The organism is Pseudomonas sp. GW822-FHT06D10 (assembly GCF_058799535.1).
The window spans coordinates 111,146-333,285 of the sequence record NZ_JBXALN010000006.1; the positions used below are offsets into that span (position 1 = coordinate 111,146).

The following is a 222,140-nucleotide window of genomic DNA, read 5'->3' on the forward strand; positions in this document are numbered from 1 at the left end:
ACCCGGCTGTTCCGGCGCCGGGAGGGGATCTCGCCCAAGGTATTTCGCGACCGCCTGAAGGCCGATCAGGCCGGCGACGCCGATTCGCTGACGCTCACCTGAGGGCGTTCAAGGTGGCGTTGTGGGGCATGCAGCGCTCCAGGTTGCAACTGGCGTAGTTGCGCGGTTGCATGCGCGCCTGCTCCACGCGATAAGCGGCAGTACCGTATAGCGCCAGGGTCACGGTGCAGGTCATGAAGATGGCCAGGTACCTTCTTATCTTGACGTTCATGGCAACGACCTCTGAACCCATACCCCTTTGGTTTAAAGGGGTACTGTTATCAGCATAGGTCAGTTGCGGGGGCTTGCCCGACCTGTTTGGCAGGGTATTCAGCAGCTGGATCGAGCAGCCCGGCCAGCGCCGAGTCTCTGCCTACAAACCGTCATCCCAGAGCGGTTGCAGGGGAAACCTGAGGACCAGGAAGTCGAGCATGCTGCGCAAAGTCGCCGGCATGTGCTTGCGCGAGGCATAGACCGCGTACATGTTCATCGTGCGCGGTTCGGCGTGGGGCAGCAGGCGTACCAGCTCTCCACGCTTGATGTACTCACCAGCCTGGTAGCTGGGCAGCATGGCGATCCCGGCGCCGGCCATGGTGGTGCGCAGCAGCGTGCTGGCCTCGTTGGCGCTGATGTTGCCCTGCACCGGCACCGATACCTGTTCGCCATCCTGTTCGAAATGCCACAGGCTCTTGCCGAAGTAGGAGTGGGTCAGGCAGTTGTGCCGGTTCAGTTCCTCCACCCGCTGGGGCGCGGGGTGCTCTCGCAGATAGGCCGGCGAGGCGCAGATCACTGAGCGGCAGACCGTCAGGCGCCGGGCGATCAGGTTCGGGTCCAGGTCATTGCTGGTACGGATCGCCAGGTCAATGCGTTCATCCACTAGGTTTACCGTGCGATCGAGCATCTGCAGGTCGATGCTGACCCCCGGGTAGCGCTTGACGTAGTCGGCCACGGCATCCGCCAGTTGCGACTGGCCGAACGAGGTACTGACGCTGATGCGCAGCAGGCCGCGGGGTGCATCGTCCGGCTCGCCGACCGCGGCCTGCATGTCGCTGGACAGCTCCAGCATCTGCCGGCAGCGGGGCAGGATCTCACCGCCGGCGGCGGTCAGGCTGAGCTTGCGCGTGGTTCGGTGCATCAGCCGGGCGCCGACCCAGTCCTCCAATTCCGCCAGATAACGTGACACCACCGGACGCGACAGGTCCAGGTGATCGGCGGCGGCCGACTGGCTGCCCAGGTCGACGACGGTGACGAAGACCCGCATTGCTTGGAGACGATCCATGATTTGCCCGCTTTCAGAAACAAACTATGTTCAAGCATCGCATTTTTTGTAACGAGTCTGGCAACTAAGCTCTGTCCATCCCAACCCAGCCAACAGATGCCGGAGCTGCCCTCATGATCGGATTCACTTCACTCAAACGCTTGCTGCTGGCCACTGCCACCCTGGGCTTTGCCGCCCATGCCGCGGCCGCCGAGCCGACCCTGAGCCTGGATGTCTACAACCCGGGCGCCAACGCAATCTTCCCGGTGACCTCGGTGCTGGTCAGCGGCAAGAAGGACGCGATCCTGGTGGACGCCCAGTTCGGCAAGTCCCAGGCCCAGCAACTGGTGGACAAGATCCGCGCCAGCGGCAAGCACTTGACCACCATCTACATCAGTCATGGTGACCCGGACTACTACTTCGGCCTCGACACCCTGACCGCCGCCTTCCCCGACGCCAAGGTGGTGGCTTCGCAGCCGACCGTGGATCACATCAAGGCCACGGTGGATGGCAAGCTGGCGTTCTGGGGCCCGAAAATGGGCGCCGACGTACCGGCCAAGACCATCGTGCCGGGCGTGCTCAAGGGCCACAGCCTGACCCTGGAAGGGCAGAAGCTCGACGTCATTGGCCTGGACGGCAAGCAGCCGGACCGCAGCTTTGTGTGGATCCCGTCGATCAAGGCGGTGGTCGGTGGCGTGGTGGTCGCGGAAAACATCCACGTGTGGATGGCCGATACCCAGACCCCGCAGTCCCATGCGGACTGGCTGGCTACCCTCAAGACCATCGACAGCCTGCAACCCAAGACCGTGATTCCCGGGCACTTCCTCGGTGACAGCGCGCGTTCCCTGGCCCCGGTGCACTTCACCGCGGACTACATCAAGGCCTTCGACGAGGAAACCGCCAAGGCCAAGGATTCCGCCGAGCTGATCGCGACCATGAAAAAGCGTTACCCGGACCTGGGCGAGGACAGCTCCCTGGAGCTGAGCGCCAAGGTCGCCAAGGGCGAAATGAAGTGGTGAAAACGGTTTGACCCACTCCCTTGTGGGGGCGGATGCCTCTGTACTCTCTTAGCCAACTGGAGACATGTCATGAGCAAGATCGCAATCATTGGTGCCACCGGCCGTGCCGGTAGCCAACTGCTGGAAGAAGCCCTGCGTCGCGGCCACAGCGTGACAGCCATCGCCCGCAACACGGCGAAGATCGGTTCGCGTGCCGGCGTGGTCAGCCGCGATGTGGATGTGGCCGACAGTGCCGCGCTGCAAGCGGCGGTGGCCGGTCACGATGTGGTGATCAGCGCGGCGCATTTTTCCAGCATCGCTGCCAATGCCATCATCGACCCGGTGAAAAAGGCCGGGGTCAAGCGCCTGCTGGTGGTAGGCGGTGCCGGTTCGCTGTTGCTGCCGGGTGGCAGCAAGGTCATCGATAGCCCGGGCTTCCCGGAGGAATACAAGGCCGAAGCCAGCGCCGGCGGGGTGTACCTGGAGACCCTGCGCAAGGAGCAGGACCTGGACTGGACCTTTCTTTCGCCATCGGCGGAGTTCGTCGAGGGTGAGCGTACCGGGCACTTCCGCCTGGGCCAGGACGACCTGCTGGTCAGCGCAGAGGGCCGTAGCTGGATCACTTTTGCCGACTACGCCATCGCCATGCTCGACGAGGTGGAAAAGCCCGCCCATAGCCGTCAGCGTTTCACCGTCGGCTACTGATCACTGGCCGATTGACCCGTTAGCCGCCTGCTGCAGGCGGCTACCGGGTTGTTCCGGCAAGCGTTGAAGGCCCCTCGTGGGGCTTTTCGCTGCCTGCCGGTATTTCAGCGCTGTCGGGCCTGTTCCACCAGCCAGTCCAGCAGTTCCTGCAGGGCCGGCGAAGGCCCCGGGCGCTCCGGGTACACCAGGTAATACGCCTGCCCTGTCGGCACCTTCAATTCAAAGGGCATGACCAGCCGCCCGGCACTCAGGTCATCGCCAATCAATGCCCAGTCGCCAATCGCCACGCCTGTGCCCTGGGAGGCCACGGACATCGCCAGGTCCAGGGTCTCGAAGTGCTGGCCCTTGCCCAGGGTGTCCAGGGGCGTGCCAGCGGCCTTGAGCCAGGTCTGCCAGTCCCGCTGATCATGGGAGGGGTGCAGCAGCAGGTGCTGTTGCAGGTCTCTGGGGCTCGTCAGCGGCACCGGGCCTTCCAGCAGGGGCCGGGAACAGACCGGAGTCAGCTGTTCATTGAACAGGTGTCGCGAGCCCAGGGTCGGTGCCGGTGGCGCGCCGTACATGACCGCGGCGTCGAACGGCTCGCGGCCGAAATCCACGCCATGGGCAATGGTGGTGGTCAGTTGCACCGGCACATCGGGGCGCTCCTTCTGCCACTGCAGCAACCGCGGCAGCAGCCAGCGCATCACGCAGGTCGGGGCCTTGAGCCGCAGGTTGCGCTTCTGGCCGCCGATCTCGTCCACCGCGCCATTGATCATTTCGAACACCTGCTGCACCCGTGGCAGCCATTCCAGCCCCTCGGCGGTGAGGCTCAGGCCCCGGGCCTGGCGCAGGAACAACGGATAGCCCAGGTGACTTTCCAGCCCGGCGATCTGCCGGCTCACCGCTCCCTGGGTGATGTGCAACTGCTCGGCGGCGCGAGTGAAGTTGCAGCACTGGGCGGTGATCAGAAAAGTGTGCAGCGCGGGCAAGGGAGGAAGGCGTTTCATGGCTGGCCGAGGCATGACGTGGGGACATGGCTAGTATGACTTTTTATCCATTGTTGCGGCTACAGGCCCACCGTTCCAATAGCCCCTCTATCGGCGCCCGCAGGCGTTTTCCAGCCTGTGGCCGACGTGCGGTTTTCCTCCAATAAGAAGGGCGATGAGATGGCGACGTGCGGTGAAGTACTGGTCAAGCTACTGGAAGGTTATGGCGTCGAGCAGGTGTTCGGCATTCCCGGGGTACACACTGTGGAGCTGTATCGCGGCCTGGCCCGTTCGCCCATCCATCATGTGACTCCGCGCCATGAGCAAGGCGCCGGCTTCATGGCCGACGGCTACGCCCGAACCAGCGGCAAGCCCGGTGTGTGCTTCATCATCACCGGCCCCGGCATGACCAACATCACCACCGCCATGGGCCAGGCCTACGCCGATTCGATTCCCATGCTGGTGATCTCCAGCGTGCAGGCCCGCAGCCAGTTGGGGGGCGGGCGCGGCAAGCTCCACGAGCTGCCCAACCAGAGTGCGCTGGTCAGTGGCGTGGCGGCGTTTTCCCACACCCTGATGTGTGCCGACGAGTTGCCAGCGGTGCTGGCCCGGGCCTTTGCCCTGTTCCAGGCCGGGCGCCCACGCCCCGTGCATATCGAGATTCCCCTCGATGTGCTGGTCCAGGACGCCGACCACCTGTTGACCAGCGAGCCGGTGCAGATCGCCCGCGCCGGCGCCGCCCCGGCCGCTGTCGCGCAGATGAGCCAACTGCTGGCCAGTGCCAAGCGGCCGCTGATTCTCGCGGGCGGGGGCGCCATCGATGCCGCCCCGGCCCTGACCCGCCTGGCCGAGCTGTTGCAAGCGCCGGTGGCCCTGACCATCAATGCCAAGGGCATGCTGCCTTCGGCGCATCCGCTGCTGATCGGTTCCACCCAGTCCATGGTGGCGACCCGGGCCCTGGTGGCCGAGGCCGATGTGGTCTTGGCCATTGGCACCGAGCTGGCGGAAACCGATTACGACGTGACCTTCGCCGGTGGTTTCGAGATTCCCGCTACCCTGCTGCGTATCGATATCGATGCCGACCAGACCGTGCGCAACTATCCGCCGAAAGTGGCACTGGTGGCCGACGCCCGGATCGCTGCCGAAGCGCTGCTGGCGCAACTTGCCGGGCTGGAATTGGCAGCGCGTCGCAGCGACTGGGGCCAGGTCCGCGCCGCCGCCTTGCGCAGTGAGCTGAGCCAGCTCTGGGACGGCCCGACCCAGGCCCAGACCCTGTTTCTGCAGACCGTGGTCCAGGAACTGCCGGAGATTGTCCTGGTGGGCGATTCCACCCAGCCGGTGTACAGCGGCAACCTGACCTTCAACCCCGAGCAGCCACGACGCTGGTTCAACTCCTCCACCGGCTACGGCACCCTGGGTTATGCCTTGCCGGCGGCCATTGGCGCCTGGCTCGGCGGCGGTTCGCACGCCAGCCAGCGACGGCCGGTGGCCTGCCTGATCGGCGATGGTGGCTTGCAGTTCACCCTTTCGGAACTGGCCTGCGCGGTGGAGGCTCGCACCCCGATCATCGTCCTGCTGTGGAATAACCAGGGCTACGAAGAGATCAAGAAATACATGGTCAATCGCGCCATCGAGCCGGTGGGCGTCGACATCTACACCCCGGATTTCATTGCCGTGGCCAAGGGCCTGGGTTGCGCCGCCGAGCGCATCGACAGCGTCGAGCAACTGCGCGCTGCGCTGCGCTCGGCGGCGGATCGCCAGGGCCCGACCCTGATAGAGGTCGATCAGAACCGCTGGACCCAAGGAGTACAGGCATGAGCGCGCAACCCCTGTTGAACGGGCTGTACATCGACGGCCAATGGTTGGCGGGCAGCGAGCATCTGCAGGTGATCAACCCCAGCACCGAGGGCGTACTGGCCCAGGTTGCCGGTGGCGGTCCCGAGGCCGTGGAGCAGGCGCTGTGCGCTGCCAGCGCCGGCCTTGCGCGTTGGTCGCACAGCAGCGGGGCTGAACGTGCCGCGGTCCTGCGACGGATTGCTGCCGGGGTGGCCGAACGCCGGGAGCGACTGATGCACCTGCAGTCGAGCAACAACGGCAAGCCGCAGTTCGAGGCCGCCATGGATGTGGACGATGTGATTGCCACCTTCGAGTACTACGCCGGGCTGGCCGAAGGCCTGGATGCCGCTCAGGACGCCAACGTGGCACTGCCCAGCGAGGCCTTCAGTGCCCGCCTGCGCCGCGAGCCCTGTGGCATCGTCGGGCTGATCGTGCCGTGGAACTTCCCCATGGTCACCACCGCCTGGAAGCTCGCTCCGGCCCTGGCCGCCGGTTGCAGCGTGGTGCTCAAGCCCTCCGAAGTCACCCCTTTGCCGGAGCTGGAACTGGCGGCAATCATCGCCGGTAGCGGCTTGCCCCGGGGCGTGTTCAACCTGGTCTGCGGCACCGGCCTGGCGGTGGGCGCGCCCCTGGCAGCCGACCCGCGAGTGGCGAAAATCTCCTTCACCGGCAGCAACGCCGTGGGGGTCCAGGTGATGCAACGCGCGGCGGAAACCGTCAAGGGCGTGAGCCTGGAGCTGGGGGGCAAGTCGTCGTTGCTGGTGCTGGCGGATGCCGATCTGGATCTGGCGGTGGAGCTGGCCTGTGGCGGCGGCTTCTTCAACGCCGGGCAGATGTGCTCGGCCACCAGCCGGGTGCTGGTGGCCGATGAGTTGGCCGATGAGTTCCTGTTGCGCCTCAAGGCCCGCGCCGAAGCCATTCGTGTGGCCGACCCGTTCGACCCGGAGGTGGAAATGGGCGCGCTGGTCAATCAGGCGCAATACCGGCGGGTGCAGGCCCATATCGAGGAAGGCTTGAATGTGGGGGCCAAGCTGGTCTGCGGCGGTGGCCGCCCGGCCGGCTTGCAGCAGGGGTATTTCATCCAGCCCACGGTGTTCACCGAGGTGCCGCTGGACAGTGCGCTATGGCGTGAGGAGATCTTTGGCCCGGTGCTCTGCGTGCGCAGTTTCAGCAACGAGCAGCAGGCCATCGAAATGGCCAATGACAGCGAGTTCGGCCTGGTGGCGAGCGTAGTGGGAGCGGATGCAGCGCATGCCGAGCAAGTGGCCAATGCCCTGCAGGCCGGTCTGGTATGGGTCAATGCGCCCCAGGTGATCTTTCCCCAGACGGCGTGGGGCGGCTATAAGCAGAGCAGCATCGGTCGTGAACTGGGGCCCTGGGGGCTACAGGCCTTTCAGGAAATCAAGCATGTGATCCGCGCTCGTTAGGCAGGCCTCAGTTGCTCACCCGCAGGCGCGCCATATCCCGCAACGGCGGCGCGCCGAACAAGCGGCTGTACTCGCGGCTGAACTGCGACGGGCTTTCATAACCCACCCGATAGCCCGCTACCGAAGCCTCCAGCCCCTCGGCCAGCATCAGCCGCCGGGCTTCTTGCAGGCGCAACTGTTTCTGGTACTGCAGCGGGCTCATGGCGGTCATGGCCTTGAAGCGGTGGTGCAGGGTCGAGACGCTCAGGTTCACCTCCCGGGCCAGATCATCGATGCGCAACGGGTGCACGAAATTGCCGTTGAGCCACTTGATGGCCTGGTTGACCCGGTGGCCCTGGCTGTTGGCGGTGGCGATCTCATACAGGCGGTGGCCTTGGGGGCTGCGCAGCAGGCGATAGAGAATTTCCCGGCGTACCAGCGGCGCGAGCATGGCGATGTCTTTCGGGGTGTCCAGCAGGCGGGTCAGGCGCAACACCGCATCGAGCATCGCCGGGTCCAGGCGCTCCACGTACAGGCCGCGCCCGGTAGGCCGGGCGGGTACGCCGATGGGGCCGGCATCGGCAATCAATGCATTGATTTCCCCGGGGTCGATGTCCAGGCGCAGGGCCAGGATCGGCTCCTCTGGTGAAACGATCGCCACCTTGCCGCTCAGGGGGACGGAAACCGAGACCACCAGGTAATTCAAGGGGTCGTAGTTGTAGCTTTCATCGGCCAGGCGTACTTCCTTGCGGCCCTGGGCCATGATGCACAGCGCCGGCTGTGCCAGCACCGAACCGAATTGATGAGAGCTGCTGTGGCGCGAGACGAACAACGAGTCGATGGCCGTGGCGTAGCTGCCGTCCTCGGCGGTGTTGCGTGCAATGATCGCGGCCAGTTCCACGCGCTGCCGTTCCATCTCCGGGGCCAGGGGCGGTGGCGGGGTTTCCAGTGATGGCATGGGGCAGCCTCCGAGTGTTTGCAGTCGGCACAGCTTAAGTTTGTGCAAGAAGCGCGGGTAGGCGAATCCTGCGTAAAACTTGCCTGATCCTGCTGCTTGCGCGCGCGATAGGCAAGATCAGCCGATGCTCCTGAGCTTCACTTGCTTGAAACACCGTTGTCATGCTTTTGCCCAATGGCGCGGAGTCGGGGAGGGAGCAAAGGGCTTGTCGCAGGATTGGGCAAATCAACGGCAGAAATCGACTAACGCGCGCGAGGGCCTGCCCCGTATCGTTGATCCTGTCGCAGCCCGTCCCATGGCTGCCTCGACAACACCCTGGGAGGGTCGCACATGTCCACGCATATTCCCGTCAGTCACATGGCCTTTGTCCGAGCCCGGGCCGGGCGTTCCAAGGAGCTGGGTGCGCGCTTGAGCAGCCTGATCGAACCGTCCCGCCAGGCTTGTGGTTGCCTGCATTTTGCCCTGCAGCATTCGCAGTGCGATGCCGACCTGTGGCTGGTGTCCGGTTTCTGGAGCAGCCAGCAGGCGATGACGGCCTATTTCAATTCCCCGGCCATGGCGATCTTTGCCGAGCTGGTGCAGGACCTGGTGGTCAACAGCCTGGATTTTCATACCTTCAGTACCGTGTCGGCGCTGCAAGCCCATGGCGAATATCCGCAACTACAGCAGGCGCCGGTGCACAAGCTGGCCAGTTGAAGGTTTAGAATGGCCGACTTTTCATTGGCCAGGACTCGCAACATGGCACGCAAAGAGTTTGCACACTACGAAGCAGTTTCCGCTGTGGTTCCAGGGGAGGGGGGATACAGCGCCGCCATCGCCGTCAAGGCTCTCGGCGCATCAAGCGCACCACGCTTTCATAAAGTCCTGGATGAGCAGAAATTCAAGACGGCGCATGACGCCGACCAGGCTGCCGCACAACAACTCGAACAGTTGGCCGACGTCGATCAGGACGGCGAATTGAGCTGGAAGAGCTACTGAGTCCAAGCGCTATTTGACTGCCCCCGGGCGGTGCATCCTGAACAGAGCCTCTGGCCCCAGTTGGAAGTAATCCGCCGGCCCGCCGCCGCGCAGAATCGGCTCTGCCGCGGCGGTGTCGTAGATCCCGTCCTTGAGCAGCCACTTGGCGATATGCACGGCGACCACTTCGCCGAGGATCAGCCAGCTCGGCACCAGTTCCTTGTCCGCCCGCTGCAATTGAATGATCTGGGTGACCTTGCACTCGAAGGACACCGGGCTCTCGGCTACCCGGGGCACGCTGATGACTTTCGACGCCACGGGGGTCAGGCCGGCCAGTTCGAACTCGTTTACCTCGGCCGGGACTGCGGCGCAGCTCTGGTTCATCTGCTCGGCCAGAGGTCGGGTGGCCAGGTTCCAGGCGAACTCGCCGGTCTGCTCGATATTGTTCAGGCTGTCTTTGCGCCCGACGCTGGAGAAACCGATGATCGGTGGAATGTAGTTGAAGGCGTTGAAGAAGCTGTAGGGCGCCAGGTTCAGGCGACCCTCGCGATCCTGGGAAGAGATCCAGCCGATGGGGCGCGGGCCGACGATGGCATTGAACGGGTCGTGGGGCAGGCCGTGGCCCAGGGCAGGTTGGTAAAAGTGGATATCGTCGGGCATGGCTCAAGGTTCCTGCTTGGGGCGGGGTAAGGGCGTCATAGTGCAGTGCGCAATCGCCCAATTCCAGCGTCCTGGCCCTTGAGCGTTCCACGCTGTGGGTGTTTTCCCCTGGCCAGAAACGACTAAGCCCGGCCAAGGCCGGGCTGTGGTGTCAGGTGCATCAATCAGCTGATGCTGGCGGAACCGGTGCGGTCGTAGCCATCGGCAGCGAAGGTAGCGGAACCGGTACGGTCGTAGCCATCAGCGGCGAAGGTGGCGGAACCGGTGCGGTCGTAGCCATCAGCGGCGAAGGTGGCGGACCCGGTGCGGTCGTAGCCATCGGCAGCGAAGGTAGCGGAACCGGTGCGGTCGTAGCCATCAGCGGCGAAGGTGGCGGAGCCGGTACGGTCGTAGCCATCGGCAGCGAAGGTAGCGGAACCGGTGCGGTCGTAGCCATCGGCAGCGAAGGTAGCGGAACCGGTGCGATCGTAGCCATCGGCGGCGAAGGTAGCGGAACCGGTGCGGTCGTAGCCATCAGCGGCGAAGGTAGCGGAACCGGTGCGGTCGTAGCCATCGGCGGCGAAGGTAGCGGAACCGGTGCGGTCATAGCCATCGGCAGCGAAGGTGGCGGAACCGGTGCGATCGTAGCCATCAGCGGCGAAGGTGTTGGCAGCCAGTACCGAGAGGGTCAGGGCGAGGATCAGTTTGCTTTTCATGATGGTGACTCCGGGTTCGTTGAGGTGAATACGTTGGGCTTGGGATGAATCCTACTCCGGTAAAGTTGATATAAAAGTGCAAATTAATGCTTATAAATATCTGCTTTATCGATGATTATGAGGTCAGCCCTCGCCGCCAAATACCGCGTTCAAGCCTCACTGCATAGAAGAGCCAAGTACCCACTTGGATTCATTAGCAGGCTATGCATCCAGCATTAACTGATCATTAATTGAGCAGATTGCCTGTAAGAAAATATTTCAACGATTTTTTCATCCGCGCCTTACCTGTTTTTCACCCCTTGACGTTCAGCCTCCGCGCAGGCCTGCAGTCCATAGACAGGCCGCCTTGAATGCGACCTTTGGAGCACCTTTGCGAATGAACAAGCTACCCCAGATCACCCTGGCCTTCTGGGTCATGAAAATCTGCGCGACCACCCTCGGCGAAACAGCGGGGGACCTGCTGTCGATGACCCTGAATGTGGGTTATGCCATCAGCTCGATGATTCTGATCAGTGTGTTCCTGCTGACCCTGGTCACCCAGCTGTGGTCCAAGACCTACAACCCGGTGCTGTACTGGATCGTGATCCTCTCCACCAGTACCGCCGGCACCACCATGTCGGATTTCATGGACCGCACCCTGGGCCTGGGCTATGCCAGTGGCTCGTTGATCCTGATCGGTATTCTGCTGGCGATCTTCGCGCTCTGGCGTCTGAGTGGCGACTCGCTGAACGTCAACAAGATCCAGACCTTTCGCGGCGAGATGTTCTATTGGATGGCGATCCTGTTTTCCAACACCCTGGGCACCGCCCTCGGCGACTACCTGGCGGACGATTCGGGGCTGGGCTTTGCCGGCGGGGCGCTGTTGATCGGCTCGACCATCGCCGTGGTGGTGCTGCTCAAGTACTTCACCAGGCTCTCGTCGGTGCTGTTGTTCTGGGTCGCTTTCGTATTGACCCGGCCGTTCGGCGCAACCTTGGGTGACTTCCTCACCAAACCCCACGAAAAAGGCGGCATGGATTTCGGCACCATCGGCTCGTCGGCGGTATTGGCGGGAATCCTGCTGGTGATGATCGTGGGGGCGGCCTGGGCCCAGAGCCGCGATGGGCGCCAGGGCGCTGCCGAACTTTCCTGACCTGTACAGCCTCTGTAGGAGCCGGCTTGCCGGCGAAAGCTTCCCCACAGATCGCGAAAAGCGCCCGGGCCTTGCACCCGGGCGTTGTTGTTTTCAGTCAGTCTCGATCCGCGAATGCTTGCGGGTGTCTTTCATGGTCGCGTAGACCAGCAGCGAACAGGCGATGCAGGCGGTGACGTACCAGTAATAGCCGGTTTCCATGCCGATGCTCTTGAACCACAGGGCGATGTATTCGGCGGTACCGCCGAAGATCGACACGGTCAGTGCGTACGGCAGGCCCACGCCCAGGGCGCGGATTTCCGTAGGGAACAGCTCGGCCTTGACCACCGCGTTGATCGAGGTGTAGCCGCTGACGATGATCAGCGCCGCCATGATCAGGAAGAACGCGCCCCACCAGGTCTGGATGGTGTGCAGGGTGGTGAGGATTGGCACGGTGAACAGGGTGCCGAGGATACCGAAGGCAATCAGGATCGGGCGCCGGCCAACCTTGTCCGAGAGAGCACCGATCACCGGTTGCAGGCACATGAACAGGAACAGCGTGGCGGCGGAAATGGTGGTGGAGTCGGAGATGCTCATGCCGACAGTGTTCACCAGGTATTTCTGCATGTAGGTGGTGTAGGTATAGAAGGCGAGGGTGCCGCCCATGGTCAGGCCGACCACGGTCATCAACTCCTTGGGATGACGCATCAGGGTGCGCATCAGGCTTTCCTTGGGCTTTTCCTTCTTCTTGGTGAAGGACTCGGTTTCTTCCATGCCGCGACGCAGGTACAGGGCTACCACGGCGCAGAGGGCACCGATGCCGAACGGAATCCGCCAGCCCCAGGACTGCAGCTCCTCGGTGGTCAGAATGTTCTGCAGCACGATCAGCACCGCCAGGGCGATGAGCTGGCCGGAGATCAGGGTCACGTACTGGAAGCTGGAGAAGAAGCCACGACGTTCCTTGGTCGCCATCTCGCTGAGGTAGGTGGCCGAGGTACCGTATTCACCGCCTACCGACAGGCCCTGCATCAGGCGCGCCAGCACCAGCAGGATGGGGGCGCCGACGCCGATGGTTTCGTAACCGGGGGTCAGGGCGATGATCAGCGAGCCGAAGCACATCAGCAGCACCGAGGCCATCAAGGCGGCCTTACGCCCTTTGCGGTCGGCATACAGCCCCATCAGCCAGCCACCGATCGGGCGCATCAGGAAGCCCACGGCGAAGATCGCGGCGGTGTTCAGCAGTTGGGCGGTGGTGTCGCCCTTGGGGAAGAAGACTTTGGCGAAGTACAGCGAGAAGGCGGCGTAGACGTACCAGTCGTACCACTCGACCATGTTGCCCACGGAACCGCTGAAGATCGACTTCAGGCGGCTGGCGGTGGTCTTTTCTGTGGCGGGCGCAGCCGCCGACCCGGCAGGCAGGGTATTAGAGATATCCATGAAGGACCCTTCTATTCATTGTTTTTGTGGAGTGCGCGCGAGCGCAGCCTGCTGGGGCTATAGCAGGACCTGTGCCAAGGGCGAGAAGCCCGGGCTAGAGGGGGGGAGGCGGGAGTAATGAGCGGAAATCCGCCTATCGGCACCTTGCGGGTAAGCGGGAAATTGCCGAAAGCGGCCGTGCCCCTGGGCATGTGGGCGAAGGCGTCGATGGGGGGGCCGGGCTTGAGGGCTGATTCTCCGGCAAGCCGGAGCCTATAGGGGTTACTCCTCCTTGAGGAACTGTTCCCTGGTCAGTCCATGGCGCTGCATCTTTTCGTTAAGAGTCCGGCGGGGCAGTTGCAGCTCGTTGAGTACCGCCTTGATATCACCCTTGTGCCGGCTCAGGGCCGCGCGCAGGCATTGGGCCTCGAAGGCTTCCTGCTGCGCCGCCAGGGACTGGCCGGGTTCGATGGCGTCGGGTTCCGGCTCGCCCAGGCCCAGGCCCAGCACCTGGCGCTCGGCGGCGTTGGCCAGCTCGCGCACGTTGCCCGGCCAGTCGTGGCTGAGCAGGCGGCTCAGTTGCGCGCCGCTCAAGGGCGCGACGCTGCGCCCCAGGCGTTCCCCGGCATTCTGGGCAAAGTGCTCGTAGAGCAGTGGGATGTCCTCGCGGCGCTCGCGCAAGGGTGGCAGGCGCAGTTCAGCCACGGTCAGGCGGTAGGCCAGGTCTTCACGGAAACGCCCGGCACGGGCCTCGTCCAGCAGGTCGGGCTTGGTGGCGGCGATGATCCGCAGGTCGACCTTGATGCTCTGGTTGGAACCCAGGCGTTCCAGCTTCTGCTCCTGCAACACCCGCAGCAGCTTGACCTGCTGGGCCAGGGGCATGCTTTCGATCTCGTCGAGAAACAGCGTGCCGCCGTCGGCGTATTCCAGTTTGCCGACGCGTTTGCCCTGGGCGCCGGTGAAGGCACCGCTTTCATGGCCGAACAGCTCGGCCTCGAACAACTGCTCGGGGATCGCCGCGCAGTTCAGGGCGACGAAGGGCTTGCCGGCCCGCGGGCCGAAGTCGTGCAGGCAGCGGGCAATCAGTTCTTTGCCGCTGCCGGTCTCGCCGCGGATCAGCACGTTGACCGGCAGGGCTGCCAGTTCCAGTACCTGGCGGCGCAGGGTCTGCAAGGCCCTGGAGACCCCCAGCAAGGTGGCGTCGAGCTTGGCCCGGCTGTCGGCCTGTTGGTGCAGGCGGCGGTTTTCCAGGACCAGGCGGCGCTTGTCCAGGGCCCGGCGCAGGCTGCTGAGCAGGGTGTCGGGGCTGAAGGGTTTTTCCAGGAAGTCGTAGGCCCCGTCGCGCATGGCTTCCACCGCCATGGGCACATCGCCGTGGCCTGTGAGCAGGATGATCGGCAGGTCCGGGTCCAGGCGCTGGACCTGGGCCAGCAGTTCCAGGCCACTGATGCCGGGCATGCGCACATCGCTGAGGATCACCCCGGGAAAGTTCTTCGGCAGTTGCGCCAGACAGTCCTCGGCCCGGCTGAACAGCTGGACCTCGAAGCCCGACAGGCTCAGCCACTGCTCGACGGCGGTACGGATGCTGGCTTCGTCGTCCACCACGATCACTGAGTTCAGCATTGGATATGGGCCTCCAGGTCGATGGGCAGGCTCAGGGTGAACACCGCCCCTTGCTCCTGGTTGGCCACGCTCAGGCGGCCACCCAGCTCGTGGACTATGGCATAGGACACCGCCAGCCCCAGCCCCAGGCCATCACCCACCGGTTTGGTGGTGAAGAATGGATCGAAGACGCTCAGCAAGTGTTCCTCGGCAATGCCGCCGCCGTTGTCGGCCACCCGCAGTTGCCAGAGCTGGTCTTCGGCTTCGAGACTGATCTCCAGGCGCTTATGCGGTTTGTCCTGCATGGCGTCCAGGGCATTGCGCAGCAGGTTGATCAGCACCTGTTCCAGGCGGATGGCGTCGCCCCGGACCCAGGCAGGGTGGGTCAGTTGCAGCACCACTTCGACGTCTTCGGCACGCAGCCGGGCTTCCAGCAAGTGCAGCGACTGGTCCACCACAGCGGTCAGGTCCAGGCGTTCTCGCAGGCCACTGGGGCTCTTGCGGGCGAAGGTCTTGAGGTGGCTGGTGAGGGCGGCCATGCGGGTCAGCATGTCGTCCAGTGGGCGCAGGGCTTTGTAGGCTTCGTCCACCCGGCCGTGATCCAGCAACAGCCTGAGGGTTGCCAGCTGCATGCGCTGGGTGGTCAGGGGCTGGTTGATTTCGTGGGCCAGGGCGGCGGACATCTGCCCCAGGGCCGCGAGCTTGGCCGATTGCACCAGGCCTTCCTGGGCGGTGCGCAGATCGCGGGTACGTTCCTCCACCAGTTGCTCCAGCTCCTGGCGATTGCGCTGGCGGACTTTCCCCAGGCGCCAGCGCTGGTTGAGGAACAGCAGCAGGAACACCAGGGTCAGCCAGGCACCGGCGGCGGCAAGCCCGGCATTGCGGGTTTCCTCGAAGGCATTCGGCGGTTTGCGCAGCAGGTGCAGGGTCCAGCCTTCGGCGGCCAACGGCAGGGACTCCCAGAGGTAGCTGGCGCGGCCCTCGGGGCCTTCGACCCGTGCCAGGCTGCTGTTGTCGTCAAAGCGTTGCAGCGTCTGGTGCTGCAGCGGGGTCAGGGGCTGTTTGTCGTACTGGCGGGTGAGCTTGATTTCTTCCAGGTCGTTGCTCGACAGCGGCTGCAAGTGCCGGTAGCGCCAGCCGGGCTGGTTGGCGATGAACACGATGCCCCGGGCATCGCTGACCAGCAGGGTGTCGTTGCCCTGGCTCCATTCATGTTCCAGCTCGGGGAATTCCAGCTTGACCACCATGGCCCCGAGGAAGTCCTGGTTGTCGGCCTTGACTGCGCTGGCCAGGAAATACCCCGGGATGCCGCTGGTCACGCCCACCGCGTAGAAGCGCCCGCTGCCCTGGCTGCGGGTCTGCTTGAAGTAGGGGCGAAAGCCGTAGTTGTGGCCCACGTAGCTGCTGGGCAGGCGCCAGTTGCTGGCGGCCACGGCCAGGCCCTCATGGTTCAGCAGCTCCAGGGTCGAGGAGCGGGCCGCGCCATTGATCTTTTCCAGCTTGCGGTTCAATGCGTCCTGGGTTTCGGTGGCCACAGGCCCCTGCAGCGCCGCGCGCAGTTCCGGGTCCAGGGCCAGGACCGCCGGCAGGGCGCGATAGCGTTCGATCAGGGTATGCAGCGAGTTGGCATACAGCCCCAACTGCTCATTGGCACGGGCGGCTTCCTCCACCAGCGTCTGCCGTTCTGCATGGCGCATGGCCAGGCCGGCGCTGAGCACGGTGCCAGCAAGAATCACCAGGATATAGAACGTCAAGCGGAGGGGGCGAGAGATCTGGGCCATGAGTCGGGGCAGGCTGCAATGGGGGCGGGAACGATAGCATGAGCGCCGGGGCTAACGTTGACCGCGGACAGTGTCGGGAAAGGGTGGTGCATAAAAAAAGCGGCGGGCCATTCAATGAACAGCACCGCCGCCTGGGCCGAACGGAGGAAGGGCTTACTGCACTTCTACCGCCAGGCTGTCACTGATCTTCTTCTGCCAGATGGCGGGACCTGTGATGTGTACCGACTCGCCCTTGCTGTCGACTGCGACGGTCACCGGCATGTCCTTGACCTCGAACTCGTAGATCGCTTCCATGCCCAGTTCGGCAAAGGCCAGGACCTTGGACTTCTTGATCGCCTGGGCTACCAGATAGGCAGCGCCGCCGACGGCCATCAGGTACACGGCCTTGTTGTCCTTGATCGCTTCGATCGCGGTCGGGCCGCGCTCGGACTTGCCGATCATGCCCAGCAGGCCGGTCTGCTCGAGGATCTGGCGGGTGAACTTGTCCATCCGCGTGGCGGTGGTCGGGCCAGCCGGGCCGACCACTTCGTCACCGACCGGATCGACCGGGCCGACGTAGTAGATGAAGCGACCCTTGAGGTCCACCGGCAGGGTTTCGCCCTTGTTCAGCATCTCGACCATGCGTTTGTGCGCAGCGTCGCGGCCGGTGAGCATCTTGCCGTTGAGCAGTACGGTTTCGCCCGGCTTCCAGCTTTGCACTTCTTCCGGGGTCAGGGTGTCGAGGTTGACCCGACGGGCCGACGGGCCGGCTTCCCAGACGATTTCCGGGTAGGCGTCCAGCGGTGGCGCTTCCAGGCTCGCCGGGCCGGAGCCATCCAGTACGAAGTGCGCGTGACGGGTGGCGGCGCAGTTGGGGATCATGCACACCGGCAGGGAAGCGGCGTGGGTCGGGTAGTCCATGATCTTCACGTCGAGCACGGTGGTCAGGCCACCGAGGCCCTGGGCGCCGATGCCCAGCTGGTTGACCTTCTCGAACAGCTCCAGGCGGATCTCTTCGATGCGGTTCTGCGGGCCACGGGCCTTGAGCTCGTGGATGTCGATGGATTCCATCAACACTTCCTTGGCCATCACTGCCGCTTTCTCGGCGGTGCCGCCGATACCGATGCCCAGCATGCCCGGTGGGCACCAGCCGGCGCCCATGGTCGGAACGGTCTTGAGTACCCAGTCGACGATCGAGTCGGACGGGTTGAGCATGGCCATCTTCGATTTGTTCTCGGAGCCGCCGCCCTTGGCCGCCACGTCCACTTCCACGGTGTTGCCCGGGACGATGGAGTAGTGGATCACCGCCGGGGTGTTGTCCTTGGTGTTTTTCCTGCTACCTGCCGGGTCGGCCAGGATGGAGGCGCGCAGGACGTTTTCCGGCAGGTTGTAGGCGCGACGCACGCCCTCGTTGATCATGTCGTCCAGGCTCATGGTGGCGCCGTCCCAGCGCACGTCCATGCCCACGCGCACGAATACCGTGACGATGCCGGTGTCCTGGCAGATCGGCCGGTGGCCGGTGGCGCACATGCGCGAGTTGATCAGGATCTGCGCTATGGAATCACGGGCAGCCGGCGATTCTTCCCGCAGGTAGGCCTCGTGCATCGCCTGGATGAAGTCCACGGGGTGGTAGTAGGAAATGAACTGCAGGGCGTCGGCAACGCTCTGAATCAGGTCGTCTTGCTTGATCACGGTCATGAGTCGCGCTCCTCTAAAAGACGGGAACATTTAATAAGGTGCCTGCACTTGGGTGCATCGGTCGGATGCAGGCACCTTCTAAGGCACGCCGGACAGACAACTGGCGCGACGCTAAAAAGGCGCGGCAGTATACCTCGCCTGGGGGTTGGGTACACCCGCCGGCCGGGCCAACCAAAGTCGCCTATCGGATGGGCACTGTTCTTGCCTGAGTCGGCGCTGAAACCTGGCGACGGGGTTTTAAATTTGAATAGTCATTTGCCGGGCTCAGCACTAAAGTGGCAAGTGGCCTGCAGGGTAGGAAACTCTTTAAGCCTCCTTTCTCACGGTGAGTCAACGATTGACCCATAAAGCCATCCAGAGCCTGTTATTCAAGCGCTTCGCCATTGCCGCGGGCACTTACGCACTGATCCTGCTGCTGTTCTGGCTGGCCGTCGTCACGGGGCATTCCCGTGCTTCGAGCGGCAGCGCGCTGCTGGGCACTGGCCTGGTGCTGGCCAGCCAGGGGCTGCTGTGCTGGGTGTTCGTCAGCGGACGCAACCTGCAGTTCGCCGACCCCAGCCTGACCGAAGTCCAGGTGGTGCTGGGCATCGCCTGGCAGACCTGGCTGATGGCCCATCTGGATCAGGCCCGCGGGGTGTTCCTGGTGTTCTACCTGCTGCCGTTGCTGTTCGGCCTGTTTCACCTCTCCCGCCGGGCCTATCTGCGCAGCGCGGCGCTGATCTTCTTTTGCTTTGCCGGGGTCAACCTGTGGGACGGCTATCGCCTGCTCCTCGGTGATCCGCAACTGGCCGCGCTGCAGGTCTGCGTGCTGCTGGTGATGCTGGTGTGGATGTGCCTGTATGCCGCCTATGTCCAGGCTTCGCGCTCACGCATGCGCCAGCGGCGCTTTGCCTTGCAGGCCCATCAGGACACGCTGCGAGGCATGATGCGACAGCTGGAGGACCTGGTAGCCACCGATGAACTGACGGGCCTGTTCAACCGCCGGCATTTCCTGCGCATTGCCAGCCGCGAGCTGCAAGCCATGGATCAGGAGCAAGTGCATGGGCTGGCGCTGATCGACCTGGACCATTTCAAGCGCATCAACGATCTCCACGGCCATGCTGCCGGCGACCAGGTACTGCAGGCCTTCGCCGCGGTGGCCACGGCTTGCCTGCGCGATGGCGACGTATTGGCCCGTTACGGTGGCGAGGAATTCGTGGTACTGCTGCCCGAGTGTGACGCCGAGCGCCTGACCTCCTGCTGCGAGCGTTTGCGCCTGGCGTTCACCGAAGTGCAACTGGTGGGCCTTAACGTACGAGACCTGAGCCTGTCGGCGGGGATGACCCTGCTGCGGGCCGGCGACGATCTGGACCATGCCCTGCAACGCGCCGATCAGGCGCTGTATCGGGCCAAGCGCGACGGTCGCAATCGTTGCTCTGCGGCCTGGGAAAACCTCGATGCCTGAATTGACCGTTGGCAGCCGGTGCTGGCCGGTGGCGCCTGGAAGCAACCTGCTGGATGCCCTGAATCAGGCTGGCGTGACGGTGCCCTACAGTTGCCGCGCCGGTAGTTGCCATGCCTGCCTGGTGCATTGTGTCCAGGGCTTGCCCAGCGATAGCCGGCCGGATGCCTTGAGCGACGAACAGCGCCGGCTCGGCTGGCGCCTGGCTTGCCAGTGCCAGGTGGTGGAGGACCTGCACGTCGAGACCTTCGACCCTGTGCGTGATGGCCTGCCTGCGACGGTGAGCGGCCTGGACTGGTTGTCGAGCTCGGTCCTGCGCCTGCGCCTGCAGCCGCAGCGGCCCTTGCGTTACCGCGCCGGCCAGCATTTGGTGCTGTGGGCCGCCGGCCAGATCGCCCGGCCTTATTCCCTGGCCAGCCTGCCGGAAGACGACCGCTTTCTGGAGTTCCACCTGGATTGCCGGCATCCGGGCCAGTTCAGCGATGCGGCGCGCCAGTTGCAGTTGGGCGATCCGATGCGCCTGGGGGAGTTGCGGGGCGGCGCCTTGCACTACGATCCGGACTGGCAGCAGCGCCCACTCTGGCTACTGGCCGCGGGAACCGGCCTGGCGCCGCTGTTCGGCATACTGCGCGAGGCCCTGCGCCAGGATCACCAGGGCCCCATCCGCATCATTCACCTGGCCCATGACAGCAGTGAGCATTACCTGGCCAAACCCCTGGCGGCCCTGGCGGCGAACCGAGCCCAGCTGTCCGTCGAGCTGTGGACCGGGGCCGAGCTGACAGCCGCTTTGGCGCAACTGCGGCTTGTTTCCCGGCAAACCCAGGCCTTACTCTGCGGTCACCCTGACAGTGTCGAAGCCTTCGCCCGGCGCCTGTACCTGGCGGGGCTGCCGCGCAATCAACTGCTGGCCGATGTGTTCCTGCCCCGTGGTTGAGCGCTGATTCTTCCAGAGCGAGATCCCCATGACCGATGCCATCGAGTTGCAACGTGAGGGCGGGCTGCTGACCCTGCGCCTGAACCGTCCCGACAAGAAAAACGCCCTGACCCGCGCCATGTACGCTCGCCTGGCCGACGCCCTGAGCGAGGCCGATGGCGATCCCGAGATCAACGCCGTGCTGATCTGCGGCAGCAGCGAATGCTTTACCGCCGGCAATGACATCGCCGACTTCCTCCAGCAACCGCCCCGGGACCTCGACAGCCCGGTGTTTCGCTTCATGCGCAGCCTTGTGCAATGTCGCAAGCCGGTGGTGGCCGCAGTGGCCGGCGCGGCAGTAGGCATCGGCACCACGATGCTGCTGCATTGCGACCTGGTCTATGTCAGTCGCGATGCACGGCTGCGCATGCCGTTCGTCAACCTGGGGCTGTGCCCGGAATTTGGTTCGAGCCTGATCCTGCCGCGCTTGCTGGGGCAGGCCAAGGCGGCGGAGTTGCTGTTGCTGGGCGAAGGCTTCAGTGGCGAACAGGCCGCCGCCTGGGGGATTGCCAGCGCCGCCCTGGGGGATGGTGTGGCCACCTTGGCCAAGGCCCGGGAGGCGGCCTTGCGTTTCAGCCAGTTGGCGCCCGAAGCGGTGCAGGTGAGCAAGCGCCTGATGAAGGCGCCGGACCGCGAGCAACTGCGCCAGGTCATTGAGCAAGAGGGCGTGGAATTCACTCGGCGCCTGCAGTCCCCGGAAGCCATCGCCGCGTTGTCCGGGTTTCTCAGCAAGGGCTGAGGCCGTGGACAGCGGTTTCACGCGGGCATGAAAAAGTCCCGGTGTTTTCGGCACCGGGGCTTTTTGTTCAGCAAGGCTAAGACTCAGACCATCGGGTCGCCCACGTGCAGGATCTTCATGCCGTTGGTGCCGCCGGTGGTGTGGTAGCTGTCGCCCTTGGTGAGAATCACCCAGTCGCCTTTCTCTACGACACCGCGCTTGAGCAGCTCATCGATCGCTGCCTGGCTGACCTGCTCGGGCGGCAGGGAAGCCGGGTCGAACGGGATGGTGTAGACGCCACGGAACATGGCTGCGCGAGCCTGGGTTTCGCGGTGCGGGGAGTAGGCGTAGATCGGCACCGAGGAGCGAATGCGCGACATGATCAGCGGGGTGTAGCCACTTTCGGTCAGGGCGATGATCGCCTTCACGCCCGGAAAGTGGTTGGCGGTGTACATGGCGGCCAGGGCGATGCTCTGGTCGCAGCTTTCGAACACCTTGCCCATGCGGTGGCTGGAGGTCTTGCTGGTGGGGTGCTTTTCCGCACCGACGCAGATCCGCGCCATGGCCTGCACCGCTTCCAGCGGGTAGGCACCGGCGGCGCTTTCCGCCGAGAGCATCACCGCATCGGTGTAGTCGAGCACGGCGTTGGCCACGTCGGACACTTCGGCGCGGGTCGGCATCGGGTTCTGGATCATCGACTCCATCATCTGGGTCGCAACGATCACCGCCTTGTTGTGGCGACGGGCGTGCAGAATGATTTTCTTCTGGATGCCCACCAGCTCGGCGTCGCCGATTTCCACGCCCAGGTCGCCACGGGCAACCATGACCGCGTCGCTGGCCTTGATCAGGCCGTCGAGGGTTTCGTCGTCGGCCACCGCTTCGGCGCGTTCGATCTTCGCTACCAGCCAGGCAGTACCACCGGCTTCGTCACGCAGCTTGCGCGCGTATTCCATGTCGGCGGCGTCCCGTGGGAAGGACACGGCCAGGTAATCGACTTCCATCTCGGCCGCGAGCTTGATGTCGGCCTTGTCTTTCTCGGTCAGGGCCGGAGCGGTCAGGCCACCACCACGACGGTTGATGCCCTTGTGGTCGGACAGCGGGCCGCCGATGGTCACCACACAATGCAGCTCGGTGGCGGTGGCGGTTTCCACACGCATCACCACGCGGCCGTCGTCCAGCAGCAGCTCGTCGCCCACGCCGCAGTCCTTGACCAGATCCGGGTAGTCGATGCCGACGATATCCTGGGTGCCTTCGGTCAGCGGATGGCTGGTGGAGAAGGTGAACTTGTCACCGATCTTCAGCTCGATGCGCTTGTTGGCGAATTTGGCGATGCGGATCTTCGGGCCCTGCAGGTCGCCGAGGATGGCCACGAAGCGGCCGTGCTTGGCTGCCAGGTCGCGGACCAGTTTGGCGCGAGCCTTGTGCTCGTCCGGAGTGCCGTGGGAGAAGTTCAGACGGGCAACATCCAGGCCCGCGAGAATCAGCTGTTCGAGAACTTCCGGCGAGTTACTGGCCGGGCCAAGGGTGGCAACGATTTTGGTACGACGAACGGACATGCACGGACTCCTGAGTTCAAGCGCAACGAGAGGCTACTATGCTCCGAAGTTGTAGTCATTGTTCGTTTGCACTACTTATTGCTTTGTTTGTTTACCGCAACAACCTTGAAGATTTTTGCCGATGAGTCGATACACTGCACAAGACAGGAGATACCCCATGCGATTCGTACTCATTGCTGCCCTGGCCGTCAGTGTTGTCGGCTGTACCCGCTGGTCCATGGACCATCATTTGAATAACGCCTACCGCGCTTATGACCGCGGCAACTGCGAGAGCGTGATGCTCGAGTTGAGCCAGGTCGACCGTGACAGCCGTGCCCGTCGCTACATCCAGCCGGAAGTGTCGATGCTGCGCGGGCAATGCCTGGAGCGCCAGAAGTTGTTCGTCGATGCCGCGCAGACCTACCAGTTCATCATTACCCAGTACCCCACCAGCGAGTACGCGTTTCGCGCCCGGGCTCGCCTGGATACCCTGCAACAGTTGGGGCACTACCCGGCAAATGGCGCCGCTCAAGTTCGTCGCACTGCGTTGTAAAAGAGATTCACTAAGGGGCGGTGTAATTGCCCCTCGTGCTTGAGCTAACATCTGCACAGGCTGTTCGAAAACTGCCCCGGCCCGGCTGGTGGCAGTGGCGTTGGAATCCTTCTGGCAGTCTTCCTCGCGCATCGAATCCGGGAGGGCGGGCCGATATCAGGGCCTGTTCCGAAGCACTAGTGCGGTCATGCTTAATGACCTTTCATAGCGATACCCAGCATGTTCATGGAACCTCGGATCGAGCGGCACCAACTGCCGTCCTTTTTAAAAGTATTCAATCGTTTCACCGACAAGCCGGTGGGTTTCCTTGGCAACCTGTCGGCCGACGGGCTGATGCTGATCAGCCAGTTGCCGATGCTGATCGGTGCCGAATTCGACTTGCGGGTGAAAGTCCCCGGCGGTGACGGCCAGGTGCAGTTCATCGACTTCAGCGCCTGCTGCCTCTGGTGCCATGAGGACCTGACGCCGCACCACTACGACAGCGGTTTCAGCCTGTTGCGGGCCGGTGCGGAGTTTGTCGAGCTGGAGCAGGCGTTGCGTCATTACTTCAGCTTTCACCCGTTGCAGACCTCGGCCTGAGGCGCTCGGCAGCAGCTACAGGCTGCCGGCTTTCTTCCAGCTCAGATAGCGGCTGACCAGTTCGGCCCCCAGTTCTCCCGGGCGGGCGTCGAGCAGGGCGACGCCGTGAGCGCTCAGGCGTTCGTGCAGCTCGGCGCGGCTGTTCAGGTAGTTCACCGTCGCGCTGTAGGCCAGGGCTTCGGGCAGGGTTTGCACCGGGCTCTGGCGCAACTGGTCGAGCACCTCTTCGCGCAGGCTGGCCACCAGCACCCGATGCTGGCGGCCGATGCGCTTGACCGCCGTCAGCAGTTCCTGGTCATCCTCGTCCCGCAGGTTGGTAATCAGCACCACCAGTGCCCGGCGTTTCTGCCGCGCCAGCAGCTCGCTGGCGGCGGCCTGGTAATCGGCGGGGCGCTGGCTGGTGTCCAGGTCGTAGACGCCATTGAGCAGCACGCTCAACTGGGCCGAGCCCTTGACCGGTGCAAGGTAGCGCGAGCGTTCCCCGGCAAAGCTGTACAGGCCCACCGCATCGCCCTGGCGCAGGGCGACATAGCTCAGCAGCAGGCAGGCATTGAGGGCGTGGTCGAAGTGCGCCAGCTCGCCATCCTGGCTGCGCATGCGGCGCCCGCAGTCGAGCATGAAGATGATCTGCTGGTCGCGTTCGTCCTGGTACTCCCGGACGATGGGCGCGCGTTGGCGGGCCGTGGCCTTCCAGTCGATCTGCCGCAGGCTGTCGCCTTCGCGAAACTCCCGCAGTTGGTTGAACTCCAGGCCCAGGCCGCGGCGTTGTCGCTGGCGCACACCGAGTTGGCTGAGCCAGTTGTCCACCGCCAGCAATTGCGCGCCGTAGAGCCGGGCGAAGTCCGGGTAGACCCGGATGCTGTCGTGCACCTTGAGCAGGCGCTTGGCGCTCCATAGTCCGAGAGGGCTGGGCAGGCTGACTTCGCACTGGTCGAAATTGAAGTGGCCGCGCTGCAGTGGGCGCACGTTATAGCCGATCCGGCTGACCTGCCCCGGCTCCAAGCGCGTGGACTGCGGCAGGTGCTCGAAGCCCAGGCCCTGGGGCGGGTGGTCGAACAGCTGCACATCCAGTGGTTGCCGGTAGTCGTGCAGGATCTCCAGTTGCACCTCGCTCCAGCGGCCCAGGGGCAGGCTGCCGGGTAGCTGGCGCTGGATCTGCGGCGAGGCCACGCGCAGCAGGCGCAGGGCGTCCAGCAATGCCAGCAGCAACAACGCCAGCAGCAGGCCCCAGGCAATCGAATCCAGGCGCGGCAGGGCCTCGCTGCCCAGGGCGCGGGCGGCGCCGAGCAGGGTGTACAGGCCGGTCAAAGTACCCAGCCAGATCAACAGCAGACGGGTCGGCTTCATTGGCGTGGGCGGCTCACAGGCGCGGTGCCGGAATCTGTTCGAGCATCTGCTTGAGCACCTGTTCCACCGACAGGCCTTCGATGTCCAGCTCCGGGGCGACCCGCACTCGATGCCGCAGCACGGCCATGGCGCAGCCCTTGATGTCATCGGGAATCACGAATTCGCCGCCACGCAGCAGGGCTCGGGCACGAGCGCCGCGCACCAGGGCAATGGAGGCGCGGGGGCCGGCGCCCAGGGTCAGGCCTGGCCAACTGCGGGTGGCCCGGGCCAGGCGCACGGCATAATCGAGCACCTGCTCGTCCAGGGGCAGTTCGCTGGCGATGCGCTGCAGGGCCAGTACGTCCTTGGCCTGGAGTACGGTGCGCAGAGGCTGTACGTCGAGCATGTCGGCGCGGGTCGAGCGCGTCACCTGGCGGACCATGGCCAGTTCTTGTTCGGCATCCGGGTAGTCCATGCGCAGCTTGAGCATGAAGCGATCCAGCTCGGCCTCCGGCAGCGGGTAGGTGCCTTCCTGTTCGATGGGGTTCTGGGTAGCCAGGACCATGAACGGCTGGGCGATGGGCAGCGCTCGGCCTTCGAGGGTGACCTGACGTTCCTGCATGGCTTCCAGCAGGGCGGCCTGGGTCTTGGCCGGCGCGCGGTTGATCTCGTCCGCCAGCAGCAGGTTGGTGAACAGCGGGCCCTTGCGCAGCTTGAACTGCTCGGTCTGCAGGTCGTATACCGCATGCCCGGTGACGTCGCTGGGCATCAGGTCGGGGGTGAACTGGATGCGCGCGAACTCGCCGCCAAAGCAGCGGGCCAGGGCTCGTACCAGCAGGGTCTTGCCGAGCCCGGGTACGCCTTCGAGCAGCACATGGCCGCCAGCGATCAGGGCGGTCAGCACATCGTCGATGACCGCTTCCTGGCCGATCACCGCCTTCTGCAGTTCCAGGCGCACCGCCTGAGCCAGCTGGCTGGCCCGCTGGCGCTGCTGGGCAGCATGGACCTGAGGCTGTGGGGCCTCGGAAGGCTCGAGGGATTCGATCGGTTGTTCGCTCATAGGGCATTCCTGAGAGTTTGCAGGCGGGCGACCTGGTGGCTGAAATCAACGCTGGAAAGGCGCTGTCCGGACAAGGGTTGCAGGGCCTGTCGAATGGCCTCGACAGGTTGTTGGCTGAGCAGGGCCAGCACGTCCCACTGGGCCTCGGTCGGCAATTGCTCGAAGCCCGGGTGGCGGCGCCGCGCACGGCGCCGGATATCCAGTTGCAGGGCCTGCAGCAACGCACCCTGGCCGGCATGGCGCAGCAGGAAGTCGGCACTGGCCCGCAGGTGTTCACGCAGTTGGCGCCGCGCCTTGGGGGCTGGAGCCAGCAACGGCCCGTGGCGCACGCCGGCCTGCCAGAGCCACAGGCCGAGCAGCAGGGCCAGGGCTACCAGCGCCTGGGGGAAATAGCGCCAGAGCAACTGCCAGAGGTCCGGGTGATCGGTATTGAACAGCAGCGTCACGGCGCTATCGGTATTGAGGTACCACAGCAGCCAGGCGTTGTCGTACAGGCCGATGGCCGGGGCTTTCCAGATATCGGCATCGGTGAGCACGATGACCGCGCCCTTGCCGTATTCAAGCTGGATCATGTGGGTCGCCACGCCGCTGTTGGCCCAGGATTGCGCCAGGTTTTGCGGGTCGTCCAGGTGGAAGTCGGTGTCGAAACTGATGTAGGCCGGAGCCTGTTCGTCTTCCAGGTAGACCTTGGTCAGCTTCGGATAGGCATCGTCGGCTTCCGGCTCCGGTGGCTCGTCAAGGTCCTGGCTGAGCTGCTGGTGGATCTGCACCCGGTCCAGCAGCAGGTCGCCGCTCTTCTGGCTGTCCTCGTCCCACAGGGCCTCGGCGACGAAGAGCAGGCGGCCGCCGGCGCGGGCCCACTCCAGGAGCTGGTCGACCTGGGGCGGGCTCATGTTCGAGCGCTCCCCCAGCAGCAACAGGCTGTTGCCGGCCGCGGGCAAGCTGGCCAGGACGTCCAGGCTATTGGCGTGTTGCACCTTGAGGCCACGTTCGCGCAGGAACATCTCGGCCGCCAGGTAGGGGTTGGCCCGGGCCTCGGGGGAGGGGCCGTGATCGACCATTTCCTGATAGGGCGTGGCATGGCGATACAGGTAATAGCCGCCGCCCCCGAGGACCAGAGCCAGGAGCAGGACCAGGCCGCCCCACAGGTAGCGCTTCATGGCTGTGCTCCGGGGCCGAACAGGCTGCGCCAGGCGCTGCACAGTTGTGGTTGCAGGTCGGCGCCGGGTACCTGATGACCGTACGCCATGTTCTGCCAGTGGCGGGTCAGGCTGATGCTGAAGGCCTCCAATTGTGGCTGCTGCAGCGCCTTGATGCGCTCCAGCACCTGGCCTTCGGTATCGGCCACGCTGAGGGGCAGGTGGAAGTCTTCCAGCAAGCGACTGAGCAGCGCCCGGTACAGCAGGCCCAGGGCCTCCCGGGGCTGGCTGGCCCAGAGTTCAGCGGCGCGGGCGGCGACATCGGCGGGCAGGGTTTCGCTGCTGACTTCCAGCCCGAACAACTGCTGGGGCATGGCCGCGGGGCGTTTCTTGCGCGGCAGCGGACGACGGCTGACGAAGGCCTGCAGCCAATCGCGGTAGCGCCAGATCAGCCAGCCCAGAGCCGCCAGCAGCAACCCCCAGAGCAGAATCTCCAGGCCCTTGGCGACCCCGCCGAAACTGTCCTTGCCCAGGCTTTCCAGCAGGTTCTTGAGCCAGCCTGGAGGCTTGCCCTTGGCGTCCTTCTTCTGGGCTTGCTGGTCACCGAAACGGTAGCGAGTGACCGACTCCTGGTTCTTGAAGGGGGGCTTGTCCAGGATGGCCTGGATGCTGTCCCTGGAGGCCTTGCTGGTCAGCGGTTGCTGCAGCAGCCGCGGGGTCTCGGGACCGGCCGCGGAACTGCTGGGGGCGGCGGCCCAGAGCGCTTGGGTCGGTGCCAGGAACAGCAGGCCGGCGAGCAAGAGCAACGTGCTGGCACCGGTCAGGCGCTGGCGCAGGCGACGGAACACCAGCTCGATGTCCCAGGCCTCCAGCTCGGTGCGTCGGTTCAGGTACAGGCTGAAACCGCAGGCCACGTAGATCGGCTCCCAGATCACCAGGACCAGGGCGTAGAAGACGTTGGTCAGGTGTTCCAGCCATAGCCAGTCCTGTTGGGCGGCGATCATCAGGCTCTGCCAGCTCCAGTCCACTTCGACCTGTTGTGGCAGCAGCAGGTAGAACAGCACCATCAGGCCAATCCACAGGGCGCCTTCCAGGTGCATGCCAATCAGGGTCAGCCAGCGCGCGGCACCGGCATTTTTCTGTAGCAGCACCGCCAGGCGTTGTTGCCGGGCGTCGGCGCTCAGGCCTTCAAGTTGTACCACCGGCAGGGTGAAGCTGCGGCTCATGCTGAAGCGGCGCCAGGTCAGGCTGGCCAGCAGTTGCGGCTTGAGCAGGCGGGGCCATTGTTTCAGCGCTTGCCCCAGGCTGGGTGTTTCGCCGAACAGGGCTTTAGACAGAATAAACAGCGGCAGGCGTTCGAAGGCCGGCTTCAGCCACCAGAACAGCAGGATCGCCAGCGACGGCGATTCCCAGAGCAGCAGGCTCAGCAGGGCGAACACTGGCAGGCTGACGATGGCCCAACTGGTCATCAGCAAGCGCCGATGACGCTGGCTCAGTAGCACGCCCAGGTCCATGGCCTCCCAGGCGCTGCGGGGGCGGATCACCACGCTGGCATCACTCAGGCGCATGGGATTCACGTCCGGCCAGGGTCAGGTAGGCCGCCACCAGGCCCCAAAGGGCACTGCCGACGCTGTATTTGACCCAGGCGGCCGGCCAGGTCATGGAGGACCAGTAGGCTTCGACAAAGGCGGCGATCAGCAAGAAGCCGATGACGCCGTAGATCAGTTGTACGCTGACGCGCGCGGCTTGCAGCAGGGCTTCGCCGCGGGTCAGGCGGCCCGGCGCGATCAACGCCCAGCCAAGCTTCAGCCCGGCGGCGCCAGACAGGGCAATGGCGCTGAGTTCAAAGGCGCCGTGGCCGATCACGAACGGCCAGAAGGTCTGGCCGAAGCCGATCTGGGTCAGGTGGCCGGCAATGGCGCCGATCATCAGGCCGTTGAAAAACAGGAAGAACACACTGCCCACGCCGAACAGCAGGCCGCTGGCAAAGGTCTGAAAGGCGATCCCGATGTTGTGCATGATGTAGTAGCCGAACATCACCCAGTCTTCGCTCGAGGCCCGTTCGGCGGCCCGCCCCAGGCGCCCGGCGGTAGGGTCGTACATGCCCTGCATCTCGCTGACTTGCTGCGGGCTCACCAGGCTGTAGATCAGATCGGGAAACAGGTACACCAGCACCCCGATGGCCAGCAGGCTGCCGAAGAACAGCAGGCTGGCCAGCAGCACCAGGCGCCATTCCTGACGCACCAGACGGGGGAAACCGGCCAGCACGAAACTCAACAGATTGGCCCCGAAGGCGCTGCGCTGTCGGTACAGCTGCTGGTGGCCGCGCAGGGCCAGTTGTTGCAGCGGATCGATCAGGTAGCTGCTGTAGCCGCGTTCTTCGGCCAGGGCCAGATGCTGGCACAGGCGCCGGTAGTCCTGGACGAAGCTCTGGCATTCCTCGGCTTTGGCCCGGCCATGTTCCAGACGCTCGAGCAATTGCTCGAACTGTTGCCATTGCGCCTGGTGGCGGTGTTCGAAAAGGCTTTGTTTCATGGGGTTCCCAGGAAGCCGCGGGCAATGCCATTGAGTTCGGCCGTGGCCTGGGCACTGGGTACATGCAGCGGTTGCGCGAGGATGCCGGCCAGTTCCCGGGTACGTTCGGCCGACAGCTGGCCCTGGCGCTCGGCAAAGCCGAGGATCGCCCGTTGCTCATTCAGGCTCAGGGCGAAGGGCGCAGTGCGGGGGACTGCTGGCGGCAGTTCGGGGCGTTTGACCGGCTGCTCGCGGTAGATCACCAGGGTACCGGCTGCCAGATCGCCGAGGCGTTTGAAGGTCGGGTGCTGCAGGCAACTGATGGCGCCGAGGAAATAGCCGAAAGGCAGCATGTCGGCAAAGCGCAGCAGGTTGCGGGTCAGGGAGGCACTCCAGCCAATCGGGGTGCCGTCGTCCTGCACCACTCGCAGCCCCATCAGTTGCTTGCCGGGGGAGCGTCCCTGGTTCAGCACCTCGAACAGCACCATGTACCACCAACTGATGAGGAACAGCAGGATCGAGCCGAGGCCGACGCCGACTTCGTCGAAAAAGCCTAGGATGATGAACAGCAGGCCCAGTACCAGCCCGCGGATACCCAGGTCGAGACTGAAGGCCAGGGTGCGCACCAGCAACCCCGCAGGCCGCAGCGGCAGGTCGATGCCCTCGGGGGTTTCGACCTGGTAGCGCGTATCCAGTGGCGGGTGCAGCGATGCGTTCCTTGGCGTTGCTGTCGTCTCAAGCATGGGTAACTTATCGGCTTGCTCTGGTAAAAAATCCAGCGCCGATGCTAGCAGTGTCTGAGGGGCAAACGACATCATTAACTACGAATTCGCCAAGTCCAATGCCTTCGCCCCGGTTCGTGCGGCTGGCCCTGACGGCGCCTGAACGCCTAGACTGCGGCGGTCTTTCAGTTCAGGAACAGGCCGTGACTTCCCTCTTTTGGTACGACTACGAAACCACCGGCATCAATCCGCGTTGTGATCGCCCGTTGCAAGTGGCCGGTATCCGCACCGACCTGGCACTCAACGAGATCGACGAGCCGGTCAACCTCTACTGCCAGCCCAGCGACGATATCCTGCCCCATCCGATGGCTTGCATGATCACTGGCATCACCCCTGGCCGTCTGGCCGAACAAGGCCTGGGGGAGGCGGATTTCATGACCCGGGTGCACGAGCAACTGGCGCGCCCCGGGACCTGCGGCGTGGGCTACAACACCCTGCGTTTCGACGATGAGATGACCCGCTACAGCCTGTATCGCAATTTCTTCGACCCCTACGCCCGGGAGTGGCAGGGCGGCAACAGCCGTTGGGACCTGATCGACGTGGTGCGCACGGCTTATGCGCTGCGCCCCCAGGGGATCGTCTGGCCCGAGGAGCAGGGGCAGGTAAGCCTCAAGCTGGAGCGCCTGACCGCAGCCAACGGCATCGATCACGGCCAGGCCCATGACGCGCTGTCCGATGTTCGGGCGACCATCGCCCTGGCGCGATTGGTTCGCGACAAACAGCCCAGACTCTATGACTGGCTGTTCCAGTTGCGCAGCAAGCAGCGGGTGATGGATCAGGTCCGCCTGTTGCAACCCATGGTGCACATCTCCGGGCGCTTTTCTGCGGCGCGCCACTACATCGGCGTGGTCCTGCCCCTGGCCTGGCATCCACGCAATCGCAATGCCTTGATTGTCTGCGACCTGCACCTGGACCCTCAGGGGCTGTTGGAGTTGGACGCCGAAACCCTGCGCCAGCGTTTGTACACGCGCCGGGAAGATCTGCTCGAAGGCGAGTTGCCGGTGCCGTTGAAACTCATCCATATCAATCGCTGCCCGGTCGTGGCGCCATTGAGTGTTCTGCGCAGTGAAGATCAACAGCGGCTGCACTTGGACATGGAGCTATATCAGCGTCGGGCTGTGGCCTTGAGCGAAGCTCAAGAAGTTTGGCGGGATAAACTTTCGGTGATTTATGGGCCGGATGAATTTGCCGCAAGCGATGACCCGGAGCAACAGTTGTACGACGGTTTTATTGGTGACCGTGACCGGCGTTTGTGTGAGCAAGTACGTGAGGCTGACCCGTTGCACTTGGCCCAGCAACAATGGCCATTCGATGATGAGCGCTTGCCGGAATTACTCTTTCGCTACCGTGCCCGCAACTTTCCAGAAACATTGAACAAAGCCGAGCAAGAACGTTGGCTGGTTTTTTGTCAGCAGCGTTTGCTAGATCCGCAACTCGGTGCACCCAATACCCTGGAAAGTTTCCGGCAAGGGCTTGAGCAATCGCTGTTAAGTGCGGACCCGGTGCAGCGTCAGGTTCTGGATCAATGGCAGGACTATGTGCAGGCCCTGACTCGGCGCCTGGCTCTTTGAGCAGCGGCCCCGCTCCTTGAGCGGGTTGCCAGGGCATAAAAAAACGCCAGCATGCTGGCGTTTTCTCTGCAGGGCTGCAATGCCCGGGCGCTCAACGGCGAGGCTTAGCCCAGCAGGGTGGCCCAGCCTTCTACCACGTCGCCGCCCCACTTGGCTTTCCACTCTTTCAGAGTCTTGTGGTTGCCACCTTTGGTTTCGATGACTTCGCCGTTGTGCGGGTTCTTGTACTGTTTAACTTTACGGGCGCGCTTGGTGCCGGTGGTTTTAACCGCGGCGCGAGGTGCTTTAACTTTCGAGTCCGGATCCAGCAGGGCGATGATGTCGCGCAGGGATTTGGAGTACTCGCCCATCAGGCTGCGCAGTTTGCCTTCGAACTCCAGTTCGGCTTTCAGTTTGTCGTCTTGGGACAGGTTCTTCAAACGCGCTTGCAGTTCTTTGATGGCTTCTTCAGTGGCACGGTATTCGTTGATCAGGGACATGAGGACTACCTTATTGAGCGCTGAGTGGCTGGGTGACAGTGTCGCAATAATAGTCAGGGAGTTTGAGCAAGTAAACATAATACCGCTGTTTTATTCGTCTCTCTTAGTGTGTTTAGGCGTAAAAGACATTTCGCTATTTAATAGGTTGATGCATTCGGGCCGGTTATTCACAAACTAGTTAAGCACTATTTACAAGTGCCATTACGGCGCCTGGAGTAGCGGCCGCTAAGCCGGGCCGGAGCGGCCCTTGGTGATCTACCCAGGGAGCTGGATGCAATGAATACTGCAGTTTTGTCGCGCAATCGCTAGAATGGCGACCTTTGCGAAGTTCTGGAGTTTCCCCCCCATGCGCACCTTTCGGTTGGTGATTTCTTGCCCTGACCGCGTTGGCATCGTTGCCAAAGTCAGTAACTTTCTAGCCTCCCACAACGGTTGGATCACCGAAGCGAGCCACCACTCGGACAATCTCAGTGGCTGGTTTTTCATGCGCCACGAGATTCGTGCCGATTCACTGCCCTTTGGCCTGGAGGCTTTTCGCGAGGCCTTTGCGCCGATCGCCGAAGAGTTCTCGATGGACTGGCGCATTACCGATACCGCCGAGAAAAAGCGCGTGGTACTGATGGCCAGCCGCGAATCCCACTGCCTGGCCGACTTGCTGCACCGCTGGCACAGCGATGAGCTGGATTGCCAGATCGCCTGCGTGATTTCCAACCACGATGATCTGCGCAGCATGGTCGAGTGGCACGGCATTCCTTATTACCACGTGCCGGTCAACCCGCAGGACAAGGAGCCGGCCTTCGCCGAGGTGTCGCGCCTGGTCAAGCAGCACGACGCCGAAGTGGTGGTGCTGGCGCGCTACATGCAGATCCTGCCGCCGGAGCTGTGCAGCGAGTACGCGCACAAGGTGATCAACATCCACCACAGCTTCCTGCCATCTTTTGTCGGTGCCAAGCCTTACCATCAGGCCTCGCTGCGCGGTGTGAAGCTGATCGGCGCAACCTGCCACTACGTCACCGAGGAACTGGACGCCGGTCCTATCATCGAGCAGGACGTGGTGCGGGTCAGCCACAGCGACAGCATCGAGGACATGGTGCGTTTCGGGCGTGACGTGGAGAAAATGGTCCTGGCCCGCGGCCTGCGCTATCACCTGGAAGACCGCGTGCTGGTGCACGGCAACAAGACTGTGGTGTTCTGATTGAAAAAAAACCAGGCCCGGGGGTTCAATACCCCGCTCCTGGTTTTGCACCTCACGAGGTCAGCCCGATGACCAATCCACTGGATAAAGCCACGTCCAAGGCACCCGCCACCCTCGGCGAAGGTTGCCTGAGCCGTTATGACCCCGATGAGTTGAGCCCTGACGACGGCACCGATTTTCCCGATGCCGCGCAGTTGTGGGAGCAATTGCAGCAGGAGCCCCAGGCACCATCCCGGCCCAAGCCTGCTTGAGCCTGCCGCCGGCTAGCCGGCGACAGGGCGTTGGGCGCTTTCAGATCCTGAAACTGCCCACCAGTTGCTTCAAGCGTGCTGCCTGCTGCTCCAGATCGGAGCAGGCCCGCAAGGTGGCCTGGAGGTTTTCCACGCCTTCCTGATTCAGCGTATTGATCTCGGTAATGTCCATATTGATGGACTCCACCACCGAGGTCTGCTCCTCGGTCGCCGTAGCCACCGACTGGTTCATGCCGTCAATCTCGCCTATGCGCTGGGTCACGCTGTTGAGTCGTTCCCCGGCCTGGTTGGCGATTTCCACGCTGTCCTGGCTGTGGCGCTGGCTGTTGCTCATGGTGCTCACCGATTCGCGGGCGCCCACTTGCAGCTCCTCGATCATGCCCTGCACTTGCTGCGCCGACTCCTGGGTGCGGTGCGCCAGGTTGCGCACTTCATCGGCAACCACGGCAAAGCCGCGTCCTGCCTCGCCGGCCCGGGCCGCTTCGATGGCCGCGTTGAGGGCCAGCAGGTTGGTCTGCTGGGAAATGCTGGTGATCACCTCGAGGATCTGCCCGATGTTCACGGTCTTGCTGTTGAGGGTTTCGATGTTGCTGCTGGAGGCGCTGATCATGTCCGACAGTTGGTTCATCGCCTGGATGCTGCGATCCACCACTTGCTGGCCGTCTTCGGCGAGGTTGCGCGCATCGCTGGCCTGTTGCGAAGCCTGGGCGGCATTGCGGGCGATTTCCTGGGCGGCGGCTCCGAGCTGATTGATGGCGGCGGCCACGCTGTTGGTGCGGCTGGCCTGCTCATCGGAGTTGAGCATCGACGAGTTGGAGGCGCTGACCACGCGCAGGGCGACTTCGTTGACGTGCTCGGTGGCCGAGGACACTTCGCGGATCGAGCCGTGGATGCGTTCGACGAAACGGTTGAAGGCGGTGCCGAGGATGCCGAACTCGTCCTGGTTATGGATGTTCAGGCGTCGAGTCAGGTCGCCTTCGCCATCGGCGATGTCCTGCATGGCCCGGGTCATCACGTGCAGCGGCTGCATCAGCAGGCGGATCAGCAGGCCCAGCAGGGCAATGGTCAGGGCCACGGCCGTCAGGGTGGCGATGATCGCCGAGGTGCGGAATTCGCTGAGCATGGCGAAAGCCTTGTCCTTGTCCACGGACAGGCCGATGTACCAGTTCACCGAGGACAGGCCCTTGATCTGGGTGAAGGTGACAATGCGCGGCTTGCCATCGACAGTGATCTCGCTGAGTTCACTGCTGATCTTGGGGGTGTCCTGAGGGTAGACGTCCTTGAGGGTCTTCATCACCAGGTTCTTGTCCGGGTGCACCAGGATCTTGCCGTCGGCGCTGATCAGGAAGGCGTAGCCCATGCCGTCGAAGTCCAGGGCATTGATGCTGTCGGTGATTACTTGCAGGCTCAGGTCGCCGCCGACCACACCGATCCTCTGGCCGGCCTTGATCACGCTGTCGACGATGGAGATCACCAACTGGCCGGACGCCAGGTCGATATAGGGTTCGGTCAGGGCCGAGCCGCTGCTGCTCTCGGCACTCTTGTACCAGGGGCGGGCGCGAGGATCGTAGCCATCCGGCATCTTGCTGTTGGGACGGATGATGAAGGTGCCGTCATTGTTGCCCAGGTAGGCCCCCATGAAGGTCGAGCTGACGGATTTCTGTTCCAGCAGGTTGCTGACATTCGCAGGGTCCGTGTTGAGGGCCACCGACTGGGAGATGTTCTCGATCAGCAGGGCGCGACCGGCGAGCCAGGTCTGAATATTTTTTGCCGTGACGTCGCCCATTTCCTGAAGATAGTTGTCCAGATCATCACGAATGGCGTTGCGTTGCAGGTAATCGTTGTAGAGCGTGAATAGTGCAAATGCAGCTATGACGATCAGCGAGGCGGCAAGCAGGATCTTGTGGCTGAAGCGCAGATTTTTGTTCATGGCTTGGGGTGTCCGCTAAGGTCTTTGAGTCCAGGGCATCGGGTTGGAAAAACGCACAGAAGGGCGGTGTTATAAGTAAGCTGATATCTCCATCTATCCCACGGGAATTACCTGACCTTTATTTCAGATACTTCTGATCCATCATTTATTCATATCGACCGTGTAAGGCCAAAGATTAACCAGGGGTGACAAAATGCCTGACTCATCGCAACTCGTAATCGGTGCCGGCCTCGATGGCCTGCCGATCGCCCAGGCCATGCGCCTGGCCAACCGCCATGGTCTGGTGGCGGGCGCCACGGGCACCGGCAAGACCGTCACCCTGCAGCGCCTGGCAGAAGCCTTCAGTGATGCCGGAGTGGCGGTATTTGCCGCAGACATCAAAGGCGACCTCTGTGGGCTGGGTGCTGCGGGCAACCCCCAGGGCAAGGTTGCCGAGCGGATCGCCGGCATGCCCTGGCTCAAGCATCAGCCACAGGCCTATCCGGTGACCCTGTGGGATATCCATGGGCAAAGCGGTCATCCTCTGCGCACCACCCTGAGCGAAATGGGCCCGCTGCTGCTGGGCAGTTTGCTGGAACTCACCGACAGCCAGCAGTCGGCGCTCTATGCGGCGTTCAAGGTGGCTGATCGCGAAGGCCTGTTGCTGCTCGACCTGAAGGACCTCAAGGCGCTGCTCAACCACCTCAAGGACAACCCGCAGCTGCTCGGGGACGATGCTGCGTTGATGACTACCGGCTCCAGCCAGGCGCTGTTGCGGCGCCTGGCGACCCTGGAGCAGCAGGGCGCCGAAGCACTGTTCGGTGAGCCGGCGTTGCAGTTGGAGGACATTCTGCAGCCGGCCGCCGATGGTCGTGGGCGGATTCATCTGCTTGATGCCAGCCGCCTGGTGCATGAGGCGCCGAAAGTCTATGCGACCTTCCTTTTATGGCTGCTGGCCGAGCTGTTCGAGCAACTGCCGGAGCGGGGCGATGCGGACAAGCCGCTGCTGGCGCTGTTCTTCGACGAAGCGCACCTGTTGTTCGCCGGTACTCCCAAGGCCTTGCAGGACCGGCTGGAGCAGGTGGTGCGGCTGATTCGCTCCAAAGGTGTGGGGGTGTATTTCGTTACCCAGTCGCCCGGGGACCTGCCGGACAATGTCCTGGCTCAATTGGGATTGCGTATCCAGCATGGCTTGCGGGCCTTTACTGCCAAGGAACAGAAGTCCCTGCGCGCCGTGGCGGATGGTTTCCGTCCCAACCCCGCCTTCGATGCGCTGGCGGTACTGACCGAGCTGGGCATCGGCGAAGCGCTGGTGGGCACCTTGCAGGACAAGGGCACGCCAGAAATGGTCCAGCGGGTACTGGTGGCGCCGCCGCAGTCACGGATCGGGCCGCTGACCGAGGCCGAGCGCCAGGCCCTGATCGCCAGTTCGCCGCTGCTGGGACGCTATGACAAACCGATCGACCGCGAATCAGCCTATGAAGTGTTGCTGGGGCGCAAGGAGTTGGCACCGCAGGATCAGCAGCCTTCTGGCAAAGCAGCGGCTGAAGAGCCCAGCCTGGCCGACCGGGCGGGTGAGTTCCTGGGCACGGCTGCCGGGCAGGCATTGAAGTCGGCCATGCGCCAGGCGGCTAATCAATTGGGACGGCAACTGGTGCGGGGCTTGATGGGGTCCCTGCTCGGCGGCAGCAAGCGGCGCTGAAGTACAGGCTTGAGTCAGCCCCGCGGTTTGGCGTGGCTGGCCAGGCGCTCCAGGGCCGCGCGCAGGTTGGGATCGGTGATGCCCTCTGCGGTGGCCTGGATGGTTTCAGCGGCGTTGTTCGACAGGTCCATGGTGTGTCCCGCGGCCCCTTGCTGGACCGTCGGCGGCTGGACCTTGAACAGGATGCGCGTCAGGTTGCTGAACTCGTTGAACTCCAGCAATTGACGTTGCAGGCGCTTTTGCTGATAGCGCAGGCGCGTTGCCCAGTGCCCGTCGGTGACGATCAGCAGCAGGCTGCCTTCACGCCAGGAAGCAACGTGGCAGTGTTCGCGAGCGGCCGGCTGCAGCTGGCTTTCCAGCAGGCGCTGCAGATGCGCCAGGCGCTGGGCGTGGCCGAGTATGGCTTTCAGAGGCTTGGCTTCGCGAAGAAGAACGGCGGGAGCGCGTGCCGTAAGGGGGCGAAATGCCATGATCAGAAACCTGAAGTTACAGAGGCGCCATGGTAGCAGAAAGCGTCCGCCACGCCGGCGCCATCGCTTGTTCGTACTTTGATCAATTTCTGGTTCTTTGCTGATCGTAATCATTAACTTCTGTGGTCAATGGGCTTGAAGTTCAGCGAAAAGCCCTTATTTTAGGTGAGCCCCGTCACAGCGCTGTGCCAGCATCGTGGAATAACGCCACTTTCCTCACCATCGTTTCCGGGTAGAATGCTCGTTCGCATGCGGCCATGAGGGCTGCTCGGGCGACTCACGGGGCCGCCCTCCAACCCTATGTGTGGAAGATCCTGCCGATATGTTTGCGCCTTTGTTAAAGAAACTTTTTGGAAGCAAGAACGAGCGTGAAGTCAAACGCATGCTCAAGACGGTACAGATCGTCAATGCCTTCGAAGAGCAAATGGTGGCCCTTTCGGACGATCAATTGCGTGCCAAGACTGCCGAGTTCAAGGCCCGTATCGCCAAGGGTGAAACCCTCGACAAACTGCTTCCCGAAGCCTTCGCGGTCGCCCGTGAAGCCGGTAAGCGGATCATGGGAATGCGCCACTTCGATGTGCAGCTGATCGGCGGCATGACCTTGCATGAAGGCAAGATCGCCGAGATGCGCACCGGTGAGGGCAAGACCCTGGTAGCGACCCTGGGTGTGTACCTCAATGCGCTGTCCGGCAAGGGCGTGCACGTGGTGACCGTGAACGACTACCTGGCTCGCCGCGACGCCAACTGGATGCGCCCGCTGTACGAATTCCTCGGCCTGAGCGTCGGCGTGGTCACGCCGTTCCAGCCGCCTGAAGAGAAACGTGCTGCCTACGCCGCCGACATCACCTACGGCACCAACAACGAATTCGGTTTCGACTACCTGCGCGACAACATGGCTTTCAGCATGGAAGACAAGTTCCAGCGCGAGCTCAATTTTGCCGTGATCGACGAAGTCGACTCGATCCTCATCGACGAAGCCCGTACTCCGTTGATCATTTCCGGCCAGGCTGAGGACAGCTCCCGCCTGTACACCGAGATCAACAAGCTGATCCCGCGCCTGGAGCAGCACATCGAGGAAGTGGAAGGCCAGGTCACCAAGGCCGGTCACTTCACCGTCGACGAGAAGACCCGCCAGGTCGAGCTCAACGAAGCCGGTCACCAGTTCATCGAAGAAATGCTGACCCAGGTCGGCCTGCTGGCTGAAGGCGAAAGCCTCTACTCGGCGCACAACCTGGGCCTGTTGACCCACGTTTACGCCGGCCTGCGTGCGCACAAGCTGTTCAACCGCAACGTTGAATACATCGTCCAGGATGGGCAGGTGGTCCTGGTGGACGAACACACCGGTCGTACCATGCCCGGTCGCCGCTTGTCCGAAGGCCTGCACCAGGCCATCGAAGCCAAGGAAAACCTCAATATCCAGGCCGAGAGCCAGACCCTGGCCTCGACCACCTTCCAGAACTACTTCCGTCTGTACACCAAGCTGTCCGGCATGACCGGCACCGCCGACACCGAAGCCTTCGAGTTCCATCAGATCTACGGTCTGCAGGTGATGGTGATTCCGCCGAACAAGCCGCTGGCCCGTAAGGACTACAACGACCTGGTGTTCCTGACCGCGGACGAGAAATACGCCGCGATCATCAACGACATCAAGGAGTGCATGACCCAGGGCCGTCCGGTGCTGGTCGGCACCGCGACCATCGAAACGTCCGAGCACATGTCCAACCTGCTCAACAAGGAAGGCATCGAGCACAAGGTCCTGAACGCCAAGTTTCACGAAAAGGAAGCGGAAATCATTGCCCAGGCCGGTCGCCCGGGCGCCCTGACCATCGCCACCAACATGGCAGGTCGTGGTACCGACATCCTGTTGGGCGGCAACTGGGAAGTGGAAGTGGCTTCCCTGGAGAACCCGACTCCGGAGCAGATCGCCCAGATCAAGGCCGACTGGCAGAAGCGCCACCAGCAAGTGCTGGAGTCCGGTGGCCTGCAGGTGATCGCTTCCGAGCGTCACGAATCCCGTCGTATCGACAACCAGCTGCGTGGCCGTGCCGGCCGCCAGGGCGACGCCGGTTCCAGCCGCTTCTACCTGTCCCTGGAAGACAGCCTGATGCGTATCTTCGCCTCTGACCGGGTGAAGAACTTCATGAAGGCCCTGGGCATGCAGTCCGGCGAGGCGATCGAGCACCGCATGGTGACCAACGCCATCGAGAAGGCCCAGCGCAAGGTCGAAGGCCGCAACTTCGACATCCGCAAGCAGTTGCTGGAGTTCGACGACGTCAACAACGAGCAGCGTAAAGTGATCTATCACATGCGCAACACCTTGTTGGCCGCGGACAACATTGGCGAAACCATCGCCGACTTCCGCCAGGACGTGCTCAACGCTACCGTCAGCGCCCACATTCCGCCGCAATCGCTGCCTGAGCAGTGGGACGTGGCAGGCCTGGAAGAAGCCATCCAGAGTGGCTTCGGTGTCAGCCTGCCGATCCAGCAATGGCTCGACGAAGACGATCACCTGTATGAGGAAACCCTGCGCGAGAAGCTGCTCAACGAGCTGATCGCCGCGTACAACGAGAAAGAAGACCAGGCCGGTGCCGAAGCCCTGCGCACTTTCGAGAAGCAGATTGTTCTGCGGGTACTGGACGACCTGTGGAAAGACCACCTGTCGACCATGGACCACCTGCGTCACGGTATTCACCTGCGTGGCTACGCGCAGAAGAACCCGAAGCAGGAGTACAAGCGCGAATCCTTCACCCTGTTCTCCGAGTTGCTCGACTCCATCAAGCGCGACTCGATCCGCGTGCTGTCCCACGTCCAGGTGCGTCGCGAAGACCCGGCCGAGGAAGAGGCTCGCCTGCGTCAGGAAGCCGAGGCTCTGGCCCAGCGCATGCAGTTCGAACACGCCGAGGCACCGGGGCTGGATCAGCCGGAAGCCCTGGAAGAGGGCGTCGAGGTCGATGTGGCCCTGGCCACCGCGCCAGTGCGCAACGAGCAGAAGCTTGGCCGCAATGAACTGTGCTACTGCGGTTCGGGCAAGAAGTACAAACACTGTCACGGCCAGATCAACTAAGATCCCCGCCAGACACTGAAACACCCGCGCCGTGACGGCATCAGCCGTCGCGGCGTTTTTCCATTTGCGGCACCGTCTTTTGAGACGACGGTGCAGACACCTGATAAGAGGAGCGCATTCATGGCTGTTGGTCTTGGTCCTTTGCCTACGTTGCACCCGGTTGCCGGCTTCGAGCTCGGTATCGCTTCGGCCGGCATCAAGCGCCCGGGGCGCAAGGATGTGGTGGTCATGCGTTGTGCCGAAGGCTCCACGGTGGCGGGGGTGTTCACCCTCAACGCGTTCTGCGCCGCACCGGTGATTCTGGCCAAGCAGCGGGTACAAGGCCCGGTGCGGTATCTGTTGACCAACACCGGTAACGCCAACGCCGGCACTGGTGAGCCGGGCCTGGCCGCGGCGTCCCGCACCTGCGCCAAGCTGGCGGAGCTGACCGGCGTCGATGCCAGCGCCGTGCTGCCTTACTCCACCGGGGTGATCGGCGAGCCATTGCCGGTAGAGAAAATCGAAGGCGCTCTGCAAGCTGCGCTGGACGACCTGTCCGTGGACAACTGGGCTGCCGCCGCCACTGGCATCATGACCACCGACACCCTGCCCAAGGGCGCCAGCCGCCAGTTCCAGCATGATGGCGTGACCATCACCGTGACCGGCATCAGCAAAGGCGCGGGGATGATCCGCCCGAACATGGCAACCATGCTCGGCTACATCGCCACTGACGCCAAAGTCTCCCGCGAAGTGCTGCAGAACCTGTTGCTGGACGGTGCCAACAAGTCCTTCAACCGCATCACCATCGACGGCGACACGTCGACCAACGACTGCTGCATGCTGATCGCCACGGGGCAGGCCAAGTTGCCGGAAATCACCAAGGCCGAGGGCCCGCTGTTCGCTGCCCTGAAGCAGGCGGTGTTCGAGGTGTGCATGGAAGTGGCCCAGGCCATCGTCCGTGACGGTGAGGGCGCGACCAAGTTCGTCACTGTGGAAGTCAACGGCGGGGCTACTTGCCAGGAGTGCCTGGACGTGGGCTACACCGTGGCTCACTCGCCACTGATCAAGACCGCGCTGTTCGCTTCGGACCCGAACTGGGGCCGCATCCTGGCGGCAGTAGGTCGTGCCGGGGTGCCGGACCTGGATGTCAGCAAGATCGACGTGTTCCTCGGTGAAGTCTGCATTGCCAGCCGTGGCGCCCGTGCTGCCAGCTACACCGAAGCCCAGGGCGCGGCGGTGATGCAGCAGGAAGAAATCACCATCCGCATCGAACTGGGCCGTGGCGCGTGCAGCGAAACCATCTGGACCACCGACCTGTCTCACGAATACGTGAAGATCAACGCGGAATACCGCACCTAAGAACCTCGCCGGCGTTGCCGCTCCTGCTGTAGGAGCCGGCTTGCCGGCGAAGCGCAGATCCAACGCCCGGCCCGCAAGGGCCTGGCCAACATGCCTGAGCAGAGGAAGTAGTGCGGTGAAACGAGTACATGTGGCTGCGGCCGTTATCCGGGATGCCAGCGGCAAGATCCTGATTGCCCGGCGTGCCGATACTCAACATCAAGGTGGCCTGTGGGAGTTCCCCGGCGGCAAGGTCGAGCCCGGGGAGGCGGTCGAAGCCGCACTGGCCCGCGAGCTACAGGAAGAACTGGGCATCGCCGTCACCGCAGCGCGCCCGCTGATCAAGGTGCAGCACGATTATCCGGACAAGCAGGTACTGCTGGATGTCTGGGAAGTCTCGGCGTTCAGCGGTGAGCCTCACGGCGCCGAAGGGCAACCTCTGGCCTGGGCCGCTGCGCGTGAGCTGGCCGACTATGAGTTCCCCGCGGCCAATCAGCCGATTGTCGCTGCCGCGCGTCTGCCAGCCCAATACCTGATCACCCCGGAAGGCCTGGAAACCCCGACCCTGCTGCGAGGCATGCAAAAAGCCGTGGCCCAGGGCTGCAAGCTGATTCAACTGCGGGCTCCCGGCGGCTACGACCCGCAATACCGCGACCTGGCGGTGGATGCGGTGGGCCTGTGCGCCGGCAAGGCGCAACTGATGCTCAAGGGGCCCTTCGAATGGCTGGGGGATTTCCCCTCGGCGGGCTGGCACATAACTGCGGCGCAACTGCGCAAGTACGCCAGCGCCGGGCGGCCGTTCGGCAAGGATCGCTGGTTGGCGGCTTCTTGCCATAACGCCGAGGAGCTGTCCCTGGCCCAGCAGATGGACGTGGACTTCGTGACCTTGTCTCCGGTACAGCCCACCCAGACCCATCCGGATGCACAGCCATTGGGCTGGCAACAGGCCGAGCAACTGATCGGCGGTTTCAACAAGCCGGTGTATCTGCTGGGTGGCGTGGGGCCCGCCGAATGCCAGCAGGCCTGGGCAGCGGGTGCTCAAGGTGTAGCGGGTATCCGCGCCTTCTGGCCGCAGGATTGAAGACATCCTCAATGGCAGCCTGGGCCCAGGTCTGCGGGAGCAGGCTTGCCTGAGAGGCATCGTCGGGCGCTTGCAGGCCCTTTCGCCCGCAAGCCGCGTGGTCAGGGCTTGGCGGCGGCCTGCCAGAGGATTTCGGCAATGCCCTGGCGCTTGGCGATCAGTCGCGCGGCGACAAACAGCAGGTCCGACAGGCGATTGATGTAGGCCAGCCCAACCCCTTGCAAAGGCTCAACGGCATTCAGGTGCTGACAGCGACGTTCGGCGCTGCGGGCCAGGCTGCGGCAGACATGGGCCTGGGCGATCAGCGCCGAGCCGCCGGGCAGGATGAAGTTCTCCAGCGGGCCCAACTCCTCGTTCCATAGATCGATGACCGCCTCCAGGCGCTGTACTTCAGCCTCGTTGAGGGCCTGATAGACCGGCATCGCCAGCTCGCCACCCAGGTCGAACAACCGATGCTGACAGGGAGCCAGCACTGTGAGCACTTCCTCGAGCCCGGGGCAGTCACCGCTCTGCTCACCGAGGCCTGCCAGTAGCAGGCCCAATTGGCTGTTCAGGGTATCAACCTCGCCAATGGCTTCGACCCGAGGGTGATCCTTGGGCACCCGACGGCCATCCCCCAGTCCGGTTTCGCCTTTGTCGCCAGTGCGGGTGTAGATCTTCGACAAGCGAAAGCCCATGTTCAGTTCTCCAGTGGTAACGGTTCTTGGACCAGCGGCTGGCTGCTGGCCAGGGGCAGGCGCAAGGTGAAGCAAGTGCCCTGGCCGCGAGTGGACTGCACCTCCATCTGCCCCTTGTGGTTATTGGTGATGATGAAGTACGACACCGACAGGCCGAGCCCGGTGCCCTGGCCGATTTCCTTGGTGGTGAAGAAGGGCTCGAAGGTACGCTTGCGCACGTTTTCGCTCATGCCGATTCCGTTGTCCTCCACCTGGATCTCTGCCCAGGGCGGATTCAAACGGGTACGCAGGATGATACGTCCGGGTTCGCTGTCATCTTCGCGCTGATGGATGGCCTGGGCGGCGTTTTTCAGCAGGTTGAGCAGCACCTGTTCCAGTTCGTTGGCAGTGCCGGCAACCGGGCCCAGGTTCGGGTCGAACTGGCGAATGATCGCCTGGCCCTTGAAGTCGAAGCCAATGGCCAGGTCGAAGTCGTTGCTGGCGATCTCCACCGCCTGGTCGATCAGCGCCGGCAGGTCGCAGGGGGCCATCTGCCGGTTGCTGCGCCGGCTGAAGCTGAGCATGTGGGTGACGATCTTCGCCGCCCGGGCTCCGGCCTGCTGAATGCCATCGAGCAGTTGCGGCACTTCGCGGCTTTCCAGGTAGCGATTGACAGTCTGCAGTTCAACACCGATCTGCTGCGCGTGCTCAAGGTTCTTTGGCAGATCGGCAGACAGCCGTCGGCGAATGTTCTGTACGTTGTGCAGGATCGCTCCCAGCGGGTTGTTGATCTCATGGGCCATGCCGGCCGCGAGGCCGCCCACCGAAAGCATTTTCTCCGATTGCACCATCATCTCTTCCAGGGACAGGCGCTGGGTGATGTCGTCGATACGGATCACCACCCCGCGTCCGGCGCCCCCCATCAGGGGGTAGAAGGTCAGGGCGTAGTGCTTGGGTTCTTCGTCCTTGAACCAGGTGACCCGCTCGACCTTGGTCACCGTGTGCTGTTCGACGGTTTCCTTGAGTTGCGGCAGGAACGGCTTGAGCGGTTCGAAGGCGAGGAAGATCGGCTGGTTCAGGGCTTCGTCGAGCCGGGTGCCGGACAGGGCGCTGGCTTCCTGGTTCCACTGGGTGACGTAGAGCTGTTCATCCAGAGCGATCAGCGCCGAGGGCATGGAGTCGATGATGCTGTTGAGGTAGTTCTGAAAGCCGGTGAGCTTCTTCTCGATCTTGCTGCGCACCTGGACTTCCAGTTCCAGCTTGCGGTTGGTATGGCGGGTTTCCTCCGCCAGCCCCTGGGCCTGGTCGTAGGCGGCCTGGGAGTCGTCCCGGGCGCGCTTGAGCTGCTGCTCGCGAGCTTCGATGCGCGACAGCATGGTGTTGAAGGCTTCTGCCAGGCTGCCGATTTCATCGTGGTTGCCCCGGGCTGCGCGCAGGGCGTAGTTCTCCTCGCGGGTGACCTGGCGCGACAGTTCCTCGAGCTGATGGATCGGCTGGGTGATCAGGCGCTTGATCTGCCGGGCGATGACCAGCCACAGCAGCACACTGAAGATCAGGATTCCCAGGCTGGCGGTCAGGGTGCCGGTGTAGAAGGCCATCGGCAGTTCGCTGGTGGCCACCAGCAGCAGGTGGCCGGGGGCTTGGCCCGGGCGGGGCAGGGTGATGACCTGGTTGCTGCGAAACTCGGTCATTTGCCAGGCTTCGATGTGCCGGTAGCGTTCGGGCAGCTTGAGGCGTTCGCCGTGCTGCAACTGGGCCAGGCGCTGGCCCTTGCCGTCATAGAGTGCGGCAGCCCGCAGCGGGGTATAGCTGTCGAGTTCGTTGAGCAGCTTCTCGGCATCTTCGGGGGAGTTCAGCGCCTGGATCGCCAGGGTCGGATTGGACACCAGGCGGCCAATGGTCTGCAGCGCCTGGGGCGCCATGCTTTCCTGGGAGATCCAGTAGGCCGCGCTGATAAAGGTCAGGTTGGCGACCAGCAGAACGGTGGTCAGCAGGACAAGCAGGGCGGCCAGGAGTTTTTGGCCCACTGGCAGGTTTTCGAGGCGCTGGCGCAATGGCATCGGCTATATCGCTGGAAATGAGCAAGTGGGGAGCGTAGCCGCTGCTCAGGCGCTGGGCAATCCGCGTTGCTGCAGCTGGTTCACCAGGCGCTGTTGCAACTGCTGCAGATGGGGCAGTTGCAGGCGATGCCGGGCAGCAGCTTCACAGGCGTAACCCAGCAGGTAGCTGATTTCGGTGCGTCGCCCGTTACTGACATCCTGGTGCATGGAGGAATAGTTGGCGGCGGTGGCCAGGATCACCCGTTCCACTTCCTGTTGCAGGTTTTGCGCGGCAGCGGGTTGCCCGCAGCATTGCAGCAGCTCGCTCAGCTCGGCGCACAGGGTGGCCACTTCGCACTGATGCTGCTGCAAGCCACCGTTACGGCAGTCGTGCAGTACCGTCAGTGGGTTGATCGCGCAGTTGAGTGCCAGCTTGCGCCAGAGCCGGGTGAGGATCTGGGTGCTCCATTCATGGGGAATGCCGCTGGCCGCCAATTCGTCGAGCCAGATCGGCGGCGTGGGGTGCCCCGAGTCCCCCAGCCAGGTGTAGCCGTGGCCGGCAAAGACCACGCGCCAGTCGCCATCGCGGAAGGCGCCCTCGGTGCTGGAGGCGGCAATGCAGCGTGCCTGGGGCACTCGGGCGGCCACGGCATCCTGGCTGCCCAGGCCGTTCTGCAGCAGGATCAGTTCGGCTCCCGGCTCCAGGCGCGGGGCGATGCTGGCCACTGCCGCCTCGGCGTCGTAGGCCTTGCAGGCCAGCAACAGGCGCTGGATGGGGGCGCTGCTGGTACTGGTTTCTCCGGGAATTGCCAGCAGGCTGCTCTGGCCCTGTTCTACCAGGGTCAGGCCGCCGGCCGCCTGATAGGCCCGCAAGCGGGCGGGGTCACGCAGAATCAGGCGTACCGGCAAGCCGGCGCGGGCCAGGCGGGTGGCCCACAGGGTGCCGAGGCTGCCGGCGCCGAGAACATGCCAGGTGGTGGACATCAGGTTTTCGCTCTGTTTGGCCGCCCGGGGGAGGGCGCGGGGTGAAGGAGGGGAAAGACCCGTTATAATGAGCGCGGATTTTAACCGCAAGCCGGGCGTGTTCGATGTTTTGAACAGCGCCCCTTTTTATTTGGAGAGATTACATGCCGTCGTTTGACGTGGTATCCGAACTGGACAAGCACGAAGTCACCAACGCGGTGGAAAACGCCGTCAAGGAACTGGATCGCCGCTACGACCTCAAGGGCAAGGGCAGCTTCGAGTTCAAGGACAAGGAACTGACCGTCAACCTGACCGCCGAGGCCGAGTTCCAGCTTGAAGCGATGATCGAGATTCTCAAGCTGGCCCTGGTCAAGCGCAAGATCGACGTGCAGTGCCTGGAGGTCAAGGACGCTTATGCCTCTGGCAAGGTGATGAAGCAGGAAGCGGTCCTCAAGGAAGGTATCGATAAAGAACTGGCGAAGAAAATCGTCGCCCATATCAAGGACGCCAAGTTGAAAGTGCAAGCCGCCATTCAGGGCGAGCAGGTACGGGTGACCGGCAAAAAGCGTGACGACCTGCAAGAGGCCATCGCCGCCCTACGTGCCAAAGAGTTCGGCATGCCGCTGCAATTCAACAACTTCCGCGATTGATCGGCTTCTCCGGGAACCTCTAGAGCTTATTGGCGTCCGAGGCCGGAGGAATGGCAGAAACGATTGAGCTCCCGCGGGGCTGGTCGTTCTGCCTGTCAGTCATGTGCGCCGCAACCCCGGGAATCTGGAGAAATAGATGGATTTGAACGCTGAAGTAGACAATCTGGTCCGGGCCTCCCAGGCCTGGATTCCAATGATCATGGAATACGGCAGCCGGGTGCTGCTGGCTGTCATCACCCTGGCCATCGGCTGGTGGTTGATCAACAAATTGACTCACAAAGTGGGCAAGTTGCTGGCCCTGCGCAATGCCGATCTGGCGCTGCAAGGTTTTATCAGCAGCCTGGCCAACATCATTCTCAAGGTCCTGCTGATCGTCAGTGTGGCTTCGATGATCGGTGTCGAAACCACCTCCTTCGTGGCCGCGATCGGTGCTGCCGGCCTGGCCATCGGCCTGGCGCTGCAAGGTAGCCTGGCGAACTTCGCCGGTGGGGTATTGATCCTGCTGTTCCGCCCGTTTCGTATCGGTGACTGGATCGAAGCCCAGGGCATCAGCGGTACCGTCGACAGCATCCAGATCTTCCACACCGTGCTGCGTACCGGTGACAACAAGACAGTAATCGTGCCCAACGGCAACCTGTCCAACGGCATCATCACCAACTACAACCGTCAGCCGACCCGCAAGGTGGTGTTCGACGTGGGTGTGGACTATGACGCGGACCTGCAGAAGGCCCGCGAGGTGTTGCTGGAACTGGCCAAGGATGAGCGGGTACTGGCCGATCCGGCCCCGGTAGCTGTGGTTTCTACCCTGGGCGATAGCGCCATTACCCTGTCGCTGCGGGTATGGGTCAAGACTTCGGACTATTGGGACGTGCTGTTCCAGTTCAATGAGTTGTCCCGTGATCGCTTGAAGGCAGCGGGCATTGATATTCCTTTTCCACAACGGGTGATTCGAGTGGTTCAGGAAGCAGCAGCGCAATAAGTCAGTTTCATGACCTGGCCGTTCGGTCAGCTAATGTTGTTCAAGACAAGGGGCTATCAGCCCCTTGTTTGTTTTCAAGTTCGGACTTGGCAACTATGTAAGTTCGAATCGGCAAGGTCTGAAGTAGCTATTGAAGCCTACTTTATTAGTTAGCTTGCTATCTTGATCGGCGGGTTCAATAGGGTACTTTTGCAAGGCAAAAAAAAACCGCCAACCTGGCTCAGGTTGGCGGTTCTTATTAGTACTGCGTGTTAAAGCAATCCGCTGAGCCGTGAATTACAAGATGCTCAGTGGGTACTCTACGATCAGACGCAGGTCGTTCAGGTTGTCGTAGTTGGTCGCGCGGTAATCGCTATTGGTACCACGATAGATCGCGTTACGCAGACGGAAGGACAGGTCTTTGGCCGGGCCTTCCTGAAGCACGTACTTGGCTTCTACGTCCCATTCATGCTCTTTGCCGTCACTGGAGTCAGCAACGGTAACGTTGCTGCCGCGAATGTAGCGAGTCATGAAGCTCAGGCCTGGCACGCCGAAGGAGGCCATGTTCAGGTCGTAGCGAGCCTGCCAGGATCTTTCGTCTTCGCCCACGAAGTCGGAGATCTGCACAGAGTTGGCTACGTAAACGGTGCCACCACCATCAACGCCGTAGTTGTAGCCGGTCTTGCCGCTGGACTGCTGGTAAGCCACGGTGAACTTGTGGGCTTCGATGCTATAGGCAGCTGCCAGGCTCCAGACGCGGTTGTCCAGGTCGCCAGCCAGCTTCTTACCATCATCCTTGCTGCGATAGCCGTTGAAGTCGAAGTTCAGAGATTGTTTTTCGCTCAGCGGCAGGGTGTAGTTGACGTTGAAGTACTGCTTCTTCCAGTAGTCTTCAACATCGGAAGCGTGCACGGCGAAAATGAAGTTCTCAAGACCCGAGTAGGTAGCACCTACGATATTTGCAGAGCTCAGGCCCGGGTTCTGTTTGCCAGTAACGCGGCTGCGACCGTTGATGCTGTCACGGCCCATGCCGGTCTGGGCGCTCAATGCGGTGAAGCGACCACCGATCAGTTCCAGGCCCTTGATTTCGTTGCTGGTGATCAGGGTGCCGGTGGCAACTTCAGGCAACAGACGGCCGTCGTCTGTAGTAAATACTGGGCTGGATACGAACTGGTTGCCGTATTTCAGTACAGTATCGGAGATGCGGAACTTCGCAGCGCCGCCCAGTTTCGACTGGGTGTTTTCAGGCTCGCCGGAACCATTGGTGGCGAACAGGCCGTTACCCGCACGACCCGAGCCGCCGTCGAGTTTCACGCTGCCCATGGCCATGGCATCGACGCCGAAGCCGACGGTGCCTTGAGTGAAGCCGGACTGATAGGTGAGCAGTTCGCTGATACCGGTGTCTTGACGGTAGCCGCTGGTTTTGTCGTCAGTGCCTGTGGTGTAAGTACCGTTACCACGACGCACGTTACCAACGCCGTCCTTATAGTCACGGTTCATGTACATTGCGCGAGTTTTCGCGGTCAGGGTGCTGTCTTCGATAAAGCCTTTTGCATCGTCCTGGGAGGATGCAATTGCAAACTGCGAGGTGCCTGCTGATACAGCCAGGGCGATCATGCTCCACTTCATCACGCGCATCGTGATTTGCTCCTTTGGTTTTTAGAAGAGTACTGCCGTCCCACCTGTTTTTTTATCTGGGCGGCTCTTTCTTTTTGTGTCGGCGCAAACTTATATCACGCTGACAATGTTGGCGATACTTGCCTATCTATCCTTTCAGCTTCTTTACGGCCCTGTCGCAATTTGCTCGATAGGCGTCGTAATTCTGCAGTCAGTCTGTATTCAGGCCGACAACTTTCAGCAGTGTTTTTCGAAGCCGAGAATGAAGGAAAAAAGTCCCCATGCACACACTCTAAAAAGCACCGCGGGGCAGCCCTGCCACTATTATTATGAGTCTGTAAGGCCTGACTTCCGTTAGACCGTTGCAGACGATGCGGGGTTGAATGCAACAAGCGTGCACAAACTGAATCTAGCCACCCATTTTTCTTCAAAGAGCCGTTCGGGCCTGTAAAAACCGCATAAAACCGCTGTTTCAAGGGGCGGTTTGTTTGGCTTGACTCTGTGGTTTTCCTGGTGCAGGGCTGTGCATTAAGTTGCACAGTGCGGCGAAACGTTACCGCTGCACACTGCAAAGTGAGTAAACGGCGGATGCTTGAGGAATTTAGCGTAGACCGCCTGTGCGATTCTGGTGCAAAACTTTTGCAACGCTGTGCACGATTCATACAGTCAGGCCCAGGCAAAATAAGGGCGCAAGGGTTGGATCGGGTCATTTTCCGAATGGTCTGCGGGTTGTGGGCGCAAATGGTGCGAGGCACGAGAAAATGTCCTGCTGTGGGGCATGGCCTTTGCATCGCGATCGGCTCCTTGCCGTGCCTGAGTGTGTGCTGTCCGGTCTCTGGCTCATTGGTCATGAAGCGCAGGGCATTCGCAGGTATGCTGCGCGTCTGTCGCCTGGCAGGAGTCCGTCTACTGGACGCCGGGCTGAAACAAGCTGAGCGGGAGTAAACGCGGTGTTCACTTTAGATTCACGGCTGCAACAAGACACATTGACCCTCGGGGATTTCCCCCTCTGCCGGTTGCTGCTGTCCAATGACGCCAACTATCCCTGGTTCATCCTGGTGCCGCGTCGCGAGGATATCAGCGAGTTGTTTCAACTGGATGTCACTGACCAGCAACAGCTATGGCAGGAAACCACCGCGCTGGCCGAGTTGCTCAAGGACTCGTTCGATGCCGACAAGTTGAATGTGGCGACGTTGGGCAATGTGGTGAGCCAACTGCATATGCACGTGATCGTGCGCAGGCGTGATGATGCGGCATGGCCTGCACCGGTATGGGGCAAGCATCCGGCCAAGCCTTACAGCACCGAGCAAGTGGCGGCGATCCGTGAACGCCTGCGGTTGGTGCTGACCGATGATTTTCAGTTTCTGGAGGGGTGAGGCATGAGTCTGCAAGAGCGTGTAACCGACCTGGAGAGCCGCCTGGCGTTTCAGGATGACACCATTCAGGCCTTGAACGATGTGCTGGTGGCGCAGCAGAGGGCAGTGGAGCGCCTGCAGTTGCAGATGGCGGCATTGCTCAAGCGCCAGGAAGAAATGGTCGGGCAGTTCGAGTCGTTCGAAGAGGAAGCGCCACCGCCTCATTATTGAGGGGGGTCGTTGGCCATAAAAAAACCGCGCCTGGGCGCGGTTTTTTTATGGGCGGCCGATCAGCGGCGTGGCAGCGCGGCAATCACGTCTTCGGCTTGCAGGCCCTTGTCACGGTTCATTACCGAGAACTCCACGCGCTGGCCTTCCACCAGGACGCGATGGCCTTCTCCGCGAATGGCGCGAAAGTGCACGAAAATATCATCGCCGGAATCCCGGGAGATAAAACCGAAGCCCTTGGAGGTGTTGAACCACTTCACGGTACCGGTATCACGATTGCTCATATCGTAGCTTGGCGTGGCGGAAGCGGAAGGTGATGGCTTGTAGAAACTGATGGCCAGGTGCAGGACTACGGCGATCAGTGCAGTCAGCAAGCTGACCAGAACCGCCGGTTGGCCACCAATGACTGGCATGGGGGCCAGCAGGGTGAGGGTTTGCAGTACAACGACCAGCACCAGCAGGGCGCTGACCAGATTTTGCAGGTGATGACGAGAGCCTTTGTTCCAGTAGGGAATAACTGGAGCCAGGATCAGGTTGAGCAGGCCGAAAAGGGCCAGGTAAAGGGCATCGGGTTGTTGCAGGTAGGGAACCGCGTCAGATCTCAGACTCGGAATCAAGGACAGCAGCAAAGCTGCAATGCCTGTCAGCAGGTGGACGATTTTCAACATTTTGATTAACTCACGTTAAGAAGGAAGCACAAGGAGGAGCTGATCACGCACGGTTCGCTTCTGAACAAATAGGTGAGGCGGTGGTTACGTACGCGGTGTCAGCCTATGCGCGCTGGCCGAAGAAATAGGCAACAGCGACACGGGCTCTATTTAACAGCAAAGCCCAGGCCTTCTCAAATCAGCAGCGGGGCTTGGCCCGGGCGTACAAATGAGCGCTTCTGCAGGCCGAGCTCGGAGAATCGGGCAAAAGCCTGTTCTAGACAGATGGCGGTGATTTTTCCAAGGAACGTCGGATTTCTGCTGCTGTCTGACCTGACTCGAACTCAGTGAGGTTTATCCCGGGCCGGGCCACGGGACAATCCACCGCAGGCCGATTGACGATCCTGGGCGGCGCAGGGGCGGTACTCTTGCTAGAGTGGTCCGGCAGATGAATGGGTGAATCCATCCCGATAACGGAGAGAAACATGGCAATTGATATCGGTATCAGCGAAGAAGATCGTAAATCCATCGTCGACGGTCTTTCCCGTCTGCTTTCGGATACCTACGTGTTGTACCTGAAAACCCATAATTTCCATTGGAACGTCACCGGCCCGCAATTCCGTACCCTGCACTTGATGTTCGAAGAGCAGTACAACGAACTGGCCCTTGCAGTGGACCTGATCGCCGAACGCATTCGCGCCCTGGGCTTCCCGGCTCCGGGGGCCTATTCCATCTATGCCCGGCTGTCTTCGATCAAGGAAGAGGAAGGGGTGCCCGCCGCCGAGGAAATGATCAAGCAACTGGTCGCCGGCCAGGAAGCAGTGACCCGTACCGCCCGGGGCATCTTTCCGTTGCTGGACAAGGTCAGCGACGAGCCCACGGCGGATCTGCTGACCCAGCGCATGCAGGTGCATGAAAAAACCGCGTGGATGCTGCGTTCTCTGCTGGAAAACCGTTAAGCCCGCTCTTGCGAATGGCGTCCCGTACGCCGTTCGCACCCTCGACCAGCAGGCAGCACCTGCGTTCTCCAGGCCTTCCGGGGTTGCAGCCCGGATAGATGCCTGACGGTCGGTGACGCCCGCGATGGGGTTCATACGGCTGCACAGGGCCGATTTAATGGATATAATCCCGCTCTTTGCTACGTAGCCCGGGCTTTGGCGTGGGCTCTGGCTGTAGTTCAAGCAGTAATCTGGATTGCCGAGACGCCCCCCATGCCCATGTACGACTATCAATGCGCTTCCTGTGGTCATCAGCTGGAAGCCATTCAAAAGATCAGCGCCGCGCCGTTGGTCGACTGCCCTGCCTGCCAGGCGCCCGAGCTGAAAAAGATGCTGTCCATGCCTGGTTTCCGCCTGAGCGGCACCGGCTGGTACGAAACCGACTTCAAGACCGGCTCCAAGAAGAACCTGGCCGGTGGCGACAAAGCTGACTAAGTTGAACGACACGCGCGAGTTCTTGCACTATCCGGCACCTTGAGGTGCGCAAGGCCTCCATCGAATTTCGAATTACGAGAAGTGAAACCACTACCATGATGCGCAGCCATTATTGCGGCCAACTGAACGAAAGCCTGGAAGGTCAGGAAGTAACCCTTTGCGGATGGGTCCACCGTCGTCGTGACCACGGCGGGGTGATCTTCCTCGATATCCGTGATCGTGAAGGTCTGGCCCAGGTGGTGTTCGACCCGGACCGCGCTGAAACCTTCGCCGCCGCCGACCGCGTGCGCAGCGAATACGTGGTCAAGATCACCGGCAAGGTACGCTTGCGTCCGGCCGGTGCCGGCAACGCCAACATGGCTTCGGGCATGATCGAAGTCCTGGGCTACGAGCTGGAAGTGCTGAACGAAGCGGAAACCCCGCCGTTCCCGCTCAACGAATACTCGGACGTGGGTGAAGAAACTCGTCTGCGCTATCGCTTCATCGACCTGCGCCGTCCGGAAATGGCCGAGAAGCTGCGCCTGCGTTCGCGCATGACCACCAGCATCCGTCGCTACCTGGACGAGAACGGTTTCCTCGACGTGGAAACCCCGATCCTGACCCGCGCCACCCCAGAGGGCGCCCGCGACTACCTGGTGCCGAGCCGCACCCACGCCGGCAGCTTCTTCGCCCTGCCGCAATCGCCACAGCTGTTCAAGCAACTGCTGATGGTGGCCGGCTTCGACCGCTACTACCAGATCGCCAAGTGCTTCCGCGACGAAGACCTGCGTGCCGACCGTCAGCCTGAGTTCACTCAGATCGACATCGAGACCAGCTTCCTCGACGAAAAAGACATCATGGGCCTGACCGAAGGCATGATCCGCAACCTGTTCAAGGAAGTGCTGGGTCTGGAATTCGGCGAATTCCCGCACATGACCTTTGAAGAGGCCATGCGTCGCTACGGTTCCGACAAGCCGGACCTGCGCAACCCGCTGGAACTGGTGGACGTTGCCGACCAGCTCAAGGAAGTGGAGTTCAAGGTGTTCAGCGGCCCGGCCAACGATCCGAAATGCCGCATCGCCGCCTTGCGCGTTCCAGGCGGGGCGAGCATGCCGCGCAAGCAGATCGACGACTACACCAAGTTTGTCGGCATCTACGGCGCCAAGGGCCTGGCCTACATCAAGGTCAACGAGCGCGCCAAAGGCGTTGAAGGCCTGCAATCGCCGATCGTCAAGAACATTCCGGAAGCCAACCTGAACGTGATCCTCGATCGCGTGGGCGCGGTCGACGGCGACATCGTGTTCTTCGGGGCCGACAAGGCCAAGATCGTCAGCGAAGCCTTGGGCGCGCTGCGTATCAAGCTCGGTCACGACCTGAACCTGCTGACGTGCGAATGGGCGCCGATGTGGGTTGTCGACTTCCCGATGTTCGAAGAGAACGACGACGGCAGCTTCACCGCCCTGCATCACCCGTTCACCGCGCCGAAGTGCTCGCCGGAAGAACTGGAAGCCAACCCGGCTACCGCTCTGTCGCGCGCCTACGACATGGTTTTGAACGGCACCGAATTGGGTGGCGGTTCGATCCGTATCCACCGCAAGGAAATGCAGCAAGCGGTATTCCGCCTGCTGGGCATCAGCGAAGCGGAACAGGAAGAGAAGTTCGGCTTCCTGCTGGACGCCCTCAAGTACGGCGCGCCGCCGCACGGTGGCCTGGCCTTCGGCCTGGACCGCCTGGTGATGCTGATGACCGGCGCCCAGTCGATCCGCGAAGTGATCGCCTTCCCGAAAACCCAGAGCGCGGCCTGCGTCATGACTCAGGCACCGGGTCTGGTGGATGCCAAGGCTCTGCGCGAGCTGCACATCCGCCTGCGCGAACAGCCCAAGGCTGAATAAGCCGGCCCGTTAAGGCGCACCTTCGGGTGCGCTTTTTCTATGGGTCGAGTTTTTGTTGCCCGCACCCGCCATGCGGCGTGGGCAATGTTTCAAAGAGAATTTGGAGCAAGTTATGGCAGGTCATTCCAAGTGGGCGAACATCAAGCACCGCAAAGAGCGTCAGGATGCCAAGAGAGGCAAGATCTTCACCAAGTGGATTCGTGAGCTGACTGTCGCGGCCCGTCAGGGTGGCGGCGATCCCAACTCCAACCCACGCCTGCGCCTGGCCCTGGACAAGGCCCTGGGGGCCAACATGAGCCGTGACATCATCGACCGGGCCATCGCCCGTGGCACCGGCGCTGCCGGCAGCGACGATGTGGTCGAGCTGACCTATGAAGGCTACGGCCCCAACGGCGTGGCGGTGATGGTCGAGTGCATGACCGACAACCGCAACCGCACCGCGGCAGCTGTTCGTCATGCCTTCAGCAAGTGTGGCGGCAACCTGGGTACCGACGGTTCGGTGGCCTACCTGTTCGAGCGCAAGGGGCAGATCACCTTCGCCGAAGGTGTCGATGAAGACGCCTTGATGGAAGCGGCGATGGAAGCCGATGCCGACGATGTGGTCAGCAACGAAGACGGTTCGATCGACGTGTTCACCTCGTTCGCCGGTTTCTATGGCGTGCGCAATGCCTTGGAAGCGGCGGGTTTTACTGCTGCGGACGCGGAAATCGTCATGCTGCCGACCACCAGTGCCGAACTGGACCTGGAAGGCGCCGAGAAGGTCCTCAAGCTGATCGACATGCTGGAAGACCTGGATGATGTGCAGAACGTCTATTCCAACGCGGATATTCCCGAGTCGGTCGCCGAGCAACTCGGCTGATTCAACTGCACTAACCTTGAGGCCGGAGGTGCGAAGCCGTGATCATTGCGCGGCAGGGCGCTTCCGGCTTCTGCCTTTTCGCTGTTCCGGTCCTGGCCGGCAAGCCTCTTTATTCAAGCAGCAGGCGTTATGACTCTTATTCTTGGCATCGACCCCGGTTCGCGCATTACCGGTTATGGCGTGGTTCGAGACACGGGGCGCGGCTGTGTGTACGTGGCCTCTGGCTGTATCCGTACCGGGGCTGGCGAGCTGCCCGACCGGCTGCAGATCGTCTATCGGGGGGTGCGTGAAGTGATCCAGACCTACGGTCCGGTGACCATGGGGATCGAGAAGGTGTTCATGGCGCGCAACGCCGACTCGGCGCTCAAACTCGGCCAGGCGCGGGGGGCAGCGATCGTTGCCGGTGCCGAAGAGGGGCTGGAGATTGCCGAGTACACCGCCACCCAGGTCAAGCAGGCCGTGGCCGGCACTGGCGGGGCCAACAAGGAACAGGTGCAGATGATGGTCATGCACCTGCTCAAGCTGACCACCAAGCCGCAGATCGATGCCTCGGACGCCCTGGCCATTGCCATCTGTCACGCTCATACCCGTTCCAGCCTGTTGCCCCATGGTCTGGGGACAGCACGCAGTCGTGGCGGCCGCCTGCGTCTCTGATAGCATCAGCGCAGTCATTTTAGGGGTTGAGCGTTTTGCGCCTGGGTAGCCGGCGCAGACGCTCGCCCAACGAGTCGCCAGCTGCGGGCTGGCCATCGCCTAAGGATCTGAAACGTGATTGGACGCTTGCGCGGCACCCTGGCTGAGAAACAGCCGCCGCACCTGATTCTTGATGTAAACGGGCTGGGATATGAAGTCGAAGTGCCGATGACCACCCTGTATCGCCTGCCGTCGGTCGGCGAGCCCCTGACCCTGCACACCCATTTGGTCGTCCGCGAGGATGCGCAGTTACTCTACGGTTTTGCCAGCAAGCGCGAGCGAGACTTTTTCCGCGAGTTGATCCGTCTCAATGGTGTGGGCCCGAAACTGGCCCTGGCGTTGATGTCCAGCCTTGAGGTGGATGAGCTGGTGCGTTGTGTGCAGGCCCAGGATACCTCGGCCCTGACCAAGGTGCCCGGAGTCGGCAAGAAGACCGCCGAGCGCCTGCTGGTGGAACTCAAGGACCGTTTCAAGGCCTGGGAAGCCGTGCCGAGCATGTTCGCCCTGGTGCCGAACCAGCCGGATGCGCCGGCGCCAGTGGCCAGTGCCGAGTCGGACGCAGTCAGCGCTCTGATCTCCCTGGGCTACAAGCCGCAGGAAGCCAGCAAGGCCGTATCCGCGATCAAAGACAAAGGCTTGAGCAGTGAAGACATGATCCGCCGAGCCCTGAAGGGAATGATTTAAGTGATTGAAGCCGACCGTCTGATCGCCGCCACGGGCCCCCGTGAGCGCGAGGAAATCCAGGACCGGGCGATTCGTCCGGTCAGCCTGGCCGACTACATCGGCCAGCCTAGCGTGCGCGAGCAGATGGAGCTGTTCATCCAGGCCGCCCGTGGGCGCAACGAGTCCCTGGACCACACCCTGATCTTCGGTCCCCCGGGCCTGGGCAAGACCACCCTGGCCAACATCATCGCCGAGGAAATGGGGGTGTCGATCAAGAGTACGTCCGGCCCGGTGCTGGAGCGCCCTGGTGATCTGGCGGCCTTGCTGACCAATCTTGAGCCTCACGACGTACTGTTCATCGACGAGATTCACCGGCTTTCGCCGATTGTCGAAGAAGTGCTGTACCCGGCCATGGAAGATTTCCAGCTCGACATCATGATCGGCGAAGGCCCTGCGGCGCGCTCGATCAAGCTCGATCTGCCGCCGTTCACCCTGGTGGGGGCAACCACGCGTGCGGGGATGCTGACCAACCCGCTGCGGGACCGCTTCGGCATCGTCCAGCGCCTGGAGTTCTACAGCACTGCGGACCTGGCAACCATTGTCAGCCGTTCCGCCGGCATTCTTGGTTTGCCCCTGGATCCGGAAGGCGCCTTCGAGGTCGCGCGCCGTGCCCGGGGCACTCCGCGGATCGCCAACCGTCTGCTGCGTCGGGTACGGGATTTCGCCGAGGTGCGGGCCAAGGGGCATATCACCAAACCGATCGCCGACCTGGCGTTGAACCTGCTGGACGTCGATGAGCGTGGCTTCGACCACCAGGACCGACGTCTATTGCTGACCATGATCGAGAAGTTCGACGGCGGGCCGGTGGGGGTCGATAGCCTGGCCGCGGCCATCAGTGAAGAGCGCCATACCATCGAGGATGTACTGGAGCCGTACCTGATCCAGCAGGGCTATATCATGCGCACCCCCCGTGGCCGTGTGGTGACCCGGCATGCCTACCTGCACTTCGGTCTTAACATTCCGTCACGAATGGGGGACATGCCCGTGGTAGACGAATTCCTCGATGCCGTGGACGATTAATAACCCGCTCTTTGTCGATTTATTCGGGGTTTGTGCTGTCCTAGGGACTGGCATGGTTAAAACATCACGAAAAGTCGTAGAAGAATGAAAAAACAGTTGCCTGGCCGGATTGGCAACCTGAGGAGTAAGCACTAGAGTATGCGCGCGCAAAACGGGCTTGAGCCGTTCGCACATCGTTGTCGCGTTTATTACGAGGACACCGATGCCGGCGGCATCGTGTATTACGTTAATTACCTTAAGTTTATGGAGCGGGCTCGAACCGAGCGGCTACGACACCTGGGCTTTGCCCAGTCGCAGCTGGTGGGGGAGAACCTGTTATTTGTCGTGCACTCCAGCGAAGCGCGTTACCACGCGCCGGCGCGACTGGACGACGAACTTCTGGTCAGTGCCCAAGTTACCGAATTGAACCGGGTCAGCCTGCGCTTCACTCAGCAGGTCAGGCGAGCCAAAGACAATGCACTGCTCTGTGAAGGGCAGTTCCTGGTGGCCTGTGTGCGCGCCGACAATTTCAAACCCCGCGCCATTCCAGACGCTCTGCGTACGGCCTTTGCCGACGAGAGCAGCGCGGGTACACACTCAGAGCAGGAGATAAAGCGTGGAAGCTAACGTCGTCGACCATTCCTCCATGTGGAGCCTGGTCAGCAATGCCAGCGTTGTAGTGCAGTTGGTAATGCTGACCCTGGTTGCCGCATCGGTGACTTCATGGATCATGATCTTTCAGCGCAGCAACCTGCTGCGTGCCGGTCGACGTGCCCTGGAGAGCTTCGAAGAGCGCTTCTGGTCCGGTATCGACCTGTCCAAGCTGTACCGCCAGGCGGGCAGCAACCCTGATCCGGATTCCGGCGTGGAGCAGATCTTCCGTGCCGGTTTCAAAGAGTTCTCCCGCCTGCGCCAGCAACCGGGTGTCGATCCTGAAGCGGTCATGGAAGGCGTGGCCCGTGCCATGCGCGTAGCGATTTCCCGCGAAGAAGAAAAGCTCGAGCAGAGCCTGCCGTTCCTCGCCACTGTCGGTTCCGTCAGCCCGTACATCGGCCTGTTCGGTACCGTCTGGGGGATCATGAACTCCTTCCGCGGCCTGGCTCAGGCCCAGCAAGCGACCCTGGCTACCGTAGCCCCGGGTATCGCCGAAGCACTGATCGCCACGGCCATCGGCCTGTTCGCGGCCATTCCGGCGGTGATCGCCTACAACCGCTTCGCCGCTCGTGGCGAGACGCTGATCAGCCGTTACTACACCTTCGCCGACGAGTTCCAGGCGATCCTGCACCGTAAAGTGCACACCAGCGAAGAGTGAGCAGGTAAAACCCATGGCCCGAGTTCGCCACAAACGCAAGCCGGTTGCCGAGATGAACGTGGTGCCTTACATCGACGTGATGTTGGTACTGCTGGTTATCTTCATGGTGACCGCGCCGATGCTCAACCAGGGCGTGAAAGTTGACCTGCCCAAGGTTTCCAGCGAAGCCTTGCCCCAGGACAACAACACCCAGGTGCTGACCATCTCGATCAAGGCTGACAAGACCTACTACTGGAACCTTGGCAGCGAAGTCGACACCGAAAAGCAACAGGACAAGGCGATGACCTTGCCGCAGATGACCGACGCGGTGACCAAGATCATCCGTGCCGGCAATGAAGGCGGCAAGCACACCCAGGTGTTCATTCGCGGTGATAAATCCGTCGACTACGGCGCCGTGATGGGTGCCATGGGCGGCCTGCAGAAAGCCGGAGTCGGTAACGTTGGCCTGATTACCGAGGCGCCCTGATGCACCAACAGCGAGAGCCGTCCGCCTCGGAAAGCTACTTCTGGCCTAGTGTCTGGGCAATTGCCCTGCACGTGCTGGTGTTTGGCATGCTGTTCGTCAGCTTTGCCATGACCCCGGAACTGCCCCCGGCCAAGCCGATCGTTCAAGCGACCCTGTACCAGCTCAAATCCAAGAGTCCGGCAACCACCCAGACCAATCACAAGATTGCGGGTGAGGCGAAGAAATCCGCCGCGCGCCAGACCGAAGCCGAACAGTTGGAGCAGAAGAAGGTCGAGCAGGAAGAGATCAAGGCCGCGGAACAAAAGAAAGAAGAGGCTGCTCAAAAAGCCGAGGAAGCGAAAAAGGCCGATGAGGCCAAGAAAGCCGATGAGGCGAAGAAGGCGGATGACGCCAAGAAGGCCGCAGAAGCGAAAAAGGCTGAAGAGAAACAATTGGCTGATATAGCCAAGAAGAAATCCGAAGAAGAAGCCAAGAAAGCTGCTGAAGAAGAGGCCAAGAAAAAGGCCGCTGAAGAAGCGAAGAAGAAAATCGTCGAAGACGCGAAGAAGAAAGCCGCGGAAGACGCGAAGAAAAAAGCTGAAGCAGACGAGGCGAAGAAAAAGATCGCCGAGGATGCCAAGAAGAAAGCTGCTGCCGACGCTGCGAAGAAGAAGGCCCAGGAAGCAGCGCGCAAATCTGCCGAAGAGAAAAAGGCCCAGGCCCTGGCGGACTTGCTGTCCGATAAGCCGGAGCGTGAAGCCACCAAGTCGGATGAGGTGGGTGACAGTGTCGCAGGCAGTTTCGATGACCTGATTCGCATTCGTGCGGCGGAAGGCTGGGCTCGTCCTCCTTCGGCGCGCAAGGGCATGACGGTGGAACTGCGGATCGGCATGTTGCCTGATGGCACGGTGACCACGGTCAGCGTGATCAAGTCCAGTGGTGATGGTCCGTTCGACGCTTCGGCGGTGGCGGCAGTCAAGAACATTGGGCGTTTGACAGAAATGCAGGGTTTGAGTCCGAAGGATTTCGCGCCCTATCGTTCATTCAAGATGACATTCACACCTGAGGATCTAGCCTTGTGAGAAACCTTCTTCGAGGAATGCTTGTCGTTATTTGCTGTATGGCAGGGATAGCGGCAGCGGATGAAAAAAACATTCTGGTCACCAGTGGCAGTGATCGGGCGACGCCGATTGCGGTAGTGCCGTTTGGCTGGCAGGGCGGCAGCGTGCTGCCGGACGACATGGCACAGATCATCGGTGATGACCTGCGCAACTCGGGTTACTACGCACCGATTCCAAAGCAGAACATGATCAGCTTGCCGACTCAGGCCAGCGAAGTCATTTTCCGCGACTGGAAAGCCCTGGGCGCCCAGTACGTGATGGTCGGCAGCATTGTTCCAGCCGGCGGTCGCCTGCAGGTGCAGTACGCGCTGTTCAACGTCGCGACCGAGCAGCAAGTGCTGACCGGCAGCGTGTCGGGTAGCGTTGATCAACTGCGGGACATGTCGCACTACATTTCCGACCAGTCCTTTGAAAAACTCACCGGCATCAAGGGGGCGTTCTCTACGCGCCTGCTGTATGTGACGGCTGAGCGTTTCTCGGTGAACAACACCCGTTACACCCTGCAGCGTTCGGACTACGACGGTGCTCGGGCGGTAACCCTGTTGCAGTCTCGCGAGCCGATCCTGTCGCCGCGCTTTGCTCCGGATGGCAAGCGCATTGCGTACGTGTCGTTCGAACAGAAGCGCCCACGCATCTTCGTCCAGCACATCGATACCGGGCGTCGTGAGCAGATCACCAACTTCGAAGGCCTGAACGGCGCTCCAGCCTGGTCGCCAGATGGCACCCGCCTGGCGTTCGTGCTGTCCAAGGACGGAAACCCGGATATCTATGTGATGAACATGGCGTCCCGGCAGATCAGTCGCGTCACCAGTGGCCCGGGCATCAACACCGAACCGTTCTGGGGCAAGGATGGTTCCACCATCTATTTCACCTCCGACCGTGGCGGCAAGCCGCAAGTCTATAAAAGCAATATCAATGGCGGTGGCGCTGAGCGTGTGACCTTTATTGGTAACTACAACGCCAACCCGAAACTTTCTGCTGACGAAAAGACCCTGGTAATGATTCACCGCCAGGATGGTTTCACCAACTTCCGGGTAGCGGCTCAGGATTTGCAGCGCGGTAGCGTAAAAATCCTTACAGACACTAACCTTGATGAGTCAGCTACTGTTGCGCCCAACGGCACCATGGTAATCTACGCCACCCGCCAGCAGGGCCGGGGAGTCTTGATGCTCGTGTCCATTAATGGACGTGTGAGGCTCCCGCTTCCTACCGCTCAAGGCGAAGTCAGAGAACCGTCCTGGTCCCCTTACCTGAACTGACGCGGCGCTACAATGTTTCACTTAACACACTGGGGTTCATTAGGAGTTTCACGATGGAAATGTTGAAGTTTGGTAAGTTTGCTGCGCTGGCTCTGGCCATGGCTGTGGCTGTAGGTTGCTCCTCCAAAGGCGGCGACAATGCCGGTGAAGGCGCTGTTGATCCAAACGCTGGTTACGGCGCTAACACCGGTGCTGTTGATGGCTCCCTGAGCGAAGAAGCTGCTCTGCGCGCAATCACCACCTTCTACTTCGAATACGACAGCTCGGACCTGAAGCCAGAAGCCATGCGCGCTCTGGACGTTCACGCCAAAGACCTGAAAGCAAACGGCGCTCGCGTTGTTCTGGAAGGCAACACCGACGAACGTGGTACTCGTGAGTACAACATGGCTCTGGGCGAGCGTCGTGCTAAAGCCGTTCAGCGCTACCTGGTTCTGCAGGGCGTTTCCCCTGCACAGCTGGAGCTGGTTTCCTACGGTAAAGAGCGTCCAGTTGCTACTGGCCACGACGAGCAGTCCTGGGCTCAAAACCGTCGCGTCGAACTGCGTAAGTAATTCGTCATGCGAACGTGCCGTCGTGCTGTAACTATTTTGGCTCTCAGTCTCACGCCGCTTGCGGCGTGGTCTGCGGTTCCTGTGGTCGATAACAACTCCGGCTATAACAATAGCGGGAGCAGTTATCCGCCAGCAGGTTATGGCACGAACGGCGCCTATGCCGGGGGAGGGGTTTCGACCCCTGTCTCGGCACAGGGCGAGCTGTTCCAGCAACTGCAGCAAATGCAGGAACAGATTGCACGCCAACAGGGTGTGATCGAAGTTCTGCAAAATGATGTAGCGCGGATGAAGCAAGAAAGCCTGGAGCGTTACCAGGATCTTGATCGACGCATAGGAAGCGGTGTCGCACCTGCCGCAACTCCTGAGAATTCTTCTGCCGGTGGCGATAACAGCGCTGCCGGTGCCGCTGCTCAGGCGCCAGCCGCCAGTAGCGAACCCGGTGATCCGGCCAAGGAAAAGCTCTACTACGATGCTGCCTTCGACCTGATCAAGGCCAAGGATTTCGACAAGGCCAGCCAGGCCTTCTCGGCATTCCTGCGCAAGTACCCCAACAGCCAGTACGCCGGCAATGCCCAGTACTGGTTGGGTGAAGTGAACCTGGCCAAAGGCGACCTGCAAGGCGCGGGCCAGGCATTTGCCAAGGTTTCCCAGCTGTATCCCAAGCACGCCAAGGTGCCGGATTCGCTGTACAAGCTGGCTGACGTAGAGCGACGTCTCGGTCACACCGACCGGGTCAAGGGCATCCTGCAGCAGGTGGTGGCCCAGTATCCGGGCACCTCCGCCGCTCAGTTGGCCCAACGGGACCTGCAGCGCATGTAAGTGCGTTGGCCTCCGTTACAAGAAACCCGCGCTTGTCGCGGGTTTTTTCGTTAGAATCCATGCCCTTTTTCTGAAACACGCTTCCTGGGATCTGCGCGATGGCGGGGTTCCTTGAAGTGCCTGACGGAGGCGGACAGCCTGTTTAGCTGTTACGCCCGTGGCGACTATGCAAGACACATTGAGAATCACCGAAGTTTTCTACTCGTTGCAGGGGGAAACTCGGACTGCCGGGCTGCCCACGGTTTTTGTGCGCCTGACCGGTTGCCCGTTGCGTTGCCAATACTGCGACAGTGCCTACGCGTTCAGCGGCGGTAGCCAGCGGACCCTCGACAGCCTGCTAGAGCAGGTTGCCGGTTTCCGCCCTCGCTACGTCTGCGTCACTGGTGGCGAGCCTCTGGCCCAGCCCAATGCCATTCCCTTGCTCCAGCACTTGTGCGATGCCGGCTACGAGGTCTCGCTGGAAACCAGCGGTGCCCTGGATATCTCTGCGGTGGACCCGCGCGTCAGCCGGATCCTTGATCTCAAGACTCCCGGCTCCAAGGAAGCGCACCGCAACCGCTACGAGAATATCGAGCTGCTGACCGCCAACGACCAGGTCAAGTTTGTCATCTGCTCCCGCGAGGACTATGACTGGGCGGTGTCCAAGCTGATCCAGTACGGTCTTGAGCGACGCGCCGGCGAAGTGCTGTTTTCGCCCAGCCACCATGACTTGAATGCACGAGACCTGGCGGACTGGATCGTCGCCGACAACCTGCCAGTACGTCTGCAACTGCAGCTGCATAAATACCTGTGGAATGACGAGCCGGGGCGCTGACATGACTGAACAAGTACAGAACCCATCTTCGAGTGAAAAGCGTGCCGTGATCCTGCTGTCCGGTGGCCTGGACTCTGCCACCGTGGTGGCCATGGCTCGCGCCGAAGGCTACCGCTGCTACACCATGAGCTTCGATTACGGCCAGCGCCATCGGGCCGAGTTGCACGCCGCCGAGCGCGTGGCCCGGGACCTCGGTGTGGTGGAGCACAAGGTGATCGGCCTGAACCTCAACGGTATTGGCGGCTCGGCACTGACTGATAGCACCATCGAGGTGCCAGAGGCGCCGGGGGAGGGCATTCCTGTCACCTACGTGCCGGCACGCAACACCGTCTTCCTGTCCCTGGCCCTGGGCTGGGCGGAAGTCCTGCACGCGCGGGATATCTTCATCGGTGTCAATGCGGTGGATTATTCCGGTTACCCGGATTGCCGTCCCGAGTTCGTCGAAGCCTTCGAGCGCATGGCCAACCTGGCGACCAAGGCCGGTGTCGAAGGGCAGGGCTTTCGTATCCAGGCGCCGCTGCAGAACCTCAGCAAGGCCGAGATCATCCAGGCCGGGGTGCGCCTGGGGGTTGATTACGGGCTGACGGTTTCCTGCTATCAGGCAGACGATAGCGGCCAAGCGTGCGGCAAATGTGACAGCTGCCGTTTGCGTGCTGAAGGCTTCAGGGCGGCCGGAATCAGTGATCCAACACCTTATTTTTGATTTTTTTCATATAGGGTGTTGAATTCCCGTTAGAAATCAGTATTATACGCGCCACCACACAGCGGGTCGTTAGCTCAGTTGGTAGAGCAGTTGGCTTTTAACCAATTGGTCGTAGGTTCGAATCCCACACGACCCACCATATTTGGCGGTTTAGAAAATCCGGAAGGCCCACGAAAGTGAGGATTTCCGGGTTTTTTTTTGCCTTGAAAAAACCTTGATTCCGCCACTCAACTGCTCAGCTTGCCTTCTTCTCACTGCTTGAGTATCAACTCTTCTGCAGAGGCTGGCCTTTTGCCGGTAGCCGGGCTCATCTCTAAAAACCTTGATAAATTCAGGGGCTTTATCTGAATTCCCCCTTTTTTTCAGGGGTTATCGCTTTAAATTCAGAATAAGTGCGGGGCTCGTTGACAGCGCAAATGCCTCCCGCGTAAATCTTGCCGCCATTGCCGACAGGGGTTGCGTCCCTGGCAAGGAGAACACATACCAGGGTCGGTAACGTCGCAGTCAGCAGGGCTTTGCCCTGCCTGTACGAATCTGTCCCTGAGTCTGTGCGTGAGTCACAAGCCCGGCTTACTCAAGGTGACAGGATGTTCACAGAAGCAGTTGCAATATCCGTTAGGCGCAGTGCCCCCTCCAGCCCTTCCGTCATTCGTGGCAAGGGGTGCTTTCTCTACGATGAGCAGGGCAAATCCTTTCTCGACATGTCCGGTGGCAGCGGTGCCGCCAACCTGGGTTATCAGCGCGATGACCTGGTCGAAGTCCTCAAGCGTCAATCCGAACTGCTGATCCATACCGGTTGGAACATCGACAACCCGCAGCGCCATGAAGTGGTCGCCAAGCTGGAGGGGCTGGTGCCCTATGCGCAGGCTTCGGTGTTTGGCGCGGTCACCGGTGCCGAGGCAATCGAGGTGGCGCTGAAAATCGCCCGCGCCGCTACCGGACGCCAGGGCGTGGTGTATTTCCACAATTCCTTCCATGGCAAGACCCAGGGCGCCTTGTCGGTGACCTCCAACCGCGGTTTTCGCAAGCACCTGGCCGGTGGCGACAGCCTGCAACTGACCGCCCTGGCCCTGGACTATGACGCCGACCAGGACCCGGCCCTGGCCGCCTTGTGGCGTGAGCAACTGGCCGAGGATCTGCGCCAGGCGCAGCAGGCCAATTGCTTGCCCGCGGCGCTGATCATCGAGCCGATCCAGGCAGCGGAGGGCATGTATCCGGTGCCTCTGGCGTTGCTCGAAGCGATTGTCGAACTGGGCAGGACCTTCGGCGTGATCACCATATTCGATGAGATCTACACCGGTTTTGGCCGCACCGGGACGCCATTTTTCAGCAACCCGCAACTGCTGCCGGACCTGTTGGTGCTGGGCAAGGCCCTGGGCAATGGCTTGCCGATTTCCGCGGTGGTGGGACGCCCGGAACTGGTGGACTGCCTGGGCTATGCCGAGCATTCCTCCACCTTCACCCTGATGCCGCTGGCCTGTGCCGTGGCTTCCAAGGTGCTGGATATCTACCACCAGGAACAGCCCTGGCAGTGGGCGGCGAGTAACGGCGCGTACCTGCGCCAGGCCCTGGAAGGCCTGGGGGCCCAGGACGCGCGAGTGGTCAATGTGCGCGGCCGCGGCATGATGCTCGCCTTCGATTTCGAGGGCCAGGGCCAGGGCGCTGATGTACTGGCGCTGCGCAACCGGCTGCTGGAGCACGGGGTGATCGTGCGCACCGGCGGGCGCAATCCGGCGACGGTCAAGCTGACCCCGCCACTGAGCATCTCCCAGCAGGAAATCCAGGCATTCATGCAGACGCTGCAGGGCGTTTGTCGCTCCCTCTAATAACAACAAGGCAGGGATATCATGTTGCAGGCTTTTACCCGCATGGCGGGTACCGATGTTGCGGGTGTCATCGATGTCCAGGGCAGCCTTGGCGTTGCCGCGCTCGACCAGTTGCGCGAGGGGGTCAGCGCCGAGCTGCAAGGGCTGCCGGAGCCGGTGCTGGCGCTGTATGCCAGCCATGGCCGGGCCATGTATGCGGCGTTGATCGCGGCCTTGTCCGCCGCCCGGCGAGTGGTGTTCATCGACCCGGCGAGCAACCTCGACGAGTTGATGCCGGTGCTCCAGCACCTAGGCGTGAACCTGGTCCTCAATGGCACGACACGGCCTGGTTCACAACTGACCCGTTCCTTGCCGGTGCTCGACCTGCAGCACCTGCAACCCCGGCCCGTGCCCCCTGGCCGGGAATACCCGTTGCGTTGCCAGGACTACGTGATCTTCACCAGCGGCTCCACTGGCGAGCCCAAGGCCATAGTGCAGCGCATCGAGGCCCTGGGCCGGCACATCGACAACTACATCGGCTATGTCGGAATCGGCCCCGGGCAGCGTGTGCTGCAACTGGCTTCCATGGGGTGGGACGCCGGCCTGATGGACATCTTCGCCAGCCTGAAGACTGGCGCCACCCTGTGCAGCCTCAACCCCCGGGAGCATGACTTCGCCGCAGTCGAGGCGCTGATCGCCGAACATGACATCGATGTGTTGCATATGACGGTGCCCTATCTGCGTGCCTTCTACACCGATGCGAGCGCCATCTATGCCCGGCCCAAGCAACTGGTGATCGGCGGCGAGATCATCCACCCCTCGGACATCCAGCGCTTCAACCACGCCTTTGCCCCAGGCTCGCAGCTGTTCAACGCCTACGGGCCGACCGAATGCACCACCGCGCTCTACGCCCGCATCGACCAGGGGCAGACGCTGCAGGACCCGACCTGGGCCCTGGACCAGCCGGTGGACGGCGTCACCCTGGACATTGCCAAGGAACCGGGGCAGCCCTACGGCGAAGGGGTGGGTGAACTGCTGCTCTATTCTTCCCTGGTGGCCCGGCGCCTGGACCCGGCCAGCGGGCTGATCGTCGAGCTGACCCAGCCCAGCCCCCTGGACTCGCAGCGCCAGTGCTACGCCACCGGTGATCTGGCGTGCCGCCAGCCCGATGGCGCCATACGCCTGCTGGGGCGCAAGGATTCCATCGTCAAGATCAACGGGCAGAAGGTCAGCCTGGTCCAGGTGGAGTCGGAGCTCAAGGCTCTGGCCCAGGTACGGGAAGCCTGTGTGATCGCCCATCAGGCCGGGGACAACCTGGCCCTGGTGGCCTTTGTCATTGCCCGTGACGCCAGCCTTGGCGAAGACCTCCTGCGTCAGGCCGCCAGGGCCGCACTGCCGGCGCACCGGGTGCCGGCGCGCTTCCTGCTGGTGGAGCGTTTTGCCTTGAACCGCAACAACAAGATCGACCGGCAGGCGTTGGCGCAACTGGCTGCCCGCGCCATGGCGGCGCCGGAGCCGGCACAGGCCGCACCGGAGCCTTTCTGGCAAGCCATCGGCCAGGTACTTGGCGGGCAGAGCCCGGACCGGGCCAAGAGCTTTATCGACAATGGCGGCGATTCGCTGCGGGCCTTGCAGGTGGTTGCCACGCTGAAGAGAAAGGGCCTGGTGCTGGACCTGGAAGAGTTGCTGTCGGATCAGGCCCTGGGGCAATTGCCGGTGCATGCGGCGGCGGCCAAGGCCCGGCCCGGGGTTTCCCGGCCGCAGGTCGAGGGCCTGCCCAATCGCCGCTTCCTGCTGAGCCGCGGCATCAGCGACCTGGATCACTGGAACCAGGCCCTGGTGCTGGACATAGCCGCCGGCCAGGAGCCACAGCGAGTCAGCCAGGCGCTGCGGGCAATTTTCCGCCATCACTTTATCGAGGCGGGCGTTCAGGATCAGGGGCTGCAGCCTGCCGGGACGGATCTGCAGCAAGCGGTGCAGCGGACCTGCGCAGCCATCTCCCTGAGCCAGGGGCAACTCTTCTGCTTCAGCCAGCAACAGGACGCCGCTGGCCATCACCTGATCATTGCCGGGCACCAGTTCCAGGTCGATCGCTACTCCTGGATGCTGCTGGTTTCCGAGCTGGACGAATGCCTGGGGCAGGGCCTGGAGTGCATGCAAGGCTGGCCGCGGCCGACGGCCTTCGAGGAGTGGCAGCAGAGCTACCAGCGCGAGCATGCCGCGGCGACCCATGAAGCGTTCTGGGAAGCCCAGCCCTGGGGCCGCTGCGCGCAGTTGACCGGGCAGCGCCCCGAGTTTCCCCGGCGCGAGGCCTTTCGGCGAGCCGAACTGTGCCTGGGGCTGGTCCGCGACCTGCCGCAGTGGGCCCAGGGTGTGGCCGAGACCAGCCAGTTGCTGCTGGCGGCCATCCTGCGCGCCATGAGCCAGAGCGATGACAACCCGTTCCAGAAAGTCCATTTGCTCGACCATGGGCGGGCCCTGGACAAGAGCGGCGCCGAGCTCAACAGCGTGTTCGGCTGGCTGACGGTGATCTACCCGCTGGTGCTGCAAGTTGCCAGCCTGGAGCTGGAGCAGATCGCCAGGGAAATCAAGGTCGGCCAGCAAGCCAGCCAGGGCATTGCCCACAGCTTCGGCAACCGTTATTTCGCCACGCCCGAGGCCGAGCGCCTCAAGGGCCTGTTCGATTGCGGCTACAGCTACAACTTCCTGGGCGCCGTGGAGAACCCGCCCGGGGCCCGGGTCGGCGTGCATCCCTTGAGCCTGCAACTGATGCAGGGCAGCCCCAGCCATCACCTGGAGTTCACCGGCTACCTGGCCGCGGGCCAGTTGCTGCTGAAAATCGACTATGACCCGCAGGTCTTCGGCGAAGAACGCCTGGAGTCGCTGCTGACCGGGATCACCGCTGCCTTGAGCTAGAGAAACCTCCATGAACGCCTTATCCGATAACAACAAGAAACCCCGTTCACTGGTCGCCGTGCTGATTTTCCTCGGCTGCCTGCTGATCTGGTCCACCAACTGGATCGCCATTTCGCTGCAGGTGGAACACAGCGACGTCGGCTCTTCGCTGATGCTGCGCTTCCTCATTGCCTACGGGGTGCTGTGGCTGTGGCAACGGCTGTTCGCCGGCCCGCAGCAGCCGGTAACCCGCAAGGCCTACTTGCTGATGGCCGGGGTGGGGGCGGTGTACTTCTATGCCGGCATCGGCTTGGCCTACCTGGCCACCGCTTACCTGGGCAGTGCGCAGATGGCCTGCCTCAGCGCCTTTGTGATTTTCTACATCATCGGCATCAAGCGCCTGTTCCTGCATGTGCCGGTCGCCCTGCACAACCTGCTCGGCGCACTGGTGAGCATCGCCGGGCTGGGGCTGTTCATGCTCGGCGATCCGGGGCGGCCGCTGTCGCTGGCGGGGGTGGCCCTGGGGCTGACTTCCTTCCTGGCGGTGGCCATCGGATCGGTGCTTTCGGAGCACATCCAGAAGACCTGCCAGCTCGGCACCTTGCACATCAACAAGGTGGCGGCCGGCTGGGCCTGCGCTCTATACGCCGTCAGCCTGTTGCTGGGCGGCCATGGCTTGCAACTGCCGGGCACCCTGGCCGACCTCGGCATCCTGCTGTACCTGGGGGTGGTGTGCTCGGCGCTGGTGTTCGTGCTGTTCATCGACCTGATCAAGCGCATGGGCGCCGAGAACGCCGGCTATGTCGGCGTGCTGTACCCCATCGGCGCCAGCTACCTGTCGGTGTGGCTGGGGGAAACGCCCCTGAGCCTGCACCTGATGCTCGGCAGTGCCCTGGTGATGCTGGGCAGCCTGATCAATTTCAAGTTTCGCTACCACCCCGCCCCCAAGAAAGTGGAGTTCAGCTGAATGAGCAATGTACGGATACGCCAGGCCACCACGGACGATCTGATCGGTATTTTCGAGGCCCACCGCAACTCGGTAGAGCGCCTGTGCACCTCTGAATACAGCGATCAGCAGATCCGCATGTGGCTCGATGGGCGCTCCCCGGAAACCTACCGCGAAGCCGTGGAAAAGGGATCGCTGTGGCTGGCCGAGGGCGAGCAGATCGAAGGGTTCGTCGAACTCGACGGCAATGAGGTCAGCAAGCTGTTCATCCGTGGCGATGTGGCCAGGCGTGGCCTGGGCAGCCGTCTGCTGGAGGTGGCGCTGGCTCGGCTGCGGGCCAGCGGTGCCAGCTCGGCCTACCTGGAGGCGACCCTGACGGCCGAAGGCTTCTATGCCTACCACGGCTTCCAGAAGATCGGCGAGGGCACCTTCAGCCGCGGCAACAGCCCGGTGTCCATCGAGATCATCAAGATGGAACGCCCGCTTTGAGCTGACCGTCAGCGGCCACTTCAGCACAGCAGGTCTTGCCCGTCCCCGGTTCGCGGGGGCGCGGCCGGCTGCACCCGGAAAACGGCACACGAGGCTTATCCAAGATGACAGGGATGTTATTGAAATTGACGGTGCTCGATCAGAATCTGTGCGCCGGGTGCGGCGCCTGCGCCCTGGTGTGCCCACAGCAGGTGATCGTTTTCGACCCGGACCGGGTGGTGCCGCTGCTGGAGGGCATCGGCGACAGTTGTGAAAGCTGCACCGAGTGCCTGGCGGTGTGCCCGGGGCTGCAGCCGGATACCGATCGCTCCGAACTGGAACTGTTCGGCCGTACCCGCCGCGCCGAAGAGCGCTGGCTGGGGATCAGCCGCCAGGCCATCGGTGCGCGTTCCACCGACCCGCAGATAGTCCGGCGCTCGGCCAGTGGCGGCACCGCCACCACTTTGCTGCTGACCGCCCGGGAGCACTTTGACGTGGACCTGACCCTGACCATGGGCCGTCATCCGGGGCAGGGTTGGCGCAGCGCGCCGCAACTGGGCAGCGCCACACAGGCGATCATCAACAATGCCCAGTCCACCTACCAGCTGGCGCCTTACCTCAATGCCCTGCGCGAATGCTACGAACAGCAGCCGGACGCGCGCATCGCCGTGGTGGGGCTGGCCTGCCACGTTCAGGCGATCCGCAAGCTGCAGCGCCGGGACACGGCCATCGGCCACTGGGCCCGCAGCCGGATAATCTGCGTGATCGAGACCGCCTGCTCCTCCAACACCCTGCCGGCCGGCACCCACAGCATCATCAGCGAGGTGCTGGGGCAAGACCCGCAGCAAGTGCGCGATATCAAGTACCGCGAAGGCGATTACCCCGGCCGGCTGCAAGTCACCTTGCTGGACAGCCAGACCTTTGGCATCGATTTCTGGGAGATCCTCGGCAAGCTCAAGGACAACAAGACCTTTCGCTGCCTCAGTTGCGGTGACTGGATGAGCGGGCTGGCCGACGTCAGCGTGTGTGACGGCGACCCCAACATCTTCGAAGCCAGCCTCAACGGTTCCGAAGAACAGAAACACGGCCGCGCGCTGATCCGCACCGAGATGGGCCAGGCCCTGGTGGACAGCGCCATCACCCATGGCCGGCTGGAAAGCTGGGGAGTGGACCTTGGGGGCTTCAACCTCGGCCTTGAACGCAAGAAGAACCGTCGGCGCTTCTATGAAACCCAGCCGCTGGTGTTGCCCGCGGGCCCCGGGGCGGGCGACCACTTCGAGGACGAAGCGCTGGTGGACGACGCCGAACTGATCAACCCCGCCAAATACAGGAGTCGCCCATGATCGATTACCCGGACCGGCCCATCGATTTCACCCTCGGCCGCCAACAGCAGGTCTGGGCCAACATCGACGGCTACCTGCCATCGGACAAGTCCATCAGCCATCGGATGATCCTGTTTGCCGCCCTGGCCCGGCATCCGGTGCGCCTGCGGGACCTGAACCGCGGCAAGGCGGTGACCCTGTTGCTCGATGCCCTGCAGCAACTGGGCCTTGAGGTGACGCCAGGGCAGACGCCCCAGACCCTGGAGATCAGCGGTGAGTTCGCCCAGGCGACCCACGAGCGGCGGGTCGACCTGGGGCCCTCCAGCGCGGCCGCGCGGTTACTGATCGGGATGCTGGTGGGGCTCAATGTGCCGTGCATCGTCGATGGCGACGAAACCCTGCGCAACCGTCCCTTCGACTGGATCGTCGAGCCCCTGAACCAGATGGGCGCCCACCTGGAGTACCTGGGGCGTCCGGGCGCGCTGCCGATCCGTATCCACCAGGCTGCATTTCGCGGCGGCGCGGCGCAGATCCATATCGGCAGCGCCCAGGCTATCAGCACCTTGCTGTTTGCCGGGGTGGCGGCACGCAAGCCGATGTCGATCCGGTACCCGGTGGTGGCCCGGGATCACACCCAGCGCATCATCAACAGTTTTGGCGACCGGCTGCAGGACGAGCAGTTGCAGATCCACTACCAGCCACGGGACTGCGCGATTCCCGAGGAGATCAGCATCCCTCGCGACCCCTCGGCCATTGCCTATCCGGCGGCGTTGTTCCTGCTGTGCAACCGCCACCAGGAGCAGCAGCGCCTGAGCTTCGACAATGTGTGCCTGAACCCTACGCGCCTGGGCTTTTTCAACTGGCTGCTGGCCTGTGGTTTCAACCTGACCCTGGAGGTGGACAGCATTCGTCATGGCGAGCCGGTGGGCCGCCTGCTGCTGCGCGGGGGTGGCCAGCCCAGGGCTCACGACTTGCGCGACAAGCACCAGTTCCACGCAATGATCGACGAAGTGCCGCTGGCCCTGGCCATCAGCTGTGTGCTGCCCGGCAGCGCGACCTTCAGTGACCTCTATGAGCTGACCTTCAAGGAATCGGACCGGATCGCCGCCACCCGCAGCATGCTCAATGCCCTGGGCCTGGACTACCAGGTCGACGGCTACGACGTGCGGGTGGAAGGCGGGCAGGTGCCCAGTGTGCAGGGAGCGATCCCGACTTTCGGCGACCATCGCCTGTCGATGACCGCCCACGTCCTGCTGCTGGCTCACGGGCTGCAGGCCACCATCCTCGAAGGGCATTGCTACCAGACTTCATTTCCAGGGTTTGCCCAGTGCCTGGATCGCCTGACCGGACGGGAGGCCTGATGAGCAGCAGCCGATACACACTCACCGCCTGTGGCGCCGATGGCGTGATCGCCGTGCATGAACCTCTGGCCGCTCTGGCGGCCACTGAAGTGCAGGTGGCGGTGGACTACTCCATGGTCAGCCCGGGCACCGAGCGTCATTACCTGCAGCAGGTACGCGAGACGGGCGAGCAACTGCCGCTGGGCTATTGCGCGGCCGGGGTGGTTAGCGCTGTGGGGCCCGAGGTGGAAGGCGTGCAGCCGGGGGACCGGGTGGTGGCCATGGGCTGGAAGATTGCCACCCATTCCAACTGGATCCAGGTGCCCCAGCGGCTGGTGTGCAAGGTACCGCCGCCACTGACCCAGGACCAGGCGATTCTTGCCACCCTGGGTGCCACTGCGGTGCATGCGGTGGACCGTGCGCAATTGCAGGCGGGGGAGCAGATCCTGGTGGTGGGCATGGGCCTGGTGGGCAAGATGCTGAGCCTGGTAGCGGCCTGTCATGGTGCGCGGATCTGGGTCGCGGACCTCAACCCCGCCGCCATCGACCCGGGCCTGCCGGTGCAGGTGCTCGACCTGCTGGCCGAGCCGGGGACGATGGCCGGGCAGTTCACCCGGATCTTCCTGTGCATCGATGCTGATATCAGCGCCTTGTTCCCGCGGTTGCTGGCCCTGCTCAATCCGCAGGGCAACGGGGCTGGCCGCTCGCGGCTGGTGAATGTCGGGCGGGTCAGCCTGACCCTGGAGCTCTCGCCGCAAATGGGCAACATCGACATCATCAACGTGTCCCGCTGCGGTAACGGTTACCGCGACGATGCCTACCATCACGGGCGCAAGAGCGTGCAGTGCCCGGCAGGGGAGGCCACGGTGGAGCGCAACATCGCTCGTTGCCTCGACTACCTGGTGGCCGGCAGGGATTGGCTGGAGCACTTGCAGCGGGTCGAGATGGACCTGGGGCAGGCGTTGGCGCACTACAACGGCGCGGCGTTCTTCGCCCCTGGAATCAACCTGATCAAACACAGGGAAGCGTGACGGCATGGCTCATCTATCTATTGCTTCGTGCCTGGACGACGTCTTCGCCCGGCATGCCACGGATACCGCGCTGAGCTGCAACGGCGCACGGCTCAGCTACCGGGAGCTGGAACAGCGTTCGGCACAGGTGGCGGCCCGCTTGCTGGGCTTGGGCCTGACGCCTGGCAGCACCCTGGGCCTGGAGGTGGAGCGCTCGATTGAACAACTGGTGCTGCTGGTGGGCATGGTGCGGGCCGGCCTGTCGTACTGCTATCTGGACCGCAACAACCCGCCCCAGTGGAACCAGTCGGTGTGTGAACGCAGTGGCGTGCGCTGGCGGGTCACGCCGGAGGTTGCCGGTGGCCCGGGGTATCTGGCGCTGGATGAGTTGCTCGCGCCCACCGACGAGGCTGCGTGCTGGCCGCCGCTATGCGGCGCCGAGCCGGTGTACGTGAACTTTTCCAGCGGCACCACCGGCGCGCCGAAGATCATTCCCTGTACCCATCGCGGGGTGTTGGGGTTCTGCTACCGGCCGCGACATTTTCCGCTGCAGCCGGGCTTTCGCATGCTGTACGCCTCGAACCTGACCTTCGACGCCTCGCAGTTCGAGATCTGGACCGCGCTGCTCAATGGCGGCGAATTGCATATCCATGTTCCCGGCGCCCTGACCCTGGAACACCTGCATCGTTACATCCACGAGGCCGGGGTCGACAGCCTGTGGCTGACCTCGACCCTGTTCAACACCTTCGTCGATATCGACCGCGGCTGGCTGCGGGGCGTCAAGCGGCTGATGGTCGGCGGCGAGGTCCTGTCCGCAGGGCATGTCCGCCAGGCCTATGCTGCCGCCGATGGTCTGGTTCTCTACAACGGTTATGGCCCCACGGAAAACACCATGGGTACCTGTGTCTATGCCATTCCCCGCAGCTTCGACAGCACCCGGGACATTCCCATCGGCCAGGCCGTGGACGATGCCACCCTGTTGCTGCTGCGCCCTGACGGGCAGCCGTGCGAGGAGGATGAACCCGGCGAGCTGCTGATCGCCGGGGGCGGCTTGTCCCCGGGGTATCTGGGGGATGCCGGGCTGACCCGGGAGCGCTTCATCGACCTGCCATGGCAGGGCCGGACGCTGCGTTGCTACCGCAGTGGCGACCTGGTTTCCCGGGATGGCCAGGGGCTCTATCACTTCCATGGCCGCAGCGATGACCAGATCAAGCTGCGTGGCCAGCGCCTGTCGCTGACCGAGGTCGCCGCCGCCTTCAAGCGTTACCCGGGAATGCTCGATTGTGTGGTGTTGCTGGATGACCTGGGAACCGAAGCGCAGTTGCTGCTGGTGTACCTCAAGGCGCCTGGGGTCGAGCCCCGGGTGCTGGCCGAATATGGCCGGCAAAGCCTGCCGCCGTTCATGGTGCCGTCGCGATTTGTCGAGATTGAGCGCTTTGCCCTGCGCTCTTCCGGCAAGCTGGATATTGCTGAGCTCAAGCAGCGCCTGTGGCTCGGGCAGCCGGCCACTGAAACGGACGACTCGCCGGAAGGGCGTTTTCTCGCGCGTTTCGGCGTGTCGGCTCATGACCTGCAGCGCAGCTTCTTCGACAGCGGCGGCAACTCGCTGGCGGCGATCAAGCTGGTGGGCACGGTGAACCGTCACCTGGGCTGGGAAGGCCTGGGCCTGGAGCAGTTCTACCGCATGGCCACCCTGGGCCAGTTGCTGGACTGGCTACAGGCCCAACCCGGCCTGGCGTCCCTGCTGGAAAACGGTGCGCAGGAGTACTACGTGATCGAGTCGGAGCAGGAGTCCTTGCCCGCCGCCCATGCAGGGTTTTCGATCAATACTCACCTGGGGCGTTTTGCCGTGGTCCGCGCCACCTCGGCCAGCCACGCCCGGGAGGCGCTGCGCAGCGGTTCCGGGCGGTTGCCGGCTGCCGGCGACAGCCGCTGGATCGGCTTGAACAAGAGCCAGTTGTCGATGGTGTATGCCGAACTGTTCAACAAGGATCTACGGGCCAACAACGTGCTCTACCTGTTCCGGCCCGAGCAGTTGCCGGCCGCCGGGCTGGACCTGCAGGCGTTGGCCCAGGGCTTGAAGCAGCGCTATCCACTGGCGGGCTGTCGGGTGGCGCGGGTCGAGGGCGAGTACTGTCTTGATCTGGCCCCCGAGCCGCCGGCGCGCCTGTGGCTGGAGCCTGTGGCGGAGTTTCCCAGCCAGCAGGCCTGCGTGGAGCATTTCCTTGAGCGGCCGCTGTCACTGTTCGAGCAGGACCTGTGCAGCCTGTTCAAGGTGCGCATCGACGGCACCTTGCACCTGGGGCTGTGGTTGCACCACATCCTTGGCAACCATGTCGGCCAGTTGAGCCTGCTGCGCAGCGTGGAACAGTTGGCGCTGGGCGTGCAGTCGCCGCCGGTGGCGGATTTTTCCTTTGTCGGCAATAACCTGATGCAGGCCGAGGAATATGAGCGTCTGGCAGATGCCGGCACCGAGGCCTGGGAGCAAGAGGCCGAGGAGTACGCGCCGCTGGCCGATGTCCCGGCGCCGGCGGCCACAGCCCAGGCGCTGCAGTTGCGGGCGGCACTGGCCATGGACCCGATGAAGCTGACCTCGCCGCAGCGTCTGTTCCACCTGTTGCAGGCGTTTCGCCAGGGCTGTGCCGAGGGCTTGGGGATAGAGGCGCCGATCGTCAATCTATTGTTCGCCTGGGCTGAGCGTTCGGTGATCAGCGGATTCTCCAGTTACACGGTGCCCGTGCCCCTGGCTCCCGGGCGCTTCGCCGAAGGCTGCGAGCCACAGGCCTGCATGGATTACCTGAATGCCAAGCTGGCCCGGGCGGCCTTGGGCTACGAGGAAATACTCGCGGCGCTGGGCCTGTACGGCTTTGCTCCGGCGTTCCTGTGCAATTTCGTCGAGCTGCCGGCCAGTGACGCCCGGTGGTTGCAAACGCGGATTGCCAACCCGGTTAGCGAGTGGCCCAAGACCCTGCTCGACCTGACGGTGGTCAAGTCGGCGCTGGGCTGCGAAGTGCTGCTCAACAGCTATCTGCCCGAGCCGCAGGCCAGGGCATTTCTCGAATCCTTTGTCGCGGCGGGGCAACGTCAATGAAACTGATCTGCTTTCCCGACTTCGTCGGCCATCCGATCTGTTTTTCCGCCCTGGGCCGGGCACTCAAGGGGCGGGTGTCGCTGCTGCAGGTCAACTACAGCGACTACTGGCCCTATTCCAGTGTCAAAGACCTGGCCCGGCAGATTGCCCAAGAGCATGATCTGACGACCCTGGACGCGGTGCTCGGTTACTCCTTCGGCGCTTATGTGGCGGCCTGTTGCGTGGCCCGCAGCACGGCGCCCGTCAGGCCGCTGCTGTTGGTGGACCCGCCGCTGCTGGCCGAGCTTCGAGGGTTGGCCCCTGACGCCATTGCCCGGCGTTTGGCGGCCGATCCGCAGTATGCCTACGTCGATGACCTGGTGGACGCGCAGTTGGTCAATCGCGAGTGCGTGCACGGCAATATCCTGCTGCTGTCCCAATGGCAGGCGGTACCGCTGAAGGGGCGCGCGGTGGATGTGCTGTTGTCCGCCGGGCGCAGTGCCGAGGGGCTGGCCCCGGGCCTGGGGCTCGATCCGGCCCAGGACAATCGCTACTGGCGGGACGAGCAGCGCCACCATGGCTCGGTGATCAATAGCCCCGATGTGCTCACCTGGCTGCTGGACCCTGGGGCCTTGCAGCGCATTGCTTGGTGATCGAAGCCGGCCCGTTCGGGGGCCTTCAGTTCCAGCTAAGTTTTCCCTCGTAGCCTCTGCCTCGCGCCAATACACGCGTCGTCATGGAGAGGCACCCGATGAGGCCGCTGAGCAAGACCGATTGGCTGAACAAGGTTCCGGAGGTGACGCTGTCCTTCTGGATCATCAAGATCATGTCCACCACCGTGGGCGAAACCTGCGCCGACTACCTGGCCGTCGACGCCGGCCTGGGGCAGGGCGTGACCAGCATCGGCATGGCCCTGTCGATCCGCCAGATCGTTACCCCGCGACGCGAGCTGTTCTACTGGGCCACCGTGCTCTGCACCTTCGCCCTGGGAACCGCCGCCGGGGACCTGGCCACCGAGGCGCTGGGGCTCGGCTTTACCCTGGGAGCGCTGATCTTTGCCGCACTGATTACCGTGACCTTGGTGGCCTGGCGCCTGGGGGGCAATGCGGTGCTGACCTTCTGGATCGCCTACATCCTCACCCGACCGTTTGGCGCCGCCCTCGGCGACGTGCTGACACAAGCCAAGACCTGCGGTGGCCTGGGCGCCACCTGGACCAGCGCGATCTTCCTCTGCGTGAGGTGACCGTCGCGCAGCTCAACGTCAACAACCGTCAGCGCCTTTCCCACTGATTATCCGACCCTCACTCAAGGACTCATCATGGCCTTTATTCGCTCTGGCCATTCGCTACACCACGACCCTTTCCATGAGTGCCCTGCTGGGGCTGGCCGCGGGGTGTTCCAAGCCTGCCGATGCGCCCAAGCCCGGCACTGCCGCTTCAGCCCAGGCTACCGGGGCCACGGCCTCCAGGCTGGGCGACCTGGCCGAGTTCCAGGCCATTGCCCGTGATGTGGCCGGCTTGGTGGACAAGCAGGACATGCTGCAGGTCAGCGACTCGAGGCCGGGTATTGCTGTGGCTGAGCGCGAGCGCGTGTTCGACCCTTTCCATCGCGGGCTAGCGATGAAGTGGGCTCCGGGCTGGGGCTCGCCATCGTCAAGGCCATTGCCGATCGGCATGCCGGCCGGGTCTGGCTGGATTACTCCGACCAACGGGCCAAACGCGGGTTGTGCGTGACGGTGGCTTTTGCCCGAGCGCAGGCGCCGCTGGCAGGGTAGGGCGTGGCTGTTGGGCAGAATAGGCTTTTGAATACCCTGGATATTCTGTAGCCTTGCGCGGCTCCAATGTTGTCCGTACCTGATGAACTCACTCTCCCGGCGGGGCCTTAAGCGGTCCGGAGCCGGTGGTATACTCGACTTTCGCGCCTCAAGCGCCTGCAGGTCTTGCGAACATGACGCAAATTTCTGAACGCCTTCTGGTTCAAGCCCACCTCGACGCCAAGCAGCCCAAACCCTTGAGCGCTGCGCAAGAGGCCCATCTGCGTGCCGCCATCGCTGCCGAGCTCAAGGCTCAGGATGCGGTGCTGGTTGCACACTTCTACTGTGATCCGGTGATTCAGGCCCTGGCCGAAGAAACCGGTGGCTGCGTGTCCGACTCCCTGGAAATGGCCCGCTTCGGCAATGCCCATCCGGCCAAGACCGTGCTGGTTGCCGGGGTCCGCTTCATGGGTGAGACGGCGAAGATTCTCAACCCTGAAAAACGGGTGTTGATGCCGACCCTGGAAGCCACCTGCTCCCTTGACCTTGGCTGCCCGGTGGAGGAGTTCTCGGCCTTCTGCGACCAGCATCCCGAGCGCACCGTGGTGGTCTATGCCAACACGTCGGCGGCGGTCAAAGCCCGTGCCGACTGGGTGGTGACGTCCAGTTGCGCCCTGGAAATCGTCGAAAGCCTGATGGATAACGGCGAGAAGATCATCTGGGGCCCCGACAAGCACCTGGGCACCTACATCCAGCGCCAGACCGGTGCCGATATGCTGCTCTGGGACGGTGCCTGCATCGTTCACGAGGAGTTCAAGTCCAAGCAACTGGAAGACATGAAGGCGCTGTATCCGGATGCGGCCATTCTGGTGCACCCGGAGTCCCCCAGCTCGGTGATCGAACTGGCCGACGCGGTGGGCTCCACCAGTCAGCTGATTGCTGCCGCGCAGCGCCTGCCGAACAAGACCTTCATCGTCGCCACCGACCGCGGCATCTTCTACAAGATGCAGCAGCTGTGCCCGGACAAGGTGTTCATCGAGGCGCCGACGGCCGGCAATGGTGCGGCGTGCCGCAGTTGTGCCCATTGCCCGTGGATGGCCATGAATACCCTGGAGCGTACCCTGCAGTGCCTGAAGGATGGCAGCAACGAGATCAGCGTCGACCCGGCGCTGATCCCCAATGCGCTCCGCCCTCTGAAGCGCATGCTGGATTTCACCCAGGCCGCGCGGATGAAACTGGCGGGCAACGCCTGATCGGTTCTTCTGCTCGCTTAAAAAAACGCCCCGATCTGTCGGGGCGTTTTTGTAGGCGGCGGGCTTACTTCTTCTGCTTGGGAATGCGCACCAGCTGGCTGTTGGAGTAGATGTCGTGCCAACTGCGTTTCTGCTTGTCCACCAGCACCCAGAAGAAGCCCAGGCCGGCACACAGCCAGGACGCGATCGACACCATGAAGCGCAACAGCGCCTGCCACAGGCTGATACGGCTGCCGTCGGCGTTCTGCACCCGGATACCCCAGACCTGCATGCCCAGGGTCTGGCCGGAGTGGGTCCAGAACTTGGCGAAGAAACCGAACAGTACGAACAGCAGAACCGTGGAGTACAACGGGTCACCGTCCAGGGCGCCGGATTCGGTCAGGGTACGCATCCGCGCCTCGCCGATGATCTGCATCTGGATCAGCTTGTAGACGCCGCCCGTGACAATCAGCAGGGCAACGCACAGCAGGAAATCATAGAACATCGCTGCCAGGCGACGACCCAGGCCGGCGGCGGGGAACTCGCCTTGGGGGCTTAGCAGATGTTTCGACATGACAGGCTCTCGACTGAAAAAAGAAGCCATTTTACGGAATTGCGCGCACAAAAAAGCCCCTGATGTCAGCATCAGGGGCTTTTTCGTTACAGACGATTAAGCTTCTGCTTGTACTTCGTCAGCCTGCATGCCTTTCTGGCCTTGCACAGCGATGAAGGTCACTTTTTGGCCTTCTTTCAGGCTCTTGAAGCCGTTGCCCTGAATGGCGCGGAAGTGTACGAACAGATCCGGACCGCTTTCTGGAGTGATAAAACCAAAACCTTTCTCGTCGTTAAACCACTTGACGGTACCGCTCTGACGTTGGGACATTTCTTATTTCCTTTGACGCTAAAAAATTAATGACAGTCTCTTTCTCATGAAAGAGTACTGGGCTGGGTTGCAGGAAAGTAAGAGACGTCGAACGGGTTGTAGCAAACTTGTTAGCTACTGCCCAGGTCACGATTCCAAGCGACCCATGCAAACACAGTGGGGAAACTCTACGCCAACTATGGGAGAAAAAACAAGCCCCGCGAAGCCCCGGTTTTACTCAGCTTGCCGAGGTTTGGCGGAACTAGCGTGCGGGGCTTATTCGATAGAGTTGTTCAATTGTTTTCGGGCGTTATAAGTGAAGTTCAGTATCGAAAATATGCACTGTTTTATGGCGGTTGCGTTACAGATTAGTGCACTTTTAACGCAACCGCGTTACTTATAGAAACAGTCCCTCAGCCGCGGTAGTAGCGTTGTGGCACGAATGGCATTTTGCTTACAAGCATTGGCACCTTTTTCCCACGAACTATTGCTGCAACTGGTGTATCGAGTGCGCAGTGCTCTATGTCGAGGTAGCCCATGGCCAAGGGGCCGCCCAGGGTCGGGCCAAAACCGCCGCTGCACACGCTGCCGATAACCTTGCCTTGGGCGTCGACGATCTCTGCACCTTCACGTACCGGTGTGCGTTCCTGGGGCAGCAGGCCGACGCGTTTGCGGCTGACACCGCCTTGCTGTTGGGCAAAGATCACCTCGGCACCGGGGAAGCCGCCGGCGCGGGTGCCATCGGCACGACGTGCCTTGGAGATGGCCCACAGCAGGCTGGCCTGGATCGGCGTGGTGTCGCTGTTCATGTCATGGCCATAGAGGCACAGGCCGGCTTCCAGGCGCAGGGAATCGCGGGCGCCGAGGCCGATGGCCGCTACTTCCGGCTCGGCCAGCAGGGCGCGGGCGAGTTTTTCCGCCTGGGCCGCGGGCACCGAGATTTCGAAACCGTCTTCACCGGTGTAGCCCGAACGGCTGACAAAGCAGTCCACGCCCAGCAGGGTCACCGGCTTGAACTGCATGAAGGTCATCTGCGCCACCTCCGGCGCCAGGCGCGCCAGCACCGTGACCGCAGCCGGGCCTTGCAGGGCCAGCAGGGCCCGTTCCTCGAACAGCGGTTGAATGTCGCATTGCTCGCCCAGGTGGCGGCGCAGGTGGGCCAGGTCCTGGTCCTTGCAGGCGGCGTTGACCACCAGGAACAGCTGTTCGTCCCCCAGGTTGGCCACCATCAGGTCATCGAGGATGCAGCCCTGTTCGTTGATGAACATGGCGTAGCGCTGCATGCCCACCGGCAAGTCGATGATATCCACCGGCACCAGGGTCTCCAGGGCCTGGGCGGCATTGGCGCCGCGCAGCAGGATCTGCCCCATGTGGGACACATCGAACAGCCCGGCCTGTTCACGGGTGTGCTGGTGCTCCTTCATCACTCCCAGCGGGTACTGCACCGGCATGTCGTAGCCGGCGAACGGCACCATGCGGGCGCCGAGTTCCAGGTGCAGGCTGTGCAGCGGGGTTTTCAACAGTGTTTCGGTGGACATGGGCAACTCCTGAAAAAAACGTGCGGATACAGGCTGCGTATCAGCACTCGATAATGTTCACGGCCAGACCGCCACGGGCGGTTTCCTTGTATTTGCTTTTCATGTCGGCGCCGGTCTGGCGCATGGTGCGGATGACCTTGTCGAGGGAGACGAAGTGCTGCCCGTCGCCACGCAGGGCCATGCGCACCGCATTGATGGCCTTGACCGAGCCCATGGCGTTGCGCTCGATGCAGGGCACCTGCACCAACCCGCCAATGGGGTCACAGGTCAGCCCGAGGTTGTGTTCCATGCCGATTTCCGCGGCGTTCTCCACTTGCTGCACGCTGCCGCCGAGGACCTCGCACAAGGCCCCGGCCGCCATCGAGCAGGCCACGCCCACTTCACCCTGGCAGCCGACTTCGGCGCCGGAGATCGAGGCGTTTTCCTTGTAGAGGATGCCGATGGCTGCGGCGGTGAGGAGAAAACGCACCACCCCGTCTTCGTTGGCCCCGGGAATGAAGCGCATGTAGTAGTGCAGTACCGCCGGAATGATTCCGGCCGCACCATTGGTGGGGGCGGTGACCACCCGTCCGCCGTTGGCGTTTTCTTCATTCACCGCCAGGGCATAGAGGTTGACCCAGTCCAGCACCGACAGGGCATCGCGCAGTGCCGCTTCCGGGTGCTTGCACAACTGGCGGTGCAGGGCCGCGGCACGGCGCTTGACCTTGAGCCCGCCGGGCAGGATGCCTTCGTTGCGGCAGCCGGCATCCACGCAGTCCTGCATCACCTGCCAGATCTTCAGCAGGCCGGCGCGGGTTTCAGCTTCCGGGCGCCAGGCACTTTCATTGGTCAGCATCACCTGGCTGATGGACAGGCCATAGGTAGCGCAATGTTGCAGCAGTTCTTTGGCATTGCGGAAAGGGAAGGTCAGGCGGGTGGTGTCTTCAACGATGCGATCGGCCCCGGCGGCATCTTCATCCACGACGAAACCACCGCCAACGGAGTAGTACTCGCGGCTGCGGATCTGCAAACCGGCGCTGTCGAAGGCACGAAAGATCATGCCATTGGGGTGATAGGCCAGGGGCTTGCGGATCATGGCCAGGTGTTCTTTCTCGTTGAACGCAATGCTGTGTTCGCCGAGCAAGTTGAGGCGCGCGCTGCTGCGTATTTCCTGCAGGCGCACGGCGATGTTTTCGGTATTCACGGTGTCCGGGTGCTCGCCTTCCAGGCCCAGCAGCACCGCCTTGTCGCTGCCGTGGCCTTTACCGGTAGCGCCCAGCGAGCCGTACAGCTCGACCTTGACGCAGGTGGTGGCCTTCAGCAGATCTTCACGGCGCAGGCCTTCGACAAAGCGCGCGGCGGCGCGCATCGGGCCGACGGTGTGGGAGCTGGAGGGGCCGATGCCAATCTTGAACAGGTCGAACACGCTCAGGGACATGTTGGTTCTCCGGTTTCTTATTGTGATGCTCGGCACGCAGGCACTTGTAGGCGCGGGCTTGCCCGCGATCCAGGCGCGCTGTTCGACCCGATTGATGGGGCTCGCTCATCGCCGGCGAGCCGGCTCCTACAGGTATACGCGGTATCTGCAGGGGCACGGCTCTCCAGTGATGGACGGCTTACGCGTCCTGGTAGCTCTCGATCGACGGGCAGGCGCACACCAGATTGCGGTCGCCGAACACGTTGTCGACCCGGCCAACCGGCGGCCAGTACTTGCCTTCCACCAGGGATGCCACTGGGTACACCGCCTGTTCACGGCTGTATGGATGGGACCACTCGCCCACCAGTTCGGCCGCGGTGTGCGGAGCGTTCTTCAGCGGGTTGTCGTCCTTGTCCAGGGCGCCGTTTTCCACTGCGCGGATTTCTTCGCGGATGCGGATCATGGCGTCGCAGAAGCGGTCCAGTTCTTCCTTGGATTCGCTTTCGGTGGGCTCGATCATCAGGGTCCCGGCCACCGGGAACGACATGGTCGGCGCGTGGAAGCCAAAATCGATCAGGCGCTTGGCCACGTCATCGACGCTGATGCCGCTGCTGTCTTTCAGCGGACGCAGGTCGAGGATGCATTCGTGGGCCACCAGGCCGTTGCTGCCGGTGTAGAGCACCGGGTAGTGCTCTTCCAGGCGGCGCGAGATGTAGTTGGCATTGAGGATCGCCAACTGCGAGGCGCGCTTGAGGCCGGCGCCGCCCATCATGCTGATATACATCCAGGTGATCGGCAGGATGCTGGCGCTGCCGAACGGAGCGGCACAGACCGCGCCTTTCTTGTTTTCCAGCGCGGCATGGCCGGGGAGGAAGGGCGCCAGGTGCGACTTGACGCCGATCGGGCCGACGCCCGGGCCGCCACCGCCGTGGGGAATGCAGAAGGTCTTGTGCAGGTTCAGGTGCGACACGTCGCCACCGAACTTGCCTGGCGCGCAGAGGCCGACCATGGCGTTCATGTTGGCGCCGTCGATGTACACCTGGCCGCCGTTGTCGTGAATGATGCCGCAGATTTCGCGGATGCCTTCTTCGAACACGCCGTGGGTGGACGGGTAGGTGATCATCAGCGCGGCGAGGTGCTCGCGGTGCTCGATGGCCTTGGCCCGCAGGTCCTCGATGTCGACGTTGCCGCGGGCGTCGCAGGCGGTGACCACCACGCGCATGCCGGCCATGTTGGCGGTGGCCGGGTTGGTGCCGTGGGCCGAGGAGGGAATCAGGCAGATATCGCGGCGCTCGTCGCCACGGCTCTGGTGATAGGCACGAATGGCCAGCAGGCCGGCGTATTCGCCCTGGGAGCCGGCGTTGGGCTGCAGCGACACCGCGTCGTAGCCGGTGGCAGCGCACAGCATGGCTTCAAGTTCGGTGGTCAGTTGCTGGTAGCCGGCGCTTTGCTCGGCGGGAGCGAAAGGGTGCAGCGCGCCGAACTCGGCCCAGGTGATTGGGATCATCTCGCTGGCGGCGTTGAGCTTCATGGTGCAGGAGCCCAGCGGGATCATGGTGCGATCCAGGGCCAGGTCCTTGTCCGCCAGCTTGCGCAGGTAGCGCATCAGCTCGGTTTCCGAGTGATAGCGGTTGAATACCGGGTGGCTGAGGATCGCCGATTGGCGGACCAGGGCCGCGGGGATGTTGCTGGCAACCGAAGCCGCCAGCGCGGCGAAGTCCGGCGCGGCCTTGCCATGGCCCAACAGGCTCCACAGGCCTTCAACGTCGGCCTGGGTGGTGGTTTCGTCCAGGGACAGACCGAGGCGCTCGGGGTCTATCACCCGCAGGTTGATGCCCTGGGCGCGTGCCTTGTCGTGCAGCGCGGCGGTGTTGGCACCAGTGCGTAGGCTCAGGGTATCGAAGAAGCTTTCCTGCTCCACGGTCAAGCCCAGCTGGACCAGACCCTTGGCCAGGATCACGGTCATCTGGTGAATGCGCTGGGCGATCTGGGTCAGGCCCTTGGGACCGTGGTACACGGCATACATGCTGGCGATGTTGGCCAGCAGGACCTGAGCGGTGCAGATGTTGCTGGTGGCCTTCTCGCGGCGGATATGCTGCTCGCGGGTCTGCATGGCCAGGCGCAGGGCCGGCTTGCCGAAACGGTCCACCGAGACGCCCACCAGGCGGCCGGGCATGTCGCGCTTGAAGGCATCGCGGGTGGCGAAGTAGGCCGCATGCGGGCCACCAAAGCCCAGGGGCACGCCGAAGCGCTGGGCACTGCCGATGGCCACGTCGGCGCCGAATTCCCCGGGCGGGGTCAGCAGGGTCAGGGCCAGCAGGTCGGCGGCCACGGCTACCAGGGCGTTGGCAGCGTGGAAACGCTCGGTCAGCTCGCGGTAGTCGAACAGGTCACCGTTGCTTGCCGGGTATTGCAGCAGGGCGCCGAAGAACGGGCTGACGTCGGTCAGCTTGCGCTCATCGCCCACCACCACGTTGATCCCCAGGGGCTCGGCACGGGTGCGCAGCACATCGAGGGTCTGTGGGTGGCAATGCTGCGAGGCGAAGAAGGCGTGGCTGCCCTTGTTCTTGCTCAGGCGCTTGCAGAAGGTCATGGCTTCGGCGGCGGCGGTGCCTTCGTCCAGCAGCGAGGCGTTGGCGATCGGCAGGCCGCTCAGGTCGCTGATCAGGGTCTGGAAATTCAACAGGGCTTCCAGGCGACCCTGGGAGATTTCCGGCTGGTACGGGGTGTAGGCGGTGTACCAGGCCGGGTTTTCCAGGAGGTTGCGCAGGATCGGCGACGGTGTATGGCAGTTGTAGTAGCCCTGGCCGATATAGGTCTTGAACAGCTGGTTCCTGGCGGCGATGGCCTTGATCGAGGCCAGGGCCTGGGCTTCGCTCAGGCCCTGGCCCAGCTCCAGCACGCTGGTGCCCTTGATGCTCTCGGGAATCACGCTGGCGCTCAGGGCTTCCAGGGAGTCGAAGCCGAGGCTATTGAGCATGGCTTGCTCATCGCCCTGGCGCGGGCCGATGTGGCGCGCGATGAATTCGTTGGCGGTGCTCAGGTTGACGGTCATGGCGGCTCCTCAGGCTTCGGCGCTGGCTTTGATCAGGCGGTCGTAGGCGTCCTGGTCCAGCAATTGGCCAACGGCAGCGGCATCGGCAGGGATGAAGCGGAAGAACCAGCCTTCGCCCAGCGGGTCTTCGTTGACCAGTTCCGGGCTGTCTTCCAGGGCCGGGTTGGTGGCGACCACTTCACCGTCCAGGGGCATGTACACACCGCTGGCGGCTTTCACCGATTCCACGGTGGCGGCTTCGGCGCCCTTGTCGTAGCCCTGCAGCTCCGGCAATTGCACAAACACCACATCACCCAGGGCGTTCTGGGCGAAAGCCGTAATGCCGACGGTGACACTGCCATCCGCTTCGGTACGCAGCCATTCGTGATCTTCAGTAAAACGCAACTCGCTCATGGAAACTCCTCAGGGCCAGACTCGTCTGGTGGACGCGATTGAATGCTCGGACAGCGCCGAGCCGAATGGCAATGTCCATAGCAAGAACACGGCCAATATTTATTTAGCCGTTGTAAATCAAGGGGTTGAGTGTTTTTTGTAGAGAATGGAATTTCACGGCCGTAGCGAAAACGCTACAGCACGGGGTGCGGAAAAAAGGCTTTGAGGATCAAAGCCTTGCACGGCTGCGATTGCAAGGCTTTGTAGCGAAATCGTTCCACTGTAGCGCTTTCAGTACAGATGGGGGTCGCTTTCAGAGCGGCAGGCGCAAGCTCAGGCCTTGCTGGGAATGCCGTATTTGCGCAGGCGATGGGCAATCGCGGTATGGGAGGTCTGCAAGCGGTTGGCCAGTTGCCGGGTCGAGGGGTAACTGACGTAGAGGTTTTCCAGCAGCTCCTTCTCGAAGGCTTCCACGGCCTGTTCCAGGCTGGCCACTTCGGCATCGTTCTGGCGGGCTACCGAGGTGCCGGCAATGTCCAGGTCACCGATGTCCACCAGGTTGCTCTCGCAGATCGCCGCGGCGCGGAAGATCACGTTCTGCAATTGCCGCACGTTGCCCGGCCAGCGGTTGCCCAGCAGCGCCGGGTAGGTCCCCGGTGTCAGCCGGCACACCGGCCGCTGGATCTGCGCGCAGGCCTGCTGCATGAAGTAGCGGGCCAGCAGCAGGATGTCCTGGCCGCGTTCGCGCAGCGGTGGCACTTCCACGTTCAGCACGTTGAGGCGATAGAACAGGTCTTCGCGGAAGGTGCCTTCGTTGACCATTTTTTCCAGGTCACGATGGGTGGCGCTGAGGATGCGCACGTTGACCTTGATCTCGCGATCGCCACCGACCCGGCGAAAGCTGCCGTCATTGAGAAAGCGCAGGAGCTTGGCCTGCAGGTAGGGCGACATCTCGCCGATTTCATCGAGGAACACCGTGCCCTGGTTGGCCAGCTCCATCAGCCCCGGCTTGCCGCCGCGCTGGGCGCCGGTGAAGGCGCCGGGGGCATAGCCGAACAGCTCGCTCTCGGCCAGGTTTTCCGGCAGTGCCGCGCAGTTCAGGGCCAGGAACGGCGCGCCGTGGCGGGCGCTGATGGCGTGGCAGGCGCGGGCCACCAGTTCCTTGCCGGTGCCGGTTTCACCCTGGATCAATAGTGGTGCGTCCAGCGCTGCGACCCGCTGCGCCCGGGCCTTGAGGGTGCGGATCGCCGGTGATTCGCCGAGCAGGGCATCGAAGCCTTCGGCGTGGTCGTGATGCAGGGCCGAGAGCCGTTCACCGATGCGGTTGGGCGGGTACAGGGTCAGCAGGGCACCGGCGTCGGTAATGGGAGTGGCGTCCAGCAGCAGGGTCTGGCCATTGACGGTGATTTCCCGCAGCGGCAGGCGAAAGCCGTTTTCCAGCAGGGCCTCCAGCAGTGCGGGGTCGGCAAACAGCTCGGCGACGCTTTCCCCGGCCGGTTCGCGACCATACAGGGCGATCAGCGCCGGGTTGGCCAGCAGCACTTTGCCGGCACTGTCCAGGGCCAGCACCGGATCGGTCATGGCCGCCAGCAGGGCGTCCAGTTGCAGGTGCCGGCGTTGCCCGGGAAGGATGTCCACCACCGTCACCGCCTGCACGCCACGTACGTTGAACAGCGCATCGCGCAGTTCTTCCAGCACCTGGGGGCTCAAGGTCGGGGCATCGATATAGACGTTGGGCGGCACCATTTCCACCGCATCCAGGTTGAGGTTGCGCCCGCCCAACAGGGCCAGGACTTCCTGGGTGATGCCGACGCGGTCGATGAAGCTGACGTGGATACGCATGGGGTGACTGACGGTTCTGCAAAGCGGAGGGTGGCCAGTATGCCTTGGGGCAGGGGCTTAGTCGAAATCGTCACGCATGCCACAAGAGCCGGCTAGCCGGCGAAGGCGGGCCGGGCAGCGATGCAGGGCCTTGGTCAGTTCGCCGGCACGTCGACCCCAGCAGGGGGGCGGGGGTTATGCAAGGTGCTCGGGTTTCACCGGGTCGCCGGGCTTGACGTCCAGTTGCTTGCGTACGTCCTCGAACATTTCGTCGTAGTACTTGTGCATCGAGGCAATGCTGGCGCTCTTGGGCAGGCCGTGCTGCTGGGCGAGGCGGGTGGCGTGGCGGGCGAAGTCGAAAGCCAGGTCCTTGGCCAGGAAGAACTGCTCCTTCAGGGACTTGTCTTCGATGGTGCCGTGCAGGGTGAACAGCATGCCCTTGCCCTCCTTGGGGTCGTGGGCCACTTCGTAGTCAATGCACAGGTTGTAGCTGAAGTCGTCCTTGTTCAGCGCATGGCGCTCGATATGCAGGTGACCGGGCTCAAACATGGCCATAGGCTTCTCTCCTCCAGGGCTTTGAAATGAGGGCAGGCGCCGGGCCTGCCCCGAGTTTTCACTGCAAGCGTCTTACAGGTAACTGATGCCAGGTTGCGCGGTGCTGATGCGGGTGCCGGCCTTGCCCTGGACGATCGCTTCGATGTCCGAGAGTGAACCGATCACTGCGGTTTTGCCAGTGTGCCGGGCAAATTCGCAGGCGGCCTGGACCTTCGGCCCCATGGAGCCGGCGGCAAAGCCCAGCTTCTCGATTTCGTCCGGGTGGGCCCGGCCGATGGCCTTCTGGGTCGGTTTGCCGAAGTCGATGAACGCCGCGTTGACGTCGGTGGCGATCACCAGCAGGTCGGCTTCCAGTTGCTCGGCCAGCAGCGCCGAGCACAGGTCCTTGTCGATCACGGCCTCGATGCCCTTGAGCTTGCCATCCTCGCCGTACATGGTGGGGATGCCGCCACCGCCGGCGCAGATCACGATGCTGCTTTTTTCCAGCAGCCACTTGATCGGACGGATCTCGAAGATGCGCTTGGGTTTCGGGCTGGCCACTACCCGGCGGTACTTGTCGCCATCCGGGGCGATGGCCCAGCCTTTTTCCTTGGCCAGCTTCTCGGCTTCTTCCTTGCTGTAGACCGGGCCGATGGGCTTGGTCGGGTTCTTGAATGCCGGGTCCTTGGCGTCCACTTCCACCTGGGTCAGCAAGGTGGCGAACGGCACCTCGAAGTCCAGCAGGTTGCCCAGTTCCTGTTCGATGATGTAGCCGATCATGCCTTCGGTCTCGGCGCCGAGCACGTCCAGCGGGTAGGGCGAAACCTGGGTGTAGGCCGCCGCTTGCAACGACAGTAGGCCGACCTGCGGGCCATTGCCGTGGGCAATCACCAGTTGGTTGCCGGGGTGGATCTTGGCGATCTGTTCGGTGGCGATGCGGATGTTGGCGCGTTGGTTGTCCGCGGTCATGGGTTCACCACGGCGGAGCAGGGCGTTACCGCCCAGTGCAACGACGATACGCATAATGCAGTCCTTCTAGAGTCCGGTGCCGGCGCCGCCTGGGCGGCGCCGGTGCTGGAGGGGGATTACAGGTCGGCCAGGGTCGAAACCAGGATCGCCTTGATGGTGTGCATGCGGTTTTCCGCTTGCTCGAAGGCGATGCAGGCGGGCGACTCGAACACGTCGTCGGTCACTTCAATGCCGTTGGCCAGGTGCGGATACTGCTCGGCGATCTGCTTGCCGACCTTGGTATCGCTGTTGTGGAAAGCCGGCAGGCAGTGCATGAACTTGGTCCGTGGGTTGCCGGTGGCTTTCATCAGCTGGGCGTTGACCTGGTAGGGCAGCAGTTGCTCGATACGCTCGGCCCAGGCTTCCACCGGTTCGCCCATGGAGACCCAGACGTCGGTGTGAATGAAGTCCACGCCCTTGACCGCGGCTTTCGGATCCTCGGTGAGGGTGATGCGGGCACCGCTTTCCTCTGCGTATTGCTTGCAGCGCTGCACCAGGTCGTCATGGGGCCACAGGGCCTTGGGCGCGCAGATGCGCACGTCCATGCCGAGCTTGGCGCCCACCAGCAGCAGAGAGTTGCCCATGTTGTTGCGCGCATCGCCCAGGTAGGCGTAGCTGATCTCGTGGATCGGCTTGTCGGCGTGCTCACGCATGGTCAGCACGTCGGCGATCATCTGGGTCGGGTGGTATTCATCGGTCAGGCCGTTGAACACCGGAACCCCGGCGAATTTCGCCAGTTCTTCGACGATTTCCTGCTTGAAGCCGCGGTACTCGATGGCGTCGTACATGCGCCCCAGCACTCGGGCAGTGTCCTTCATGCTTTCCTTGTGGCCGATCTGCGAGGAGTTGGGGTCGATGTAGGTGACATTGGCGCCCTGGTCATAGGCCGCCACTTCGAAGGCGCAACGGGTACGGGTCGAGGTCTTTTCGAAGATCAGGGCGATGTTGTTGCCCTTGAGGTGCTGCTGCTCGGTGCCGGTGTACTTGGCGCGCTTGAGGTCGCGGGACAGGTCCAGCAGGTAGCGCAGCTCACGTGGGGTGTGGTGTTCCAGGCTCAGCAGGTTACGGTTGTGGATGTTGAAAGCCATGATGGATCTCCTTTGATTTCGGTCGTCCACTTGCCGAGGCCCTTTGTAGGGGCAACGGCAAGCTGCTATGTCGGATAGGGCGCTTAGTAGTCGATCGGGTCGCGGATGATCGGGCAGGTCATGCAGTGGCCGCCGCCACGGCCCCGGCCCAGTTCGCCGGCGCTGATGGTGATGACTTCGACCCCGGCCTTGCGCAGCAGGGTGTTGGTGTAGGTGTTGCGGTCGTAGCCGATGACCACGCCGGGCTCCACGGCCACCACGTTGTTGCCGTCGTCCCATTGCTCGCGCTCGGCGGCGAAGGCGTTGCCACCGGTTTCCACCACGCGCAGGGCCTTGAGGTTGAGGGCCTTGGCCACGGTGTCGAGGAAGCTGGTCTCCTCGCGGCGCACATCGATGCCGCCGGGCTTGCTTTCGTCAGGGCGCAGGCTGAAGGCGACGATCTGGCTCACCACTTCCGGGAAGACCGTGACCAGGTCGCGGTCGCAGAAGCTGAACACGGTGTCCAGGTGCATCGCCGCGCGGGATTTCGGCAGGCCGGCGACGATCACGCGCTCCACGGCCTTGTGCTTGAACAGGTTCAGCGCCAGTTGGCCGATGGCCTGACGCGAGGAGCGCTCGCCCATGCCGATCAGGACCACGCCGTTGCCGATCGGCATCACGTCGCCGCCTTCCAGGGTGGCGTTGCCGTGTTCCTGGTCCGGGTCGCCGTACCAGATCTGGAAGTCGGCGTTGGTGAACTCGGGGTGGAACTTGTAGATGGCGGTGGTCAGCAGAGTTTCCTGACGTCGCGCCGGCCAGTACATCGGGTTCAGGGTCACGCCGCCGTAGATCCAGCAGGTGGTGTCGCGGGTGAACTGGGTGTTGGGCAGCGGCGGCAGGATGAAGCTGGAGTGGCCGAGGAAGTCGCGGAACATCTCGATGGTCTTGCCACCGAAGCTGGTGGGCAGGTCATCGGCCGATACACCGCCGATCAGGTACTCGGCGACCTTGCGCGGCTCCAGGCTGCGCAGCCACGAACCGACTTCGTTGACCAGGCCCAGGCCGACCTGGTTGGCGGTGATCTTGCGCTCCAGAATCCAGTCCAGGGCTTCGGGGATGGCGACAATGTCGGTCAGCAGGTTGTGCATTTCCAGCACATCGATATCCCGCTCACGCATCTTGGTGACGAAGTCGAAGTGGTCGCGTTTGGCCTGGGCCACCCACAGCACATCATCGAACAGCAGTTCATCGCAGTTGTTCGGGGTCAGCCGCTGATGGGCCAGGCCTGGGGAACAAACCATGACTTTGCGCAGTTTGCCGGCTTCGGAATGTACGCCGTACTTAACTTTTTCCGTGGTCATTACTGTGATCCTCCAGAGACAAAACAATCGGGGGTGTTGCTAGAGCTATAGGGTCAGGAAGCCGTCGTAGAGTCCGTAGGCCGCCACCAGGGCGCCTATGACCACTGCGGCAAAAATCAGCTTCTCGACGTTGGTGAAAATCGGTTTGTGCAGTTCCATCTTGGCCTTGGCGAACAGCACCACGCCGGGGGCGTAGAGCAGGGCCGAGAGCAGCAGGTACTTGACCCCGCCGGCATACAGCAGCCAGATCGCGTAGAGCAGGGCGATGCTGCCGATAATCAGGTCCTTCTTGCGTTCGGCCAGGGCCTGTTCATAGCTTTCGCCGCGCACCGCCAGCAGTACTGCGTAGGCCGCCGACCACAGGTAGGGCACCAGGATCATCGAGGTGGCGAGGTAGATCAGCGACAGGTAGGTACTGGCCGAGAACAGGGTGATGACCAGGAAGATCTGCACCATGGCATTGGTCAGCCATAGGGCGTTGGCCGGTACGTGGTTGGCGTTCTCGCGGCGCAGGAACTCCGGCATGGTGTGGTCCTTGGCGGCGGCGAACATGATCTCCGCGCACAGCAGCACCCAGGACAGCAGCGCCCCCAGCAGCGAGATGATCAGGCCGACGCTGATCAGTACCGCGCCCCAGTGGCCCACCACATGCTCCAGCACTGCCGCCATGGACGGGTTCTGCAGCTTGGCCAGTTCCGGCTGGGTCATGATCCCCAGGGACAGCACGTTCACCAGCACCAGGAACAGCAGCACGGTGATGAAGCCGATGACGGTGGCCTTGCCCACATCCGAGCGTTTCTCCGCCCGGGACGAGAAGATGCTCGCGCCCTCGATGCCGATGAACACCCACACGGTGACCAGCATCATGTTGCGCACCTGGTTCATCACGCTGCCCAGGTCCGGATTCTTCACGCCCCAGATGTCGGCGGTGAAGATATCCAGCTTGAAGGCGAACAGGGCGATCAGCACGAACAGCAGCAGCGGCACCACCTTGGCAACCGTGGTCACCAGGTTGATGAAGGCCGCTTCCTTGATGCCGCGCAGCACCAGGAAGTGCACGGCCCAGAGCAAAACAGAGGCGCCGATCACGGCCGCGGGGGTGTTGCCCTCGCCGAAGATCGGGAAGAAATAGCCCAGGGTGCTGAACAGCAGGACGAAGTAGCCGACGTTGCCCAGCCAGGCGCTGATCCAGTAACCCCAGGCCGATGAAAAGCCCATGTAGTCACCGAACCCGGCCTTGGCGTAGGCGTAGACGCCGCCATCCAGGTCAGGTTTGCGATTGGCTAGAGTTTGGAAGACGAAGGCCAGGGTCAACATGCCGACAGCGGTAATTGCCCAACCAATAAGAACAGCACCAACATCGGCGCTGGCGGCCATGTTTTGCGGTAAGGAGAAGATCCCGCCACCAATCATGGAACCCACTACCAGGGCGACTAAGGCGCCCAGTCTTAGTTTACCGGGGGATTCAGACATTGCATGACTCCAATGCAGGAGAAGAGAGACGTCAGAGTAAATCTGCTTGCAATCCGAACAGCTGACTCAGATCAGTTCATTACTGCATTCCGTTGTGAATGAATGACTTAAGATTTGTTGCGGGGGGTAGAATGCTGCCCGGAGAGGGCCATTCCAGACAGGTTTCGATCTCCTTATCAGTAGCGGTTCTCATTGCCAACGACGTTTGAAACTAGACCCTTTTGGGGAATGTGCAAATCTTTCAGCGGCATTGATTAATCACTTGGTAGTGATGGCACTTAGTGCATATACATAACAAAACAGTCGGTTATTCAGGGCCTTCTACGGGGTGTACAGAGGCCCGTTGCTTAAAGGATAAATAATTGACTGTTACTGTTAGACGCAAATTTGTAGAAGTTATTTAATAGCGTGTAGCTTTAATCGCCAGATCGACTCACTGAAGCAGAGGTAGGGATGTCACAACCGGCGCAGAAGCTGCAACTCGGTGCATTGATCGCCCTGGTGGTGGGTTCCATGATTGGCGGCGGGATCTTCTCGCTGCCGCAGAATATGGCGGCCCGGGCCGATGCCGGAGCGGTGCTGATCGGCTGGGCCATCACCGCGGTGGGGATGCTGACCCTGGCCTTCGTCTTCCAGACTCTGGCCAACCGCAAGCCGGAGCTCGATTCCGGGGTCTACGCCTATGCCAAGGCCGGGTTCGGCGACTACATGGGCTTCTCTTCCGCCTGGGGTTACTGGATCAGCGCCTGGCTGGGCAACGTCGGCTACTTCGTCCTGCTGTTCAGCACCCTGGGCTATTTCTTTCCGGTGTTCGGCCAGGGCAATACCCCGGTGGCCATCGGCTGTGCCTCGGTCCTGCTGTGGGCTGTGCATTTCCTGGTGCTGCGGGGGATCAAGGAGGCGGCGTTCATCAACCAACTGACCACGGTGGCGAAGATCGTGCCGCTGGTGATGTTCATCGTCATCGCTGCCGTGGCATTCAAGGCGGATATCTTCACCCGGGATATCTGGGGCCGCAGCAACCCGAACTTCGGCGGGGTGATGGACCAGGTGCGCAACATGATGCTGGTCACGGTGTTCGTGTTCATCGGTATCGAGGGCGCCAGCGTGTATTCGGCCCGGGCGCAGAAGCGCGCCGATGTCGGGCGGGCCACGGTGATCGGTTTTCTCGGGGTGCTGGCGCTGCTGGTACTGGTCAACGTGCTGTCGTTGGGGATCATGAGCCAGCCGGAGCTGGCGCAATTGCAGAACCCTTCCCTGGCGGCAGTGCTGGAGCATATCGTCGGCCCCTGGGGCGCCTTGCTGATCAGCATCGGCCTGGCGGTTTCCCTGCTGGGGGCCTTGCTGTCCTGGGCCTTGCTGTGCGCCGAGATCCTCTACGCCACCGCCCGGGACCGGACCATGCCGGCTTTCCTGAAGAAGGAAAACGCCAACCATGTGCCGGTCAATGCCTTGTGGCTGACCAACGTGATGATCCAGATCTTTCTGCTGATCACCCTGTTCTCCGCCGGCACCTACACCAGCCTGATCTACCTGGCGTCGTCGATGATCCTGGTGCCCTACCTGTGGTCGGCGGCCTATGCGGTGCTGCTCAGCGGTCGCGGGGAAACCTACGAGCAGGCCTCCCGGGAACGCAAGAAGGACCTGTTCATCGCCACCGTGGCCCTGAGCTACGCCATCTGGCTACTGTACGCCGGCGGCTTGAAGTACCTGCTGCTGTCGGCCTTGTTGTATGCGCCGGGGGTGATCCTGTTCGCCAAGGCCAAGCATGAGCAGGGCGAGCCGTTGTTCACCCCGCTGGAAAAACTGATCTTCGCGGCCGTGGTCATCGGCGCCTCATTGGCGGCCTATGGCTTGTACAGCGGTCTGCTGGCGCTGTGATTCATCACCTGCTCTACCAGGGCGCCTACGACTGGCCGGCGATGCTGGGCTTTCTCAGGGCTCGCGCCATCGAAGGCCTGGAGGTGGTGCAGGGCGATACTTATGCCCGCACCTTCGCGCTGGCGGGTGGGCAAGGCATCTTGAGTGTCTGCCCGGGGCCTGCAGGCCATTTGCAGGTGCAGGTGCAGTTGCAGAGGGCCGAGCAGGCCCTGCTGCCCCAGGTGCTGGCGCGCTTGCGCCGGCAATTCGATCTGGACGCGGACCTGCTCCTGATCAACCGCCATCTGGCCCGTGATCCGCTGCTCGCACCGTTGCTGGCGGCACGCCCGGGCCTGCGAGTACCTGGGGCCTGGGACGGTTTCGAGCTGGCCATTCGCGCCGTGCTGGGCCAGCAGATCACCGTGCAGGGCGCGATCCGCCTGGCGGGCAAGCTGGTGGCGGTGCATGGCCGGTTGCTGGCCAGTCCCGACCCGCAGTGGCCTGGTTTGACCCACCTGTTTCCCACTCCCCAGGTGCTGTCCACTGCCAACCTGGCCGACCTGGGAATGCCCCGCAGCCGGGCACGCACGCTGTCTGCCGTGGCCCAGGCCTTGCTCGACGATCCACTCCTGTTCGAACCCAGGGCCAGCCTGCAACAGGGGGTGGAGCGCCTGTTGCAATTGCCGGGAATCGGCGATTGGACCGCGCAATACATCGCCCTGCGCCAGTTGCGCGAGAGCGATGCCTTTCCGGCGGCGGACGTAGGCCTGTTCAACGCTGTGGCACGTCTGCAGGGGCTGCGGCCCAATGCCCGCCAACTGCTGGCCCGGGCCGAGGCCTGGCGGCCGTGGCGCGGTTATGCGGCGCAGCATTTGTGGGCGGCCATCGGCTGAAACGGTCCGCCGGTTCCTACGGGATCAACTGCCAGCCAAGGCCTTCACCACCATCTGGGGCGATGGGCGCCCAGGGCGGTGGCCGGGCAACTCCACTGCACCGGCGTTCCATTGATGTGCAACGGCACCCGCAGGCGCCGCGCCGGCCCCCAAGGGGTCTGTTCCAGCACCAGCCCCTGATCCTCGTGGTCTTCGGCGCGCGGTGGAATTTCGGCGGTCGCTGACGGGGAATGATCAACCAGCAACTGGGCGGTGCGGGCCAGGGACAGGCGCGCCGATGCGCCCTGGTCGCCGCTCAGGGACCGGGTCAGTGCCCGCAGGGCGCTGGCTGCCATCAGGTAACCGGTGGCGTGATCCAGGGCTTGGACCGGCAGTGGTACAGGCCTGTCCGCGGCTTTCCAGGCCATGCCGGCTTCGGCGATGCCGCAGCTCATCTGCACCAGGCTGTCGAAGCCCCGGCGGTTGCGCCAGGGGCCGCTCCAGCCGTAGGCATTGAGGCTGACTTCGATCAGCCCCGGAGCGATTTTCTGGCGTGCCTGGGCGTCATAACCCAGGTGTTCCAGGGCATCGGCGCGGTAGCCATGCAGAAGCAGGTCGGCCTGCGCCAGCAGGCCTTCGAACAGGGCACGCTGCTCAAGGTCGTGCAGATCGAGGCGCGCGCAGTGTTTGCCCAGGGTCACCTCCGGCTCCAGGGCCGGCTCGTTCCAGTGTGGCGGATCGATGCGCAACACCTCGGCCCCGAGCCCCGCCAGCAGGCGGCTGGCCACCGGTCCAGCCAGGACCCGGGTCAGGTCCAGTACCTTGAGCCCGGCCAGGGGCCGGTCGACGCGACCGCTCCAGGCCTTGTGCCGCTGATCGGCCTGGGGCAGCCAGTGCACCAGGGGTTCGCTGTTTACCGCCTGGCCCTGGGGGTGGGCCTGCCACTGCGCCCAGCTGCGCATCTGCGCGGCACAACCGCCCTGGTCGACTATCGCCTGCTCCAGTTCCAGGGCGTTCCAGGTGGCCACCTGGGCGGCCATGGCCGAACGTTCGGTTACCGCTCCCAGCACCCGTTCGGCGGCGGCCCGGTGGTGAGGTGCGTTGGTGTGCAGGCGAATCCAGCCGTCGCGGCTGGCGTAGTCGCCGGCAATCGGGTCCCAGGGGGATGGCAGGCTCCAGCCCTGCGGGCGGATCGAGCTGGCGAACCAGAACGAGGCCAGGCGCCGGTCGACGCTGACCTCTGGCAGGCGTCCGGTCTGGCTGTACAGGAGTTCAGCGACTGCCTGCCCGGTAGCGGCAATGCTGGCGCTAGCCAGGTCGGTCACGGCGAAGGCCGAGGGCAGGGCGCCCTGGCCGGTTTGCCGGCTGCTTGATGACGCCAGGCCCAGCGCGGCCTGGATGGATGCGAGTAACTCGGTCATGGCCCACTCCGCGGATCAGGGGAGGGCATTGCACCCTGAAACTGCCGCGGCTGTCGATCACCCCTGGTCATCGGCCGCGGCTGGCGCCGGAGCAGCGCTTACACGCGGAACTGATCCATGAGTTTCATTTGTTGGGTGGCCAGGGCATTGAGCTGGCTGCTGACCTGGGCCGACTCACTGGCCTGTTCGGTGAGGGTTTCGGTCACGGTGCGAATCGCCGAGACGTTGCGGTTGACCTCTTCGGCCACCGCGCTCTGCTGCTCGGCAGCGCTGGCGATCTGCAGGTTCATGTCGCTGATCACAGTGACCGCGTCGCTGATCTTGCCCAGGGCCTGGACTGCCTGCTGGATCTGCCCGGCATTGTTCTGCGCCTGGCTCTGGCTGGCGTGCATGGTGGTCACCACATCCCGGGTGCCACTCTGGATGCGTTCGATCACCACGCGGATTTCCTCCACCGAGTCCTGGGTGCGCTTGGCCAGGTTGCGCACTTCATCGGCCACCACGGCGAAACCGCGACCGCTTTCCCCGGCGCGAGCCGCTTCGATGGCGGCGTTGAGGGCCAGCAGGTTGGTCTGCTCGGCAATACTGCGGATCACTTCCAGCACCGACCCTATCTGTTCGCTGCTCACCGCCAGGGCTTCGACTTCCCCCACCGCCTTGCTCACCTCGTCGGCCAGCAGGCTGATGTCCCGGGTGCTGCGCTCGATGATGGTCATGCCTTCCTTGGCCGACTGGTCTGCGCCACGGGCGGCCTGGGCGGCATTGGAGGCACTGTTGGCAACATCGTGGGCAGTGGCGCTCATTTCGTTGGAGGCGGTGGCCACTTGATCGATTTCGCGGAACTGCACCTGCATGCCTTCACTGGTCTGGCGGGCGATTTCCGAAGACTGGTCGGCGGTGCCCCGGGCTTCGGTGATGCTCTGCTTGATCTGGGCGATGGTCGGTTGCAGCTTGTCGAGGAAGCGGTTGAACCAGCCCACCAGTTCGCCGAGTTCGTCTTTCTTGCTGTAGTCCAGGCGCTGGGTCAGGTCGCCGTCGCCGCTGGCGATGGCCTTGAGCATCTGCGCCACGCTGTTGATCGGGCGGGTCACGCCCGAGGCGCTGAGCCAGATCAGCAGCAGGCCCAGCAGGCCGGCGCCGACGGCCACCAGTACGGTTTTCACCGTGCCGCTGGTCTGGGCCTCATCCAGCAGGCCTTGCAGTTTTACCGAGTCTGCCAGCAGTACTTGTTGCGGCAGGTCGATGGTGACGCCCCAGGGCTTGGCATCGGCAATCGGGCTGAAGGGGTAGACCGCGCGGATCAGTTCACCCTGTTGCAGGACCTTGTTCTGGTTGCCGGCGAGCAGCGCGAGGATATCCTTGCCCTGGGCGCCGAGGGTTTCGTTGATGTTCTTGCCGACCTGGCTGGCATCGGCGCCCACGGCCGCCAGCAAGCCGCTGCCGGCGACGATCATCATGTGCCCGGCACCGTTGAACAGAAAGCGCTGGGACTCGCCGGCCGCGGCCTGCAGGGAGTCCAGGGCGATGTCGACGCCAATCACCCCAATGACCTTGCCGTCCACCAGCAAGGGCTGGGAGATGGTGGTCATCAGCACCTGTTTCTTGTCCTCGCCGATGGTGTCGGCGTAGGGGTCCAGCAGGCAGGTACGGCGGCTGTCGCGGGGGCAGGTGTACCAGACGTTGTAGGGGGTGCCGCTGAGGTTGAGGGTGGTCTTGGTCAGGTCGTCTTCCACCATCACGGTGTTCAACTGCTGGCCCCCGGATCGGCTCCAGTAGGTGGCGAAGCGCCCGCGTTCGTTGGAAGCACGGGCTGCGTCATTGAGAAATTCGCTGTCCTTGCCATCCAGGGCGTTGGGTTCGTAGGCCAGCCAGATGCCGAGCACTTTGGGATTGCGCTCGAAGGCGGTCTTCAGGCTGTGGTTGAGCTCTTCGCGCAGTGCCGCAGCTTCCAGGCCGCGCTTGCTCGCCATGTCACGCAGGTCGCGTACCTGGTCCGCCAGGGCGGTGATCACCAGGTTGCTTTCACCGAAGGTCTTCTGCACCCGTACTGCCTGGTCGGCGGCCTTGGCCTGCAACAACTCTTCGACCCCGGCGGTGAGCATCCGCGTGCTGGAGGTGTTGACCAGTTGGTTGTTCTGCTGGCTCTGGTACAGGTTCATGCCGACGATCAGCGCCACTACGCCCAACAGGCACAGTCCGGACAACAGCACTATTTTCAGGCGAATGGAGAGAGAGTCGAACATGGGGGGCGATCTCGCGAAAGGACGGATGGAAAGCACGGAATCGGATGACTCCGGTCGCCAAGTCCATTCAGCGCTATGCCCGGAACATCGGCTCGGACGGCCTTTGCGTGAGGGGCTGCCGACGAACGGTCATGTCCTTGACATATATGGCCTCAGGGGCAAGGGCATAGCTGCCAGCGGGCGCAGGTCAGGAGGCCTGCTGCAGGGCTTCTGGGCGTGACCAGATCCACAGGTTGCCCAGGGTCATGCCGGCAATGGCGGCATACATCGTCCAGTGATGGTTGAGCAGGGTCAGCATCAATCCGGCACACAGCAGCATGCTGACCGTGGCGCTGACCTTGGCCTTGCGGCTGACGATCCGGCCGTTGCGCCAGTTGCAGAGGATAGGCCCGAACAGGCGATGGTTCTCCATCCAGGCGCTTAGCCGTGGCGAGCTCTTGGTGGCGGCCCAGGCAGCCAGCAGGATGAACTCGGTGGTTGGCAGGCCGGGCACGACGATGGCGATCAGGCCGATGACCAGGCTGACATAGGCCAGCGCGCCAAACAGCAGGCGGGAAATCTTCGACGAGGAGGGGCGAGTGGGGGTCATGGTTTCGATGATGAGGTAACGCGTCGTACGGCTCAATCCGCGAATGCCGCCGGCCGACAAAATACCGCTGCGGGCAGGGGCACGCCTTGGCGCGCCACCTGCCCGCAACTACGCGGGTCAGGCCGGTTGTGCGGCGCCGGAGTAAGCCTGTTCCAGCAACACGGTGAAGCGGTTGAAGGCATCCAGGGCGCCTTTTTCCGCCGCGGCTTCTTCTTCGGCGGTGAACTCCAGGCCGTCGAGGATGCGGGTGAAGGTTTTCCAGCCTTCGGCGCGGCCGCCGGCCGGTTCGCCCAGGTGACGGGCACCAAAGGTTTCGCTCAGGCCCAGACCCACGGCGCGCTTGATCAGGAACGCGGCACCCAGCTTGGAGCCTTCGGAGACGAAGATCCAGCCCAGGGCTTCGGCCTGGCTCGGGTTGCTGACGGCACCGGCCACTGGCGCAGGAACCTCGGTTTCCAGGTCGGCCAGGTCAGCCTTGGCAGCTTCGGCGCGGCAGCGCTCGGCCAGGTCCGGGACGATCTTGTTCAGTCCGGCATCGTTGTACAGGTCCACCAGTTCCGACTGGAACAGGTACTGGGCCACCACGAAACGGGCGAATGCACCCTGGGTTTCGAAGGGCGCATGGGCCTTGACCAGGGCGTCGAGCTTGGAATGCGGCTCGTGGGTGATCTGGTTCAGGCGTTGGGAGCGCAGGTGGTGACGCTGGGAGGAATCCTGGGAGGTCATGCAGATGTCCTTGAGAATGAGAGGCACTTAGTGACTAGACGAACAAGAAGACGCGACACAGTAAAAAATCCTCACTGCCCTGGATGAAAAAGGGCAGTGAGGTGTCCAGGCGTCAGATATCCCACACCAGGTTGACCGAGAAGTTGCGGCCGGGCTGGGTCAGGCGGTCGAGGTTGGCGGGGTTGAGCATGCCGGCCTCGCCGACGCCGTCATAGCCGCGCACGTCGTCCCAGTTCCAGTATTTCTTGTCGGTCAGGTTGTACAGGCCGGCGTTGACAGTGACGTCGTCGGTAACCTTGTAGAACCCGGTGAGGTCGAGAATGCCGAAGCCGGGGGTCTTGAACTGGCTGCTGGTGGTCAGGCCGTCCGGGGCTTTGAACGCAGTGTCATCGACCCGATCCTTGCGCTTGACCAGGGTCCAGCTGAGCAAGGTGCCGTAGTTATCCTGGTCGTAGCCCAGGCCAAACACCGCCTTGAGCGGGTTCACGCTATTGATCGGTTCACCGTTGTCGGCATTGCGACCGTAGGCGTACGCCACCGAGCCCAGGGTGTAGAGGCCCTGTGGAGCACCCAGGGCGTCCAGGTTCAGGCGGCCCTTGGCTTCGGCACCCTTGATGGTGGCGTGCTTGATGTTGGCGGTCTGGAACTTGATCTGGTTGTAGCCGGGAGCGATGGCATCTTCGTTGATGAAATCGCTGTACTTGTTATAGAACACCGCCACATCGAAGTTGCCGTGCTCGAAGTTGCCGCGCAGGCCGGTTTCCCAGCTCTTGCTCTTCTCCGGCTTCAGGTCCGGGTTGGGGGTGACCGAATAGCCGGCACCCGGGTTCTCGAAGCGTCCGAACAGCGCCTTGGCAGTCGGTGTGCGGAAGCCTTCGGCGTACTGGCCGTACCAGGTGTATTGCTCGGTCAGCGCGTAGGTCAGGCCGAACTTGGGCGACAGGCGATGCCAGGTCTTTTCGCTGGCATTGATTTCCGAGGCCTTGCCTCCGGCGGCGGCGATGGTGTTGACGAACTCGTCGGTCACGTGAGGTTTGAGCTGGGTGTAGTCGTAGCGCAGGCTGGGCAGGAAGGTCCAGTCGTTCCACTGGATCTGGTCCTGGACGAACAGGCCATAGGTGTTGATGGTCGGGTCCGGGAAGTCGCTGGATTTGGGGATGCTGTCTCCCCGGGATGCGCTGGGGGCTCCAATGGCCGAGCAGTTGGTGGCCACGTTCAGGCAGGTGGCGGTGCCATAACGGTAGCCGGTCACTTTCTGTTGCTTGATGTTGGTGCCGTAGGTCAGCAAGTGCTCGGTATCGGCCAGGGTGAATGCCTTGTCCAGTTGTGCATCGAAGACCCATTGCTTTTCCTGGTACAGGGTGTCGCGGGTACGCGCCACACGGCGCCCGGACTGATAGATCTCGTCGGCATGCTGGTCGGTCTTGGCGATCTGGTAGTTCAGGCTCCACTTGATCTTGTCCGCCAGGACGCTGTCGAGGGCAAAGCTGTGTTCCAGGCCGAAACGCTCGCGGGTGATGGTGTCGTTGGCGGTGCGGGCGCGGTACAGGTTGCTGCCGGTGCCGTTGAAGAACAGGCCGCCGACCACACTGCGCTGGTTGCTGTCGCGGTCGTCCTTGTACTTCTCGTAGGTGAGGCCCAGGCGCGAATCGTCGTTGTAGTCCCAGCCCAGCTTGGCCAGCACGCTGGTGGTGCGCACGGTTTCCGGGTTGGCTTCGGTACGGTTCAGGCCGGTGCCGCCGGTGCTGCCGTAGGATTCGGTTTCGCGGCCATTGCGTTGGCTCAGGTGCAGCAAGCCGTCGAATTCGCCGCTGCGCCCGGCGAAAGTGCCGGAGGTCAGCCAGCTGTTGTCGGAGGAGCTGTAGCCGCTTTTCAGGCGGGCGCCCAGATCCTGGCCTGGCTTGATGATGTCATCCGGGTCCAGGGTGAAATAACTCACAGCGCCGCCGATGGCATTGCTGCCATACAGCGCCGAAGCCGGGCCGCGGAGGATTTCCACGCGCTTGATGATTTCCGGGTCGACGTAGTTGCGCTGGGTTTCAGCGTAGGGCCCGTTGAAGAAGCTGCTGGGCACTTCTACGCCATCGACCTGGGTCAGGATCCGGTCGCCATCGATGCCGCGGATGTTGTAGCCACTGATACCGCCGCCACGCAGGCCCGCGCCACCCACCGAGACGCCTGGTTCATAACGGGTCAGTTCGCGGATGTTGTTGACGTTCTGGCGGTCGAGTTCTTCCCGGGTGTGCACGCTCACGGTGCTGGGCACCGAGTTGATGTCCTGCTCCTGACGGGTGGCGCTGATGGTCACCTGCTGCAGGTTCACCACATTGGCTGCGCTGCGTTTTTCCAGAACGATGTTGTTGTTGCCCAGCTTGCGGTAGCTCAGGTTGGTGCCGCTGAGCAGCCGATCCAGGGCCTTTTCCGGTGGCAGCGAACCGCGCACGCCCGGGGAGGACACCCCGCTGCCCAGCTCCGCCGGCAGACCCACTTGCCAACCGGTGACCGCAGTAAAGGCGTTGAGCGCCGATACCAGCGGCTGCTGGGCGATAGCGAAGTTGTAGTTGCCCATGCGCTGGCTGGAGGATGCCGGGGCATCGGCGGCCATCACGGGGGCAGCGTGGGCGCCGGCCAGCAGGATGGCTGCGGTCAGCAGCGACAAGGTGCAGTTTTGCAGGCGGGCACAGGGAACAGGGGATCGGCTGTTGAGGCGAGGGGACATCGAGAGCGCTCCGGGTCGCACGAAACTTTTATAGGTGCAGATACACATTCAAAATGCGAATCAGTTGCATTGGCTATAACGAGACGTACGACCCTTAGAGATCGCGTAAAAATAATTGTTCTCAGTTGAGAATTACTAGTGCCGGGAACTCGGAAAGCCGTGCCGAAGTGATGTGGGCCAGGGAACGCACCACGTCCAGAGGCTGATCCAGGCGGTAGTTGCCGGTTACCGCGACCTTTGCCAGGTGTTCGTTGTTGTTGACGATCCAGCCCGGGTAATAGCGCCGCAGTTCGGCCAGGACCTGGCTCAGGGGGCAGTTCTCGAACACCAGGCGGCCCTGGACCCAGGCCAGATCCTTGTCGGCGTCGAGCCTGGCCGGCTGGTCGAAGCCCTGGGGCCCGACCCGCACGCTTTCCCCGGCGCGCAGGCGCAGGCGCTGGTCGGCGTGGGTGGCGCGCAGGTCGATGTCACCGCGCTGCACCTGGACTTGTGCCACGCCGTCCAGGTAGCGCACGGCAAAGGTGGTGTCGCGCACGCTGGCCTTGACCGGGCCGGCGTCCAGTTCCAGGGGCAGGCCGCGATTGCCGGGGATCTCGAAGAAGGCTTCGCCCTGGTACAGCCGGGCCACGCGCTGGTGATCGTTAATGTCGCTGGAAAAGGCCGAGTTGGTGTTGAGCAGCACCTTGGAACCGTCTTCGAGCTGCAGGCGCTGGCGCTCGCCGACCTGGGTCAGGTGGTCGGCCTGCAGGCGCAGCGGCAGGTTGCTGAAGCTGAATAATCCGAGCAGCAGCACCGCGGCGGTGGCCAGGGGTTTCCAGTGGGGGCGCAGGCGCGCCAAGCGCGAGACTTTCGGTGGCGCTGCCAGGGTCAGGGCGCATTGCGCCACTTGCGGGCCATTCCAGATCGCCTGGGCCTTTTCGAAGGCCTGGGCGTTGAGCGGTGAAGCCGCCAGCCACTGATGAAACTGGCGCACTTGTTCCTCGTTCGGATGTTCCAGCTCGATCAGCCAATCCAGTGCCTGATCCATGGCCAGGGTGCTTGAGTGCGGGCCGGCAGGGGTGGGCGGCTCGGCGCTGTGAAAATCCGTCACGGGTGTTCCTCGGCTGCGTCTGTGCGCGGCTGTTTTTTCAAGAGAGAGCGAAAGCCGGCCAAGGTTAACAAAGGCTCGGGGCTGCCGCAGTCATTCTGCTCAGCGGTTGAGACTCACTGGCCGTCGAGACGTTCGGCGACGCCGATGCAGATGGCCATGATCAGTTTCAATTCCTTTTGCACCGTGCTCAGTGAAACCCCGAGCTCGTCGGCGATCTCCTGGTAACTGTGGCCGTGCAGGCGGCTGAGGATGAAGATCTGCTGCTGGCGCGGGCTGAGCTGGCCGAGGCTGAGGTTCAGGCGTTCCAGCATCTGCTCGGCGTGGGCCGCGTCTTCGGCACTGCTGACGGGCGCGGCGACATTCTCCACCACCTCCGGCGGTACGTCTTCGAGCAGGGTGCGGCCCTGGATGCGCCGGGCCCGCAGGTGATCCAGGGCGAGGTTGCGCGCGGTCTGGAAGACAAAGGGTTCAAGGTGCGTGATCGGCCGCTCGCTCAGGGCCCGGGTCACGCGCAGGTAGGTTTCCTGCAGCAGGTCTTCGGCGGTGCTGTGGTTGTTGACCATCCGCTCCAGCGTTCGCAGCAGAGAAATGCGTTGGGTGAGGAAGACGTGGTTGAAGTGCGATTGACTCACAGCAAGGCCTGATCCATTTTTTCAGCAGATGATAATGATTGTCATCTACGTCAATGGTCAAGCCTTGCGTGAATTATCCTCGGCCGGCCAGGTAGGCCTGATAGTCGGGAATCCGGTGCTCATGGGCCTGGTTCATCAGCGGGCTGCTGAGCAGGTAGTCGGCGCTGCACTCGTTGCAGGCCACCGGAATGTTCCATACCGCCGCTACCCGCAACAGGGCCTTGATGTCCGGATCATGGGGCTGGGGTTCGAAGGGGTCCCAGAAGAACACCAGCAGGTCGACCCGTTGCTCGGCAATCTGCGCCCCCAGTTGCTGATCGCCGCCCAGGGGGCCGCTGATCATGCTTTCCACCGGCAGCCCCAGGTGCTTGTTCAGCAACAGGCCGGTGGTGCCGGTGGCAACCAGCTCGTGCTCGGCCAGGCGCGCCTTTTGCCGCCCGGCCCACTCCAGCAGAAACGCCTTGCAGTGGTCATGGGCGACCAGGGCGATGCGCTTGCGCGCGGCCATGGTCTTGTGGGTGAAACTGATACCGATCATCGACGAATATCCGTTTTATTCCGCGTTGCACAGGGCCAGGCAGTTATCCAGCATGCGGTTGGAGAAACCCCACTCGTTGTCGTACCAGGCCAGCACCTTGAGCAACCGGCCACCGCTGACCTTGGTGTGGTTGGCGTCGAAGATCGACGACAGCGGATTGTGGTTGAAGTCGCTGGAGACCAGCGGCAGGGTGTTGTAGCCGAGGATCGTCGAGTGCTGGCTGGCGCTCTTGAGCAACGCATTGACCTCTTCGGCGGTGGTGTCACGCTTGAGGGTCACCGTCAGGTCCACCAGAGACACGTTGATCACCGGTACTCGCACGGCCATGCCGGTCAGCTTGCCAGCCAGCTCCGGCAGCACCAGGCCCACCGCTTCGGCAGCGCCGGTCTTGCTCGGGATCATGTTCTGGGTGGCCGAACGGGCGCGATAGGGGTCGCTGTGGTAGACGTCGGTGAGGTTCTGGTCGTTGGTGTAGGCGTGGATGGTGGTCATCAGGCCGTTGTCGATGCCCAGCTCGCGGTGCAGTACCTGGGCCACTGGCGCCAGGCAGTTGGTGGTGCACGAGGCGTTGGAGATGATCTGGTGCGACTGGCGCAGGATGTCGTGGTTGACCCCGTAGACCACGGTGGCGTCGGCGCCCTTGGCCGGGGCCGAGATGATGACCTTGCGGGCACCGGCGGTCAGATGGGCGGCAGCCTTGGCGCGGTCGGTGAACAGGCCGGTGCATTCGAACACCACGTCGATCTTCTCCGCGGCCCAGGGCAGTTCGGCCGGGTTGCGGATGGCGCTGACGGCAATCCGGTCGCCATTCACGGTGAGGCTTTCCTGATCGTGTTCGACTTGGGCGTCGAAAGTGCCGTGCACGGTATCGTATTTCAGCAGGTGGGCATTGATAGCGCTGTCTCCGAGATCGTTGATAGCGACGATCTGCAGATCCTGGCGATAGCCTTGGGTATAAAGTGCGCGCAGGACGTTACGGCCGATACGGCCAAAACCATTGATTGCGATTCGAAGAGTCATGTGCAAACGCCTGTCGTTGAATTTGTTGTTGGAATTACAAGATTATTCGCATAGAAATAGAAAACAAGCCTTTTTAGTGGCAATATTTTGTCTTATCTACAACGAGTGACCTGAATCAACTGGTCCAAATGGTCAGAAACATCCTCCGCTGTCCCTGAGCGGTGGCGCGTCTGATCAGCATAGACAAACAGGTCGCCACATCCGTTAGCCTGGAGTTCTACACATGCATCCCCGCGTTCTTGAGGTCACCGAACGGCTTATCGCCCGTAGTCGCGCCACTCGCCAGGCCTATCTCGCGCTGATCCGCGATGCCGCCAGCGACGGCCCGCAGCGGGGCAAGCTGCAATGTGCGAACTTCGCCCACGGCGTGGCCGGTTGCGGCACCGACGACAAGCACAACCTGCGGATGATGAATGCGGCCAACGTGGCAATTGTTTCGTCATATAACGACATGTTGTCGGCGCACCAGCCTTACGAGGTGTTCCCCGAGCAGATCAAGCGCGCCCTGCGCGAGATCGGCTCGGTGGGCCAGTTCGCCGGCGGCACCCCGGCCATGTGCGATGGCGTGACCCAGGGCGAGGCCGGTATGGAACTGAGCCTGCCGAGCCGTGAAGTGATCGCCCTGTCTACGGCGGTGGCCCTCTCTCACAACATGTTCGATGCCGCGCTGATGCTGGGGATCTGCGACAAGATTGTCCCGGGGTTGATGATGGGCGCCCTGCGCTTCGGTCACCTGCCGACCATCTTCGTTCCGGGCGGGCCCATGGTCTCGGGCATTTCCAACAAGCAGAAAGCCGACGTGCGCCAGCGTTACGCCGAAGGCAAGGCCAGCCGCGAGGAACTGCTGGAGTCGGAAATGAAGTCCTACCACAGCCCCGGCACCTGCACTTTCTACGGCACCGCCAACACCAACCAGTTGCTGATGGAAGTCATGGGCCTGCACCTGCCGGGCGCCTCTTTCGTCAACCCCAATACACCGCTGCGCGATGCCCTGACCCATGAGGCGGCGCAGCAGGTCACCCGCCTGACCAGGCAGAGCGGGGCCTTCATGCCGATTGGCGAGATCGTCGACGAGCGCGTGCTGGTCAACTCCATCGTTGCCCTGCACGCCACGGGCGGCTCCACCAACCACACCCTGCACATGCCGGCCATCGCCCAGGCGGCGGGCATCCAGCTGACCTGGCAGGACATGGCCGACCTCTCCGAGGTGGTGCCGACCCTTTCCCACGTCTATCCAAACGGCAAGGCCGATATCAACCACTTCCAGGCGGCGGGCGGCATGTCGTTCCTGATCCGCGAGCTGCTGGAAGCCGGCCTGCTCCACGAAGACGTCAATACCGTGGCCGGCCGCGGCCTGAGCCGCTATACCCAGGAACCCTTCCTGGACAACGGCAAGCTGGTGTGGCGCGACGGCCCGATCGAAAGCCTGGACGAAAACATCCTGCGCCCGGTGGCCCGGGCGTTCTCTGCGGAGGGTGGCTTGCGGGTCATGGAAGGCAATCTCGGTCGCGGCGTGATGAAGGTTTCCGCCGTGGCCCCGGAGCACCAGATCGTCGAGGCCCCGGCCGTGGTGTTCCAGGACCAGCAGGACCTGGCCGATGCGTTCAAGGCCGGCCTGCTGGAGAAGGACTTCGTCGCGGTGATGCGTTTCCAGGGCCCGCGCTCCAACGGCATGCCCGAGCTGCACAAGATGACCCCGTTCCTCGGTGTGTTGCAGGACCGTGGCTTCAAGGTGGCGCTGGTCACCGACGGGCGCATGTCCGGCGCTTCGGGCAAGATTCCGGCAGCGATCCATGTCAGCCCCGAAGCCCAGGTGGGTGGCGCGCTGGCCCGGGTGCTGGACGGCGATATCATCCGCGTGGATGGCGTCAAGGGCACCCTGGAGCTTAAGGTAGACGCCGCAGAATTCGCCGCCCGGGAGCCGGCCAAGGGCCTGCTGGGCAACAACGTTGGCACCGGCCGCGAACTCTTCGCCTTCATGCGCATGGCCTTCAGCTCGGCAGAGCAGGGCGCCAGCGCCTTTACCTCTGCCCTGGAGACGCTTAAGTGAAACTGGCCCTGGTCGGTGATATCGGTGGCACCAACGCGCGCTTCGCGTTGTGGAAAGACCAACAACTGGAGGCGATCGAAGTCCACGCCACCGCGGACTACAGCTGCCCGGAAGACGCCATCAAGGCCTACCTGCAGGACCAGGGGCTGGCCCTGGGGGCCATAGGTTCGGTGTGCCTGTCGGTGGCCGGCCCGGTCAGCGGCGATGAGTTTCGTTTCACCAACAACCACTGGCGCCTGAGCCGCCAGGCTTTCTGCCAGGCTTTGCAGGTGGACCAACTGCTGTTGGTCAACGACTTCTCGGCCATGGCCCTGGGCATGACCCGCCTGCAGCCGGATGAATTTCGCGTGGTCTGCGAAGGCGTTGCCGAGCCCTTGCGCCCGGCTGTGGTGATCGGCCCGGGCACGGGCCTCGGGGTGGGCACCCTGCTGAACTTCGGCGACGGTCGTTACATGGCCTTGCCGGGGGAGGGTGGGCATGTCGACCTGCCCTTGAGCAGTGCGCGGGAAACCCAGCTCTGGCAGCACATTCACGACGAGATCGGCCATGTCAGCGCCGAGACCGCCCTCAGCGGTGGCGGCCTGCCCCGGGTGTATCGGGCGATCTGCGCGGTGGACGGCCATGAGCCGCGGCTCGAGACTCCGGAGGCCATCACCGCGGCCGGCCTGGCCGGCGACCCGATCGCCCGGGAAGTGCTGGAGCAGTTCAGCTGCTGGCTGGGCCGGGTGGCGGGCAACAACGTGCTGACCACTGGGGGGCGTGGCGGGGTGTACATCGTCGGTGGGGTGATTCCGCGCTTTGCCGATTTCTTCATCCACAGCGGCTTTGCCAAGAGCTTTGCCGACAAGGGTTGCATGAGCGATTACTTCAAGGGCATCCCGGTGTGGCTGGTGACCGCGCCCTATTCCGGGCTCACCGGTGCCGGCGTGGCCCTGGAGCAGGCCCAGGGCTGACGCCGCCCTGGCAGGCGACCCGGCATCAGGCATAATCGCGCACCCTGCCTAACAATAAGGACGGCCCCGGTGAGTTCAGTCAGTAAGTCGATTTTGTTGGTTGACGACGATCAGGAAATTCGCGAGCTGCTGGAAACCTATCTCAGCCGCTGCGGCTTCCAGGTGCGCAGCACCGCCGACGGGGCCGGCTTTCGCCTGGCCCTCAACGAGGCGCCCAGCGACCTGGTGATCCTCGATGTGATGCTGCCGGACGAAGACGGCTTCAGCCTGTGCCGCTGGATCCGCCAGCATCCCAAGCGCAGCCAGGTGCCGATCATCATGCTGACCGCCAGCTCCGACGAGGCCGACCGGGTCATCGGCCTGGAGCTGGGCGCCGACGACTACCTGGGCAAGCCTTTCAGCCCCCGGGAGCTGCAGGCGCGGATCAAGGCCCTGCTGCGGCGCGTGCAGTTCACCCAGGAGCGGGTTGTCGGCGAGGTGCTGTGCTTCGACGAATGGCGCCTGGATGTGATCAGCCACCGGCTGTTCCACAACGATGGCGAGGAGGTGATTCTCTCCGGCGCCGACTTCGCTCTGCTCAAGCTGTTTCTCGACCATCCCCAGGAAATCCTCGATCGCGACACCATCGGCAATGCCACCCGCGGGCGTGACCTGATGCCCCTGGACCGCATCGTCGACATGGCGGTGAGCCGCCTGCGCCAGCGTCTGCGTGACACCGAAAAGCCGCCGCGGCTGATTCGCACCGTGCGCGGCAGCGGCTATCAATTGGCAGCCAATGTGGTTGCCGGCAATGGCCACTGAGGCATTGCGCAAAGTGCTGCGGCGCCTGCCGGTGCCCCGTTCCCTGCTGGGGCGGATGCTGCTTTTGACCCTGCTGGCGGTGCTGTTCGCCCAGGCGCTGTCCAGCGTGATCTGGGTTTCCCAACTGCGCGCCACCCAACTCGAAGGGCTGGTGACCAGCGCCCGCAGCCTGGCCCACTCGATGACCGCCAGCGTCAGTTACCTGCGTTCGTTGCCGGTGGCGTACCGGCCCCTGGTGCTGGACCAGTTGCGCAGCATGGGCGGTACGCGGTTTGTCGTGACCCTGAACGACAAGCCCCTGGGCATGCAGGTGCTGCCCGCCACCCCGCGCAAAGAAGCGGTGTTGCAAGCCGTGGAGCAGGTGTTGCGCCAGTCCCTGGGCAATGACGCGGATATCTCCGTGACCTTCGTCAGCCCCGATGACCTGCGGATCTTCAATGGCGGCCTCAAGCTCGACGAATTGCCGCGCTCCTGGGCCCATTACGCCCTGACCCTGGAACCGGTGAACCCGCCGGTGCTGGTGACCCAGATCCAGATGGCGCCGGGAGAGTGGCTGTACATCGCCTCGCTGTTGCCCGAGCCCTACACCAGCCTGGAAGAACAGGGCCTGCCGGCGCAGCAGGTGTGGTTCATCCTGCTCACCAGCGGTTTTCTGCTGTTGTTCATCGGCCTCTTGGTGCATTGGCAGAGCCGGCCCCTCAAGCGCCTGGCCCGGGCGGCGCGGGACATGTCCCTGGGGGCCGACGTCGAGCCGGTAGCGGAGGGCGGTGGCAGCGAGGTGGTGGAAGTGGGGCGGGCCTTCAACAGCATGCGCGAGCGCATCAGCCGCTACCTGACCGAGCGCAGCCAGCTGTTCAGCGCCATCTCCCATGACCTGCGCACCCCCATCACCCGCTTGCGCCTGCGGGTGGAATTGCTGGAGGACGAGCAACTGCAGGCCAAGTTCGGGCGCGACCTGGATGAACTGGAATTGCTGGTCAAAGGCGCGCTGCAGTGCGTCAAGGACACCGACATCCACGAGAACATCGAGCCGGTGGACCTCAATCAGGTACTCGACTGCCTGGTAGAGCCTTATCTGGCACCCAACGGCAATGGCCGCGTGACCCAACAGGGCCGGGCCCTGGCCAGCTACCCGGGCAAGCCCCTGGCGCTCAAGCGCTGCATGGGCAACCTGATCGACAATGCCCTGAAGTACGGACAGAACGCTCACCTGCACATCGAAGACGACGACAGCGGCTTTGTCCTGCATGTCGACGACGAAGGCCCCGGCGTACCGGAGCAGCGCCTGGAGCAAGTCTTCGAGCCGCACTTCCGTCTTGCTGGCCAGCAGCAGGGCTACGGCCTGGGCCTGGGGATTGCGCGCAACATCGCCCACAGCCATGGCGGCGAAGTCAGCCTGCAGAACCTGCGCGAAGGCGGCCTGCGCGTAACCCTTTACCTGCCCCGGACCTTCGACTGACCTGCCGGCCGTTGTAAGCGCTGGCTTGTGTCGGAGCTGGCTTGCCAGCGAAGGCGTCCTCAAGGGCACCGCAGCGCTCAAGGGCCTCTTCGCCGGCAAGCCAGCTCCTATGGGGGGAGTGCAATGTCACGGTTTGGTGACATTGCGCTGGTCCTTCGTTACCTGCGGTCGCAGGCGGCTTGATTAGACTCAAGCCTTCGATAAAAACAACAACAGGTCATCCATGGACGCTCTCTCCCTGCCATTCAGCAGTTGGCTGAATGCCGCTGCACATCAGGCCTGGCTCGCCGCCGAAGGCCTGCGCCTGCTGGATTTTGCCAAGGCCTCACGGCTCCCTGCGGGCTTTGGCAACCTCGATGAACAGGGCCGCCTGCCCAGCGGCGCCCAGGCCGAAACCATGAACACCGCGCGCATGACCCACAGCTTCGCCATGGCCCATATCCAGGGCCTGCCGGGTTATGCCGCTCTGGTGGACCACGGCATCGCCGCCCTCGGCGGGCCCTTGCGTGATGCCGAGCACGGCGGCTGGTTCGCCGTGGCCGGGCAGGCCGACGGCAACAGCACCAAGGCCGCCTACCTGCATGCCTTTGTCGCTCTGGCGGCCAGCTCCGCGGTGGTGGCCCAACGTCCCGGCGCCGAGCGTTTGCTGGAGGAGGCCATCGCCATCATTGACCGGCATTTCTGGAGCGAGGAGGAGGGCGCGCTGCGCGAGTCTTTCAACTGCGACTGGAGTCAGCCGGAAGCCTATCGCGGTGCCAACAGCAACATGCACGCCACCGAGGCGTTCCTGGCCCTGGCCGATGTCACCCAGGACTCGCGCTGGCTGACCCGTGCCCTGCGGATCGTCGAGCGGGTGATCCACACTCAGGCGGCGGCCAACGACTTCATGGTGATCGAGCATTTCGACCTCGCCTGGCAACCACTTCGTGACTACAACCGGGCCTTTCCCGCCGACGGTTTCCGGCCCTTTGGCACCACCCCGGGACATGGCTTCGAATGGGCGCGGCTGTTGCTGCACCTGGAGGCTTCGCGGGTGAAGGCTGGCATGCTGACCCCTGGCTGGCTGGTGCAGGACGCGCAGAAGCTGTTTGAAAGCAACTGCCGCCATGGCTGGAGCGTCGATGGCGCCCCGGGCATGGTCTACACCCTGGACTGGGACCAACGGCCAGTGGTGCGCGAGCGCCTGCACTGGACCCACGCCGAGGCCAGCGCCGCCGCTAGCGCCTTGCTCAAACGCACCGGCCAGGCTCAGTACGAGGCCTGGTACCGCTGTTTCTGGGAGTTCTGCGAGGCCCATTTCATCGACCGCAGGCACGGTAGCTGGCACCACGAACTGGGCCCGGACAACCAGCCGTCAGCCCGGATCTGGGGCGGCAAGCCGGACCTCTATCACGCCTGGCAGGCGGTGCTGATCCCGCGCCTGCCGTTGGCCCCGAGCATGGCTTCGGCATTGGCCCAGGTGTCTGTTCCGGGCCTTGTGTAACCATGTGGTGACATTTCCCCATCGCTTCGTTACTCGAATGATCGACTAGGCTGTTTAGACTCGTTTGCAGCGCAAGCACCAGACTTGCATGCATAACAACAAGAAAGGTACTTCAAATGAATGCGATTTCTCGCCTCGCCACTGTCATTTCCCTTGCCTCTCTGTTTCCCCTGAGTGCCCTCGCCGCCGACTCCAAAGGTTCCGTGGAAGTCGTCCACTGGTGGACTTCGGGTGGTGAAAAAGCCGCCGTCGATGTGCTCAAGGCTCAAGTGGAAAAAGACGGTTTCACCTGGAAGGACGGCGCCGTGGCCGGCGGTGGCGGCTCCACTGCCATGACCGTGCTGAAAAGCCGCGCCGTGGCCGGCAACCCGCCGGGTGTGGCGCAGATCAAGGGCCCGGACATCCAGGAATGGGGCAGCACCGGCCTGCTCAGCACCGATACCCTCAAGGACGTGGCCAAGGCCGAGAACTGGGACGGCCTGCTATCGCCCAAGGTGGCCAATACCGTCAAGTACGAAGGTGACTACGTGGCGGTGCCGGTGAACATCCACCGGGTCAACTGGCTGTGGATCAACCCTGCCGTGTTCAAGAAAGCCGGGATCGACAAGGCCCCGACCACCCTCGAAGAATTCTATGCCGCCGGCGACAAGCTCAAGGCCGCCGGCTTCATCGCCCTGGCCCACGGTGGCCAGCCGTGGCAGGACAGCACCGTGTTCGAAGACGTGGTGCTCTCGGTCATGGGCCCGGAGGGCTACAAGAAAGCCCTGGTGGACCTGGACCAGAAAACCCTCTCCGGCCCGGAAATGGCCAAGGCCTTCACCGAGCTGAAGAAAATCACCGGCTACATGGACCCCAACCGTGCCGGGCGTGACTGGAACATTGCCGCAGCCGACGTGATCGGCGGCAAGGCCGGCATGCAGATGATGGGCGACTGGGCCAAGAGCGAGTGGACCGCGGCCAAGAAGGTCGCCGGCAAGGACTACCAGTGCGTACCGTTCCCGGGTACCGACAAGGCCTTCACCTACAACATCGACTCTTTGGCGGTGTTCAAGCTCAAGGCCGACCGCAAGGGCGATATCGCTGCCCAGCAGGACCTGGCCAAGGTCGCCTTGGGCAAGGACTTCCAGAAAGTCTTCAGCATCAACAAGGGTTCGATCCCGGTGCGTACCGACATGCTCAACGACATGAGCGCCGAGGGCTTCGACTCCTGCGCCCAGGCGTCGGCCAAGGACTTCCTGGCAGACGAGAAGACCGGCGGCCTGCAGCCGAGCATGGCGCACAACATGGCCACTTCCCTGGCAGTGCAGGGCGCGATCTTCGACGTGGTGACCAACTTCATGAACGACAAGGATGCGGACCCGGCCAAGGCCAGTGCGCAGCTGGCTTCGGCGGTCAAGGCCGCGCAGTAATCCTTGAACCCCGCCGCCGGTACGCCGGCGGCTCACCCGTGACTGTCGCCGCCCTGCCTGTGCCCCGGCCCATGCAGCGACGGTGTGCAGCCCGGATTCACTCCTGACTGGGTTATTCCGATGAGCTCTGTGGCGGTTTTCAGCAAAGCCTCACCGTTAGATGCATTGCAGCGCTGGCTACCCAAGCTGGTGCTGGCACCGAGCATGGTGATCGTGCTGGTGGGTTTCTACGGCTACATCATCTGGACGTTCATTCTGTCCTTTACCAATTCCAGCTTCATGCCGAGCTACAAGTGGGTCGGCCTGCAGCAATACCTGCGCTTGATGGACAACGACCGCTGGTGGGTGGCGAGCAAGAACCTCGCGGTCTTCGGCGGCATGTTCATCGCCATCAGCCTGGTGCTGGGAGTGTTCCTCGCGGTGCTGCTGGACCAGCGCATCCGCAAGGAAGGCTTTATCCGCACCGTGTACCTGTACCCCATGGCGCTGTCGATGATCGTCACCGGTACCGCCTGGAAGTGGTTGCTCAACCCCGGCCTGGGCCTGGACAAGATGCTTCGCGACTGGGGCTGGGAAGGCTTTCGCCTGGACTGGCTGGTGGATCAGGACCGGGTGGTGTACTGCCTGGTGATCGCCGCGGTGTGGCAGGCCTCGGGCTTTGTCATGGCGATGTTCCTCGCCGGCCTGCGGGGTGTCGACCAGTCGATCATCCGCGCCGCCCAGGTGGACGGCGCGAGCCTGCCGACCATCTACCTGAAGATTGTCCTGCCGAGCCTGCGGCCGGTGTTCTTCAGTGCCTTCATGATCCTCGCCCACATCGCCATCAAGAGCTTCGACCTGGTGGCGGCGATGACCGCGGGCGGGCCGGGCTATTCCTCCGACCTGCCGGCGATGTTCATGTATTCCTTCACCTTCAGCCGCGGCCAGATGGGCATAGGTTCGGCCAGCGCCATGCTGATGCTGGGCGCCGTGCTGACCATCCTTGTGCCGTACCTGTATTCCGAACTGCGGGGCAAGCGCCATGACTGACTCCCTTGGCAAACCGACCCTGAACTTCAGCCGGATCGCCATCTACGCCACCCTGCTGCTGGCGGCGGCGGTGTACCTGATACCGCTGGTGGTGATGCTGCTCACCAGCTTCAAGACCCCGGAGGATATTCGCACCGGCAACCTTTTGAGCTGGCCACAGGTGGTGGACGGCATCGGCTGGATCAAGGCCTGGGACACTGTCGGTGGCTACTTCTGGAACTCGGTGAAGATCACCGTTCCGGCGGTGCTGATCTCCACCTTCATCGGTGCAATGAACGGCTACGTGCTGTCGATGTGGCGCTTTCGCGGCTCCCAACTGTTCTTCGGCCTGCTGCTGTTCGGCTGCTTCCTGCCGTTCCAGACGGTGCTGCTGCCGGCTTCGTTCACCCTGGGCAAGTTCGGCCTGGCCAACACCACCACCGGCCTGGTGCTGGTGCACGTGGTCTACGGACTGGCCTTCACCACTTTGTTCTTTCGCAACTACTACGTGAGCGTGCCGGATGCGCTGGTCAAGGCTGCGCGCCTGGACGGTGCCGGGTTCTTCACCATCTTCGGCAAGATCCTTTTGCCGATGTCGGTGCCGATCATCATGGTCTGCCTGATCTGGCAGTTCACCCAGATCTGGAACGATTTCCTCTTCGGCGTGGTGTTCGCCAGTGGCGACGCGCAACCGATCACCGTGGCCCTGAACAACCTGGTCAACACCAGCACCGGGGCCAAGGAATACAACGTTGATATGGCAGCGGCGATGATCGCCGGGCTGCCGACACTGCTGGTCTACATCTTCGCCGGCAAGTATTTCCTGCGCGGGCTGACGTCCGGCGCGGTCAAGGGGTAAGGCATGGCAACTCTCGAATTACGCAACGTCAACAAGACCTACGGTGCCGGCCTGCCGGACACCCTGAAGAACATCGAGCTGAAGATCGATGACGGTGAATTCCTGATCCTCGTCGGCCCATCCGGCTGCGGCAAATCCACCCTGATGAACTGCATCGCGGGCCTTGAGAACATCAGTGGCGGGGCGATCCTGGTGGACGACGCCGACATCAGCGGCATGAGCCCCAAGGATCGGGACATCGCCATGGTGTTCCAGTCCTACGCGCTGTACCCGACCATGAGCGTGCGCGACAACATCGCCTTCGGCCTGAAGATCCGCAAGATGCCCGCCGCCGAGATCGACGCGGAAGTGGCACGGGTGGCCAAGCTGCTGCAGATCGAGCACCTGCTCACCCGCAAGCCGGGCCAGCTCTCCGGTGGCCAGCAGCAACGGGTGGCCATGGGCCGGGCGCTGGCGCGGCGGCCGAAGATCTACCTGTTCGACGAGCCGCTGTCCAACCTCGACGCCAAGCTGCGGGTGGAGATGCGCACAGAAATGAAGCTGATGCACCAGCGTCTGAAAACCACCACGGTCTATGTCACCCACGACCAGATCGAAGCCATGACCCTGGGTGACAAGGTGGCGGTGATGAAGGACGGGATCATCCAGCAGTTCGGCACCCCGAAGCAGATCTACAACGACCCGGCCAACCTGTTCGTGGCCAGCTTCATCGGTTCGCCACCGATGAACTTCATCCCCCTGCGCCTGCAGCGCAAGGACGGCCGCCTGCTGGCCCTGCTGGACAGTGGCCAGGCTCGCTGCGAGCTGCCCCTGGGGCCCCAGGATGCCGGGCTGGAAGACCGTGAGGTGATCCTCGGCATTCGCCCGGAACAGATCGCCCTGGCCGCGGGCGAGGCCAACGGCCTGCCGACCATTCGTGCCGAGGTCCAGGTGATCGAGCCCACCGGCCCCGACACCCTGGTGTTCGTCACGCTCAATGGCACCAAGGTCTGCTGCCGCCTGGCACCGGACCAGGCCCCCGAGGCCGGGGAAACCCTGACACTGCAGTTCGATCCGGCCCGGGTGCTGTTGTTCGACGCCCAGAGCGGTGAACGCCTGGGCGCCGCCGGGGCACCGGTGACAGAGGCTCGGGGCGGCAATGTGGCGCAGTTCAAGGGTCGCTGAATCCGTGACGGATGGCCTGTCATCCGTCGCCACTGCTGTAAACCGCGTTGGATAAATCGTTAATAACAATAAAGACGAGGATGTAGGGATGAAAAAGCAACACAGCAACACCCGATTGCTCTGCCAGTTGTCGGCGGTGGCGGCCCTGGTCCTGTCCGGCAATGCCATGGCCGATGAGGCGTTCAGCGCCGATTCGAAATGGATGACCGGCGACTGGGGCGGCGAGCGCACCAAGCTGATCGAGCAGGGGATCGACATCAAGGCCGACTACGTCGGTGAAATGGGCGCCAACCTGCATGGTGGTTACAACGACGACAAGACCGGGCGCTACAGCGACCAGTTCGGCCTGGGCGTGGCGTTCGACCTGCAGAAGCTTTTGGGCTGGGACAACACCCAGGCCAAGATCCAGCTGACCAACCGTAACGGCCAGAACATCTCCAACGACCGCATCGGCGACCCGCGTGCCGGCACCTTGAGCTCCTCCCAGGAGGTCTATGGCCGGGGGCACATGGTCCGCCTGACCCAGTTGTGGGTTCAGCACCAGTTCCTCGACGGCAAGCTGGACGTCAAGGCCGGCTACTTCGGCGAAGGCGAAGACTTCAACACCTTCCCCTGCGACTTCCAGAACCTGGCGTTCTGCGGCTCCCAGGTGGGTAACTGGGCCACCGGCATCTGGTACAACTGGCCGGTCAGCCAGGCGGCGCTGCGCATCAAGTACAACATCACCCCCGAGCTGTATGCGCAAATCGGCGCCTACAACCAGAACCCGTCGCAACTGGAGCACGGCAACGGCTTCAAGCTCAGCGGCAGCGGCACCAAGGGCACCGTATTGCCGGTGGAACTGGTCTGGTCGCCGAAGCTCAACAGCCTGCCGGGCGAGTACCGCGTCGGTTACTACAAGAGCACGGCCGATGCCAATGATGTGCGCAAGGACGTCAATGGTCAGGATGCCGCGGACACCGGCGATGCCTATCGCGTGCACAACAGCAAGCACGGCTACTGGTTCGTCGGGCAGCAGCAACTCACCACGCACAACGGTGATGCTTCCCGGGGCCTGAACATCGCCGCCAACGCTACCTTCCACGACAAGGACACCAACGTCGTCGACAACTACCAGTCGCTGATGTTCGTGTACAAGGGGCCGTTCGATGCGCGTCCCAAAGATGACGTGGGCATCGGTTTTGCTCGGATCCATGTCAACGACGATGTGCGCAAGAACGCCCAGCTGATCAACGAGGACAACGGCATCAGCAACTACGACAACCCGCTGTACATGCCGCTGCGCGACACCGAATACAACTACGAGATCAACTACGGCTTCCACGTCACCAACTGGCTGACCGTGCGCCCCAACCTGCAATACATCACCCACCCGGGTGGTGTGGATGAAGTCGACAACGCGCTGGTGGCCGGCCTGAAAATTCAGTCGGTGTTCTAAGGCCGTTGCGATAAGCTCCTTCTCTCTGTGCGCATTTTGCGGATGGCCTGGGCCGTCCGCTTTTTTTTGTCGGGCCGGCGCCCCCCTCATGAGTAGCGAGACAGCATTGATTTTCAGGACTGCGGCCCATGCATGAGCATCCGCTACAACGCTTTTTCAGATCCTTGCGCGAGCGCCCGGTGTTTGCCTGGGAGCGCTATCAACTGCGTGACGTGCTGGTGATCGATCACCCGCTGTGCCAGGCGGTGTTCAGTCGTCAGGGTGCCCAGTTGCTGCACTTCCAGCCGGCCGGACAAAAGCCCTGGCTGTGGTGTGCGGCGAAGTGGCCGCAGGTGGGGGCGATCCGTGGCGGAGTGCCGGTGTGCTGGCCCTGGTATGGGCGCCATCCCAGCGAAAATGCCTGGCCTTCCCATGGCTGGGCGCGGCTGCTGGACTGGAAGCTGCTGGACAGCAGCAGTGATGAAGAGGGCGTGCGCCTGCACTGGCAATTGCAATTGTGCGACTGGAAGGTCGATCTGCATGCGCACCTGGGCCAGAGCATGGACCTGCGCCTGAGCACCGAGCACCAGGACACCGAACCCTGCCAGTTGAGCCAGGCTCTGCACGCCTACTGGCGTATTGGTGATGTCGGCGAGATAGCGCTGTCTGGGCTCGATGGCGCCCAGGGTTATGACCAGTTGAACCGTCAGGTCTGCCAGCAGCAGGGCGAGTTGCGGGTCGAGGGCGGTTGCCAGCGGGTGTTCCAGCACGAGGGTGAGTTGCAGCTCAAGGATCACGCCTGGCAGCGCGAATTGTGCATCGATACCGGTGACCATGCCGACACCGTGGTCTGGCACCCCGGCACCCGGCCGCTGCTGGGGGTGAGCTGGAACGAGGTGTCGCGGTTCGTCTGTGTCGAAGCGGCTGTGGGGGGCACCGACAGCCTGCGCCTGGCGCCCGGGGAGCAAGCGCACCTGAGCTTGCAGGCGCGCGCTGCGGGGTAGGGAGCCGGCTGGCCGGCGAACCGGCCCGGCTTCAGTTGAACTCGTCGCCCACCGGGTAGCGGCTGGCGTTGAGGCTTTCCTTGATCTTGCGCAGGTGTGGCTGGAAATCCACGCCGCGGCGCAGGGTCATGCCGGTGGCCAGCACGTCGAGCACGGTGAGCTGGATGATCCGCGAGGTCATCGGCATGTAGATGTCGGTGTCTTCCGGTAGCGGGATGTTCAGGCTCAAGGTGCTGGCCTTGGCCAGTGGCGAGTTTTCTGCGGTCAGCCCCAGCACCGAGGCGCCGTTTTCCCGTGCGATACGCGCCACTTCCACCAGTTCGCGGGTGCGGCCGGTGTAGGAAATGATCACGAACAATTCGCCGGTATGAGCCACCGACGCGATCATCCGTTGCATCAGCACATCGGCGTGGGCGGTGACGGCGAGGTTGAAGCGGAAGAACTTGTGCTGGGCGTCCAGGGCCACCGGGGCCGAGGCGCCGAGACCGAAGAAGTGGATCTGCCGGGCCTGGATCAACAAGTCCACGGCCTTGCTGATCAGGTTCGGGTCCAGGGCCTGGCAGGCGCTGTCCAGGGAGGCGATGGCGCTGCCGAAAATCTTTTGCGTGTAGGCTTCTGGGTTGTCGTCGGCCTCCACGGCACGGCTGACATAGGCCGCACCGCTGGCCAGGCTCTGGGCCAGTTGCAGCTTGAGTTCAGGGTAGCCGCTGACGCCAAAGGAGCGGCAGAAGCGATTGACCGTCGGTTCGCTGACCGAGGCAGCCTGGGCCAGGGCGGCGATGCTGAAGCGAGTCGCCTGCTGCGGGTTGAGCAGGATGACTTCGGCGACTTTACGTTCCGCCTTGTTCAGTTCTTCAAGACGGTTCTGGATCTGCTCCAGAAGGTTTCGCACTCGGTCCATTAAGGTTTCCTAGATCGGCTAGACAGGCGCTGCGGGCAGGGCCGGGAAGCGGTCAATCGAGCAAGGCGCGCCGACGGATTGTCGGTGCAGGCCTTTTGAGCTTGCTGCGATTGCGCTGCGCACCGGGTCGCTGGCGCGCCTGCAATGCGAAGTTGAGAGGTGGCCTATCCTACTGATGGCCCGGATCGACCACCACCTGGAATCTGTATTTTGTAAAAATGTTGTGTTTATTACTACATTTTTCCTTGAGTGATGCCTTGAAAAAAGGTATTTGTAGCTTAACTTGATAAAAGAACAAACATCATGCCTTCGATAACGGTTGAACCCTGCACCTTTGCCTTGTTTGGCGCGCTGGGCGATCTGGCGCTGCGTAAGCTGTTTCCCGCCCTGTACCAACTCGATGCCGCCGGTTTGCTGCATGACGACACGCGCATCCTGGCCCTGGCCCGCGAGCCTGGCAGCGAGCAGGAGCACCTGGCGAATATCGAAACCGAGCTGCACAAGTATGTCGGCGACAAGGATATCGATAGCCAGGTCCTGCAGCGTTTTCTCGCCCGCCTGAGCTACCTGCATGTGGACTTCCTCAAGGCCGAGGACTACGTCGCCCTGGCCGAACGTGTCGGCAGCGAGCAGCGCCTGATTGCCTACTTCGCCACCCCGGCGGCGGTATATGGCGCGATCTGCGAAAACCTCTCCCGGGTCGGGCTCAACCAGCACACCCGTGTGGTCCTGGAAAAACCCATCGGCTCGGACCTGGATTCATCACGCAAGGTCAACGACGCGGTGGCGCAGTTCTTCCCGGAAACCCGCATCTACCGGATCGACCACTACCTGGGCAAGGAAACGGTGCAGAACCTGATTGCCCTGCGTTTCGCCAACAGCCTGTTCGAAACCCAGTGGAACCAGAACTACATCTCCCACGTGGAAATCACCGTGGCCGAGAAGGTCGGCATCGAAGGTCGCTGGGGCTATTTCGACAAGGCCGGCCAACTGCGGGACATGATCCAGAACCACTTGCTGCAACTGCTCTGCCTGATCGCCATGGACCCGCCGGCCGACCTTTCGGCCGACAGCATCCGCGACGAGAAGGTCAAGGTACTCAAGGCCCTGGCGCCCATCAGCCCGGAAGGCCTGACCACCCAGGTGGTGCGCGGCCAGTACATCGCCGGCCACAGCGAAGGCCAGTCGGTGCCGGGCTACCTGGAGGAAGAAAACTCCAACACCCAGAGCGACACCGAGACCTTTGTCGCCCTGCGCGCCGATATCCGCAACTGGCGCTGGGCCGGTGTGCCGTTCTACCTGCGCACCGGCAAGCGCATGCCACAGAAGCTGTCGCAGATCGTCATCCACTTCAAGGAACCCTCGCACTATATCTTCGCCCCCGAGCAGCGCCTGCAGATCAGCAACAAGCTGATCATCCGCCTGCAGCCGGACGAAGGTATCTCGTTGCGGGTGATGACCAAGGAGCAGGGCCTGGACAAGGGCATGCAACTACGCAGCGGTCCGTTGCAGCTGAATTTTTCCGATACCTATCGCAGTGCACGGATCCCCGATGCCTACGAGCGGTTGTTGCTGGAAGTGATGCGCGGCAATCAGAACCTGTTTGTGCGCAAAGATGAAATCGAAGCCGCGTGGAAGTGGTGTGACCAGTTGATTGCCGGGTGGAAGAAATCCGGCGATGCGCCCAAGCCGTACGCGGCCGGGTCCTGGGGGCCGATGAGCTCCATTGCACTGATCACGCGGGATGGGAGGTCTTGGTATGGCGATATCTGATTTGCAACTGCCGGCGGGCGTGCGCGCCCACGAATTCCGCAGCCCCACGCTGCTGGCTGAAGGCCAGGCGCTGAAGGTCGCCGAGCTGCTGCGCGAGGCCATTGCCGCGCGCGGCAACGCCACCCTGGTGGTGTCCGGTGGCCGTAGCCCGGTGGCGTTTTTCCAGGCCCTGGTGAAGCAGGAGCTGGATTGGTCCAAGGTGCTGATCACCCTGGCGGACGAGCGCTGGGTGCCTGTGGAGCATGCCGACAGCAATGCGGGCCTGCTCAAGCGCTACCTGCTCCAGGGGCCGGTGGCCAAGGCTCGCTTCCTCGGCCTCTACAGTGCGGCGGCCAATCTTGAAGAGGCTGCCCTGCAAGCGGACAGTCTGCTGGCCGAACTGCCGGGCATCGATGTGCTGGTGCTGGGCATGGGGGATGACGGCCACACCGCGTCGCTGTTCCCCAACAGCCCGAACCTGGCTGAAGCGCTCAAGGTCGATGGCACTCGTCGCTGCTGGCCGATGCTGGCGCCCAGCGTGCCCCATCAGCGCCTGAGCATGAGCCGGGCATTGCTGGCTTCGGCCCGCAACAGCCTGTTGTCGATTTCCGGTCAGTCCAAGCTGACCACCCTGAGCGCCGCACTGGCTGGTGACGCTGTCGCCGAAATGCCGATTCGCGCCTTCCTGCAAACCCCGTTAGAGATTTACTGGTGCCCATGAGCCAAGGATCAGCCGCTATGACAAACCTCGCCCCGACCGTTTCCATGGCGGACAAAGTTGCCCTGATCGACAGCCTCTGCGCCAAGGCGCGGATCCTGCCGGTGATCACCATTGCCCGCGAGCAGGATGTCCTGCCGCTGGCCGATGCCCTGGCGGCCGGCGGCCTGACCGCCCTGGAAGTGACCCTGCGTTCGCAATTCGGCCTCAAGGCGATCCAGATCCTGCGCGAACAGCGCCCGGAGCTGGTGACCGGCGCCGGCACTGTGCTCGACCCGCAGATGCTGGTGGCGGCGGAGGCGGCAGGTTCGCAGTTCATCGTCACCCCGGGCATCACCCGCGACCTGCTGCAAGCCAGCGTGGCCAGCCCGATTCCCCTGCTGCCGGGGATCAGCAATGCCTCCGGGATCATGGAGGGTTATGCCCTGGGCTACCGCCGCTTCAAGCTGTTCCCGGCGGAAGTCAGTGGTGGCGTGGCGGCGATCAAGGCCCTGGGCGGGCCGTTCGGCGAGGTCAAGTTCTGCCCTACCGGCGGCGTCGGCCCGGCCAATATCAAGAGCTACATGGCGCTCAAGAATGTGATGTGTGTCGGCGGTAGCTGGATGCTCGATCCCGAGTGGATCAAGAACGGCGACTGGGCACGGATCCAGGAGTGCACGGCCGAGGCCCTGGCCCTGCTGGACTGAAGGTTCTACCCGATTCGTTGGTGTGTTCTACGGCTTTACGGTGCGCTTGGTCGGCGCACCGTTTTTTTTTGCCTGGAGAATAGCGCTGCCCGGCGCGCGGCAGGCGGGCAGGGCTTACCGGCCGGCCAGGTCGGTGAGGGCTTCGATCAACTGCTGCATATGCGCAAGGGGAGTGGTCAGCCCCGGAGTGATGCGGATGCAGGTGCCGAACCCTGCGCCATTGCGGGCCACGGTAAACAGGTTGTAGTCCCGTAGCAGGCGATCCGCCAGGGCTTGCTGGTCCTGGTGGCGGGTGAAGCGCACAGCGCTGATGGCGCAGCACAGGCGCGGGTCCTGCGGGGTCATGACTTCCAGCCCGTCCATTTCGCGCACCGCTTCGCTCCAGCTATGGCGCAGGTAGTTCAGGCGCGCGCCCTTGGCCGCTGCACCACCCATCGCCCGGTGTTCCTCTAACACCCGGGGCAGGGTCATCAGCGCCGGAATGTTTGGCGTGCTGTAGGGCGTACGGGCGCGCACGTCGTCACGGGGAAAATGGAACTCGTCCATGTCCGGGTCGATGTCTTCCAGGCGTTCGGGGTGGATATACACAAAGCCCAGGCTCAGCGGTGCGCCGATCCACTTGTGCAGGTTGAAACCGGCGAAGGCGATGCCCAGGTCGCGAAGGTCGAAGTCGATCTGGCCCAGAGCGTGGGCGCCGTCGAGGATGATGTCGACCCCGTGTTCCCGAGCGGCGGCGGCAATTGCCCGGACCGGCATCACCAGCCCGCTGCGATGGGTGACATAGGTCAGGGGCATCAGCTTGAGCCGTGGGTAGCGCTCGAAAGCGTCTTTGTAGGTGCTTGCAAGGCTGTCAAAACTGGCAGGATGCCGGTGGACGATCTCTATCACTTCGACGCCGCGCTGGCGGGCCAGCCAGCGCATGGCGCTCTTGACCGTGTCGTACTCCAGGTCGCTGAGCAGCACCTGGTCGCCCGGTTGCAGGCGGTTGTAGTTGCGGATAAGCGATTGCAGGGCGTCGGAGGCACAGCGGGTCAGGGCCACGGCGTTTTCCGGCGCCTGCAGCAGCGCCGCCAGTTGGCGGCGGATGTCCAGCGCGTCGATCTGCTCGAAGCGCTGGCGCACCAGCAGCGAGTTGCTGCGGTTCACCCACTGGATGTTGTGCTGGTACTCCTGGGCCACGCTGCGGGTCATGCGCCCGAAGTAGCCGTTTTCCAGGTTGATCGGCCCCGGCTCGATGTCGAACTGGCGAGCGATGCCCTGCCAATGATCTTCGTCGTGGGCAAGTGTGGCTGCAGTCCTTGGCATGGAGGGCTCTTTTTCAATGACGGGGTTTGGGTTTGCCATGTTTGGCCCGCAGGGGATCGAGCAGGTCGCTAAGGCCGTTGTGGTCGATTTCCTGCATCAGGGCCAGCAGGCCGCCGAGTTCGCCCTTGGGAAAACCTTCCCGGGCGAACCAGTTCAGGTAGGGGCCGGGCAGGTCGGCCAGGATGCGGCCCTGGTATTTGCCGAAGGGCATTTCCCGGGTGACCAGCAGTTCAAGAGTTTCAGGGGTCATGGCGGGGGCTGTCGTGTCATTCAAGAGCCTTGGAAAATACAGGCATTCTGCATGGAGGCCAAATGACAGATCATGCAAATAACTCGGATACAGATTTTTGTATATTTTCTAAGTAATTGAATAGTAAGGAATAAAAATATAATCCAAGTCTGGCATGGCGGGTGCAACAGTTAACTCAACTAACTCAACTCTCGAGTTAACCCAATTCTCGCAACCCACAAGGAACCAGAAAATGACTGACTTGAACAAAGAAGCTATTTCGGTACTCAACAGCCTGATCGAGACCAGCAAGGACGGTCAGGAAGGGTTCAAGACCTGTGCCGAAGACATCAAGCACCCCGAGCTCAAGGCGCTGTTCATCAAGCGCTCCACCGATTGCGCCACGGCCGCGGCAGAACTGCAGTCGGTAGTGCGCTCCATGGGCGGTGATCCGGAAACCTCCACCAGTGTCAGTGGCGACCTGCACCGTCGCTGGGTCGACCTCAAGTCCCTGGTGACCGGCAAGGACGAGGAGGCGGTGCTCAACGAAGCCGAGCGTGGTGAAGACCATGCACTGAAGGCCTACAAGGAGGCTCTGGAGAAGATCAACAAGCACAACCTGGTGGGCATTCGTGATGTGGTAGAGCGCCAGTACCACGGCGTGCAACGCAATCACGACCAGGTCAAAGCCCTGCGCAATCAGGCACGCGCCCGTTCGTAAGGGTCAAAACCTGTCAAAAACGCCAGCCAGTCTGGCGTTTTTTTATGCCGGTAATTTAATGCTGGACGGTATTTAGTTAGCTAGCTAATAATTAGCCCAGCTTCGCTGATGCCTATCGCGACTATCGTTGTGTTTGTCCTGCCAAGAGTTGCCAGCCGTGCCCATTACCCTGCAAGCCCTGCTTGCTCCCAACCTTCCTGCATTGCAGTTCGCGATCAAGACCCTGCTCGGTGGTGGGGTAGCGCTGTGGCTGGCATTGCGCTGGGGGCTGGAGCAACCGGCCTGGGCCCTGATGACCGCATTCATCGTGGCTCAGCCGCTGTCCGGCATGGTCCTGCAAAAAGGTCTGGCGCGGCTGTTGGGGACCCTGGTGGGCACCCTTATGTCGGTGCTGTTCATGGGGCTGTTCGCCCAGACCCCCTGGCTGTTCCTCCTGGCCCTGGCGCTGTGGCTGGGGTTGTGCACGGCCAGTTCGACCCTGTTGCGCAGTGCCTGGTCCTACTCCTTCGTGCTGGCCGGCTACACCGTGGCCATCATTGCCTTGCCGGCCATCAGCCATCCCCTGGGGATCTTCGACCAGGCGGTGGCCCGCTGTACGGAGATTTCCCTGGGCATCATCTGTGCCACCGCCAGCAGCGCGCTGCTCTGGCCGCTGCGCGTCGAGCGACAGTTGGCCGATCAGGCCCGCAGCGCCTGGCACAGCGGGATGCAGGCGGCCGGTGCCACCCTGGCCGGGGATGCCCAGGCCCGCAAGGGCCTGCTGGAGATCCTCGGGCGCATCGTCGCCGTCGATGCCCAGCGCGAACATGCCTGGTTCGAAGGCCCGCTGGGCCGCCAGCGGGCCCGGGCGATCGGTGGCCTGAGCCAGAAACTGTTGATGCTGCTGCGCATCTCCCGTTCGGTGCGGCGCCAGTGGAAGCAGTTGGATAGCGTCGAAGCTGCGCGGTTGCAGCCGTGGATGGATCAGGTCCTGGCGGCCCTGGACAGCGCTGATGGGGCCAGCCTGCAAGCCTTGTCGCCACGGGTGCTGGAGGCCTCCCGCGATGGGGCGATCAGCCCGGCGCAGAGTTACTGCCTGGCGCGTTTCAGCTTGTTGCTGGACACCGCCCTGGCTGCCACTCAGGCCCTTGAAGCGGTGCAGGAGGGACGCGGGGCAATGGTGCAGCCGGCGACGCTGACACCTCACCGCGACTTGTCGCTGGCCCTGGTGTTCGGCGCCCGCAGCGCCCTGGCTTTTCTGACGGTGGCCAGCTTCTGGCTGGCCACCGCCTGGCCCGCGGCCTCCGGGGCGATGCTCCTGACCTGTGTGGTCTGCAGCCTGTTCGCCAGCCGCGAGAACGGGGCGCAGATCGGCATGAGCTTCATGCGCGGGATCTTTCTGGCGGTTCCGGCAGCCTTCGTGGTGGGACAGATCCTGCTGCCCCAGTGGAGCGGTTTCCCGATGCTGGCGATGGCCATGGGCGTGCCGCTGTTCTTCGGCGCCCTGGGCATGGCCAAGCCGCAGATCGGCGCCACGGCCACTTCGTTCTGCCTGCACTTCATCGTGCTGATCTCGCCGATGAACCGCATGAGTTTCGATGTGGCCAGTTTCTTCAATAACGCCCAGGCCATGGTGCTGGGGGTGGGCGCCGCGGTGCTGGCCTTCCATCTGCTGATCCTGCGCAACCCGGCGTGGCACGGCCGGCGCCTGCTGGCTGCGACCCTGCACGACCTGGTGCGCCTGACCCGGCGCAACCTGCGGGGTGCGGAAAGCTGGTTTGGCGGGCGCATGGCCGACCGCCTGTTGCAACTGGCGCGGCATTATCCGGAACTGCCGGAGCCGGCCCGCAGCCGCTGGGACGATGGCCTGCTGGGCCTGGATATCGGCGACGAACTGATGCACCTGCGCCTGAGCCTGGCGGTGGCCCAGGTGCCGGTCGGCGCTGCGCAGCGAGCTTATTTCGAGCACCTGCAGCGCACCCTGGAACAAGGCCCGGCGGGCAGTCGTCAGGATGCCCTGGAGCAGCCCAGCGTGGCCCTGCTGGAGGCGCTGGGGCAGCAGCCGCCCAGTGATGCGTTGAAACTGGCGCAGGGCGCCGTCGTGCAATTGCAAAGCAGCTGGCGCAGTTGGTGCCGGCAGCAGGAGGAAAGTCATGGGGCTGCGTGAGTGGTCGCTGGGCGGGGTGCTGCTCAGCCCGTTCCTGATTTATGTGGTGCTGGCGCTGGTGCTGACCGGTGCCCTGCGGATGCTGGTGCGGGTAACCGGGCTGGGCCGCTGGATCTGGCACGAAGCACTGTTCGATTGTGCCCTGTACGTCTGTGTATTGACGGTCATTACGCTGGTCCTGGGGCCCTTATAAGGAGTTGATCATGCGTACACCCGTACGTGTCGTGTTTACCCTCTGCCTGGTGGCGGTGGCGATCTTTGCCGGTTATCACCTGTGGCAGTACTACATGCTGACGCCCTGGACCCGCGATGCGCGGATCCGCGCCGACGTGGTGATAGTCGCCCCGGATGTGTCCGGCTGGGTGCGCGAGCTCAAGGTGGCGGACAACCAGCCAGTCAAGGCCGGCGAGCTGTTGCTGAGTATTGACCGCGACCGTTTCGAGGCCGCCCTGGAAAAAGCCCAGGCGGTGGTGCAGACCCGCCAGCAGCAGTTGAGCCTGCGCGAACATGAAGCCAGCCGCCGCGCTGCTCTTGGCCCCCAGGCCATCAGCGCCGAGCTGCGCGAGAACGCCCAGATCAACGCCGGCATCGCCCGTGGCGAGCTGCGCCAGGCCCAGGCCGAGGCCAAGGTCGCTGAATTGAACCTGGCCCGTAGCCAGGTGCATGCGCCCCGTGACGGGCATATCACCAACTTGCGCCTGGCCGAGGGCAACTACGTCAATGCCGGGCAGCCGGTGATGGCGCTGATCGATGACTCGACCTTCTATGTCCAGGCCTATTTCGAGGAAACCAAGTTGCCGCGGATCCAGGTCGGCGACCCGGTGAAGGTCTGGCTGATGAGCGCCGGTGATGCCCTGCAAGGCCATGTGGAAAGCATCAGCAGGGGGATCACCGACCGTAATGCCACGCCTGACGGGCAACTGCTGGCGGAAGTGGAGCCGACCTTCAACTGGGTACGCCTGGCCCAACGGATTCCGGTGCGGATCAAGCTCGACAAGGTGCCCGAAGGCATCAACCTGAGCGCCGGCATGACAGCCAGTGTGCAAGTGGAGGAGGGCGGCAAACAGTAGGAGCCGGCTTGCCGGCGAAAGCGCCGGCATCGCCTTCGCCGGCAAGCCGGCTCCTGGGGAGCGAGGCTCAGCCGATGGTGATGGCTGGCAGGGTGGTCAGGGTCACGGTCTGCTTTCTGCGCGGAGCGGCGATTTCGGCTTCGCCGTCCACAACCAGTTCATCGTGCTGGTTGAATACGCGAGTGGCGATGCGCACGCGGAACTTGGGCAGTTTTTCGAGGATCTCCAGGCGCACGGTCAGGGTGTCGCCAATCTTCACCGACTTCTGGAAGGTCATCTGCTGGCCGATGTAGATGGTGCCCGGGCCAGGCAGCTCGCAGGCCACGGCGGCACTGATCAGCGCGCCGCTGAACATGCCGTGGGCGATGCGCTCCTTGAACGTGGTGGCGGCGGCGAACTCGGGGTCCAGGTGCACTGGGTTGTGGTCGCCGGACATGGCGGCGAACAGCTGGATGTCACGCTCCTCGACGGTCTTGCTGTACTGGGCGGTCTGGCCGACTTCCAGGGCTTCGTAAGGCGTGTTGGTTACCTGGGTCATGTTGCTGAAATCCTCTGACAGATAAATAAGCGCACTGGCTGCGCACCGGCTATTCCGACCGTGGTGGCCGGCGGTGCTGCAGGGCCTGGTCGAGCCAGGCCAGCACGTCGTGGGTCACTTGGTCACGGTTGCTTTCGTTGAACAGCTCATGACGTGCCTGGGGGTAGATATTGAGTTGCAGGCACTGGCTGCCGGCCTCGCGCAACGCGTTGGCCAGATCCTTGAGACGCTTGCCAGCGCTCACCGGATCACATTCACCACCCATTACCAGCAGCGGCAGGCCCGGATCGATCTGCTTGAGGTTGGCAATCTTGCTGATTTGCTGCAGCCCACCCAGCAGATCGATCCACAACTGGTTGGTGCAACGAAAGCCGCACAATGGATCGGCCACGTACTTGTCGACTTCCGCCGGGTCGCGGCTGAGCCAGTCGAAGGCGGTGCGATTGGGTTTGAACGCCTTGTTGAACGACCCGAAGGACAGCCATTCGATCAGTGCGCTGCGCCCCTGGCCGCCCTGGCGCCAGCGTTCGATGCGGGCGATCAGGCTGGCGGCGCGGTACAGCGCCACCGGCTGGAAATTCGAGCCGCTGAGAATCGCCCCGTGCAGGCTGGCGCTGTGATGTTGCAGATAGGCCTGGGCGATGTAGCTGCCCATGCTGTGGCCCAGCAGCACGATGGGCGTGCCGGGGTGCTGCTGGCCGATGTGCTGGTTGAGGCTGGCCAGGTCGCCGACCACCTTGCTCCAGCCGTTCTGGTCTGCGTAGTGGCCCAGCACCCCCTGTTCCGCCGTCTTGCCGTGGCCTCGCTGGTCGGGGGCGTAGACGGCATAGCCTTCGGCGCACAAGGCCTGGGCCAGGCGCGCGTAGCGCCCGCTGTGCTCGGCCATGCCGTGGGACAGCAGGACCACCGCCTTGAGTGGCGGTTCGGGCAGCCACTGGTTGACGAAGAGGCGGTGGTGGTCGCTCGTGGTCAACCAGAACGTGTCATGGGTCATGGCGATTCCTTTGCTCGAAGACGCTGCAATTTATAGCGCATCGGTGCCTGGGCGTCTGATTCGCGCGCCTGTTGGAAGCAAGATTCACAAAATTAATGACACACTTGCGCATATTTGCCTGAATCGCCATAGCTGCTAACGTCCGAGGAGCCCCGCCCCTGAGAGCGTTGCAGTGGCGGCCCGGACAGCTCAGGTACAAGAGAGGACAAGAATAATGCAACCTGATTTCTGGAATGATAAGCGCCCCGCTGGCGTCCCCAACGAGATCGACCTGGGGGCCTTCAAGTCGGTGATCGAGGTGTTTGAGCGTTCCTGCAAGAAATTCGCTGATCGCCCGGCCTTCAGCAACATGGGCGTGACCCTCACCTACGCCGAGCTGGAACGCTACAGCGCGGCCTTCGCCGGTTATCTGCAAAGTCATACCGATCTGGTTCCGGGAGACCGTATTGCGGTGCAGATGCCCAACGTTTTGCAGTACCCGATCGCGGTATTCGGAGCCTTGCGCGCAGGGCTGGTGGTGGTCAATACCAACCCGCTGTACACCGCGCGGGAGATGCGCCACCAGTTCAAGGATTGCGGGGCCCGGGCCCTGGTCTACCTGAACATCTTCGGCCAGAAGGTCCAGGAAGTGCTGGGGGATACCGATATCCAGTTCCTGATCGAGGCCCGGATGGGCGACATGATGCCCAGCGCCAAGGGCTGGCTGATCAATACCGTTGTGGACAAGGTCAAGAAGATGGTGCCGGCCTACCACCTGCCCCAGGCCATTTCCTTCAAGAGTGCCCTGCGCCTGGGGCGTGGCCAGAGCATCAAGCCACTGCAGGTGGGCCACGACGATGTTGCGGTGCTGCAGTACACCGGGGGCACCACCGGCCTGGCCAAGGGCGCGATGCTGACCCACGGCAACCTGGTGGCCAACATGCAGCAGGCGCGGGCCTGCCTAGGCCAGCATGGGCCCGACGGTCACACCCAGTGGCGCGAAGGCCAGGAGGTGATGATCGCGCCGCTGCCGCTGTACCACATCTATGCCTTCACCGCGAACTGCATGTGCATGATGGTGACCGGCAACCACAACGTGCTGATCACCAACCCGCGGGACATCGGCGGCTTCATCAAGGAGCTGAAGAAGTGGCGTTTTTCTGCGCTACTGGGGCTCAACACGCTGTTTGTGGCACTGATGGATCACCCGGATTTCAAGAACCTGGATTTTTCCAATCTGAAGCTCACCAACTCTGGCGGCACGGCCCTGGTCAAGGCTACCGCCGAGCGCTGGCAGAAGCTGACCGGCTGCCGGATCACCGAAGGCTACGGGTTGACCGAAACCTCGCCGGTGGCCTGTACCAACCCCTATGGCGAGCGTTCGCGGCTGGGCACCGTCGGCCTGCCGGTACCGGGCACCACCTTGAAGATCATCGATGACCAGGGCGTCGAGCTGCCGCTGGGCGAGCGAGGCGAGCTGTGCATCAAGGGCCCGCAGATCATGAAGGGCTACTGGAACAAACCCGAGGCCACCGCCGAAGTGCTGGACGCCGAGGGCTGGTTCAAGTCCGGTGATATCGCGGTGATCGATCCGGACGGTTTCGTGCGCATCGTCGATCGCAAGAAGGACATGATCATCGTCTCGGGTTTCAACGTGTACCCGAACGAGATCGAGGATGTGGTCATGGCTCACCCGAAAGTCGCCAACTGTGCAGTCATCGGCATACCGGACGAGCGTTCCGGCGAGGCGGTGAAGCTGTTTGTGGTGCCGCGTGAGGCGGGGGTCAGCCTTGAAGAGCTCAAGGCCTACTGCAAAGAGAATTTCACCGGCTACAAGGTGCCCAAGCACATTGTGCTGCGTGACTCTTTGCCGATGACCCCGGTGGGCAAGATCCTGCGCCGCGAGTTGCGCGATATCGCTTGAGCCCAGGGCTTTTACCTGGCGGGCAAGCCGGTTGGCGCAACCGGCTTGCCCGCTCTGCATTCCGAGGGGCGCAAAGCCCCGGGCCAGAGCGGAATTCAGGTGGGTAGAATTTTTACTCTAAAAGTGACTATTAAAGTGTCTTGAGTCATTTTTGTGACTATTCAGGCCTTCTTTGGCTCTAGTCGGCCTTTTCCAAAGCTGCTACTCTCGGCGCGCTTTGTGACTTCTCGGCCTAAGTAAAAGCCAGACTCACCAACAATAGACACCAATAAAAAACACAGACAAATAATAATCGCATCAAATGCGGTGATGAATTCGCGTTGCTGAGGAGTGGGCTTCCATGATCGAAGACTTTTGGAAGGATAAGTACCCAGCTGGGATTGCTGCCGATATCAATCCAGACGAGTATCCGAATATTCAGGCGGTGTTGAAGCAGTCCTGCCAACGTTTCGCTAACAAACCGGCCTTTAGCAACCTCGGCAAGACAATCACCTACGGTGAACTGTACGAACTGTCCGGGGCCTTTGCCGCGTACCTGCAGCAGCATACCGATTTGCAGCCCGGCGATCGAATCGCCTTGCAACTGCCCAACCTGCTGCAATACCCGATCGCGGTATTCGGTGCGATCCGCGCCGGCCTGATCGTGGTCAATACCAACCCGCTGTACACCGCGCGGGAAATGGAACACCAATTCAACGACTCCGGCGCCAAGGCCCTGGTCTGCCTGGCCAACATGGCCCACCTGGCAGAGGCCGTGGTACCCAAGACCGGGGTCAGGCACGTGATCGTCACCGAAGTGGCGGACCTGCTGCCGCCGCTCAAGCGCCTGCTGATCAACAGCGTGGTCAAGTACGTGAAGAAGATGGTGCCGGCCTATCACCTGCCCCAGGCCGTCAAGTTCAATGACGTTCTGCGCAAGGGCCATGGCCAGCCAGTGCAGGAAGCCAACCCTGCCAGCAGCGACGTGGCAGTGCTGCAATATACCGGTGGCACCACCGGGGTCGCCAAGGGCGCCATGCTGACCCACCGCAACCTGGTGGCCAACATGCTGCAGTGCAAGGCGCTGATGGGCTCAAACCTCAATGAAGGCTGCGAGATCCTCATCACCCCGCTGCCGCTGTACCACATCTATGCGTTCACCTTCCATTGCATGGCCATCATGCTCATGGGCAACCACAACATCCTGATCAGCAACCCGCGGGACTTGCCGGCGATGGTCAAGGAGCTGTCGAAGTGGAAGTTCAGCGGCTTTGTCGGCCTCAACACCCTGTTTGTCGCCCTGTGCAACAGTGAAGCGTTCCGCAAGCTGGATTTCTCGGCGCTGAAAGTCACCTTGTCCGGTGGCATGGCCCTGCAACTGGCGGCGGCCGAGCGTTGGAAGGAAGTGACCAACTGCCCGATCTGCGAAGGCTACGGCATGACCGAGACCAGCCCGGTGGCCACGGTCAACCCGATCCAGAACATCCAGATCGGCACCATCGGCATTCCGGTGCCTTCGACCCTGTGCCGGGTGGTGGACGACGCCGGGGAAGAGCTGCCCCTGGGCGAAGTCGGCGAACTGTGCGTGAAGGGCCCGCAGGTGATGAAGGGCTACTGGCAGCGCCAGGATGCCACCGATGAAGTCCTCAACAGCGAAGGCTGGCTGAAGACCGGTGATATCGCGCTGATCCAGCCCAATGGCTACATCCGCATCGTCGACCGCAAGAAGGACATGATTCTGGTCTCCGGTTTCAACGTCTATCCCAATGAGCTGGAAGACGTACTGGCCTCGCTGCCGGGCGTGCTGCAGTGCGCGGCGATCGGCGTGCCGGACGAGAAATCCGGTGAGACCATCAAGATCTTCATCGTGGTCAAGCCGGGCGTGACCCTGACCAAGGAGCAGGTGATGGCGCACATGCGTGCCAATGTCACCGGCTACAAGGTGCCCAAGGCTGTTGAGTTCCGCGATGCGTTGCCAACCACCAACGTCGGCAAGATCCTGCGCCGCGAGCTGCGTGACGAAGAGCTGAAGAAGCTCGGCGTGAAGAAGTAAGCCGCAGCGCCCACAAAAAAGCCCCGCCAGTGCGGGGCTTTTTTATTGGGCGGCGCCCGCCTTACTGCTGGAACTGGGCGAAGCTCACGCCGGTGCCGGCCGGGCGCACGTCCTTGAGGAAGGAGTCCTTGTCGGCGCTCAACTCCAGGCTCAGGGCAGCCTTGCGCTTGCCTTCGTTGCGGATCACCAGGCCTTCGAGTTTTTCCCGCAGGAACACCGTAGGCACTTTCAGGTGCAGCAGTTGATCGGTGTCCGGGGTGTGCAGCAGCAGGTGCACCCATTCGTACTGACCGATGGCCAGGCGGGTGACCAGGATATCGAACCACCAGATATTGCGGTTGCGGTTCAGCTCCGCGAAGTGGCAGTTGTTGACGCCCAGCACCGCACCGCCCAGTTCCTGGTTCCTGCGGGCGATAGCCTGCTTTTTATCGAGTTTCATAACGTTCCTACGGGGATTGGATCTTCAGTGCTTGGCCTGAACAGGGGGAGCATTCTCCCGGGTTGCCCGGCAAACATAAAGCGCTACCTGGGCGGCGCGATGAAATGCCCGGAAAAAATAATTGAAACTCTGCGCGAAAGCCGCGGGTCAACCTTGGGTAACGACGCAATCCCCTTTGTTCGATCAATGAATGTTCTACGGAGAAATACCATGGGCAGCACAGCGGATAAGGCAAAAGGTCTGGCTAACGAAGCCATCGGTAACGTCAAGCAAGGTGTCGGCAAAGCCACCGACAACACCAAGCTGCAGGCTGAAGGCAAGCTGCAGGAGAAGAAAGGCGAAGCCCAGCAAGCGGTGGGCAAAGCCAAGGATGCAGTGAAAAAGACCATCGACAAGGCCTGAAAACGGCCTGTTCGATGACCCACTGCAGCGGCCATCCACGGATGGCCGTTTTCATGTGAGGTGTGGGTGAGAGAGTGGAATCGGCCACTGGAAATGGTTGCGGTTCGCCAACTAGGCTAATTTGTTGTAGAAAACGCCCCCTGAGTCGCTATCGACTTCAACCTTTTTGCGGCGAAAGGAGACGCTATGATTTTTCCGGACCTCAAAGGTTTGCCCCTGCACCGGGTACTGATCCGCACGGTGAATGAGTTCATCGCGGACGAGATGTCCACCTACGCCTCGGCACTGGCCTACCAGATGCTGTTCTCGCTGTTCCCCTTCATTCTGTTCCTGATCGCCCTGATCGGTTTCCTCCATCTGCCGGACTTCTTCACCTGGCTGCGCCTGCAGTCGGAGCTGGTGCTGCCCCACGAGGCCCTGGAGCAGGTCAACCCGGTCATCGATCAGTTGCAGCAGTCCAAGGGTGGCCTGCTGTCCATCGGTATCGTCATCGCCCTGTGGACCGCTTCGGCGGGTGTACGCCTGATGATGAGCGCGATGAACGCCGCCTACGACGTGGTCGAGGGGCGGCCGATCTGGAAGCGCTTCCCGCTGTCGGTGTTCTACACCGTGGGCATTGCCGGCATGCTTCTGGCCGCCGCGGCGCTGATGGTGCTGGGGCCGCAGGTGATGGCCTGGCTGGCGGGGCAGGTGGGCCTGGAGGACTTCATCGTCACCCTGTGGACCATCCTGCGCTGGCCGGTGATCGTGCTGCTGATGATGGTGGCCGTGGCCCTGATGTACTACGTGATGCCCGATGTGCAGCAGAAATTCCGTTTCATCACCCCGGGCTCGGTGCTGGCGGTGGTGGTATGGATCGTCGCTTCCCTGGGTTTTGCCTACTACGTGAAGACGTTCGCTAACTACAACGCCATGTATGGCAGTATCGGAGCGATCATCGTGCTGTTGCTGTACTTCTATATCTCCGCCGCGGTGCTGTTGCTGGGAGCGGAGATGAACGCGGTGATCGAACACATGTCGGCCGAAGGCAAGGACCCTGGCGAAAAGGACTTTGACCAGCACGACGAAAAACAACACGTTTCGGGACTGGGCCGGGACCACTCGCTCAAGCCGACCACTGACGAAGCCTGATCATGATCCGTGAAATCCTCAAGATGGGCGATGAGCGCCTGCTGCGCATCGCCCCGCCGGTACCGCCGGAAATGTTCGACAGCCCCGAGCTCTGGGAACTGATCGACGATATGTTCCAGACCATGGAAAGCGTGGGTGGCGTCGGCCTGGCGGCGCCGCAGATCGGTGTCGACCTGCAACTGGTGATCTTCGGCTTCGAGCACAGCGAACGTTATCCGGAAGCCGAAGCGGTGCCGCAAACCATCCTCATCAATCCGCTGATCACGCCCTTGAGCCCGGTGCTGGAAGAGGGCTGGGAAGGTTGTCTCTCGGTTCCCTGCCTGCGCGGCGCGGTGCAGCGCTACCAGCACATCCGCTACGAAGGCTTCGACCCCAGGGGCGAGCCCATTGTGCGCGTGGCCTCGGGTTTCCACGCCCGGGTGGTGCAGCATGAGTGCGATCACCTGATCGGCCGGCTGTACCCCTCGCGGATCAGCGATTTCAGCAAGTTCGGCTTCACCGAAGTGCTGTTTCCCGACCTCGACCCCAACGCCGACGAATAAGCCCCGGCCCGCCCGGCGTCAGGGCCTCGACCCAGGCCGGTCGATGGCCATGGCCAGCAACGGTTTGCTGCGCTGGTAGCGGGCCAGCCGTTCGTTCAAGGCGTGTGGCAGGCAGGTTGTGCTGCAGAAGCCCATCGACCGGTACAGGGCCTGCAGGTCCGGATGGCAGAACAGCCAGACCGGGCCTTCGACGCTTTGCACGGCCTGCCCCACCAGCTGGGTGGCCAGCCCCTGGCCGCGACTGGTCGGGGCGACGAACAGGCCCGTCAGCCAATAGCCTTCAGCTGTCGGGCTCAGGCTCATGCCAGCGATGATTTCACTGCTTCTGGCAACCCAGAGCTGGCCCTCGGAAGCGGCGCGCATGGATGACCGGTGCTGGCGATAGAACTTGTTCAGCAAGGGCCGTTCAACCTCGGCAAGCAGGTTGATCTGGAGGTCGGGCATGAGGTTTCCGGATTTGGCAACAGGGGCCGGCGGATTATAAAAGAACCCTGGCCGACTATAGGTGCTATACCTGAAGCCTTTCCCGCATCAGTGGAGTGAACGTCATGTCCAAAGGTATGAACGCCAAGAAAAATGCCAAGAAAAAGCCGGCAAAGAGCGCAGACGAGAAACGCGCCGAGAAAAAGGCCAAGAAGACCGAAGTGAATATCTTCGGCCACTGATCACTTTGACGAAGCCCGCCCCGCGGGCTTCGTGTTCTCTCCCCTCAGGCCAGTTCCAGCGCCAGGGCATCGCGTACCGCCGCTCGCTGTTCGACCCGGGCCTGGAACCGCGACAGCGCCGGCCAGTTCGCCAGGTCGATGGCGAACAATGCCGTCCAGCGCAGGACGGTGAACAGGTAGGCATCGGCGATCCCGAACTGCGCGCCTTGCAGGTAGTCCTGGTGTTCCAGCGTCTGCTCGAGCAAGGCCAGGCGCTTGAACAACTTCTGCTTGAACACCTCTTTCACCCCATCATCGAACCCCGGATTGAACAGCCAGCCCATGATCCCGTGCACTTCGCTGGTGATGAAGTTCAGGGTTTCCTGCAGGCGCACCCGCTCCCAGCTACCATTGGCCGCGGCCAGGCCGGACTCGGGCTTGAGGTCGGCGAGGTATTGCAGGATGGCCGGGCCTTCAGTGAGGACCTGGCCATTGTCCAGTTGCAGCGCGGCTACGTAGCCCTTGGGGTTGATGGCGAGGAAGTCCCGGCCGTCGGCGGTGCGCTTGCTGCGGTTGTCGACGCGGATGGCCTCGAACGGCAATTGCAGCTCGCGCAGCACGATATGGGAGGCCAGGGAGCAGGCTTGTGGGGCGTAGTAGAGTTTCATCGGCAGGTCTCTGGTGAACGTGCGAGCCAGTGTCGTGCAAGGTGGCAACATGGGTAAAATTAATCTTTCAGAACACTGCCATAAGGACAGCTACTGCCATGATGAACCTGATGCACTGGCGCCTGCTGGTGGCGATTGCCGAGTGCGCCACCATCACCCGGGCCGCCGAGCAGGTGGGCATGACCCAGTCCGGGGCCAGCCAGGCCCTGGCCCAGATGGAGGACATGCTCGGGGTGCAGCTGTTTGTCCGCGAGAGCCGCCAGGCGCTGCCCACGGCGATCGGTTTGCAGGTGCTGGCCCAGGCGCGGGTGATGCTCGAGGCCCTGGCCGAGGTCCGCCGGCAGGTGGACGCGGCGCGGGGCATTCCTCAAGGCAGTGTGCGACTGGCGGGCTTTCCCATGGTCCTGGCGACTTTCCTGCCGCCGTTGCTGCGGCGTTTCAAGCAGCTGTATCCGGGCATCGAGGTGGTGCAGCTGGAGGTCAGTGATGATGAGGTCGAAACGCTGCTAGAGGCGCAACTGGTGGACCTTGGGGTCGTGCTCAACCCGGCCCCCGAGCGCCGCTCTTGGTTGCTGGGGCGTGATTCGTGGGTCGCGGTACTACCTGAAGATCACCCCTGGCAGGCCTCGACCATCGACCTTGAAACCTTGCTGGCGCAGCCCTTTGTCCTGGCCACCGGGGGCTGTTCGGTGAATGCCCGCAGCCTGGCCGCCGAGGCCGGGATCCCCCTGGCCGACGTCCGGGTGGAGGTGCGGGAATGGAACAGTGCCTTCAGCCTGGTGCGCGAGCGGCTGGGAGTGACTCTGGTGCCACAGAGTACGTTACCGGTGCAGCGCGAAGGGTTGCGGGTGCTGGAACTGAGCACAGGAGTGGAGCGGGAGTTCGCCCTGGTAGCGGCGCCGGGGCGGGAGTCGAGTGTTCTGGTCCAGGCGTTTCTGTCGACCCTCGAAGAGTTTTAGTGCGGGAGCTTCCCGGGCTTTGCCACAGGCTCTGTTTATGTCTTGTTTGTTACTTGTCGCGAATGCACTTCAATACCTCGAAAGTTGTGAAAACAGACTGACTAGTGGCCTTGCATAGAGACTGCGGCTGTCTATGCTCAATTGTGAAAATTCGTATCTGTTGGCCTATGAGTATCCGTCCCGAGCGGCCTGCGCCGATGTAACCGGTATGCGTGCGACCTTCATCCAGGGCGCAGTATTGAATTCATGAATAAAGGCGAGAGTGCGCAGTTAGAGGCACCGCAGTATCAGGAGTGTCGATTTAGATGGAGTTTCTTAACTTTGTTAGGTCAGGCCCGGAAATGGGGCATCAAGTAAAGGATGGCTTGATAAGAGCGTTGCAACATGGACTCTCCGATTAAACATCATTTATCACCTGACACTTCCTCTCTCATATGGAGGGAGGCGCTTGCCCTGTTTTATAGATCGTTGTGGTGGATCAGTTGAAAGACTAGAAACTTCCGTCAATCAAAAGACAGCGTTGAAGGTGATACAACCATGTTTAACCTACATCACAAGGCTGACCTGCTGGAAATCGAACGATTCAACTGTGCGCTGAGCGAGGCCAACGCCAAGTTGGCGGCGATCAGTCGTTCCATGGCGATGATCGAGTTCTCGCCCGATGGCATCGTGCTGGATGCCAATGAAAACTTCTGCCAGGTCATGGGCTACTCCGCAGAAGACATACGTGGCAAGCATCACCGGATTTTCTGTGAGGAAGAGTTCTATCGCAGCGAGGAGTACAGCAAGCTGTGGCGCGACCTGGGGCGTGGCGAACCGGTCAGCGGGACTTTTCTGCGCCTGGACAAGCGTGGCCGGGAGATCTGGCTCGAAGCCAGCTACATGCCGGTGTTCGATGCCGATCGTCAGGTGCGCAGTGTGATCAAGGTGGCGTCGGACATCTCCGAACGCATCCATGTCGAACATGAGAACCAGAGCCTGCTGAACGCTATCGGCCGTTCCATGGCCATCATCGAGTTCAGCCCGGACGGCAGGATCATCACCGCCAACGACAACTTCCTGAAGACCATGCAGTACACCCTGAATGAAATCGTTGGCCAGCATCACAGCATGTTCTGCCACCGTTCCGAGGCTGAATCCCCGGAGTACAAGCAATTCTGGGCTTCGTTGAACCGTGGCGAGTTTCACTCCCATCGTTTCGAGCGGGAAAACAAGTATGGGCAGACGGTGTTTCTCGAAGCCTCCTACAACCCGCTGTTCGATACCAAGGGCCGCCTGTACAAGGTGGTGAAGATCGCCAGCGACATCACCGATCAGATGACCACCTTGCGCTCCGCCGCCGAGTCCGCCCACAGCACCTCGGTGCAGAACGACGCCTGTGCGCAGAAGGGCTCGGAGGTGGTGCAGCAGACCGTGGAAATCATTCAGCAGATTTCCCATGACCTCAATGAAGCGGCCCACAGCATCGATGCGGTGAGCAAGCAGTCGGACATCATCGGCAGCATCGTCCAGACCATCCGCGGGATCGCCGACCAGACCAACCTGCTGGCCCTCAACGCGGCCATCGAGGCCGCCCGTGCCGGTGAGCACGGACGCGGTTTCGCCGTGGTCGCGGACGAGGTGCGCAGCCTGGCGGCGCGCACCAGCCAGGCGACGGTGGAAATCGTCGAGGTGGTGCGCAAGAACCACGACCTGTCGACGAGCGCGGTGACCAGCATGCAGTCGAGCCTGAGCCGCACCGGGCTCGGGGTCGAACTGGCGAATGAGGCGGGGGAGGTGATCCTGGAGATCCAGCAGGGCTCGCGGCACGTGGTGGATGCCATCAGCCAGTTCAACTCGACCCTGCAGTTGCAGTAGCCGGTTTTCGCCGGGCACAAAAAAGGGTTCCCATGGGGAACCCTTTTGCGTCCAGCGGGGTTACAGCGCGGCGAGGAACTTCTCGTCCACCGGTTTGGCGCTGTCCTTGGCGTCTTTCTCTTCCTTGGCCAGTTGCATCTTGTCCTGCAGGCGCTGGGCAATTTCCTGGTTGATCGCCAACTGGCGCTCTGGCGGCAGGTTCTTCAGGTCTTCCTCGGTCAGCCCCATGTCCTTGAGGATGCTGTCGCGCAGGCGCTGTTCCGGGGTCTTGCTCATGTAGTCCTTGAACTCGCTCAGCGCACCGGTTTCCGTCGCGCTGGTAGCCTGCGCGGCGCTGGCGGTCGGTGGCGTGGCCTGGAGCAGCACGCGGGTCTTGGCGAAGGCGGCGTTGACGTTGTCGTCCACGCTGTTGGCCTGCTGGCTGGAGGACTGGGACGCCGGATAGGTCACGGAGTTCTGGGCCTGTTGCAGCATGCCGCTGTACAGCGCGCTGGCGGCTGCGGTAGTCGGGTCCATATCGGTGCGCGAGGTGGGCTGCACCGAAACGGATTTCTGGGCGTTGACCAACATGATCGGGAACCTGTGTAAGAGAACTAGGCTGAGGTTTTAGCAAGTTCCATGCCGATTGATACGCCCTTGTATATCAAGGGCTTGGCTCAAGACGCCGGTCGTGGCTGCCAGCAAGCGGACAAGTCTTGCCGCTTTCAGGCAACCGCTGCCGGCGCCGTCTTCATGCGTGGGCAATGTCTTCCAGGGCCAGGTTGCGGGTGCGCGGCCCGAAGCGGCCGATGGTCAGGATCACGATCAGCATGCTGCTGACGATAAAGGCCAGGACCCCGGGCGTGCCGAAATGCTCGAGGAAAAAGCCCACCAGCAAACTGCTGAACACCGTCGACAAGCGGCTGAACGAGTAACAGAAGCCCACCGCCCGGGCGCGAATGTTGGTGGGGAACAATTCGCTCTGGTAGGAGTGGTAGCTGAAGCTCAGCCAGGCATTGCAGAAGGTGATCATCACCCCGCAGACAATCAGCCCCAGGGCGCTGCTCTGCAGGGCGAACAAGGTGCCGAAGGTCATGGCGCCCAGGGCCGAGCCGACGATCTGCCACTTGTTCTCGAAGCGGTTGGCGAAACGCACGAACAGCAGCGGCCCCAGGGGGTAGGCCAGGGTGATGATGAAGGCGTACAGCAGGCTGTGGGTGACGCTCACGCCCTGGCCCGACAGCAGCGCCGGCAGCCAGTTGCCGAATCCGAAGAAGCCGATGGCCTGGAACACGTGAAACACGATCAGCATCAGGGCCCGGCGGCGGTAGGGCGGTTGCCAGATATCGGCGAAGCGCCCACGGCCCTGGATATCCACGGCCTGGGGTTCGGGCTCATCCAGCGGCTTGGCGTAGTCCCGGGCGCAGCGGGTCTCGAGGCCTTGCAGGATCCGGTCGGCTTCGTCGAAGCGCCCGTGCTGGGCGAGCCAGCGTGGCGACTCCGGCAAGCGTGAGCGCAACCACCAGATGAACAGGGCGAACACCGCGCTGGCCAGCACCACCCAGCGCCAGCCGGAGATCCCCCAGGGCGCCTGGGGCACCAGCCACCAGGACATCAGCGCCACTGCCGGCACCGACAGGAACTGCACGAAAAAGGCAAAGGCGAAGGCCGAGCTGCGCATGCGCTTGGGCACCAGTTCGCTGAGGTAGGCGTCGATGGTCACCAGTTCGATGCCCAGGCCGATGCCCACCAGGAATCGCATGCAGATGATCCCCAACGCCGTGCTCTGCAGCCCCATCAGCACCGTGGCCAGGGTGTACCAGATCAGGGCGAAGGTGAAGATCGCCCGGCGTCCGAAGCGGTCGGCTATCGGGCTCAGCAGGCTGGCGCCGAGGAACAGGCCGAGAAAGGTCGCCGAGGCGAAGGCCGCCTGGTCGGAAAAACCGAACACCCCCTGGTTGCCGCTGGCGAAGATCCCGTCGCGGATCAGCCCCGGGCTGATGTAGGCGGTCTGGAACAGGTCGTACAGCTCGAAAAAACCGCCAATGGACAGCAGCGCCACCAGGCGCCAGATCGTGGCCACGGCAGGCAGGCGGTCGATGCGCGCGCTGATGCCGGCGGCGCGTTGAGGGTCGAGGTCGCTGGTGAGCGGGGCAGAGGCGGGCATGCAGGGAATTCCACAGGACACAGAGCGGAAATCTTAGCCTGCTAACGGAAACCAAGGATTGTGAATCCACGTGCGTAAACCGGAGGATGCGCTGATTTATTGTCGTATTTCGTTACATCTGCCGGATTTATAGCGCAACGCCGGGCACCCGCGCGTGACGGCGTGTGCCCGGTGGTGGCTCAGTAGGTGATGGGAATGCCGAAATCTTCCTGGAAGGCATCGTCCACCGGTTCGTAGCCCAGCACCCGGGTGGTTTCGCTGAGGTCCAGGCGCTTGAAGCGATTGTTGGAAATGCCGTGGCCGATCAGCAGTTGCACCCCCGGGGTTTCCACTGCCCGTTGCAACAGCTGCACTGCATCCCGTGGGCTGAGCCAGGCGCTCAGGTCGCGGGTGGTGGTCAGTTCGTGGTGTTTCGGGTCTTCGAACGCACCAATGCGCAGGGCAATGCAGGACAGCCCGCGCTTGGCGGCATAGAAGGCGCATAGCGCCTCGCCGTAGCACTTGCTCACGCCATACAGGTTGGCTGGCATCACCGGCATGCCCGGGGTGATCTGCCGGTCCACCGGGTAGCCCTCGATGGTCTGGGCGCTGCTGGCAAATACCAGGCGCCGGCAACCGGCCTGTACCGCGGCCTCGAACAGGTAGGTAGTGGCGAGGATATTGTTCGGCAGCAACTCGTCGAAGCTGGCGCTGGCATGGGGAATGCCGGCCAGGTGCACGATGACGTCGATCCCCGGGAGCAGGCGGCCGATGGCTTGCGGGTCGTCGAGGTCCAGGCGCACGAAGCGGTGTGGCGCGGGGATTTCGAAGTCCGGCTCTACCCGGTCGGTGAGGGTGAAGCGGTGGCGCTCTTGGGAGCCCTGAAAAAACACCTTGCCGATCCTGCCGCAAGCGCCGGTCAGTAGTACGTTAAGTCCGTTCATTTCGAATCTCCGATGGGCCAGAGGAGGGATGGCCAGCTCAGGCGATGCCATTGCGCCCGTGCAGCATGAAGCCCGGGTGCAGGCTGAGGCGTTCGTAGTAGGCGGCCACGGCGGGGTAGGCCGGGTGCTCCATGGGGGTCATCTTCCAGCGATTCACCGAGAGGCCAAGAACGATATCCGCAAGGCTGAAATCCTCGCCCAGAACATAGGCGCCCGAGCGCTCGAGCTGGCGTTCGAGGATTTGCATCTTGGCATTCCAGGCCAGCAGGCTGGCGCCGATGCGCTGGCTGTCCTGGTAATCCGCATGCTGGCGCACCAGGCCCATGAAGGCATAGCTCCAGGACGGGTTCAGCTCGGTGGCCTGCCAGTCCATCCACTGTTCAACCAGGGCCCGGGCGCGCGGGGCCGTGGGCAGCAGGCCGCTGCCGGGGTGCAGGTTGGCCAGGTAGCGGCAGATGCTGTTGGATTCCCACAGGACCCCGGCGTCGTCGATCAGCACCGGTACCTGGGCATTGGGGTTGAGGGCGAGAAACTCGGGGGTATGGGTGGACTGAAAGCCACTACCCCAGTCTTCCTGCTGGTAGGAAAGCCCAAGCTCCTCACAGGTCCACAAGACTTTCCTGACATTGATGGACGAGGCTTTACCGAGAATTCTGCAGCGGGTTCCCATGACGCTTCCTTGTTCGTGGTACTGGATGGCCATGGGAATCTAACAGCGTGGCGTCGTCTCGGCGACGATCAATTTGCCGATACGGGTATCTCAGGCCGGATCGGGGAGGGCCGAGGCCGGCAAGCCGAAAACCCGGTCGAACAGCCAGTTGAAGGCAAAGGTGTAGCAGGGGATGAACAGGATCAGCGCCAGGTCCAGGAGAAAGGCCTGCACCAGGCTGATCGCCATCCACCAGGCGATCAGCGGGATCAGGAACACGATCAGGGTCAACTGGAAACCCACGGCATGGGCAATGCGCCGCTTGACCGTACGGGTGCGCGATGGCTGGCGGCTTTCCCAGCGCTCGAACAGGGTGGTGTAGATGAAGTTCCAGGTCACCGCGATGCTGGTGATGACCACCGCCAGCGGTCCGGTGCTGCTGGGCGAGGTGCCGGACAGCAGGGCCAGGCCCAGGGCCGAGAAGGTCATGCCGAACACTTCGAATAAAGAGACATAGACCAGTTTGCGTTTCACGCCTTGCATGCGGGTTCCTCGATTTTGAATGGGAATGGCCAGCCTGAGGGTGGCGCAGGGCGCGGAAGATAGCTTCAATCAAGGTGACAGAAAAAGTCGGAAGCTTTCAGTTTTCCTGATAGGTTGTTTCTCATGAACTTCTCCAGCGACAGCATCCAGTTGTTTCTCGCCGTGCTCGATCGCGGCTCCTTTTCTGCTGCGGCGCGTTCTTTGGGCAAGGTGCCTTCGGCCGTGAGCATGGGCATCGCCAACCTCGAGGCGGAGTTGGGGTATGCGCTGTTCGATCGCAGCCACCGCGAGCCGCTGCCCACGCCGCTGGCCTTGTCCCTGGCGCCCCATGCGCGGCTGATTGCCGACCAGCTCAAGCAATTGCAGGTGCATGCCGTCGAGCTGTCCCTGGGCCTGGAGAGCAAGCTGTCGATCGCGGTGGTGGATGACATCGACAAGCAACGGGTACTGGCCGCCATCAAGCTGATTGCCGAGCGTTATCCGCTGCTGGAAGTCGAGCTGCTCAGTGCTCCCCAGGATGACGTGCTGCACCTTTTGCACAGTGGCCGGGTCAGCGTCGGCGTGGCCTTTGCCGGGTTGAGCGTGAATGCCCTGGAGTATTTCCAGTACCTGGGCTGCGAGCGGATGATTGCCTGCATTTGCGCCGGGCACCCTGTGTTCCAGGCCAGTGACGGTTCGCTGTACCTGGAAGAGCTGATCAAGGTCCGGCAGGTGGTGGTGGCCAGCCGCGACCTGCCCCTGAGTGATACCCGGCCCCTGGTGGGCGAGTCGCTGTGGCGCACCGACAGCCTGGCGATGGCCCTGCACATGGTGGAGGCGGGGATCGGCTGGGGCAATTTCCCGCTGTCGGTGATCCAGCCGTTGCTGGCGGCGGGGCGCTTGCAACGGTTGCATTTCAAGAACATCGACAACGGCCTGGTGTTGCCGGTGCACGCGGTGTGGTTGAAGAACCAGCCTTTGCAGAAGGGGGCCCTGGCCCTGGTGCAATTGCTCAGCGGCGAGGACCCGGCGCTGGGGGCCGTGGCCCCGCCTGCCTGAGTGCCTAGGCCAGGGCTTGCCGGCGCAACCAGTGCAGCAGTTTTCCGCTGGCCGAATCCGGGTCTATGGCCTGGGGGGAAAGCAGGTAATAAGCGCTGCCATCGGCGACAAAGCCGAAGGGCGCACACAGCAGCCCGCCCTCCAGGTCGTCACGCACCAGTTGCCAGGGGGCAATGGCCAGACCCAGCCCGGCCACGGCCGCTTGCAGGCTGAAGTAGAAGTGCTCGAAGACCTGCTCCGGTGGCGTCGGGGCAACCGGTTGTTGCTGCAATTGCAGCCACTGTTGCCAGGCGTGCGGCCGGGTGGCGCTGTGCAGGCGCGGGGCTTGCGCCGCCAGTTGCGCCAGCCCGGCCGTTGCCGGGGTCCAGTCGGCCTGGCGCTCGGGGCGACATACCGGGCCTATGGCTTCGTCGAATAGCCAGTGGGCCTGGGTGTCGCGGCTCCAGGCAAAGTCGTTGCGGCGGATCGCCAGGTCGATACCGGCACCGAACGAGAAGGGCCCGCCGCCGGCCAGCAGTTGGATCGGCACTTGCGGGTGCTCGGCATAGAACCCCGGCATGCGCGGAATCAGCCAGCGCATCAGCAGGGTCGGCTCGCAGGACAGCACCAGCGGTGCTGCGGGAGCCGGGGCTCGCAGGCGGCTGGCGGTGCTCTCGATCAGGTCCAGGGCCTGGGTCACGCTGTGCAGCAGTTCGGCTCCGGCGGCGGTGAGAAAGACCCGCTGGCTGCGGCGCTCAAAGAGAGGGGTGCCGAGGTCCTCTTCCAGGGCGCGCACCGCACGGCTGATGGCGCCGTGGGTCAGGTGCAGGGTGGCGCCGGCCTGGGTGAAGCTTTCCAGGCGTGCAGCGGCTTCGAAGCAGCGCAAGGCGCTCAGCGGGGGCAGGCGCCGTCGCGAGAGTTGTGAGTTTTTATCACCAGGAATGTCAGTTTTCATCGTTATCGGCCTGGGTCATGGTCCCAATACAGTAGCGCCTGATTCTATAGCCTAGGCGTATTCAACGTGACCGAACTGTTACTCGTAATCACCATTACCATTCTTGCTGTACTCAGCCCCGGGGCCGACTTTGCCCTGGTAACCCGCAACAGCCTGCTGCTTTCGCGCCGCCACGGCGTGTTCACGGCCCTGGGCATCGGGCTCGGGGTCATGGTGCATATCGGCTACAGCTTGCTGGGGGTGGGGATGCTGTTGCAGCAGTCGCTGCTGTGGTTTACCGGCTTGAAGATCGCGGGTGCGCTGTACCTGATCTACCTGGGCATCAAGCTGTTGCGCAGCCCTGAGCAACGTCCGGGGGAAGAACCGGCAGAGGGGGCTCGGATGTCGACCTGGGGCGCCTTGCGCAGTGGCTTTCTGACCAATGCCCTGAACCCCAAGACGATGATTTTCGTTCTCAGTCTGTTCATGCAGGTGATTCAGCCGGGCACGGCCTTGCCGGTGCAGATCGGCTACGGCGCGATCATCGTCCTGGCCCACGTACTGTGGTTCGTGCTGGTGGCGCTGTTTTTCTCGGCACCGGCGATTGCCGGCCGGCTACTGGCCTACAAACGCCGGATCGATCAGTTGTTCGGCGCGGTGCTGGTGGGCTTCGGCCTGTTGCTCAGTGTCCTGAGCGTCAGGCCCTGAGGCGTTTCAGGTGCTTTCCCGAACCCGCAGTTCAAAGCCCATGTCCACCACCGGCTCGGCCACGCTGTTGCCGGCCAGCAGGGTCAGCATCTGTTCGGCGGCGCGGCGGCCAATGGCTTCGCGCGGAGTGCTGATGCTGCTCAGGCGCGGCACCATGTGTTCGGAGGAGGGCAGGTCGTTGAAGCCCAGCACCGCCACCTGCTCGGGCACCTTGATCCCGCAGCGCATGGCTTCCAGCAGCGCGCCCTGGGCCAGGTCGTCGTTGCCGAAGAAGATCGCGTCCACCTGGGGCTGGCTCTGCATCAGTTGCAGGAACAGCTCGGCCCCCAGGCCGACGGACGAGGGCCGTGGGGTCAGCAGTTCCAGGTCGGGGTTGTACAGCCCGGCCTGCTGCAGGGCACGGCGGAAACCTTCGCCGCGCAGCAGGGTGCGCTGGTCCAGTTGCGCACCGACGTAGGCCAGGTGCTTGCGCCCGCGGGAAATCAGGTGCTGGGCCGCCGTTTCGCCGGCGTTCAATTGCGAGAAGCCCACGCAGTTGAGCCCGGCGCCGGAGTCCAGGTCCATCATGTAGACGCAGGGAATGTTGTTCGCCTCGATCATCCGTCGGGCGCTTTCGGTGCGGTCGAAACCGGTCAGCAGCAGCCCCCGGGGCTGGTAGGTCATGTAGTTGCGCAGCAGGTTTTCTTCTTCGTCCCGAGAATAGTGGCAGTTGCCGATCAGCACTTCGAAGCCTTTGGGGCGCAGTACCTGGTGGATGGCTTCCAGGGTTTCGATGAACAGCAGGTTGGACAGCGACGGCACCAGCACCACCACCGACTGGCTCTGCGCCGAAGCCAGGGCGCGGGCGGCGGAGTTGACCACGTAGTTCAGTTCCTGCGCGGCCTTCTGCACCTTTTCCACCAGTTCGGTGGCCACGCTGCTGACGCCGCGCAGGGCCCGGGAGGCGGTAATCGGGCTGACTCCGGCCAGGCGGGCGACTTCATTGAGGGTGGGACGGCCCGTGGTACGGGTGTTTTTATCGTTTTTATGAGTGGTCATCAGACGGCTTGCCAAACAAAATTCAAGTCTCTAAGGTAGCGCTGTCCTGAAACAGCTGCAATGCGTGAGCGAGGTGTGCCTGACCCTCGCTCTTTGGTTTGGCGGACTATATACGCGGCAACCCACAAAAATGACAAGAAGGCGTCGGCAGACACTGTTTTTGTACTAGATTTTCTATTTGCGAAGGTAGCGCTGTCTGCGCGCTGAGGTGTTTCATGAGTCAACCCATCACCGCCCTGGTCATCATGGGTGTTGCCGGCTGCGGCAAGTCCAGTGTCAGTCAGGCCCTGTGCCAGCGCAGCGGCGCCATGGCCATTGAAGGCGATACCTTCCACCCGGCGGCGAACATCGCCAAGATGAGTGCCGGCATTCCCCTCGACGACGAAGACCGTGCCGGCTGGCTCGACAGCCTGTGCGATGAGTTGCGTCGTGCCCTGGCTGCCGGCCAGCACCCGGTACTGACCTGCTCGGCGCTCAAGCGCAAGTACCGCGAGCGCCTGCGCGCCGCCACGCCCGGCCTGGGCTTTGTCTTTCTCGAACTGACTCCGGCAGTCGCCGCCGACCGTGTGGCGCACCGGCCAGGGCATTTCATGCCTTCGACCCTGATCGACAGTCAGTTCGCCACTCTCGAATCCCCGGTGGGGGAGCCGCTCACCCTGGCCCTGGATGCCAGCACCCTGAGCGTCCAGCGCCTGGCCGAACTGGCCAACCAATGGTGGCTGGAGCATGGCCTGGAACCTTCACATTAAGTGCTGGCTCGAAAAAGGTAGCGCTATCCCACTCGGCCCTTGTTTTTAACGCTTTAATAAAAACAACAAACCGGAGGCAATCCCATGTTTGGCATGTCCCAAGAGACCTATCTGCTGGTTGATGCAGTGGTCACTATCATCGGGCTGATCGTGTTGATCACCCGATTCAAGCTGCACCCCTTCATCGCTCTGATCATCGCCGCGGGTTTCCTCGGCCTGACGTCGGGCATGCCGGTGGACAAGATCATCAAGGCGTTCCAGGACGGCTTTGGTGGCGTGCTTGGTTTTGTCGGCATCATCCTGGCCCTGGGTACGATGCTCGGCAAGATGATGGCCGAGTCCGGTGGCGCCGATCAGATCGCCCAGACCCTGATCCGCTCGTTCGGCAAGGAGCGGGTGCAGTGGGCGATGATGTTCGCCGCCTTCCTGGTGGGTATCCCGCTGTTCTTCGAGATCGGCTTCGTGCTGCTGATTCCGCTGGTGTTCATCGTTGCCCGGCGTACCGGGGTGTCGCTGATCAAGATCGGCATTCCGCTGCTGGCCGGCCTGTCGGCGGTGCACGGCCTGGTGCCGCCGCACCCGGGGCCGCTGCTGGCCATCGGCGTGTTCGGCGCCGACATCGGCAAGACCATCCTGTATGGGCTGATCGTGGCGCTGCCTACGGCGATCATCGCCGGGCCGATCTACGGCACTTTCATTGCCAAGTACATTCCCGGCAATCCGTCCCAGGAACTGGTGGACCAACTGGCCCGCGAGCCCCAGGCCGCCCAGTTGCCCAGCTTCAGCGTGACCCTGGTGACCGTGCTGCTGCCGGTGTTCCTGATGCTGCTCAAGACCTTCGCCGACGTGGCGCTGCCGGACGGACACTTCTTCCGCATCTGGATGGACATGATCGGCCACCCGATCACCGCCTTGCTGCTGGCGCTGCTGCTGTCGCTGTACACCTTCGGCTACAAGCAGGGCATCGGTTCCAAGCAGATTCTCAAACTGTTGGATGCCAGCCTGGCGCCGACCGCAGCGATCATCCTGATCATCGGTGCCGGTGGCGGCTTCAAGCAGATGCTGGTGACCAGCGGCGTGGGTGACGTGATCGGCCATATGGCGGTCAATGCGCAGATCTCGCCGATCCTCCTGGCGTGGCTGGTGGCGGCGGTGATCCGTATCGCCACCGGTTCGGCCACCGTGGCCACCATCACCGGTGCCGGCATCGTGGTGCCGGTGGTGGGGATGATCCCCGGGGTCAACCGTGAGCTGCTGGTGCTGGCCACCGGCGCCGGCTCGCTGATCCTGTCCCACGTCAACGACGCCGGGTTCTGGCTGGTCAAGCAGTACTTCAACATGACCGTGGCCGAGACGTTCAAGACCTGGACGGCGATGGAAACCATCCTTTCGGTGGTGGGCCTGATCTTTATCCTGCTGCTGTCGTTGGTGGTTTAAGAGCTTCACCCGTAGGAGCGGGCTTGCCCGCGAAACACCGATAGCACGGCCACAAAAAAACCGCATCGCTGCGGTTTTTTTGTGGCTCAAGCCATCTCAGCTTTTCTGCACCAGCCCGTCAGCGCGGAACATGCCGCGAATACCGCGCACCGCCTGGCGAATCCGGTCCTGGTTCTCGATCAACGCAAAGCGTACATGATCGTCGCCGTATTCACCGAAACCCACTCCCGGGGACACGCAGACCTTGGCCTCGGCCAGCAGCTTCTTGGCGAACTCCAGGGAGCCCAGGTGCGCGTAGGCCTCGGGAATCTTGGCCCAGACGTACATCGAGGCCTTGGGGTTCTCCACCATCCAGCCCAGTTCGTGCAGGCCCTTGACCAGCACGTTGCGCCGCTGCCGGTACTGTTCGGCAATGTCGCGCACGCATTGCTGGTCGCCTTCCAGGGCGGCAATCGCCGCCACCTGCAACGGGGTGAAGGTGCCGTAGTCGTGGTAGCTCTTGATCCGCGCCAGGGCGCTGACCAGTTCCGGGTTGCCCACCATGAAGCCGATGCGCCAGCCGGCCATGTTGTAGCTCTTGGACAGGGTGAAGAACTCCACCGCGATGTCCTTGGCGCCCGGCACCTGCATGATCGACGGGGCTTTCCAGCCGTCGTAGACGATGTCGGCGTAGGCCAGGTCATGGATCACCAGCACGTCGTACTGCTTGGCCAGGGCGATCACCCGTTCGAAGAAATCCAGCTCCACGCACTGGGCGGTGGGGTTGGACGGGAAGCCGAGGATCATCATCTTCGGCTTGGGGATCGAACCGCGGATGGCCCGCTCCAGCTCGGCGAAGAAATCCACACCGGGCACCAGCGGCACCGAGCGCACCTGGGCCCCGGCAATGACCGCGCCGTAGATGTGGATCGGGTAGCTGGGGTTGGGCACCAGCACCGTGTCGCCCTGGTCCAGGGTGGCCAGCATCAGGTGCGCCAGGCCTTCCTTGGATCCGATGGTGACGATGGCTTCGCTTTCCGGGTCGATATCGACCTCGTAGCGGTCCTTGTACCAGCGGGAAATCGCCCGGCGCAGCCGCGGAATGCCCTTGGAGGTGGAGTAGCCGTGGGTGTCTTCGCGCTGGGCGACGGTGACCAGTTTCTCGACGATATGCGGCGGGGTAGGGCCGTCGGGGTTACCCATGCTCAAGTCGATGATGTCTTCGCCGCGCCGACGCGCAGCCATCTTCAGCTCGGCAGTGATATTGAAAACATAGGGGGGAAGACGATCGATGCGCGCAAAGCGGCGCGGCGAACCTTGTTCGGCCATTGTTGCCTCGAAAAGACGTAAGCGCCCGGAACCGTCCGAGCGACGTTGGCCACTGCGGTGGCCTGCGGGGCAGACGATACGGGCGCCGCCGCCGGCTTGTCCAGAGGCGCGGAAAATTATTTTTGGTGCGCCCGTGCGGATTTGCGAGGGGGCAGGATTTGCCGCTATAACGTGCACGCTTCTTGCCTGCAAGGGCTGTGAGCTGCCTCAGCCGGCCCGGCTTTTCCGGGCTCCTCGCACCTCGCCCCTCTTCGAACAACAGCAGCAAACGGGATGAATGATGGAGTTTACCAGCGGCTTCTTGTTGAGCCTTTCGCTGTGCCTGGACATCGGCGTGGCCAATATCGCGATGATTACCCTGGCCATGCAACGGGGTTATTTCCAGGGCTTCTGCCTGGGCCTGGGGACCTGTGTCGGCGACCTGATCTATGCGCTGCTGGCCCTGGCCGGGATGACCGTGCTGCTGCAATACCAAAGCGTGCGCTGGGTGCTGTGGATCGGCGGTTCGGCCCTGCTGGTGTACTTCGCGGCGAAGATGATCTACGCCGCCCTCCATCACAGCGCGGTGCTGGCCACCGCCGGGGAGGCGGACCAGGGCTCGCCGCGCCGGGAGTTTTTCCGCGGGATCTTCCTGGCCATGTCGTCCCCCAGTGCGATCCTCTGGTTCGCTGCCGTGGGCGGCACCCTGATTGCCCGATCCGGGGGCGGTGGGATTGCCGATTCGGGATTGTTCCTGGCCGGCTTTTTCTGTGCCGGGCTGGTCTGGACCCTGGGCCTGTGCCTGGCCGCGACCCAGGGCGGCAAGCTGCTGGGGGACAAGCTGTTGCGCTATTCCTACCTGGCATCTGCGGCGATCTTCTGCTATTTCGCGGTGTACGTGATTCTATCCGGCTACCAGGAGTTCATCCTTGGTACGGGCGCGGCAGACCTTCCGGCGCTCTGATCCTGGCCTTGGCTATTGGCTTCTATACTTCGTGCCGAACCCATCTTTTCTGCGGCAGGAGTGGCATTCATGGATGAGCAAGAACAGGGCAGAGGCCCAGAACCGCGCTTCGAAAGGGAGCGTTTTTTGCTGATCGCCGGCCTCGGCGAACGATTCACTCCTGCCACTCGCCAGGACATCGGCCTGCTGTGGCAGCGCTTTGTGCCGCACATCGGCAAGGTGCCGGGGCAGGTCGACCGCAAGACCTATGGCATCTGCTGCAACCCCGACGGCCAGGGCGGCTTCGAGTACATCGCCGGGGTCGAGATCAGCAAGCTCGACGATCTGCCCGAGCGCTATCGCTGGATCGAGGTGCAGCCGCAGCACTATGCGGTGTTCGAGCATGGCGGCGCCTTGCAGGACTTGCCCCGGACCTTCGACTACATCTGGAACACCTGGCTGCCCCAGTCGGGTCGAGAGGCCGCCGATGCCCCGGAATTCGAGCGCTACAGCGCCGACTTCAACCCCCAGGCCGGCACCGGGGTACTGGAAATCTGGCTGCCCCTGAAAAGTGAATGACCCCCTCGGGGGCGCTGGCCCGTCCCCGATTCTCCCGCCCCGCACCGCCGCAATCTTTACGCCGTCTTAATGCCGCCCCCGGCAATCAGTGCCCGACCTTGATGCGCCCTCACCTAACCTGCGTGGCGCAGAGGAGAGCGGTGGACGAGGCGTTCCCGACTCCCTGCCGGCGCCCGTCGCGGGTGCCCTGACCGGCCGTGCCCGGGTTGCGCTTTGCGCTCCCGGCACCGCCTTTGAGCATTAAGGGGAGAGCTGCCTTGCTGACACTGCCATTCATCTACGGCGCCAGTGGTTTGTGCGCCGTGCTGCTGTTTGCCTACCTGGGTTATGCGCTGATCCGTGCCGAGAAATTCTGATGACCGCACGCAGCAACTGCCACCCACTTTCATTCGCCCGTCCGGGCATCTACCAGAAAGGAAACCAGCCATGTTCGACCTGATCTTCGTGGGCCTGACCCTGGGGTTCTTTGTGTTGACGGCCCTGGTCATCGTCGCCATGGGCAAGATTTGAACGGAGCATCGACATGTTGAGTACTGTGCTGGAATACGCGGTGATCCTCGGCCTGATGACCGGGCTGGCCGCGCTGATGGGCCAATGGCTGGCCCGGGTCTTCAGCGGCCGTGGCCACGCCTTGCCGGAGCGTGCCACCTACCGCCTGCTGGGGATCGACCCGGCTGAAACCATGGGCTGGGCCCGCTATGGCTCGGCCCTGCTGCTGTCCAATGCGGCGATGATGCTGCTGGGCTACCTGCTGCTGCGCCTGCAAGGCAGCACACCGCTCAACCCCCTGGGGCTGGCGGCGCAGACCCCGGACCTGGCGTTCAACACCGCCGCGTCCTTTATCACCAACACCAACTGGCAGGCGTACTCAGGTGAAAGCAGCCTGTCGAACTTCAGCCAGATGGCAGTGATCACCTTCCTGATGTTCGTCGGCGCCACCGCCGGCGTGGTGGCGGCAGCCGGTTTCATTCGTGGGCTGAGCCGTTCCAGCTCGGCGGACCTGGGCAACTACTGGGTCGACTTCACCCGCACCCTGTACCGGGTGATGCTGCCGTTGTGCCTGGTCATGGCCCTGGTCTATGTCTGGCAGGGCATGCCCCAGACCCTCAACTCCCAGGCCCTGGCCACCACCCTGGAAGGCGCCCAGCAGCAACTGATCGTCGGCGCCGTGGCCAGTTTCGAGTCGATCAAGCACATCGGCACCAACGGTGGCGGCTTCTTCAGCATGAACGCGGCCCACCCGTTCGAGAATCCGACGCCGCTGACCAACGTCCTGCACATCCTCAGCATGTTGCTGATCCCTTCGGCCCTGACCTATGCCTTCGGCAGCATGCTGCTGCGTCGGCGTCAGGGCTGGGTGTTCTTCGGCACTTTCCTGGTGATGTTCGTCGGCTTCCTGGCGATTGTCTTCACCGCGGAGCAGGGCGGTAACCCGCTGCTGACCCAGGCCGGTGCCGACCAGCAGATGTCGGAGACCCAGAGCGGCGGCAACATGGAAGGCAAGGAGCTGCGCTTCGGCATTGCCGACACCGCGCTGTTCGTCACCACCACCACCGGCGCCACTACCGGTTCGGTGAATGCCATGCACGACTCGCTGACCCCCATGGGCGGCTTCGTGCCCCTGGCGCAGATGATGCTCAACTGTGTGTTCGGCGGCGACGGCGTGGGCTTTATCAACCTGATTCAGTACGCCCTGCTGACGGTGTTCCTGGTGGGCATGATGATCGGTCGCAGCCCTGAGTTCCTCGGCAAGAAGATCGAGGCCCGGGAGATCAAGCTGGTGATGCTCTCGGTGCTCGCGCACCCGATCTGCATCCTCGGTTTCACCGCCCTGGCGGCACTGTGGCCGGGCACTCTCAACAGCCTCAACAATCTGGGCCCCCATGGCTTCAGCGAGGTGCTCTACGCCTACGCCTCGGGCACCGCCAACAACGGTTCGGCGTTTGCCGGCCTGAACGCCAATACACCGTTCTTCAACACCACCATTGGCCTGGCGATGCTCATGGGGCGCTTCTTCACCATGCTGCCGATGCTGGCCGTGGCCGGTTCCCTGGCGGCGAAAAAGAACATCCCGGCCGGTGCCGGCACCATTCCCACCGCCACGCCGCTGTTCATGTTGCTGGTGGTGTTCGTGGTGCTGGTGGTCGGTGGCCTGACTTTCCTGCCGGCCCTCGCGCTCGGCCCGCTGGTGGAGCAACTGCAGTTGCTCGCCGGCCAGACCTACAAGTAAGGGGTTGTGATGACTACGCAAATGCAAACCCAGGGCGCCACCGCGCTGCTGTTCAAGGGCCTGTTGCGCCCGGTGCTGGTGTCGGCGGTGTTCTTCATGCTGCTCACCGGGCTGGCCTATCCGCTGGTTACCACGGGGTTGGCCAACCTGCTGTTTCCGTTCCAGGCCCAGGGCAGCCTGGTGCAGCGTGATGGCCGGGTCGTGGGCTCGGCGCTGATCGGCCAGGCGTTCGACCGCCCGGAGTATTTCCAGGGCCGCCCGAGCATGACCCTGGGCAGCGATCCGCTGGACCCGAGCAAGAGTGTGCCCCAGCCCTACAACGCCGGGGCCAGTGGCGCCAGCAACCTGGGCCCCACCAGCCAGAAGCTGGTGGACAGCGTGGCCGCGCGGGTCAGCGCCTATCGCCAGCTCAATGGCCTGGCGGCAGACATGCCGGTGCCAGTGGACGCAGTGACCGCCTCGGCCTCCGGCCTGGACCCGCACATCTCCCTGGCCAACGCCCGGCTGCAACTGAACCGGGTGGCCCGCCAGCGGCAAATGGCCGCCGTGGACGTGCTGATGCTGCTGCAGGCGCACAGCGAAAGCCGCACCTTCGGCCTGCTGGGCGAGCCCCGGGTCAATGTGCTGCAACTCAACCTGGCGCTGGATGCCCAAGCGCCCCTGCATTCCTCGCCCGTTGCGGCCAGTGAGTAAGAGACGTCGATCATGAGTAGCAACCCTCGTATAGCGTTGTTCGACCGTGGGCTAGTGCTCACCGCGTGCCTGGATGCCGTGAAGAAACTGCTGCCCCAGGCGCAGTGGAAGAACCCGGTGATGTTCGTGGTCTACCTGGGCAGCCTTCTCACCACCCTGCTGTGGTTCCAGTCCCTGGGCGGCGAGGGTGAGGCCCCCAGCGGCTTTATCCTCAGCATCACCCTGTGGCTGTGGTTCACCGTGCTGTTTGCCAACTTTGCCGAAGCCCTGGCCGAGGGCCGCAGCCGGGCCCAGGCGGCGAGCCTCAAGGGCATGAAGCGCCAGACCCTGGCCAAGCTGCTGCAACAGCCCCGGCATGGCGCCGCCTGGTTGCCCATGGCCGCCAGCGAACTGCGCAAGGACATGGTGGTGCTGATCGAGGCCGGCGACCTGGTGCCCCTGGACGGCGAGGTCATCGAAGGCGTGGCCACGGTGGACGAAAGCGCCATCACCGGTGAATCGGCACCGGTGATCCGCGAGGCCGGGGGCGATTTCTCCTCGGTCACCGGCGGCACCCGGGTGCTGTCGGACTGGTTGGTGGTGCGCATCAGCGTCAACCCAGGCGAGTCGTTCCTGGACCGCATGATCTCCATGGTGGAGTCGGCCAAGCGCCAGAAGACTCCCAACGAGGTGGCCCTGACCATTCTCCTGGTGGGCCTGACCCTGCTGTTCCTGCTGGTGATCGTGACCCTGAGCCCGTACTCGATCTTCGCCGTGGCCATGAGCGGCACCGGCAGTGTGATCAGCGCCACGGTGATGGTGGCGCTGCTGGTGTGCCTGATCCCCACCACCATCGGTGGCCTGCTCTCGGCCATCGGCGTGGCGGGCATGAGCCGGATGATGTCGGCCAATGTCATTGCCACCTCCGGCCGCGCCGTGGAAGCGGCGGGGGACGTGGACGTGCTGCTGCTGGACAAGACCGGCACCATCACCCTGGGCAACCGCCAGGCCAGCGCCTTCCTGCCGGCGCCGGGGATCAAGGACAGCGAACTGGCGCAAGCCGCGCAACTGGCTTCCCTGGCGGACGAAACCCCGGAAGGCCGGAGCATTGTGGTGCTGGCCAAGCAACTGTTCGACATCCGTGGGCGTGACCTTCACGCCCTGGGCGCCAGCTTCGTGCAGTTCACCGCCCAGACCCGCATGAGCGGGGTCGACCTGCCCGAGGGCCGGAGCATCCGCAAGGGCGCGGCCGATGCCATCCGCCGGCATATCGAGGCCCAGGGCGGCAGCTTCCCGCCGGCCTTGCAGGCCAAGGTCGATGAAGTCTCGCGCCGTGGCAGTACGCCGCTGGTAGTCAGTGAAGGCGCCCAGGCCCTGGGCGTGGTGGAGCTCAAGGACGTGGTCAAGGGCGGGATCAAGGAGCGCTTCGCCGAGCTGCGGCGCATGGGCATCAAGACCGTGATGATCACCGGCGACAACCGCCTGACCGCGGCGGCCATCGCCGTGGAAGCCGGGGTCGACGATTTCCTCGCCGAAGCGCGGCCCGAGGACAAGCTGCAACTGATCCGCGACTACCAGGCCAAGGGCAAGCTGGTGGCCATGACCGGCGACGGTACCAACGACGCCCCGGCCCTGGCCCAGGCCGACGTGGCGGTGGCCATGAACAGCGGCACCCAGGCGGCCAAGGAAGCCGGCAACATGGTGGACCTGGACAGCAACCCGACCAAGCTGATCGAAGTGGTGGAAGTGGGCAAGCAGATGCTCATGACCCGCGGCGCCCTGACCACCTTCAGCGTGGCCAACGACGTGGCCAAGTATTTTGCTATCGTACCGGCCGCCTTCGTCGCCACTTACCCGCAACTGGCGGCGCTGAACGTGATGCACCTGAACAGCCCGAACTCGGCGATTCTCAGTGCGGTGATCTTCAACGCGCTGATCATCGTGTTCCTCATCCCCCTGGCGCTCAAGGGGGTGAAGTACCGGGCCATTGGCGCCGCGGCACTGCTCAACCGCAACCTGCTGATCTACGGCCTGGGCGGGGTGCTGGTACCCTTCGCCGGGATCAAGCTGATCGACATGCTGCTGGCCGGCCTCGGCCTGGTCTGACAGGGACTTGCAAGGCGGCGCTCTTTCGAGTGCCGCCTTGTCCATTTAAGGATGCACATGGCTGTTCTCGATGCTGACATGCCGCCCCGCGACGGTCGCCCCGATCCCGATGCGCTGCTGGAAAAACTGCAGCAGGACGAGCAAGCGGCCCAACGGGGCAAACTGCGGATCTATTTCGGTTCCAACGCCGGAGTCGGCAAGACCTGCGCCATGCTCACCGCGGCGCGCAACGAAGTGGCCCAGGGCCGCGACGTGGTGGCCGGGGTGGTGGAAACCCATGGCCGGCGAGAAACCGCCGAGCTGCTGCAAGGGCTGCAAGTGCTGGAGCGCCACCGCCTGATGCACCGCGACTACGCCTTGCCGGAGTTCGACCTGGATGCCGCCCTGGCGCGCCACCCGGCGGTGCTGCTGGTGGACGAGCTGGCCCACAGCAACGTGCCCGGCTCGCGCCATCCCAAGCGCTGGCAGGACGTGGAGGAATTGCTGCGGGCCGGGATCGATGTCTGGACCACCCTCAACGTCCAGCACCTGGAAAGCCTCAACGACATCGTCAGCGGGATCATCGGCATCCGGGTGCGCGAAACGGTGCCCGACCACCTGTTCGACGAAGCCCACGAAGTGCTGGTGATCGACCTGCCGCCGGATGACCTGCTGCGCCGCCTCAAGGACGGCAAGGTCTACCTCGGGCCCCAGGCCGAACGCGCTTCACGGCATTTCTTTCGCAAGGGCAACCTGCTGGCCCTGCGTGAACTGACCCTGCGCCGCACCGCCGACCGGGTCGATGCACAGATGCGCGACTATCGCCGCGAGCGTTCGATCAATGCCTTGTGGCCGGCTCGCGAGCGCTTGCTGGTGGGGATCGCCGGCGACCCGGCGGATGAGCGCCTGGTGCGCGAAGCCGCGCGCCTGGCGCAAAAGCTCGAAGCCGACTGGATGGTGGTGCACGTGGCTTCGGCCCAGCGCCGTGGCGCCGGCGCCGCCCGTTATGCGGCGGCCATGAAGACCCTGGCCCTGGCCGCCGAGTTTGGCGCCGAGACCGCCACTTTGCCCGGCATGGATGTCGCCGAAGCCCTGGTGGCCTGCGCTCGCGAGCACAACGCCAATCGCCTGGTGCTGGGCCATTACCCGCGCAAGGTCTGGCAGTTCTGGCACCAGTCGGTGAGCGACCGCATCAGCCGCCAGCACCCGGAAATCGACCAGATCGTAATCGCCAATGGGCCCTTGAGCCGGCGCCCTGCGCCAGTGGACAAGCCCGAGGCCGGCCTGCCGCCCAGCCGCGCGCCGGCCTACCTGTGGGCGAGCCTGGCGTGCTTTGCCGCCACCGCGGTGGCGGCGCTGCTGCTCAAAGTGTTCGACCCGGCCAACGTGGTCATGCTGTTCCTGCTGACGGTGGTCCTGGTGGCGCTGCGCTACGGGCGTGGCCCCGGCGTCTGGGCGGCGATGCTGGCGGTGCTGTGCTTCGATTTCTTCTTCGTCCAGCCGGTGTGGTCGTTCACGGTCAACGACACCCAGTACTTCTTCACCTTCGCCCTGATGCTGGGGATTGCCCTGATCACCGGCCAGCTCACTGCGCGCCTGCGCCATGAAGCACGTACCGCGGCCGCGGGCGAGCGCCGTGCCACCTCCCTGGCCGGGCTGGCCCGTGAGCTGTCGGCGGCGTTGACCGAGGAGCAGATCTGCGCCGTGGCCCTGCGTACCTTCAGTGGGGTGTTCGAGGCCCGGGTCGGGCTGGCGTTGCCGGATGCCGAGAACCGGGTGCGGGCGCTGAGCGCCAATACCCTGGCCATTGACGAGAGCATCGCCCAGTGGGCCTATGACCACGACCAACCGGCCGGGCGCGGCACCGATACCCTGGCGGCGGCCAAGGGCTGCTATCTGCCGCTCAAGGCGCCGATGCGGGTGCGTGGCGTGCTGGTGCTTGAAGCCGAGGATGCCGAGCGCCTCAAGGAGCCGGAAGAACAGCGCCTGCTGGAGGCCTGCATGAGCCAGCTGGCGATTGCCCTGGAGCGCGTGCATTACGTCGAGGTGGCCCAGAGCACTGTGCTGCAGATGGAGGGCGAGCGCATGCGCAACACCCTGCTGGCGGCCATTTCCCATGACCTGCGCACGCCCTTGACCACCATCATCGGCGCCGCCGACGCCGCCTTGCCCCACGCTGCGCAGGGCCCGCTCAAGCACCTGCTGGCAGGGATTCACGATCAGGCTTCGTCCATGCAGCGGCTGATCGAGAACCTGCTGGACATGGCGCGCATGCAGGAGCGCGGGGTACGCCTGAATCGCCAGTGGAACTCCCTGGAGGAGATTGTCGGCAGTGCCCTGCGCCAGCTGCGCGAGCCCCTGGCCGGGCATCAATTGCGAGTGGCCATGGCGCCGCAGCTGCCCTTGGTGGAAGTGGACGCGCTGTTGCTGGAGCGGGTGCTGGTGAACCTTCTGGACAACGCCGCCAAGTACACCCCGGCCGGGACCCTGGTGCAGATCAGCGCCCGCCAGGTCGACCAGCAGATCATCCTGCAGGTCAGCGACAGCGGCCCGGGCTGCCCGAAGGGCAGTTCCCCGGCCAGTCTGTTCGAAGCCTTCAGTCGCGGTCAGCAGGAATCCGCCGTGGCCGGCATCGGCCTGGGCCTGGCCCTGGCCAAACGTATCGTCGAGGCCCATGGCGGGCGCATCGAGGCCCAGCCTCATGCCGATGCCGGGCTGAGTTTTGTCATCACCTTGCCGGCGGGTCAGCCGCCTTCCATGGAAACCCTATGAGCAGCGCACGCATCCTGATCGTCGAGGACGAAGCCAATATCCGCCGTTTCGTCGGTATCGCCCTGGAGGACGAAGGTTTCCAGGTGTTCGAGGCCGACAGCGTCAAGCGCGCCCTGATCCACGCCGCCAGCCGCCAGCCGGACCTAGTGATCGTCGACCTGGGCCTGCCGGACGGCGACGGCAAGCAGTTGATCAGCGAGCTGCGCGGCTGGCTGGCGGTGCCGATCCTGGTGCTGTCGGCCCGGGATCGGGAGGACGAGAAAGTCGCCGCCCTGGATGCCGGCGCCGACGACTACCTGGTCAAACCGTTCGGCGTGCCGGAACTGCTGGCGCGGATTCGCGCGCAACTGCGCCGTCATGGCCAGAGCGGTACGGCGGCCGCCACCAGCAAGGTGGCCTTTGGTGCCATCGAGGTCGACCTAGCCACCCATGAGGTGCGCCGCGAAGGGCTGCCTGTGCACCTCACGCCGATCGAGTACCGCCTGCTCTGCGCGCTGATCCGTGGCCAGAGCCGGGTGCTGACCCATCGCCAGTTGCTGCTGGAAGTCTGGGGCCTGGACTACGTCGACCGCGCCCATTACCTGCGGGTACACATGGCCCATCTGCGGCAGAAGCTGGAGGCCGATCCGGCCCAGCCCCAGCATCTGATCACCGAGTTGCAGGTGGGTTACCGCCTGGTGGGGCTGTGATCCCGGCCCAGGGTTTTTTCGCCGCGGCGCCGTTCGTGGACAAAGTCGATGTACAGGGTGATGCAGCCGAAGGCGGCAATGCCGAACAGCAGTAGAAGGCCGATCTGGATATTGCTCATGGGAAAGCTCCTGGGGGCAGGACGGGGCGGTTCCGGCCCGCTCGGGCCGGCCACCCTGACGTCGGGGAGCTGATAGATAAGCCCTTGGCGCAGGCGTTGCCAGGGCTTATATGAAAGCTTTACGGCGGCCCCTTCGATCCCTATGCAATGCATACGCAGGCTGCACTGTTGGTAGAATCGGCGGCCCTTCTCCGACCCCAGGTTGCCGCCCATGACCGCTTCGACTCCGCTGATCCGCACCGTCCTGCCCACCGACCTGGACCGCTGCTTTGCCATCGAGACCCTGGCCTACGAAGGCGACGAGGCCGCGACCCGGGACAAGATCGCCACCCGCATCGCCACCTGGCCCGAAGGTTTCATCGTTGCCGAGGTGCAGGGTGTGGTGGCCGGCTTCATCAACTCCGGCGCTACCTTCGATGTGCAGATGGCCGACGAGGCCTTCAAGGAACTGATCGGCCACGACCCGGCGGGCCCGGAAGTGGTGATCATGTCGGTGGTGGTGCACCCGGACTTCCAGGGCCTGGGCCTGTCCCGGCAACTGTTGCAAGCCTTCATCGCGCGCATGCGCGAACTGGGCAAGGCGCGCATCCACCTGATGTGCAAGGAACGTCATGTACCGCTGTACCAGCGCTTTGGTTTTGTCTACATCAAGGCGTCGGAGTCGGACCACGGCGGCATGGCCTGGCACGAGATGGTGCAGTCGCTGTAGAGCGGATATCGGGTTTGCAGCCGCGGGCCCGGGGTCAGAACGCCAGCGCCATCCGCCGTTCATAGCCGATCCGGCCCTTGCAGGCTTCGCCGTTTTCCACCCAGCCCAGCTTGCGGTACAGCCTGAGGGCCGGCTGGTTGTCGCTGTCCACCGCCAGGGTCAGGCCCTTGAGTTCGGGCCAGGCCTGGCGGGCGGCCTCAGGCACCGCTTGCAGGCAGGCCTGGCCGAAGCCCCGGCCCTGGTGCCGCCGGTCCACTTGCAGGGCGTGCAGGCTGGCGCTATCGGCATCGGCCCAGGCCGGCAGGCAGGGCGGGCGCTTGAGCAGCAGGAAGGCCACCGGCCACTCCTCGCTGAGCAGGGCAAAGCCCCTGATCGCTCCCCGCGGCGCGTTGTCGAGGGTGTACAGCGCGCCATGAATGTCCCCGCTAAACGCCTTCTGTCCGGGTAGCACCTCAAGCTCCAGCAAGCGGGCATGCTGGTGGCTGTCGAGCTGTTCGTAAGGCACCAGGCGAGTGGTCACGGGGCACGTAGATCCGGTGGGGGGAGGGGGCGGATTCTAGCGATTTTGCCCCGCCGGTAAATTTTTTTATGCGCAGTGTCGATTGCGCGAATGGCCAGACGACTAAGGGTGAACTGAACATTCAACGGCGTGGGTGCAGGGGGTGTTCAGCAGCGGTTCATTCCATTCATGAGGAGTTTCGCCATGCACAATCCATCCAACGAAGCGCAGATCCGCAGCCTGATCGACAACTGGCAACAGGCTGTGATGGCCCGGGATATCCAGCGTATTGTCAGCTACTACGCCGACGACATCACTTCTTTCGACGCGGTCGGTGCCTTGCAATTCAAGGGCAAGGCCGCCTATCGCGAACACTGGGAAGCGTGCATGCAGGTCTGCCCCGGCCCGGGTATTTTCGAGTTCCATCAGTTGCAGGTGCTGGCCGACGAAGAGCTGGCCTTCGCCCACTGGCTGGCTCATTGCGGTGGCACCGATGCCGAGGGCGTGACCAAGGCCTGCTGGATGCGGGTGAGTGCCGCCTACCAGCGCCGTGCGGGCCAATGGCTGGTGGTGCACGAGCACTGGTCGGCGCCGTTCGACATGCTCACCGGGACCACCCAGTTCGACCTGCAACCCTGAGCAACCAGCGGTTCGCCAAAGCGGCGAACAGCGACCATAGTTGCTCAGCCCGAATCCGGAGGTGCCCATGAAATACCTATGCCTGGTCTACAGCGACGAACAGTTGCTGCACAGCCTGCCCGATAGCCCCGAGGATGCCGAGTGCCTGGCCTATGCCGAGTCGGTCCAGGGCAGCGGGCGGATGCTTGCCGCCGAGGCGCTGCAATCGGTGCACACCGCCACCACGGTGCGCATGCGCGGCGGCAAGCTGTCGATCACCGATGGCCCGTTCGCCGAAACCAAGGAACAGTTGGCCGGTTTCTACCTGATCCAGGCCAAGGACTTGAACGAAGCGATCCAGGTGGCCGGGCAGATACCGGCGGCCCGGGTCGGCAGTGTCGAAGTGCGTCCGGTACGTGAATTGAATCCCTGAAAACAACGATAAACAGGAGTTTCGCGATGACTTTCCAGACCGCGGGCCGCAAGCCCGCCGAGCATGAACTGTCCATCAGCCGCCTGATCGACGCGCCGCGCAACAAGGTCTTTCGCGCCTGGACCGAGCCGGCCTTGCTGGCGCAATGGTGGGGGCCCCACGGCATGACCACTCCGGAGTGTGAAATGGACCTGTGGGTCGGTGGCCAGTTTCGTACCCTGATGCGCGCCCCGGACGGCAGCGAGTACCCGACCATGGGGGTGTTCCTGGAGATCGCCGCGCCGTCGCGGCTGGTGTTTACCGACGCCTACCTGCCGGGCTGGATCCCCTCGGGCAAGCCGTTCATGACCGCTGAAGTGACCTTCGAGGAGCAGGGCGACCAGACCCTCTACACTGCCCGCGCCATGCACTGGACCGAGGCCGATCGCAAGGCCCATGAGGCCATGGGCTTTCACGAGGGCTGGGGGCAGAGCCTGGAGCGCCTGGTGGCCCTGGTCACCCGGGACCTGCCGGACTGATGAGCGACCAGCCTCGGGAAGTCATCGCGGCAACGGTGGCGCAGGTCTACCGCGAGCAGTCGCGGCGGATCCTCGCCACCCTGATCCGCCTGCTGGGGGATTTCGACCTGGCCGAGGAGGCGCTGCATGAAGCCTTCTTCGTGGCGGTGGAGCGCTGGCGCAGCGATGGCGTGCCGGACAACCCGCGGGCCTGGCTGGTGTCCGTCGGCCGCTTCAAGGCCATCGACGCCCTGCGTCGCCGGGCGCGCTTCGCGGCGTCACAGGCGGCGCTGCTCAGCCAGCTCGAGCAACTGGAACAGGACGACTGGAGCGCCGAGGACGTGCAAGACGATCGCCTGCGCCTGATCTTCACCTGCTGCCACCCGGCGCTGGCGGCGGATGCCCAGGTACCCCTGACCCTGCGGGAGATCTGCGACCTGAGCACCGAGGAAATCGCCCGGGCCTTTCTGGCCACGCCGGCCACCATCGCCCAGCGCATCGTGCGTGCCAAGGCGAAGATCCGCGATGCGCGGATTCCCTACCAGGTGCCGGCGTTGAGCGAGCTGCCCGAGCGCCTGGAGAGCGTGCTGCGGGTGATCTACCTGGTGTTCAACGAAGGGTATTCGGCTTCCATGGGCGCCGAGCTGACCCGGGAGGACCTGACCCGCGAAGCCATCCGCCTGGGCTACCTGCTGCTGGAACTGTTGCCGGAAGCGGAGGTGATGGGCCTGCTGGCGCTGATGCTGTTGCACGAGTCACGGCGTGGCGCGCGTCTTTCCAGCGACGGCGAGCTGGTCCTGCTGGACGAGCAGGATCGCGGGTTGTGGCAGCAGGACTTGATCGAGCAGGGCTGTGCCCTGGTAGAGCGCGGCCTGCGCAGCGGCCAGGCCGGGCCCTATTGCCTGCAGGCGGCGATTGCCGCGGTGCATGCCGAAGCGCCGAGTGCAGCACAGACCGACTGGCCGCAGATCGTCGGTTTGTATGACGTGCTGCTGCGCCTGCAGCCTTCGCCGGTGATCGAGCTCAACCGTGCCGTGGCCCTGGCCCAGCGCGACGGGCCCGGTGCCGGGCTGGCGCAAGTGGAAGCGATCCTGCTGCGCGGCGACTTGCAGGATTACCACCTGGCCCATGCCGCTCGTGCCGACTTCTGCCGGCAACTGGGGCATATCGCCGCGGCGCGCCAGTCCTACCAGCGGGCCCTGGCCCTGGTCCGGCAAGCCCCCGAGCGGCGCTTCCTCGAACAGCGCCTGGCCCAGCTCCCCCAGTAGCCGCTGCCGAAGGCTGCGACCGAACCCGCCGGGGCGCCAACCGCGCCCCGGCTCAAGCCTGCTGACGGGTCGCCGCCAGGACGATCTCGCGGATACACACTTGCTGCGGCTGCTGGTAGGCAAAGGCAATGGCCCCGGCCACGTCGTCTGCACTCAGCACCGTACCGCCCATGTCCTGTTTCCAGGCCTGGTAACCGGCCTTGATGGCCTCGTCGGTGGTGTGGCTCAGCAGTTCGGTTTCTACCGCACCGGGGGCGATGGTGATGACCCGCACATTGTGCGGCGCCAGCTCTTCGCGCAGGTTTTCCGAGAGCCCGTGGACCGCGAACTTGGTGCCGACATAGGCCACGTGGTTGGCAAAGGTCTTGCGCCCGGCCACCGAACTGACGTTGATCAGGGTGCCCTGGCGGCGCTCGATCATCCCGGACACCACGGCGTGCACGCCATTGAGCAGCCCCTTGACGTTGACGTCGAGCATGCGCTCCCACTGCTGCGGGTCCTGCCGGCTGATTTCCCCCAGGAGCATGACCCCGGCGTTGTTGATCAGGGCGTCCGCCGGGCCGAACCGCGCTTCGGCCTCCGCCACGGCGGCCAGCAGTGCGGCGCGGTCGGTGATGTCCACCGCGCGGCTCAGGCTGTCGGGCAGTTCCAGGGCGTGCAGGCGCTCGACGCGCCGGGCCAGCAGCAGGAGGGGATGGCCGGCCGCCGACAGCAGGCGGGCGGTGGCCTCGCCGATGCCCGAACTGGCGCCGGTGATGATGACGAGAGGCTTGCTCATGGGAGGACTCCAGGAATAAGAAAAATGCATGGCTTTACGGGGCGGGCAGTATATTTAGCCCTCTTGAGGCTGAAAAATGCCTTATTCCTCTGTCTGTCATCGGTATTTCCTATGGATGTCCGCCATCTCAAAGCCTTCCTTGCGGTGTTCGAGGAGCGCAACATCACCGCTGCCGCCCAGCGCTTGTGCATTAGCCAGCCGACCTTGTCGGTGACCATCAAACAGCTTGAGGACGAGTTGGGGGCGCAGTTGTTCCTGCGCCAGCCACGGGGTGTTGAAGTCAGCGAGCAGGCGCGGGTGCTGTATCCCCAGGCCCGGCGCATGGTGGCCGAGGCCGAGAGCTTGAGCCGTCTGTTTCGCCAGGACGAAAGCCGTTTGGCGCTGGAGCTGGGAGTAGAAGGTGATATTGCCGACTGCCAGGTATCCGCTTTCGTACGAATGGCCCAGCAGGCGTTGCCCAACCTGTTGCTGACCTTGCAGGAAGGCTGTGTCGGCGACGCGCGCCTGGCGGTGGAAGAGTTGTGCTGCGAGGACGAATTGTTCCTGCCGTTATGGGAGGAGCCTTATGTGCTGGCGGTGCCGGTGGGGCACAGGCTGCTGGAGCAAGAGCAGCCCCAGCCCCGGGTGGAGGACTGGGTCACTTGCCCGGAGCACGCCTCGCACCAGCGCCTGATGGCGCTCTATGGCGGTGCTGTGCAAGCCCAGGCCGGGCATGCCGGGAGCTTGAAGCAGGCGCTGAACATGGTGGCGGCGGGCCTGGGGGTGGCGATGCTGCCGCTGTCGCTGGTGCAGGGCCGCGAGGGGGTAGAAAGCCGGGCCTTGCACCTGCCGGCGCCCAGCCGGCGGATCGGCTTGTGCTACGCCGTGCAGGCGCTGGAGTCGGCGACCTTGCGCACGCTGCATGACTACTTGCGCACCCTGCGGCCAATCGGCTAGCGGGCGGCGCTGACGAGCGCGGTCATTGCAGCATCTGCGCCAGCAACCAGCTGCCCGCCGGCCCTGGCGGGTGCAGGCGCGACCAGAGCGCGTCCACCGCCACGGTGCGCGGCCAGCCACGCACGTTCAGCTCCTGCAACTTGCCCGCGCCAAAACCTTCCACCAGCCAGCGCGGCAGGGGCGCCCAGCCAAAGCCGCCCTGGGCCATCTCCAGCAGCATCAGGTAGCTGGGGGCCGACCAGACCCGGCCCTGGCAGCGGCTGTCGTAGGGGTTGAGCACGGTGGCCAGACGCAATTCACGGTGCTGGCGCAGGCTTTCCTCATCGACCCGGGCCTGCTGCGCCAAGGGATGCTTGCAGGCCACGTAGAGGGAAATCTCACTGCGCTCTTGCATGGTCTTGTGCTCCAGGTCCGCCGGGTAGTCGGCCTGCATCTCGGCAAAGGCAATCTGCGCCCGGCCGCTCTGCACCAGGGCGATCAGGTCTTCGCACTCGGCAATCAGGCATTCCAGCTCGAGGTCCGGGTAACGCTGCTCGAAGGCGCTCAGGCTGCTTTCGAAGCGATCCGACTGGTAGGTGTCCGACAGCGCCACCGTGAGTTTCGCCTCAATGCCCTGGGACAGCTGGCTGGCGGCCATTTCCAGGCGGCTGGTGGCAGCCAGGATTGCTTCGGCACGCTGCAGCAGCACATGCCCGGCCGGGGTGAGGCCGGGCTTGCGGCTGGAACGGTCGAAAAGCTGCACGTCGAGGTCGATCTCCAGGCTGGCCACCGCCGCGCTGATGGTGGACTGGCTCTTGCCCAGCTTGCGCGCGGCAGCGGAAAAGGAACCTTGGGTGGCTGCCTGGACAAACGCCAGCAGCACTTCATGTGAGGCCATGAACTATCGCCCTGCTCGATGGTTATTGATTATGAAGTATCGGCCTTGTCCTGGAAGATCGGCAACACATTCATTCAAGGAGCCGGCCATGAGCCTTCAGAAATCCCTTAACGAACGCATCTTCCAGGCGGTAGGTTTTGAACTGCTGGCGGTGCTGATCTGCACCCCGCTGCTGTCCTGGATCATGGACAAGCCCATGGCCGACATGGGCCTGGTGACCATCGGTATTGGCCTGTTGGCCCTGGCCTGGAACGTGGTGTTCAACGGCCTGTTCGACCGGTTGCTCAAGCGCTTGCAGTGGGTCCACAACGGTTGGACCCGGGTCCTGCATGCGTTGATGTTCGAAGGCGGGCTGGTGGCAGTGGGCGTACCGATGATTGCCTGGTGGCTGAATATCAGCCTGCTGCAGGCGTTCATCCTGGACATCGGCGTGCTGCTGTTCTTCCTGCCGTACACCTATGTCTATCACTGGGTCTACGACGTGCTGCGGGACAAGTGGCTGCAACAGCGCCTGGCTCACTGAGCCGGTTTCAGGGTGCCGGGTGCCGCCCTTCGATGGCAGCCAGATAGGCTTCCAGCGCCCGCGGCACTTCTTCGAGCAGCAGCTGGCTCTTGAACTCGGGGTGTTCCAGGGCCAGATGGAACAGGCCGATGGGCAGGCCGAGCATGGCCATGGCGTAGGCCTCGCGCTCGGCGGCACTGGCCTGGGGAAGGCGCAGCGCCAGGACCTGGCGATAGACGCTCTTGATCTGCAGGCGCAGGTCCGGGGCCTGCAACTGGCCCATGGCAAACCCCGGGTTGATCATCAGCAGCAGGTCGGGGTGCTGCTCCAGGTATTCGAGGATCGGCAGCACCATGCGCTCTATCACTTGCCGGCCACTGGACCCCGTCCAGACCTGCGGAGCAACCGCCAGCAGGTCGCTGGTGATGGTGCTCAGGGCTTCGATGTGGCGCTGGCCCAGGGCTTCGAGCACTTGCTGCTTGTCACTGAAAAAATGATAGAGCGAACCGATGGAGGTACCGGCCAGCCGGGCGATGCCGTGCATGGTCAGGTTCGCCGCCCCCTGGCTGGGCAGTAGCCGGGCACAAGCGTCGAGGATCGCCATCACCCGTTCGTGGCCACGGGACTGTTTGGGGGCTCGGTGGGGAGCGGCGGGGGAGGGGATGGATTCGGTCATGGTCAGCGAAATGTCCGGGGGCGCCTATTATGGCGTAGAGCGTGGGGTGCAGTCCTAGAGAAAACTAGACACCATCCTCTACTTTTGCAGAAAATACCCGGCTTCGGGTTCCGTTCAGTGAACCTGCTGTCCTCCTGACTATCTGAAGGCCATGACTATTTCCCGTAACTGGATCATCTGCGAACACTGCGATTCGTTGTACGAGTCCGTGCCGCTCGGCAAAGGCCAGACGGCCCAGTGCTCGCGCTGTGGCGCGGTACTGGCCCGTGCCCGTTGGCTGAGTGTGCAGCAGCTGTTGGCCCTGTCGATCACCGCCGGGTTGTTGTTTGTCTTCGCCAATCTGTTTCCGGTGATCAAGATCAGCCTCGAAGGCCTGAGCAACGAGGCGACCCTCTGGCAATCGGTGGAGGCCCTGGCCCAGGGTCGCATCAGCCTGATTGCCGCGATCACCGGCCTGACCATCATTCTTGCGCCCTGCCTGCAGATCATCCTGCTGTGCTGGGTGCTGGGGTTTGCCAATGTGGGGCGCGCCGCGCCCGGCTTCAAGGCAAGCATGCGCGCTCTGGAGCACCTGCGGCCCTGGAGCATGCTGGAGGTGTGCCTGCTGGGGATCCTGGTGGCCATCGTCAAGCTGGCGGGGATGCTCGATGTGCATCCGGGGCTGGGGCTGTGGGCCTTGGCGATGCTCACGGTGCTGATCATCCTGATTTCCGGCAAGGACATCCGCTACCTCTGGGATGACCTGGAGGGCCGCTACTGATGAGCGCTCCACCCTACGCCCGGGACCACCAATTGATGCTGTGCCACACCTGCGGCCAGGTCTGCCAGGCGTCCGAGCATCAATGCCCGCGCTGCGATGCGCCGGTGCATGCGCGCAAGCCCAACAGCCTGGCGCGCACCTGGGCCTTTCTCCTGGCCAGCCTGATCTTCTACATTCCGGCCAACCTGCTGCCGGTGATGCACACCAGCATCTTTGGCAGCGCCAGTGAAAACACCATCATGAGCGGCGTGGTGGAGTTCTGGAAACACGGTTCCTGGGACATCGCCCTGCTGATCTTCATCGCCAGCGTGGTGGTGCCCTGCAGCAAGTTCTTTGTCCTCGGCACCCTGCTGGTGACCTGCCAGCGCCGCAGCCTCTGGGCCCAGCGCGAGCGGGCCAAGCTCTATCGTTTCATCGAGCTGATCGGCTACTGGTCGATGCTCGACGTGCTGGTGGTGGCCCTGGTGGCGGCCCTGGTGCAGTTTCGCGCCCTGAGTTCGATCGACCCGCGCATGGGTATTCTGTTTTTTGGTTTGGTGGTGGTGCTGACGATGTTGGCGGCCATGAGTTTCGATCCCCGGCTTATCTGGGACGCAGAGGTTGAAGATGTCTGATCATCCAGGTTCCAACGCAGCAAATCCCCCGCCCGTTCCTGGCGCTCCGGCGCTGCGCACGCGGCGTTTCAATGTCTCGCTGGTGTGGCTGGTGCCGATTGTCGCGGCCCTGGTGGGGCTGTCGATGGTGGTGCACAACTCACTCTCGGCGGGGCCGGAAATCAGCATCAGCTTCCAGACCGCCGAAGGCCTGGAAGCCAACAAGACCCAGGTCAAGTACAAGAACGTGGTGATCGGCAAGGTGACCTCCATCGCCCTGAGCGACGACCGCAAGAAGGTGGTGGCCAAGGTCGAGCTGGACCAGTCCGCCGAACCCTTCACCGCCGACGATTCGCTGTTCTGGGTGGTGCGCCCGCGAATCGGCGCCAATGGCATTTCCGGGGTCGACACCCTGCTTTCCGGGGCCTTTATCGGCGCCGATGCCGGCAAGTCGGAAAAACGCAAGGACAGCTTCAAGGGCCTGGAAACCCCGCCGCCCATCACCTATGGGCAGAAGGGCAAGCGCTTTACCCTGCACACCGACGACCTGGGCTCGCTGGACATCGGCTCGCCGGTCTATTACCGGCGCATCGAGGTGGGGCAGGTGGTGTCCTACCAGTTGGCCAACAGCGGCAAGGGCGTGGACGTGAAGATCTTCGTCAATTCGCCCAACGATAAGTACGTCACCACCGACACCCGTTTCTGGAACGCCAGCGGCGTCGACGTGACCCTCGGCGCCAACGGTTTGAAGGTCAACACCGAGTCGGTGTCGTCGATCCTCGCCGGCGGCATTGCCTTCGTCGAACCCAAGTACAGCCCCAATGCCAAGCCGGCTGACGAGAACGCCGAGTACACCCTGTTCGGCGACCAGGACACCGCCCTGGCGCCGCCCGACGGCGCGCCCTATTACATTCGCATGCGCTTCGACCAGGCCTTGCGCGGCCTGTCGGTGAATGCCCCGGTGGAGTTCCTCGGGGTGAACATCGGCAAGGTGGTGTCCATGGATCTGGACTACGACGAGCAGCGCAAGTATTTCCCGACCCTGGTCGGCGCGGTGATCTACCCCGAGCGGCTGGGCAAGGCCCACGAAAAGCTGGTGAAGCAGACCGGCGGCGAAGACGACGCCCGCTCGGCGAAACTGATCGGCGCCTTCGTCAAGAACGGCCTGCGCGCCCAGCCCCGCAGCGGCAACCTGTTGACCGGCCAGCTGTACATCTCCCTGGACTTTGTCACCAACGCCAAGCCGGTGGCCTATGACGCTACCGCACGGCCCCTGGAGATTCCCACTGTGCCTGGCAGCATGGACAAGTTGCAGGAGCAGTTGCAGGCCGTGGTGGACAAGATCAGCAAGCTGCCGATCGACTCCATTGCCGCCAACCTCAATGGCAGCCTGGCGGAGATGCAGAAGACCCTCAAACAGGTCAACGGCGAAGTGCTGCCACAGATGCGCGACACCCTGGAGCAATCCAAGAAGACCCTGGCCAGCGCCAACGAGAGTTTCTCCGAAGACTCGCCGCAGCGGCAGAAACTCGGCCAGGCCATGGAGGAAGTGCAGCGCACCGCGCGTTCGGTGCGGGTGCTCAGCGATTTCCTCGGGCGTCATCCTGAAGCGCTGATCCGCGGGCGCCTCAAAGACAATCAACCGGATGCCTACCAGTCGCCATCCTCCTCTGTTCGCGAATCCGTACCGGAAGCCCAGCCATGAAAACCCGTGCCCTGTTGCTCTGCCTGACCCTGGGACTTGCCGCCTGCAGCTCCGCGCCCACCCATTACTACACCCTGCTGCCACCGGTGGCCGAAGGCAGCAGCGCGGCCCGCACCGGGGGCCCGCAGTTCGAAATGTCCACGGTGCGGATTCCGGTCCAGGTGGACCAGCCGCAACTGGTGGTGCGCCAGGACAGCGGCACCCTGGCGATCCTCGAAACCCAGCGCTGGAGCGCGCCGCTGGTGGATGAGTTCCACGACGCCCTGGCCAGCCAGATGGAGCAGAAGCTGGGTACCCGCAACCTTGAAGGCCTGCCCAAGCAGCCCGGGCGCCCGGTGCTGTCGTTGCAGACCGATGTGCGGCGCTTCGAGTCCCTGCCCGGGCGCTATGCACTGATCGATGTGGTCTGGAGCCTGCGCCAGCGGGGTGAGGGCGGCCCGGCCCGCAGCCTGACCTGCAGCAGCCAGATCCGCCAGCCGGCGGGGGTGGAACTGAACAGCCTGGTGCAGGCCCACCAGCAGGCCATCGCCCAGCTGGCCGGGCAGATTGCGGGCGCGGCGCGTAGCTGGACCTGCCCCTGACTAGGTTTGTGTAGCCGCTGCCGCAGGCTGCGAACGTCTCCGTAGGAGACGCGTGGATCTTGAGGCCGCTGGAGGTTCGGCAAGAGATCGCCAAGCAAGGTGTTCAGCGCCGGGCGCTCAGTTGCTGGGGCGCCAGGAAGGCGTCGTGGAAATAATCGCGCAGGGCCTGCATGGCCGGGGTGAAGGTACGCTCGCGGTGCCAGGCCAGCCCCACGCTCATGGGCGTGACCGCATCGCTCAGGCTCAGGGTCTCGATACGCTTGCCTTCCAGTGACCAGGGCCGGTGCACCAGATCCGAGAGGATCGCCACGCCGCTGCCGTTGGCCACCATGCTGCGCACCGCTTCCACCGAGCTGGTGCGCACGCGCACCCGGGGCTGCTGGCCGGCCTGTTCCCAATAACGCATGGCGCTTTGCTCGGCTTCGTCGACGGTGAGCAGGATGAACGGCTCCTCGGCCACGTCCGCCAGGCTGATGCTGCTGCGCTCGCACAGCGGATGGTGGGCCGGCAGCCACAGCCGGCGCTCGGAGTTGAACAGGGTCTGCGAGACGATGTCCGGGTGCGTCAGGTTGGCGGTGAGTACCACTGCCATGTCGAAGCGGCCTTCCAGCAAGCCTTGCTCGATGGCCTGGCGTTCCTGTTCATGGAGCTCGATGGTGACGTCCGGGTGCCAGTGCTGCAGGCGCTGCAGGTGGTGCGGCAGGAAGTAGCCGATCACCGTGTAGCTGGCCGCCAGGTGCAATACGCCGCTGGCCCGATAGTCCGGCAACGGGCTGTTCAGGGCATCTTCGACGCTGCGCAGGATCACGTAGGCGCGGTTGAGAAAATGCCGCCCGGCATCGGTCAGATTCATGCCCTGGGCCGAGCGCACGAACAGCTGCACGGCGAGCATCGCCTCCAGCTCCTTGATCGCCGTGGTCACCGCCGACTGGGAAATATTCAAGTGCAGCGCCGCCTGGGAAATCTGCCCGATCTCGGCGGTAGCAACGAAATAGCGCACCTGGCGCAAGGTCAACGACACGGCCCATTCCCCTCTAACGCTGCAGGAGCCGGCTTGCCGGCGAAAGCGATCGTGCAAGCGCCTGCGCCGTCACGCATCACGCTGCCTGCTAGCTTTATCTGTTTTTCAGAACAAGCTCTATCTGATAATAGATCTTCCCAAGGGGTCAAGGGCGCTCTAATTTTCGTCGCACGAAGTCACGAGAGTTGGAGCAACAGTGATGCAGGCAGTGGATTTCAATTCGGACATGGGCGAGAGCTTCGGCCCGTGGACCATCGGCGATGGCGTCGACAACGAGCTGATGGGCTTTATCAGCTCGGCCAATATCGCCACCGGCTTTCACGCCGGCGACCCCGGCACCATGCGCCGCACCATCGAACAGGCCAAGCGCCTGGGGGTGGCCATCGGCGCCCATCCGGGGTTTCGCGACCTGGTGGGTTTCGGCCGCCGGCACATCAATGCCCCGGCCCAGGAGCTGGTGGACGACATGCTCTATCAGCTTGGCGCCCTGCGGGAAATGGCCCGGGTACAAGGCGTGAAGCTGCAGCACATCAAGCCTCATGGTGCGCTCTACATGCACCTGGCCCGGGACGAGGAAGCGGCGCGGCTGCTGGTGCAAAACCTGCGCCGGCTGGAGCCCGAGTTGCTGCTGTATTGCATGCCCAATTCGGTGATCTGGCGCGTGGCCCAGGAGCTGGGGCAGCCGGTGATCCGCGAGTTCTACGCCGACCGCGACTACGACCTCAGCGGCTCCATCGTGTTTACCCGCAACGTCCGCGCCCTGGACCCGGCAGCCGTGGCGGCCAAGGTGCTGCGCGCCTGCCAGACCGGCCTGGTACGCACCGTCGAAGGCGAGGAGCTGTTTCTCGAATTCGATTCCATCTGCCTGCACAGCGACACCCCCGGCGCCCTGGATCTGGTGCAGGCCACCCGCACGGCGCTGGATCAGGCCGGCATCGAGGTCCGCGCACCGCGCTGAGGCGCATCGATACGAAGCACCGCGCACAGACGCGGGGTTCATCTGGTTTTGTTTTTTTTGCCTGCCTTTCTACAACTATTCCAAAAGGAACAGACATGGCCGAATACAGTGTTATCACCCCCTTGCCGGGCACCTTTTATCGCAAGGCCACCCCGGAGTCGGCGCCTTTCGTCGAGGTCGGCGACAGCGTCAGCGCCGATGCCGTGATCGGCCTGATCGAAGTCATGAAGCAGTTTTCCGAACTGACCGCCGGGAGCGCGGGTCAAGTCAGCGCCTTTCTGGTGGAAGACGGTGATCCGGTGGAACCGGGTCAGGTCGTCGCGACGCTCGAACAGTGAGGGCCGGGGCATGACTGGATCAATCAACAAATTGCTGGTGGCCAACCGTGGCGAGATTGCCGTGCGCATCATTCGCGCGGCCAAGGCCCTGGGGATTCCCACCGTTGCCGCCTGCAGTGAGGCGGATGCCGATTCCATGGCCGCACGTATGGCCGATGAAGTGCAGATCATCGGCCCGGCGCGGGCCGACAAGAGCTACCTGAATGTCCAGGCCCTGCTCGGTACCTTGCAGGCCAGCGGTGCCAACGCGGTACATCCGGGCTATGGCTTTCTTTCCGAGAATGCCGATTTCGCCGAGGCGGTGGTCGAGGCCGGGGCGATCTTCGTCGGTCCCAGTGCCGAAACCATCCGCCGCATGGGTGACAAGGCCGAAGCCCGGCGCACTGCGCAGGCGGCGGGAGTGCCGGTGGTACCGGGCTCCCCAGGAGAACTCTTCGACCTGGACAGTGCGCTGGCGGCCGCTGAAGTCGTGGGCTTTCCGCTATTGATCAAGGCCAGTGCCGGCGGTGGCGGGCGCGGGATCCGCCTGGCCCAGGACGCGGCGCAATTGGCCGAGGAATTCCCTCGGGCGCAACGCGAAGCCCAGACCGCGTTCGGCAACGGCGCAGTGTACCTGGAGCGTTTCATTGGCCGTGCGCGGCACATCGAAGTCCAGGTGTTGGGCGATGGCAAACACGCGGTGCATCTGTTCGAGCGCGAGTGTTCGCTGCAACGGCGGCGGCAGAAGATCTTCGAGGAAGCGCCTTCGCCGGTGCTCAGTGCCGAGCAGCGTGAGCAGTTGTGCAGCAGTGCCGTGCGCCTGACCCAAGCCCTGGGCTACCAGGGCGCGGGCACTCTGGAATACCTCTACGACGACAGCACCGGCGAGTTCTTCTTTATCGAGATGAACACGCGGATCCAGGTGGAGCACCCCATCAGCGAGCTGATCACCGGTATCGATCTGGTCCAGGCCATGCTGCGTATTGCCGGGGGCGAGCCCCTGGGCCTGCGCCAGAGTGATATCCGGCTTAACGGCGCGGCCTTGCAGATGCGCCTGAACGCCGAAGATCCGGCGCGGGATTTCTTCCCCAGCCCGGGCAAGGTCGAGCAGTTGATCTGGCCGCAAGGCGCCGGGGTGCGAGTCGATAGCCACCTGTACCCGGGCTATGCTGTGCCGCCTTACTACGACTCGCTGCTGGCCAAGCTGATCGTCCATGGCCGTGACCGTGGCCAAGCCCTGGCCCGGGCGCGGATTGCCGTGGAGCACACCACCCTGACCGGCATGGCCAGCACCTTGTCGCTGCACCGTGAACTGCTGGCCGAACCCTGGCTGGAGCAGGCCGACTTTCACACCGGAACCCTGGAAACCTGGCTGGCCGAGCGCCGCGCCGGAGGTGTCGCATGAGCCAGCCGATCCGCTACAGCTTTGGTGCCGACGAGCACCTGTTCGCCGAAGTCAGCGACAGCATGTCCCTGGAAGCCTTCTTCAAGGGCATGGCGGTGACCCGCGCGGTGGAGCGCCTGGAATTGGATGGCGTGCTGGATGTGTGCCTGGCCAATGCTTCGTTCCAGATCCGCTTCGACCCGGACCGCATCGCCCCGCAGGATCTGCTGGAGGCGGTGCAACAGGCCGAGGCCTGCGCGGTGGCCGAGCGCAGCCTGCATACCCGGATCATCGAGATCCCGGTGCTCTACAACGACCCCTGGACCCATGAAACCCTGATGCGCTTTCGCGACCGGCACCAGGACCCCAGCGCCACCGATCTTGAGTACGCGGCGCGGATCAACGGCCTGGCGGATGTCGAAGCCTTTATCGCCGCCCACAGCGGCGCGCCCTGGTTCGTCTCCATGGTGGGCTTTGTGGCGGGCCTGCCGTTCATGTTCCAGATGGTCGAACGTGAACGGCAACTGCAGGTGCCCAAGTACCTGCGGCCGCGCACCGATACGCCCAAACTGACCCTGGGCCACGGCGGCTGTTTCGGCTGCATCTACTCGGTGCGCGGTGCCGGCGGCTACCAGATGTTCGGCGTCACCCCGGCGCCGATCTACGACCCGCAGCAACAGTTGGCCTACCTCAAGCAGCACATGGTGTTCTTCCGTCCGGGGGACATCGTGCAGTTCAAGCCCATTGACCGCCAGGCCTATGACCTTGCCGTGGCCGAGGTCGAGGCCGGGCGTTTCGACTTGCGCATCCGCGAGGTGGAGTTTTCCCTGGATGCCTTTCTCGCCGACCCGGTCGGCTATCCCACGTCGCTGCAGGAGGTGCTGGCATGATCAAGGTCATCAAACCGGGCCTGGCCACATCGGTACAGGACCTGGGGCGCGAAGGTTTCTATCACCTGGGGATTCCGCCGTCCGGGGCCCTGGACCAGTACGCCCTGAGCGCCGCCAACCAGCTGGTGGGCAACCCGGCGGGGGCAGCGGGGCTGGAGTGCACCTTGCTCGGCCCTGAGCTTGCATTCAGCACCGATGCCCTGGTGGCGGTCTGCGGTGCCCACATGACCCCCAAGCTCGATGGCGTGGACATGCACCTGGACACCGCCTTTGCGGTCAAGGCCGGGCAAGTGCTGCGCTTCGACTTTCCCAAGGCCGGGGCCCGGGCGTATCTGGCGGTGGCCGGTGGCATCGATGTGCCGCTGGTGTTGGGCAGCCGCTCGACTTACGCCTTGGGTACCCTGGGTGGTTTCCAGGGCCGGCGCCTGGTGGCGGGTGATGAGCTGCCGGTGGGCGTGGACAGCGGCAAGAGCCGCCCGGGCGCCAGTCTGCCCATGGCGCTGCGCCAGTCCCTGGGCGGCGAAATCACCCTGCGGGTGGTGCCGGGCCTGTACTACGAACGTTTGAGCGAGGCGGCCAAGGCCAGCTTCTTCGCCGAACCCTGGACCGTGGGCTCGGAGGCGGACCGCATCGGCTATCGCTTCAAGGGCGGCAGCGCCTTGAGCTTCCAGCCCAGGGAGCAGCCGTTCGGTGCCGGTTCCGATCCGTCGAACATCGTCGACAGTTGCTATCCCATCGGTTCGATCCAGGTGCCGGCGGGGCTCGAACCCATCGTCCTGCACCGGGACGCGGTGTCCGGTGGTGGCTACGCGATGATCGGCACGGTGATCAGCGCCGACCTCGACCTGATCGGCCAGATGCAGCCCAACCAGAAGGCCCGTTTTGTCGCGGTGACCCTGGAAGAAGCGCTGGAGGCCCGGCGTTCCTACAAGAAAAAGCTCAGTTGCCTGAGCAAGTTGTTCCCTTCCTGACCCTCTTGCTCGTGTAGCCGCTGGGAGCCTGAGGTTGCTGCAGGTTTGGCGAGGGATCGCCAGGCAAGGCCCCGCGGGCCTTTTCGCAGCCTCGCAGGCTCGGCAGCGGCTACAGAGGGGGAGGCACGCCCCTCAGAAGAGCTGAGTGAACAACCAGTACAGGCTGCCGGACAGCAGGATCGCCGCCGGCAGGGTCAGCACCCAGGCCATGGCCAGGTTGCGGATGGTGCGCATCTGTAAGCCGCCGCCATTGGCCACCATGGTCCCGGCCACCCCCGAGGACAGCACATGGGTGGTGGACACCGGCAGGCCGAACATGTCCGCCGCGCCGATGGTCAGCATCGCCACGGTTTCCGCCGAGGCGCCCTGGGCGTAGGTCAGGTGGGTCTTGCCGATCTTTTCGCCAACGGTGACCACGATGCGCTTCCAGCCCACCATGGTGCCCAGGCCAAGGGCGATGGCCACGGCGATCTTCACCCACAGCGGAATGAAGCGCGTGGCGTTGTCGATCTGTTGCTTGAACAGTTGCAGTTTGTCCCGGGTGTCCTGGTCGAAGTGGCCTACCTGATTCTTGTCCATCAGGCGGATCGCCTCGCTGGTCAGGTACATGTCGTTGCGCACGTTGCCCATGGCTTCGGCGGGCACCTTGGCCAGCGAACCGTAGCCCTTCACTTCAGTGCCGATGGCGCCGGTCAGGGCGGCCAGCGCGGGGATCAGTTCCGGTGTCGCTTCCTTGCTGCGCATGTACTCCGAGAGCACCGCGCGGGAATCGGCCGGCGCCGGTTGCGGGGCACTCTTCACCAGGGCCTGTTGGGTGACTTCGGCCACCGCGGCGAATTGCAGCGACTGGTCGGCGGGCATGGTGCGGTTCAAGGCGTAGGCCATGGGCAGGGTGCCCACCAGGATCAGCATGATCAGGCCCATGCCTTTCTGGCCGTCGTTGGAACCGTGGGCGAAGGACACGCCGGTGCAGGTCAGGATCAGCAGCCCGCGAATCCACCAGGGCGGCGGTGCGTCGCCCTTGGGTGCCTTGTACAGGGCACGGTTCTTGACGAACAGGCGCAGGGCCAACAGCAGCAGGGCGGCGAACACGAAGCCGATCAGGGGCGAGAACAGCAGGGCGTAGCCGACCTTGGTGGCCTGGCCCCAGTCCACGCCGCTGGTGCCGTCGCGGCCATGCATCAGGGCATTGGCCACGCCGACACCGATGATCGAGCCGATCAGGGTGTGGGAAGACGAAGCCGGCAGGCCCAGCCACCAGGTGCCGAGGTTCCATAGGATGGCGGCGATCAGCAGGGCGAAGATCATCGCGAAACCGGCGGAGGAACCCACCTGCAGGATCAGTTCCACCGGCAGCAGGGCGATGATGCCGAAAGCCACCGCGCCGCTGGACAGCAGTACGCCGAGGAAGTTGAACAGGCCGGACCAGACCACCGCGAACTGCGGCGGCAGCGAGTGGGTGTAGATCACCGTGGCCACGGCGTTGGCGGTGTCATGGAAACCGTTGACGAACTCGAAGCCCAGGGCGATCAGCAACGCCACGCCCAGGAGCAGGAACGGGGTCCAGGTGGTGACCGTGGTGCCCAGCTCGTGCATGTCGTGCACCAGGCTGTAGGCGGTGAACAGCAAGCCCATGGCCAGCACCGCGAAGAAGGCGACGAGGGTGAAGGGGCCGGGCTTTTTATCCAGTTGCGGTTTGCTGTCGAGGTTGGACGAAGCGGCAGTCAGGGACGGGGTGGCCATTGCTGGACAATCCTGTGGCGAGAAGGAGTGCTGCCCATGATCGTTGCTGAATGTTACAGGGAGGCTGCCTCAGGTCATGGTTTACGCAATTGAGCCGTTCCGTTGATCAGATCGATCACGCACGACCATCCCTCCATCCCGCTCATCCCGCAGGAGCCGGCTTGCCGGCGAAGAGGCCCTCAAGCCAAGCACCTGCCTTGGCGGACACCTTCGCCGGCAAGCCTGCTCCTACAAGGCGGGGTCAGTAGTCCTGGCGCTTGCGGAAGGCCCAGCGCCCGGCGATCACGGTGAAGGTGGCCACCAGCGCTACCAGGATCCAGAAGCCCTCCGGGTCGCCGGAGAACGGAATGCCACCGACGTTCATGCCAAAGAAACCGGCGATGATGTTGATCGGCAACGCCAGCACCGTGACCACCGTCAGGGTGAACAGGGTGCGGTTGGTCTGTTCGTTGAGGTTGGCGGCGATCTCTTCCTGCAGCAGCTTGATCCGCTCCCCCAGGGCGGTGAGGTCGTTGATGATCAGGGCGAACTCTTCGGTGGACTTGCGCAGCTCCTTGACGTCTTCCTTTTGCAACCATTGCGGCGGGCGGTTGAGCAGGCGCAGCAGCGAGCCCGGCTCCAGGGCCAGCAGCCGTTGCAGGCGCACCAGCACCCGACGCATGGCCCCCAGTTCGGCACGGTTGGTGGAGACCCGGGCCGCCAGCAACTGGTCCTCGATCTGATCCACGCTGAGGCTGGTCCGGCGCACGATCTGGGTCAGCACTTCGCCCTGGTCCCGTAGCAGGTGCACCAGCAGTTCCAGGGGCGAGCGAAAGCGTTCTCCGGCCTTGACCGAGGAGCGCAGCTTGTCCACCGAGTGCAGCGGCTGCAGGCGGGCGCTGACGATCAGGCGGCTGCGGGCGCAGACCCAGAGGGTGGAGATGTCCGAGGAAACCATGCTGCCGAAGTTGAACACCACGTCGTTGACCACCGCCAGCAGGGCCGAATCCACCTGTTCGATGCGGGTCGAGCGCGAGCCTTCGTGCAGGGCCTCGAAGAATTCGTCGGGCAATTGCAGGTGGGACTTCATCCAGCGCTCGCACGCGGCGTGAGCCAGGTTCAGGTGCAGCCAGAGGAACTCCTCGCTGTCCTCGGGGTGTTGCAGGGCTTGCAGGGCCTTGGCCGAGTCCAGTTCGCGGCCCCGTTCGCCGGGGCGAAAGCTGAAACCGTAGAGCAGGCCGAACAGATCGGAATCACGGTGACTCTGGTCGATGCTGTGGTTCATGGAGTCTCGCAGGAGGGACAGTGCCTGGCGCGGGTTTCTCAGGTTCACTTGAGCCCCATCATGGCAAGGCTTTTTGACATTTTTGTGACGTTTTGAAGTGCATGATGGAGCCCGTCATACCGATGGTCGGCGGCACTCAAGATTGTCTTGCGCAGGCCGATCACACACCTACGCTGCACTCATTCGACCCCTCTCGAATGCGCCTTACAGGGATGTTCGGCACTACGCATGCCTTCATCGGGCCTGCTCTATCCCTGCCATGAGATCTCCTCGATGTTTTTGCAAAAATCCCTGAGAGCGCAAATCCTTGCCCTGCTGAGCGGTAGCCTGCTGGCGATGTTGTTGATCGCCCTGGCGAGTTTTCATTTGCTGTCCGGTGGCGTGCAGAGCTACCGCGAGCTGATTGAAGGTCCGCTGCGCAGTTCGCAGTTGATCGACGAGGCCAACCTGCAGTTCAAGAGCCAGGTACAGGAGTGGAAGAACGTATTGTTGCGGGGCAAGCAGCCCCAGGAGTTGAACAAGTACTGGCAGCAGTTTGAAGACCGCCAGCGCGATGTGCAGAACATCCTCGGCCAGCTGGTGCAGACCCCCGGGCTGGACGCCTCCCTCAAGAGCCGGGTGCAGCGCCTGGCGGATGAGCACCGGCAGTTGGGTTCGGCCTACCAGAAGGGCCGCGATGCCTATGTGGCCGGCGGTGCCGATCCGAGTGCCGGCGATGCCGCGGTCAAGGGCGTGGACCGGGCCACCAGCGAGCAGATGAGCGAACTGGTGACCGAGCTGCGCCAGCACGGCGACCGGCAGTCCGCCGAGATCAGTGCAGCGGCCGACCGCACGGTGTGGCTGGGTATTCTGGTGATGCTGGCTTCCGGTTTGCTGATCGGTCTGCTCAGCCTGTGGCTGGTCAATCGCAGCCTGGTGCAGCCGATCCGTCAGTTGATCGACTATGTCGCCCAGCTCAGCCGCGGCCAACTGGCCCAGCGGGTGGCCAGCGAGCGTCAGGATGAACTGGGCAAGCTGGCGATGGCCGCCAACACCCTGCGGGATTTCCTGGCCCAGACCTTCGCCAGCTTGCAGCGCAGTGCCTCGGACCTGGACAGTTCCAGCGGCGAGCTCAACTCCATCGCCACCCTGATGTCCCAGGGCACCAACGAGCAGTTCAACCGCACGGACCAGGTGGCCACGGCGATGAACGAGATGTCCGCCACCGCCCAGGAAGTGGCGCGTCACGCCGCCGACGCCGCTCGTGCCGCAGACGATGCCGACCAGTCGGCGCAGCAGGGCGAACAGGTGATGCAGCAGACCATCCACAGCATCACCCAGATGCGTGGCGAGATTGCCAACACCGCCACCGTGATCCGCCGGCTGGAGGCCGACAGCGGGCGCATCGGCAAGGTCCTGGAAGTGATCCAGGGCATTGCCGAACAGACCAACCTGCTGGCCCTCAACGCGGCCATCGAAGCAGCCCGGGCCGGTGAGGCCGGACGCGGTTTTGCCGTGGTCGCCGATGAAGTGCGCAGCCTGGCGCAGCGCACCGCGGCCTCGATCACCGAGATCAACCAGATCATCCAGAGCGTGCAGACCGGGGCCGTGGATGCGGCCCAGGCCATCGAGAGCGGCCAGTCCCGCAGCGAGCAGAGTGTGCAGCAGGTGACCGAGGCCGGGGCCATGCTCGAGCGCATCACCGAAGCGGTAGAAGCGATTCGCGACATGAACCGGCAGATCGCGACCGCCGCCGAGGAGCAGACGTCGGTGGCCGAGGACATTTCCCGCAATCTCACCGAGATCACGTCCATCGCCAGTACCAATCTGGACAACGTGCAGCGCACCGAGGCGGCGAGCCGCAATCTGCACGGCCTGTCGGGGCAGTTGAGCGAGGTCACGGCGCGCTTGAGCGCCTGAGGCCGGCCGGGGTGTATCGGCCTGCTTACCAGGCCGATACACGATCACTCTCAAGTGGCCGGGGCGGGTGTCGATGACCGGGTATCTTCACACCCGACAGGACTCACACCATGGTCAGCATCACTTCCATCGCGATCAACCAGACCCAGGTCAGCCCGAGCAAGACCCGCATCGCCGGCAGTTCGGACAGCGACACTTCAGCGACCTCCACCGCCAGTACCACTGCTGCCAGCGACGCGACCAAGGCGCCGGCCACGGGTGCTGGCGCGGCCGGCGGCAGTTCCAGCAGCGATGATTCCAGCAGCGACTCGGTCAAGCAGTTGCGCAAGCAGATTGCTGAACTGCAAAAGCAATTGCAGGAGCAACAGCAGCAGTTGCAGGCCGCGCAGAGCAAGCAGGAAAGTGCCGATGCCAAGGCCGCGCAAGTAGCGGCAGCCCAGGCTCAGGTGGCCAGCACCAGCGCTTCGTTGCAGACCGCCACCGCGGCCTTGTTCCAGGCCCTGCAGCAATCCCAGAGCAGTACTTCAGGCTCCCTGGTCAGCACCAGTGCCTGACTGATCCGCACGCCCCAACGCACAAGGCCGCGCTCCCGAAGCGGGGCGCGGCCTTGTAGGGGCGGGGGGTTACTTGTCTTGCTTGTTGCTCAGGACCTTGCCGGTCTTGGCATCCAGGTCCACGTCCCACTCGATGCCTTTGCTGTCGCGCAGTTCCACCTGGTAGACGTAGGCGCCAGTGGCGGTCTGCTCGAGCTCGGTGTCGGTGATGCTGGCGGCGGTGGTGCCCGGGTGCTGGGCGAGGGCGGCCTGGTTGAGTTTTTCCAGGTCCATGATGGCGCCGGACTTGAGCAGGCCGGGGATCAGGTCCGGGCGCACATCGGCTTGGGCCAGGCCAGCGGTCAGGGTCAGGGCGGCGGCTGCGAACAGGGCGGAGAACTTGGTCATGGGTTGATTCCTTGGGGTGATGGGTTTCGATGGGCACAGGTTAGCCAACGCAACTTAATTCACCCTTAATTCAGGTCACTCTTTGCGTCGTTTGTTCAAGCCGCGCCCCGGCATCGGGTCGCAAGCTGCGGTTTTCCCTACAGGAGCTGCAGCAAATGAAACGAATGCTTGCATGGTTGTACGCACCCTTGGTGTTTGCCGGGTTCATCGGCGCCGGGGTGTGGTGGATGAGTGCTGGGCCGGCGTCTGCCAGCGGGTTGTTGGGGGTGTTCGGGGCTGCGCTGGGGGTGTCGTTCCTGGCGGAATGGTGCTTGCCCTATGAGCCTGGCTGGAACCGTTCCCAAGGCGACCGGCTGCGCGACAGCCTGCATGCCCTGGTCAATGAAAGCCTCAATGCGCTGGGGCTGCTGGCGTTGCCCGGGCTGGTTGCGCTGCTGGCCCATGATGGGCTCTGGCCCCAGGGCTGGCCGCTCTGGGGGCAGTTGCTGCTGGCCATCGTGATCGCCGATTGCGGCATTACCCTGGCCCACTACGCCAGCCACCGCCTGGCCTGGCTCTGGCGTTTGCATGCGGTGCATCACAGTGTGCAGCGCATGTACGGTTTCAATGGCTTGCTCAAGCATCCCCTGCACCAGTTGATCGAAGCTTCGGCCGGGCTGCTGCCGCTGGTGTTGCTGGGCATCCCGCTGCCGGTGGCGCAGTTGCTGGCCCTGGCCATTGCCGTCCAGCTGCTGTTGCAGCATTCCAATGTCGACATGCGTCTGGGGCCTTTGCGCTGGATCTTCGCCTGGGCGCCGGTGCATCGCTTTCACCACATGAAGTACGGACGCGCCGGGGATGTGAACTTCGGGCTGTTCTTCAATCTCTGGGACTGGCTGCTGGGCACCGCGTTTTATCGCGATGACTATTGCATGCGCCAGGGCGACCTGGGGATTGGCAGCCGTGCCGACTACCCGGTGGATTACTGGCCGCAGTTGCTGGAGCCGTTCAAGGCCCAGCGCTATGGGGCAGAACCCGTGGTGCCCGAGCAGTTGCGCCGGCGCGTCAGACCAGCAAGCGGGGCTTGAGGTGCTTGAGGGCCTGGCTGGCGGTGACGCCGAACAGGCTCTTCAGGGTGCGGGAGAAGTGCGCGCTGTCGGCGAACCCGGCGCCGTGTGCCGCGCCAGTGTGGGTCTGGCCCTCCAGCACCAGGGCCATGGCCAGGCGCAGGCGGCGCCAGAGCACCAGGCGCCTTACCGGCAGGCCGACGTCACGGGCGAACAGACGCTCCAGCTGGCTCAGGGATACATGGGCCCGGGCCGCCAGTTGCGCGGCCGCCACCTTGCCCTCCAGGGCGGCATCCACGGCGTGCAGTGCCCGCGCTACACGTGGGTCGGCAACGGGCTGGCGCGGGCAACGGCGCAGCGCCGCTTCCAGGCCGGGCAGTGAGGGTTCGGCGCCACTGACGCATGCTTGCAGGTCTTCGACGGCGATCAGCAGCGGCTCGGCGTACACCGTGAAGGCCTGCTCGGGAGCCTGAACGATGGCGTGGCGCTGCAAGGCCGGGATCAACAGGTAATGAGCGCTCTGCAGCCCGCCCGCGAGCGCCACCGTGACCGGTTGCCCGGGGGCGATGATCAGTTGATGGGCATAGTGGGCATGGGGCTCGGTTGGCCCCATCGCCCCGTGGATCAGGCCGAAATCCCGGCCCAGCCAGAGCTCGCCGTGCCAGTGCGAAACCGCCATTCAGTAACCGCTGGCGTCCAGCAATTGCGCCACGCTGGCACTGGCCGGCCGCTTGAAGTACTTGAGCAGTTCGGCACTGCGGTTGGTGAAGATGCCATCGACCCCGGCATCCATGACCTTCTTGAAGTCCACCGGCTCGTCGATGGTGTAGACGTGCACCAGCAGGCCCTGGTCGTGGGTGTACTGGTTCATCCAGGGTTGCACCAGGTCCGAGTAGCTCTGCTCGCCACCGCCGGTCAGGGCCGCGGAAGGGCCGGTGCCGATGGCACCCTGGGCCTTGGCGAAATCCACCCAGCGCTTGAACTCGGCCTGGTCCTTGGGCTGCTGCCGGGCATAGAACGCGGCCTTGTCGGTTTCGCCGCTGCTGGCGAAGCTCTGGCCGGACGCGGGTTCGATACTGCCGGGCGCGACCCACAGCAACAGCACTTTCGGCACGTTGGGCATTGCCTGGTGCAGCAGTTCCAGGCTGTGCTTGTCGAAGGTCTGCAGCACCACCTTGCCCTTGCCCTGGCCCACCGCCAGTTCGCTTTTCGCCAGCTTGGAACCGGCCGGGCTCAGCCAGCCACGGTCCTGGAGTTTTTCCTTGAGGTCGTGCTCGATACCGGGGAACAGCTGGGGTTCCTTGGTCTCGATATACAGCCCGGGCTTGTGCTGCGCATTGCCCTGGGCGATGTCGATGATTTCATCCAGGGTGAGGATCTTCAGCCCGGCAAAGCCCGGCCGCGCCCGCTCGGGGTGGGCCTGGTTGAACCAGCTGCCGGCGTCGAGGGTTTTCAGTTCCGCCATGGTGAAGGCGTTGGCCGGGCTGTCCTTGCGTTCGGGGAATTTCTGCGCCACGTCGGTGGTGCGTTGCAGGTTGTTGTCGTGCAGGGCGAAGAGCACGCCATCCTTGCTGCGTTGCAGGTCCATTTCCAGGTAGTCGGCGCCCAGGTCCCGGGCCAGCGTGTAGGAAGCCGCGGTGGATTCGGGGGCATCGAAAGAGGCGCCGCGGTGGGCGATCACCGCTGGCTGTGGAATCCCCTGGCGAGCGGCCAGGGCGTCCGGGTCAGGCTGTTCAGAGGCCTGGGCCAGTCCGCAAGCGAGCATCAGGCCCAGCATCAGGGCACAAGGGGTGAAGGTCGCGGGCATGCTCGAAATCCTTTCGTGGGGGCGTGTGCAAGGGGATATCTTTTAACAACTCGATGACGCTTGTGCTATCTCCAGAGCGACATAAATCCCTCTCATTTGCATTTTTCAGCGCTTTTTTCCGGCGCTTTGCAGTACTCTTGGGCGCTGCAGTTTCCCCATCAGAGGGAGGCCCTGAAAACTCCGCTGTCCCTTGCCTCGCGTGTAGACCATTGATCACCTGTCCTGCGGGACTCTAGTGAGGTTTACCATGAGCATCACCTCCGAACTCATCTGTCAGGCTGCCGACCAGCTCAAGGGCTTTGTCGGCTTCAATCGCAAGACCGGTCGCTATATCGTGCGCTTCAGCGAAGACTCCTTTGGCATGGACGTGGCCGACGACGCCATCGTGCCGGCCCACGAGTTTGTCTGGGCGCCGGTGTCGGACCAGGCCATGAGCCTCAAGCGCGAGCAGATCCAGCTGCTGCTGGATCAGAACATCGACGACCGGATCAATATCAGCGAGCCGCTGCGGGTATACATGCGCCGCAGCGACTTGCCGGAAATCCAGGCGGTGCGCAGCCTGCTGTCGACCACGCAGGGCTGATGCGTGCCCCCGAGCCGTCACCCGGGCGGCTCGGGAATCCGTGCCGAAGCGGGCTCAGCCTGGAAAGCCGTAAGCCCGTTGGACCTTGCTCACCCGGGTGCTGAACTGGCGATACCACTGTGCCCGACCGCGCTCGCGGATCGCGCTGTGTTCGGGGTGCTGCTTCCAGGCCAGGATCGCCGCTTCGCTGCTCCAGTACGACACGGTGATGCCGAAGCCGTTCTCACCTCGTGCCGATTCGACCCCGAGAAACCCCGGCTGCTGGCGCGCCAGTTCGAGCATGCGTTCGGCTGCCTGTTCATAGGCGGGGTCGGCCTCACCGCGCTGGGAACTGAAAATCACGGCGTAGTAGGGCGGTGCGGGAGTCCGGTCAGTCATGCTCGGCACTCCCGGCAGGCCGTGAGCAAGGCCCTGACCAGAGGCGGTGTGCGGTCCTGGAGGGCCGCGCGCTCGGGTTGGAACAGGGTGGCGACGAAGAACGGATGCTCGTCCAGTTCCATGCTGCGCAGGTCCCCGGCGCTGTCATGGCCAGTGGGGAGCAAGGTGCCGCTGAGCAGGGCGCCAGCGAAGTCCGGATTGACGCCATAGCGGCAGCGATAACCTTCCTCGATGCAGGTTGTGCCGTAGGCCCTGGCGATGCGGCTGTTGGCGCGCAACTGAATCGAGCCCCGGGCTTCCACCAGGGCGCAACTCAAGGGCGTGAGCAGCACGCGCTCGGCGTCGGGCGCGGTTTCGCCGTGTTCAGCATCCGCCCAGCCCAGCACATTGCGGGCGTATTCCAGGACCGCGTGCTGAAAGCCGCCACAGGTACCGAGAAATGGCCGCTGCTGTTCACGCGCCACGCGGATCGCCAGCAGGGCACCCTCGATGTTGCGGTAGGGGCTGCCGGGGACACACCAGATACCGTGGAAGCCCTCCAGGTCTTTCTCCTGGTGCAGATCGGCGGTTGCCAGCCACTGGTATTCCATTGGGCCGGCACCCTCCTGCGCTGCCCGCTCCAGGGCCAGGGGGATGGCCTGGTGCGCGGTGATCTGTGGGTCGTAATCCCCCACCAGGGCGATACGAATGGTCGGTGCTGGTACCTGTGGATGCATGGAACTCTCCGGTTGTGACCCTGACTTGTCGATGGCCTGGGCCCACTATAAATTGGCGCCTACGCAATCAATATTGGCGTTTACCCAAATGATCATTGCACCAGCGCACTATCAGTTGGACTACCCCGATCTCTCATTGATCCTGGCCCTGGTTCGCGGCGGCTCCCTGGCGCGTGCTTCGGCCCTGCTCAAGGTCGATGTCTCGACGGTGTTTCGCGCCGTGCGCCGGCTGGAGGCCGGGCTGGGCCAGCAGTTGTTCGACAAGAGCCGCGCCGGCTACTTGCCCACCAGCCTGGCCCAGGCCCTGGCGCAGCAGGCAGAACATGCTGAACAGGCCCTGGAAGCGGCGCGTATCGGCGTGGCCCGGGGCGGCGAAGTGGTCAGCGGCACGGTACGCCTGACTTGTACCGATTCGGTGTTGCAAGGCCTGTTGCTGCCGGCCCTGGCGCAGTTCATGGCGAACTACCCGGCACTGGTCATCGAGCTGTGCACGTCCAATGATTTCGCCAATCTCAACCGGCGTGATGCGGATATTGCCGTGCGCCTGACCGCGAGGCCTCCAGAGCACCTGGTGGGGCGCTGCCTGGGGGCGGTGTCCTACCGGGTATGCACCAGCCCGGCCTATCGGCAACGGGTCGACTGCACTGATCTGTCGCGGCTGGCCTGGATCGCCCCGGACGATTTCCTGCCCGATCACCCCACCGTGGTCTGGCGTCGCCAGCAATGGCCCGGCGTACAGCCCAGTTACCGCTGCAACAGCATGCTTTCGGTTACCGAGCTGGTGCGCGCTGGCCTGGGCGTGGCCGCGCTGCCGGATTTCCTGGTGGGCAGCGCCGGGCTGGAAGCGTTGAGTGAACCCCTGGGCCAGGAAACCGCCCTGTGGCTGCTGACCCGCCCGGACTGTCGGGCCTTGCGTTTGGTGGTGACACTGTTCGACGAGTTGGCGCGGCACCTGCGCTGGCCCTGAGGCCTTCAGGCCTTGGATTGATCCTTGCGCACGAAATGCTCATGCATCTCGCTGGTGAGATTCTCGATGCGCTCGGTCAGTTGCTTGGTCATTTCGGTCAGGCGGGTGTTCTGTTCCAGCAGCTCCATCAGTTGCGTGGTGGTCTGTGCGGCCTGGGCCTGGCGTTCGCTGTTGGCAACGGCCAGGGCTTCGCGGTGCTGCGCATCGGCATCCGCCTGGGCCTTGTCCCGCGCGGCCTGGCGGGTCTGTGCGAGGAGAATCAGCGGGGCGGCATAGGCCGATTGCAGGCTGAAGGCCAGGTTCAGCAGGATGAAGGGATAGACGTCGAAATGGGTGACGCCGGTCAGGTTCAAGGCCACCCAGACCAGCACCACCAGGGTTTGTGCGCCGAGGAAGGTCGGGGTGCCGAAGAACCGGGCGAAGGCTTCGGCCTTCAAGGCGAAGTTATCGGTGCCGAAGGTCGGCGCCAGGTGGGCATGGGCGCGATGAAAGCGCAGGTGGTCGATGACCGGAGTGGTTTTCTTCGGGGTGTCGCTGGAACTCATGATGGCCTCCGCCAGGCACTGGGACGTCAGGCCACTATAGCCTCCCGGGCCAGGCCCGACGTCGCTCCCAATGCCGGGAAAGCCTGCCCTCAGGGGGCGCCGCGTTCGTTGGCGAACATGCTCACGGCCTCTACCGCCTCGCTGGCACCGTCGCGAATCTGCAGGATCACCGTGCCCGCCTGATCCGCCAGTTGCACGCCCTTGGCCGCCCGCTCCCGGGTACCGTCCATGCTCTTGATGGCTTGCTGCGTTTCGTTCTGGATCATGTCGATCATGCTGGAGATTTCCGCTGTCGAGCCGCTGGTGCGCGCCGCCAATTGCCGGACTTCATCGGCCACCACGGCAAAACCACGGCCCTGGTCCCCGGCCCGGGCCGCTTCGATGGCGGCGTTCAGAGCCAGCAGGTTGGTCTGGTCGGCAATGGCGCGGATGGTGTTGACGATGGCGGTGATCTGCTCGGAGCGTTCGCCCAGGCGCGCGATCAGCGATGAAGAACCCTCGATGTTCTCGGCGATCTGGCGCATTTCGCTGGCGGCTTGCTGGATCACTCCGGTGCCTTGTTCGGCGACTTTTCGGGTCTGCACCGAGATGTGATAAGCCTGGCTCGCGCTCTGGGCATCCTGTTCGTGTTTTTCCACCTGCTGGGTGACGTCGGCGGCGTACTTGACCACTTTGCACAGGCGCCCGCTGGCGTCGTAGACCGGGTTGTAGTTGGCTTCCAGCCACAGCGTACGTCCGTGCCTGTCGATCCGCTCGAACTGACCGTTGAAGAACTCACCCCGGTTCAGGCGGTTCCAGAAGTCCTGGTAGGCGCTGCTGTTGATCAGCTCGGGTTTGCAGAACATGCGGTGATGCTTGCCCTTGATCTCGGCCAGGCTGTAGCCCATGCGGCTGAGGAAATTGCTGTTGGCACCGATGATGCTGCCGTCGAGGTTGAACTCGATCACCGCCATGGCCCGGTCGATGGCGTCCAGCTTGTTTCGTGCCTCCACCTCTTCCTGCACTCGGGCGGTGACATCCAGGGCGTACTTGACCACTTTGTACACTGCGCCGGATGCGTCGCGGATGGGGTTGTAGCTGGCTTCCAGCCACAGGCTCTGGCCGTTGCTGGCCACCCGTTCGAAGGTGCCGGATTCGAACTGGCCGCTTCTGAGTCGGTTCCACAATTGCTGGTAGTCGCTGCTGCGAACGTACTCCGGGGTGCAGAACAGGCGGTGCGGCTGGCCTGTCACCTGGTCTTCGCGATAGCCCAGGGTCTGGAGAAAGTTGGCGTTGGCTCGCAGGACGTTACCCTGCAGGTCGAATTCGATCACCGCCATGGAGCGATCGATGGCTTCCAGCATTCGGGATTGTTCGGCAATGGTTTGCTGCAGGGAATCGATGGTCTTGTTGTGGCGGTTGAATAGCATGGTAGCTGGTGCTCTGTGGGAGAAACGTCGCGTCGATCCCTATTGAGTTCGCCGGTATGCCGAATGCTCCCCAGCGTTCGGCATTATCTGCTCAATGCCAGCGTTCCATGACTGACAGATAAATTCGCAGCGATGACGCGGGCGACGTTGCTGGCGTGCATCGTTGGCCGCATCAAGAGGAGACGTAGTGGCTGCGAATCGATTTAGTTGGATTGATGGGCTGCGGCATTTGTCCCCGAATGGAGGTCTTGTGCGGTAGCGAAGTGGCGGCATTATGATGGCAATTATCGGGATAAATCCAAATAAAGTTGTACAAAAATGTTTTTTACTCCCTTTTTGTATAAGTTTTTTAGGTTTTTATGCCATTTGTGTTTGCCGGGAATGAGCCTCGTCGTCATTGCTGGCAATTCGATTGCGGCCACTGTTTTTCGCCAGGTACAGGGCCTTGTCGGCGGCGTTGAGCCAACTTGAAGGGTCCTGGAATTCGCGGTCGAAGGCGGCCAGGCCGATGCTCAGGCTGACTTTCAGTTCAGCCACTTGCGGATGCCGGTACTGGCTGAAGACCTGGCGCAGGCGTTCCATGACCTCCAGTGCCTGCTGGCGGTCCATGCGCGGCAGGATCACGCAGAACTCGTCACCGCCGTAGCGGCCGGCGAGGTCGTCGTGACGCAGGTTGCGCCGCAGTTCGTTGCTCAGATGGCGCAGCACCGTATCGCCGATGATGTGTCCGTAGGTGTCGTTGATCGCCTTGAAGTGGTCGATGTCGATCAGGGCGATGCTGGCATCGATCTGTTGCTGCTGGCATTTGTGGAACTTGATATGCAGCAGGTCTTTCCAAGAGCCGTGGTTGAGCAGACCGGTGAGGCTGTCGGTGCGGCTCAGGGCGCTCAGGGCGCGCTTGTGCTCGGACAGCTTGATCGCCAGCCGGTAGCAGACCATGCCCACGGCCAGCGGATAGAGCGTGAGCATCGGCAGGCAGGCATAGATCTGCAGCGGGCTGATCCGGGTATTGAAGCTGGCGCCGAACAGCGACCAGGACAACAGGACCCCGATGCCCTGGGCCAGGGCGCCACGGATGAACAGACGCACCCCCCCGGCGGCCACATTGTTCATGGCCATCATCGACAGGATGGTGACGGCGGGCAGGGGATTGAACTGCATGGTGGCAGCCCAGAAACCGCCCAGCATCGAGTCGTACAGCAGGTTGCGACGTTCTGCCTGGTAGGGAAAGGCAGAACGGGTGGAGAGTTGATAGGCCAGGTGAGGCCAGAGCAGGCCGTGGAACAGGAGCAGGGCCCAGATCCAACCGGGCAGTGCAAGGGGGTAGAGGGTGGCGAATACACTGATACCGCCGATACCCAGGCCGATGATCCTTGGCCGATAGATGCGCCGGGCAAATGACAGCCCCTTGCCGCGTTGGTTTTCCATAAATTCCTGCACCAGGTTCTGTACTGAAACACCTTGTGGTGTTTTTTCGGCTTAGCCGTTTATCGGATCAGTCTGGTGAATATTGTCATTTATTCCAGTGAGAATAATCAGTGTCCTTCCAAGCCATTTCACAGTGGTGGCGACCGCCGGCTGCGGTTCGGCGCGCACAGGTGCCCCGGGAATTCAGGCCTGGTAGTGGCCCAGGAACATGTCCAGCGCCGACTCGACGACCTGATTTTGTATGCCTGTTGCCAGTGGCGCCTGGCCCATGGTGATCTGCGGCCAGAAGGCGAAGCTCTTGAGTAGGCCGTGCATCTGGGTCGCGGCGAATTCCGGGTCTACCGGCTTGAGGCGACCGTCGGCCAGGGCGCCGCGAATCCACAGGGTCAGGCCTTCTTCCCGTTCGCCAAGCCGCGCCACCATGTTCTGCGCCCGTTCCGGCGAGTGAATGGCTGCGGCGATGGCCACCCGGGCCAGATCGAGAAAGTTGTCGTCCGCCAGCAGTTGCAGCTTGGCCCGCACGACCTTTTCCAACTGCTCGCGCAGGGGCAGGTCGCTGCGGTAGATGATTTCCGATTGCGCGCTGATGCTGGCCCAGAGCTGGTGCAGGATCTCGGCGAACAGTTCCTCCTTGCTGGGGAAGTGGTTGTACACCGTGCGCTTGGACACCCCAGCCGTAGCGGCAATCTTGTCCATGCTGGTGATCTCGAAACCGCTGGTGCGAAATTCACTGATCGCCGCCTGGACGATGGCACTGCGTTTGAGGTCGGTGAGGCGCTTCGGGGCTGTCATAAGTTGGGTTCGGTCAGGGTGGTCGGTAAAAACACTCGGCAGTCTACTTCGTCTGTTTCCTGTTGCAATGTAGAAACTACACTGTGTAGTGTAGTTCGTCTTCGAAACGATGATTGGCGGCTGATGCTTGCGTGCCTTGGCCAGTAGATCGTCCCGCAATACCACGTCGCAACCTTGCTGCGTTCCATGGAGTCATTTCAATCATGGCCACTGTCTCGTCAAGCATCACCCGTGCTCCCCGCGAGGAAACCTCGCGCCAGGAGCAGGGGGCTTTTCGCAACCATGCGCCGGTGCGTCGTGCCGGCTTTGGCAAGACCCTGCAGATCTTCTGGAACATGTTGTTCCACAAGCCGCGCAATACCCGCCCGGCCGGAGCCATTCCGGTGCAGCCGCTGACCCGCGAGCAGTTGCTGGCGGCGCCCGATCACAGCGTCTACCGCCTGGGGCATTCCACCGTGCTGCTGAAGATGCGCGGCAAGTTCTGGATCACCGATCCGGTGTTTGCCGAGCGCGCGTCACCCGTGCAATGGGCCGGGCCGAAGCGCTTTCACCAGCCGCCGATCAGCCTGGAGCAATTGCCCGATATCGAGGCGGTGATCCTGTCTCATGATCATTACGATCACCTTGATCACAAGACCGTGCTGGTCCTGGCGGACAAGACTCGGCATTTCCTCACCCCGCTGGGGGTGGGCGATACCCTGATCAAGTGGGGCGTGCCGGCGGCCAAGGTCCGGCAACTGGACTGGTGGCAGGGCTGTGAGGTCGCTGGCGTCCGTTTCGTTGCCACCCCATCGCAGCACTTTTCCGGGCGTGGTCTGTTCGATGGCAACCGGACCTTGTGGGCCTCCTGGGTGATGATCGATGGCCCCACGCGGATCTTCTTCAGCGGCGATACCGGTTATTTCGACGGTTTCAAGCGTATCGGCCAGCAGTACGGCCCATTCGACCTGACACTGATGGAAAGCGGGGCCTACAACGTCGAATGGCCCCATGTGCACATGCAGCCCGAGCAGACTCTGCAGGCCCACATCGACCTGCAAGGTCGTTGGCTGCTACCGATCCACAACGGCACCTTCGACCTGGCGATGCACGCCTGGCACGAACCCTTCGACCGCATCCTGGCCCTGGCCTGGGAGCGCAGTACCAACATCACCACGCCGCAAATGGGCGAAGCCTTCAACCTGGCGCAGCCGCAGCGGGGAGCCGCCTGGTGGCTGGAGGTGGAAGGTGCACTGGAGCAGGCGGGCGTCGAATCCGCCTGACCCAGGCATTCTTCACCCGGGCGGCGGGTTATGAGGATGGTGACCATGGCATCCGCCGTTTGCGGCGCCATGAGGCCTGGATCAAAACCCTGGCCTGCCCGCGGGTTCGTCCGGGCTCGACCCCTCTGCCAGTACCGGCCTTGTACGAGCACCTGCCCAGGCGGCTGGATCATTCGATCAGGGCGTAGTCGGGCCGCTCCATCGGGTTGGGAGTGGCTCCCTTGATGTTCATGCCGCGGCCCGGGGTGAAGCCCGGGAAGAACACCAGGCCCTGGGCCTCAAGGCAGAACGCCAGGGCCAGGCGGGTTACGTCACGGACCTCGTAGCCCGCTTCGAAGCGCTGGATGGCTTGCACCGAGACCGCGGACTCGCGGGACAGCTGATCCATGTCCCAGCCCAGCATGTCCCGGGCCTGGGCACAGTGTTGTGGGGTGAATTGATAGAGAGCGATACGTTCCAGGGTGATTTTCATCGCGAGAGAGGCCATGGTTTTCTCCGGGAGGTTAGGCAGTGCGTTGGCTTTGTACTGGATATTTGTACAGTTGTTTTGCGTCCGGATCAAACTCAATTTCTGCCACTGCGCCAGCCTTTGGTCACAAGGCTTTTCCAGGGGCGGGATGCTCTTGATTCAGGTAGGTGCTGGGGGATTGCCCCAGCACCCGACGGAACATGGTGGAGAACGCGCCAGGGCTGTCATAACCCAGGTCCAGGGCGATTCGGGTTACCGGCTCCGCGGCCGCCAGCCGGGCCAGGGCCTGGATCACGCAGGCCCGTTGCCGCCACTGCACGAAGCTCATATCGGTCTCCTGGCGAAACCAGCGATTGAAGGTACGCAGGCTGACATGCAGTCGGTCTGCCCAATGCAGGGGGGATTGATGGACATCGGGCCGGGCGAGAAAAGCCCGGCACAGCTCCAGCAGTGGGCCGCCGGCCGGCAAGGGAATGTGCAGCGGCAGGCCAGGGCAACGCTGGATTTCGTGCAGCAGCAGGTTGATCAGCAGCCCGTCGCGTCCGTCCAGGTCGTATTCCAGGGGCATGTCCACTGCTTCCAGCAGTAGCTGGCGCAGCAGTGGCGAGATGCCGATGACCCGGCAGCCGCTGCTGTCCAGTGGCGCCGCGGCCGGCTCGATATACAGGCTGCGAGTGCTGACCCCAAGCATCAGCACCTCATGTTCCACCCCCGGTGGAATCCACACCGCCCGCTGCGGTGGCACCACCCAGTTGCCCTGATCGGTACTGACCTGCATCACTCCGGTGGCGCCATAGAGCAGTTGCGCCCGCCGATGCCGATGGCGCGGCAGGCGTTGCCCGTCTGGGTAGTCGGTGCCAATGGCGAGCACGGGACGCGGGGTCTGATCCAGTTGGTCGATGGAGATATTGCGCATGCCGACACAGTCCCGTATTTGGCGTAAACGCAAACATTATTGGCCAATTTGCTGAAGCCGGCCAAGCGCTGGGGTTCTATCTTCCAGGGCGTCTACCTGAATGGAAACGCCTTGATGTTCTATCTACTGTTGGCACTTTTTGGTTGCATGACGGGCATCAGCGCCGTGCTGTTCGGCTTTGGTGGCGGGTTTGTGGTGGTGCCGCTGCTGTACTGGATGTTGCTCGGCAGCCAGGGCGCCGATTCGGCGGTGGGGCAGGCGGCGATGCATGTCGCGGTAGCCACTTCGACCTGCGTGATGATCGTCAACGCCCTGGTTGCCACCGGCAGGCACCAGCGCGCAGGCAATCTTGTCCGCCGCTATCTGTGGCCCCTGGGTGGTTATATCGGGCTGGGGGCGATAGTTGGCGCGGCGGGGGCCATGTGGGTGAGTGGCGAGGTGATCCGCTATGCCTTTATTGCCTACCTGGGCCTGACCATTGCCGACTGCCTGCTGCGCCGGGGGTTTCTTGAACAGTCGGTAGGGCAGAAAACCCGTGACCTGGGATCAGGCGAAACGCTCTTTGGCGGTGTAGGAATAGGCGTCATTGCTACCTTCCTCGGAGTGGGCGGCAGTGTCATGACTGTTCCCCTGCTACGTCGCTGCGGCCTGAGCATGACCCAGGCCACCTCCATGGCCAATCCGCTGAGTGTCCCCGTGGCGCTGGCGGGTACTGCGACCTATATGGCGCTGGCAGGCTATAGCCGCTTCGATCTGGGGCCCTGGTTTGTCGGTTATGTCGACCTGCTGGCGTTTTTTGTCCTCACCCTCGGTTCGTTGCTGGGTATTCGTCTGGCCGCGCCCTGGATCGGCAGGATCCCTGACCGGGTACATGCGAGGGTTTACATCGGTCTGTTGTTTCTGGTGCTGCTGAGCATGTGCCTGAAGTGATAGAAGCGTCACGCTTGGCCGCTCGATTGTCCTGGGGCGCCGGTCCATAATTGCTCGTCGCTTACCACAGGCCCAGGCGCTGTTGACGACGCTGGCGGCCTTTTCATGCAAGGGAGTTTCCATGTTCAACGGATTGATGCGCCAGATCCTCGGTGCCCTGTTGCTGTGTATCTACCTTCAGGGCCTGCAGGCCTCGCCCTCTCGACAGGTTCTCAGCGGCACTCTGGGCAAGATGCCGATTGTGCTGGAAATCAATACCGACGATCCCAAGGACGTCACAGGGCGATATTTCTATCAGAAGTATCACCATGATCTGGCACTCAACGGCACGCTTGTCGGGCAGACGCTGGAGCTGCGGGAAGGAGGAGGCCGCCCTGACGATGAGCAGGCGGCCCTGCCCACCTTCAAGTTGCAGCAAACTGGCGATGGCTGGCAGGGACAGTGGCAGGATTCCAAGGGCAAGACTCTCGATGTGCAGTTGTCCACGGCCAAGGCTGAGGCGCCCAAGCCGGATGCGTTGCCCTATCTGGCGCAGCTTTATCCGAATGATCTGTACGAATACCTGCGCCTGCAGGGCCTGGCCCTCAAGCAGGGCAAGCAGCAGAGCTTCATGGATTACACCCTGCAATGGTGGAGCGAGCCAGGGTCGAAGCTGTCGATGTTCAAGGTGGTCGGCGGTTACCCGGAAGCTCAGCAACAGCGTCTCAATCAGTTGTTGATGGAGCGTCTGTGGCGCGAGGTGAGCGCCTACCACGAGTGCCTGCTGGGAGCCGGCTCCCAGGGGGGCGAATTCATGCAGACGGTGAAACCACAGTTCTTCTCACCGGCGGTACTGAGCGTGAATATCTCCACCAGCTATTCCTGCGGCGGTGCTCACCCGGACTTTGGCGACTCCCCCATGAATATCGACGTGAACAGTGGCCACCCGTTGTCACTGTCCGATGTGCTCTGGGTGGGGCAAGGCCAACCGCTATTGCACAGCGACCGCAATGGCAAAGGAGACACTCGTCTCACCGAAGCTGAGCGCACAGGCCTCTACGAATACAACCAGGAAAAACTGGCACCCTGGCTGGTCCAGCAGTTTCGCGCCTTGTACCCCGACAAGATGCGCGAGCCGACCGACCCCGACGAGGGCTGCAACTACAGCGATGAGAGCGTCTGGGGCGATAACAGTTGGTACTTCACTCCCAAGGGGCTGTTCCTCAAGGCCTACTTTCCTCGGGTAGCGCGGGCCTGTGACGGGCCTGAGTGGGCGGTGCTGCCGTATGCGTTGGTCAGGAAGCACCCCGGGGCCGTCGCTCTGGAGCTGCCCAAGCATTGAAACCGAAGGAGGTTATTTTGCTTCCAGCCCCGGCGCCTCACGGATCACGAAGTGATCCAGGTTCTCGATATTGGCGCTGAAGACCCCGAAGGTCGACTCGGGGTCTTTCTTGCTCGGCACTTGCTTGAGCGCCGGCGTCACGCCATAGAAGAAACAGTACAGCTCCCGCTGGCTGTCGGCGGCGCCCTTGATCTCCTCGAGGAAGGCTTTGCGCTTGCGGTAGCTGTCGATCAGCTTCTTGCTCAGGTAGACATTGACCGAGTAGGGCTTCTTCTTGGTTTCGCCCTCGGCCTTGAACCAGACTTTCTGCTCGAAATCGATGCGAAAGCTCTGGGTGTAATCCTTGATCTCCTTGATCTTGCCCCAGTAGATCAGCCCCTTGTTGTCCAGCAGGTACTCGATCTTCTTGAAGAACGAGGCGTAGCTGGCCGTGTGTTCGCCGACCTTCAGCGGCATGCGCTTGAGCAGTTCCTTGTCGTCGATGTTCGACACAAAGCACTCCACTGGGTGGGCGAAGACGCTGGTCTTGTCCGGGGTAGTGTCGCGCCCGGGATGGGGCTTGTGCGAACTGGCCTTAGCGGCTGGCGGAGTGTCCTGTGGGGCATCCACTGCCGCTTGCGGGCTGGCCGGCTTGCGCACGTATTCACGGCGGCTTAAGAGCAGCTCCGAGGGGAAATGCTCCTCGCGTTCCTCTTCGGTCGCGGTGCCTTCCACGCTACCGGCGCTTTTGCTGACCCCATAAGGGCATCCTTCCATATGAAGCGTGGCGGGCAGGTTCTTGAAATGCGGCGTGCGGATGTAGTTGACGTTCTTGGCGTTGAAAGTGCCCAGTTGATTAGTGCTATCGAACGCTGCGCGGCATTCATCGTTGGGGCACTGGAAACTTTCCCTGGCCGAATCGAAGACCAGGGTTTCATCGAAATTCAGATCACGCACGTCATAGATCGACAACTTGTCGTCGAGGCTGATGCAGTACGCAGTATCGAATTTCATGGGCGCTTTGATCCTTAAGCGGAAGAGGGTTCTTTATAGCGGCAGGTCATGCCGCCTGCACGTACTTTGATGAACCAGTCCCTGTGTAGATTGGTGCGGCCAATAAAAAAGCCCTGACCAGGTCAGGGCTTCTTGTTTGTGTCATTGATCCGGGAATCAATCCCAGCTCAAGGCGCCGCCAGTCTGATACTCGATCACGCGGGTCTCGAAGAAGTTCTTCTCTTTCTTCAAGTCCATGATCTCGCTCATCCATGGGAACGGGTTGGTGGTACCTGGGTACTCTTCCTTCAGGCCGATCTGCGACAGGCGACGGTTGGCGATGAACTTGAGGTAGTCCTCCATCATCGCGGCGTTCATGCCCAGTACACCGCGCGGCATGGTGTCGCGAGCGTATTCGATCTCCAGTTGGGTGCCCTGGAGGATCATCTGGGTCGCTTCTTCCTTCATCTCGGCATCCCACAGGTGCGGGTTTTCGATCTTGATCTGGTTGATCACGTCGATGCCGAAGTTCAGGTGCATGGATTCGTCGCGCAGGATGTACTGGAACTGCTCGGCGACACCGGTCATTTTGTTGCGACGGCCCATGGACAGGATCTGGGTGAAGCCGCAATAGAAGAAGATGCCTTCCAGAACGCAGTAGTAGGCGATCAGGTTGCGCAGCAGTTCCTTGTCGGTGTCGACGGTGCCGGTTTCGAACTTCGGATCGGAGATCGAACGGGTGTACTTCAGGCCCCAGGCGGCTTTCTTCGCGACCGATGGAATCTCGTGGTACATGTTGAAGATCTCGCCTTCATCCATGGCCAGCGATTCGATGCAGTACTGGTAGGCGTGGGTGTGGATCGCCTCTTCGAACGCCTGGCGCAGGATGTACTGGCGGCATTCCGGGTTGGTGATCAGGCGGTACACGGCCAGTACCAGGTTGTTGGCAACCAGGGAGTCGGCGGTGGAGAAGAAGCCCAGGTTGCGCATGACGATGCGACGCTCGTCGTCGGTCAGGCCTTCCGGGTTTTTCCACAGGGCGATGTCGGCGGTCATGTTGACCTCTTGCGGCATCCAGTGGTTGGCGCAGCCGTCGAGGTACTTCTGCCAGGCCCAGTCATACTTGAACGGCACCAGCTGGTTGAGGTCGGCGCGGCAGTTGATCATGCGCTTCTCGTCAACCGCGACACGGGCGGAAGAACCTTCCAGTTCAGCCAGGCCTTCGGCGATGTCGAGCTGATCCAGAGACGCCTTGGCGCGGGCAACGGCAGCGGAGTCGCTGGCGGTCACGGCGCGGGCTTCAAGAGCGGCGGCACCACCGGCGCTGTCGAGGCGGTCCATGTTGGCTTCAGTAGCGTGGCCGGCGTTGGCGCCTTTGACCGCAACTTCACCTTCTTCTTTGTCGAATTCGTCCCAGCTCAGCATGACGTGTCGTCTCCTGCTCGAGGGCCAGATGCCCGTGTGAAAACAAAAGGGGTGGTTTTTCACACGGCACGCTGGCCGCGTTAAATCATTGGAAATCGTTTGTTGCAGCAGTGAACGCAGGCAATAAACAGAAATACGTGTCCGGGTGCCTGGTGACCGCTGTCGGGCGGAGCTTGGCGTACCAGCTCCTGCGCAGGATTCAGCAGGTCGTTTTCATCCGGTAAGGGAATGTTGCAGGCCCGTTTTGAGGACGCATTATAAGGATATTTTCGGGGGCGTGGGGCGACCGATGGGCGCAGGCGAGCCCGAGAAGGGGGGGGACTTGGAGCAGAGCGCGGGTTTACAAGGCTTTGGCGGTTGAAGATTTTTTTTCACGCTTGAAAAAAACAGCCGGAAATGGCCAAAAAATAGCCAATTTTACTAGATGTTGTGTTTTTGCAAGCCTTTTTGAGGTTTTGAACACAACTCGAATCGCTCGGTCTTGCCTTGGGAAATCTCTTGGAGCAGGTCTTCAGGGGGTGGCCGGATTTCCTCCGTCGAAGCCGTCGCTGGAGTTGCTCGCAAGGTGGTGGGCGGTGCCATGAGGAGGCCAGCAACCTCAGGAGGAAAGGTGCGTGCGATTGCCGGGCTCGCACGTCGTCAGGCTGAGGCCTTTTGCTGCCCATGGGTGGGTAGTCACCAGGCATCTGTGCCGCAAGAGGGATTTCTTGCGGCCGGCAGTCATCAAGGTATGTGCAATGAACTTTGCTATTAGCCGTTAGAACAACCGTTGCCCATTACGCGATATTGAAGAATATGCCGCTGGCCGTGGGAGTCTTCATATTCCATGCGCGCTGGTACAACTTCGCATACTTCTGGAACTTCGCTCATGGAGATAACTTTGGCGATATCCAGATCAGTCGAGTAAGTGTATTCCTCTACCGGTACTTGCTGGTTGGCGACATCAGTCGGGATCTCATCAGCCATCGCGGTTACGCACAGACTGCTGAGGGCCAGAACTAATAAAGCTTTCATTTGCGTTTTACCTTTCTAAGGTCGTGTGAGGTCACGCAGCCTTTATGGGGCTGCGTGTGGAACTTGAGTAGAAGTTTGATTAACTGCCTTCGTGGGGGCTGCAACTTGGTTAATCAGATTGCCTGTTGGGCGAGGCAGATTTTAGGCGCGGGGGGCGCAGTCATATAGGCGTACTTTTGATAAACACCTTTGACAGTTTTTGTAACAATCGCCGAAAAAGGGCTGTTTGGCAGCTGGCTGGAACTTTTTTGGGTAGGGTGGATATCGCTGTAAGGCGCATTCTTGAAGGGGTTTGGCAAATGAAGGGGTATTTCGCAGGGGGTTGTTACTACCATCGTCGAATGGTTCTATAGACGCCCCCCGGCTACAACGGGGTCATACAAAAACAACTATGTCACCGAGGTAAGAAAGATGAGTGCGGCTTCTCTGTATCCCGTTCGTCCCGAGGTTTTGGCCAATACGCTGACTGACGAGGCGACCTACAAGGCCATGTACCAGCAGTCGGTCGTGAACCCGGACGGTTTCTGGCGCGAACAGGCCAAGCGTCTCGACTGGATCAAGCCTTTTACCACGGTGAAGCAGACCTCCTTCGACGATCACCATGTCGATATCAAGTGGTTCGCCGACGGCACCCTGAACGTCTCCTACAACTGCCTGGATCGCCATCTCGCCGAGCGCGGTGATCAGATCGCGATCATCTGGGAAGGCGACGATCCTTCCGAAAGCCGCAACATCACCTACCGCGAACTGCATGAGGAAGTCTGCAAGTTCGCCAACGCCCTGCGTGGCCAGGACGTGCACCGCGGCGACGTGGTGACTATCTATATGCCGATGATTCCCGAGGCGGTGGTGGCCATGCTGGCCTGTACCCGCATTGGCGCGATCCACTCGGTGGTGTTCGGCGGCTTCTCCCCTGAAGCCTTGGCCGGGCGCATCATCGACTGCCGCTCCAAGGTGGTGATCACTGCCGACGAAGGTATCCGTGCCGGCAAGAAAGTGCCGCTCAAGGCCAATGTCGACGATGCCCTGACCAACCCGGAAACCAGCAGCATTCAGAAGGTCATCGTGTGCAAGCGCACCGGTGGCAACATCAAGTGGAACCAGCACCGCGACATCTGGTACGAAGACTTGATGAAAGTCGCCGGCAGCGTCTGCGCGCCGAAAGAGATGGGCGCCGAAGAAGCGCTGTTCATCCTCTATACCTCCGGGTCCACCGGCAAGCCCAAGGGCGTGCAGCACACCACCGGCGGCTACCTGCTGTATGCGTCGCTGACCCATGAGCGGGTGTTCGACTACCGCCCGGGCGAAGTCTACTGGTGCACCGCCGACGTCGGCTGGGTCACCGGCCACACCTATATTGTCTACGGCCCGCTGGCCAACGGCGCCACCACCGTGCTGTTCGAGGGGGTGCCGAACTACCCGGATGTCACTCGGGTGGCGAAGATCGTCGACAAGCACAAGGTCAACATCCTCTACACCGCACCGACCGCAATCCGCGCCATGATGGCTTCGGGCACCGCTGCCTGCGAAGGCGCCGATGGCAGCAGCCTGCGCCTGCTGGGCTCGGTGGGCGAGCCGATCAACCCGGAAGCCTGGGACTGGTACTACAAGAACGTCGGTCAGTCCCGCTGCCCGATCGTCGACACCTGGTGGCAGACCGAAACCGGCGCCACCCTCATGAGCCCGCTGCCGGGGGCGCATGCCTTGAAGCCGGGTTCCGCAGCGCGTCCGTTCTTCGGCGTGGTGCCGGCCCTGGTGGATAACCTGGGCAACATCATCGAGGGCGCGGCCGAGGGCAACCTGGTGATTCTCGACTCGTGGCCAGGCCAGGCACGGACCCTGTACCGCGACCACGATCGTTTCGTCGATACCTACTTCAAGACTTTCCGTGGCATGTACTTCACCGGTGACGGCGCCCGTCGCGACGAAGATGGCTACTACTGGATCACCGGTCGGGTGGACGATGTGCTCAACGTCTCCGGGCACCGCATGGGTACCGCCGAAATCGAAAGCGCCATGGTTGCGCACCCGAAGGTCGCCGAAGCGGCGGTGGTGGGCGTGCCTCACGACATCAAGGGGCAGGGCATCTACGTCTATGTGACCCTCAATGGTGGCGAAGAGCCGAACGAAGCCCTGCGCCTGGAATTGAAGAACTGGGTGCGCAAGGAAATCGGGCCGATCGCCTCGCCGGACGTCATCCAATGGGCGCCGGGCCTGCCGAAAACTCGTTCCGGGAAGATCATGCGGCGGATTCTGCGCAAGATCGCCACGGCGGAGTACGACGGTCTGGGCGATATCTCGACCCTGGCTGACCCGAGTGTGGTGCAGCACCTGATCGATACCCACAAGACCATGAACGTCGCCTGAGGCGGTTTTCGAGTCACCCAGCCCCGCCCGGCCCTGTGCCGGGCGGGGCTTTTTTGTGCGGTGGAGATGGGCCGCAAAGCCCTCTGCGTGGCTGTTGCAGGTGCCGGCTTGCCCGCGAAGAAGGGGCGAATAAATATCGGATTTATCCCTTCGGTGTATCCGAATGTTACCGGTACGGCCGAAGATGTAACCTCGCGCCTACTTTCGGGGCAATGGGAAACGCCGGGCCCCATTTCAGGGCCTTTTATACCCTTATAAAAAATAAGTCATCACGCTGCGCTTGCCGGAATAGAAGGCTTTGCCAATAATAGGCCCGCAATTTGCAGCATAGATCGGTTCCCCGTCTTTCGCTCTTGCATAGAATTGAAGAGCTGTCAATGCGCTGGCCAGGCATTCTCGATGCTTCTGTAATTTGTTGTCGCATTGAGGAAATATCGGCTTCCAGCCTGTCGTTAGAATGCCGGTCACTCGCTCGTCGTTGCCTGTGTGTGAGCCCCCTGCGGGCTGCCCGGGCCGCAGCGCCGCTATTTGCTGTTTCACCCATTCGCATATTGGGCTGTCGCTCACTCTGCCGTTTTCGCCCTTTACCGATGGAGTTCTAAGATGAAGAAACTCGTGCTTCTTGGCGCCCTGGCACTGTCCGTGCTCTCCCTGCCGACTTTTGCCGATGAAAAGCCCCTGAAAATTGGTATCGAAGCGGCTTACCCTCCGTTTGCCTCCAAGGCGCCGGACGGCAGCATCGTCGGTTTCGACTACGACATCGGCAACGCCCTGTGCGAAGAGATGAAGGTCAAGTGTGTCTGGGTCGAGCAAGAGTTCGACGGCCTGATCCCGGCCCTGAAGGTTCGCAAGATCGACGCCATCCTCTCGTCCATGTCGATCACTGAAGATCGCAAGAAATCCGTGGACTTCACCAACAAGTACTACAACACCCCGGCGCGTCTGGTGATGAAGGCCGGTACCCAGATCAGCGACGGCCTGGCCGAGCTCAAGGGCAAGAACATCGGCGTGCAGCGCGGTTCGATCCACGAGCGTTTCGCCCGTGAAGTGCTGGCTCCCCTGGGGGCGCAGATCAAGCCTTACGGCTCGCAGAACGAAATCTACCTGGATGTGGCCGCCGGTCGCCTCGACGGCACCGTGGCGGACGCTACCCTGTTGAATGACGGCTTCCTGAAAACCGACGCTGGCAAGGGCTTCGCCTTCGTTGGTCCGGCCTTCACCGACGTCAAATACTTCGGCGACGGCGTAGGGATCGCCGTGCGCAAGGGCGACAAGGCCGATCTGGACAAGATCAACGCCGCCATCGCTGCCATTCGTGAGAACGGCAAGTACAAGCAAATCCAGGACAAGTACTTCGACTTCGACATCTACGGCAAGTAAGACCGTCGAATCAGTCAGTCCGAGATGGCGCAAGCAGCAGAATCTCTGAAGTTTGCGCCATTTTTTCATCCCAATTTTCGAGGACCTGAATCATGTTGAAAGGCTACGGGGCTGTCATCCTCGATGGCGCTTGGCTGACGCTTCAGCTCGCCTTGTCGTCCATGGCCCTGGCCATTGTTCTGGGTCTGATCGGGGTTGCGCTGCGCCTCTCGCCGGTGCGCTGGCTGGCCTGGCTGGGCGACCTGTACTCCACGGTAATCCGCGGTATTCCTGACCTGGTGCTGATCCTGCTGATCTTCTACGGCGGCCAGGATCTGCTCAACCGGGTGGCGCCGCTGCTGGGTTATGACGATTACATCGACCTCAATCCGCTGGCGGCCGGTATCGGCACCCTGGGCTTCATCTTCGGTGCCTACCTCTCCGAAACCTTCCGTGGCGCCTTCATGGCGATCCCCAAGGGGCAGGCGGAAGCCGGCATGGCCTACGGCATGAGCAGCTTCCAGGTGTTCTTCCGGGTGATGGTGCCGCAGATGATTCGCCTGGCGATTCCCGGCTTCACCAACAACTGGCTGGTACTGACCAAGGCGACCGCGCTGATTTCCGTGGTGGGCCTGCAAGACATGATGTTCAAGGCCAAGCAGGCGGCGGATGCCACTCGCGAGCCATTCACCTTCTTCCTTGCAGTGGCGGCGATGTACCTGGTGATCACCAGTGTCTCGTTGCTGGCACTGCGTTACCTTGAGAAGCGCTACTCGGTAGGCGTAAGGGCGGCTGATCTATGATCTTCGACTACAACGTCATCTATGAGGCCCTGCCGCTGTACTTCGGCGGCCTGCTGACCACCCTGAAACTGCTGGCGCTGTCGCTGTTCTTCGGTTTGCTGGTGGCGCTGCCCCTGGGGCTGATGCGGGTGTCCAAGCAGCCGCTGGTGAACATGTCAGCCTGGCTCTACACCTATGTGATCCGCGGCACGCCGATGCTGGTGCAGCTGTTCCTGATCTACTACGGCCTGGCTCAGTTCGAAGCGGTGCGCGAGAGTTTCCTCTGGCCCTGGCTGTCCAGCGCGACCTTCTGCGCCTGCCTGGCCTTTGCCATCAACACCAGCGCCTACACCGCGGAAATCATCGCCGGCAGCCTCAAGGCCACGCCCAATGGCGAGATCGAGGCGGCCAAGGCGATGGGCATGTCGCGCTACAAGATGTACCGCCGCATTCTCTTGCCGTCGGCTCTGCGCCGCGCGCTGCCGCAGTACAGCAACGAAGTGATCATGATGCTGCAGACCACCAGTCTGGCGTCCATCGTGACCCTGATCGACATCACCGGCGCGGCGCGGACGGTCAACGCGCAGTACTACCTGCCGTTCGAGGCCTACATCACCGCCGGCGTGTTCTACCTGTGCCTGACCTTTATCCTGGTGCGCCTGTTCAAGCTGGCCGAAGGCCGCTGGCTGCGCTACCTGGCGCCGCGGAAGCACTGATATGGAGCGCATTGATCATCCATTGCCCTGGAATCACCTGGGTAGCGAGCGGCATATCTCGGTGTTCCGTTTCGGCAGCGGCGAGCGCAAGGCCTATATCCAGGCCAGCCTGCATGCTGACGAGTTGCCGGGCATGCGTACTGCCTGGGAGCTGAAGAAGCGCCTCGGCGCACTGGAAGCCCAGGGGGCTCTCAGCGGCGTCATCGAACTGGTGCCGGTGGCCAACCCGCTGGGCCTGGGCCAGTTGCTGCAAGGCAATCACCAGGGGCGTTTCGAGGCCGGCAGCGGCAAGAACTTCAACCGTGATTTCGTCGAGTTGAGCGAGCCGGTCGGCCAGCGCCTGCAAGGGCGCCTGGGGGATGATCCGCACGCCAATGTGCGCCTGATTCGCCAGGCCATGGCCGAGGTGCTGGCTGAGCTACCGCCGGCGTCCAGCCAGTTGCAGGGCATGCAGCGGGTGCTCCTGAGCCATGCCTGCAGCGCTGATGTGGTGCTGGACCTGCATTGCGATGCCGAGGCGGCGCTGCACATGTATGCATTGCCGCAGCATTGGCCGCAGTGGCGCTCCCTGGCCGCGCACCTGGATGTGAAGGTCGGCCTGCTGGCGGAAGATTCCGGTGGCAGTTCGTTCGACGAAGCCTGCTCGTTGCCCTGGTTGCGCCTGTCGCGGCAGTTCCCTGAAGCGCAGATCCCCTTGGCTTGCCTGGCAACCACCCTCGAGCTGGGCGGCCAGGCCGACACCGGGCGGCCTCAGGCCCAAGCGCACGCCGAAGGCATCCTGGCGTTTCTTGCCGAGCAGGGGTTGATTGCCGGTGATTGGCCGGCCCCCGGGCGCGAAGCCTGCGAGGCCATGCCTTTCGAAGGCACCCAACTGCTGTATGCGCCGCACCCCGGCGTGGTGAGCTTTCTGCGTCCGGCCGGTAGCTGGGTGGAGGCGGGCGAGCCGGTTTTTGAAGTGATTGATCCCCTATCCGATCGGGTCAGCACGGTGTGTGCTGGCACCAGCGGCGTGCTGTTCGCCGTTGAGCGGCTGCGTTATGCCCAACCCGGTTTCTGGCTGGCCAAGGTGGCGGGGCGCGAAGCGCTGCGTCACGGGCGCTTGCTCAACGACTGACTGTTTTTGTGAGAACCGACCGCATGTACAAACTTGAAGTCCAAGACCTGCATAAGCGCTATGGCAGTCACGAAGTGCTCAAGGGCGTGTCCCTGAAGGCCGCAGCTGGCGATGTAATCAGCATCATCGGCTCCAGTGGCTCGGGCAAGAGTACATTCCTGCGCTGCATCAACCTGCTGGAGCAGCCCCATGCGGGCAAGATCCTGCTGAACAACGAAGAGCTGAAGCTGGTAGCCAACAAGGACGGCGCCTTGAAGGCCGCCGATCCCAAGCAGCTGCAGCGCATGCGCTCGCGCCTGTCGATGGTGTTCCAGCATTTCAACCTGTGGTCGCACATGACCGCGATTGAAAACATCATGGAAGCGCCGGTGCATGTGCTGGGTGTGTCCAAGGCCGAGGCTCGCGAGAAGGCCGAGCACTACCTGGCCAAGGTCGGTGTGGCGCACCGCAAGGATGCCTATCCGGGGCACATGTCCGGTGGCGAGCAGCAACGGGTGGCGATTGCCCGGGCCCTGGCGATGGAACCGGAAGTCATGCTGTTCGACGAGCCGACCTCGGCCCTGGATCCGGAACTGGTGGGCGACGTCCTGAAGGTCATGCAGGCCCTGGCCCAGGAAGGCCGGACCATGGTGGTGGTGACCCACGAAATGGGCTTTGCCCGTGAGGTGTCCAACCAGTTGGTGTTCCTGCACAAGGGTGTGGTGGAAGAGAGCGGCAACCCGCGTGAAGTGCTGGTGAACCCGCAATCAGAACGTTTGCAACAATTCCTCTCGGGCAGCCTCAAGTAATAGCTGCCGTTGTGCACCAAATTAGGTCATGCTGCGCACCGCGCGCCAGATGGTCTAACTTGGTGCTGCCGCCCTTGGCTTCTCACCTTGTTTTCGTTTCGGATTGCCCGCCATGACTGCCCATCGAATTGGTTTCCTGATTTGGCCCAGCACTAAAGCCTTGACGCTGGCGCTGGCTGAGGAGGCCTTGCGTGTTGCCCAGCGGGTGCACCCGGAAGTGGTCTATGAGCTGGCTTTCCTGCAGGCTGAGGCCCCGGCCGAAGGCGCCTGGCAACTGCCGGGCGAGCCTTGGGCGGGCAAGCTGGAAGGTTGTCAGAAACTGTTCCTGCTGGCGGACGAGCCGCCGGCGCCGATGAGTTCCGGCTTGAGCAGTGCCCTCAAGCAGCTGGTGCGTGCCGGTTGTGTGATTGGTGGGTTGTCAGCCGGGGTTTACCCCTTGGCACAACTGGGTTTGCTCGATGGTTATCGGGCAGCGGTGCACTGGCGCTGGCAGGATGATTTCGCCGAGCGTTTTCCCAAGGTCATCGCCACCAGCCATCTGTTCGACTGGGACCGTGATCGCCTGACTGCGTGCGGTGGCATGTCGGTGCTGGACCTGCTGCTGGCGGTGCTGGCCCGGGATCATGGCGCCGAGCTGGCCGGTGCGGTGTCCGAGGAACTGGTGGTGGAGCGCATTCGTGAAGGTGGCGAGCGCCAGCGTATCCCGCTGCAAAATCGCCTGGGCTCCAGCCATCCGAAGCTGACCCAGGCAGTGCTGCTGATGGAGGCCAATATCGAGGAGCCGCTGACCACCGACGAGATTGCCCAGCACGTCTGTGTTTCCCGTCGTCAGTTGGAGCGGATCTTCAAGCAGTACCTGAACCGCGTGCCCAGCCAGTATTACCTGGAGCTGCGCCTGAACAAGGCCCGGCAGATGCTGATGCAGACCAGCAAGTCGATCATTCAGATCGGCCTGTCCTGTGGTTTTTCTTCCGGCCCGCACTTCTCCAGCGCTTACCGCAACTTCTTTGGCGCCACCCCGCGCGAAGATCGCAATCAGCGGCGCAGCAGCAGCCCGTTCGAACTCTCCTCCGTGCCTTCCGAGCGCGGCTGACCCCGTATTGTAGGAGCCGGCTTGCCGGCGAATCCCACAGGCCACCCGTTCGCCCGCAAAATCCCGTTCGACGCCCTCTTGTCGTAACGTCGATAACCTTTTCGAGATTTGGGGCTGCCCGCCACGTAACTACCTGGGTAATTACCTTGGGCAAATTGCCCGGCAAATCTGCCGCTGAGGCTGTGCGCAGTTTAAACTGCGCCTTTGCGACGCTATTTGTCGCATTGCCATAAACCCGCTTAAAACCTGGGTTGGCGCTATAAGAAGTTGTCGCTTGGCGACAAGGCCGGGCACAAAACTGTCCTTACAATCCCTCCATCGCTCGCCAGTTTCAGGCGGGTGTTCCTCTTCAGGAGACTCCGATGTCCGTTGAGCAAGCTCCGGTGCAACGCGCCGATTTCGACCAGGTGATGGTTCCCAACTACGCACCTGCGGCCTTCATTCCTGTGCGTGGCGCGGGGTCCCGAGTATGGGATCAGTCGGGTCGGGAACTGATCGACTTCGCCGGCGGCATCGCGGTCAACGTACTGGGCCACGCCCATCCGGCCCTGGTAGGCGCACTGACCGAGCAAGCGGGCAAACTGTGGCATGTGTCCAACGTCTTCACCAACGAGCCGGCCCTGCGCCTGGCCCACAAGCTGATCGACGCCACCTTCGCCGAGCGCGTGTTCTTCTGCAACTCCGGCGCAGAAGCCAACGAGGCCGCCTTCAAGCTGGCCCGTCGCGTGGCTCACGATCGTTTCGGCGCCGAGAAGTACGAAATCATCGCGGCCCTGAACAGCTTCCACGGCCGTACCCTGTTCACCGTGAACGTGGGTGGCCAGTCCAAGTACTCCGATGGCTTCGGTCCGAAGATCACCGGCATCACCCATGTGCCGTACAACGATCTGGCCGCCCTGAAAGCCGCGGTTTCCGACAAGACCTGCGCCGTGGTGCTGGAGCCGATCCAGGGCGAGGGCGGCGTGCTGCCGGCCGAGCTGGCCTACCTGCAAGGCGCCCGCGAGCTGTGCGACCAGCACAACGCGCTGCTGGTGTTCGACGAAGTGCAGACCGGCATGGGCCGCAGCGGCGAGCTGTTCGCCTATCAGCATTACGGCGTGACCCCGGACATCCTCACCAGCGCCAAGAGCCTGGGCGGCGGTTTCCCGATCGCGGCGATGCTGACCACCGAAGCGCTGGCCAAGCACCTGGTAGTCGGCACTCACGGCACCACCTACGGCGGCAATCCGCTGGCGTGTGCGGTGGCCGAGGCGGTGATCGACGTGATCAACACCCCACAGGTGCTCAATGGTGTGAAAGCCAAGCACGACCGCTTCAAGACCCGTCTGTTGCAGATCGGCGAGAAGTACGGCCTGTTCACTGAAGTCCGCGGCCTGGGCCTGTTGCTCGGCTGCGTGCTCAGCGAGGCCTGGAAGGGCAAGGCCAAGGACGTGTTCAACGCGGCCGAGAAAGAAGGCCTGATGATCCTGCAAGCCGGCCCTGACGTGGTGCGCTTCGCGCCGAGCCTGGTGGTCGAGGATGCCGATATCGACCAGGGCCTGGACCGCTTCGAGCGCGCCGTGGCGAAATTGACTCAAGCCTGATCCAGGGCGGCGGTGCTTCTCGGCGCCGGCCTTTGCGGCCGGCGTCGAGCCTAATTCCTGTGCCGGGCTATCCCGGCATTTTTTTCCCTGAGTCGGACGGTTTCCGACCTGTTTTAGAGTAAGGAGTGACACCATGCTGGTGATGCGCCCCGCGCAAATGGCTGATCTGGGCGAGGTACAGCGTCTGGCTGCAGACAGCCCGATTGGTGTCACCTCCTTGCCGGATGATGTGGATCGCCTGAGCGACAAGATCGCCGCAAGCGAGGCTTCGTTCGCCGCTGAAGTGAGCTTCAACGGTGAAGAGAGTTACTTTTTCGTCCTGGAAGACACCGACAGCGGCAAGCTGGTGGGCTGCTCGGCGATTGTCGCCTCGGCCGGCTACTCCGAGCCGTTCTACAGCTTTCGCAACGAAACCTTCGTCCACGCCTCCCGCGAGCTGAAGATCCACAACAAGATCCACGTCCTGTCCCAGTGCCACGACCTCACCGGCAACAGCCTGCTGACCAGTTTCTACGTGGTACCGGAGCTGGTGGGCTCGGCCTGGTCGGAGCTCAACTCCCGCGGCCGCCTGTTGTTCGTCGCCAGCCACCCGGAGCGCTTCGCCGATTCGGTGGTGACCGAGATCGTCGGCTACAGCGATGAGCATGGCGACTCGCCGTTCTGGGATGCCATCGGGCGCAACTTCTTCGACCTCAACTACGCCGAGGCCGAGCGCCTGTGCGGCCTGAAAAGCCGGACCTTCCTCGCCGAGCTGATGCCCCATTACCCGATCTACGTGCCGCTGCTGCCGGATGCGGCCCAGGAAGCCATGGGCCAGGTGCACCCGCGGGCACAGATCACCTTCGACATCTTGATGCGCGAAGGTTTTGAAACCGATCACTACATCGACATCTTCGACGGTGGCCCGACCTTGCATGCGCGGGTCTCGGGTATCCGCTCGATTGCCCAGAGCCGCGTGGTGCCGGTGAAGATCGGTGAAGCAGCCAAGGGCGGCGGCCGCCAGTACCTGGTCTCCAATGGCCAGTTGCAGGATTACCGCGCGGTGTTGCTGGAGCTGGATTACGCCCCGGGCAAACCGGTGACCCTGGACCTGCAAGCCGCCGAAGCCCTGGGCGTCGGCGAAGGCGCCAGCGTGCGCCTGGTGGCGGTTTAACGCCTGCTTTCACTACCTGGAAAGCAAGCCTAGAAGCAGCGAGTTTCGCGCAGGCCGCCAGCGGCCTGCGTCTGAGGAGATAGCATGATCGTTCGTCCCGTACGCAGCAGCGATTTACCCGCGCTGATCGACCTGGCCCGCAGCACCGGCACTGGCCTCACCACCTTGCCGGCCAACGAAGAGCGCCTGACCCACCGGGTCGGCTGGGCGGAAAAGACCTTTCGCGGTGAAGCCGAGCGCGGCGATGCGGACTACCTGTTCGTGCTGGAAGACGACAACGGCCGGGTGGTGGGCATTTCCGCCATCGCCGGCGCCGTCGGCCTGCGCGAGCCCTGGTACAACTTCCGGGTGGGCCTGACGGTCAGCGCCTCCCAGGAGCTGAACATCTACCGCGAGATCCCCACGCTGTTCCTGGCCAATGACCTGACCGGCAACTCCGAGCTGTGCTCGCTGTTCCTGCATGCCGATTACCGCACCGGCCTCAACGGCCGCATGCTGGCCAAGGCGCGGATGCTGTTCATCGCCGAGTTCCCGCAGCTGTTCGGCAACAAGATCATTGCCGAGATGAGGGGCATGTCCGACGAGAATGGCCGCTCGCCGTTCTGGGAAAGCCTGGGCCGGCACTTCTTCAAGATGGAGTTCAGCCAGGCCGACTACCTGACCGGCGTCGGCAACAAGGCCTTCATCGCCGAGCTGATGCCCAAGTTCCCGCTCTATACCTGTTTCCTGTCCGAAGATGCGCGCAACGTCATCGCCAAGGTCCACACCGACACCGAGCCGGCGCTGGCCATGCTCAAGAGCGAAGGCTTCAGCTACCAGGGCTATGTCGACATCTTCGACGCCGGCCCGGCGGTGGAGTGCGAGACCAGCAAGATCCGCGCAGTGCGTGACAGCCAGGCGCTGGTGCTGGCCATCGGCACCCCGGGCGACGACGCCACGCCGTTCCTGATCCACAACCGCAAGCGCGAGGACTGCCGCATCACCGCGGCACCGGCGCGCTTTGCCGCCGGCACCCTGGTGGTCGATCCCCTGACCGCCAAGCGCCTGCAACTCAACGCCGGCGACCAGGTCCGCGCGGTTCCGCTGTCTGCTTCTCGGGAGTCGAAACAATGAGCACGCTGTACATTGCCGGCCAATGGCTGGCCGGTCAGGGCGAGGCCTTCACCTCGGTCAATCCGGTGACCCAGGCGGTCATCTGGTCGGGTAACGGTGCTACTGCCGCACAAGTGGACAGCGCCGTGCAGGCTGCCCGCCAGGCGTTTCCGGCCTGGGCCAAGCGTTCCCTGGAAGAGCGCATCAGCGTGCTCGAAGCCTTTGCCGCCAGCCTGAAGAGCCGTGCCGACGAATTGGCCCGCTGCATTGGCGAGGAAACCGGCAAGCCGCTGTGGGAAGCTGCCACCGAAGTCACCAGCATGGTCAACAAGATCGCCATCTCGGTGCAGAGCTACCGCGAGCGTACCGGCGAGAAGAGCGGCCCGCTGGGCGACGCCACCGCCGTGCTGCGGCACAAGCCCCACGGTGTGGTGGCGGTGTTCGGCCCCTACAACTTCCCTGGCCACCTGCCTAACGGGCACATCGTTCCCGCTTTGCTGGCCGGTAACAGCGTGCTGTTCAAACCCAGCGAGCTGACGCCGAAAGTCGCCGAGCTGACGGTGCAGTGCTGGATCGAAGCCGGCCTGCCGGCCGGTGTGCTGAACCTGCTGCAAGGCGCTCGGGAAACCGGCATCGCCCTGGCGGCCAATCCGGGTATCGATGGGTTGTTCTTCACCGGTTCCAGCCGTACCGGCAATCACCTGCACCAGCAGTTCGCCGGGCGCCCGGACAAGATCCTGGCCCTGGAAATGGGCGGCAACAACCCCCTGGTGGTGGAGCAGGTCGCCGACCTGGACGCTGCGGTGTACACCATCATCCAGTCGGCCTTTATCTCGGCTGGCCAGCGTTGCACCTGCGCGCGGCGCTTGCTGGTGCCGCAAGGCGCCTGGGGTGACACGTTGCTGGCGCGCCTGGTGGCGGTCAGCGCAACCATCGAGGTCGGCGCGTTTGACCAGCAGCCTGCGCCGTTCATGGGCTCGGTGATCTCCCTGGGCGCCGCCCGCGCACTGATGGATGCGCAGCAGCAGCTGTTGGCCAACGGCGCCGTAGCCTTGCTGGAAATGACCCAGCCCCAGGCCCAGGCCGCCTTGCTGACCCCGGGCATCCTGGACGTTAGCGCCGTGGCCGAGCGCCCTGATGAGGAACTGTTCGGGCCGTTGCTGCAAGTGATCCGCTACGCTGATTTCGATGACGCGATCGCCGAGGCCAACAACACTCAGTACGGCCTGGCAGCCGGTCTGTTGTCGGACTCCGCCGAGCGCTACCAGCAGTTCTGGCTGGAAAGTCGAGCAGGTATCGTCAACTGGAACAAGCAGTTGACCGGCGCCGCCAGCAGCGCGCCATTCGGTGGCGTGGGGGCCTCGGGCAACCATCGGGCCAGTGCCTATTACGCGGCGGACTACTGCGCGTACCCGGTGGCTTCCCTGGAAACCCCGAGCCTGGTGCTGCCGAGCGCATTGACGCCGGGTGTGCGCCTGTCCTGATTGGCGTGGCCTTTTCGCCGGCAAGCCGGCTCCTGCAGATCTGTGCAGGAGCCGACTTGCCGGCGAACGAGCGCAGCGCGTTCGCCATGTGTAGATATCGATTGCCTATAACAAACAGATTCGTGGAGCCTCGCTGATGAAATCCTATGAAGTCAATTTTGACGGGCTAGTGGGGCCGACCCATAACTACGGCGGCCTGTCCTACGGCAACGTTGCCTCCCAGAGCAACAGCCAGCAGGGCTCCAATCCCAGGGAAGCGGCGCTGCAAGGCCTGGCGAAAATGAAAGCGCTGATGGAAATGGGCTTTCAGCAAGGCGTGCTCGCCCCGCAAGAGCGCCCGGACGTGGCCGCCCTGCGCAACCTGGGTTTTGCCGGAACAGACGCCCAAGTCATCCAGCAGGCCGCCAAGCAGGCGATGCCATTGCTGGTCGCCAGTTGCTCGGCATCGAGCATGTGGGTGGCCAACGCCGCCACGGTCAGCCCCAGTGCCGACACCGCCGATGGCCGTGTGCACTTCACTGCCGCCAACCTCAACTGCAAATACCACCGCAGCATCGAGCACCCCACCA

General features: G+C 63.1%; 210 protein-coding genes, 1 tRNA gene and 7 pseudogenes (2 of these 218 running past the window's edge). 131 read left to right on the forward strand and 87 right to left on the reverse strand.

Going from position 1 to position 222,140, the window contains the following annotated elements; genetic code table 11:
• Positions 1-102: the 3' end of a helix-turn-helix domain-containing protein gene (locus AC1RL5_RS21105; protein WP_011063072.1), read on the forward strand. Its footprint begins 813 nt before the window's first position; only the last 102 of its 915 coding nucleotides appear in the window; its start codon lies beyond the left edge, outside the window; it ends in the stop codon at positions 100-102.
• On the opposite strand, the gene AC1RL5_RS21110 is transcribed toward AC1RL5_RS21105, so the two are convergent.
• Both AC1RL5_RS21110 and AC1RL5_RS21115 read right to left on the reverse strand, forming a co-directional pair.
• Positions 95-271: a hypothetical protein gene (locus AC1RL5_RS21110; protein ID WP_492589451.1), complete on the reverse strand. Its 177-nt coding sequence runs from the start codon at positions 269-271 to the stop codon at positions 95-97. The two genes, AC1RL5_RS21105 and AC1RL5_RS21110, sit on opposite strands and share 8 nt — an antisense overlap.
• 141 nt (positions 272-412) lie before the next feature.
• On the reverse strand, positions 413-1,318 hold the full coding sequence (locus AC1RL5_RS21115; protein WP_207239646.1) for a LysR family transcriptional regulator: 906 nt from the start codon (positions 1,316-1,318) through the stop codon (positions 413-415).
• 113 nt (positions 1,319-1,431) lie between these two features.
• Here AC1RL5_RS21115 and AC1RL5_RS21120 point away from each other — a divergent pair, with 113 nt between their 5' ends.
• Together AC1RL5_RS21120 and AC1RL5_RS21125 are read left to right on the forward strand one after the other, a co-directional pair.
• Positions 1,432-2,316, forward strand: a complete 885-nt coding sequence (locus AC1RL5_RS21120) for an MBL fold metallo-hydrolase (protein WP_377706575.1) — start codon at positions 1,432-1,434, stop codon at positions 2,314-2,316.
• A gap of 69 nt (positions 2,317-2,385) precedes the next feature.
• Positions 2,386-3,000 carry an NAD(P)-dependent oxidoreductase gene (locus AC1RL5_RS21125; RefSeq protein WP_011063068.1) on the forward strand — a complete coding sequence of 205 codons (615 nt, stop codon included), beginning with the start codon at positions 2,386-2,388 and terminating at the stop codon, positions 2,998-3,000.
• Positions 3,001-3,104: 104 nt separating this feature from the next.
• On the opposite strand, the gene AC1RL5_RS21130 is transcribed toward AC1RL5_RS21125, so the two are convergent.
• On the reverse strand, positions 3,105-3,986 hold the full coding sequence (locus AC1RL5_RS21130) for a LysR substrate-binding domain-containing protein (protein ID WP_011063067.1): 882 nt from the start codon (positions 3,984-3,986) through the stop codon (positions 3,105-3,107).
• A 159-nt stretch (positions 3,987-4,145) separates the two neighbouring features.
• Between AC1RL5_RS21130 and AC1RL5_RS21135 the strand changes: the two genes are divergently transcribed.
• Positions 4,146-5,783, forward strand: a complete 1,638-nt coding sequence (locus AC1RL5_RS21135) for a 5-guanidino-2-oxopentanoate decarboxylase (RefSeq protein ID WP_011063066.1) — start codon at positions 4,146-4,148, stop codon at positions 5,781-5,783.
• Positions 5,780-7,228 (forward strand): aldehyde dehydrogenase family protein, encoded by a 1,449-nt coding sequence (locus tag AC1RL5_RS21140; protein WP_492589450.1) that lies wholly within the window; start codon positions 5,780-5,782, stop codon positions 7,226-7,228. The genes AC1RL5_RS21135 and AC1RL5_RS21140 overlap by 4 nt, the downstream gene beginning before the upstream one ends.
• A gap of 7 nt (positions 7,229-7,235) precedes the next feature.
• Here AC1RL5_RS21140 and AC1RL5_RS21145 read toward each other — a convergent pair whose 3' ends face one another.
• Entirely contained in the window at positions 7,236-8,165 is a 930-nt protein-coding gene (locus tag AC1RL5_RS21145; RefSeq protein WP_015636791.1) for an AraC family transcriptional regulator, read from the reverse strand.
• Between the two features lie 330 nt (positions 8,166-8,495).
• Here AC1RL5_RS21145 and AC1RL5_RS21150 point away from each other — a divergent pair, with 330 nt between their 5' ends.
• Positions 8,496-8,861 (forward strand): putative quinol monooxygenase, encoded by a 366-nt coding sequence (locus AC1RL5_RS21150; RefSeq protein ID WP_011063063.1) that lies wholly within the window; start codon positions 8,496-8,498, stop codon positions 8,859-8,861.
• Positions 8,862-8,870: 9 nt separating this feature from the next.
• On the forward strand, positions 8,871-9,143 hold the full coding sequence (locus AC1RL5_RS21155; RefSeq protein WP_041119660.1) for a hypothetical protein: 273 nt from the start codon (positions 8,871-8,873) through the stop codon (positions 9,141-9,143).
• A gap of 9 nt (positions 9,144-9,152) precedes the next feature.
• Here the strand turns inward: AC1RL5_RS21155 and AC1RL5_RS21160 are convergent, their stop codons facing one another.
• Together AC1RL5_RS21160 and AC1RL5_RS21165 are read right to left on the reverse strand one after the other, a co-directional pair.
• Complete coding sequence (locus AC1RL5_RS21160) at positions 9,153-9,782, reverse strand: flavin reductase family protein (RefSeq protein WP_011063061.1); 630 nt, start codon at positions 9,780-9,782, stop codon at positions 9,153-9,155.
• A gap of 164 nt (positions 9,783-9,946) precedes the next feature.
• Complete coding sequence (locus tag AC1RL5_RS21165) at positions 9,947-10,477, reverse strand: heme utilization protein (protein WP_492589449.1); 531 nt, start codon at positions 10,475-10,477, stop codon at positions 9,947-9,949.
• Between the two features lie 376 nt (positions 10,478-10,853).
• Between AC1RL5_RS21165 and AC1RL5_RS21170 the strand changes: the two genes are divergently transcribed.
• Positions 10,854-11,609: a COG4705 family protein gene (locus tag AC1RL5_RS21170; RefSeq protein WP_072450818.1), complete on the forward strand. Its 756-nt coding sequence runs from the start codon at positions 10,854-10,856 to the stop codon at positions 11,607-11,609.
• 93 nt (positions 11,610-11,702) lie between these two features.
• On the opposite strand, the gene AC1RL5_RS21175 is transcribed toward AC1RL5_RS21170, so the two are convergent.
• The 4 genes from AC1RL5_RS21175 to AC1RL5_RS21190 form a co-directional block, all read right to left on the reverse strand.
• Positions 11,703-13,025 (reverse strand): MFS transporter, encoded by a 1,323-nt coding sequence (locus tag AC1RL5_RS21175; protein WP_011063058.1) that lies wholly within the window; start codon positions 13,023-13,025, stop codon positions 11,703-11,705.
• Positions 13,026-13,286: 261 nt separating this feature from the next.
• Positions 13,287-14,627 carry a sigma-54-dependent transcriptional regulator gene (locus AC1RL5_RS21180; RefSeq protein WP_492589448.1) on the reverse strand — a complete coding sequence of 447 codons (1,341 nt, stop codon included), beginning with the start codon at positions 14,625-14,627 and terminating at the stop codon, positions 13,287-13,289.
• Positions 14,621-16,387, reverse strand: coding sequence for an ATP-binding protein (locus tag AC1RL5_RS21185; RefSeq protein WP_492589446.1), 1,767 nt, complete (start codon positions 16,385-16,387; stop codon positions 14,621-14,623). The genes AC1RL5_RS21180 and AC1RL5_RS21185 overlap by 7 nt, the downstream gene beginning before the upstream one ends.
• Positions 16,388-16,540: 153 nt before the next feature.
• Complete coding sequence (locus AC1RL5_RS21190) at positions 16,541-18,064, reverse strand: fumarate hydratase (RefSeq protein WP_011063055.1); 1,524 nt, start codon at positions 18,062-18,064, stop codon at positions 16,541-16,543.
• A gap of 337 nt (positions 18,065-18,401) precedes the next feature.
• On the opposite strand from AC1RL5_RS21190, the gene AC1RL5_RS21195 reads away from it, so the two are divergent.
• Genes AC1RL5_RS21195 through AC1RL5_RS21205 form a run of 3 tightly spaced genes read left to right on the forward strand, consistent with a single transcriptional unit; the run spans position 18,402 to position 21,217 of the window.
• Positions 18,402-19,508: a GGDEF domain-containing protein gene (locus AC1RL5_RS21195; protein ID WP_053153483.1), complete on the forward strand. Its 1,107-nt coding sequence runs from the start codon at positions 18,402-18,404 to the stop codon at positions 19,506-19,508.
• Complete coding sequence (locus AC1RL5_RS21200; protein ID WP_011063053.1) at positions 19,501-20,439, forward strand: iron-sulfur-binding ferredoxin reductase; 939 nt, start codon at positions 19,501-19,503, stop codon at positions 20,437-20,439. The genes AC1RL5_RS21195 and AC1RL5_RS21200 overlap by 8 nt, the downstream gene beginning before the upstream one ends.
• Positions 20,440-20,467: 28 nt before the next feature.
• Positions 20,468-21,217 (forward strand): enoyl-CoA hydratase-related protein, encoded by a 750-nt coding sequence (locus tag AC1RL5_RS21205; RefSeq protein ID WP_047288807.1) that lies wholly within the window; start codon positions 20,468-20,470, stop codon positions 21,215-21,217.
• An 83-nt stretch (positions 21,218-21,300) separates the two neighbouring features.
• Here AC1RL5_RS21205 and pyk read toward each other — a convergent pair whose 3' ends face one another.
• Complete coding sequence (pyk, locus tag AC1RL5_RS21210; protein ID WP_011063051.1) at positions 21,301-22,752, reverse strand: pyruvate kinase; 1,452 nt, start codon at positions 22,750-22,752, stop codon at positions 21,301-21,303.
• Positions 22,753-22,909: 157 nt separating this feature from the next.
• Here pyk and AC1RL5_RS21215 point away from each other — a divergent pair, with 157 nt between their 5' ends.
• Both AC1RL5_RS21215 and AC1RL5_RS21220 read left to right on the forward strand, forming a co-directional pair.
• Complete coding sequence (locus tag AC1RL5_RS21215; protein ID WP_011063050.1) at positions 22,910-23,284, forward strand: hypothetical protein; 375 nt, start codon at positions 22,910-22,912, stop codon at positions 23,282-23,284.
• Between the two features lie 219 nt (positions 23,285-23,503).
• Positions 23,504-23,863, forward strand: coding sequence for a PilZ domain-containing protein (locus AC1RL5_RS21220; RefSeq protein ID WP_011063049.1), 360 nt, complete (start codon positions 23,504-23,506; stop codon positions 23,861-23,863).
• 15 nt (positions 23,864-23,878) lie between these two features.
• Here AC1RL5_RS21220 and AC1RL5_RS21225 read toward each other — a convergent pair whose 3' ends face one another.
• From AC1RL5_RS21225 to AC1RL5_RS21250, 6 genes are read right to left on the reverse strand one after another with little or no spacing between them, the layout of a single operon-like run.
• Positions 23,879-25,210 carry a DUF58 domain-containing protein gene (locus tag AC1RL5_RS21225; RefSeq protein WP_123577006.1) on the reverse strand — a complete coding sequence of 444 codons (1,332 nt, stop codon included), beginning with the start codon at positions 25,208-25,210 and terminating at the stop codon, positions 23,879-23,881.
• 13 nt (positions 25,211-25,223) lie between these two features.
• Complete coding sequence (locus AC1RL5_RS21230) at positions 25,224-26,249, reverse strand: AAA family ATPase (protein ID WP_072450815.1); 1,026 nt, start codon at positions 26,247-26,249, stop codon at positions 25,224-25,226.
• Positions 26,246-27,409, reverse strand: coding sequence for a DUF4350 domain-containing protein (locus AC1RL5_RS21235; RefSeq protein ID WP_492589445.1), 1,164 nt, complete (start codon positions 27,407-27,409; stop codon positions 26,246-26,248). Before AC1RL5_RS21235 ends, AC1RL5_RS21230 begins: the two co-directional genes overlap by 4 nt.
• Complete coding sequence (locus AC1RL5_RS21240; protein ID WP_093407401.1) at positions 27,406-28,956, reverse strand: DUF4129 domain-containing protein; 1,551 nt, start codon at positions 28,954-28,956, stop codon at positions 27,406-27,408. Before AC1RL5_RS21240 ends, AC1RL5_RS21235 begins: the two co-directional genes overlap by 4 nt.
• A complete protein-coding gene (locus AC1RL5_RS21245) occupies positions 28,943-29,923 on the reverse strand; it encodes a stage II sporulation protein M (RefSeq protein ID WP_011063044.1) in 981 nt (326 codons plus the stop codon). The genes AC1RL5_RS21240 and AC1RL5_RS21245 overlap by 14 nt, the downstream gene beginning before the upstream one ends.
• Positions 29,920-30,645 (reverse strand): RDD family protein, encoded by a 726-nt coding sequence (locus AC1RL5_RS21250; RefSeq protein ID WP_011063043.1) that lies wholly within the window; start codon positions 30,643-30,645, stop codon positions 29,920-29,922. Before AC1RL5_RS21250 ends, AC1RL5_RS21245 begins: the two co-directional genes overlap by 4 nt.
• A 182-nt stretch (positions 30,646-30,827) precedes the next feature.
• On the opposite strand from AC1RL5_RS21250, the gene sbcB reads away from it, so the two are divergent.
• Positions 30,828-32,255 (forward strand): exodeoxyribonuclease I, encoded by a 1,428-nt coding sequence (gene sbcB, locus AC1RL5_RS21255; protein ID WP_053153474.1) that lies wholly within the window; start codon positions 30,828-30,830, stop codon positions 32,253-32,255.
• A gap of 104 nt (positions 32,256-32,359) precedes the next feature.
• Here sbcB and mvaT read toward each other — a convergent pair whose 3' ends face one another.
• Positions 32,360-32,734 carry a histone-like nucleoid-structuring protein MvaT gene (gene mvaT / locus AC1RL5_RS21260; protein ID WP_011063041.1) on the reverse strand — a complete coding sequence of 125 codons (375 nt, stop codon included), beginning with the start codon at positions 32,732-32,734 and terminating at the stop codon, positions 32,360-32,362.
• Between the two features lie 346 nt (positions 32,735-33,080).
• Between mvaT and purU the strand changes: the two genes are divergently transcribed.
• Together purU and AC1RL5_RS21270 are read left to right on the forward strand one after the other, a co-directional pair.
• Complete coding sequence (gene purU, locus AC1RL5_RS21265; protein ID WP_011063040.1) at positions 33,081-33,929, forward strand: formyltetrahydrofolate deformylase; 849 nt, start codon at positions 33,081-33,083, stop codon at positions 33,927-33,929.
• Between the two features lie 68 nt (positions 33,930-33,997).
• Positions 33,998-34,180: a hypothetical protein gene (locus tag AC1RL5_RS21270; RefSeq protein ID WP_492589444.1), complete on the forward strand. Its 183-nt coding sequence runs from the start codon at positions 33,998-34,000 to the stop codon at positions 34,178-34,180.
• Between the two features lie 40 nt (positions 34,181-34,220).
• On the opposite strand, the gene AC1RL5_RS21275 is transcribed toward AC1RL5_RS21270, so the two are convergent.
• Complete coding sequence (locus tag AC1RL5_RS21275) at positions 34,221-34,985, reverse strand: methyl-accepting chemotaxis protein (protein WP_370059447.1); 765 nt, start codon at positions 34,983-34,985, stop codon at positions 34,221-34,223.
• A 93-nt stretch (positions 34,986-35,078) separates the two neighbouring features.
• Positions 35,079-36,110 (reverse strand): annotated as a pseudogene (locus AC1RL5_RS21280) (HAMP domain-containing protein); the annotation flags it as partial.
• Positions 36,111-36,303: 193 nt separating this feature from the next.
• Between AC1RL5_RS21280 and AC1RL5_RS21285 the strand changes: the two are divergent.
• On the forward strand, positions 36,304-37,791 hold the full coding sequence (locus AC1RL5_RS21285; RefSeq protein WP_053153471.1) for a helicase HerA-like domain-containing protein: 1,488 nt from the start codon (positions 36,304-36,306) through the stop codon (positions 37,789-37,791).
• A 14-nt stretch (positions 37,792-37,805) separates the two neighbouring features.
• Here AC1RL5_RS21285 and AC1RL5_RS21290 read toward each other — a convergent pair whose 3' ends face one another.
• Positions 37,806-38,261: a DUF721 domain-containing protein gene (locus AC1RL5_RS21290; RefSeq protein WP_011063036.1), complete on the reverse strand. Its 456-nt coding sequence runs from the start codon at positions 38,259-38,261 to the stop codon at positions 37,806-37,808.
• Between the two features lie 322 nt (positions 38,262-38,583).
• Between AC1RL5_RS21290 and secA the strand changes: the two genes are divergently transcribed.
• From secA to AC1RL5_RS21305, 3 genes are all read left to right on the forward strand, one after another.
• Positions 38,584-41,325 (forward strand): preprotein translocase subunit SecA, encoded by a 2,742-nt coding sequence (secA, locus tag AC1RL5_RS21295; protein ID WP_011063035.1) that lies wholly within the window; start codon positions 38,584-38,586, stop codon positions 41,323-41,325.
• Positions 41,326-41,445: 120 nt separating this feature from the next.
• The gene (gene argJ / locus AC1RL5_RS21300) at positions 41,446-42,663 is read left to right on the forward strand and encodes a bifunctional glutamate N-acetyltransferase/amino-acid acetyltransferase ArgJ (protein WP_015636776.1); all 1,218 of its coding nucleotides are present in this window, start codon (positions 41,446-41,448) and stop codon (positions 42,661-42,663) included.
• Positions 42,664-42,778: 115 nt separating this feature from the next.
• Entirely contained in the window at positions 42,779-43,723 is a 945-nt protein-coding gene (locus tag AC1RL5_RS21305) for a Nudix family hydrolase (protein WP_492589443.1), read from the forward strand.
• 101 nt (positions 43,724-43,824) lie between these two features.
• Here the strand turns inward: AC1RL5_RS21305 and AC1RL5_RS21310 are convergent, their stop codons facing one another.
• Genes AC1RL5_RS21310 through AC1RL5_RS21320 form a run of 3 tightly spaced genes read right to left on the reverse strand, consistent with a single transcriptional unit; the run spans position 43,825 to position 47,402 of the window.
• On the reverse strand, positions 43,825-44,400 hold the full coding sequence (locus tag AC1RL5_RS21310; protein ID WP_093407406.1) for a cob(I)yrinic acid a,c-diamide adenosyltransferase: 576 nt from the start codon (positions 44,398-44,400) through the stop codon (positions 43,825-43,827).
• 2 nt (positions 44,401-44,402) lie between these two features.
• The gene (locus AC1RL5_RS21315; RefSeq protein ID WP_011063031.1) at positions 44,403-46,439 is read right to left on the reverse strand and encodes a sensor histidine kinase; all 2,037 of its coding nucleotides are present in this window, start codon (positions 46,437-46,439) and stop codon (positions 44,403-44,405) included.
• 45 nt (positions 46,440-46,484) lie between these two features.
• Positions 46,485-47,402, reverse strand: a complete 918-nt coding sequence (locus AC1RL5_RS21320) for a putative 2-dehydropantoate 2-reductase (RefSeq protein ID WP_103407139.1) — start codon at positions 47,400-47,402, stop codon at positions 46,485-46,487.
• Between the two features lie 143 nt (positions 47,403-47,545).
• Between AC1RL5_RS21320 and AC1RL5_RS21325 the strand changes: the two genes are divergently transcribed.
• Entirely contained in the window at positions 47,546-48,031 is a 486-nt protein-coding gene (locus AC1RL5_RS21325) for a YajQ family cyclic di-GMP-binding protein (RefSeq protein WP_011063029.1), read from the forward strand.
• 136 nt (positions 48,032-48,167) lie between these two features.
• Positions 48,168-49,010, forward strand: a complete 843-nt coding sequence (locus tag AC1RL5_RS21330; RefSeq protein WP_011063028.1) for a mechanosensitive ion channel family protein — start codon at positions 48,168-48,170, stop codon at positions 49,008-49,010.
• Positions 49,011-49,286: 276 nt separating this feature from the next.
• Here AC1RL5_RS21330 and AC1RL5_RS21335 read toward each other — a convergent pair whose 3' ends face one another.
• Positions 49,287-50,627 (reverse strand): OprD family porin, encoded by a 1,341-nt coding sequence (locus AC1RL5_RS21335; protein WP_015636771.1) that lies wholly within the window; start codon positions 50,625-50,627, stop codon positions 49,287-49,289.
• 929 nt (positions 50,628-51,556) lie between these two features.
• Between AC1RL5_RS21335 and AC1RL5_RS21340 the strand changes: the two genes are divergently transcribed.
• A complete protein-coding gene (locus AC1RL5_RS21340) occupies positions 51,557-51,982 on the forward strand; it encodes an HIT domain-containing protein (protein ID WP_011063026.1) in 426 nt (141 codons plus the stop codon).
• Positions 51,983-51,985: 3 nt separating this feature from the next.
• Positions 51,986-52,192, forward strand: a complete 207-nt coding sequence (locus AC1RL5_RS21345) for a SlyX family protein (RefSeq protein WP_011063025.1) — start codon at positions 51,986-51,988, stop codon at positions 52,190-52,192.
• Between the two features lie 59 nt (positions 52,193-52,251).
• Here the strand turns inward: AC1RL5_RS21345 and AC1RL5_RS21350 are convergent, their stop codons facing one another.
• Entirely contained in the window at positions 52,252-52,857 is a 606-nt protein-coding gene (locus tag AC1RL5_RS21350; protein WP_072450808.1) for a cold-shock protein, read from the reverse strand.
• Positions 52,858-53,321: 464 nt separating this feature from the next.
• Between AC1RL5_RS21350 and AC1RL5_RS21355 the strand changes: the two genes are divergently transcribed.
• From AC1RL5_RS21355 to nadA, 29 genes and pseudogenes are all read left to right on the forward strand, one after another.
• Positions 53,322-53,795 carry a Dps family protein gene (locus tag AC1RL5_RS21355; protein ID WP_011063023.1) on the forward strand — a complete coding sequence of 158 codons (474 nt, stop codon included), beginning with the start codon at positions 53,322-53,324 and terminating at the stop codon, positions 53,793-53,795.
• Between the two features lie 252 nt (positions 53,796-54,047).
• A complete protein-coding gene (locus AC1RL5_RS21360; protein ID WP_010457489.1) occupies positions 54,048-54,269 on the forward strand; it encodes an FmdB family zinc ribbon protein in 222 nt (73 codons plus the stop codon).
• A gap of 95 nt (positions 54,270-54,364) precedes the next feature.
• Positions 54,365-56,140, forward strand: a complete 1,776-nt coding sequence (gene aspS / locus AC1RL5_RS21365) for an aspartate--tRNA ligase (RefSeq protein WP_011063022.1) — start codon at positions 54,365-54,367, stop codon at positions 56,138-56,140.
• A 112-nt stretch (positions 56,141-56,252) separates the two neighbouring features.
• Positions 56,253-56,999, forward strand: coding sequence for a YebC/PmpR family DNA-binding transcriptional regulator (locus AC1RL5_RS21370; protein WP_011063021.1), 747 nt, complete (start codon positions 56,253-56,255; stop codon positions 56,997-56,999).
• Between the two features lie 129 nt (positions 57,000-57,128).
• The gene (gene ruvC / locus AC1RL5_RS21375; protein WP_011063020.1) at positions 57,129-57,653 is read left to right on the forward strand and encodes a crossover junction endodeoxyribonuclease RuvC; all 525 of its coding nucleotides are present in this window, start codon (positions 57,129-57,131) and stop codon (positions 57,651-57,653) included.
• A 114-nt stretch (positions 57,654-57,767) separates the two neighbouring features.
• On the forward strand, positions 57,768-58,376 hold the full coding sequence (gene ruvA / locus AC1RL5_RS21380; RefSeq protein WP_011063019.1) for a Holliday junction branch migration protein RuvA: 609 nt from the start codon (positions 57,768-57,770) through the stop codon (positions 58,374-58,376).
• Positions 58,377-59,435: a Holliday junction branch migration DNA helicase RuvB gene (gene ruvB, locus AC1RL5_RS21385; protein WP_011063018.1), complete on the forward strand. Its 1,059-nt coding sequence runs from the start codon at positions 58,377-58,379 to the stop codon at positions 59,433-59,435.
• 138 nt (positions 59,436-59,573) lie between these two features.
• Complete coding sequence (gene ybgC / locus AC1RL5_RS21390) at positions 59,574-60,041, forward strand: tol-pal system-associated acyl-CoA thioesterase (protein WP_011063017.1); 468 nt, start codon at positions 59,574-59,576, stop codon at positions 60,039-60,041.
• Positions 60,031-60,726, forward strand: a complete 696-nt coding sequence (gene tolQ / locus AC1RL5_RS21395; protein ID WP_011063016.1) for a protein TolQ — start codon at positions 60,031-60,033, stop codon at positions 60,724-60,726. Before ybgC ends, tolQ begins: the two co-directional genes overlap by 11 nt.
• Positions 60,727-60,739: 13 nt before the next feature.
• A complete protein-coding gene (gene tolR, locus AC1RL5_RS21400; RefSeq protein WP_011063015.1) occupies positions 60,740-61,192 on the forward strand; it encodes a protein TolR in 453 nt (150 codons plus the stop codon).
• Positions 61,192-62,253 (forward strand): cell envelope integrity protein TolA, encoded by a 1,062-nt coding sequence (tolA, locus tag AC1RL5_RS21405; RefSeq protein ID WP_011063014.1) that lies wholly within the window; start codon positions 61,192-61,194, stop codon positions 62,251-62,253. The genes tolR and tolA overlap by 1 nt, the downstream gene beginning before the upstream one ends.
• A gap of 17 nt (positions 62,254-62,270) precedes the next feature.
• Positions 62,271-63,551, forward strand: coding sequence for a Tol-Pal system beta propeller repeat protein TolB (gene tolB / locus AC1RL5_RS21410; RefSeq protein WP_015636767.1), 1,281 nt, complete (start codon positions 62,271-62,273; stop codon positions 63,549-63,551).
• A gap of 53 nt (positions 63,552-63,604) precedes the next feature.
• Positions 63,605-64,102, forward strand: a complete 498-nt coding sequence (gene pal, locus AC1RL5_RS21415) for a peptidoglycan-associated lipoprotein Pal (RefSeq protein ID WP_003227510.1) — start codon at positions 63,605-63,607, stop codon at positions 64,100-64,102.
• Between the two features lie 6 nt (positions 64,103-64,108).
• Positions 64,109-64,921, forward strand: a complete 813-nt coding sequence (gene ybgF, locus AC1RL5_RS21420) for a tol-pal system protein YbgF (protein WP_011063012.1) — start codon at positions 64,109-64,111, stop codon at positions 64,919-64,921.
• A 166-nt stretch (positions 64,922-65,087) separates the two neighbouring features.
• Positions 65,088-65,735, forward strand: a complete 648-nt coding sequence (queE, locus tag AC1RL5_RS21425) for a 7-carboxy-7-deazaguanine synthase QueE (protein WP_011063011.1) — start codon at positions 65,088-65,090, stop codon at positions 65,733-65,735.
• Between the two features lies 1 nt (position 65,736).
• Complete coding sequence (gene queC, locus AC1RL5_RS21430; RefSeq protein WP_123576999.1) at positions 65,737-66,438, forward strand: 7-cyano-7-deazaguanine synthase QueC; 702 nt, start codon at positions 65,737-65,739, stop codon at positions 66,436-66,438.
• Positions 66,439-66,501: 63 nt separating this feature from the next.
• Positions 66,502-66,577 (forward strand) — tRNA-Lys (locus tag AC1RL5_RS21435).
• A gap of 448 nt (positions 66,578-67,025) precedes the next feature.
• Positions 67,026-68,264, forward strand: a complete 1,239-nt coding sequence (locus tag AC1RL5_RS21440) for an aspartate aminotransferase family protein (protein WP_011062908.1) — start codon at positions 67,026-67,028, stop codon at positions 68,262-68,264.
• 21 nt (positions 68,265-68,285) lie between these two features.
• Positions 68,286-71,159, forward strand: a complete 2,874-nt coding sequence (locus tag AC1RL5_RS21445) for an acyl-CoA synthetase family protein (protein WP_492589442.1) — start codon at positions 68,286-68,288, stop codon at positions 71,157-71,159.
• Between the two features lie 10 nt (positions 71,160-71,169).
• Positions 71,170-72,105 carry a DMT family transporter gene (locus tag AC1RL5_RS21450; protein WP_093407432.1) on the forward strand — a complete coding sequence of 312 codons (936 nt, stop codon included), beginning with the start codon at positions 71,170-71,172 and terminating at the stop codon, positions 72,103-72,105.
• Complete coding sequence (locus AC1RL5_RS21455; RefSeq protein WP_019094547.1) at positions 72,106-72,573, forward strand: GNAT family N-acetyltransferase; 468 nt, start codon at positions 72,106-72,108, stop codon at positions 72,571-72,573.
• A 113-nt stretch (positions 72,574-72,686) separates the two neighbouring features.
• Positions 72,687-73,895 (forward strand): Coenzyme F420 hydrogenase/dehydrogenase, beta subunit C-terminal domain, encoded by a 1,209-nt coding sequence (locus AC1RL5_RS21460; RefSeq protein ID WP_492589441.1) that lies wholly within the window; start codon positions 72,687-72,689, stop codon positions 73,893-73,895.
• Complete coding sequence (locus AC1RL5_RS21465; protein ID WP_015636761.1) at positions 73,892-75,235, forward strand: 3-phosphoshikimate 1-carboxyvinyltransferase; 1,344 nt, start codon at positions 73,892-73,894, stop codon at positions 75,233-75,235. The genes AC1RL5_RS21460 and AC1RL5_RS21465 overlap by 4 nt, the downstream gene beginning before the upstream one ends.
• The gene (locus tag AC1RL5_RS21470; protein ID WP_072450804.1) at positions 75,235-76,245 is read left to right on the forward strand and encodes a zinc-dependent alcohol dehydrogenase; all 1,011 of its coding nucleotides are present in this window, start codon (positions 75,235-75,237) and stop codon (positions 76,243-76,245) included. The genes AC1RL5_RS21465 and AC1RL5_RS21470 overlap by 1 nt, the downstream gene beginning before the upstream one ends.
• Positions 76,246-76,249: 4 nt before the next feature.
• Complete coding sequence (locus AC1RL5_RS21475) at positions 76,250-79,315, forward strand: non-ribosomal peptide synthetase (protein WP_492589440.1); 3,066 nt, start codon at positions 76,250-76,252, stop codon at positions 79,313-79,315.
• Entirely contained in the window at positions 79,312-79,947 is a 636-nt protein-coding gene (locus AC1RL5_RS21480; RefSeq protein WP_123576995.1) for a thioesterase domain-containing protein, read from the forward strand. Before AC1RL5_RS21475 ends, AC1RL5_RS21480 begins: the two co-directional genes overlap by 4 nt.
• Positions 79,948-80,045: 98 nt before the next feature.
• Positions 80,046-80,584, forward strand: a pseudogene (locus AC1RL5_RS21485) (COG4705 family protein).
• 334 nt (positions 80,585-80,918) lie between these two features.
• Complete coding sequence (locus tag AC1RL5_RS21490; RefSeq protein WP_345769796.1) at positions 80,919-81,068, forward strand: ATP-binding protein; 150 nt, start codon at positions 80,919-80,921, stop codon at positions 81,066-81,068.
• 173 nt (positions 81,069-81,241) lie between these two features.
• Positions 81,242-82,300 carry a quinolinate synthase NadA gene (nadA, locus tag AC1RL5_RS21495; protein ID WP_015636755.1) on the forward strand — a complete coding sequence of 353 codons (1,059 nt, stop codon included), beginning with the start codon at positions 81,242-81,244 and terminating at the stop codon, positions 82,298-82,300.
• 64 nt (positions 82,301-82,364) lie between these two features.
• Here nadA and AC1RL5_RS21500 read toward each other — a convergent pair whose 3' ends face one another.
• The 12 genes from AC1RL5_RS21500 to arcD (AC1RL5_RS21555) all read right to left on the reverse strand — a co-directional run bounded on the left by AC1RL5_RS21500 (position 82,365) and on the right by arcD (AC1RL5_RS21555) (position 96,766).
• Positions 82,365-82,853 (reverse strand): RDD family protein, encoded by a 489-nt coding sequence (locus tag AC1RL5_RS21500; protein WP_011062898.1) that lies wholly within the window; start codon positions 82,851-82,853, stop codon positions 82,365-82,367.
• Between the two features lie 96 nt (positions 82,854-82,949).
• Positions 82,950-83,162 (reverse strand): cold-shock protein, encoded by a 213-nt coding sequence (locus AC1RL5_RS21505; protein ID WP_007977299.1) that lies wholly within the window; start codon positions 83,160-83,162, stop codon positions 82,950-82,952.
• Between the two features lie 392 nt (positions 83,163-83,554).
• Positions 83,555-84,679: a glycine cleavage system aminomethyltransferase GcvT gene (gcvT, locus tag AC1RL5_RS21510; protein ID WP_093407446.1), complete on the reverse strand. Its 1,125-nt coding sequence runs from the start codon at positions 84,677-84,679 to the stop codon at positions 83,555-83,557.
• Between the two features lie 40 nt (positions 84,680-84,719).
• Positions 84,720-86,096, reverse strand: a complete 1,377-nt coding sequence (locus tag AC1RL5_RS21515) for an L-serine ammonia-lyase (protein ID WP_093407450.1) — start codon at positions 86,094-86,096, stop codon at positions 84,720-84,722.
• Between the two features lie 178 nt (positions 86,097-86,274).
• Entirely contained in the window at positions 86,275-89,130 is a 2,856-nt protein-coding gene (gcvP, locus tag AC1RL5_RS21520; protein WP_093407455.1) for an aminomethyl-transferring glycine dehydrogenase, read from the reverse strand.
• Between the two features lie 9 nt (positions 89,131-89,139).
• The gene (gene gcvH / locus AC1RL5_RS21525; RefSeq protein WP_011062894.1) at positions 89,140-89,523 is read right to left on the reverse strand and encodes a glycine cleavage system protein GcvH; all 384 of its coding nucleotides are present in this window, start codon (positions 89,521-89,523) and stop codon (positions 89,140-89,142) included.
• 312 nt (positions 89,524-89,835) lie between these two features.
• A complete protein-coding gene (gcsR, locus tag AC1RL5_RS21530) occupies positions 89,836-91,344 on the reverse strand; it encodes a transcriptional regulator GcsR (protein ID WP_011062893.1) in 1,509 nt (502 codons plus the stop codon).
• Between the two features lie 174 nt (positions 91,345-91,518).
• Positions 91,519-91,878, reverse strand: a complete 360-nt coding sequence (locus tag AC1RL5_RS21535) for a DUF5064 family protein (RefSeq protein ID WP_011062892.1) — start codon at positions 91,876-91,878, stop codon at positions 91,519-91,521.
• A gap of 72 nt (positions 91,879-91,950) precedes the next feature.
• Positions 91,951-92,880: a carbamate kinase gene (gene arcC / locus AC1RL5_RS21540; protein WP_072450799.1), complete on the reverse strand. Its 930-nt coding sequence runs from the start codon at positions 92,878-92,880 to the stop codon at positions 91,951-91,953.
• Positions 92,881-92,942: 62 nt separating this feature from the next.
• Complete coding sequence (locus AC1RL5_RS21545; RefSeq protein WP_015636749.1) at positions 92,943-93,953, reverse strand: ornithine carbamoyltransferase; 1,011 nt, start codon at positions 93,951-93,953, stop codon at positions 92,943-92,945.
• A gap of 83 nt (positions 93,954-94,036) precedes the next feature.
• Positions 94,037-95,293, reverse strand: a complete 1,257-nt coding sequence (arcA, locus tag AC1RL5_RS21550; RefSeq protein ID WP_103407129.1) for an arginine deiminase — start codon at positions 95,291-95,293, stop codon at positions 94,037-94,039.
• 45 nt (positions 95,294-95,338) lie between these two features.
• On the reverse strand, positions 95,339-96,766 hold the full coding sequence (gene arcD, locus AC1RL5_RS21555; protein ID WP_011062888.1) for an arginine-ornithine antiporter: 1,428 nt from the start codon (positions 96,764-96,766) through the stop codon (positions 95,339-95,341).
• A gap of 453 nt (positions 96,767-97,219) precedes the next feature.
• On the opposite strand from arcD (AC1RL5_RS21555), the gene arcD (AC1RL5_RS21560) reads away from it, so the two are divergent.
• On the forward strand, positions 97,220-98,647 hold the full coding sequence (arcD, locus tag AC1RL5_RS21560; RefSeq protein ID WP_011062887.1) for an arginine-ornithine antiporter: 1,428 nt from the start codon (positions 97,220-97,222) through the stop codon (positions 98,645-98,647).
• On the forward strand, positions 98,644-99,519 hold the full coding sequence (locus tag AC1RL5_RS21565; protein ID WP_072442702.1) for a DNA-3-methyladenine glycosylase family protein: 876 nt from the start codon (positions 98,644-98,646) through the stop codon (positions 99,517-99,519). The genes arcD (AC1RL5_RS21560) and AC1RL5_RS21565 overlap by 4 nt, the downstream gene beginning before the upstream one ends.
• Before the next feature lie 44 nt (positions 99,520-99,563).
• On the opposite strand, the gene AC1RL5_RS21570 is transcribed toward AC1RL5_RS21565, so the two are convergent.
• The 10 genes and pseudogenes from AC1RL5_RS21570 to gap all read right to left on the reverse strand — a co-directional run bounded on the left by AC1RL5_RS21570 (position 99,564) and on the right by gap (position 110,476).
• On the reverse strand, positions 99,564-100,919 hold the full coding sequence (locus tag AC1RL5_RS21570; protein WP_103407127.1) for a CoA transferase: 1,356 nt from the start codon (positions 100,917-100,919) through the stop codon (positions 99,564-99,566).
• Positions 100,920-101,017: 98 nt separating this feature from the next.
• Positions 101,018-101,773 (reverse strand): methyl-accepting chemotaxis protein, encoded by a 756-nt coding sequence (locus tag AC1RL5_RS21575; RefSeq protein WP_370508323.1) that lies wholly within the window; start codon positions 101,771-101,773, stop codon positions 101,018-101,020.
• A gap of 102 nt (positions 101,774-101,875) precedes the next feature.
• Positions 101,876-103,162 (reverse strand): annotated as a pseudogene (locus AC1RL5_RS21580) (methyl-accepting chemotaxis protein); the annotation flags it as partial.
• A gap of 187 nt (positions 103,163-103,349) precedes the next feature.
• Positions 103,350-103,751, reverse strand: a complete 402-nt coding sequence (locus AC1RL5_RS21585) for a YbaN family protein (protein ID WP_093407477.1) — start codon at positions 103,749-103,751, stop codon at positions 103,350-103,352.
• Positions 103,752-103,868: 117 nt separating this feature from the next.
• Complete coding sequence (locus AC1RL5_RS21590; protein ID WP_093407482.1) at positions 103,869-104,477, reverse strand: biliverdin-producing heme oxygenase; 609 nt, start codon at positions 104,475-104,477, stop codon at positions 103,869-103,871.
• A gap of 112 nt (positions 104,478-104,589) precedes the next feature.
• A complete protein-coding gene (locus tag AC1RL5_RS21595) occupies positions 104,590-107,196 on the reverse strand; it encodes a TonB-dependent receptor (protein ID WP_072450794.1) in 2,607 nt (868 codons plus the stop codon).
• 121 nt (positions 107,197-107,317) lie between these two features.
• On the reverse strand, positions 107,318-108,286 hold the full coding sequence (locus tag AC1RL5_RS21600; RefSeq protein WP_072450793.1) for a FecR family protein: 969 nt from the start codon (positions 108,284-108,286) through the stop codon (positions 107,318-107,320).
• Positions 108,287-108,399: 113 nt separating this feature from the next.
• On the reverse strand, positions 108,400-108,918 hold the full coding sequence (locus AC1RL5_RS21605; protein WP_011062879.1) for an RNA polymerase sigma factor: 519 nt from the start codon (positions 108,916-108,918) through the stop codon (positions 108,400-108,402).
• A gap of 73 nt (positions 108,919-108,991) precedes the next feature.
• On the reverse strand, positions 108,992-109,456 hold the full coding sequence (locus tag AC1RL5_RS21610) for a methylglyoxal synthase (RefSeq protein WP_145712348.1): 465 nt from the start codon (positions 109,454-109,456) through the stop codon (positions 108,992-108,994).
• Positions 109,457-109,471: 15 nt separating this feature from the next.
• Complete coding sequence (gap, locus tag AC1RL5_RS21615) at positions 109,472-110,476, reverse strand: type I glyceraldehyde-3-phosphate dehydrogenase (protein ID WP_011062877.1); 1,005 nt, start codon at positions 110,474-110,476, stop codon at positions 109,472-109,474.
• Between the two features lie 223 nt (positions 110,477-110,699).
• Here gap and edd point away from each other — a divergent pair, with 223 nt between their 5' ends.
• The 11 genes from edd to AC1RL5_RS21670 all read left to right on the forward strand — a co-directional run bounded on the left by edd (position 110,700) and on the right by AC1RL5_RS21670 (position 124,083).
• A complete protein-coding gene (edd, locus tag AC1RL5_RS21620; RefSeq protein WP_072450791.1) occupies positions 110,700-112,526 on the forward strand; it encodes a phosphogluconate dehydratase in 1,827 nt (608 codons plus the stop codon).
• A complete protein-coding gene (locus AC1RL5_RS21625; protein WP_093407486.1) occupies positions 112,523-113,479 on the forward strand; it encodes a glucokinase in 957 nt (318 codons plus the stop codon). The genes edd and AC1RL5_RS21625 overlap by 4 nt, the downstream gene beginning before the upstream one ends.
• A gap of 69 nt (positions 113,480-113,548) precedes the next feature.
• On the forward strand, positions 113,549-114,280 hold the full coding sequence (locus AC1RL5_RS21630; RefSeq protein ID WP_015636744.1) for a response regulator: 732 nt from the start codon (positions 113,549-113,551) through the stop codon (positions 114,278-114,280).
• Positions 114,270-115,739: an ATP-binding protein gene (locus AC1RL5_RS21635; RefSeq protein ID WP_019094564.1), complete on the forward strand. Its 1,470-nt coding sequence runs from the start codon at positions 114,270-114,272 to the stop codon at positions 115,737-115,739. The genes AC1RL5_RS21630 and AC1RL5_RS21635 overlap by 11 nt, the downstream gene beginning before the upstream one ends.
• A 223-nt stretch (positions 115,740-115,962) precedes the next feature.
• Positions 115,963-117,222 carry a D-mannose isomerase gene (locus AC1RL5_RS21640; RefSeq protein ID WP_492589438.1) on the forward strand — a complete coding sequence of 420 codons (1,260 nt, stop codon included), beginning with the start codon at positions 115,963-115,965 and terminating at the stop codon, positions 117,220-117,222.
• 116 nt (positions 117,223-117,338) lie between these two features.
• Positions 117,339-118,631 carry an ABC transporter substrate-binding protein gene (locus AC1RL5_RS21645; RefSeq protein WP_011062871.1) on the forward strand — a complete coding sequence of 431 codons (1,293 nt, stop codon included), beginning with the start codon at positions 117,339-117,341 and terminating at the stop codon, positions 118,629-118,631.
• Positions 118,632-118,751: 120 nt separating this feature from the next.
• Entirely contained in the window at positions 118,752-119,660 is a 909-nt protein-coding gene (locus AC1RL5_RS21650) for a carbohydrate ABC transporter permease (protein WP_011062870.1), read from the forward strand.
• Positions 119,653-120,498 carry a carbohydrate ABC transporter permease gene (locus AC1RL5_RS21655; RefSeq protein ID WP_011062869.1) on the forward strand — a complete coding sequence of 282 codons (846 nt, stop codon included), beginning with the start codon at positions 119,653-119,655 and terminating at the stop codon, positions 120,496-120,498. The genes AC1RL5_RS21650 and AC1RL5_RS21655 overlap by 8 nt, the downstream gene beginning before the upstream one ends.
• Before the next feature lie 3 nt (positions 120,499-120,501).
• Complete coding sequence (locus tag AC1RL5_RS21660) at positions 120,502-121,662, forward strand: ABC transporter ATP-binding protein (RefSeq protein WP_015636741.1); 1,161 nt, start codon at positions 120,502-120,504, stop codon at positions 121,660-121,662.
• Between the two features lie 88 nt (positions 121,663-121,750).
• Entirely contained in the window at positions 121,751-123,100 is a 1,350-nt protein-coding gene (locus tag AC1RL5_RS21665; RefSeq protein WP_047288671.1) for a carbohydrate porin, read from the forward strand.
• 128 nt (positions 123,101-123,228) lie between these two features.
• Positions 123,229-124,083, forward strand: a complete 855-nt coding sequence (locus AC1RL5_RS21670) for a D-hexose-6-phosphate mutarotase (RefSeq protein WP_019094568.1) — start codon at positions 123,229-123,231, stop codon at positions 124,081-124,083.
• Between the two features lie 31 nt (positions 124,084-124,114).
• Here AC1RL5_RS21670 and AC1RL5_RS21675 read toward each other — a convergent pair whose 3' ends face one another.
• Positions 124,115-124,975 carry a MurR/RpiR family transcriptional regulator gene (locus tag AC1RL5_RS21675; RefSeq protein ID WP_169892262.1) on the reverse strand — a complete coding sequence of 287 codons (861 nt, stop codon included), beginning with the start codon at positions 124,973-124,975 and terminating at the stop codon, positions 124,115-124,117.
• A gap of 312 nt (positions 124,976-125,287) precedes the next feature.
• On the opposite strand from AC1RL5_RS21675, the gene zwf reads away from it, so the two are divergent.
• The 3 genes from zwf to AC1RL5_RS21690 are packed head-to-tail and all read left to right on the forward strand — an operon-like array spanning position 125,288 to position 128,140.
• Complete coding sequence (gene zwf, locus AC1RL5_RS21680) at positions 125,288-126,757, forward strand: glucose-6-phosphate dehydrogenase (protein ID WP_015636738.1); 1,470 nt, start codon at positions 125,288-125,290, stop codon at positions 126,755-126,757.
• Positions 126,744-127,457 (forward strand): 6-phosphogluconolactonase, encoded by a 714-nt coding sequence (pgl, locus tag AC1RL5_RS21685; RefSeq protein WP_072450789.1) that lies wholly within the window; start codon positions 126,744-126,746, stop codon positions 127,455-127,457. The genes zwf and pgl overlap by 14 nt, the downstream gene beginning before the upstream one ends.
• Positions 127,458-127,474: 17 nt before the next feature.
• The gene (locus AC1RL5_RS21690) at positions 127,475-128,140 is read left to right on the forward strand and encodes a bifunctional 4-hydroxy-2-oxoglutarate aldolase/2-dehydro-3-deoxy-phosphogluconate aldolase (RefSeq protein ID WP_015636736.1); all 666 of its coding nucleotides are present in this window, start codon (positions 127,475-127,477) and stop codon (positions 128,138-128,140) included.
• Between the two features lie 114 nt (positions 128,141-128,254).
• Here the strand turns inward: AC1RL5_RS21690 and AC1RL5_RS21695 are convergent, their stop codons facing one another.
• Together AC1RL5_RS21695 and AC1RL5_RS21700 are read right to left on the reverse strand one after the other, a co-directional pair.
• The gene (locus tag AC1RL5_RS21695; RefSeq protein ID WP_492589437.1) at positions 128,255-129,445 is read right to left on the reverse strand and encodes an aminotransferase class V-fold PLP-dependent enzyme; all 1,191 of its coding nucleotides are present in this window, start codon (positions 129,443-129,445) and stop codon (positions 128,255-128,257) included.
• A 13-nt stretch (positions 129,446-129,458) separates the two neighbouring features.
• The gene (locus AC1RL5_RS21700) at positions 129,459-129,695 is read right to left on the reverse strand and encodes a DUF3820 family protein (RefSeq protein WP_072450787.1); all 237 of its coding nucleotides are present in this window, start codon (positions 129,693-129,695) and stop codon (positions 129,459-129,461) included.
• Between the two features lie 232 nt (positions 129,696-129,927).
• Between AC1RL5_RS21700 and AC1RL5_RS21705 the strand changes: the two genes are divergently transcribed.
• The 4 genes from AC1RL5_RS21705 (at position 129,928) to AC1RL5_RS21720 (ending at position 133,611) form a co-directional block, all read left to right on the forward strand.
• A complete protein-coding gene (locus AC1RL5_RS21705) occupies positions 129,928-130,395 on the forward strand; it encodes a ferritin-like domain-containing protein (protein WP_011062859.1) in 468 nt (155 codons plus the stop codon).
• A gap of 157 nt (positions 130,396-130,552) precedes the next feature.
• Positions 130,553-132,541 carry an FUSC family protein gene (locus tag AC1RL5_RS21710; protein ID WP_072450786.1) on the forward strand — a complete coding sequence of 663 codons (1,989 nt, stop codon included), beginning with the start codon at positions 130,553-130,555 and terminating at the stop codon, positions 132,539-132,541.
• Entirely contained in the window at positions 132,528-132,734 is a 207-nt protein-coding gene (locus AC1RL5_RS21715; protein WP_011062857.1) for a DUF1656 domain-containing protein, read from the forward strand. Before AC1RL5_RS21710 ends, AC1RL5_RS21715 begins: the two co-directional genes overlap by 14 nt.
• A 10-nt stretch (positions 132,735-132,744) precedes the next feature.
• Entirely contained in the window at positions 132,745-133,611 is an 867-nt protein-coding gene (locus AC1RL5_RS21720) for an efflux RND transporter periplasmic adaptor subunit (RefSeq protein ID WP_011062856.1), read from the forward strand.
• 67 nt (positions 133,612-133,678) lie between these two features.
• On the opposite strand, the gene AC1RL5_RS21725 is transcribed toward AC1RL5_RS21720, so the two are convergent.
• Positions 133,679-134,149: a MaoC family dehydratase gene (locus AC1RL5_RS21725; RefSeq protein ID WP_015636732.1), complete on the reverse strand. Its 471-nt coding sequence runs from the start codon at positions 134,147-134,149 to the stop codon at positions 133,679-133,681.
• Between the two features lie 49 nt (positions 134,150-134,198).
• Positions 134,199-135,143 carry an alpha/beta hydrolase gene (locus AC1RL5_RS21730; RefSeq protein WP_053153403.1) on the reverse strand — a complete coding sequence of 315 codons (945 nt, stop codon included), beginning with the start codon at positions 135,141-135,143 and terminating at the stop codon, positions 134,199-134,201.
• Between the two features lie 214 nt (positions 135,144-135,357).
• Between AC1RL5_RS21730 and fadD2 the strand changes: the two genes are divergently transcribed.
• The gene (fadD2, locus tag AC1RL5_RS21735; protein ID WP_011062853.1) at positions 135,358-137,046 is read left to right on the forward strand and encodes a long-chain-fatty-acid--CoA ligase FadD2; all 1,689 of its coding nucleotides are present in this window, start codon (positions 135,358-135,360) and stop codon (positions 137,044-137,046) included.
• A gap of 340 nt (positions 137,047-137,386) precedes the next feature.
• Positions 137,387-139,078, forward strand: coding sequence for a long-chain-fatty-acid--CoA ligase FadD1 (gene fadD1 / locus AC1RL5_RS21740; RefSeq protein ID WP_011062852.1), 1,692 nt, complete (start codon positions 137,387-137,389; stop codon positions 139,076-139,078).
• A 61-nt stretch (positions 139,079-139,139) separates the two neighbouring features.
• Here the strand turns inward: fadD1 and AC1RL5_RS21745 are convergent, their stop codons facing one another.
• On the reverse strand, positions 139,140-139,517 hold the full coding sequence (locus tag AC1RL5_RS21745; protein ID WP_015636730.1) for a hypothetical protein: 378 nt from the start codon (positions 139,515-139,517) through the stop codon (positions 139,140-139,142).
• Between the two features lie 210 nt (positions 139,518-139,727).
• Between AC1RL5_RS21745 and AC1RL5_RS21750 the strand changes: the two genes are divergently transcribed.
• From AC1RL5_RS21750 to def, 3 genes are all read left to right on the forward strand, one after another.
• Entirely contained in the window at positions 139,728-139,919 is a 192-nt protein-coding gene (locus tag AC1RL5_RS21750; protein ID WP_011062850.1) for a CsbD family protein, read from the forward strand.
• Positions 139,920-140,105: 186 nt separating this feature from the next.
• On the forward strand, positions 140,106-141,050 hold the full coding sequence (locus tag AC1RL5_RS21755; RefSeq protein WP_015636729.1) for a YihY/virulence factor BrkB family protein: 945 nt from the start codon (positions 140,106-140,108) through the stop codon (positions 141,048-141,050).
• A gap of 2 nt (positions 141,051-141,052) precedes the next feature.
• Entirely contained in the window at positions 141,053-141,592 is a 540-nt protein-coding gene (gene def, locus AC1RL5_RS21760) for a peptide deformylase (protein WP_492589436.1), read from the forward strand.
• Between the two features lie 18 nt (positions 141,593-141,610).
• Here def and AC1RL5_RS21765 read toward each other — a convergent pair whose 3' ends face one another.
• Both AC1RL5_RS21765 and gstA read right to left on the reverse strand, forming a co-directional pair.
• On the reverse strand, positions 141,611-142,036 hold the full coding sequence (locus AC1RL5_RS21765) for a GNAT family N-acetyltransferase (protein WP_123576981.1): 426 nt from the start codon (positions 142,034-142,036) through the stop codon (positions 141,611-141,613).
• Between the two features lie 265 nt (positions 142,037-142,301).
• Positions 142,302-142,904, reverse strand: a complete 603-nt coding sequence (gene gstA / locus AC1RL5_RS21770; RefSeq protein ID WP_103408044.1) for a glutathione transferase GstA — start codon at positions 142,902-142,904, stop codon at positions 142,302-142,304.
• A 98-nt stretch (positions 142,905-143,002) separates the two neighbouring features.
• On the opposite strand from gstA, the gene AC1RL5_RS21775 reads away from it, so the two are divergent.
• From AC1RL5_RS21775 to AC1RL5_RS21785, 3 genes and pseudogenes are all read left to right on the forward strand, one after another.
• On the forward strand, positions 143,003-143,863 hold the full coding sequence (locus AC1RL5_RS21775; RefSeq protein WP_041774414.1) for a LysR family transcriptional regulator: 861 nt from the start codon (positions 143,003-143,005) through the stop codon (positions 143,861-143,863).
• Positions 143,864-144,400: 537 nt separating this feature from the next.
• A pseudogene (locus tag AC1RL5_RS21780) lies at positions 144,401-145,174 on the forward strand (PAS domain-containing protein); the annotation flags it as partial.
• Positions 145,175-145,300: 126 nt separating this feature from the next.
• Positions 145,301-145,720, forward strand: a pseudogene (locus tag AC1RL5_RS21785) (methyl-accepting chemotaxis protein); the annotation flags it as partial.
• 60 nt (positions 145,721-145,780) lie between these two features.
• On the opposite strand, the gene AC1RL5_RS21790 reads toward AC1RL5_RS21785, so the two are convergent.
• The 5 genes from AC1RL5_RS21790 to AC1RL5_RS21810 all read right to left on the reverse strand — a co-directional run bounded on the left by AC1RL5_RS21790 (position 145,781) and on the right by AC1RL5_RS21810 (position 149,981).
• On the reverse strand, positions 145,781-146,290 hold the full coding sequence (locus AC1RL5_RS21790) for a hypothetical protein (protein WP_011062843.1): 510 nt from the start codon (positions 146,288-146,290) through the stop codon (positions 145,781-145,783).
• Positions 146,291-146,450: 160 nt separating this feature from the next.
• Positions 146,451-147,866: an MFS transporter gene (locus AC1RL5_RS21795; protein ID WP_019093580.1), complete on the reverse strand. Its 1,416-nt coding sequence runs from the start codon at positions 147,864-147,866 to the stop codon at positions 146,451-146,453.
• A gap of 179 nt (positions 147,867-148,045) precedes the next feature.
• Entirely contained in the window at positions 148,046-148,789 is a 744-nt protein-coding gene (locus tag AC1RL5_RS21800) for an NAD-dependent epimerase/dehydratase family protein (protein WP_015636722.1), read from the reverse strand.
• 37 nt (positions 148,790-148,826) lie between these two features.
• Positions 148,827-149,459 (reverse strand): glutathione S-transferase family protein, encoded by a 633-nt coding sequence (locus tag AC1RL5_RS21805; protein WP_011062840.1) that lies wholly within the window; start codon positions 149,457-149,459, stop codon positions 148,827-148,829.
• A gap of 90 nt (positions 149,460-149,549) precedes the next feature.
• Positions 149,550-149,981 carry a PACE efflux transporter gene (locus AC1RL5_RS21810; RefSeq protein ID WP_015636721.1) on the reverse strand — a complete coding sequence of 144 codons (432 nt, stop codon included), beginning with the start codon at positions 149,979-149,981 and terminating at the stop codon, positions 149,550-149,552.
• Positions 149,982-150,104: 123 nt separating this feature from the next.
• Between AC1RL5_RS21810 and AC1RL5_RS21815 the strand changes: the two genes are divergently transcribed.
• A complete protein-coding gene (locus AC1RL5_RS21815; protein ID WP_011062838.1) occupies positions 150,105-151,019 on the forward strand; it encodes a LysR family transcriptional regulator in 915 nt (304 codons plus the stop codon).
• A 4-nt stretch (positions 151,020-151,023) separates the two neighbouring features.
• On the opposite strand, the gene AC1RL5_RS21820 is transcribed toward AC1RL5_RS21815, so the two are convergent.
• A complete protein-coding gene (locus AC1RL5_RS21820; protein ID WP_041119577.1) occupies positions 151,024-151,953 on the reverse strand; it encodes a LysR family transcriptional regulator in 930 nt (309 codons plus the stop codon).
• Positions 151,954-152,019: 66 nt separating this feature from the next.
• On the opposite strand from AC1RL5_RS21820, the gene AC1RL5_RS21825 reads away from it, so the two are divergent.
• The gene (locus AC1RL5_RS21825) at positions 152,020-152,640 is read left to right on the forward strand and encodes a LysE family transporter (RefSeq protein ID WP_174395803.1); all 621 of its coding nucleotides are present in this window, start codon (positions 152,020-152,022) and stop codon (positions 152,638-152,640) included.
• 6 nt (positions 152,641-152,646) lie between these two features.
• Here AC1RL5_RS21825 and gntR read toward each other — a convergent pair whose 3' ends face one another.
• Positions 152,647-153,678 carry an HTH-type transcriptional regulator GntR gene (gene gntR / locus AC1RL5_RS21830; RefSeq protein ID WP_011062835.1) on the reverse strand — a complete coding sequence of 344 codons (1,032 nt, stop codon included), beginning with the start codon at positions 153,676-153,678 and terminating at the stop codon, positions 152,647-152,649.
• 215 nt (positions 153,679-153,893) lie between these two features.
• Between gntR and AC1RL5_RS21835 the strand changes: the two genes are divergently transcribed.
• Both AC1RL5_RS21835 and AC1RL5_RS21840 read left to right on the forward strand, forming a co-directional pair.
• Entirely contained in the window at positions 153,894-154,427 is a 534-nt protein-coding gene (locus tag AC1RL5_RS21835; RefSeq protein ID WP_011062834.1) for a gluconokinase, read from the forward strand.
• A gap of 84 nt (positions 154,428-154,511) precedes the next feature.
• Positions 154,512-155,864, forward strand: coding sequence for a GntP family permease (locus AC1RL5_RS21840; RefSeq protein WP_011062833.1), 1,353 nt, complete (start codon positions 154,512-154,514; stop codon positions 155,862-155,864).
• Between the two features lie 96 nt (positions 155,865-155,960).
• On the opposite strand, the gene alaC is transcribed toward AC1RL5_RS21840, so the two are convergent.
• A complete protein-coding gene (gene alaC, locus AC1RL5_RS21845; protein ID WP_053153377.1) occupies positions 155,961-157,172 on the reverse strand; it encodes an alanine transaminase in 1,212 nt (403 codons plus the stop codon).
• Between the two features lie 280 nt (positions 157,173-157,452).
• On the opposite strand from alaC, the gene AC1RL5_RS21850 reads away from it, so the two are divergent.
• The 9 genes from AC1RL5_RS21850 to AC1RL5_RS21890 all read left to right on the forward strand — a co-directional run bounded on the left by AC1RL5_RS21850 (position 157,453) and on the right by AC1RL5_RS21890 (position 167,121).
• A complete protein-coding gene (locus AC1RL5_RS21850) occupies positions 157,453-158,115 on the forward strand; it encodes a LysE family translocator (protein WP_011062831.1) in 663 nt (220 codons plus the stop codon).
• 69 nt (positions 158,116-158,184) lie between these two features.
• Positions 158,185-158,673, forward strand: coding sequence for a GyrI-like domain-containing protein (locus AC1RL5_RS21855; RefSeq protein WP_011062830.1), 489 nt, complete (start codon positions 158,185-158,187; stop codon positions 158,671-158,673).
• 257 nt (positions 158,674-158,930) lie between these two features.
• On the forward strand, positions 158,931-159,029 hold the full coding sequence (gene kdpF, locus AC1RL5_RS21860) for a K(+)-transporting ATPase subunit F (protein ID WP_019093583.1): 99 nt from the start codon (positions 158,931-158,933) through the stop codon (positions 159,027-159,029).
• Positions 159,013-159,183, forward strand: coding sequence for a hypothetical protein (locus AC1RL5_RS21865; protein WP_011062828.1), 171 nt, complete (start codon positions 159,013-159,015; stop codon positions 159,181-159,183). The genes kdpF and AC1RL5_RS21865 overlap by 17 nt, the downstream gene beginning before the upstream one ends.
• Positions 159,184-159,196: 13 nt before the next feature.
• A complete protein-coding gene (gene kdpA, locus AC1RL5_RS21870; protein WP_492589435.1) occupies positions 159,197-160,903 on the forward strand; it encodes a potassium-transporting ATPase subunit KdpA in 1,707 nt (568 codons plus the stop codon).
• Between the two features lie 9 nt (positions 160,904-160,912).
• Entirely contained in the window at positions 160,913-161,596 is a 684-nt protein-coding gene (gene kdpC / locus AC1RL5_RS21875; protein WP_015636717.1) for a potassium-transporting ATPase subunit KdpC, read from the forward strand.
• 12 nt (positions 161,597-161,608) lie between these two features.
• The gene (gene kdpB, locus AC1RL5_RS21880; protein ID WP_011062825.1) at positions 161,609-163,681 is read left to right on the forward strand and encodes a potassium-transporting ATPase subunit KdpB; all 2,073 of its coding nucleotides are present in this window, start codon (positions 161,609-161,611) and stop codon (positions 163,679-163,681) included.
• 78 nt (positions 163,682-163,759) lie between these two features.
• A complete protein-coding gene (locus AC1RL5_RS21885) occupies positions 163,760-166,432 on the forward strand; it encodes a DUF4118 domain-containing protein (protein WP_019093585.1) in 2,673 nt (890 codons plus the stop codon).
• Positions 166,429-167,121 carry a response regulator gene (locus AC1RL5_RS21890; protein ID WP_011062823.1) on the forward strand — a complete coding sequence of 231 codons (693 nt, stop codon included), beginning with the start codon at positions 166,429-166,431 and terminating at the stop codon, positions 167,119-167,121. The genes AC1RL5_RS21885 and AC1RL5_RS21890 overlap by 4 nt, the downstream gene beginning before the upstream one ends.
• Here AC1RL5_RS21890 and AC1RL5_RS21895 read toward each other — a convergent pair.
• Positions 167,100-167,240: a hypothetical protein gene (locus AC1RL5_RS21895; RefSeq protein WP_177190996.1), complete on the reverse strand. Its 141-nt coding sequence runs from the start codon at positions 167,238-167,240 to the stop codon at positions 167,100-167,102. The genes AC1RL5_RS21890 and AC1RL5_RS21895 overlap by 22 nt on opposite strands.
• Before the next feature lie 211 nt (positions 167,241-167,451).
• On the opposite strand from AC1RL5_RS21895, the gene AC1RL5_RS21900 reads away from it, so the two are divergent.
• On the forward strand, positions 167,452-167,949 hold the full coding sequence (locus AC1RL5_RS21900; protein WP_072450738.1) for a GNAT family N-acetyltransferase: 498 nt from the start codon (positions 167,452-167,454) through the stop codon (positions 167,947-167,949).
• Between the two features lie 34 nt (positions 167,950-167,983).
• On the opposite strand, the gene AC1RL5_RS21905 is transcribed toward AC1RL5_RS21900, so the two are convergent.
• Entirely contained in the window at positions 167,984-168,469 is a 486-nt protein-coding gene (locus AC1RL5_RS21905) for a GNAT family N-acetyltransferase (RefSeq protein ID WP_011062821.1), read from the reverse strand.
• Positions 168,470-168,652: 183 nt separating this feature from the next.
• On the opposite strand from AC1RL5_RS21905, the gene AC1RL5_RS21910 reads away from it, so the two are divergent.
• The 4 genes from AC1RL5_RS21910 to AC1RL5_RS21925 all read left to right on the forward strand — a co-directional run bounded on the left by AC1RL5_RS21910 (position 168,653) and on the right by AC1RL5_RS21925 (position 171,264).
• Complete coding sequence (locus tag AC1RL5_RS21910) at positions 168,653-169,087, forward strand: YybH family protein (protein WP_072442730.1); 435 nt, start codon at positions 168,653-168,655, stop codon at positions 169,085-169,087.
• Positions 169,088-169,154: 67 nt separating this feature from the next.
• On the forward strand, positions 169,155-169,499 hold the full coding sequence (locus AC1RL5_RS21915) for a YciI family protein (RefSeq protein ID WP_011062819.1): 345 nt from the start codon (positions 169,155-169,157) through the stop codon (positions 169,497-169,499).
• Positions 169,500-169,525: 26 nt separating this feature from the next.
• Positions 169,526-170,017, forward strand: coding sequence for an SRPBCC family protein (locus AC1RL5_RS21920; RefSeq protein ID WP_011062818.1), 492 nt, complete (start codon positions 169,526-169,528; stop codon positions 170,015-170,017).
• Positions 170,017-171,264 (forward strand): RNA polymerase sigma factor, encoded by a 1,248-nt coding sequence (locus AC1RL5_RS21925; RefSeq protein ID WP_011062817.1) that lies wholly within the window; start codon positions 170,017-170,019, stop codon positions 171,262-171,264. The genes AC1RL5_RS21920 and AC1RL5_RS21925 overlap by 1 nt, the downstream gene beginning before the upstream one ends.
• A gap of 52 nt (positions 171,265-171,316) precedes the next feature.
• On the opposite strand, the gene AC1RL5_RS21930 is transcribed toward AC1RL5_RS21925, so the two are convergent.
• Positions 171,317-172,042, reverse strand: a complete 726-nt coding sequence (locus AC1RL5_RS21930) for an SDR family oxidoreductase (RefSeq protein WP_011062816.1) — start codon at positions 172,040-172,042, stop codon at positions 171,317-171,319.
• 111 nt (positions 172,043-172,153) lie between these two features.
• On the opposite strand from AC1RL5_RS21930, the gene AC1RL5_RS21935 reads away from it, so the two are divergent.
• Positions 172,154-172,978 carry a LysR family transcriptional regulator gene (locus AC1RL5_RS21935; protein WP_207239687.1) on the forward strand — a complete coding sequence of 275 codons (825 nt, stop codon included), beginning with the start codon at positions 172,154-172,156 and terminating at the stop codon, positions 172,976-172,978.
• A gap of 22 nt (positions 172,979-173,000) precedes the next feature.
• Here AC1RL5_RS21935 and AC1RL5_RS21940 read toward each other — a convergent pair whose 3' ends face one another.
• Positions 173,001-173,855 carry a LysR family transcriptional regulator gene (locus AC1RL5_RS21940; RefSeq protein ID WP_015636709.1) on the reverse strand — a complete coding sequence of 285 codons (855 nt, stop codon included), beginning with the start codon at positions 173,853-173,855 and terminating at the stop codon, positions 173,001-173,003.
• A gap of 88 nt (positions 173,856-173,943) precedes the next feature.
• Here AC1RL5_RS21940 and AC1RL5_RS21945 point away from each other — a divergent pair, with 88 nt between their 5' ends.
• Positions 173,944-174,378, forward strand: coding sequence for a multidrug/biocide efflux PACE transporter (locus AC1RL5_RS21945; RefSeq protein WP_011062813.1), 435 nt, complete (start codon positions 173,944-173,946; stop codon positions 174,376-174,378).
• Positions 174,379-174,385: 7 nt separating this feature from the next.
• On the opposite strand, the gene AC1RL5_RS21950 is transcribed toward AC1RL5_RS21945, so the two are convergent.
• The gene (locus AC1RL5_RS21950) at positions 174,386-175,033 is read right to left on the reverse strand and encodes a TetR/AcrR family transcriptional regulator (RefSeq protein ID WP_072450736.1); all 648 of its coding nucleotides are present in this window, start codon (positions 175,031-175,033) and stop codon (positions 174,386-174,388) included.
• 151 nt (positions 175,034-175,184) lie between these two features.
• Here AC1RL5_RS21950 and AC1RL5_RS21955 point away from each other — a divergent pair, with 151 nt between their 5' ends.
• The 4 genes from AC1RL5_RS21955 to AC1RL5_RS21970 are packed head-to-tail and all read left to right on the forward strand — an operon-like array spanning position 175,185 to position 178,672.
• Positions 175,185-175,793 carry a paraquat-inducible protein A gene (locus tag AC1RL5_RS21955; protein ID WP_015636707.1) on the forward strand — a complete coding sequence of 203 codons (609 nt, stop codon included), beginning with the start codon at positions 175,185-175,187 and terminating at the stop codon, positions 175,791-175,793.
• On the forward strand, positions 175,793-176,407 hold the full coding sequence (locus AC1RL5_RS21960) for a paraquat-inducible protein A (RefSeq protein WP_011062811.1): 615 nt from the start codon (positions 175,793-175,795) through the stop codon (positions 176,405-176,407). Before AC1RL5_RS21955 ends, AC1RL5_RS21960 begins: the two co-directional genes overlap by 1 nt.
• Complete coding sequence (locus AC1RL5_RS21965) at positions 176,400-178,091, forward strand: PqiB family protein (protein WP_015636705.1); 1,692 nt, start codon at positions 176,400-176,402, stop codon at positions 178,089-178,091. The genes AC1RL5_RS21960 and AC1RL5_RS21965 overlap by 8 nt, the downstream gene beginning before the upstream one ends.
• Positions 178,088-178,672 carry a PqiC family protein gene (locus tag AC1RL5_RS21970; RefSeq protein ID WP_072450735.1) on the forward strand — a complete coding sequence of 195 codons (585 nt, stop codon included), beginning with the start codon at positions 178,088-178,090 and terminating at the stop codon, positions 178,670-178,672. Before AC1RL5_RS21965 ends, AC1RL5_RS21970 begins: the two co-directional genes overlap by 4 nt.
• Before the next feature lie 103 nt (positions 178,673-178,775).
• Here the strand turns inward: AC1RL5_RS21970 and AC1RL5_RS21975 are convergent, their stop codons facing one another.
• The gene (locus AC1RL5_RS21975) at positions 178,776-179,693 is read right to left on the reverse strand and encodes a LysR family transcriptional regulator (protein ID WP_011062808.1); all 918 of its coding nucleotides are present in this window, start codon (positions 179,691-179,693) and stop codon (positions 178,776-178,778) included.
• Positions 179,694-179,892: 199 nt separating this feature from the next.
• On the opposite strand from AC1RL5_RS21975, the gene AC1RL5_RS21980 reads away from it, so the two are divergent.
• The 5 genes from AC1RL5_RS21980 (at position 179,893) to AC1RL5_RS22000 (ending at position 184,213) form a co-directional block, all read left to right on the forward strand.
• Positions 179,893-180,651: a 5-oxoprolinase subunit PxpA gene (locus AC1RL5_RS21980; RefSeq protein ID WP_015636704.1), complete on the forward strand. Its 759-nt coding sequence runs from the start codon at positions 179,893-179,895 to the stop codon at positions 180,649-180,651.
• A 95-nt stretch (positions 180,652-180,746) separates the two neighbouring features.
• Positions 180,747-180,989 carry an acetyl-CoA carboxylase gene (locus AC1RL5_RS21985; RefSeq protein WP_492589434.1) on the forward strand — a complete coding sequence of 81 codons (243 nt, stop codon included), beginning with the start codon at positions 180,747-180,749 and terminating at the stop codon, positions 180,987-180,989.
• Between the two features lie 10 nt (positions 180,990-180,999).
• Positions 181,000-182,373 carry an acetyl-CoA carboxylase biotin carboxylase subunit gene (locus AC1RL5_RS21990; RefSeq protein WP_492589433.1) on the forward strand — a complete coding sequence of 458 codons (1,374 nt, stop codon included), beginning with the start codon at positions 181,000-181,002 and terminating at the stop codon, positions 182,371-182,373.
• The gene (locus tag AC1RL5_RS21995; protein WP_125063091.1) at positions 182,370-183,242 is read left to right on the forward strand and encodes a 5-oxoprolinase subunit B family protein; all 873 of its coding nucleotides are present in this window, start codon (positions 182,370-182,372) and stop codon (positions 183,240-183,242) included. Before AC1RL5_RS21990 ends, AC1RL5_RS21995 begins: the two co-directional genes overlap by 4 nt.
• Entirely contained in the window at positions 183,239-184,213 is a 975-nt protein-coding gene (locus AC1RL5_RS22000; RefSeq protein WP_041119561.1) for a 5-oxoprolinase subunit C family protein, read from the forward strand. Before AC1RL5_RS21995 ends, AC1RL5_RS22000 begins: the two co-directional genes overlap by 4 nt.
• A gap of 132 nt (positions 184,214-184,345) precedes the next feature.
• On the opposite strand, the gene AC1RL5_RS22005 is transcribed toward AC1RL5_RS22000, so the two are convergent.
• Together AC1RL5_RS22005 and AC1RL5_RS22010 are read right to left on the reverse strand one after the other, a co-directional pair.
• Positions 184,346-185,956, reverse strand: coding sequence for an inorganic phosphate transporter (locus AC1RL5_RS22005; RefSeq protein ID WP_015636700.1), 1,611 nt, complete (start codon positions 185,954-185,956; stop codon positions 184,346-184,348).
• Positions 185,957-186,197: 241 nt separating this feature from the next.
• Entirely contained in the window at positions 186,198-187,220 is a 1,023-nt protein-coding gene (locus AC1RL5_RS22010) for a transporter (protein ID WP_011062801.1), read from the reverse strand.
• Positions 187,221-188,075: 855 nt separating this feature from the next.
• Between AC1RL5_RS22010 and AC1RL5_RS22015 the strand changes: the two are divergent.
• From AC1RL5_RS22015 to AC1RL5_RS22025, 3 genes and pseudogenes are all read left to right on the forward strand, one after another.
• Positions 188,076-188,186, forward strand: a pseudogene (locus tag AC1RL5_RS22015) (hypothetical protein); the annotation flags it as partial.
• Between the two features lie 228 nt (positions 188,187-188,414).
• Complete coding sequence (locus AC1RL5_RS22020; protein ID WP_370508325.1) at positions 188,415-189,119, forward strand: methyl-accepting chemotaxis protein; 705 nt, start codon at positions 188,415-188,417, stop codon at positions 189,117-189,119.
• Positions 189,120-189,229: 110 nt separating this feature from the next.
• Positions 189,230-189,673: a hypothetical protein gene (locus AC1RL5_RS22025; RefSeq protein WP_053159831.1), complete on the forward strand. Its 444-nt coding sequence runs from the start codon at positions 189,230-189,232 to the stop codon at positions 189,671-189,673.
• Positions 189,674-189,742: 69 nt separating this feature from the next.
• Here the strand turns inward: AC1RL5_RS22025 and AC1RL5_RS22030 are convergent, their stop codons facing one another.
• Positions 189,743-190,060 (reverse strand): PepSY domain-containing protein, encoded by a 318-nt coding sequence (locus AC1RL5_RS22030; RefSeq protein WP_011062798.1) that lies wholly within the window; start codon positions 190,058-190,060, stop codon positions 189,743-189,745.
• A 155-nt stretch (positions 190,061-190,215) separates the two neighbouring features.
• Here AC1RL5_RS22030 and AC1RL5_RS22035 point away from each other — a divergent pair, with 155 nt between their 5' ends.
• Positions 190,216-191,127, forward strand: coding sequence for a sterol desaturase family protein (locus AC1RL5_RS22035; RefSeq protein ID WP_019096096.1), 912 nt, complete (start codon positions 190,216-190,218; stop codon positions 191,125-191,127).
• Here AC1RL5_RS22035 and AC1RL5_RS22040 read toward each other — a convergent pair.
• Together AC1RL5_RS22040 and AC1RL5_RS22045 are read right to left on the reverse strand one after the other, a co-directional pair.
• Positions 191,105-191,785, reverse strand: coding sequence for a helix-turn-helix domain-containing protein (locus tag AC1RL5_RS22040; protein WP_065365397.1), 681 nt, complete (start codon positions 191,783-191,785; stop codon positions 191,105-191,107). The two genes, AC1RL5_RS22035 and AC1RL5_RS22040, sit on opposite strands and share 23 nt — an antisense overlap.
• The gene (locus AC1RL5_RS22045; protein ID WP_011062795.1) at positions 191,786-192,913 is read right to left on the reverse strand and encodes a glycerophosphodiester phosphodiesterase; all 1,128 of its coding nucleotides are present in this window, start codon (positions 192,911-192,913) and stop codon (positions 191,786-191,788) included. It lies immediately after the preceding gene.
• 247 nt (positions 192,914-193,160) lie between these two features.
• Here AC1RL5_RS22045 and AC1RL5_RS22050 point away from each other — a divergent pair, with 247 nt between their 5' ends.
• Positions 193,161-193,496, forward strand: a complete 336-nt coding sequence (locus AC1RL5_RS22050; protein ID WP_011062794.1) for a DUF2025 family protein — start codon at positions 193,161-193,163, stop codon at positions 193,494-193,496.
• 54 nt (positions 193,497-193,550) lie between these two features.
• Here the strand turns inward: AC1RL5_RS22050 and AC1RL5_RS22055 are convergent, their stop codons facing one another.
• Together AC1RL5_RS22055 and AC1RL5_RS22060 are read right to left on the reverse strand one after the other, a co-directional pair.
• Entirely contained in the window at positions 193,551-193,874 is a 324-nt protein-coding gene (locus AC1RL5_RS22055) for an antibiotic biosynthesis monooxygenase family protein (RefSeq protein WP_492589431.1), read from the reverse strand.
• A complete protein-coding gene (locus tag AC1RL5_RS22060) occupies positions 193,871-194,590 on the reverse strand; it encodes a CTP synthase C-terminal region-related (seleno)protein (RefSeq protein WP_492589430.1) in 720 nt (239 codons plus the stop codon). Before AC1RL5_RS22060 ends, AC1RL5_RS22055 begins: the two co-directional genes overlap by 4 nt.
• A gap of 88 nt (positions 194,591-194,678) precedes the next feature.
• Here AC1RL5_RS22060 and AC1RL5_RS22065 point away from each other — a divergent pair, with 88 nt between their 5' ends.
• Positions 194,679-195,557, forward strand: coding sequence for a LysR family transcriptional regulator (locus AC1RL5_RS22065; RefSeq protein WP_492589429.1), 879 nt, complete (start codon positions 194,679-194,681; stop codon positions 195,555-195,557).
• 5 nt (positions 195,558-195,562) lie between these two features.
• Here the strand turns inward: AC1RL5_RS22065 and AC1RL5_RS22070 are convergent, their stop codons facing one another.
• The 5 genes and pseudogenes from AC1RL5_RS22070 to AC1RL5_RS22090 all read right to left on the reverse strand — a co-directional run bounded on the left by AC1RL5_RS22070 (position 195,563) and on the right by AC1RL5_RS22090 (position 199,731).
• Complete coding sequence (locus AC1RL5_RS22070; RefSeq protein WP_072450722.1) at positions 195,563-196,102, reverse strand: DUF1003 domain-containing protein; 540 nt, start codon at positions 196,100-196,102, stop codon at positions 195,563-195,565.
• 89 nt (positions 196,103-196,191) lie between these two features.
• Positions 196,192-196,740: a methyl-accepting chemotaxis protein gene (locus tag AC1RL5_RS22075; RefSeq protein WP_370508327.1), complete on the reverse strand. Its 549-nt coding sequence runs from the start codon at positions 196,738-196,740 to the stop codon at positions 196,192-196,194.
• Positions 196,738-197,511: pseudogene (locus AC1RL5_RS22080) on the reverse strand (PAS domain-containing protein); the annotation flags it as partial. The pseudogene AC1RL5_RS22080 and the gene AC1RL5_RS22075, both read right to left, overlap by 3 nt.
• A gap of 357 nt (positions 197,512-197,868) precedes the next feature.
• Positions 197,869-198,939 (reverse strand): diguanylate cyclase, encoded by a 1,071-nt coding sequence (locus tag AC1RL5_RS22085; RefSeq protein ID WP_011062788.1) that lies wholly within the window; start codon positions 198,937-198,939, stop codon positions 197,869-197,871.
• 183 nt (positions 198,940-199,122) lie between these two features.
• Positions 199,123-199,731 carry a TetR/AcrR family transcriptional regulator gene (locus tag AC1RL5_RS22090; protein ID WP_492589428.1) on the reverse strand — a complete coding sequence of 203 codons (609 nt, stop codon included), beginning with the start codon at positions 199,729-199,731 and terminating at the stop codon, positions 199,123-199,125.
• Positions 199,732-199,934: 203 nt separating this feature from the next.
• Here AC1RL5_RS22090 and AC1RL5_RS22095 point away from each other — a divergent pair, with 203 nt between their 5' ends.
• Complete coding sequence (locus AC1RL5_RS22095) at positions 199,935-200,993, forward strand: MBL fold metallo-hydrolase (protein WP_492589427.1); 1,059 nt, start codon at positions 199,935-199,937, stop codon at positions 200,991-200,993.
• A gap of 169 nt (positions 200,994-201,162) precedes the next feature.
• Here the strand turns inward: AC1RL5_RS22095 and AC1RL5_RS22100 are convergent, their stop codons facing one another.
• Positions 201,163-201,480 (reverse strand): XRE family transcriptional regulator, encoded by a 318-nt coding sequence (locus tag AC1RL5_RS22100; RefSeq protein ID WP_026020019.1) that lies wholly within the window; start codon positions 201,478-201,480, stop codon positions 201,163-201,165.
• Between the two features lie 106 nt (positions 201,481-201,586).
• Positions 201,587-202,378, reverse strand: coding sequence for an AraC family transcriptional regulator (locus tag AC1RL5_RS22105; RefSeq protein ID WP_011062784.1), 792 nt, complete (start codon positions 202,376-202,378; stop codon positions 201,587-201,589).
• Positions 202,379-202,492: 114 nt separating this feature from the next.
• On the opposite strand from AC1RL5_RS22105, the gene AC1RL5_RS22110 reads away from it, so the two are divergent.
• The gene (locus AC1RL5_RS22110) at positions 202,493-203,308 is read left to right on the forward strand and encodes a sulfite exporter TauE/SafE family protein (protein ID WP_011062783.1); all 816 of its coding nucleotides are present in this window, start codon (positions 202,493-202,495) and stop codon (positions 203,306-203,308) included.
• Between the two features lie 121 nt (positions 203,309-203,429).
• On the forward strand, positions 203,430-204,629 hold the full coding sequence (locus AC1RL5_RS22115) for a hypothetical protein (protein WP_103407700.1): 1,200 nt from the start codon (positions 203,430-203,432) through the stop codon (positions 204,627-204,629).
• Between the two features lie 12 nt (positions 204,630-204,641).
• On the opposite strand, the gene AC1RL5_RS22120 is transcribed toward AC1RL5_RS22115, so the two are convergent.
• The 3 genes from AC1RL5_RS22120 to AC1RL5_RS22130 form a co-directional block, all read right to left on the reverse strand.
• Positions 204,642-205,622 carry a hypothetical protein gene (locus tag AC1RL5_RS22120; RefSeq protein ID WP_072450717.1) on the reverse strand — a complete coding sequence of 327 codons (981 nt, stop codon included), beginning with the start codon at positions 205,620-205,622 and terminating at the stop codon, positions 204,642-204,644.
• Between the two features lie 156 nt (positions 205,623-205,778).
• Positions 205,779-207,026 (reverse strand): ribonucleotide-diphosphate reductase subunit beta, encoded by a 1,248-nt coding sequence (locus tag AC1RL5_RS22125; RefSeq protein WP_011062780.1) that lies wholly within the window; start codon positions 207,024-207,026, stop codon positions 205,779-205,781.
• A gap of 750 nt (positions 207,027-207,776) precedes the next feature.
• Positions 207,777-208,040 (reverse strand): DUF2790 domain-containing protein, encoded by a 264-nt coding sequence (locus tag AC1RL5_RS22130; RefSeq protein WP_011062779.1) that lies wholly within the window; start codon positions 208,038-208,040, stop codon positions 207,777-207,779.
• 411 nt (positions 208,041-208,451) lie between these two features.
• On the opposite strand from AC1RL5_RS22130, the gene acs reads away from it, so the two are divergent.
• The 12 genes from acs to astB all read left to right on the forward strand — a co-directional run.
• A complete protein-coding gene (acs, locus tag AC1RL5_RS22135; protein WP_011062778.1) occupies positions 208,452-210,407 on the forward strand; it encodes an acetate--CoA ligase in 1,956 nt (651 codons plus the stop codon).
• A 603-nt stretch (positions 210,408-211,010) separates the two neighbouring features.
• On the forward strand, positions 211,011-211,787 hold the full coding sequence (locus AC1RL5_RS22140; RefSeq protein ID WP_072450716.1) for an ABC transporter substrate-binding protein: 777 nt from the start codon (positions 211,011-211,013) through the stop codon (positions 211,785-211,787).
• Positions 211,788-211,879: 92 nt separating this feature from the next.
• Positions 211,880-212,569 (forward strand): ABC transporter permease, encoded by a 690-nt coding sequence (locus tag AC1RL5_RS22145; protein ID WP_011062776.1) that lies wholly within the window; start codon positions 211,880-211,882, stop codon positions 212,567-212,569.
• A complete protein-coding gene (locus AC1RL5_RS22150) occupies positions 212,566-213,264 on the forward strand; it encodes an ABC transporter permease (protein WP_015636682.1) in 699 nt (232 codons plus the stop codon). Before AC1RL5_RS22145 ends, AC1RL5_RS22150 begins: the two co-directional genes overlap by 4 nt.
• Before the next feature lies 1 nt (position 213,265).
• Entirely contained in the window at positions 213,266-214,378 is a 1,113-nt protein-coding gene (locus tag AC1RL5_RS22155) for a succinylglutamate desuccinylase/aspartoacylase family protein (protein WP_492589426.1), read from the forward strand.
• 23 nt (positions 214,379-214,401) lie between these two features.
• On the forward strand, positions 214,402-215,166 hold the full coding sequence (locus tag AC1RL5_RS22160) for an ABC transporter ATP-binding protein (protein ID WP_011062773.1): 765 nt from the start codon (positions 214,402-214,404) through the stop codon (positions 215,164-215,166).
• A gap of 112 nt (positions 215,167-215,278) precedes the next feature.
• Complete coding sequence (argR, locus tag AC1RL5_RS22165) at positions 215,279-216,259, forward strand: transcriptional regulator ArgR (RefSeq protein WP_011062772.1); 981 nt, start codon at positions 215,279-215,281, stop codon at positions 216,257-216,259.
• A 362-nt stretch (positions 216,260-216,621) separates the two neighbouring features.
• A complete protein-coding gene (locus AC1RL5_RS22170; RefSeq protein WP_011062771.1) occupies positions 216,622-217,842 on the forward strand; it encodes an aspartate aminotransferase family protein in 1,221 nt (406 codons plus the stop codon).
• A gap of 133 nt (positions 217,843-217,975) precedes the next feature.
• The gene (gene aruF, locus AC1RL5_RS22175) at positions 217,976-218,995 is read left to right on the forward strand and encodes an arginine/ornithine succinyltransferase subunit alpha (protein WP_011062770.1); all 1,020 of its coding nucleotides are present in this window, start codon (positions 217,976-217,978) and stop codon (positions 218,993-218,995) included.
• Between the two features lie 84 nt (positions 218,996-219,079).
• Positions 219,080-220,108 (forward strand): arginine N-succinyltransferase, encoded by a 1,029-nt coding sequence (astA, locus tag AC1RL5_RS22180; protein ID WP_011062769.1) that lies wholly within the window; start codon positions 219,080-219,082, stop codon positions 220,106-220,108.
• Positions 220,105-221,571 carry a succinylglutamate-semialdehyde dehydrogenase gene (gene astD / locus AC1RL5_RS22185; RefSeq protein WP_103289428.1) on the forward strand — a complete coding sequence of 489 codons (1,467 nt, stop codon included), beginning with the start codon at positions 220,105-220,107 and terminating at the stop codon, positions 221,569-221,571. Before astA ends, astD begins: the two co-directional genes overlap by 4 nt.
• A 136-nt stretch (positions 221,572-221,707) precedes the next feature.
• A protein-coding gene (gene astB / locus AC1RL5_RS22190) for an N-succinylarginine dihydrolase (RefSeq protein WP_011062767.1) crosses the window boundary here: on the forward strand, positions 221,708-222,140 show its 5' end (the start). It continues 914 nt past the right edge of the window; only the first 433 of its 1,347 coding nucleotides appear in the window; it begins with the start codon at positions 221,708-221,710; its stop codon lies off the right edge, out of view.

Excerpts from the sequence above, each read along its gene's own strand:
- AC1RL5_RS21110 (WP_492589451.1), bottom strand. The coding sequence starts at position 271 with ATGAACGTCAAGATAAGAAGGTACCTGGCCATCTTCATGACCTGCACC.
- AC1RL5_RS21115 (WP_207239646.1), bottom strand. The coding sequence starts at position 1,318 with ATGGATCGTCTCCAAGCAATGCGGGTCTTCGTCACCGTCGTCGACCTG.
- AC1RL5_RS21120 (WP_377706575.1), top strand. The coding sequence starts at position 1,432 with ATGATCGGATTCACTTCACTCAAACGCTTGCTGCTGGCCACTGCCACC.
- AC1RL5_RS21125 (WP_011063068.1), top strand. The coding sequence starts at position 2,386 with ATGAGCAAGATCGCAATCATTGGTGCCACCGGCCGTGCCGGTAGCCAA.
- AC1RL5_RS21130 (WP_011063067.1), bottom strand. The coding sequence starts at position 3,986 with ATGAAACGCCTTCCTCCCTTGCCCGCGCTGCACACTTTTCTGATCACC.
- AC1RL5_RS21135 (WP_011063066.1), top strand. The coding sequence starts at position 4,146 with ATGGCGACGTGCGGTGAAGTACTGGTCAAGCTACTGGAAGGTTATGGC.
- AC1RL5_RS21140 (WP_492589450.1), top strand. The coding sequence starts at position 5,780 with ATGAGCGCGCAACCCCTGTTGAACGGGCTGTACATCGACGGCCAATGG.
- AC1RL5_RS21145 (WP_015636791.1), bottom strand. The coding sequence starts at position 8,165 with ATGCCATCACTGGAAACCCCGCCACCGCCCCTGGCCCCGGAGATGGAA.
- AC1RL5_RS21150 (WP_011063063.1), top strand. The coding sequence starts at position 8,496 with ATGTCCACGCATATTCCCGTCAGTCACATGGCCTTTGTCCGAGCCCGG.
- AC1RL5_RS21155 (WP_041119660.1), top strand. The coding sequence starts at position 8,871 with ATGGCCGACTTTTCATTGGCCAGGACTCGCAACATGGCACGCAAAGAG.
- AC1RL5_RS21160 (WP_011063061.1), bottom strand. The coding sequence starts at position 9,782 with ATGCCCGACGATATCCACTTTTACCAACCTGCCCTGGGCCACGGCCTG.
- AC1RL5_RS21165 (WP_492589449.1), bottom strand. The coding sequence starts at position 10,477 with ATGAAAAGCAAACTGATCCTCGCCCTGACCCTCTCGGTACTGGCTGCC.
- AC1RL5_RS21170 (WP_072450818.1), top strand. The coding sequence starts at position 10,854 with ATGAACAAGCTACCCCAGATCACCCTGGCCTTCTGGGTCATGAAAATC.
- AC1RL5_RS21175 (WP_011063058.1), bottom strand. The coding sequence starts at position 13,025 with ATGGATATCTCTAATACCCTGCCTGCCGGGTCGGCGGCTGCGCCCGCC.
- AC1RL5_RS21180 (WP_492589448.1), bottom strand. The coding sequence starts at position 14,627 with ATGCTGAACTCAGTGATCGTGGTGGACGACGAAGCCAGCATCCGTACC.
- AC1RL5_RS21185 (WP_492589446.1), bottom strand. The coding sequence starts at position 16,387 with ATGGCCCAGATCTCTCGCCCCCTCCGCTTGACGTTCTATATCCTGGTG.
- AC1RL5_RS21190 (WP_011063055.1), bottom strand. The coding sequence starts at position 18,064 with ATGACCGTGATCAAGCAAGACGACCTGATTCAGAGCGTTGCCGACGCC.
- AC1RL5_RS21200 (WP_011063053.1), top strand. The coding sequence starts at position 19,501 with ATGCCTGAATTGACCGTTGGCAGCCGGTGCTGGCCGGTGGCGCCTGGA.
- AC1RL5_RS21205 (WP_047288807.1), top strand. The coding sequence starts at position 20,468 with ATGACCGATGCCATCGAGTTGCAACGTGAGGGCGGGCTGCTGACCCTG.
- pyk (WP_011063051.1), bottom strand. The coding sequence starts at position 22,752 with ATGTCCGTTCGTCGTACCAAAATCGTTGCCACCCTTGGCCCGGCCAGT.
- AC1RL5_RS21215 (WP_011063050.1), top strand. The coding sequence starts at position 22,910 with ATGCGATTCGTACTCATTGCTGCCCTGGCCGTCAGTGTTGTCGGCTGT.
- AC1RL5_RS21220 (WP_011063049.1), top strand. The coding sequence starts at position 23,504 with ATGTTCATGGAACCTCGGATCGAGCGGCACCAACTGCCGTCCTTTTTA.
- AC1RL5_RS21225 (WP_123577006.1), bottom strand. The coding sequence starts at position 25,210 with ATGAAGCCGACCCGTCTGCTGTTGATCTGGCTGGGTACTTTGACCGGC.
- AC1RL5_RS21230 (WP_072450815.1), bottom strand. The coding sequence starts at position 26,249 with ATGAGCGAACAACCGATCGAATCCCTCGAGCCTTCCGAGGCCCCACAG.
- AC1RL5_RS21235 (WP_492589445.1), bottom strand. The coding sequence starts at position 27,409 with ATGAAGCGCTACCTGTGGGGCGGCCTGGTCCTGCTCCTGGCTCTGGTC.
- AC1RL5_RS21240 (WP_093407401.1), bottom strand. The coding sequence starts at position 28,956 with ATGCGCCTGAGTGATGCCAGCGTGGTGATCCGCCCCCGCAGCGCCTGG.
- AC1RL5_RS21245 (WP_011063044.1), bottom strand. The coding sequence starts at position 29,923 with ATGAAACAAAGCCTTTTCGAACACCGCCACCAGGCGCAATGGCAACAG.
- AC1RL5_RS21250 (WP_011063043.1), bottom strand. The coding sequence starts at position 30,645 with ATGCTTGAGACGACAGCAACGCCAAGGAACGCATCGCTGCACCCGCCA.
- mvaT (WP_011063041.1), bottom strand. The coding sequence starts at position 32,734 with ATGTCCCTGATCAACGAATACCGTGCCACTGAAGAAGCCATCAAAGAA.
- purU (WP_011063040.1), top strand. The coding sequence starts at position 33,081 with ATGCGCACCTTTCGGTTGGTGATTTCTTGCCCTGACCGCGTTGGCATC.
- AC1RL5_RS21270 (WP_492589444.1), top strand. The coding sequence starts at position 33,998 with ATGACCAATCCACTGGATAAAGCCACGTCCAAGGCACCCGCCACCCTC.
- AC1RL5_RS21275 (WP_370059447.1), bottom strand. The coding sequence starts at position 34,985 with ATGCTCAACTCCGATGAGCAGGCCAGCCGCACCAACAGCGTGGCCGCC.
- AC1RL5_RS21285 (WP_053153471.1), top strand. The coding sequence starts at position 36,304 with ATGCCTGACTCATCGCAACTCGTAATCGGTGCCGGCCTCGATGGCCTG.
- AC1RL5_RS21290 (WP_011063036.1), bottom strand. The coding sequence starts at position 38,261 with ATGGCATTTCGCCCCCTTACGGCACGCGCTCCCGCCGTTCTTCTTCGC.
- secA (WP_011063035.1), top strand. The coding sequence starts at position 38,584 with ATGTTTGCGCCTTTGTTAAAGAAACTTTTTGGAAGCAAGAACGAGCGT.
- argJ (WP_015636776.1), top strand. The coding sequence starts at position 41,446 with ATGGCTGTTGGTCTTGGTCCTTTGCCTACGTTGCACCCGGTTGCCGGC.
- AC1RL5_RS21310 (WP_093407406.1), bottom strand. The coding sequence starts at position 44,400 with ATGGGCTTTCGCTTGTCGAAGATCTACACCCGCACTGGCGACAAAGGC.
- AC1RL5_RS21315 (WP_011063031.1), bottom strand. The coding sequence starts at position 46,439 with ATGCCATTGCGCCAGCGCCTCGAAAACCTGCCAGTGGGCCAAAAACTC.
- AC1RL5_RS21320 (WP_103407139.1), bottom strand. The coding sequence starts at position 47,402 with ATGTCCACCACCTGGCATGTTCTCGGCGCCGGCAGCCTCGGCACCCTG.
- AC1RL5_RS21325 (WP_011063029.1), top strand. The coding sequence starts at position 47,546 with ATGCCGTCGTTTGACGTGGTATCCGAACTGGACAAGCACGAAGTCACC.
- AC1RL5_RS21330 (WP_011063028.1), top strand. The coding sequence starts at position 48,168 with ATGGATTTGAACGCTGAAGTAGACAATCTGGTCCGGGCCTCCCAGGCC.
- AC1RL5_RS21335 (WP_015636771.1), bottom strand. The coding sequence starts at position 50,627 with ATGCGCGTGATGAAGTGGAGCATGATCGCCCTGGCTGTATCAGCAGGC.
- AC1RL5_RS21345 (WP_011063025.1), top strand. The coding sequence starts at position 51,986 with ATGAGTCTGCAAGAGCGTGTAACCGACCTGGAGAGCCGCCTGGCGTTT.
- AC1RL5_RS21350 (WP_072450808.1), bottom strand. The coding sequence starts at position 52,857 with ATGTTGAAAATCGTCCACCTGCTGACAGGCATTGCAGCTTTGCTGCTG.
- AC1RL5_RS21355 (WP_011063023.1), top strand. The coding sequence starts at position 53,322 with ATGGCAATTGATATCGGTATCAGCGAAGAAGATCGTAAATCCATCGTC.
- AC1RL5_RS21360 (WP_010457489.1), top strand. The coding sequence starts at position 54,048 with ATGCCCATGTACGACTATCAATGCGCTTCCTGTGGTCATCAGCTGGAA.
- aspS (WP_011063022.1), top strand. The coding sequence starts at position 54,365 with ATGATGCGCAGCCATTATTGCGGCCAACTGAACGAAAGCCTGGAAGGT.
- AC1RL5_RS21370 (WP_011063021.1), top strand. The coding sequence starts at position 56,253 with ATGGCAGGTCATTCCAAGTGGGCGAACATCAAGCACCGCAAAGAGCGT.
- ruvC (WP_011063020.1), top strand. The coding sequence starts at position 57,129 with ATGACTCTTATTCTTGGCATCGACCCCGGTTCGCGCATTACCGGTTAT.
- ybgC (WP_011063017.1), top strand. The coding sequence starts at position 59,574 with ATGCGCGCGCAAAACGGGCTTGAGCCGTTCGCACATCGTTGTCGCGTT.
- tolR (WP_011063015.1), top strand. The coding sequence starts at position 60,740 with ATGGCCCGAGTTCGCCACAAACGCAAGCCGGTTGCCGAGATGAACGTG.
- tolA (WP_011063014.1), top strand. The coding sequence starts at position 61,192 with ATGCACCAACAGCGAGAGCCGTCCGCCTCGGAAAGCTACTTCTGGCCT.
- tolB (WP_015636767.1), top strand. The coding sequence starts at position 62,271 with ATGCTTGTCGTTATTTGCTGTATGGCAGGGATAGCGGCAGCGGATGAA.
- pal (WP_003227510.1), top strand. The coding sequence starts at position 63,605 with ATGGAAATGTTGAAGTTTGGTAAGTTTGCTGCGCTGGCTCTGGCCATG.
- ybgF (WP_011063012.1), top strand. The coding sequence starts at position 64,109 with ATGCGAACGTGCCGTCGTGCTGTAACTATTTTGGCTCTCAGTCTCACG.
- queE (WP_011063011.1), top strand. The coding sequence starts at position 65,088 with ATGCAAGACACATTGAGAATCACCGAAGTTTTCTACTCGTTGCAGGGG.
- queC (WP_123576999.1), top strand. The coding sequence starts at position 65,737 with ATGACTGAACAAGTACAGAACCCATCTTCGAGTGAAAAGCGTGCCGTG.
- AC1RL5_RS21440 (WP_011062908.1), top strand. The coding sequence starts at position 67,026 with ATGTTCACAGAAGCAGTTGCAATATCCGTTAGGCGCAGTGCCCCCTCC.
- AC1RL5_RS21445 (WP_492589442.1), top strand. The coding sequence starts at position 68,286 with ATGTTGCAGGCTTTTACCCGCATGGCGGGTACCGATGTTGCGGGTGTC.
- AC1RL5_RS21450 (WP_093407432.1), top strand. The coding sequence starts at position 71,170 with ATGAACGCCTTATCCGATAACAACAAGAAACCCCGTTCACTGGTCGCC.
- AC1RL5_RS21455 (WP_019094547.1), top strand. The coding sequence starts at position 72,106 with ATGAGCAATGTACGGATACGCCAGGCCACCACGGACGATCTGATCGGT.
- AC1RL5_RS21460 (WP_492589441.1), top strand. The coding sequence starts at position 72,687 with ATGTTATTGAAATTGACGGTGCTCGATCAGAATCTGTGCGCCGGGTGC.
- AC1RL5_RS21465 (WP_015636761.1), top strand. The coding sequence starts at position 73,892 with ATGATCGATTACCCGGACCGGCCCATCGATTTCACCCTCGGCCGCCAA.
- AC1RL5_RS21470 (WP_072450804.1), top strand. The coding sequence starts at position 75,235 with ATGAGCAGCAGCCGATACACACTCACCGCCTGTGGCGCCGATGGCGTG.
- AC1RL5_RS21475 (WP_492589440.1), top strand. The coding sequence starts at position 76,250 with ATGGCTCATCTATCTATTGCTTCGTGCCTGGACGACGTCTTCGCCCGG.
- AC1RL5_RS21480 (WP_123576995.1), top strand. The coding sequence starts at position 79,312 with ATGAAACTGATCTGCTTTCCCGACTTCGTCGGCCATCCGATCTGTTTT.
- nadA (WP_015636755.1), top strand. The coding sequence starts at position 81,242 with ATGACGCAAATTTCTGAACGCCTTCTGGTTCAAGCCCACCTCGACGCC.
- AC1RL5_RS21500 (WP_011062898.1), bottom strand. The coding sequence starts at position 82,853 with ATGTCGAAACATCTGCTAAGCCCCCAAGGCGAGTTCCCCGCCGCCGGC.
- AC1RL5_RS21505 (WP_007977299.1), bottom strand. The coding sequence starts at position 83,162 with ATGTCCCAACGTCAGAGCGGTACCGTCAAGTGGTTTAACGACGAGAAA.
- gcvT (WP_093407446.1), bottom strand. The coding sequence starts at position 84,679 with ATGTCCACCGAAACACTGTTGAAAACCCCGCTGCACAGCCTGCACCTG.
- AC1RL5_RS21515 (WP_093407450.1), bottom strand. The coding sequence starts at position 86,096 with ATGTCCCTGAGCGTGTTCGACCTGTTCAAGATTGGCATCGGCCCCTCC.
- gcvP (WP_093407455.1), bottom strand. The coding sequence starts at position 89,130 with ATGACCGTCAACCTGAGCACCGCCAACGAATTCATCGCGCGCCACATC.
- gcvH (WP_011062894.1), bottom strand. The coding sequence starts at position 89,523 with ATGAGCGAGTTGCGTTTTACTGAAGATCACGAATGGCTGCGTACCGAA.
- gcsR (WP_011062893.1), bottom strand. The coding sequence starts at position 91,344 with ATGCGTATCCACGTCAGCTTCATCGACCGCGTCGGCATCACCCAGGAA.
- AC1RL5_RS21535 (WP_011062892.1), bottom strand. The coding sequence starts at position 91,878 with ATGGCCATGTTTGAGCCCGGTCACCTGCATATCGAGCGCCATGCGCTG.
- arcC (WP_072450799.1), bottom strand. The coding sequence starts at position 92,880 with ATGCGTATCGTCGTTGCACTGGGCGGTAACGCCCTGCTCCGCCGTGGT.
- AC1RL5_RS21545 (WP_015636749.1), bottom strand. The coding sequence starts at position 93,953 with ATGGCTTTCAACATCCACAACCGTAACCTGCTGAGCCTGGAACACCAC.
- arcA (WP_103407129.1), bottom strand. The coding sequence starts at position 95,293 with ATGACCACGGAAAAAGTTAAGTACGGCGTACATTCCGAAGCCGGCAAA.
- arcD (WP_011062888.1), bottom strand. The coding sequence starts at position 96,766 with ATGTCTGAATCCCCCGGTAAACTAAGACTGGGCGCCTTAGTCGCCCTG.
- arcD (WP_011062887.1), top strand. The coding sequence starts at position 97,220 with ATGTCACAACCGGCGCAGAAGCTGCAACTCGGTGCATTGATCGCCCTG.
- AC1RL5_RS21570 (WP_103407127.1), bottom strand. The coding sequence starts at position 100,919 with ATGACCGAGTTACTCGCATCCATCCAGGCCGCGCTGGGCCTGGCGTCA.
- AC1RL5_RS21575 (WP_370508323.1), bottom strand. The coding sequence starts at position 101,773 with ATGCAGGTGCAGTTCCGCGAAATCGATCAAGTGGCCACCGCCTCCAAC.
- AC1RL5_RS21585 (WP_093407477.1), bottom strand. The coding sequence starts at position 103,751 with ATGACCCCCACTCGCCCCTCCTCGTCGAAGATTTCCCGCCTGCTGTTT.
- AC1RL5_RS21590 (WP_093407482.1), bottom strand. The coding sequence starts at position 104,477 with ATGACCTCCCAGGATTCCTCCCAGCGTCACCACCTGCGCTCCCAACGC.
- AC1RL5_RS21595 (WP_072450794.1), bottom strand. The coding sequence starts at position 107,196 with ATGTCCCCTCGCCTCAACAGCCGATCCCCTGTTCCCTGTGCCCGCCTG.
- AC1RL5_RS21610 (WP_145712348.1), bottom strand. The coding sequence starts at position 109,456 with ATGATCGGTATCAGTTTCACCCACAAGACCATGGCCGCGCGCAAGCGC.
- gap (WP_011062877.1), bottom strand. The coding sequence starts at position 110,476 with ATGACTCTTCGAATCGCAATCAATGGTTTTGGCCGTATCGGCCGTAAC.
- edd (WP_072450791.1), top strand. The coding sequence starts at position 110,700 with ATGCATCCCCGCGTTCTTGAGGTCACCGAACGGCTTATCGCCCGTAGT.
- AC1RL5_RS21635 (WP_019094564.1), top strand. The coding sequence starts at position 114,270 with ATGGCCACTGAGGCATTGCGCAAAGTGCTGCGGCGCCTGCCGGTGCCC.
- AC1RL5_RS21640 (WP_492589438.1), top strand. The coding sequence starts at position 115,963 with ATGGACGCTCTCTCCCTGCCATTCAGCAGTTGGCTGAATGCCGCTGCA.
- AC1RL5_RS21645 (WP_011062871.1), top strand. The coding sequence starts at position 117,339 with ATGAATGCGATTTCTCGCCTCGCCACTGTCATTTCCCTTGCCTCTCTG.
- AC1RL5_RS21650 (WP_011062870.1), top strand. The coding sequence starts at position 118,752 with ATGAGCTCTGTGGCGGTTTTCAGCAAAGCCTCACCGTTAGATGCATTG.
- AC1RL5_RS21655 (WP_011062869.1), top strand. The coding sequence starts at position 119,653 with ATGACTGACTCCCTTGGCAAACCGACCCTGAACTTCAGCCGGATCGCC.
- AC1RL5_RS21660 (WP_015636741.1), top strand. The coding sequence starts at position 120,502 with ATGGCAACTCTCGAATTACGCAACGTCAACAAGACCTACGGTGCCGGC.
- AC1RL5_RS21665 (WP_047288671.1), top strand. The coding sequence starts at position 121,751 with ATGAAAAAGCAACACAGCAACACCCGATTGCTCTGCCAGTTGTCGGCG.
- AC1RL5_RS21670 (WP_019094568.1), top strand. The coding sequence starts at position 123,229 with ATGCATGAGCATCCGCTACAACGCTTTTTCAGATCCTTGCGCGAGCGC.
- zwf (WP_015636738.1), top strand. The coding sequence starts at position 125,288 with ATGCCTTCGATAACGGTTGAACCCTGCACCTTTGCCTTGTTTGGCGCG.
- pgl (WP_072450789.1), top strand. The coding sequence starts at position 126,744 with ATGGCGATATCTGATTTGCAACTGCCGGCGGGCGTGCGCGCCCACGAA.
- AC1RL5_RS21690 (WP_015636736.1), top strand. The coding sequence starts at position 127,475 with ATGACAAACCTCGCCCCGACCGTTTCCATGGCGGACAAAGTTGCCCTG.
- AC1RL5_RS21695 (WP_492589437.1), bottom strand. The coding sequence starts at position 129,445 with ATGCCAAGGACTGCAGCCACACTTGCCCACGACGAAGATCATTGGCAG.
- AC1RL5_RS21700 (WP_072450787.1), bottom strand. The coding sequence starts at position 129,695 with ATGACCCCTGAAACTCTTGAACTGCTGGTCACCCGGGAAATGCCCTTC.
- AC1RL5_RS21705 (WP_011062859.1), top strand. The coding sequence starts at position 129,928 with ATGACTGACTTGAACAAAGAAGCTATTTCGGTACTCAACAGCCTGATC.
- AC1RL5_RS21715 (WP_011062857.1), top strand. The coding sequence starts at position 132,528 with ATGGGGCTGCGTGAGTGGTCGCTGGGCGGGGTGCTGCTCAGCCCGTTC.
- AC1RL5_RS21720 (WP_011062856.1), top strand. The coding sequence starts at position 132,745 with ATGCGTACACCCGTACGTGTCGTGTTTACCCTCTGCCTGGTGGCGGTG.
- AC1RL5_RS21725 (WP_015636732.1), bottom strand. The coding sequence starts at position 134,149 with ATGACCCAGGTAACCAACACGCCTTACGAAGCCCTGGAAGTCGGCCAG.
- AC1RL5_RS21730 (WP_053153403.1), bottom strand. The coding sequence starts at position 135,143 with ATGACCCATGACACGTTCTGGTTGACCACGAGCGACCACCACCGCCTC.
- fadD2 (WP_011062853.1), top strand. The coding sequence starts at position 135,358 with ATGCAACCTGATTTCTGGAATGATAAGCGCCCCGCTGGCGTCCCCAAC.
- fadD1 (WP_011062852.1), top strand. The coding sequence starts at position 137,387 with ATGATCGAAGACTTTTGGAAGGATAAGTACCCAGCTGGGATTGCTGCC.
- AC1RL5_RS21745 (WP_015636730.1), bottom strand. The coding sequence starts at position 139,517 with ATGAAACTCGATAAAAAGCAGGCTATCGCCCGCAGGAACCAGGAACTG.
- AC1RL5_RS21750 (WP_011062850.1), top strand. The coding sequence starts at position 139,728 with ATGGGCAGCACAGCGGATAAGGCAAAAGGTCTGGCTAACGAAGCCATC.
- AC1RL5_RS21755 (WP_015636729.1), top strand. The coding sequence starts at position 140,106 with ATGATTTTTCCGGACCTCAAAGGTTTGCCCCTGCACCGGGTACTGATC.
- def (WP_492589436.1), top strand. The coding sequence starts at position 141,053 with ATGATCCGTGAAATCCTCAAGATGGGCGATGAGCGCCTGCTGCGCATC.
- AC1RL5_RS21765 (WP_123576981.1), bottom strand. The coding sequence starts at position 142,036 with ATGCCCGACCTCCAGATCAACCTGCTTGCCGAGGTTGAACGGCCCTTG.
- gstA (WP_103408044.1), bottom strand. The coding sequence starts at position 142,904 with ATGAAACTCTACTACGCCCCACAAGCCTGCTCCCTGGCCTCCCATATC.
- AC1RL5_RS21775 (WP_041774414.1), top strand. The coding sequence starts at position 143,003 with ATGATGAACCTGATGCACTGGCGCCTGCTGGTGGCGATTGCCGAGTGC.
- AC1RL5_RS21790 (WP_011062843.1), bottom strand. The coding sequence starts at position 146,290 with ATGTTGGTCAACGCCCAGAAATCCGTTTCGGTGCAGCCCACCTCGCGC.
- AC1RL5_RS21795 (WP_019093580.1), bottom strand. The coding sequence starts at position 147,866 with ATGCCCGCCTCTGCCCCGCTCACCAGCGACCTCGACCCTCAACGCGCC.
- AC1RL5_RS21800 (WP_015636722.1), bottom strand. The coding sequence starts at position 148,789 with ATGAACGGACTTAACGTACTACTGACCGGCGCTTGCGGCAGGATCGGC.
- AC1RL5_RS21805 (WP_011062840.1), bottom strand. The coding sequence starts at position 149,459 with ATGGGAACCCGCTGCAGAATTCTCGGTAAAGCCTCGTCCATCAATGTC.
- AC1RL5_RS21810 (WP_015636721.1), bottom strand. The coding sequence starts at position 149,981 with ATGCAAGGCGTGAAACGCAAACTGGTCTATGTCTCTTTATTCGAAGTG.
- AC1RL5_RS21815 (WP_011062838.1), top strand. The coding sequence starts at position 150,105 with ATGAACTTCTCCAGCGACAGCATCCAGTTGTTTCTCGCCGTGCTCGAT.
- AC1RL5_RS21820 (WP_041119577.1), bottom strand. The coding sequence starts at position 151,953 with ATGAAAACTGACATTCCTGGTGATAAAAACTCACAACTCTCGCGACGG.
- gntR (WP_011062835.1), bottom strand. The coding sequence starts at position 153,678 with ATGACCACTCATAAAAACGATAAAAACACCCGTACCACGGGCCGTCCC.
- AC1RL5_RS21835 (WP_011062834.1), top strand. The coding sequence starts at position 153,894 with ATGAGTCAACCCATCACCGCCCTGGTCATCATGGGTGTTGCCGGCTGC.
- AC1RL5_RS21840 (WP_011062833.1), top strand. The coding sequence starts at position 154,512 with ATGTTTGGCATGTCCCAAGAGACCTATCTGCTGGTTGATGCAGTGGTC.
- alaC (WP_053153377.1), bottom strand. The coding sequence starts at position 157,172 with ATGGCCGAACAAGGTTCGCCGCGCCGCTTTGCGCGCATCGATCGTCTT.
- AC1RL5_RS21850 (WP_011062831.1), top strand. The coding sequence starts at position 157,453 with ATGGAGTTTACCAGCGGCTTCTTGTTGAGCCTTTCGCTGTGCCTGGAC.
- AC1RL5_RS21855 (WP_011062830.1), top strand. The coding sequence starts at position 158,185 with ATGGATGAGCAAGAACAGGGCAGAGGCCCAGAACCGCGCTTCGAAAGG.
- kdpA (WP_492589435.1), top strand. The coding sequence starts at position 159,197 with ATGTTGAGTACTGTGCTGGAATACGCGGTGATCCTCGGCCTGATGACC.
- kdpC (WP_015636717.1), top strand. The coding sequence starts at position 160,913 with ATGACTACGCAAATGCAAACCCAGGGCGCCACCGCGCTGCTGTTCAAG.
- kdpB (WP_011062825.1), top strand. The coding sequence starts at position 161,609 with ATGAGTAGCAACCCTCGTATAGCGTTGTTCGACCGTGGGCTAGTGCTC.
- AC1RL5_RS21885 (WP_019093585.1), top strand. The coding sequence starts at position 163,760 with ATGCCGCCCCGCGACGGTCGCCCCGATCCCGATGCGCTGCTGGAAAAA.
- AC1RL5_RS21890 (WP_011062823.1), top strand. The coding sequence starts at position 166,429 with ATGAGCAGCGCACGCATCCTGATCGTCGAGGACGAAGCCAATATCCGC.
- AC1RL5_RS21895 (WP_177190996.1), bottom strand. The coding sequence starts at position 167,240 with ATGAGCAATATCCAGATCGGCCTTCTACTGCTGTTCGGCATTGCCGCC.
- AC1RL5_RS21900 (WP_072450738.1), top strand. The coding sequence starts at position 167,452 with ATGACCGCTTCGACTCCGCTGATCCGCACCGTCCTGCCCACCGACCTG.
- AC1RL5_RS21910 (WP_072442730.1), top strand. The coding sequence starts at position 168,653 with ATGCACAATCCATCCAACGAAGCGCAGATCCGCAGCCTGATCGACAAC.
- AC1RL5_RS21915 (WP_011062819.1), top strand. The coding sequence starts at position 169,155 with ATGAAATACCTATGCCTGGTCTACAGCGACGAACAGTTGCTGCACAGC.
- AC1RL5_RS21920 (WP_011062818.1), top strand. The coding sequence starts at position 169,526 with ATGACTTTCCAGACCGCGGGCCGCAAGCCCGCCGAGCATGAACTGTCC.
- AC1RL5_RS21925 (WP_011062817.1), top strand. The coding sequence starts at position 170,017 with ATGAGCGACCAGCCTCGGGAAGTCATCGCGGCAACGGTGGCGCAGGTC.
- AC1RL5_RS21930 (WP_011062816.1), bottom strand. The coding sequence starts at position 172,042 with ATGAGCAAGCCTCTCGTCATCATCACCGGCGCCAGTTCGGGCATCGGC.
- AC1RL5_RS21935 (WP_207239687.1), top strand. The coding sequence starts at position 172,154 with ATGGATGTCCGCCATCTCAAAGCCTTCCTTGCGGTGTTCGAGGAGCGC.
- AC1RL5_RS21940 (WP_015636709.1), bottom strand. The coding sequence starts at position 173,855 with ATGGCCTCACATGAAGTGCTGCTGGCGTTTGTCCAGGCAGCCACCCAA.
- AC1RL5_RS21945 (WP_011062813.1), top strand. The coding sequence starts at position 173,944 with ATGAGCCTTCAGAAATCCCTTAACGAACGCATCTTCCAGGCGGTAGGT.
- AC1RL5_RS21950 (WP_072450736.1), bottom strand. The coding sequence starts at position 175,033 with ATGACCGAATCCATCCCCTCCCCCGCCGCTCCCCACCGAGCCCCCAAA.
- AC1RL5_RS21955 (WP_015636707.1), top strand. The coding sequence starts at position 175,185 with ATGACTATTTCCCGTAACTGGATCATCTGCGAACACTGCGATTCGTTG.
- AC1RL5_RS21960 (WP_011062811.1), top strand. The coding sequence starts at position 175,793 with ATGAGCGCTCCACCCTACGCCCGGGACCACCAATTGATGCTGTGCCAC.
- AC1RL5_RS21965 (WP_015636705.1), top strand. The coding sequence starts at position 176,400 with ATGTCTGATCATCCAGGTTCCAACGCAGCAAATCCCCCGCCCGTTCCT.
- AC1RL5_RS21970 (WP_072450735.1), top strand. The coding sequence starts at position 178,088 with ATGAAAACCCGTGCCCTGTTGCTCTGCCTGACCCTGGGACTTGCCGCC.
- AC1RL5_RS21980 (WP_015636704.1), top strand. The coding sequence starts at position 179,893 with ATGCAGGCAGTGGATTTCAATTCGGACATGGGCGAGAGCTTCGGCCCG.
- AC1RL5_RS21985 (WP_492589434.1), top strand. The coding sequence starts at position 180,747 with ATGGCCGAATACAGTGTTATCACCCCCTTGCCGGGCACCTTTTATCGC.
- AC1RL5_RS21990 (WP_492589433.1), top strand. The coding sequence starts at position 181,000 with ATGACTGGATCAATCAACAAATTGCTGGTGGCCAACCGTGGCGAGATT.
- AC1RL5_RS21995 (WP_125063091.1), top strand. The coding sequence starts at position 182,370 with ATGAGCCAGCCGATCCGCTACAGCTTTGGTGCCGACGAGCACCTGTTC.
- AC1RL5_RS22000 (WP_041119561.1), top strand. The coding sequence starts at position 183,239 with ATGATCAAGGTCATCAAACCGGGCCTGGCCACATCGGTACAGGACCTG.
- AC1RL5_RS22005 (WP_015636700.1), bottom strand. The coding sequence starts at position 185,956 with ATGGCCACCCCGTCCCTGACTGCCGCTTCGTCCAACCTCGACAGCAAA.
- AC1RL5_RS22010 (WP_011062801.1), bottom strand. The coding sequence starts at position 187,220 with ATGAACCACAGCATCGACCAGAGTCACCGTGATTCCGATCTGTTCGGC.
- AC1RL5_RS22020 (WP_370508325.1), top strand. The coding sequence starts at position 188,415 with ATGTCCGCCACCGCCCAGGAAGTGGCGCGTCACGCCGCCGACGCCGCT.
- AC1RL5_RS22025 (WP_053159831.1), top strand. The coding sequence starts at position 189,230 with ATGGTCAGCATCACTTCCATCGCGATCAACCAGACCCAGGTCAGCCCG.
- AC1RL5_RS22030 (WP_011062798.1), bottom strand. The coding sequence starts at position 190,060 with ATGACCAAGTTCTCCGCCCTGTTCGCAGCCGCCGCCCTGACCCTGACC.
- AC1RL5_RS22035 (WP_019096096.1), top strand. The coding sequence starts at position 190,216 with ATGAAACGAATGCTTGCATGGTTGTACGCACCCTTGGTGTTTGCCGGG.
- AC1RL5_RS22040 (WP_065365397.1), bottom strand. The coding sequence starts at position 191,785 with ATGGCGGTTTCGCACTGGCACGGCGAGCTCTGGCTGGGCCGGGATTTC.
- AC1RL5_RS22045 (WP_011062795.1), bottom strand. The coding sequence starts at position 192,913 with ATGCCCGCGACCTTCACCCCTTGTGCCCTGATGCTGGGCCTGATGCTC.
- AC1RL5_RS22050 (WP_011062794.1), top strand. The coding sequence starts at position 193,161 with ATGAGCATCACCTCCGAACTCATCTGTCAGGCTGCCGACCAGCTCAAG.
- AC1RL5_RS22055 (WP_492589431.1), bottom strand. The coding sequence starts at position 193,874 with ATGACTGACCGGACTCCCGCACCGCCCTACTACGCCGTGATTTTCAGT.
- AC1RL5_RS22060 (WP_492589430.1), bottom strand. The coding sequence starts at position 194,590 with ATGCATCCACAGGTACCAGCACCGACCATTCGTATCGCCCTGGTGGGG.
- AC1RL5_RS22065 (WP_492589429.1), top strand. The coding sequence starts at position 194,679 with ATGATCATTGCACCAGCGCACTATCAGTTGGACTACCCCGATCTCTCA.
- AC1RL5_RS22070 (WP_072450722.1), bottom strand. The coding sequence starts at position 196,102 with ATGAGTTCCAGCGACACCCCGAAGAAAACCACTCCGGTCATCGACCAC.
- AC1RL5_RS22085 (WP_011062788.1), bottom strand. The coding sequence starts at position 198,939 with ATGGAAAACCAACGCGGCAAGGGGCTGTCATTTGCCCGGCGCATCTAT.
- AC1RL5_RS22090 (WP_492589428.1), bottom strand. The coding sequence starts at position 199,731 with ATGACAGCCCCGAAGCGCCTCACCGACCTCAAACGCAGTGCCATCGTC.
- AC1RL5_RS22095 (WP_492589427.1), top strand. The coding sequence starts at position 199,935 with ATGGCCACTGTCTCGTCAAGCATCACCCGTGCTCCCCGCGAGGAAACC.
- AC1RL5_RS22100 (WP_026020019.1), bottom strand. The coding sequence starts at position 201,480 with ATGGCCTCTCTCGCGATGAAAATCACCCTGGAACGTATCGCTCTCTAT.
- AC1RL5_RS22105 (WP_011062784.1), bottom strand. The coding sequence starts at position 202,378 with ATGCGCAATATCTCCATCGACCAACTGGATCAGACCCCGCGTCCCGTG.
- AC1RL5_RS22110 (WP_011062783.1), top strand. The coding sequence starts at position 202,493 with ATGTTCTATCTACTGTTGGCACTTTTTGGTTGCATGACGGGCATCAGC.
- AC1RL5_RS22115 (WP_103407700.1), top strand. The coding sequence starts at position 203,430 with ATGTTCAACGGATTGATGCGCCAGATCCTCGGTGCCCTGTTGCTGTGT.
- AC1RL5_RS22120 (WP_072450717.1), bottom strand. The coding sequence starts at position 205,622 with ATGAAATTCGATACTGCGTACTGCATCAGCCTCGACGACAAGTTGTCG.
- AC1RL5_RS22125 (WP_011062780.1), bottom strand. The coding sequence starts at position 207,026 with ATGCTGAGCTGGGACGAATTCGACAAAGAAGAAGGTGAAGTTGCGGTC.
- AC1RL5_RS22130 (WP_011062779.1), bottom strand. The coding sequence starts at position 208,040 with ATGAAAGCTTTATTAGTTCTGGCCCTCAGCAGTCTGTGCGTAACCGCG.
- acs (WP_011062778.1), top strand. The coding sequence starts at position 208,452 with ATGAGTGCGGCTTCTCTGTATCCCGTTCGTCCCGAGGTTTTGGCCAAT.
- AC1RL5_RS22140 (WP_072450716.1), top strand. The coding sequence starts at position 211,011 with ATGAAGAAACTCGTGCTTCTTGGCGCCCTGGCACTGTCCGTGCTCTCC.
- AC1RL5_RS22145 (WP_011062776.1), top strand. The coding sequence starts at position 211,880 with ATGTTGAAAGGCTACGGGGCTGTCATCCTCGATGGCGCTTGGCTGACG.
- AC1RL5_RS22150 (WP_015636682.1), top strand. The coding sequence starts at position 212,566 with ATGATCTTCGACTACAACGTCATCTATGAGGCCCTGCCGCTGTACTTC.
- AC1RL5_RS22155 (WP_492589426.1), top strand. The coding sequence starts at position 213,266 with ATGGAGCGCATTGATCATCCATTGCCCTGGAATCACCTGGGTAGCGAG.
- AC1RL5_RS22160 (WP_011062773.1), top strand. The coding sequence starts at position 214,402 with ATGTACAAACTTGAAGTCCAAGACCTGCATAAGCGCTATGGCAGTCAC.
- argR (WP_011062772.1), top strand. The coding sequence starts at position 215,279 with ATGACTGCCCATCGAATTGGTTTCCTGATTTGGCCCAGCACTAAAGCC.
- AC1RL5_RS22170 (WP_011062771.1), top strand. The coding sequence starts at position 216,622 with ATGTCCGTTGAGCAAGCTCCGGTGCAACGCGCCGATTTCGACCAGGTG.
- aruF (WP_011062770.1), top strand. The coding sequence starts at position 217,976 with ATGCTGGTGATGCGCCCCGCGCAAATGGCTGATCTGGGCGAGGTACAG.
- astA (WP_011062769.1), top strand. The coding sequence starts at position 219,080 with ATGATCGTTCGTCCCGTACGCAGCAGCGATTTACCCGCGCTGATCGAC.
- astD (WP_103289428.1), top strand. The coding sequence starts at position 220,105 with ATGAGCACGCTGTACATTGCCGGCCAATGGCTGGCCGGTCAGGGCGAG.